Here is a 229,281-nt window from a genome sequence, read left to right on the forward strand (position 1 = left end):
AACCCACGTCCCTACGTGTGGACCAAGACCGCCGATCAAATCCTCGCCAGCATCGGCAACTACTGCCAACGAATTAACGACTCAGAACACTAGCCATCCACCGTGTGATCCCATATCGCCGGCGCTATCAACTTCTTGCGTGCATCATGCCGTCGCTCCGGCGTCGAACACGACCCGAGTCGGGCTACACGCCGGGAATGCTCCGGAGCGCATCTAAGCCCACGCCCGCGGGTCTCGCCCACTCAACGCGATCGCTCGATCCAATGTCGTTGCCGACGAGTCGATCTCGACGGCGGAGTCGAAGAGACCCTCCACCGGGCCGGCCGCGGTGAAGCTGGCCAGGTGCGCGTACACTGCCTCGGCCACGTCGTCGTCGACCCGATAGTCCTGACCAGTCGCCACCGCCACGTCCCACCCGTGCACCACGACCTCGGCCAGGCCGACCATGCCGCACACCTCACCGGGCAGGTCGACCCCGCCGACGCGGGTCATGCCCTCCCAGGCGGTCGGCTCACGCCACGCGTCGGCCAGCAGCGCCAGGTTGTCGGGGTAACGCGACCGCCAGTCGCCGTCGAGTTCGAAGGCCTCCGCACCGGGCGGGCTGTCGGTCATCTCCCCGAGGTCCTTGCGCGCCGCCGCGGCGAACGCCGCGGCGAGCCCACCGAGGTGGGCCACCACCTGGCGCAGGGTCAGCTTCTCGCACGGAGTGGCTCCGTCGAGCTGGTCGTCGGTCACGCCCGCGAGGACGTCGGTGGTCCGCGCGCACGCCTTCGCCACCAGGGGGGTCATCTCGTTCATGTCCATACCGACTCGCGGCGGCGCGGAAACTCGTCGACGCCTGACAGGTTGCGGGTCTAGGGTTGATCGAGTGCGATTCGCCTTCAAGACATCCCCCCAAAACACCACGTGGTCGGAGATGCTGCCCATCTGGCAGGCCGCCGACGACATCGACGTCTTCGAGTCCGGCTGGACCTTCGATCACTTCTATCCGATCTTCTCCGACTCCAGCGGCCCCTGCCTAGAGGGGTGGATCACCCTGACGGCGCTGGCCCAGGCCACGAAGCGGCTCCGCGTCGGCGTGCTTGTCACCGGCATCCACTACCGCCACCCCGCCGTGCTCGCCAACATGGCCTCCGCCCTCGACGTCATCTCCAACGGCCGCCTCGAACTCGGCATCGGCGCCGGCTGGAACGAGGAGGAGTCCGGGGCCTACGGCATCGAGCTGGGCACCATCAAGGAGCGCTTCGACCGCTTCGAGGAGGCCTGCGAGGTGCTCACCAGCCTGCTGACCAAGGAGTCGACCACCTTCGACGGCAAGTACTACCAGCTCAAGGATGCCCGCAACGAGCCCAAGGGCCCGCAGCAACCGCACCCCCCGATCTGCATCGGCGGCAGCGGTGAGAAGCGCACCCTTCCGCTGACCGCCAAGTACGCCGACCACTGGAACTTCGTCGGCGGCACGCCGGCCGAGTTCGCCCAAAAACGCGACGTCCTCGCGGCCCGCTGCAAGGACATCGGCCGCAACCCCAAGGAGATCACCCTCTCGGCACACGTCCGCCTGGGTGAGGACCGCAATTACCAAGCGGTGGTGGAGGATTGCGTCGCGCTCGGCGCCGAGGGCCTCGATCTGGCGATCATCTACCTGCCGCCGCCGTACGACCCGGCCGTCTTGGAGCCGCTCGCCGAGGCCATCCGCGACTCGGGTCTGCTCAACACACCCTGACCCTCACGCGTCGTCGTCGACCGCGACGACGTGGACGTGCACGCCGGCCGCGGCAATGCGTTCGAGCTGCTGCGGATTGGCCGTCGAGTCGGTGACCAGGTGGTGAATCTCGCTGAGCGGCACCATCTTCGCCAGCGTCACCTTGCCGATCTTCGAGCCGTCGACGGCGACGACGACGCGCTGCGCGTTCGCAGCCATTGCGATCGCAGTCCGCGCCTCGGCCTCGTCGTAGGTGGTGGCACCGATCTCGGCGGACATGCCGTCGGCGCCGAGGACCGCGGTTCCGACCGTGATCACTTGAAAGGCGTGCTCCGACATCGGGCCAACGGCCTCGAGGGTGTTGCCCCGCACCAGACCGCCGGTGGCGATCACCTTCATGTGCGCGTCGACGGCGCAGTCGGCGGCGATCGTCAGCGAGTTGGTGACGATGGTCATGTTGGGGCGACCCTTCAGCGATCTGGCCACCTCGCCGGTGGTGACGCCTCCCGTGAGGGCCACGGCTTGCGCCCCGGCCGGCACCAGGGCGGCTGCGCGGTGCGCGATCCGCCGCTTCACCGCCACCATGCGGTGGTCCCGGAGGCGCACCGGGATTTCGCTGCCGCTCGGATCGAGTGCCCGCGCGCCACCGTGGGTCCGGACCAGCAATCCCTGTTCCTCGAGTTCGTTGAGGTCGCGCCGCAACGTCGCGACCGACACCTTCAGTTCACTGCAGAGCACCTGCGACGCCACTTCTCCGCGATCCCGCAGGAGCGAGAGCACCTCGCGCATGCGGTCCGTGCGCTTGATCGACATCGCTGAAATCTCCTCGGGACGGAACCGGCGCAATCAGTTTTCCTGATCGTTTTGCCCGTTTGCATTGCGCGCTTTGAGCGAGCTTCTCATGATCGACAGATGTTCCGCACGTCACACCCCACCAAGCGAGTGAGCCAGTGAGCCTGGCCGCCACCGCCGACCTCGTCGCGGCGGCCGTCGCCGACGGCACCGCCGTCCTGGCCTTCAACGTGATCACCCTCGAACATGCCGAGGGCATCGCCGAGGGCGCGGAGCAAGCCGGGGTAGCGGCGTTGTTGCAGCTCAGCGAGAACACCATCCGCTTCCACGGCGGTCAGTTGGCTCCGCTCGTCTCGGCGTGCGCCGGCATCGCGGCGCAGTCGTCGGCCCCCCTGGCCATCCACCTCGACCACGTCACCGACGTCACCCTGATCAGCGAGGCCATCGGTTCTGCGGCCGGTCTCGGTGTCAGCTCGATCATGGTCGACGCCGCCCACCTGTCCTACGACGACAACGTCGAACGCACTCACGGCTTCGTCGATCTCGCTCACCGCGCCGGGCTGTGGGTCGAGGCCGAACTGGGCGAGGTCGGCGGCAAGGGCGGAGCGCACGACTTCGGCGTCCGCACCGATCCCGCGGAGGCCGCGTCCTTCGCCGGCGCCACCGGCATCGACGGTCTCGCCGTGGCCGTCGGCAGCTCACACGCCATGACCACGCGCGACGCCGCACTCGACGTCGATCTCATCGGCCGCCTCGCCGCCCAGGTGCCCGCGCCGCTGGTGCTGCACGGCTCCTCCGGGGTCCCCGACGACCAGCTTCGCCTCGCCGTCGCCGCCGGCATCCGCAAGGTCAACGTCGGCACCGCACTGAACGTCGCCTACACCGCAGCGCTCCGCGAGTCCCTGGCCGCCTCCCCGGCCGCGAGCGATCCCCGCCGAGCCCTGGCCGCCGCGCGCACCTCGATCGCCGACACCGTTGCCGAACTCTGCCGTGCCGTCGCGCCGAGGCCCGTCCCGAGCGGTGGTACCCGATGACCGACACACTCCGACGCGTCGACTGGTTGGCCCAGACGGTCGCCAGCCACAAGGCCGGTCACCCGGTCGGCGTCTACTCCGTCTGCTCGGCTCACCCCACCGTGGTGGAGGCCGCCATGGCCCAAGCCGCCGCCGACGGCAGCTACGTGCTGATCGAGGCGACGTCCAACCAGGTCGACCAATACGGCGGGTACACGGGGCTGCGGCCGGCCGAGTTCCGCGATCTGGTGCTGCGCATCGCCGACGACACGGGTTTCGCGAGGGACCGCGTCGTCCTGGGTGGTGATCACCTCGGGCCCAACCGATGGCAGCACGAATTGTCCTCCGCCGCAATGGAGAAGGCCGACGTCTTGATCGCCGCATACGTCGAGGCGGGCTATACCAAGATTCACCTGGACTGCAGCATGTCGTGTGCCGACGATTCCGACGTGTTGCCCGACGAGATCGTCGCCAGCCGGTCGGCACGACTGATGCGGGTCGCCGAAGACACCGCGCATCGCCTCGGATCACCTGGCCCGGTGTACGTCATCGGCACCGAGGTGCCCGTTCCCGGCGGTGCCCACGAAACGCTCGAGCACCTCACCCCGACACCCGCCGACCGCGCTCGCCGGACCATCGACGCGCACCGGTCGGCCTTCGCCGAGCTCGGACTCGGCGACGTCTGGCCCCGCGTCGTCGCGTTGGTGGTTCAACCCGGCGTCGAATTCGACCACCTCAGCGTGTTCGACTACCGCCGCGAGGCCACCGAGGAGCTGCGCACGGTCCTCGACACCGAGCCGAACCTCGTCTTCGAAGCGCATTCCACCGATTACCAACGGCCCGAACGGCTTCGAGAGTTGGTCGAGGACCACTGGGCCATCCTCAAGGTCGGTCCCGGCCTGACGTTCGCGATGCGCGAGGCACTGTTCGCGCTGGCCATGATCGAGGCCGAACTGGTGCCGCGTACCTCGCGGTCGAACCTCGTGGAGGTCGTCGAACGCCGGATGCTGGCCGAACCCAAGTACTGGGAGGGCTACTACGACGGTGAGCCACGCGCGCAACGCACCGCCCGTCGGTACAGCTACAGCGACCGACTGCGCTACTACTGGGCCGATCCCGAGGTCGACGCGGCCCGGCGCACCCTGCTGGAGAACCTCGACCGCACGGGAGTGCCCTTGCCCCTCATCAGCCAGTTCCTGCCCGGCCAGTACGACCGCGTTCGTGCCGGCCAGCTCGAACCCGCCCCGCAGGCTCTGGTCCTCGACCGGATCCGCGACGCCATCCGCCCCTACGCACGCGCGTGCCTGACCACTGGAGCAGCCCAATGACGACCGTCCCCGCCCAAGAAGACGGCGGCTCGACCATTCTCGAGATCGCCCAACAGCCCGACGCCTGGCGCGAGGTCGCCGGGCGCACCGACGAGGAGGCCGACGCCTTCCTCGGTGAGCTCCTCGCGCGCCCCGATCTGCGGATCATCTTGACCGGGGCCGGCAGCTCGGCCTTCGCCGGCGAGATCGCCGCACCGGCCTTGCGCCGTCATCTGAACCGCCGCGTGGAGGCCATTGCGACCACCGACATCGTGGCGGGCCCGCTGGACTTCCTGGAGCGCGGGACCCCCACCCTGATGGTGTCGTTCGGCCGGTCGGGCAACAGCCCCGAGAGCCTGGCGACCACGGTGTTGGCCGATGAACTGGTCGACGAGGTGTGGCATCTGGTGCTCACCTGCGACCGTGAGGGCAAGCTGGGGCGCGAGCACGCCGATCGCAAGAACTCCCTGGTCGTCTACATGCCCGAGCGCACCAACGACGTGGGCTTCGCGATGACGTCGAGCCTGACCTCGATGTTGTTGTCCTGCTTGCTGATGCTGGGTCCAGCCTCCGCCGGTGACGTGGACGCCCTGGCCGCCGCCGCGCAGCACGTGATCGACCGGCAGCGAGACGTCCGGTCGCTGGCCCAGACCAAGAAGCAGCGGTTCGTCTACCTCGGCAGTGGCCCGCTGGAGGGCCTCGCCAGGGAGTCCGCCCTCAAACTGCTCGAGCTGACCGCCGGCGAGGTGGTGACCTACTTCGACTCCCCGTTGGGCTTCCGGCACGGCCCGAAGTCCGTCCTGGACGCCGACACCTTGGTCGTGGTCTACGTCTCGAACGATCCGCACACCCGTCTCTACGATCTCGACATCATCGCCGAGATTCGCAACCAGCTCGGCCAGGACGCCGTCACGGTGCTCACCACCGAACCCATACCGGCGGATCTCGGTCCGGCTCTGGTGCTTCCGGGGCTCGCGGGTTCCAACGATGCGCTCGTCGCGTTGCCATACCTGGTGTTCGCGCAGTACGTCGCGCTGTTCACGTCCCTCGAATACGGCAAGACGCCGGACAACCCGTTCCCGTCCGGCGAGGTCAGCCGCGTCGTCAAGGGCGTGACCATCCACCCGATGACCAACGGAGACGCCCATGCCTAATTACCTCGGCGTCGACGGCGGTGGGTCCAAGACCGCCTTCGCGCTCGTCGACTCCGACGGCCGGATCCTGGCCCGCGCCACCGCCCCGCCGTCCTACTACTTCAACTCCAACTTCGACGTCGTGGAAGATGCTCTGACCCAGGGCATTCGGGATGTGTGCGGTCAGGCGGGCATCGTCGAGTCCGACATCGCGGCGGCCTTCTTCGGACTGCCCGGCTACGGCGAGGCCAGCGCCGACGTCGAGAAGCTCGACGCGGTGCCCGGCCGGGTCCTCGGCCACGACCGCTACAGCTGCGACAACGACATGGTCTGCGGGTGGGCGGGATCGTTGGCCGGAGAGGACGGCATCAACGTCATCAGCGGGACGGGGTCGATGACCTACGGGGAGCGCCAGGGTGTCGGGCATCGCGTCGGCGGCTGGGGCGAGCTGTTCGGCGACGAGGGATCGGCGTATTGGGTTGCAACACAGGGGCTCAACGCCTTCAGCAGGATGAGTGACGGCCGGCTGAATCGCGGCCCGCTCTACACCCTGCTCACCGAGCGGCTCGAACTCGCCGGCGACCTCGACGTCGTCAGCCTGGTGATCGACACCTGGGGCGGTAACCGCACGTCGATCGCGGCACTCGCGACGACGGTCTGTCAGGCCGCCCGCGAGAAGGACGCGGTGGCCGGCCGCATCCTCGCCGACGCCGTCGCCGAACTGATCGCACTGGTCGACACCACCCGAACCCTGGTCGGCTTCACCGAGGGAGAGACCGTGCCGGTGTCGTATTCCGGCGGAATGTTCTCCGACGAGGACTTCCGTGCCCTGTTCGTCGATGCCGTGAAGGACCAACGGGCCGACTACGACCTGCGACTCCCGCTACTCGACCCGGGACTGGGTGCCGCCCTGTACGCCGCCAAGCACCGAGGTGAGCCGCTGAGCAGCGATGCGGTCCGCCAATTGTCCGTCAACGCAACGACCTTCGACGAAGTGAGAACGCCATGACCACCACCCCCGCCACCGGGAACACCCGCAGCTGGATCTTCTACGCGACGCTCCTCGTCCTGTTCTGGGGCGTGTGGGGAGCCTTCTCCGCGCTGCCGGCGACGAAGTACGGCTATCCCGACGAGATGATCTACTCGATCTGGGCGTTGACGATGATCATCCCCGCCGCCGTCATCCTGCGCGGCCAACGGTGGGACCGACGCCCCGCCGCGACGATCTACGGCTTGTTGATCGGGCTCACCGGTGCGGGCGGCCAACTCGCGCTCTTCCAGGCGCTCACCATGGGCCCCGCCTACCTGATCTTCCCCATCATCTCGATCTCGCCGGCCATCACCGTCGTGATGGCGATGGTGCTCCTACGCGAGCGCATCGCGCCGCTCGCCGTCGTCGGTCTCGTGATGGCGCTCGCAGCCATCGTGTTGTTCACCATCACCGGCGGCGACTCCGAGGGATCGTCGGGCCCGTGGCTGCTGCTGGCGATCGTGATCTGCGTGGCGTGGGGCGTGCAGGCGTACTTCATGCGCAAGACCGCGACGATTGGCGTCAACGAGGCCACCACGTTCGGGTGGATGACCATCAGCGGTCTGCTCCTGATTCCGGTCGCGCTGTTCTCCCTAGGCGGGATCCCCACCGACTTCCCTTGGCAAGCACCCGCATTGACAGCGGCTACTCAGGTGCTCAACGCGATCGGGGCACTCTTCCTCCTGATGGCTCTCGCTCGGGGGAAGGCCTCCATCGTGGCCCCCACGACGAACGCACTCGCACCTGCGCTCACCGTGGTCATCTCCCTGATCGCCTACCAGACGTTGCCGACTCCGTATGGCGCGATCGGAATCGTGCTGGCCCTGGTGGGTTCGACGTTGATGGTCTACGCCGATGAGCGACGCGGTGAGGCCCCGACGGCAGCCGTCCTGGAGCCCGTGGCCGCCAAGGACCACCGGTGAAGCCCACGATCGTCATCATCGGCGCCGGCAGCGTCGAGTTCACCCGCGAGCTCCTCGGTGACGTCTTCTCGTTCCCCGAGCTTGGGTCGGTGCGGGTCGTGCTGCACGACATCGACCCCGAGCGTCTGCAGACCGCCGAGGCCATCGCCAACGCGACCGCCAGCGCAGCCGGTGCCCAGCCGGAGGTGGTGGCGATCGCCGACCGGCGTCGCGCGCTTGCCGGCGCCGACTACGTCATCAACGTCATCCAGGTCGGCATGCACGCTGCGACGGTGCGCGACTTCGACGTTCCGGAGAAGTACGCCCTGCATCAGACCATCGGCGACACCATCGGCATCGGCGGCATCTTCCGAGGGTTGCGGACCTTCCCCGTGCTCGCCGGCATCGCCGAGGACATGATGGAGGTCTGTCCCGACGCGTGGTTGCTGAACTACACCAACCCCATGGCCATGAACGTGACCTACCTGCGGCACGTCGCGCCCAAGTTGAAGGTACTGGGGCTGTGCCACTCGGTGTACTGGACGATGCGCGGGCTCTGCGAGATCATCGACGTGCCGTTCGACGAGGTGTCGTACTGGTCGGCGGGCGTCAACCACCAAGCGTGGGTGCTTCGCTGGGAGCGCGGCGGGCAGAGCCTGTATCCGCTTCTCGACCAACGGATCTCCGCCGACCCGGAGCTGCGCCGACGGGTCCGGGTCGACATGTACCGCCGGCTTGGCTACTACCCGACCGAGACCAGCGAGCACTCCAGCGAATACGTCCCCTGGTACCTGCGCCATCCCGACGAGGTGAACCGCCTGCGTCTCGACGTCGGCGCCTACGTCCGCATCAGCGAGGCCAACCTCGCCGAATACTCCAGGGTGCGTTCGGAGTTGGCCGACGGTTCGACACTCGAGATCGACACCGAGTCGACCGAGTACGCACCCCAGGTGATCCACTCCCTCGAGACGGGGCAGCCGCGGGTGATCTCGGCCAACATCGCCAACGGCGGGTTGATCACCAATCTGCCCGACGGTCTGGCGGTCGAGGTGCCCACGTTGCTCGACGCCCTCGGCGCGCACCCCACGAAGGTGGGCGACCTACCGCCCCAGTGCGCCGCGCTCAACCGCAACTTCCTCGGGCCCGTCGAGCTCGCGGTCCGGGCCGCCGTCGACGGCGACCCGCGGTTGGTGCGGGCCGCCGCCATGGTCGACCCCAACACCGCTGCCACGCTGACCGTCGACGAGATCTGGAAGCTGTGCGACGACCTGACCGTCGCGCACGGTGATCTGCTGCCCGAACCGCTCCGCACCACGCTCGCGCCATGAGAACCCACCAAGGAGTGTCCAAATGATCCGATCTCGACTGTGCATCGCGTTGGTCGCCATCCTGGCGTTCGTCCTCACCGCCTGCGGTGGGGGTGGCTCGTCGCCGTCGGGTCCGACGGAGATCGCGGTGTGGCACGGCTATCAGGACACCGAGGGCGAGGTCTTCAAGGGCCTGATCGCCCAGTACAACAAGGATCATCCCGACGTGAAGGTCAGCGAGCTGTACTCCAGCAACGACCTGGTGCTGCAGAAGGTCCTGACCGCCGTGCGCGGTGGCAGCGCGCCGGACGTGGCCTACATGTTCGGTTCGTGGTCACCGAACATCGCCCAGATTCCCGCGGTGGTGGACATGGCCGACGAGGTCAAGAACCCCGACTGGAAGTGGGACGACTTCTACCCGGCCGAACGCGAGGCCGCGACGGTGGGCGACAAGGTCGTGGGCGTGCCCGCTCTGGTCGACGATCTCGCGATCGTCTACAACGAGAAGCTGTTCGCCGAGGCCGGTGTCGCCCCTCCGACGAAGGACTGGACGTGGGACGACTTCCGTTCCGCCGCTGCCAAGCTCACCGATCCGAGCAAGGGGCAGTATGGCTGGCTGATTCCCGCCGACGGTAGCGAGGACACCACCTGGCACTACCTCCCGATGCTCTGGGAGGCCGGCGGCGACATTCTGAACTCCGACGACACGAAGGCGACGTTCAACTCTCCCGAGGGCGTCAAGGCGCTGACCGTGCTGCAGCAGATGGCGGTCACGGACAAGTCGGTCTACCTCGACACCACCAACGAGAATGGGCCGAAGCTGATGAACAGCGGCAAGGTCGCCATGCTCATCACCGGTCCGTGGGATCTGAGCCAGCTGTCCGACATCTCCTACGGCGTACAGGTGATGCCCACCTTCGCCGGCTCCAACGGCGGCCACCAGACGATCGCCGGCCCCGACAACTGGGTGGTGTTCGACAACGGTGACGCGAAGAAGAAGGCGGCCGTCGACTTCGTGAAGTGGCTCTCGGCCCCCGAGCAGGTGAAGGCGTTCTCGCTGGGCACCGGTGACCTGCCCATCCGTACGTCGGTGGGCCAGGACCAGGCGGTGCTGGCCAAGCTCAACGAGAACGTGCCCGGCACCGCGGCATTCGTCGAGAACCTCGACAACGTGAAGAAGGTCCGGCCTACGGTGGGCCAGTACCCGGACGTCTCCGAGGCTCTGGGACAGGCCATCGTGTCGGTCATGCTCGGCAAGGAGCAACCGGCCGACGCGCTCAACGCCGCTGCCACGGCCGCCGACGCGGCCCTGGCCGAGAAGTAGGACGGGAGAGCGCATGCCGTCGCTGCTGGGACGACTTGGCCGCACCGACACGGTGGCGGGGTGGGCGCTGGTGAGCCCCGCCGCGGTGCTGATCGGCATCTTCGGTCTGCTGCCGGTGCTGATGTCGCTGCAGTTGTCGTTCCAGCAGTCCGACCTGCTACGGCCGCAGACGCCGTGGGTCGGGTTGGCCAACTACCGCAAGCTGGCGCAAGACCCCGTCTTCGTCGAGGCGATCAAGCACACCATCGTCTACACCGCCCTGTTCGTCCCCGGCACGATGCTGGTGGGTCTGTTCGTCGCCGCGGCGATGAACCGCTCGGTGCGCTTCATCTCGGTGTATCGCACTGCCGCCTACATCACGATGGCGGTCTCGACGATCTCCCAGGGCATCATCTTCCTGTGGCTGACCGACCGCGACTACGGTCTGGTCAACGCCGGACTCAACGCCGTCGGTATCTCCTCACAGCCCTTCCTGGCGTCGCCGTCTCAGGCGCTGTTCGTCATCGTGGCGATGACGATCTGGGGTTGGACGGGCTTCTCCGTGATCGTGTATCTGGCTGCCCTGCAGGGTGTTCCGCCTGAGCTGCACGAAGCGGCGATGATCGACGGCGCGAGTGCCCTGACCCGCTTTCGCACCATCACCGTGCCGCTGCTGGGCCCGGCCAACCTGTTCCTGCTGGTGTGGTTGACCATCAACGCGCTGCAACTCTTCGACGAGGTGTACGCCACCACCCGTGGCGGTCCGCTGCGCGCGACCACCGTGATCGTCTACTACCTGTGGGACCGGGCCTTCGTGCACTTCGACGCCGGTTACGCCGCGGCGATGGCCTACGCGCTGTTCGTCGTCATCCTGATCATCACCGCCGTCCAGTTCCGGCTCGCGCGGAAGCACGTGCAGAACTGATGACGACCACCGAACTGCCCCCGACCGAAACCGTCGCCCGCGAGGCGCCTTCACCGCGGCGCGAGCGCAGGTATCGGTTGCCGTTCAGCCCGTGGCACCTGGTGCTCATCCCGATGACCTTCGTGCTGATCCTGCCGCTGCTGTGGATGCTCGTCACCTCGTTGCAGACCGAGAGCGAGACCAACCACTTTCCGCCGGTCCTGTTGCCCGAGCGGCCACGGTTCGAGAACTACACCGAGGCCTGGGCGGCAGCGCCATTCGGCCACTTCTTCCTCAACAGCGCGATGGTCACCGTGGTGGTGCTGATCAGCAACCTGGTGGTCTGCAGTCTCGCGGGATACGCGTTCGCCCGCATCCGCTTCCTCGGTCGCGGCGCGCTGTTCGTGACGCTGATGGCCACGCTGATGGTGCCGTTCCAGGTCACGATGATCCCGGTGTTCCTGATCGTGAAGTGGTTCGGGGACAACGTCTGGGCGGGCCTGGGCATCGACCACATCGGCGCGTTGATGCTGCCCAATCTGGCGACCGCGTTCGGCATCTTCTTCCTGCGTCAGTTCTTCCAGACGGTGCCGGTCGAACTCGAGGAGGCCGCCCGGGTGGACGGCACGTCGCGTCTGGGCGTGCTGTTCAAGATCGTGCTGCCACTGTCGCTGCCGGCCATGTCGACCCTGGCGGCGCTGACCGTGCTGACGTCCTGGAACGACTTCCTGTGGCCGCTGATCGTGATCACCTCGCAGGATCAGATGACGATTCCGTTGGGGCTGAGCTACTTCCAGGGTGCGCATCGGGTCAAGTGGCCACTGCTGATGGCGGCGAACGTGATGAGCCTGCTACCGATGCTGCTCGTCTTCATCGGCGCCCAGCGCTACTTCGTCCAGTCGGTCGCCAGTACCGGAATCAAGGGTTGAGGGGATTACCTTGGCAGAGGTCGAGTTTCGAGACGTCACGCGCCAGTACTCCGGTGGGGTGACGGCCCTCAAGAGGCTGAACCTGACCGTCGGCGACGGGGAGTTCCTCATCCTGGTCGGACCGTCGGGGTGCGGCAAGAGCACCGCGCTGCGGCTGCTCGCCGGCCTGGACAAGCCGACCTCCGGTGAGATCCGGATCGGCGGGTCGGTGGTCAACGGCCTGGCTCCGGGCGACCGTGACATCGCCATGGTGTTCCAGAACTACGCGCTCTATCCGCACATGACGGTCTACCGCAACCTCGCCTACGGCCTGCGGCAGCGCCGGACGCCACGGGCCGAGGTCGAGCGGCGGGTGCGCGAGACGGCCGCACTGCTGGAGATCGACCAGCTCCTGGACCGTAAGCCCGGTCAGCTGTCGGGCGGACAGCGTCAGCGGGTGGCCATGGGTCGAGCCCTGGTGCGACAGCCGCAGGCGTTCCTACTCGACGAGCCGCTGTCGAATCTGGACGCGAAGCTGCGCAACCAGGTGCGGGGTGACCTCAAGCGGTTGCACCGGGAACTGCCCGTCACCTCGATCTACGTCACCCACGATCAGGTGGAGGCGATGACCCTCGGCGACCGGCTGTGCGTGATGTCGGCCGGCGAGGTGCAGCAGATCGGCACCACCGACGACATCTACAACCGGCCGGCCAACACCTTCGTGGCGGCGTTCATGGGCAGTCCGCCGATGAACCTGCTGCCCGGCGTCGTTCGCGGCGGCATGCTCCACGTCGCCGACGAGCCGATCGCCACGGCGGCGACCCCCGACGGTCCCGTGACGGTCGGCGTTCGGCCCGAGCACCTCGAGGTGCATACGACCCGCGTCGACGGCATGGTGCCCGCGCGGGTCGACGTCGTCGAACCTCTGGGCAGCCACTCCCTGGTCACCGCCCTCGTGGGTGAGGACACCAGGATGATCGTCCACGCCCCGGCGGGCACGCTGCTCGACCCCGGAACGCCGATCGGGGTGGCGATGCCGCCCGAGCGGACGTACTTCTTCGATGCGGTCACCGGCGAGGCGCGTCGCAGTCGCGAGCGGATCACGTTGTAGCAGTTACTGACGCGCGGGAAGATAAATCGGCTAAGCAAACTTTTCCCGGGTGCCGCCAGGTCCTCCGCAGCTGCGCTAGACGCCGTAGCGAACGAGTTCGGCGGCCGTCACCAGACGCTCGTGCTTGGCCGGAAAGTCGCGGCTCCGCACCGGGTGCCGAAGCAGGGACCAGGCCATACGCCCCATTCGAGAACGGACAATCGGGTTGCTGTACACGGTGCTCACTCCTGCCGTCGTCTGGCTCACCGCGGGGAAACACTGGCGCATAACCCCCGGAGATCATTAGACACCTGTGATCTGGCTAACACCAGCGGACGCGCCGAGAAAAAGTCGGATGTTTCTGTTGTGACTGGAGTGGTTACTGGGACTCGTCACCACGCCATTCGCGCGCTTCACGACAGGCCATCCGCCTCGCAAGGCGGACGAACGGCGGGGTTGGCTACCGCTGAGGCGCGGCCGTGGGCTTGATCGGCGCCGGCAACGCCGTGCGCCCCATGAGGTACGCGTCGACGCCCGCGGCGGCGGCCCGGCCCTCGGCGATCGCCCATACGATGAGCGACTGCCCGCGACCCATGTCACCGGCGACGAAGACACCCGGCACGGAGGTCTGGAAGTCGTCGTCGCGCTTGACGTTTCCGCGGTCGGTCAGCTCGACGCGCAGATCGGTCAACAGGCCCGACTTCTCGGGACCGACGAAGCCCATGGCCAGGAGAACCAGGTCGGCCTCCAATTCGAAGTCGCTGCCGTCGAGCTTGGCGAACTTGCCGTCGCGCATCTCGACCTCGTGCACCTTGAGCGCCGTGACGTGCCCGTCGACGCCGATGAACTCCTCGGTGTTGACCGAGAAGATCCGCTCGCCACCCTCTTCGTGAGCGGAGGCGACCCGGTACATCAGCGGGTAGGTCGGCCACGGCGTCGAGTCCGCGCGCTCCTCGGGGGGCCGCGGCATGATCTCGAACTGGTGCACGCTGGCCGCGCCCTGCCGGTGCGAGGTGCCCAGGCAGTCCGCGCCGGTGTCGCCGCCACCGATGATGACGACCTTCTTGCCCTTGGCGGTGATCGGCGGCTCGCCGTCGTCGCCGACCACGGGGTCCCCGTTCTGCACCCGGTTGGCCCACGGCAGGTACTCCATGGCCTGGTGGATGCCGTCGAGTTCGCGGCCGGGGATCGGCAGGTCGCGCCAGTCGGTCGCACCGCCGGAGAGCACCACGGCGTCGTAGTTCAACCGCAGTTGCGCAGCGGTGAGGTCGACGCCCACGTCGACTCCCGTGCGGAACGTCGTGCCCTCGGCCGCCATCTGCTCGAGGCGGCGGTCGATGTGGCGCTTCTCCATCTTGAACTCGGGGATGCCGTAGCGCAGCAGACCGCCGACGCGATCGGCGCGCTCGAACACCGTCACCTGGTGGCCCGCGCGCGTCAACTGCTGTGCCGCAGCCAGACCCGCGGGGCCCGAACCGACGACGGCGACCTTCTTGTTGGTCAGCCGGTGTGGCGGAAGGGGAAGCACCCAGCCCTCGTCGAAGGCGTTGTCGATGATCTCGACCTCGACCTGCTTGATGGTCACCGGGTCCTGGTTGATGCCCAGGACGCACGAGGCCTCACACGGCGCCGGGCACAGCCGCCCGGTGAACTCCGGGAAGTTGTTGGTGGCGTGCAACCGCTCGATGGCGTCACGCCACCGGTCCTTGAACACCAGGTCGTTCCACTCGGGGATCAGGTTCCCGAGTGGACAACCGTTGTGGCAGAACGGGATACCGCAGTCCATGCACCGCGCGGCCTGATTCTGCAGCACGTCGTGGGGGAAGTCCTCGTAGACCTCGTTCCAGTCGCGCAGACGCAGCGGGACGGGCCGCCGCTGTGGCGTCTCGCGGTGGGTGTGCTTGAGGAAGCCGCGCGGGTCAGCCACGAGCCGCCGCCATGATCGCGGTGTTGACGTCCTCGCCGTTGCGTTCGGCCTCGGCGATGGCGGTCAGGACCGACCGGTAGTCGCGCGGCATGACCTTCACGAAGTGCTTCAGTTGAGACTCCCAATCGGACAGAACCCGTTGGCCGACGGCCGAATCGGTGGCGTCGACGTGCGCGACGAGCATGTCGCGCAGCCAGTGCACGTCGTCGTCGTCCAGCCGCTCCAACTCCACCATCTCGCCGTTGAGATTGTCGGACAGCGTGCCGTGCAGGTCGTAGACGTAGGCGATGCCGCCGGACATTCCCGCGGCGAAGTTGCGGCCGGTGGGTCCGAGGATGGCCACCTTGCCACCGGTCATGTACTCGCAGCCGTGGTCACCGACGCCCTCGACCACCGCGTGGGCGCCCGAGTTGCGGACCGCGAAGCGCTCACCGACCTGACCCCGCAGGAACGCCTGGCCGCTGGTGGCGCCGAACAGCACCACGTTGCCCGCGATGATGTTGTCCTCGGCGATGAACTCCGCCGGCGCGGACTCCGACGGCCGCACCGCGATGCGCCCGCCGGACAGACCCTTGCCCACGTAGTCGTTGGCGTCGCCGTAGACGCGCAGCGTGATGCCCTTCGGAAGGAAGGCACCGAAGCTGTTGCCCGCCGACCCGTCGAACGTGATGTCGATGGTTCCGTCCGGAAGCCCTTGTCCACCATGAATCTTGGTCAGCTCGTGGCCCAGCATGGTGCCGACGGTGCGGTTGACGTTGGCGATGGTGGTGCGGAACTTCACCGCCGTACCCGTGTCGAGTGCCTCGCGGCTCTGCGCGATCAACTGCTGGTCCAGGGCCTTGTCGAGGCCGTGGTCCTGGCGCGAACTGCAGTACAGGTCCTGGTTCATGAACGCCGAGTCGGGTTCCATCAGCACCGGGGACAGGTCCAGCTTGCGGGCCTTCCAGTGCTCGGCGGCCTGCCTGGTGTCCAGCGCACCGACCTGGCCGACCATCTCGTTGACCGTGCGGAAGCCCAACTGCGCCATGAGTTCGCGCACTTCTTCGGCGATGAAACGGAAGAAGTTCTCGACGAACTCGGGCTTGCCGTTGAACCGCTCGCGCAGCAGCGGGTTCTGAGTGGCGACGCCGACGGGGCAGGTGTCGAGGTGACACACCCGCATCATGATGCAGCCGGCCACCACCAGGGGGGCGGTTGCGAAGCCGAACTCCTCGCCGCCGAGCAGCGCGGCGACGACGACGTCCCGGCCCGTCTTGAGCTGACCGTCCACCTGCACGACGATGCGGTCGCGAAGGCCGTTGAGCAGCAACGTCTGCTGCGTCTCGGCCAGGCCCAGCTCCCACGGGGCGCCGGCATGCTTCTGCGACGTCAGCGGAGTGGCGCCGGTGCCGCCGTCGTGACCGGAGATCAGCACCACGTCGGCATGTGCCTTCGAGACGCCGGCGGCGACGGTGCCGACGCCGTTCTCCGAGACCAGCTTCACGTGAACCCGGGCGCTGGGGTTGGCGTTCTTCAGGTCGTGGATCAGCTGCGCGAGATCCTCGATCGAGTAGATGTCGTGGTGCGGCGGCGGCGAGATGAGCCCGACGCCCGGCGTCGAATGCCGCACCTCGGCCACCCAGGGGTACACCTTGTGACCCGGAAGTTGGCCGCCCTCACCGGGCTTCGCGCCCTGGGCCATCTTGATCTGGATGTCGGTGCAGTTGGTCAGGTAGTGGCTCGTCACGCCGAACCGACCGGATGCCACCTGCTTGATCGCGCTGCGGCGCCAGTCGCCGTTGGCGTCGTGGTCGAAGCGGTCCACCGACTCGCCGCCCTCACCGGAGTTGGAGCGGCCGCCGAGGCGGTTCATCGCGATGGCCAGGGTCTCGTGCGCCTCGGCCGAGATGGAGCCGTAACTCATTGCGCCGGTGGAGAATCGCTTCACGATCTCCGAGACTGGCTCGACCTCGTCGAGCGGGACCGGAGGTCGCACGGCGTCGTCGCCGGTGCGGAACTTCAGCAGCCCGCGCAGCGACGCGAAGCGCTCGCTCTGGTCGTCGACCAGCTTGGTGTACTCCTTGAAGATCGCGTACTGGCCGGTGCGGGTGGCGTGCTGCAACTTGAAGACGGTGTCGGGGTTGAAGAGGTGGTACTCCCCCTCGCGGCGCCACTGGTATTCGCCGCCGACCTCGAGCTCGCGGTGGGCGCGCTCGTCGGGCCGGTCGAGGTAGGCCAGGGTGTGCCGGGACGCGACATCGGCGGCGATGTCGTCGAGGTCGATGCCATCCACCGGGCAGTGCAGCCCGGTGAAGTAGTCGTCGAGCACCTGCTGGCTGATGCCGATGGCCTGGAACAATTGAGCGCCGGTATAGGACGCCAGCGTGGAGATGCCCATCTTGGACATCACCTTCAGCACGCCCTTGCCCGCGGCCTTGGTGTAGTTGGCCTTGGCCTGGTCACTGCTGATGCCGGTGATGATGCCGCGGTCGACCATGTCCTCGATCGACTCGAACGCCATGTATGGGTTGATCGCGGCGGCGCCGAAGCCACACAGCGCGGCCATGTGGTGCACCTCGCGGGCGTCACCCGATTCGACGACCAGCCCGACCTGGGTGCGGGTCCGGTCGCGCACCAGATGGTGGTGCACGGCCGCGACGCTGAGCAGCGACGGGATCGGTGCGAGGGACTCGTTGGACTCACGGTCTGACAGCACGATGATGCGCGCGCCGTCGCGGATGGCCGCCGAGACCTTGGCCCGGACGTCGTCGAGGGCCTCCTTGAGCCCCTGACCGCCCCGCGCGACCGGGTAGAGACAGCGGATGACCGCGGCGCGCAGACCGTGCTTGTGGCCGCGGATCTCGTGGTCGGGGTCGACGCAGACCAGCTTCGACAACTCGGCGTTGCGCAGAATCGGGTTGGTCAGCACGATCTGACGGCAGGAGTCGGCCGTCGGGTTCAGCAGATCGCCCTCGGGGCCGACGGTGCCCTGCAGGCTGGTGACCACCTCTTCGCGGATGGCGTCCAGCGGGGGGTTGGTCACCTGGGCGAACAGCTGGTGGAAGTAGTCGTAGAGCATCCGCGGCCGGGCCGACAGCACGGCCACCGGAGTGTCGGTGCCCATCGAGCCGAGCGCTTCGGCACCGCTGCGCGCCATGGGCGCGACGAGGAGGTTGAGCTCCTCGTAGGTGAAGCCGAATGCCTGCTGGCGCAGCACGACGCGGTGGTGCGGCATGCGGACGTAGTCACCCGGGGGCAGATCGCCGAGGTGGAACAGACCGGCCTCGAGCCATTCCTGGTACGGCTGCTCGGCGGCGAGTTCGGCCTTGACCTCTTCGTCGGAGACGATGCGGCCCTGAGCGGTGTCGACCAGGAACATCCGACCGGGCTGCAGACGCATCTTCTGCACCACGGTCGACGGGTCGAGGTTCAGCACCCCGGCCTCCGACGCCAGGACGACGAGGCCGTCCTCGGTGACCCAGATGCGCGACGGCCGCAGACCGTTGCGGTCGAGCACGGCGCCGATGACGGTGCCGTCGGTGAAGCACACCGACGCCGGGCCGTCCCACGGCTCCATCAGCGACGAGTGGTACTCGTAGAACGCCCGACGCGCGGGGTCCATGCCCTCGTGGCGTTCCCACGCCTCGGGGATCATCATCAGCATGGCGTGGGGCAGGCTGCGGCCGCCGAGGTGCAGCAGTTCGAGCACCTCGTCGAAGCGGGCGGTGTCCGAGGCGCCAGGGGTGCAGACCGGGAAGATCTTGTCGACGTCGGAATGGGACCCGAAGACGTCGGTCTTGATGAGCGCCTCACGCGCCCGCATCCAGTTCTCGTTGCCGGTGACGGTGTTGATCTCGCCGTTGTGGGCGACGCGGCGGAACGGATGCGCCAGCGGCCACGACGGGAAGGTGTTGGTCGAGAAGCGAGAGTGGACGATGCCCAGGGCGCTGGTCAGCCGCTCGTCCTGCAGGTCGAGGTAGAACGCCTTGAGCTGCGGGGTGGTGAGCATGCCCTTGTAGACGAACGTCTGGCTGGAAAGGCTTGGGAAGTAGACGGTTTCACGACCGGGGCCGTCCTGGCCGGGCCCCTTGGTGCCCAGCTCGTGCTCGGCGCGCTTGCGCACCACGTAGGCGCGGCGCTCCAGGGCCATCACGTCGGCGTCCGACCACGGACCCTCGCCGCGCTCGGTGAGGGAGATGAACACCTGTCGGAAGGTCGGCATGGCGTCGCGGGCGAGCGCGCCGAGGGAGGAGTCGTCGGTGGGCACGTCGCGCCAACCCAGGCAGGTCAGACCCTCGGCCTCGATGATCTTCTCGACCGATTCGCACGCCGCCGCGGCGTCGCGAGACGACTGCGGCAGGAAGGCGATGCCGGTGGCGTAGCTACCCGCCTCGGGCAACTGGAAGTCGACGACGGCGCGGAGGAACTCGTCGGGCACCTGCAGCAGGATGCCCGCGCCGTCACCGGTGTTCGGTTCGGCGCCCTGGGCACCGCGGTGCTCCATGTTCAACAGGGCGGTGATGGCCTTGTCGACGATGTCGCGGCTGCGGCGGCCGTGCATGTCGGCCACCATCGCCACGCCGCAGGAATCGTGCTCGTAGGCCGGGTTGTAGAGGCCCTGCTTGCGGCCTCCCTGCCTCGAGCCATGGTCGCTGGGCGCCATTCCCACCTGCCCTTCACACCTACATGGAAGCCTGATGCTGACAGCCGTCCAGGACGACTGTTGCCGGCGGGCGATGGGTCGATCTGCGTGCAGCACTGAACGACGGGACTTCCCACTCGCCACGAATGGGGAAACGATATGACAAACCCCGCCTGACATGCCAACTTAGTCAAGCCTAAGGATCCGGCCGACCCAATTCCGCGACACGGGGCACGGCGCGGGCGGGACGACGACGAAATCCGTTGTTGCGGTGCGCTGGTGACGGTGCGGGGGTCACCGTTGCGGGCGACGGCGGCCGCCACCGGACGAACCGTGGTCTCGGCAAACTGTTTGCTGTGAATGTCATCGGTGGCGACGGAGTGCCACTTTGCACTCGTCAGAAATTTGCTGCGGGATAATTTTCAGCCTCGGGCGAGTGTCGCCGCCCACCTCGGCGGGGTGGGACGGCGCCGCCGACCGGCCGCCACCCGGTCGACACCAAGCCCGGGGTCGTGCGGGCTGCCGCGGGAATCGTGAATCATGTCGTGCACCAACGTCTTCGACGAACGACCCGGCCGACGAGCTTCGCCTCGGCCACACCGGGCGCCGACGCGGCCATTACGGTTGCCGTGCGGATCCATGGCGAATCGCCCGGGAGACGCCACGCCGGCTGTGTCGGAGAACGCACTCCGAGGCGGGGCCACGGCTCGTGCTCGGGGCCCGACGGCCGCTGCTAGCATCCGCGCATGGCCCAGGCTCGCAGCACCGGCGGCTGGCTGGGCACCCTCGTCAGGAACTCCGGGTACCTCCGCAAATGGCTGATCCTCGGCGTCGCGATCGGTGTCATCGCAGGCTTGGGCGCCGTCGTCTTCTACCTGGCGTTGAAGTACGCCGGCGAGTTCCTGCTCGGCGATCTCGGCGGCTATCGACCGCCCACGGCAGCAGCCGAGGGCGGCCAACGGGGGTCAACCGGCTTCAGCCGCGCCTGGGCGATTCCCCTGGTCACGCTCGGTGGCGCCCTGGTGTCGGCGCTGCTGGTCGCCAGGTTCGCCCCGGAGGCCGCCGGTCACGGCACCGACAGCGCGATCGAGGCGGTCCACACCGATCCCCGGTCCATCCGGGCGCGAGCGGTCGTGGTGAAACTAGTGTCCAGCGCCCTGACCATCGGCTCGGGCGGGTCGGCGGGCCGCGAGGGTCCGACCGCGCAGATCTCCGCCGGGTTCGGCTCGCTGCTGGCGCGCCGACTCGACCTGTCCGACGTCGACGGGCGCGTGGCGGTGTCCCTGGGCATCGGGTCTGGAATCGGCGCGATCTTCGGCGCGCCGCTCGGCGGTGCGGTCTTGGCCGCGTCGATCGTCTACCGGGAGGACTTCGACTACCGCGCGCTGGTTCCGGGGTTCATCACCTCCGGCACGGCGTACGCCGTCTACGGTTCGCTGCTCGGTTACGACCCCTTGTTCGGCTACGTCGCCCGCGACTACGAGTTCGTGCCGACCCAGTTGGGGTGGTTCCTGCTCATCGGCGTCGTCTCGGCGGGCGTGGGGTATCTGTACGCCAAGGTCTTCTACGGAACCGTCGCGTTGACCAGACGCCTTCCTGGCGGCCGGGTGCTCAAGCCCGCCGTCGGCGGCCTGCTGGTCGGCCTGCTGGCGTTGCTCATCCCCCAGATCCTGTCCAGCGGTTACGGATGGGTGCAGCTGGCGTCGGCTCGCGACACGCTGATGACCATCCCGCTGTGGATCGTGCTGATCCTTCCGCTGGCCAAGATCGTCGCCACCTCGCTGTCGATCGGCACGGGGGGCTCCGGCGGCATCTTCGGCCCCGGCATGGTGATCGGCGGGTTCGTCGGCGCAGCGATCTGGCGGCTCGCCGATCTGACCGGAATGCCCGCAATCCCCGCCGGCCCAGGCGTCTTCGTGGTGGTCGCCATGATGGCGTGCTTCGGCAGCGTCGCCCACGCACCGCTGGCGGTGATGCTCATGGTGGCCGAGATGACGGGTTCCTTCTCGGTGCTGCCGGGCGCGATGATCACCGTCGGCATCGCCTACCTGCTGATCACGCGCAGCAACGTGTCGATCTACGAGTCACAACGGATCAACCGCGAGAGTGCCGAGGCGGAACGCCGCGGCGAGGCGAGGATCGTCAAGGACGAGTTCGAGTAGCTCGGTCACCATCGGGTCGAGTTTCGGTAACGACCATTCCGAAAGCGTTTGGCCACGTGCGACGCTGAGCGGCACGGGGAGTTCAACGACGTGCTGCCGAGGGAGGGCACCATGACCACACCCACCATGTGGCACCGGCTGGCAGCCGAATTCATCGGAACGTTCTGGCTGGTGCTCGGAGGCTGCGGCAGCGCCGTCTTCGCCGCGAAGTTCACGTCCGACGGGACCGAACTCGGCATCGGATTCCTCGGCGTGTCACTGGCATTCGGGTTGACCGTCCTCACGGGCGTCTATGCCTTCGGCACCGTCTCCGGCGGCCACTTCAACCCGGCCGTGACCCTTGGAGCGGCGATCGCCAAACGGGTCGAGTGGAAGGCGTTGCCCGCCTATTGGATTGCGCAAATCATCGGAGGGCTCGTCGCCGGTGGGGTCATCTACGCCATCGCCTCGGGCAAGGCCGGCTGGACTGCCGAGGGCAACATGGCCGCCAACGGATACGGCGAGCACTCCCCCGGCGGGTACTCGATGCTGGCCGTGCTGATCGCGGAGGTGGTCCTGACGGCCGTCTTCCTGCTCGTCATCCTCGGCTCGACCGACGATCGCGCCCCGCGGGGATTCGCGGGCTTGGCGATCGGCCTGACGCTCACCCTGATCCACCTCGTCTCGATCCCCATCTCGAACACGTCGGTCAACCCGGCTCGGTCGACTGCGGTGGCGTTCTTCAACGGGGCGGGGGCGCCGGCGCAGCTGTGGCTGTTCTGGTTGGCGCCGCTAGTCGGCGCGGCGCTCGCCGGCGCCGCCTATCCGCTTCTGTTCGGCCACCACGAAGAACTCGCCGACCGGCCCGTCCGCGATGACAACCTGGAGGAGGTGAACTGAGCAGACGCAGCACTCGGGCCCGCATCCCCTCGGGATGCGGGCCCGCCGCGGCTGTCTGCTCAACCGAAGATCGCTACCCCTTGGCCGCCTTGGCGGCGCTCTTCTCGGTGCTGGCACCCTCGTTGGCCAGTTCACCACCGGAGTTCTCCAGGTGCGCCCGCACGAACCACTGGAACTTCTCCAGTTCGGCGGCGTGGCCGATCAGCATGTCCTGAGACACCGGATCGAGTTCCTCGAGCGTCTCGATGGCCTTGCGGGTGTCCTCGTTGACCCCGTTGTAGACCAGGTCCAGCGCCGCCAGGTGGGCCAGCACGGTGTCGCGGCCCACCGAGTAGTCGTCCCACGTGCGGTCCTTGAGGATCGCGCCGGGCGTCCCCTGCGGCGAGGCCCCCAACGTAGCGATGCGCTCGGCGGCCTCGTCGGCGTAGCCCCGGACGAGCTCGACCTGAGGATCGATCATCTCGTGCACCCCGATGAAGTTCGGGCCCACGACGTTCCAGTGCACGTGCTTCAACGTGAGGTGCAGATCGTTGTAGGTGCTCAGTTGCTTCTGCAGCAGATTGGCGACCTCGCTGGCGTCCTTGTCGGACATTCCGGGAATCGTGAATCCTGCCATGCGTCGTATCTCCCTTTTCTCATTCTGGTTCTCGACAGCTCACCTACCCGCCCGCGCCTCGGGTTACACCCGTGCGGGCCACCGTGATCACCTCGCTACGCTCGCGTGGTGACTGAGTCGACGGACGGGTTCGCGGGTTTTCCGGAAGCCGCGCTCGACTTCTACGACGACCTGGAGATGGACAACACCAAGTCGTTCTGGGAGGCGCATCGCGACGTCTACCTGACGTGCGTGAAGGCGCCGACCACGGCCCTGGTCACGGCCTTGGAACCGGAGTTCGGCACAGCCAAGGTGTTCCGTCCCTTCCGCGACGTCCGGTTCGCCAAGGACAAGACGCCCTACAAGACCCATCAGGGTGCCTACGTGGGAGCGGGCCCCGCATGCGGGTGGTACGTGGAGATCGCCGCTCGCGGGGTGCGCACGGGGGCCGGGTTCTACGACGCCAGTGCGACGGACCTGGCCAGGATTCGGGCGTCGATCGTCAACGACCTGACTGGTGACCAGCTGGGCAAGATCCTCGCGAAGCTGACCCGGGCCGGGTTCACCGTCGGCGGGGACCGGCTCAAGACCTCACCGAGGGGATTCGACGGCGATCATCCCCGCATCGACCTGCTGCGCCATCGCTCGCTGACGGTCACCAAGGACTACGGCTTCGAGCCGGTCATCCACACCCCGGAGTTCGTCGACGCCGTCCGGGCGGATTGGCGCGCGGCCCGCCCCCTGGTGGAGTGGGTGGCCGCCCGCCTGGGCGACTAGAGCGTCCGCAGATTCGGGATCGCCATCCGCGCACCGAACCGCGGGTTGCGGGCCAACCCGCTGACCTCCAGCAGGCGGACGGCCCGAAACCTATGCGGCCGAAGCGGTTCCAAGAGCCGAACCATCTCGTCGTCGTCTATCCGATGGCCGAGCAACGTCGACCCGACCACGTTGGACAGGTGGTAGTCGCCGATCGACAAGGCGTCGGCGTCACCCCAGGCACGTTGGGCGACCTCGGCGGCCGTCCAGATCCCCACCCCGGGCAGCGTCATCAAGGCCGTGCGGGCGGCCTCGGGCGGACGCGCCGACAGGCGCTCCACCGCGTCCGCGCGCTGCGCGCACCCGACCACCGTCCGGGCCCGTCCGGGGTCGACATTGGCCAGATGGAACTCCCACGACGGGACGCGCCGCCACACCTCCGCCGACGGCGGAACCCGCATGCGCTCCGGGGCGGGACCCGGCGCGGGCGCCCCGAACTTGGTCACCAACAGCCGCCACGCGCGGAACGCATCCTTGCCGGCCACCCGCTGTTCGAGGACGGCCGGCACCAGCGCCTCGAGCACCCGACCGGTGCGGCCCAGCCGAAGGTGCGGCACCCGGCGGTGAGCGGCGGCGATCGTCGGCTCCTCGGGGGCGAACCCCGTCGCGTCGTCGTCGACGCCCAGCATCGCCGGCAATCCGTCGACGAACTCCGCCGCCCCGTCGCCCCACGCCTCGCAGTCCACCGTCGTGCGCGCAGACGCGACGATGCGCGCCGTCACGGGCCCGCTGGGCAACAGGCTCGTCTTCCAGATCGCCCCGTCGACCACCCGGTAGCACGGATCACCCGGGCCACGGCGTTGCGGCGACAGCGTCATCGAGGGGCTCGCGGGCCTCTCGAAGGTGACGCTGGCGTGACTCGACACCGCCAAAGATTATCCGACGGTGACCTCGGCCTTGTCGGCGTAGAAGGCCACGTGACCTGCGATGGCGGCCACCGCGTCATACGGCTGCTCGTAGGTCCACACCGCGTCGTCGACGACGTGCCCCGCGGCGTCGAGGTGGTAGTAGTTCGCCTCGCCCTTGTAGGGGCAGTAGGTGGTGGTGTCGCTGCGCGTCAGCACCGAGGCCGACACGTCGGCCAGCGGGACGTACTGCACGGCGGGGTACGTCGACTCCTGCAGGGTCAACGCGGCATCGGTCTGGGCGATGACCTGACCGTCGACCCGGACGACGACGTGCTTGCCGGTCGGGCTGACGGTGATGGGGTGCGATTCAGTGGGGTGGAGGACTTTGCGTTCGCTCATGACCAACCCAACGTTCGCGGAGTGGGCCTTGTTTCCGGTTCGGCTCGCTACCATCGCGCGATGAGCGAACCCACGGCCGCGGCGTCGGTGACCATCGCGGCGAGCTGCGCCGACGTCTACGCCCTCGTCACCGACCTTCAGGCGATGGCCGCCCTCGCCGAGGAGGCCGACGCGATGCAGTGGCACCGCGGTGAGCCCGCCACCGCAGGGGCGGTCTTCAAGGGGCACAACGCCAACGGCGGCAAGTCGTGGACCACCACGTGCACCGTCACCCACGCCGAACCGGGCCGCGTGTTCGCCTTCGACGTCAAGAGCGTCATCATCCCGGTGGCCCACTGGCGCTATGACATCGAACCCGTCGAGGGAGGCTGCCGCGTGACCGAGCAGACCTGGGACCGGCGGCCGGGCTGGTTCCGCAAGCCCGCGAGCTTCGCCACCGGCGTCTCGGACCGCACCTCGGTCAACGCCAAGAACATCGAGCTGACGCTGCAGCGGCTCAAGGCCGCGGCGGAGTCCACCCCCGACGGCGCCCGCCCCTAGGGCTTGCGGGTGATCCGGTCGGCGACCCTGGCGATCGGGGAGGTCGTCGTGCGACCGCCGAATTCGTGCCGGTCGGCGGCCTTGTACGCGAGGTAGAGACTGCGGACGCCGAGCCAGCGCAGCGGCTCGGGCTCCCAGTCCCGCGACCGGTGCCCGACCCACGCCAGCTCCGTGCGCGGCGTCTTGTCGCCGCGCACGAGGTCGGCCAGTGTGCGCCCGGCCAGGTTGGTCGCGGTGACTCCGTGGCCGACGTAACCCCCCGCCCAGCCCAGTCCCGACGAGCGGTCGAAGTTCACCCCCGCCGACCAGTCCCGCGGCACCGCCAGCACGCCGCACCACCCGTGGGCGATCGGCACGTCGCGCACCTGCGGCAGTACCTCGTGCAGCACGGCGGTCAGCTCTCGAATCGTGCGCTGCGGGACGCGGCCGTCGAGGTCGGTTCGCGAGGCGTACCGGTAGGGCACGCTGCGACCGCCGATGGCGATGCGGTCGTCGGCGGTGCGCTGGGCGTAGAAGAATCCGTGCGCCATGTCGCCGACCGTCTCGCGGCCGGCCCACCCGATGGCGTCCCACACCTCGGGTCCGATCGGCTCGGTGGCGACCAGTGAACTGTTCATCGGCAGCCAGCGACGCCTCAGCCCCGGCAGCCCGGCGGTGAAGCCCTCGGTGGCCCGCAGGATGACCGGAGCCCGCACGGTGCCTCGCGGTGTCGTGGCCCGCCCGGCGGCGATCTCCGTCACCGGGGACATCTCGTAGACGTCGACGCCGAGGCGTTCCACGACGTCGGCCAGCCCGCGGGCCAGTGCCGCCGGCTGAATGCGCGCGCAGTGCGGCGTGTGATAGGCCGCGACCACGCGGGAGAACCGAACCCGTTGCGCCGCTTCGGCACTGGTCAGCTCGACGTAATCGGTGACACCCCAGCTGCGCTCCTCAGCCAGCCGCTCGGCGAGCCGCTGGGCCTGGGCGGCGTTGCGCGCGATCTGCAGGGTGCCGCCCTTGACGATGCCGGCCTCCACGCCCTCGCGGGCCGCCACGTCGACGACTTCGTCGATCGCCTCGTTGAGCGCCCGCTGCCACGCCACGACCGCGTCGCGGCCACGCTCGCGGGCCAGCGCGTGCCGGTCACCGGGGGCCATCCCGGACAGCCAGCCACCGTTGCGGCCCGATGCGCCGAAGCCGGCGAAGCGGGCCTCCAGGACGGTGACGCGCAGCGACGGGTCGGCTCGCTTGAGGTAGTAGGCCGTCCACAAGCCGGTGAACCCGGCGCCGACGATGCAGACGTCGGCGTCACGGTCGCCGGGCAGCGCCGTACGCGGCGACGGAATCTCGTCGAACCAGTGGGAGACGTGGCCGTTGACGGTAGGCACCACGAAAGTCTGTCAGAGCACCTCGGGCCGCGCTCGGGGGCTAACCGCGGTCCTGCCAGCCGTCGTGGTCGGCGCAGCCGTCGTGCCAGCAGGACGGCCCACGGCGGGACTCGGGCCGGTCGCCGACCTGCACCACCCGGTAGTAGGTGGGACGACCGCAGACGCACGTGTCGCCGGTGTACTCGTTTCGCCTGGACATGGGAAGTGGAGTGCCCGCGTCCCGACGGAATTACTCCCATCCCGGCCCGTCGGGCAGGCTGGACCCACGATGACCACCCCCGCCGCCCTCTTGCCCGACCCGAGCGACCTGTCCACGCTGCGCGCCAAGGGCACCGATCCCGACGAACTGTTCGCCTCGTTCGCCGCCTGGGCCGAGGCGAACGGCACCGTGCTGTACCCCGCGCAGGAGGAGGCGCTGATCGAACTGGTCAGCGGCGCCAACGTCGTCCTGGCCACCCCGACCGGTTCGGGCAAGTCGCTCGTCGCCACCGGTGCGCTCTACGCGGCGCTGGCGGCCGGCACCCGCAGCTTCTACACCGCGCCCATCAAGGCCTTGGTGAGCGAGAAGTTCTTCGCCCTGTGCGACGTGTTCGGCGCGGCCAACGTCGGCATGCTGACCGGCGACGCGTCGGTCAACGCCGGCGCGCCGATCATCGCGTGTACCGCCGAGGTGCTGGCGAACACCGCGCTGCGCGAGGGCGCCGACGCAGACATCGGGTTGGTCGTCATGGACGAGTTTCACTTCTACGGCGACCCCGACCGGGGCTGGGCCTGGCAGGTGCCGCTGCTGGAGCTGCCGCGGGCACAGTTCCTGCTGATGTCGGCCACGCTCGGCGACGTCACGTTCCTTCGCGAGGACCTCAGCCGCCGCACCGGCCGGACCACCGCGCTGATCGCCAACGCCGAACGGCCCGTGCCGCTGCACTACTACTACGCGACCACCCCGATGCACGAGACCATCGGCGACCTGCTCGACACCGCGCAGGCCCCGGTATACGTCGTGCACTTCACCCAGGCCTCGGCCCTGGAGCGGGCGCAGGCGTTGATGAGCGTGAACGTCAGCACGAAGGACCAGAAGGCGGCGATCGCCGAACTGATTGGTGCGTTTCGCTTTTCGTCGGCATTCGGCTCGACACTCTCACGGTTGGTCCGCCATGGCATCGGGGTGCACCACGCCGGCATGCTGCCGAAGTACCGCCGCCTGGTCGAGCAGTTGGCGCAAGCCGGTCTGCTCAAGGTCATCTGTGGCACCGACACCCTGGGCGTCGGCATCAACGTGCCGATCCGCACGGTGGTGTTCTCGGCGCTGTCGAAGTACGACGGCACCCGCACCCGGCTGCTCAACGCCCGGGAGTTCCACCAGATCGCCGGTCGTGCCGGCCGTGCCGGGTACGACACCGCAGGCACCGTCGTGGTGCAGGCGCCGGAGCACGAGGTAGAGAACCTCAAGCAGTTCGCCAAGGTGGCCGACGATCCGAAGAAGCGGCGGAAGTTGGTGCGCCGCAAGGTACCCGAGGGCATGGTGCCGTGGAGCGAGAAGACCATGACACGGCTGATGGAGGCCACCCCGGAGCCGTTGACGAGCAACATGCGGGTGTCGACGGCCATGATCCTGGACGTGGTGGACCGCCCCGGCGATCCGTTCGTGGCGATGCGCCGGCTGCTCACCGACAACCACGAGCCCCGCAAGCGTCAGCTCAGGCACATCAGGGAGGCAGTCGGCATCGCCCGGTCGCTGCTGCAGGCCGGGGTGCTGGAGCGCCTGCCCGAACCCGAGCCCGACGGAAGGCGCTACCGGTTGACCGTCGACCTGCCGCCCGACTTCGCCCTCAACCAGCCGCTGTCCACGTTTGCACTGGCGGCCATCGACGTGCTGGATCCCGATTCGGAAACCTATGCGCTGGACGTGGTCTCGACGATCGAGGCGACGCTGGAGGATCCGCGCCAGATCCTGTCGGCTCAGCTGAAGAAGGCCAGGGGTGAGGCGGTCGCCGCGATGAAGGCCGAGGGCATCGAATACGACGAGCGGATCGCCCTGCTCGACGACATCACCTACCCCAAGCCGCTGGCCGAGGTGCTCGGGCACGTCTACGACGTGTATCTGCAGAGCAATCCGTGGGCGGCCGACGGGCAGCTGTCCCCGAAGTCGATCGTGCGCGAGATGTGGGAGCGGGCCTTCACGTTCCGCGAGTTCGTCAGCGTCTACGCGCTGACCCGCTCGGAGGGTGCGGTGCTGCGCTACCTGTCCGACGCCTTCAAGGCGCTGCGCTCGGGCGTGCCCGCCTCGGCCCGCACCGAGGAGGTCACCGACGTCGTCGAGTGGCTGGGAGAGCTGGTGCGCCAGGTGGATTCGAGCCTGCTCGACGAGTGGGAGCAGCTCACCAGCCCCGATCAACCGCTGGACGCCCCGGTGGCCGTACCGGCACGACCGCGTCCGCTGACGGGCAACGAGCGCGCGTTCACCGCCATGGTCCGCAACGCGCTGTTCCGCAGGGTCGAACTCTTCGCGCGCCGGCGCTGGTATGACCTCGGGGAGATCGACGGGCACGCCGGTTGGACGACGGAACGCTGGGCCGAGGTCGGCGCCGAGTACTTCGACGAGCACGACTCGGTGGGCACCGGCGCCGACGCCCGGGGCCCCGCCCTGTTGATCGTCGACCGTCAACCTGGCCTGTGGGAGGTGCGCCAGATCTTGGACGACCCTGCGGGTGACCATGATTGGGGGTTCGACGTCGAGGTCGACCTGGAGGCCTCCGACGAGGAGGGCGTGGCGGTGATCCGGATGGTCGACGCGGGTCGAATGGGCTAGACCGCCTGGGGATCGATTCGCCACTGTGGATGGACCACTGCCAGGACGGCCCACGGGCCACCGGCTGTCGGTGCCGCGACACACGCTCGCAGCACGAACCGACAGAAGGGCAGAGACGCCATGTGCTGGCAATGCGACCACCCCGGCAAGACACTCGACGACTACCTCGCACTCATCCGCGAGACGATCGCGGCGCACGGCTGGGCCGTGCAGCACGTCGAGGACGACCGCAGGCCCTTCTCCTACACGGTCGGGCTGCACGCTCGCGGCCTACCGGAGCTCCTGGTGACCGGGTTGCCCACGAAACAGGCCGCCTGGTTGCTGAATCTGTTCGCCAAGCGGATGGTCGCCGGTCTCCGGCCGGTACCGGGCGAGCAGCTCGTGCTGCCCGCGAGCACCCGCGTGGAACTCGTCGTCGTCGAGCATCCCGACGCGCACATGGGGATCGCCGTCGCGATCGGCGGCTACGACGTCCGCGCCGTGCAGCTGGTGTGGGCCGACGGACGCGGCCGGTGGCCCTGGGTTCCCGACTTCGACGACGGCCGCCGCCGCCAACCCGTGCTCGGCGCACGACGGACCCATGCGTGACTAGCCCCAGGAGGTCTCGCCGTGGCGGTCGACGAACCGCCCGGACCCGTGACCGGGACCCTCCGTGGCGAGGGCGACGATCGCGTCGGTGCCCTCGGTGACCGTCTGCGGACCGGAGTTCGCGTTGATGTCGGTCGCGGTGTAGCCGGGGTCGGCGACGTTGATCCGAATGTCGTCGAAGGCCTTGGCATATTGGGTCGTCAACATGGTGAGCGCCGCCTTGGAGGCGGTGTACGCGGGCGCGACCATCGACGACTCTGCACGCGTCGGATCATGGGTGAGCTCCAGAGATCCCATGCCGCTGCCGACGTTGACGATCACCGGGTCGGCCGAGCGCCGCAGCAGCGGCAGGAAGGCGATCGTGGTGCGGACCACGCCGAGCACGTTGACGTCGAACACCGAGTGGAAGTCCTCGGCGGTCAAGTCCGCGGCGTCGGCGTAGCGTCCGGAGACGCCGGCATTGTTGATCAAGACGTCCACCACGCCCTCGTGCTCGTCGACGTCCTTGGCGGCGGCAGCCACCGACGCGTCGTCACTGACGTCGACCTGGACGAACCGGGCGCCCAGCGTCTCGGCCGCGGCAGTGCCGAGGGCGGCGTCGCGGGCGCCGAGAAGCACGGTGTGACCTTGCTCGACGAGTCGGCGCGCGGTCTCGTAGCCCAGGCCCTTGTTGGCCCCGGTGATGAAGGTGACGGTCATGCCCTCACACTGCCTCGTGGCGCGGGCTCGGGCCCGGGCGCCCACCTTTGCCCGCGCCTCGCGAAAGTCGCCTCCGCGGCGACGGCCCGGTGTTAGCCTCCGAAACGCAGGGAGCCGGTGGCAGTGCGGGCACTCGACCATCGGCGGCGTCGACGGCGAAGGAACGGCCATGAGCACTGCGGCGGAACGCGCCACCCAACTCGACCTCGTCGCACGCCTCAAGTCGTCCTACCCCGAGCTGCCCGACGCCCCCACGCCAGACCTGCTCGACCACGCCCGGTTCGTCGCCTACATGAAGCCCGTCCACGACGTCGGCGGCGAACCCGACGCCCCGATGAAGTACGAGAACAAGGACTACGAGTACTGGGAGCACATGACCTACGTCATCTGCGAAGTGCTTGCCTGGCGCGGAATCTGGCTGTCCGAGGAGCGACGCCGCATCGGCAACGTCGACGTCCAGCGCGCGGTGTACCTCGGGTTCCCGTACTACGGCAGGTGGCTGTTGTCGGTCGCGCGCGTGCTCGTCGAGAAGCACCTCGTCGGGCTGACCGAACTCACCGAGCGAATGGCCGAGGTGCAGCAGCGCTACGCCGGCGGCCTGGCGGGCAAGACCCTGCGGGCGGAGCCGAAGTTCGAAGGCGACGGATCCGGCGTCAAGCGCAACGCCCACATCGTGCACGCGCAGGGCAAGGGCGATCCGCAGGTCTACGCCGGCAAGGCCGGCACGCCGAGGTTCGCGGTCGGCGACCGCGTGCTCGTCCGGGAACTACCCGTGCTGTTCTACACGCGCACACCGGAATACGTGCGCGGCGCCATCGGCGAGATAGCCGCCGTCGCCTACGAGAGCCCCGCCGCCGAGGACGAGACGTGGGACATTCCCGACGCCAAGCCGGAGTGGTTCTACGTCGTCCAGTTCACCATGGCAGAGCTGTGGGACGACTTCAACGGCCCGGCCGCCGACACGTTGCGAACCGAGATCCCCGAACGCTGGCTGCGCGCCGCCAACTGAACGGACCGACATGACCGACCACGACCACGACCACGACCACGACCACGACCGCACGGTGAAGCCGATGGTCGACGAGGTCACCGACTTCGAGGTGCTGGAGATCGCGTTGCGCGAACTCTGTATCGAGAAGGGCATCTTCACCGCCGCCGAGCACCGGCTCTTCACCGAATTCGCCGAGCAGATCGGCCCGACGCCTGCGGCACGGTTGGTCGCCCGCGCCTGGCTCGACCCCGACTTCGAACGACTCGCCCTGACCGGACCGATGACGGCCAGCAAGGAAGTCGGCGTCGACTGGCTCGAACCCACCGGCTTCGGCACGCCCAGCGACTTCACCGCCTTCCAGATCCTCGCCGACACCCCGACGCTGCACCACGTGATCGTCTGCGCGCTGTGCTCCTGCTATCCGCGTCCGATCCTCGGCAACTCCCCGGAGTGGTACCGCACGCCGAATTACCGTCGGCGACTGGTGCGTTGGCCGCGGCAGGTGCTCTCCGAGTTCGGGCTCTACCTGAGTGACGACGTCGAGGTGCGGGTGCAGGACTCCAACCAGAAGCACCGCTTCATGGTCATGCCCGTTCGGCCGGCGGGCACCGACGGGTGGACCGAGGACCAGCTGACGGAGATCGTCACGCGCGACTGCCTCATCGGTGTCGCCCTGCCCAAGCCCGGGGTGACCACCAACGTCGTCACCGCGACCCGCGCCGCGACGCACCCGGCGGGGGAATGACATGGCCGACCTCGACGGCGACGTGCTGCGGACCATGATCGACCACGAGCAGATCTGGCCGAAGATGGCGGCCAAGTACGGAGTCGAGAATCCCGTACCGCCGTGGAAGACCAGCCTCGACGGCCTGTGCGACGCGCTGGACCACGCGGCCTGTGACGCACCGGTGCCCGACTTCAAGGCCCGCCGAGACGAGGAGGACGCGCTCTCGGCCACGGTGTACGCCGACCTGCCCTATCCGGAGAGCCAACTGGTGTCGCTGGCGCATTCGCTGCTGAGCCGCGGCGTCATCACCGAAGACGAACTGCGGCAACGCATCTCGTCGATACGCGCGCGCCTCGAGGCGTGAGGCGTCAGCCCGCCTGCCGGCTGCGCCTCTTCGCGTCGCGCAGACCGACCCAGAACCGGGCGGCCTCGCGGATCGACTCCTCCACGGGCCGTGGCTGCCATCCGAGCTCGCGCTTAGCCTTGGTGCAGTCCACCGGCGCCTCGGCCCGCATCAGTCGCAGCGAATCGATCGACAGTCTCTCGTCGGTGCCCGTGACGCGCGCCTTCGCACTGCCGAGCACCGCCATCACCCAGGACAGGGCCAGCGGGATCGACCGGGTGGGTGCCGGCACGCCGGCGACTTCTGAGGCGATGCGCACCACGTCGGCGTTGCTGATCATCTTCTCCGAGATCAGATAGCGCTCCCCGACCCGGCCCTTCTCCGAAGCCAGGATCAAAGCCCTTGCCGCGTCGTCGATTCCGACGGCCTCCAGCTCGACGCCGCGCATCACGAAGGGCAGCTTGCCGAAGGCGGCGCCCGCGATGATCGCGCCGTGCGGGGTGCGTCCCCAGTCGCCGGCGCCGTAGGTGGTGGAGACGCACATGGCGATCGCCGGCAAGCCCCGGTCGCGCACGTACTCCATGACGAGGTTCTCGGCTTGGACGCGCGACTGGACGTACGGCGTCACGTCGCGAAGCCGGTCGATCACGTCGTTCTCGGTGGCGACCCGGCCGCGCTTGCGACCCACCGTCGCGTAGCTGCTGGTGAACACGAACCGCCTCAGGCTCGCGGCCACGTCGTCGCGGCAGGCCACCTCGAGCACGTTGCGGGTGCCCTCGACGTTGGTGCGGAACAGCGGGGCGGGGTCCCTCAGCCACCCGCGGGTGTCGACCACGCAGTAGTAGACGACGTCGCACCCCAGCATCGCGTCGTGCAGGACGTCGTCGTCCCAGATGTCGCCGACCACGCGCGTCACGGCGAGGTCGTCGATGCCGACGGTGTTGGCCCCGGCCCGCACCATCGCGCGGACCGGCTCTCCGTCGGCCACCAGCTGCCGGGTGACGTGCGAGCCCAGGTACCCGTTGGCCCCGATCACGAGTGCCGTCATCGACTGCCCCCGCCCGAGCGGCTCGGGCCGTACGTGGCCATCCACGTCGCCGCCTCGTCGGGCAGCGTGCCCAATTCCTCGGCCTTGCGACACCACGTCACGGTCGCCGCGACGAACCGCAGGGGGTTGTAGACGTCTTCCTGGCGTCGCCACTTGCCGTCCCCGGCGTAGGTGACGATCGAGATGTTCGTGGCACTGACGATCGTGCCGTCGCCGGGATCACGCATCGGGTTGTCGAGCTCGCACAGCACCCGGCCCCGCTCCTCGTCGACCACCGTCCACAGCGACGGAAACGACGTCATGTAGCTGCCCGGGAACGTCTCCATCGTGCGCCAGATCCAGGGCCGCACCTGCTCGCGGCCATGCATCGTGCCGGCGGCGTGTTCGACGTAGGTGACGTCCTCGGTGTACTGGTCAACCCAGGGATCCCAGTCCCGGGTGGCGGCGGCCCGCCCGACCGTGGCCTCGAATTCCGCGAACGCCTCGACGAGCTCGGCGCGACTGAACGTGGTACCGGTCACACCGGAAACTAGAACACGTTCTACCGGTGTTTGTCGAGCGGTCGTATCGTTCTCGACGTGCACGTCATCCGGGTGTTGGCGCTCGTCGGCGTGGCCGCGATCGTGACCGCCCCCGTCGCCTCCGCCGACGACTGGTCCGGCCTGGTGGCCGTCGGCGGCGGCCGCAGCCTCTTCCTGAATTGCCAGGGTCAGGGATCGCCGACCGTGTTCGTGATCCCCGGCAAGGGCGGGTACGCCGAGGCCTGGAACGCCGCCGTGCCCGCCGACGATCCGATCCGTTCCTCACCGGATGACCTGATCGAACAGGCGAGGATCGACCTGAGCCCGGACTCCGTACAACCGCTGGTGGCCAGGACGACGCGGATCTGCGTCTACGACCGGCCCGACACCAGGCCCGACGGAGACGACCGGTCGACCCCGATTCCACAACCGCATGCCGTCGACGCCGACGTCGACGACGTGACACGCCTGATCGGCGCGGCCGGGCTGCCGACGCCGATGGTGTTCGTCGCCCACTCCTACGGGGCCTTGATCCTCGACCTGCTCGCGCGCCGGCATCCCGAACTCGTCAGCGGTCTGGTGTTCTCGGAGCCGACCTCGGAGTTCCTGCCCGTCGTCGGCCGCCCGGACCAGAACGCGGCATTCAACCGCGACACCCAGGTCGCCGAGCCTGGTCAGGAGTCGGTGCTGCCCGACGTCGCCTTCGCGAGCATCGCCGCCTCGCCGCCGCTACCCCGGGTGCCCTCGATCGTGTTGACCGCCGACAAGTTTCCCGCTCCGTCGGCCGTCACGCCGGAGAATTACACGCAGGACCAGGTCCGCCGCGCGAACGACATGCTGGCCGCCGCTCTCGGCACTACCAACGTCGTCGTCCCCGGCACCGGGCACAACCAGATGCTCTACCAACCGGCCGCCATTGCGAACGAGATCGTGACGGTGGTCGACGAGGTCCGCGCCGGGAACTAACGCGACGTCGCCGGGGGTTATAGAAGTGCCAACACGAGGAGGACCAGTGGCAGCTCCGAAGCAGAGAACCTTCGACAAGAACCCCGCCGCGGTGAACGCGCTGTCGCCAGAGCAGTACCAGGTGACGCAGAAGAACGGCACCGAACGACCCTTCACCGGTGAGTACTGGGACAACCACGAACCCGGCATCTACGTCGACGTGGTGTCCGGCGAGCCATTGTTCGCCTCGACCGACAAGTTCGAGAGCGGATCGGGCTGGCCGAGCTTCACCAAGCCGGTCGACCCCGCGAACGTGATCAGCAAGCGCGACTTCAGCCACCTGATGGTGCGCACCGAGGTGCGGTCCGCGCACGGCGACAGTCACCTGGGCCACGTCTTCAACGACGGTCCCCGCGAGGCCGGAGGGTTGCGCTACTGCATCAACTCGGCTTCGCTGAGGTTCATCCATCTCGACGACCTCGAGGCCGAGGGATACGGCGAATACACGACGCTCTTCGCCGGAGGCCGAGAGCGCAGCGACCAGGACATCAACGGAGAGGCGAAGGCATGACGACCAAGAAGGCGATCCTCGCAGGCGGCTGCTTCTGGGGCATGCAGGATCTGATCCGCAAGCAGCCGGGCGTGGTCGACACCCGCGTCGGCTACACCGGCGGCCAGAACGACCACCCGACCTACCGCAAGCATCCCGGGCATGCCGAGGCCATCGAGATCACCTACGACCCCGCGCAGACCGACTACCGCGCACTGCTGGAGTTCTTCTTCCAGATCCACGATCCGACGACCAAGGACCGCCAGGGCAACGACGTCGGCAGCAGCTATCGGTCGGCGATCTTCTACGCCGACGACGAACAGAAGGCCGTCGCGCTGGACACCATCGCCGACGTGGACGCCTCGGGCCTGTGGCCCGGCAAGGTGGTCACCGAGGTGACGCCGGCCGTCGAGTTCTGGGAGGCCGAACCCGAGCACCAGGACTACCTCGAGAAGTTCCCCAACGGGTACACCTGCCACTTCCCGCGGGCGGGCTGGAAGTTGCCGAAGCGCGAGACCGCCTCGCAGTAGAGCAGCGTCGAGATGCCGGCGCCGGGTCAGGCCAGTGGCGTGGCCCGGCGTCGCACGACCAGGCGGCCGCCGGCCTTCGGCGTATAGGCGACGCCGCGCGAGTGGGTCTTCTCGTCCGGCGCGGTCGTCGTCTCGATCTCGAAGTGGCGCAACACCGTCCGGAGGACCACGTCCATCTCGACGTTGGCGAACGCCGCCCCCACGCATCGACGGGTGCCGCCGCCGTAGGGGATGAACCCCGCCGTCGCGGGCCGCTTGCCCAGGAAGCGTTGCGGGTCGAACCGCTCGGGTGACGGGAAGTCCTGCGCCCGGCCGTGAATGTGGTCGATGGCGACGAAGATCGAATACCCGCGCGGGATGACGTAATCGCCGAGCTGGAACGTCGCCGCGTACACGTGACGGCCGGCGAAGTCGATGACCGTGCGCGCCCGTTGCGTCTCCAGGATGGTGGCCTGGCGGTATTCGTCGCCGTCGGTACCGGCCTCGTCGACCAGCTGCTGCAGTACCTGCGGATGCCGCGACACCCGCTCGAACACCCACGCCAGGGTCGAGGCGGTGGTCTCGTGACCGGCAGCCAGCAGCGTCAGCAGCTCGTCGCCGATGTCTCGCCTGGACATGGCCTTGCCGTCCTCGTAGGTGCTGCGCAGGAGCAGCGTCAGGACGTCGTCGCGTTCCTCGAAGTGCGGGTCGGCGGTGACCGTGTCGATCAGCCGCTCGACGACGGCGTCGTACTGACGCCGGTAGGCCGCGAGCCGACCCCACGGGGTGAGGCGCCCGTAGGTACGCGACGGCGCGGGCAGCACCGCCAGCTTGGACCCCAGCGTCACCCACGGCGGAATGATGCGGCGCAGCTCGTCGAGTTGCTCTCCGTCGGCGCCGAAGACGGCACGCAGGATGGCGTTGAGGGTGATGCGCATCATCGGCTCGAGCGACTCGAACTCCTCGCCGTCCGGCCAGGACGCCGTCTCCCGCAGCGTCTCCTCCTCGAAGATGACCTCGTAGTTCTTGATGCTCTTGCCGTGAAACGGCGGCGTTAGCAGCTTGCGGCGGCGCTTGTGCTCCGTGCCGTCGAGGGCGAACACGGATCCCGAGCCGAGGATGCGGCTCAGATTGGGTTGCACGTTGCCGACGTCGTCGGTGTTGGCGGCGAACAACTGCTTGGCGAGCTGCGGGTCGGCGACGGCGATCATGTTGCCGAAGACCGGAACCCGGATCGTGAAGATCTCTCCGTGGCGGCGGGACATGGCCTCGACCGTGCGCCGCCGGGACGCGACGAAGGCGAATGCCTGTAACACCTTGGGCACACGGGGACTCGGGGGCAACGCGATCGCGGGCGTCGTCGCCGGCGCGTCGATGGTCACTTCGGTCATGGGAGACTCCCAACTCGTTTGGTACTGCGCCGTACCGGTGTTGGTGTAGTACGGTACCGCCTAGTACCGAACATGCGCAAGGGCGGAGGTGAATCCAGCTGAGTACCGCCACGGTCGACGACGCCTCGCCAACGGGCGCGACCGCATTTCGCCGCCGCCTCCTCGACGGTCTCGCCGACTCGATCGCCGAGCGCGGTTACCGCGCGACCACCGTCGCCGACGTGGTCCGGGGCGCCAAGACCTCCAAGCGGACGTTCTACGACGAGTTCGCCAGCAAGGAGGAGTGCTTCGTCGAACTGCTGGCGGCCAACAACGACGACCTGATCGCCGGCATCACCGCCGCCGTCGACGGCGAGGCCACCCCCGAGGACCAGATCGCCGCCGCGGTCGGGGCATACGTCGACCACATCGAATCCCGACCCGCGATCACCCTGAGCTGGATTCGCGAGGCCCCGGCCCTCGGCGACCTGGCCCGCCCGCTGAATCGCGTTGCGATGCAACATCTCACGGACATGCTCGTCGCCATCAGCGACAGCCCGGGCTTCGCCGCGGCCGGGCTGGCGCCGATCTCGCGGCCCCTGGCGCTCATCCTGCTCGGTGGGCTCCGTGAGCTGACGGCGTTGCTCGTCGAGGACGGCCAGGACGTGCGCGGCATCGTCGAACCCGCCGTCACCGCAGCCCGAGCCATCCTCGGGTTGCCGGTCAGCCGAGGATGAGGCGCGCCGCCTTCTCCAACCGCTGCGCGATCCACTCGTAGGACGCGTAACCCATGCCGGCCCGCACCAGCGCGCCGGAGTAGAGCATCTCCAGCGAGTCGATGACGTCCTCGTCGACCTGCGGCCCCAGCGCCGCCGTCAGCCGGGCCCTGATGTCGACGCCGATCCGCTGGCGCAGCGCCTCGACGTCGGGATCCCTGCCGAGGAGCGCGTTGGTCACCGCGCCCGCGAACTCCGGCTCGTCGGCGACCAGCAGCGCGATGTGCTGCAGCACGTCGACGACGCGGGTGGCGCGGTCGTCGGACCCGTGCGGTGCCGGTGGCGCCCCGGCCAGGCGACGCCAGAACACCTCGGCGACGAGGTGCTCCTTGGAGGAGAAGTAGGTGTAGGCCGTGGCCGCGCCGACCCCCGCTTCGGCGGCCACCCGACGCACGGTCAGGGCGGCGAAGCCGTCGCGGTTGAGGAGTTCGACTGCGGCTCGCCCGAGACGGTCGACGGTCTCGGCCTGCTTGGCGGTCAGACGGCGCCGAGTCGACTCCAGAGCCGGATCGGACACGTGTCCGGACGCTACTACAACTCGGTCTGACCAGCAACGGTAAGTTGGCCGTCATGAGCGCCACCGACACTGCCCTGCCGCCCGCGGCCGCCCGCCTCTTCGCCCTCGCCGAGCAGGTCACCGGGTTCATGCCGGCCGACGAGGGCCGCGCGCTGTACGACGCCGCGGTCGCCCACCTCGGTGCCGGGGTGGGCGTCGAGATCGGCACCTACTGCGGCAAGTCGACGGTGATGCTCGGCGCCGCGGCGCAGCAGACCGGCGGCGTGCTCTACACGATCGACCACCACCACGGCTCCGAGGAACACCAGCCCGGTTGGGAGTACCACGACACCACGATGGTCGACGACGTCACCGGCCTCTTCGACACGTTGCCTACCCTTCGGCACACCCTCGACGCCGCCGGGCTCGACGACAGCGTCGTCGCCGTCGTCGGCAAGTCCTCACTCGTCGCGCGCTCGTGGCGAACTCCCTTGCAGCTCTTGTTCATCGACGGCGGGCACACCGACGCCGCGGCCCAGCAGGACTTCGACGGCTGGGCGCGGTGGGTCGCGGTGGGCGGCGCGCTGGTCATCCACGACGTGTTCCCCGACCCGAACGACGGCGGTCAGGCCCCGTATCGGGTGTACCGGCGCGCGCTGGACACCGGCGCATTCCGCGAGATCTCGGCGATCGGCTCGATGCGGGTCCTGGAGCGCACCTCCGGCACTCCCGGCGAGGCGCTCCCCTAACCGCGGGCCGCCTACGCTCTGGCCGCGGCGCGCTCGACGTCGAGCAACTGCTCGCCGCGGCGTTCGGCGTCATAGGCCGCGCGACCGCCTCGCAGGCCGAACAGCCGCTTGGAGACGAGCAGGTAGATCACGGCCGCCACGTTGATCAGGAAGGCGCCCAGGCGCATCGTCGTGACGCCCTTGGACAGCAGGTCGTACACCTCCAGCGGCAGGAAGACCGACGTCGCGATCACGGCGAAGTACTCACCCCACCGCTTGAGCAGCCACAGCCCGACGCCCTCGACGAGCTCGAGCACCGCGTAGCCGATCAGTGCCACGGTGAGCAGCGCCAGGGTCGACGGCTTCGCCGCCAGCGCCTTCTCGAGCTCGTGGATCGCGGTCATCTGGTCGACCTTGATGCCGGCGTTGCGCAGCAGGGGCAGGTCGCGGTCGAACGTCGCCTGGATCGAGTTCTGCGCGCCGTGGAACTTCCACACCGCATACGCCGCCAGCGCGATGAGGACCGCACGTATCCAGCGCTCCACCGCCAGCGCGCGCAGGATGATCGCCTGCCGCAGCGCCTTGCCACGGATCACCATCGGGGCGTCGTCGGCGGGTCCCCGCCCGTGTGGCGGGCCTGCCACGAAGTCGCCACAGCGCAGGCAGCGCCACACCTCGCCGAGCCCGGTCGTCCCGCTGAGCCGCTCGGCCAGGGCGACGTCGTCGGGTGCGTAGGTCACGTGTCCGCGCCGCGCGCACGTGCGCAGCTCCCACGTCGCATGGTCCAACACCGAACCCATCATGGACTCCTCACTGCCGGCCGGGGCGACACCGCAGGTCGCCCAGCCGACGACGCTACCGACGCTTGCTGGCACTCGTACCCCCGCACCGCATATCCGGGAAGTGACGTTCGTGCATAATCGCGATCACCGGGATCGGGGGCGACGTGGCTTCATTTAGCCGATGGTGGCTGCAGCCCAGTCATTACGACTGGCTGAGCGGATACCTCCACGCCCACGGCATCAGTGCCGCCGCCCGGATCATGATGGCCGGAATCTCGGCGTCGCTCGCCCTGTGCCTGGTGGCCCTCGTACTCGGCACCGACGGACCCAGCGATCCGCTGTCCATGGCGATGACGTGGACCGCCTTCGCCGGCGGAGTGTCCGGCATGATCCTGTGGACGGTGCGCTGGCCGACACGCGCGCAGGCGGTCGCGTTCGCCGTCGTCACCAACACCTCGATCGCGCTGGCCTGCCTGGCCTACCCCGCTCCGATGGCCTCGCTGGTCGGCTGCATCGCCTTCGCCATCAGCGGTGCGTACATCGCCTTCTTCCTCACCTCGAAGTACGTGGTCTACAACTTCACCGTCGCCACGGCGGTCGCCGGATACGCGGCGTTCAGAATGATGGCCGACGGGCACGTCGCCCTGGCCCTGGTGGACCTGTTCCTGGTGCTCCAGGTGAACATCGCCATGCCCCTGGCGATTCAGGTTCTGATCCGCGCGCTCGGCAACGACCTGGTGCGGGCCGACCTCGACCCGCTGACCGATCTGTGCAACAGACGGTCCTTCATGCTCGAGACGATGGGACTGATCCTCGCCCGACCGGCGGCCGACATGTTCCTGCTCGTCGCGGTGATCGACCTCGACGACTTCAAGTCCATCAACGACCGCCACGGCCACCTGGCGGGCGACCGCGCTCTGATGGACGTGGCGAAGGCCCTGCGGGCCAGCACCGCCGACACGGCGGTCGTCGCGCGCAGCGGAGGCGAGGAGTTCATCGTCGCCGACACGTCTCACAGCGGCGACGCGGGCCCGCTGGCCCAGCGGATCTGCGAGGCCGTCGCCGACCTGCCGGTGTCCATCACCGCCAGCGTGGGCACGGCCTGCGCCCGGTTGGAGGGCGTGCCCGCTCCGCAGCACGCACCGATGGTGGACTATCTCGTCGGCGTGGCGGACAAGGCGATGTACCGCGCCAAGCGCAGCGGCGGCAACCGCAGCCACCACCAGGGGGTGACGGCCTGAGCGGTGCTCAGCGTCCGGATGACGCGCAGGCGCAGTCGAAGTCGCCCACCAGCCCCCGGGGCAGGTCCGCGCCCCGGAAGATCCCGCTGCCTGCCGTGGTCGACGACAGCGCGTCGGCCGCGAGGATGACGGCGGCCCCGGTCCAGGTGGTGCGCTCTACGGGCCAACGCTTGCCGTCGCTGAAGACCAGACCTGTCCAGTACGAGCCGTCCTCCTCGCGGAGGTGATGCATGGCGGCGAACTGTTCGTGCGCCCGCACCGAATCACCGATGGCGTCCAGGGCCATTACCAGTTCGCAGGTCTCGGCGCCCGTCACCCACGGCCGGTGGTCGACGCAGCGAATGCCGAGACCGGGCACGACGAACCGGTCCCAGCGCTCGTCGATGCGCGCCTGGGCCGCCTCCCCGCGCAGCGCGCCACCCAGCACCGGGTAGTACCACTCCATCGCGTGGTCGTCCTTGAGGGTGAACGCCTCGGGGTGCTCGGCGATCGCGTGGCCGAGACTGCCCACGGCCACCTCCCACTCCGGCCGGGACTCGCCGAGGTGGTTCGCCAGCGCCAGCGCGCAGCGAATGCTGTGGTGGATGCTGGCGCAGCCCGTCAGCAGTGCCTCCTGGATGATTCCCGAAGGGCTTCTGGCCCAGGCGATCTGGCCGCCGTCGAGCTGCATGCTCAGGACGAACTCGACGGCCGCCTGGACGACCGGCCACATCGACCGGGCGAAGCCGAGGTCTCCGGTGATCAGCACGTGGTGCCACACGCCGGTGGCGACGTAGGCGCAGAAGTTGCTGTCGCTGTTGCCGTCTTCGAGGACACCATCGCGCATCTGAATCGGCATCGACCCGTCGGCACGCTGCACGTCGCGGCACCACTCCAAGGCCGCCCGCGCGGGCTCCCACATGCCGGCGGCGGTGAGCGCCATCGCGTTCTCGACGTGGTCCCAGGGGTCGGTGTGCCCGCCCACGAACCAGGGCAGCGCACCCGAGGACTCCTGCGTGGCGGCGATCGACGACGCGGTCTGCCGGCACTGTTGCGGCGTCAAGACGCCTGACACACCAGGAATGTCGTGACGCCGCACGGATCAGGCCGCCGAGCTTGGAGAAATGGACGGCTTCTCGAAGTACAGGGCCACGCTCTTGCCGATCAGCGGGTTGAGCAAGGACTCGGCGTTGCGGGTCAACCACGGCCGAGACATCATGTCCCACACCAACATCTGGTGATACCCCTTGACGAGCGGGTTGTCCGGCTTGTCCACGCCCACGGCACACTTCAGCCACCAGAACGGCGCGTGCAACGCATGAGCATGATGACGGTGGTCGAATCGCATGCCCCTGGCGGCGACCTTGTCGAGCAGTTCGTCGGCGCGGTAGATGCGGATGTGGCCGCCCTCGTTGGCGTGGTACTCGTCCGACAGTGCCCAGCACACCTTCTCCGGCAGCCACCGTGGCACCGTGATGGCAAGTCGGCCACCGGGTTTGAGCACGCGCACCAACTCGTCGATGGCGGCGTCGTCCTGTGGCACGTGCTCGAGGATCTCCGAGGCGATCACGAAGTCGAAGGTGCTGTCGTCGTACGGCAGGTCGAGCGCGTCACCCTTGACCGCCTCGGCCTTCGCCGAAGCGGGCGCCTCGCCCTGTTCCTGCATCGCCTGCAGGATCGCATCGACGTTGTTCAACTCGGCGACGTCCTGGTCGAAGGCGACGACGTCGGCCCCTCGACGGAACGCCTCGAACGAGTGCCGGCCGGCGCCGCATCCCACGTCGATCAGGCTGTTGCCCGCACCCACGCCCAGTCTGTCGAAGTCGACGGTCAACATGTCTTCACTCGTTTCATCGCGCGTTCGTACACCGAAACCGTTTGTGCGGCAACCGATTCCCAACTGAAGACGTCCACGGCGCGGGTGCGGCCGTTGGCGCCGAGCCTGCGCAACTCCAGCGGGGAGTCGAGCAGTTCACCAAGCACTCTGGTCAAGTCGTCGACGTCGCCGGGACGCACCAGGCGGGCGCACACGCCGTCCTCGCCCACGACCTCGGGCAGGGCACCCGCGCGACTGGCGACGATGGGCGTGCCGCTGGCCATCGCCTCGACCGCGGGCAGCGAGAAGCCTTCGTAGAGCGACGGAATGCAGGCCACCTCGGCCGAGGCGAGCAGGGCCGCCAACTCGGCGTCGGTCAGGCCGCTCGAGCTGTGGACGATGTCGGAGATGCCGAGTTCGGCGATCAGCTTCTCGGTGGGCCCGTTGGGCGCGAGCTTCGACACCAGCTGGACGTCGAGATCGCGCTCGACCCGAAGACGCGACACTGCATGCAGCAGGTGACTGACACCCTTGAGCGGCACGTCGGCGCTGGCGATCGCGATGATGCGGTTGCGCACCCGGTCCTCACTCGGGCGGAACAGCTCGGTGTTCACCCCCAGCGGCACCACGTGCAGCTGCTCGGGGTCGACGTCGAAGTCGTCGGCGATGTCGGCGGCCGAGGAGGACGAGACGGTCAGCAGCTCCGGAATCTTGCGGGCCACCTGCTTCTGCATCTCGGCGAACGCGTACCACCGTTTGACCAACGGCTTGCGCCACCACTTGGCGGCGGCGACGTCGACGACGCGGTCGCGGGTGATCGGATGGTGCACGGTGGCCACCACGGGGAGCCCCAGCCTTGCGATCCGAAGAAGCGCGTCGCCCAGGCTCTGGTTGTCGTGGACGACGTCGAACTCGTCGCGTCGCTCGGCGAGGATGCGGGCCACCCGCATGCAGAACGTCTTGGGCTCGGGGAATCCGGCCGTCCACGTCGTGAAGAGCTCGAGCAGATCGATGCGGTCGTGGAGTTCCCTGACGTGCGGAACCCGGAACGGGTCGGGCTCGCGGTAGAGGTCCAGACTCGGCACCTTGGTCAGGCGCACCCGGGGGTCCAGGCCCTCCGGATAGGGCTGCCCCGAGAACACCTCGACGTCGTGGCCGAGTTCTACGAGACCGCGACTCAGATGCCGGACGTAGACGCCCTGCCCACCACAATGCGTCTTGCTTCGATACGACAGAAGGGCAATCCGCATGGCTAATTCACCGCGGCCAGAGTCGGAATCTGCGCTCTGGACATGTGTCCAGACTATAGTTTGACCGGCTAGCTGCCGCAACGCGGCCATCCGGATCGGCCGTAGCCCCGCGACTCACTGCGGCGGAAACCCACCGGTAGCCACCGGCCCCCACCGCACCGGCGTGACTCTGATCAGGCACTTCCCCTGATCGATCATCGCCTGGCGGTACTCGTCCCAGTCGGAGTGCTCCCCGGAGATCGCGCGGAAGTACTCGACCAGCGGTTCGACCGCATCGGGCAGGCCGAGAACTTCTGCGTCCCCGTCAACCTGGACGTACGGGCCGTTGAAGTCCTCGGAGAGCACCGTCACGCTGGCCCGCGGGTCGCGGCGGACGTTGGCCGACTTGGCCCGCTGCGGATAGCTCGCGATCACGATGCGGCCCGCCTCGTCGACCCCGCCGGTCACCGGCGAACTCTGCGGCGAACCGTCCGACCGGAAGGTGGTCAGCACCATGTGATGCCTGGGGCGGACGAAGTCGAGTAGTGCCGTGCGATCCACCCGATCGGCGGTAGCGAACTTGCGAGCCATACCTGCACCCTACGGACGGGGCCCCGTCTGGCGCCTCAGCGTCCAGGACGGAATCCAGTGGGTGACCGACTTGCGGTTGGGGCCGTAGGCGATCTCGTAGGTCACCAGGCCCCACCAGAAGCCCTGTTCGCACAGTCCCCAGCAGCTCAGCCGACCCTCGACGATCGCGTGCATCTGCAGACCGGCCGGGTTGTAGCCACCCGAGCGGTGCGGCTCCCGGGGAAATACCGCAGCCAGGTCCACCAGGACGGGTGTCGGCGGGTCGACGCGGCGAAAGGCCTGCGCCACGGGCTGTCCGTGGTAGCCGATCGACTGCATCTCGCCCACGGTTCGATCATATGTTCGAACGCGGCAGCACGAACGCGAACGCCCGCGGGAATCCGAGTCCGACGAGGCGCGCCGCGCGGACCGCCGCCGGTGACACCCGCCTGACCTGCCCGGACGACGGCTCGTAGCACTCCCACGCGTCGCCGTCGCAGCCGATCACGAGCACCCAGTGCCGTGGGACGACGTTGCCGATCAGCATCGCCACGGGCCGACGTCCTCGCACCGCGCGCTCGACGTCGGCGAAGGCGTCGGCGCGCCGGACTCGCCGCCAGGCGTACCGCACGCCGTACGCGCCGATGGCGTCGGCCATGCCGCGGGGCGTGGTGCCGAGCCTCCTCGGCCAGACCCGATTGATCCCGGCGTGCACCCGGCGCTGTTCGGCGGCGAACCAGGCCTGGCTCGGCGGCGTGGAAGGGGTCGGGTCGAGCAGCGCGCCGGCCATCACGGCGACGGCGGGTCCACACGTCACGCCGTCACACTGCCGAAGCCCCTGCGTCGGAAGCCGCACGCCTAGAGGCTAGGCCGGGCACGATTCCGACGGGGCTTTCGTGGGTATCAGCGAACACACGTGTACCGAAATCCCCCGCGACGAAGCAGGAGAACTTCGATGAGCTTCGACCTCACGCCCACCATCGCCCAACACGACCTGGCCCGCCGCGCACACGTGTTCGCCGAAGAGGTAGTCCGCCCGGTGGCCGCCGAGTACGACGCGCGGCAGGAATTCCCGTGGCCCGTGCTCGAGGAGGCCGCGCGGCAAGGGTTCTACAACCCGCTGTTCTACCGCGATCTGATCGGCGACCCCACCGGGTTGTCGCTGCCGATGTTCATGGAGGAGCTCTTCTGGGGCTGTGCGGGCATCGGGCTGGCCGTCGTGATGCCCGCGCTGGCGCTCTCGGCCATCGGCCAGGCCGCCTCTCCGGAGCAGATGCTCCAGTGGGCGCCGGAGTGCTTCGGCAGTCCGGGCGACCTGAAGCTGGCAGCGCTCGCGATCTCCGAGCCCGAGGGTGGCAGCGACGTGCGCAACCTGCGCACGACGGCCCGGCGTGACGGGGACGACTGGATCATCGACGGGCACAAGATGTGGATCGGCAACGGCGGCATCGCCGACGTGCACGTGGTGAACGCCAACGTCGACCCCGAATTGGGTCACAAGGGCCAGGCACTGTTCATCGTGCCCGGGGGAACGCCGGGCCTGGAGATGGTGCGAAAGCTCGACAAACTGGGCTGCCGCGCCTCGCACACCGCGGAACTGAAGTTCAACTCGGTGCGAGTCCCCGGCGAGAACCTGCTCGGCGGCCACGAGAAGCTCGAGCACAAGCTGGCCAAGGCCCGCGAGACGGTCGAGGGCGGCAAGCACTCTGGGTCGGCCACGCTCGGCGCGCTGGAGCAGACCCGCCCGATGGTCGCCGCCCAGGCACTCGGGATCACCCGTGCCGCCCTGGAGTACGCCACCTCCTACGCAGGAGAGCGCGAGGCGTTCGGCGCCCCCATCATCCACAACCAGGGCATCGCGTTCCCGCTGGCCGACCTGGCCACCCAACTCGACGCCGCCCGGCTGCTGACGTGGCGGGCGTCGTGGATGGCGGCGACCGGCGTGCCGTTCGAACGCGGCGAGGGGTCGATGGCCAAGCTCGCGGCCACTGAACTCGCGGTCAAGACCACCGAGCGCGCGATTCAGACGATGGGCGGCTACGGCTACATCAAGGACCACCCCGTGGAGAAGTGGTACCGCGACGCGAAGCTGTACACGATCTTCGAGGGCACCAGCGAGATCCAGCGGATGGTCATCTCCAACGCTCTGGGCGCCGCGGACGGCCGCCCACCGATGCACGTCCAGCTGGAGCCGACGGGTGGGCCGCTCAACGCTTGGTTCGGGCGCGGAACGCCCGCCCGGACCCGGGTGGCGAACAAGGCCCTCGAGTCGCGTGACCGTGTGCCCGAGCCGGTGACGAACCTGGCGATGAAGGTCCTCAAGCCGCCGACCAAGAAGTGACCGTCGAAGTGTGCAGTACCCCTGGTATCGCCTCTCCGGTTCTGGCAACATTACCGGCCGGTAGGGTTCCTCCGTCCGCACGACCCGACAGGTGGAGATGACAGTGGGATCGAACGTCGCGTATCTCGCGCAGGGAACCGAGGGCGGCGGAGCTGCCCTCGACGAGGTGATCGGTCTCTCGGTGGCCAGCGTCGTCGTCGGCGCCGCCCTGCTGTGGATCGGCTACCAGCACCGGATGCGCAAGATCACCTGGTTGCACGACTTGGGCGAGTGGGCCGGCCGCAAGTTCAACCGGCCGGCCTGGGTGGCGCTGCCCGTCGCGCTGTTCATCACGACCATCATCACCGCGCTGTTCGGCTTCATCTGGGACGTCAGCCTGCACATCGGAAAGGGCCGCGATCCCGGCCCGCTGGCGAACCCCGCGCACTACTTCATCCTGTTCGGGCTCTTCATCCTCTTCGTCGCCGGATGCCTGGCCTGCGTGCTGCCCTACGAGAAACCGGGACCGTCGGCAGTGCGCATCACGCGGCACTGGTATGCCCCGGTCGGCGGCATCCTGATGGCGGGCTGCGGTCTCTACGCGCTCATCGGGTTCCCCCTCGACGACGTCTGGCACCGCATCTTCGGCCAGGACGTCACCCTCTGGGGACCCACCCACCTCATGCTGATCGGCGGCGCCGGCTTCTCCACGCTGACCGCACTGTTCCTGGAACACGAGGGCCGCCGCGCCGTCGGGGAGGACAAGCCCAAGGACGGCCCCGGCATCAAGTTCATCCAGTACCTGGCGTTCGGCGGCATCGTCATCGGCCTTTCGGTGTACCAGATCGAGTTCGACTTCGGCGTCATGCAGTTCCGCCAGGTCTTCGAGCCGATGTTGATCGCCGCCGCCGGGTCGTTCGCCCTCGTCTCGGCGCGGATCATGCTCGGCCGCGGAGCGGCGATCATCGCCGCGATCCTGGCGCTCGCCCTCCGCGGCATCGTCGCCCTGATCGTCGGGCCCGTCCTCGGCGCTCCGATCAACTGGTTCGCGCTGTACCTGGGTGCCGCCGTGGTCGTCGAACTGATCGGCCTCACCTCACTGGTCAAGAAGCCCCTGCTGTTCGGCCTGGTCGGCGGCCTGGGCGTCTCGACGGTCGGTCTGTGGTTGGAGTCCTTCTGGATCGACGCGGTCTACCGGTACCCGTGGCCCACCAGCATCTGGCCCGAGGCGCTCGCCATGGCGGTGCCGGTCGCCGCACTGGTTGGCGTGTGCGGCGCGATGGTCGGCATGGTGTTGACCAACCAGAAGCTACCGAGCCGGGCCATCGGCATCGGCATCGTGGCGCTCAGCGTCATCGCCATCGGCGGCGCCACTGCCAACGGCCTGCGCTACGACGTTCCGCAGAACGCCACGGCGTCCTTCATACTGACCCCGGCCCCGAGCATCGGTGACCAGAAGATGGCGACCGCCGACATCCGGATCAGTCCGCCGGACCTGATCAGCGCCGACCCCAACTGGGTGTCGATCCTGGGTTGGCAGGGCGGCCTGGCCAACCAGCGCGGCATCTTCGTCGACCACCTTGAGAAGGTGGGCCCCGGCCACTACCGCTCGACCGCACCCATGCCGGTCTCGGGGCAGTGGAAGACGCTGCTGCGCGTGCACGACGGCCGGATGCTGACCGCGGTGCCGATCTACCTGCACGGCGACCCCGGCATCGGCGCGGCGGAAGTCCCCGCCGACGCTCAGATGACGCGGCCGTTCGTCTCCGAGATCACCATCCTGCAGCGCGAGCGCAACCCCGACACCCCGCAGGTGCTGTGGCTGATCGGCTGCCTGACCGTCCTCGTCGGCACGTTGATCATGATCGGCGGGCTCACCTGGGGTGCGGGTCGACTCAACAAGAACGAGCCGACCACGTCCAAGGCCGAGTTCGAGCCCTCCGGGCAGGCATGACGCACGCGTCTAAGGTCGTCATCCTCGCGGATCACTCGGCGCTGCTGGCAATTCCGGCCTTCGCGCCGGCGATCCTGGTGGTGGCCGTGGTCATCTGGGTCGCGCGCCGCGATCGCCGCCTCGCCGAGGACGAGGACGCCGAGGACGAGCGGACTCACAGTGGGAGTACGGGATTGGCCGACGAAGACGGAGCGAAGTGATCACAGCGGCGACACCCAAGATCCTCGTATCGCTCACCGCCGCCGCGCTGCTGCTGGCGGGTTGCGGCGGGTCGAACGGGTCCGGTGACGGGACGAGCAGCGCGGCTGCCCCCTCCAATTCGACTGCTGCTCCGCAGATGTCGGATCAGCAGGCGCCTCCCGACCAGCTGGTCGTGAACGTAACCATCAAGGGCGGGAAGGTGACGCCCACCAACCAGCAGCTGCAAGCGAAGGTGGGCGAGGCGATCGTCGTGAAGGTCGACAGCGACGCGGCCGACCAGCTCCACGTGCACTCCAACCCGGAGCACACCTTCGACGTCGAGGCGAAGCCCGGTCAGTCGTTCCAGTTCACCGTCGCCGTGCCCGGCAAGGTCGACGTCGAACTGCACGAGCTGAACCGCACGATCGCCTCCATCGCCGTGCAGTGATCCTCGCGCACGGCCTGGGCGGATCCAACGACCTGCCGATCCCGTACACCTACGCGCTGATCGGCGCGGCGTGGGCGCTGACGTTCACCTTCGCGGTCGTGGCGCTGGCGTGGAAGAAGCCCCGGTTCGACCCCGAGCGGCCGGGACGCCCACTGCCGCAGGCGATCACACGGATGGTCGACGCGCCCGCGACGCGCTGGACGGTGGCCGGCGCGGGAGTGCTGCTGGCCGGCTGGTTGACCGTCGCCGCGATCTTCGGCCCGCAGGACGGTGACAACGCGCTACCAGGCACGTTCTACGTGTTGATGTGGGTCGGGCTGGTCGCGCTGTCGCTGGCGATCGGTCCCGTGTGGCGGGTGCTCTCGCCGGTGCGGACCGTCTACCGCCTGCTGCCGCCGTCACGGCGCACCCCGCCGCGGCGGTACCCCGACGCGCTCGGTTACTGGCCGGCCGCCGCCGGACTCTTCGCGTTCGTGTGGCTCGAACTCGCCAGCCCCGACCCCGGATCGCTGGCGGCAGTGAAGATCTGGCTACTGGTCTACGTGCTGGTGACGTTCGCCGGTGCCCTGATCTTCGGCACGAGGTGGACCGCCCGCGCCGACCCCTTCGAGGTGTACGGCATCGTGGCCTCGCGGCTGTCGCCGATGCGGCGCAACCGCGACGGGCGCATCGCCGTCGGCAACCCCTTCGACCACCTACCGTCGATGCCGGTTCGCCCCGGGACCGTGGCGGTTCTCGCGATCCTCCTAGGGTCGACGGCGTTCGACAGCTTCTCCGCGTTGCCGCTGTGGCGCAACTTCGTCGACGACGTGTCGGGCGACGCCCCGACCGTGGCGGTGCTGATGCGTACCGCTGGCCTGGCGGTCTTCGCCACCGTCGTCGCCACGACCTTCTGGCTGGCCGCCCGGGCAACCGGCGGCGTCGATGCCCAGCGCCGTCGCGAACTGCCCGGAAGGATGGCGCACTCGCTGATCCCGATCGTCATCGGGTACGTGTTCGCGCACTACCTGACCTACCTGGTCGAGCGGGGTCAGCAGACCGTGCTGCGGCTGGCCGATCCCTTCGGTACCGGGTGGCTGGGCGGCGTCGAGCCGTCCTACGTGCTGTCCTCGCATCCGACGGTGCTCGCGACGCTGAAGGTCGCATTCGTGGTCGGCGGGCACGTCGCGGGCGTGATCGCGGCCCACGACCGCGCGCTGCACCTACTGCCCAGGCGGCATCAGGTGACCGGGCAGCTCGCGATGATGCTGGTCATGGTCGGTTACACGTTCACCGGGCTCTATCTGCTGTTCGGCGGATAGCCTGAGGACATGCGCGCGCTGATCGTCGTCGACGTACAACGGGACTTCTGCGAAGGTGGGTCACTGGCCGTCGAGGGCGGCGCTGCGGTGGCCCAAGCCGTCACCGATCTACTCACCGATCCGGTCCGGCGCGCCGCCTACGACCACGTCGTCGCGACGATGGACTACCACGTCGACCCCGGCGAGCACTTCTCCGACGAGCCGGACTTCCGGGAGACGTGGCCGCGACATTGCGTCGTCGGCACCGACGGTGCCGAGTTCCACCCGGCCTTCGACGCCTCCTCGGTGGAGGACGTGTTCCACAAGGGCCACCACTCGGCGGCCTACAGCGGGTTCGAGGGGTTCCACTGCGATCACGGCACCACCCTCGGAGACTGGTTGCGCGAGCACCACGTCGACCAAGTCGACGTGGTCGGGATCGCCACCGACTACTGCGTAAAGGCCACCGCGGCCGACGCGGCGGCCGAGGGCTTCACCACCCGAGTGCTGACGGACCTCATCGCGGGCGTGTCACCGACGACGACGACCGAGGCCCTCGAATCGCTTCGGGCCTCGGGCGTCGCCGTCGTCTGACGAGACGGGTGTCTCCTACTGAACGCGCGCGGCGTCGTCCTCGTCGTCGTCACCGTCGAGGTGCACGTCGTGGACGGTGACGTTGACCTCGGTGACCTCGAGGCCGGTCATCCGCTCGATCGCGGCGATGACGTTGCGGCGCAGTCCGGTCGCGAGGTCGGCGATGGAGACGCCGTACTCGGCGACGATCTCGAGGTCCACCGCGGCCTGCTTCTCGCCGACCTCGACCGAGACCCCCTGGGAGAGGTTGACGTTGGCGCCCGGGATGCGCTCCCGCAGCGCGCCGACGACGCGCGACGCACCGCCGCCCAGGTCGTGGACGCCGTGCACCTCACGGGCGGCGATGCCGGCGATCTTGGATACCACGGCGTCGGCGATGGTGGTGGTGCCCTGCGAGGTCACCAGCGTCGAGTCGCTCGAGGTGGCAAGGCCCTTGGCGGGTTGGGTGGTGGTCATGATGATCGGATCTCCTGTCGTGTGAGGGTTCTCCATCCACGCCGGGTCGGCGTGGCATGGTCGTGACGTTGGGCGACGTCAGCGCGAGGTGGACCGCCCCGACTCGTGGCCGCGGCCACGGCGGTGGATTCGTTCGTCGACCTTGCGGCGTAGGAATCCCCACGTGACCCGGCCGAGACCGGCGTACAGGCGGCTGGCGAGGCTTCTCCGTTGAGCGCTCATGTGATCGTCCTTCGTCGAATGAGTGAGTTGGGTCCGGCTGGCGAAACGCCCTTGGCGCGGTCGTACCTCAGCGAACTCGTCGTCGTCGAGGTCCGGTCGTCGTGGCGGCAGCGTCCCCTTCCCAAGTGATGGTCACCAACGCCAGGCTGGCGACGGGACGCCGCCGGAATGGTGACGTCATGGAATGAGTCGGCGAACGAGGGCCAATCCGAATGCCGGCCGCCAGTGAGGCTGATCACATGCTCGCCTCCGACCGAGATCCCCGTCAGCGGGCTAATTCACGACTGCCCTAATTGACGCCTCGCGCTGTGCATTGACAGCTATGACACAGTCGCTGGCGAATATCATGAGTCCATCTGCAGCCTGGATCCTCCCCGGCCCGCCGTCGGAGTTTCAAGGAGTCTTCGCGATGATTGGCATCGGCCAGCAACCGGACGTCGACGGGGACGACGTCTTGATGGGCATGGCCGGCCTGGGCGATCGCGCGGCCTTCGAGACCATCGTGCACCGGCAGGGTCCGCGGCTCTACCGCTACGCGCGCCGGATGCTGGCGAACGAGTCCGACGCCGCAGACGTCGTTCAGGCAACCCTCCTGAGCGCGTGGGAGCAGCTCGGCTCCTACCGCGGCGAGGCGTCACCGAGGAACTGGCTCTTCGCGATCTGCTCGATCGAGATCACCGATGCCTATCGGGCCACCCGGACGCAGACCACCGACGACGCGCTGCGGGACCGCACCGGCGGCGAACGCGGCCGTGACCCCTTCACCGTCGCATCCAATTCGGCGTTCCTGACCGAGCTGGAGGCCGCCCTCGGCGACCTCCCGCCGCGTCAGCGCGCGGCATGGGTCCTGCGCGAGGTGGAGGCCATGACCTTCGCCGAAGTCGGCGAGATCCTCGGCACCAGTCCCGACGCGGCGCGTGGTCATCACTGCCGCGCGACGGCGACGCTCCGCACGCGGATGACACCGTCGCGATGAGTCGTGTGCGGCCCGTGCGGTGACAGTGAGCGCCGACACACAGAAATTGACGTCGGTTTGCAATCGCCCGTAACCGGGCAGTTCACACCCGGTGGCCGACCGGCATACCTGACATCAGTGCGTCTCGCCCGTCGAGCCCCCGCGGCCGATCGCACCGTATCGTCGCCTTGTTCCATCTTCACCCGACACGGAGTGTGCACTTTGGCCCCACCCAGCTCGCCCCCCACCAGTTCCAAGGACACCGCGACGCCGCCGGTCATTCCTGCCGCGCAGCCCGGCGCCCCCGCCAAGGACCAGATCCAGTGGGAGATGTGGCCAGGAAAGGCCTACCCGCTGGGCGCCACCTACGACGGGTCGGGCAGCAACTTCGCGGTGTTCAGTGAGGCCGCCGAGTCCGTCGAACTGTGCCTGTTCGACGCCGACGGCAATGAGACCCGGCTGACGCTGCCCGAGGTCGACGGCTACATCTGGCACGGTTTCGTGCCCGACGTCGAACCGGGACAGCGCTACGGGTACCGCGTACACGGTCCCTACGACCCGTCGTCCGGGCAGCGCTGCAATCCGAACAAGCTGCTGCTCGACCCGTACGCAAAGGCCATCGACGGCACCTTCCAGTGGGACCAGTCGCTGTTCTCCTACGACTTCGGCGACCCCGACAGCCGCAACGACGACGACTCGGCGGCGAGCATGCCGAAGTCCGTCGTGATCAACCCGTTCTTCGACTGGGGCACCGACCGGCCGCCGCAGCACGAGTACGCCGACTCGATCATCTACGAGGCTCACGTCAAGGGCCTGACCGAGACGCATCCCGACATTCCGGAGCGCAGCCGCGGCACGTACGCCGCAATCGCCCACCCGGTGATCATCGAGCACCTCAAGGAATTGGGCATCACCGCGATCGAGCTGATGCCGGTGCACCACTTCGCCAACGACTCGACCCTCATCGACAAGGGGCTGTCGAACTACTGGGGCTACAACACGATCGGCTTCTTCGCGCCGGACTCCAAGTACGGTGCCAGCGCCACCCCGGGTGGTCAGGTGCAGGAGTTCAAGGCCATGGTGCGGGCGCTGCACGAGGCGGACATCGAGGTCATCCTCGACGTGGTCTACAACCACACCGCCGAGGGCAACCACATGGGGCCCACTCTGTCGATGCGCGGCATCGACAACGCGGCCTACTACCGGCTCGTCGACGACGACAAGCGCTACTACATGGATTACACCGGCACGGGCAACAGCCTTAACGCCGGCAATCCGCATGCGCTACAACTCATCATGGACTCGCTGCGGTACTGGGTCACCGAGATGCACGTCGACGGCTTCCGCTTCGATCTGGCATCCACGCTGGCTCGCGAGTTCTACGACGTCGACAAGCTCTCGACGTTCTTCGAACTGGTGCAGCAGGATCCGACGGTCAGCCAGGTCAAGCTCATCGCCGAGCCGTGGGACGTCGGCCCCGGCGGCTATCAGGTCGGCAACTTCCCTCCGCAGTGGACCGAGTGGAACGGCAAGTACCGCGACACCGTCCGCGACTTCTGGCGCGGCGAGGACGCCAGCCTCGGCGAGTTCGCCTCGCGCCTGACCGGATCGGCGGACCTCTACGAGCACACCGCGCGCCGACCCGTCGCGTCGATCAACTTCGTCACCGCGCACGACGGCTTCACGTTGCGAGATCTGGTGTCCTACAACGAGAAGCACAACGACGCCAACGGCGAGGACAACAACGACGGCGAGAGCAACAACCAGTCCTGGAACTGCGGCGTCGAGGGTGAGACCGACGACCCGGAGATCCTCGCGTTGCGCGCGCAGCAGGTGCGCAACTTCCTGACGACGAACATCCTGAGCCAGGGCGTTCCGATGATCTGTCACGGCGACGAGCTGGGCCGCACTCAGGGCGGCAACAACAACGGTTACTGCCAGGACAACGAGATCACCTGGATCGACTGGTCGAAGGCCGACGAGTCGCTGATTGCCTTCACCCAGTCGGTGGCCGCGCTGCGGAACGCGCATCCGATCTTCCGTCGGCGGCGCTTCTTCGACGGACGACCGGTCCGCGTGCGGGGTTCCGAACGCCTGCCGGACATCTCGTGGTTCCGGCCCGACGGCTCGGAGATGGTCGACGAGGACTGGGATTCCGGTTTCGGCAAGTCCATCACCGTCTACCTCAACGGCCAGGGCATCCCCGATCTGGATCCGCGCGGTCAGCGCGTGACCGACGATTCGTTCGTGATGTGCTTCAACGCTCACCACGAGCCCATCGACTTCACGCTTCCGCCAAAGGAATTCGGCTCGGCGTGGCAGCCGGTGATCTACACCGTCGAGGGTGCCGTCATGGAGGGTTCGCGGCCGGTGCCGGCGAACACCCCGTTGACGGTCGAGGCTCGCTCGGTGATGGTGCTGCAGGCCGCCCCCGAGGACTCGGAGCAGTAGACGCAGGCCGGATGGCCCACCGGGTGGTGGGCCATCCGGCCGCGTAGCGGTCCTACCGCTATTCCACGATGTCGAAGAACGACGCGCCGTCTTCGGGCGTGCCGTCGATCTGACCACGCTCGGTGCCGTGGCGCTGTGTGTCGAGCCTGTCGAGCTCGTCGTCGGAGACCACCTCCAGCCCGCCGCCCGCGTCCGAGTCGTGCGCGTCGGTCGCCTCGTCCTCGTCCTCGTCGTCGAATTCGGCGGTCACGTCGGGCACTTCTTCGGACAGGCGTTCGTCGAGGGTCTCGTCGTCCTTGGCCTCGATCCAGCGCTCGGGCGGATCGGCGACCTCGTCGCCGTCGGCGTTGCGGATCTCGTCGGAGTCGAGCTCTTCGGACTGCGACAGCGGGAAATCGTCGAAATCGGATGTGGACATCCCGCCATCTTGCCCGACGAGTCCGCGGCGCAAACCCCACGTCCCCGTAGTTACCTCTGCGACAGAGGTAACGTGGTCGCATGCACACCAGCACCGACCTCGCGGCCGACCTGCTCTCGACCGCGGGCCGCTTCCGCCGCCAGGTCCGCCGATCCGGCGGGGGTCCACGTATCGGCTCCGGGCTCCCCGAATCGCAGGCCGAACTGCTGCGACTGGTCGGCCGCCAGCCCGAGATCTCGGTGCGGCACGCCGCCGCCGAACTCGGACTCGCGCCGAACACCGCCTCGACCCTCGTATCGCGGCTGTGCGCCGACGGCCTGCTGGTGCGCACCGTCGACCCCGACGACAGACGCGTGGGCCGCCTGCGGCTCACCGAGTCCGCCCAGCGGGTCGCCGACGAATCCCGAGCCGGTCGCCGGGCAGCCCTCGGCGCCGTGCTCGCGCGCCTGGACGCCGATCAGCGCGACCGCCTGCGGGACGGCCTGGCGGTGCTCGCCGAGGTGACCCGCCTGCTACACGAGGAGGACGCATGACCGAGCCGGCCGTCCAATGCCGCCACCTGACGCATCGCTACGGCGACTTCACCGCCGTCGACGACGTCACCCTCGAGGTACGGGCCGGCGAGACCGTGGGCCTACTCGGCCCGAACGGGGCGGGCAAGACCTCGGTGGTACGGGTGCTGACCACCCTGACCCCGGTCCAGCACGGCGAGGTGCGCATCTTCGGGCTCGACGCCAGGTCCGACACCATGGACATCCGCCACAACCTCGGCTATGTGCCTCAACAACTCTCGATCGAGTCGGCGCTGACGGGCCGGCAGAACGTCGACCTGTTCGCCCGGCTCTACGACGTGCCACGCAAGCAACGCCGCGCACGCGTCGACGAAGCGCTGTCGGCGATGCAGCTGCTCGACGTGGCCGAGAATCTCGCCGGTACGTACTCCGGTGGCATGGTGCGCCGGCTGGAACTCGCCCAGGCCCTGGTGAACCGGCCCTCCCTGCTGATCCTCGACGAACCAACCGTTGGGCTCGATCCCATTGCCCGCGACGGGGTCTGGTCACAGGTTGCCGCGATGCAGGAGGCCTACGGCATGACCGTCCTGCTGACCACCCACTACATGGAGGAGGCCGACGCGCTGTGCGACCGCGTGGCGCTCATGCACCACGGCGTGCTGCAAACCGTCGGGTCACCACACGACCTGAAGTCCGCTTTGCGCACCGACGCCTCGCCCGATCCGACGCTAGAGGACGTGTTCAGGCACTACGCCGGGTCCAATCTGACGGAGGACGCGACCCGGCGGGGCCTCAACGAGATCCGTTCGGCGAGAAGGGCGGCGCGCCGTGCCAGTTGATCTGATCCGCGCCCCCCGCGGGGTGCGGCGCGCGGGCGGATTGTCACGCCGCATGGGCGCGTTCGCGCTCGTCGAGTTGCAGAAGCTCTCCCACGACCGCAGCGAGCTGGTCACCCGCATGGTCCAGCCGGCGTTGTGGCTGTTGATCTTCGGACAGACGTTCTCGCGACTGCACGTCATCGACACCGGCGGCGTGCCGTACCTGGCGTTCCTGGCGCCGGGCATCATCGCCCAGTCGGCACTGTTCATCTCCATCTTCTACGGCATCCAGATCGTGTGGGACCGCGACGCGGGCATCCTCGCCAAGCTGATGGTCACTCCCGCACCCGCGTCCGCGCTGATCACCGGCAAGGCCTTCGCGGCCGGCGTGCGCTCGGTCGCCCAGGTCGTCGGCGTGATGGTGATCGCCTATCTGATGGGAATTCACCTGACTGCCAACCCCATTCGCATCCTCGCGGCGATGGCGGTGGTGGTGCTAGGGTCGGCGTTCTTCGCCTGCCTGTCGATGACGCTCGCCGGTCTGGTCCGCAACCGGGACCGCCTGATGGGCATCGGGCAGGCCATCACGATGCCGCTGTTCTTCGCGTCCAACGCCCTCTACCCGGTCGACGTGATGCCCGGGTGGTTGCGGTGGCTCTCGGCGGTGAACCCGTTGAGTTACGAGGTCAACGCGCTGCGGGCGCTACTCATCGGCATGCCGGGCAACACCCTGCTCGACGTCGGCGTGCTGCTGGTCGCCGCGACGCTCGGAGTGTTCACCGCGTCCTCGCTGTTGCGGCGGCTGGTCAGGTAACACCCGCCCGACGCGGCGCCAGCAGGTCGTAGACCGTGACACCGCCGACGGTGGCGGCGGGAAACTGGCTGCGGACCCACTGCAGGATGTCGGAGTGCGCCCGCGCCACGACGTCGGCAGCCACCCTCTTGCCGTTCGCCGCGGCCGTCGGCGCACGACCAACGCCCCGCGGCGCGAGGTAGTACGTGACCCGGTGTGCGGCAACGTCTTCCTGGAACTGCTGCAGCGTCGGCGTGGGGTCGGCGCCGGAGAAGCCGCCGATCGCCATGACCGCCGTACCAGTGGCCAATTCCAGACCGGCCGCTGACGTCGAGCGGTCCACCGCTGCCGACCAGGGCGTGTCGGTCTGCTCCAGCAGGGCGTCGAGCTGGGGGTTGCTCATCGTGCGCCCGCCACTGAATCCCGTCCCCGGGCGACCGACCGAGGGAGCGATGCCCTGATGCGACGAGGCGACGGTTGCCAGCGCATAGGCGGTGGGCCCGCCGAGTGCCGCGATCAGCGCGACCGTCAGCAGCGCCGGGCCGAGGTGGCGACTCGCGACGCGAGCATGGGCGGACCAGATCGAGGCAGTCCCCGCGACGACCGTCGCACCGAGCACGCCCCACCGCAGCGCCGTCGGCGACACCGCGCCGCCGCCGAGCCGCCACCAGCCCCAGAGTCCGGCGGCAAGGAGGATGGCGCAGAGCGACATTCGGCCCGCCAGTCCCTCGCGGCGCGTCCAGGCCTCGGCGACGCCGATCGCGAAGATCGCGGCCACCGGCGGCGCGATGGACAGGCCGTAGTAGGGGTGGACGGTGCCGTGCATGAAGCTCAGCACCAGCCCGTCGACCAGGAACCACCCGCCGAACAGCACGGCACCGGCGCGCACCGGGTCGGTGCGCGGCGCCGTGGCCCGTAGCGCGACCGTCAGCACCGTCGCCGCCACCGCGGCGGGCACCAGCCAGCCGATCTCGAACCCGAACTCTCCGGCCAACAGCCGGCCGAGCCCCTGCGGATGTCCGCCGCCGAGCGGTCCCCAGCCCTGACCACCGTGTCCCACGACCCGTGCCAGGCCGTTGTAGCCGAGCACCAGATTCATGAAGTCGTTGTCGGTCGACCCGGCGATGTACGGCCTCGACGAGGCTGGCCACAGCATCGTCAACAGCACGAACCAGCCGGCCGAGATCACGAACGCCGCGGCCGCGCCCAGCAGGTGCAGCATCCGGACGCGCAGTCGCACCGGCGCGGCGAGCAGGTACGCCCCGACCAACGCCGGCAGGACCATCACGCCCTCGAGCATCTTGGCCAGGAACGCGAGGCCCAGCGCCACCCCGGCACCGGCCAACCACCTGCCCGATCCCCGCCCGACGGCGCGCACGGTGCAGTAGGCGGCGGCCGTCATCAGCAGGACCATCGCGGCGTCGGGATCGTTGAAGCGGAACATCAGCACCGCCACCGGCGTCACCGCCAGTGCGGTTCCGGCGAGCAGGCCCGCGCCCGGCCCGCCGATCCGTCGGACCGCTCCGTAGAGCAGGGCGACGGCGCCGACGGCCATCAGTGCCTGCGGCACCAGCATGCTGGCGCTGCTGAAGCCGAACACCTGACCCGAGAGACCCATCACCCACTGCGACAGCGGCGGCTTGTCGACGGTGATGAAGTTGTGGGCGTCCAGCGAGCCGAAGAGCAGTGCCTCCCAATTGGTCGAACCAGCCTGCACGGCCGCGGCGTAGTACTGGTTGGCCATGCCGTTGACCGTGACGTTCCACAGGTAGAGCACCGCGGTGGCGACGAGCAGCAGGGCCAGGCGAACCCGGTCCCCGGTGAGGGCCCGGACTCGCGGCACGTCCCGCACGAGGTGGGGGACGGTCGGCGGGTCGGCCACGGGCGCGAAGGTCACCTGTGACAGTGATCCACTTCGACATTCGAGTCACCTGTGAAACGGCGGTGAGAGTGCTGCCGACGGTGGCGCGACGCCGGCCTGACCGCCTAACCGCCGACCAGGCGGGCGATCGACGCCATCGGGATGGGCAGCCAGCTCGGGCGGTACCTGGCCTCGTAGCCGGCCTCGTACACGGCCTTGTCGAGTTCGTAGGCGGCCAACGTTCCGCCGGAGTCCCTCGGGTCGGTGCCGGCCGCTGCGGCGTACCCGTCGCAGAACGACGCGCAGTTGCGGTCCACCCACGCCGTCGCCCTCGCGGCCACGTCGTCGTCGCTCTCGGACCCGTCGACCAGCCGTTGGTAGGCGGCGTACTCGTAGGACCGCAGCACTCCGGCGACGTCCCGCAGCGCGGAGTCCGGCCGGCGGCGCTCCTCGAGCGGTTGGCCGGGCTCGCCCTCGAAGTCGATCACCAGCCACCGCTGCGGTGTGCGCAGCACCTGCCCGAGGTGCAGGTCGCCGTGCACCCGCTGCACGGTTTGCGACACGCCGTCGAGGGCCCGATACCGCCGCTCGATCGCCGGTGCGTACCGCTCGACGGCGGGCACCATCGCGGCCACCGACGTCAGCCGCTCCAGCAGGGCCTCGACGGGAAACGGCTGCTGCTCGGTACCCATCGTGGCGGCCAACGTCTGGTGCACCGACGCGACGGCCTCGCCCAGGCGCCGGGATTCCTCGGCGAAGTCGGCACCCGAGGCCGCCAGGTCCCGCGTACTGGCCGTGGCCATGTCCCAACCCTCCGAGGAGTTGGCGGCGAACTCGGTGACCATGCCCAGTGAGTAGGACTCTCCCCCGAAGGTCGTCTCGAACGACCCGAGCAGCCGGGCGACGTGCGGGTTGCCCGCACGGGCGAGTTCGCGGTTCAGCTCGATGTCGGGGTTGACGCCGGGGGTGACGCGGCGGAACACCTTGAACATCGCGGCGTCACCGAATACCACGCTGGTGTTGCTCTGCTCGGCGCCGATCACGCGGCCGTCGAGGTGCAGCGGCAGTTCGACGCCCGGCTCCTTCAGGAACCGCAGGGGGCCCACGGTGGCCGACTCGTCGATCAGCGACAGCAGGAAGGAGGCCGCGGACGGGTCGTAGAGAGCGTCGTAGCCGGTGTGCACGCCCGCGGTGCCGATGGCCGCGGCACCAGGTTCACCGTCCCAGCGCACCAGCTGCTGGTAGCGGTGGGAGGTGCCGTCGGTGAACTCGACGTCGAGGACCACGAGGTCGAGGTCGCCGCGCAGCGGCACCACCTCGCCGGCCCGCACCTGGGAGAGTTCACGACCCCGGCCCGCGTACCACCGCTGGGTCGGAAGCCATTGGTCGAACGGAAGGTTCATCGCCTCAGTCATCAGTCTTCAAAGCTACCCACGCCGGGTCACGTTGAACCAGCCGATGACGCCCGGCGCACGCTCCACTCGACGCCGTGCGGGTCGACGGCGGCAGGACTCACGTGAGGAAGCGCGCCGCTCCGGTGCGCAGGTAGCGACCCGAATTGGCTTGCCGGTACCCGATCACGCCACCGCTGAACGTCAACGCCACCAAGCCGGCGAGGCCCGGCACCGCGACCATCGCCATCTCGTTCGCCCGCGCCATGCGCAGATACCGCGGGTAGCCCTGGCGCGGCGCCGCAGCGCCCATCGCCGACGCCGGTCCCGCCTGAGCCGACCCCGCGGGCGGCAGCCGATCGGTCGGGATCGATCCGGTCTGGGCCACCGACCCCTGGACCGCCGGGGCCCGCACACCCGCCGAACCCGCCGCGAGCACCCGGGGGCCCGCGGGGGGTGACCCGCTGATCGGACGCGGCGTCGCGACGCGGATCTGCGGAACCACCACCGGTGCCTGCAGCACCGGAAGACCCGACGATCCCGTCGACAGCGGTACCACGCCGCCGGTCCCGTCGACGTCGACGACCGACGGCTCCTCCTGCAAGGTCCGGAACGTCGGCGACGGCGTCGGTGGCGGAGCGGGTGGCCGAAATGGGTCATAGGGCGCGTAGGCGTCCATCAGCAGCGAGTTCACCGTGTTCAACGTCTGCCCGACCGACGTGTACGCGGCATAGGGATCGGTCAGGTTGAGCGACCAGCGCACGCTCTCGTATCCGGGCACCGGGATCGACGGCACCGGGACGGCGATCGGCGGGGTGAACGGCAGCGCCACCTCGACGGTGCTGCCCCGGCGGGCCGGCTCGGGCGACACCACCTCGGGTGCCGGCACGTCCGGCTTCGCCTCGACCTCCCCGGTCGACGGCCGGTCGCGTTTACGCCCGGGGGAGGCCCCGCCGACCGGGACGTCGGGCGTCGTCAGCGTGCCGGGCACCCGGCCGTTGCCGAAGATGCTCAAGGGTTTGCCGAACATGTCCCGCAGTTGCGTGGCGATCGTCTGGGGGATGTCGAAGATGCTGGGCGGCCGGACTGCCGGCGTGGCCGTCGGTGGAATGCCCGTCGTCGGCTCGGGTTCGCTGGATGATGGCGTGTCGGTGCCGGGGTCGGTCGGGGTGCCCGAGTCATCGGGGTCCGCGGCCGCCACACCCATGCCAAGGCCGCCCATTAGCAACGCTGCAATCAGCGCAGCAATGACCCTCGACACTGCGAGCACGGGCTTCGGCACGGCCCTCCCGTTTCAGCTAAATTTAACGTCTGAGCTGGTGAAATGGCGCGACCTGATTGTCTCACACGAGACCGCTGTGACGACGATCTTCGAGCCCCCGACAGCGGCCAGCGAACCGACGCACGACGTCGCCCCGGCGCGTCCGGGAGCCACGGCGGTAGGGTGCGGACGTGGCATCCGGTGACTCGTTGCGCGACCATGGCGACCCTGGCGACGCCCCGTCCATTCCGCCGCCCTTGACCGCGGTGCCGAGCGCCACCCGACCGTCGGCCGCCGAGGAGGCCCGCACGATCGCGGCGTCGACCAACACCGGCACGCTGGCCTCGCTGACTGCGAGCGGTGACCCGTGGGCGTCCTTCGTCACCTACGGACTGCTCGGCGGAGCCCCGGTGCTGTGCGTCTCCAACCTCGCCGAACACGGACGCAATCTGGCCGGCGATCCGCGCGCCAGCATCGCGATCGTCGCCGCGGCGACCGACACCGATCCACTCGCCAATTCGCGGATCACCCTCGCCGGCGTCGTCGAGCGGCCCACGCCCGACGAAGCCGCGGCAGCCCGCCAGGCTCACCTCGACGCGGTCCCCGCGGCGAAGTACTACGTCGACTACAGCGACTTCACGCTGTGGGTGCTGCGCGTCGACCGGGTCCGCTGGGTCGGGGGCTACGGCCGGATGGACTCCGCCGCCGGACCCGACTACGCGACCGCAGAGCCCGACCCGGTCCAGGCGGTCGCGGCGGGGGCCATCGACCACCTCAACGCCGACCACGCCGAGGCCTTGGCCGCGATGGCCAGGACGCTCGGTGGCTACCCCGACACCACGTCGGCAACCTGCACGGGCGTCGACCGCTACGGACTCGACCTCAAGGTGCTCACCGACCGCGGTGCGGCGTACCCGCGCGTCGGGTTCGCCCAGCGCATCGACTCGGCAGACGAATTGCGCGCGGCCACGGTCGAACTGACGCGGCGGGCGCGCGCGACCTGAACCGGCCCGTGCGCGGTGGCCTACGATCACTGCGTGTCCGAGCGCCCCGAGACCTGGCAAGCCGCCTTCGACCTGATCCGCACCCGCGGCTACGAACGCCGCGAGGAACCCTTCAAGCTGGCCAGCGGCCAGCTCAGCCACGACTACATCGACGGCAAGTTCGCCATCGACACCGGTGAGCGACTCACCGTCGTCAGCCGCGCAGTCGCCGACCTCGCCACCCAGACCGGCATCGAGTACGACGCCGTCGGTGGGCTGACCATGGGTGCCGACCCTCTGGCGCACGGCATCGCCATGGTGACGGGCAAGGCCTGGTTCTCGGTGCGCAAGGAACAGAAGCAGCGTGGCCGCGAGCAGTGGATCGAGGGCACCCGCATCGAACCGGGCATGCGCGTCCTGCTGGTCGACGACGTCATCAGCACCGGCGGTTCCACCGAGATCGCATTCGACCGGGTCGTCGCAGCGGGCGCCGTCGTCAGCGGCGTCATCCCGATGGTCGACCGCGGCGACGTGGCGGCCGGTCGATTCGCCCGTCGCAACGTGCCGTTCGCAGCCCTGGTCACCTACCGCGATCTGGGCATCGCACCGGTCAAGGACGTCTAGCCGTCGGCGCTCCTCAGCGCGAGGGCACGACCAGCACCTCGGAGGGGCGTACCCCCACGGCGACCTTCTGTCCCGGGCTGAACTCCCTGGCCTGCGAGCTGCTCAGTTGCGCATGGACGACGGATCCGTCGGGCAGCTCGACGTACACCCGCGAGATGGGACCGAGGAACGCCACCGACCGGACGGTGGCGGCGCCGGTGTCGTCCGCGGTGACGGTGACCGACTCGGGACGCACCATCGCCGTGCCCGCACCGGAGGTGATCGACCCGGGCAGCGTCGGCAGCTCGACGCCGAGCACCGCCGCCCGGCCGTCGGACACGTCGGCGGGCACGCGGTTGTTCAGGCCGACGAACTCGGCGACGAAGGGAGTGGCGGGGTTCGCGTACACCTCCGCGGGCGGGGCGAGCTGCTCGAGGCGGCCCTTGCTCATCACGCCCACCCGGTCGGCGACGGCGAGCGCCTCCTCCTGGTCGTGGGTGACGAAGAGCGTCGTCGTTCCGACTTCGAGCTGTACCCGGCGGATCTCGTCGCGGAGCTGGGTTCGCACCTTGGCGTCGAGCGCGGACAGGGGCTCGTCGAGCAACAGCACGCGCGGTTGGATCGCCAGCGCACGGGCCAACGCCACGCGCTGCTGCTGACCGCCCGACATCTCCGAGGCGTACTTGTGAGTGTGCTCGGACAAACCCACCAGCTCGAGCATCTCGGCTGCGCGCGTTGCCCTTTCAGCCTTGGCGCTGCCCCGCATCTTGAGCCCGAACTCGACGTTCTCCGCCGCGGTGAGATGTGGGAACAGACTGTAGGCCTGAAACACCATCCCCATGTCGCGCTTGTTGGCGGGCACCGACGTCAGGTCCTTGCCGTCGACGGTGACCGTCCCGGAGGTGGCCTTGTCGAGTCCGGCCAGGATGCGCAGCGCGGTGGTCTTGCCGCAGCCCGACGGGCCGAGCAGCGCGACGAATTCGCCGGGCTCCATCTTCAGGTTCAGCCCGTCGAGCGCCTTCACGCTGCCGTAGGTACGGGTGAGATCGGTCAGTTCGACCCCAACTCCACTCATGCGTGACGCCTCCGTCGGGTGACCAGGGAAAGTGCAAGCAGCAGAACGAAACCGAACAGCAGCGTGGCCAACGAGGCCGCCACCGAGGTGGGTCCGTCGGTCTTGCCGAGCGCGACGATCTGGATGGGCAGGGTCTGATACCCCGACAGCGAGGCGATGGTGTACTCGCCGAGCACGACGGCCACCGAGATGAACGCCGCCGACAGCACACCCGACCAGATGTTGGGGACGACGACGCGCGCGATGGTCGTCGCCCAGCCCGCGCCGAGCGACCGCGCCGCCTCCGACAGGGTCCCGAGGTCGATCGCCGAGAGCGCCGCGTCGATCGACCGGTACGAGAACGGCAGCACCACCACGACGTAGACGAAGGTCAGGGTCAACGCCGACTCGCCGAAGAAGTACGTCACCCACAGATAGACGTTCTTCAAGCCGACGACGACCACCAGGGCCGGGATGGTGAGCGGCAGCAGGCACAGGAACTCCACGACGCCCTTGGCCCACGGTGTCCGCAACCGGACCCAGATCATGGTGGGCACCAACAGGATCAGCATCACCACCACGGTCAGCACGGCGAGCAGCAGCGACGTGACGATCGACTGGTAGAGGGCCTCGTCGGTGACGAGGTTGGACCAGGCCGCCATCGTGCGCCCACCCTGGAGCAGGTTGCGCGTGGAGAAGTCGGCCATCGCGTAGAGGGGGAACAGGAAGAAGAGTCCGAAGACCACCCACAGCGCGCCCCTGACCACCCGGGTTCTCATGGCCACCTCATCGCAACCACCGTGACGTCCGCCGGACCAGCAGGCTGTAGGCGCCCATCACCAGGGCGACGACGACGATCATCTCCAACGCCAAGGCGTAGGCGAAGCCCGACTGGCCGAGCACCACCTCGCTGGTGAGCGCGGCGCGGATGAGCAGCGGCACGATCGGGCTGCCCTGGCTGACCAAAGCCGCGGCCGTCGCGTAGGCGGCAAAGGCGTTGGCGAACAACAGGAGCACCGCACCCAGGAACGCCGGGGTCAGCAGCGGCACGGCGACCTGCCGCCAGTACTGCCACGTCGAGGCCCCGAGGCTGACGGCGGCCTCACGCCACTGTTCGCGCAGACCCTCCAGCGCGGGCAGGAACACGATGACCATCAGCGGGATCTGAAAGTACGTGTACACCAGCACCAGACCCGGCAGTCCATAGAGCCAACCGGAACCGGCGAGGTTCCAGCCGAAGTGATCCTGTACCCACAGCGTGAGCACGCCGTTGAGGCCGATCGTCGCCAGGAACGCGAATGCCAGTGCCACGCCACCGAATTGAGCCAGCACGCTGCACAGCGAGATGACACCGCGGCGGATCATCGACGTGGCGGGGCGCGTCACGATCAACCACGCCAGCAGCGCGCCGAACACCGCTCCGAGCAACGCGGTGCTGCCCGAGAGGAACACGCTCCGGCCCAGCGCCGTCAACGCCGTCTCGGAGAACAGCGCGCTGAGCCGAGCCAGGGAGAACCGGCCGTCCTCGACCACCGCGCTCGCGATGACGGTCACGGTCGGCACGATCAGGAAGATCCCGACCACCGCGAAGAACGGCAGCAGCGCCAGGGAGTCGACGAGCCGACCGCGGATCTTGGCCAGGGCGATCAGCCGATCGCCTTGGCCCAGTTGGCCTCCAGGTACTTCTTGGCCGCGTCGCTCTGCTGCTGGGTCACGAAGACCGCGGAACCGTCGACCGGCGGCAGTTGGCGGTAGGCGGTCAGGTCGATCGTACCCGCGGTCACCATGCTGTCCGCGCGGACGGGCCGGGCGCTGCCCTGCAGATAGAGGTTCTGCCCCTCGTCACTGAAGAGGAACTCCTGCCACAACCGGGCCGCCGCGGGATGCGGCGCGTCCTTGTTGACGGCCTGGTAGTAGTAGCCCGCCAAGGCGGCGTTGGGCGGGACGACGACCTTCCACGACGGCAGCTTCTTGGTCTCGGCGACGTTGAGGTAGTCCCAGTCGATGACGACCGGCGTCTGGCCGGACTCGATGGTGGCCGGCGTCGGGTCGACGGGCAGGAAGTTGCCCGCCTGCTTGAGCTTTCCGAAGAAGTTGACGCCCGGGGCGATGTCGTCGGGCGATCCACCCTGGCTGAGGGCGACCATCATGACGCCGGAGAACGCCGCGCCGGCCTGCGTCGGATCGCCGTTGAGGGCGACCTTGCCCTTGAACTCCGGGCGGAGCAGGTCGTCGACGGTCTTGATCTCCGGGACCTTGGCCGAGTCGTAGCCGATGGAGATGTAGCCGCCGTAGTCGTTGACCCAGGCGCAGTCCGGCGCCTTCATCTCGGCGCCGATCTCGTCGAACTTCGCCACCTTGTACGGCGCGAACATCGCGGTGTTGGCCAGTGCGACGGACTGCCCGAGGTCGAACACGTCCGGGGCTGTCGACTTGCCCTTTTGCTGGGTGGCGGCGTTGATCTCGTCCTGGCTGGCCGCGTCGGGCTGGGCGGAGTTGACCTTGATTCCGTACTTGTCTCCGAACGCCTTGATGATGGCGCCGTAGTTCGCCCAGTCCGGGGGCAACGCGATGACGTTGAGCTCGCCCTCCTTCTTCGCGGCGTCGATCAGGCCCGACATGTCGGTCCCGCCGAAGTCGGCCGCCGAGGTCGCCTCGCTCGCGTTGACTCCCGAGGAGGTCTTCTCCCCCTTGTCCTTTGACTCCGGTGGTGCGCACGCGACGAGACCGCCTGCGACGACGAGGACCAAGGCGCTGGCGGCGAGGCGCATCTTCTTCATTGGCGAACCTTCTTATGTGCGGGAGGCACGACGGTGGCGTCGAGGTGACGACGCCTGGTCGTGACGGTGAACGAACCGGGTCTGCACTATCAGTCTGGGGGGACCTTACCGTCGAGCCCACGGGTCGGCAGGCGTTCTCGGGCTGTCCGTCTCCCGTCGCGAGGGGATCTTCGACGCGCAGGGGCAATTTGCCATCCGGGCGCCCATAAGCGCTGGTCGCCACCTAACATCGTGGGGTGGTGGACGGCGAGGCCTCGGGGGAGGCCAGGTTGGACGATCCGGTCGACGAGCTGGTCGACACGGATCGCCTGGCCTTGGCGCGGTCCGAGGACCCCGAGCCCACGGCGCCCGACGACCCCGGTTTCGGATACCTCTTCGACGAACCGGACCCGCCGTCGGAGGAGTTCGCCGAGGAGCCCGAACCACACGTCGAATGGGTCGAGCCGCCGCCTCCCACCGCGGCGGAGGAGCAGACCTTCGACGCCTTCGACGCCAGCACGTGGAACTTCAAGCCCGCGCCGGCGCCGTGGTATCGGACCGGGCACACGGCCGTCGTCGTGGCCGCCGTGTCGATCGCGGCGGTCGCCCTCGTCGTCTCGGTGGTCCTGTTGGCGTTCCGTGGGTCCTCCGGCGAGGCCACCACCCCCGCCGACCAGACCTCGAAAGCACCCGCCGCGTCGGAGGTCCCGACCACCACCACGACCGAGGCCGAGCTGCCTCCGCCTCCCCCGCCGCCTCCGCCACCGCCACCTCCGTCGGCGTCGGAGATCCAGCGGGCACCGGTCGTCGTGCGGCCACCGTCTCGCCCGAGTAAGAAGCCGGAGATCAACGTCACCCGCTCCCCGATGAGCGTGAGTCCCCAAAAGCCTTCTCGGTGAACGACTTCGACGCAGCGGCCCACTTCGCGAATGCTCCCGTGGCGGTGCTTTCGACCGTCGGCGAGGACGGCGCGCCACACGTGGTGCCGGTCGTGTTCGCCGCGCGGACCGTCGGCGAGGCGACGACGCTGTACACCGCCGTCGACGCGAAGCGAAAGTCGACGTGGCGGCTGCGACGCCTGGCGAACATCGCCGCCAATCCGCGGGTGAGCCTGCTGGTCGACCATTACGAGGACGACTGGGCGCGCCTGTGGTGGGTCCGGGCCGACGGCGTGGCGACGGTGCACGAGAGCGGCGAGCAGATGGCCGTCGGCTATGCCGAGCTGCGCGCGAAGTACCGCCAGTACGAGCGGCTTGCGCTCGACGGTCCGGTGGTCACCGTGACGGTGACACGATGGGCGTCGTGGCATGCGTGAACGATCCGCGGGAGGTGGTGGCCGTGTCGGCCGGAGGGAGAGATTCTTCGGTTCGCGCAGCCGGCGGCACCGTCCGGGATCGCCCGTGACGCCGTACACCGAGACCGCCACCGAGTGGGATCCCGCGCTGACGGGCCTTGCCCTCGAACCCGCCTACCAACGGATCGTGTCCCTGGAGGACGAGGCGACCGTGGGGTTCGAGGCACTCGCCCGCTGGCCGTCGATCTGCGGCGCCGATCCGTTGTCGGTATTCGCCAGGGCAGCGGCCGTCGGGGAGGTCGACGCGCTGGACCGGTCGTGCATCGACGCCGCCATCGCGGGCGCGCTCGACGGCGGTCTCGAGCGCGGCACGATGCTGGCGATCAACTGCGAGCCGGCCAGCCGACACGTCGGTCTGGCCGACAGTCAGGTGTTGGCGCGCGGGCACGCCGAACTCGACCTGGTCTTCGAGTTGACCGAGCGCGGCCTGTTGGCGCACCCACGGGCCCTGCTGGCCAAGGTCGCCGCGCTGCGGGCCGACGGGTTCGCCATCGCGCTGGACGACGTCGGCAGCCATCCCGACTCGCTGGCACTGCTCGACATCGTCGACCCCGACGTCATCAAGCTCGACCTGCGTCTCGTACAGTCCCAGCCCGATCGGGACCAGGCCCGCATCCTCGCCGCGGTGCTTGCACACCACGAGCGCACCGGCGCCATCATCCTCGCCGAGGGCATCGAGACCGCCGAGCACCTCGAGCAGGCGTTGGCGCTCGGTGCGACGCTCGGACAGGGCTACCGATTCGGGCACCCCGGGCCGCTCGAGGAACGGGTCCCCGCACGCTGGCATCGCCGCTCGCGACCGCCGCTCACCGAACCCGGGGCGGAGTCGCCGTTTCGCCACCTGGCGGCCGCCGGGCGACTTCGCACCGCCCGCAAGGAGACCCTGACGGCCTTCTCCCGCCACATCGAAAGCCAGGCCACGCATTCGGCGGACCCCCCGATGGTTCTGAGCACCCTGCAGAGCGTCGAGCACCTCACGCCGGGCACGCTGCGCCGCTACCGCGAGCTGGCGAAGACCTCGCCTCTGGTCGCCCTCTTCGGCGAAGGCATGTCGCCGGACCTTGGCGGGGGAATTCGCGGTGTCCACCTGGCGGCCGACGATCCCATGTGCGCCGACTGGATCGTGCTGGCGCTGGGCGCCCACACCGCCGCCGCGCTCATCGCCCGCGAACGCGACGGCGCGGACGCACCGCTCGCCGAGACCGAGCGGCGTTTCGACTTCACCATCACCTACGACAGAGCCCTCGTCACGGCGACGGCACACTATCTGCTGGGCCGGATGATCTGAGTCAGAACAGAGGACAGCTCGGAGCTGACGTGTCACTGTGATGTGATGGCACTCCGGATCATCTCGTGGGGAACGGGCGCGGTCGGCAAGGAGGCGCTGGCAGCCATCCTGGATTCCCGCTCCGAACTCGAATTAGTGGGCGTCAAGGCCCATTCCGAGGACAAGGACGGCGTGGATGCGGGCACCCTACTCGCTCGCGAACCCGTCGGAGTCCTCGCCTCCGTCGACGCCGCCCGGGTGCTCGCGATCGAGGCGGACTGCGTGGTGTACACCCCGAGGCTGACGTCCGTCGACGAGGTGTGCACGATCCTGGCGAGCGGCAAGAACGTCGTCACGACGGCTTTTCTATTCCATCCCAACAGGATTCGGCTCCGCGACCGGGACCGCGTCCTGGCCGCCTGCCTCGAGGGCGGGGTCAGCGTTCATGGCAGCGGTCTGAACCCGGGCAACATCTCCGGCGTGCTGCCGCTGGCGCTGACCGGCATGAGCCGCACCCTCGAGGAGGTGAAGCTGCAGGAGCGGGCCGACTGGTCGGCCTACGACAGCACCTCGATCACCTTCGACAACATGCGCTTCGGCCAGCCGGTCGACGAAATCTCGGCGACGGCAAGTGACTTCCTGGCGTTCAACAGTTCGATCTTCACCGAACAGGTGTGGTTGCTGGCCGACGCGTTACACGCCGGCATCGACGAGGTGACGGCGACCGTGGACGCCGTCGCCGCCAAACGCGACCACGAGATCTTCGACCACGTGCTGAGGGCCGGGACGACCGCCGGTCAGCGCTGGAACTGGGTGGGCCGGCGGCAGGGTCGGCCGCTGGTCGAGATCGAGACGCTGTGGACCGTCGGCAACGAATACCCCGGGCACTGGCCGAAACCGCAGCACGGCTGGACGCTGAGCATCGAGGGCGATCCGTCGATGCGGGTCCACTTCCTCTCGTTGGCGAGCTTCAAGCGCGACGCGTCGATGCTCGAGCACGTCAACGCGGCGAATGTCGCCACCGCTATGCAGGTCGTCAATGCGATACCCGCCGTCTGCGCAGCCGCACCGGGCTTCGCAACCAGCGCGACCCTCCCCCTGGTGCGCAGCCTGATCGGGTTCGGCAACGTCTGAGACGCACCCGATGGGTGTGTCCCAGACCATGATTGGCCGCGCGGCGTGATCAGCGCCGCATTCTTGGCGTGACGCTTGCACCCCCACCAACCGGTTGGGAAACTTCTGCCGTCGCACCGTCCGGGGCCGACGGTCCGAAGGGAGCTGGGCTTGCGCTCTCCGACGGCCGCCCTGGAACCTCGCTTCCGGCACTGGCGACACGACCCGCCCGTGAAGACCTCCGCTGCCGTGCTGTTCCTCGCCGTCGGCGTCGTCGTGGTGTTGGTGTGGTGCCAGTTTCGGGGCGTCTTCGCCGACACCACCGAGCTGACGTTGCTGTCCCCACGTTCGGGTCTGTCGATGGACCCGGGGTCCAAGGTGACCTACAACGGCGTCGAGATCGGTCGCGTGGCCGGGATCGACGCGGTGAACGTCGACGGCACGCCGATGGCCAGGATCGTGCTCGCCGTCGCACCCGCCGACGTGGCGCTGCTGCCGGCCAACGTCGACGCGCAGATCAAGGCCTCCACGGTGTTCGGCAACAAGTACGTCGCGCTCTCGTCCCCGGCCAAGCCCGTGCCGGAGCGGGTCAGCCCCACCAGCCCGATCCGGTCGGCCACCACGAGCACCGAGTTCAACACACTCTTCGAGACCGTCGTCGAGGTCACGCGGCACGTCGACCCGATCAAGCTGAACCAGACACTGAGCGCGACGGCACAGGCGTTGAGCGGCTTGGGAATCCGATTCGGGAAGTCCGTGGAGGACGGCAACGCGATTCTCGACGACGTCAACCCGCTGCTGCCCCGCGTCGGCGAGGACTTCCGCGGCCTGGCCGACCTCGCCGACGTCTACTCCGACAGCGCGCCAGATCTCTTCGACGGCTTGGCGGGTGCGGTGACCACGGCGCGCACCCTGAACGAGCGGCGCTCCGACCTCGACGCGGCCCTGATGGCGTCGGTCGGGTTCGGCAACACCGCCGGGGATGTCGTCGTCAACGGCACCCCGTACCTGGTCCGCGGAGTAGCCGACCTGGTGCCCACCAGCGCGCTGCTCGACGAGTACAGCCCCGAATTGTTCTGCACCATCCGTAATTACCACGACGTCGAGCCGGCGTTCTCGAAGTTCGGTGGCGGCAACGGGTACTCGCTGATGTTGCGCGACGAACTCGTCGGCCCGGGCAATCCCTACGTCTACCCCGACAACTTGCCCCGGGTGAACGCCCACGGCGGTCCCGAGGGGCGGCCGGGCTGCTGGCAGCCGGTGACCCGCGACCTGTGGCCGATGCCGTACCTGGTGATGGACACCGGGGCGTCGATCGCGCCGTACAACCATCTCGAGTTGGGGCAGCCGCTGGCCGCGGACTTCGTCTGGGGCCGCCAGATCGGCGAGAACACGATCAACCCGTAGCCCCCCGAACGCCCCGACGACACCCCACGACGACATCAAGTGTGCTGGGAGATCGCGAATCTTCGATGAATCGCGATCCCACAGCACACTCGATGCGTCGGGGGGACCGGGGGACGGGGGACGGGTGGGTTACAGCAGGCCGAGCAGCTTCAGGTCCGTGACGTACTTGACGATCACCGGCGCCGTGACGTGCGGAATGTCCTTGTCGGGCCCGATCTTCGCCTCCTGCACCGCAGCCCTGAACCGGTCGGTCGGGGCGATCGACCCGTTGAACGGGTGATCCGGGGACTGGTAGTTGTGCAGCAGCGGCAGCAGTGAGGCGTTGCGCTGCTTCTCCGGCAGGCTCCGCAGCGTCGTCTCGAAGCGCTGCAGCCAGTCGCGGTAGTCCTCGATGCGACGGATGGGGTAGCCCGCATCGACGAGCCAGTCGACGAACTGGTCCATGCCGATGCCGTCGTCGTACGGGTTCATCACGTGGTAGGTCTCGAAACCGTCCTGAACCTGAACGCCCAGCGTGGAGATCGCCTCGGCGATGAACTCCACCGGCAGCCCGTCGTAGTGCGCCCGCTGACGCTCGCCGTCGGCCCCGAGCACGTAGAACGATTGCGGCGCAATGCCGGTCGCCACCAAGCTCAGCATCATGCGGGTGAACATGTCGGGCAGGTTGAGCTGGCCGGCGTAGGTGGTGTCGGCGAGGATCATGTCGCAGCGGAACACCGACGCGGGTAGACCGTAGTGCTCGTGCGCCTCGCGCAGCAGCACCTCGCCGCCCCACTTGCTGTTGCCGTATCCGTTGGCGTAGCTCTCGTCGACCGTGCGGGTGGCGCTGACCACGCGGACGTCGGCGTCCTCGTCGTTCTCGGCCGGGTCGATGCCCGCCCCGACGGCGATCGTGGACACGTAGACGAAGGGCTTGATCTTCGTGGTGAGCGCGATGCGGATGAGCTCCGCGGTGCCGAGCACGTTGGGGGCGAACAGCTGGCTGTAGGGCAGGACGTGGTTGACCAGGGCCGCCGGGTCGACGATGAGGTCGACGGTGTCGGCCAACCGTTGCCAGGTGGCGTCGTCGAGGCCGAGGTTGGCCTCGCCCTTGTCACCGGCGAGCACCTCGAGGTGGTCGGCGGCCATCGCGCGGTAGTGCTCGAGCAGCTTGGGGTCACCGCTGTCGAAGGTGTCGTCCAACCTACGGCGCGCGTCGTCGTCGGACTTGGCACGGACGATGCAGATTACCTTGCCGTCGACCAGGTCCATCCGCTCCAGCCATTCCAGGGCCAGATAGCGACCCAGGAAGCCCGTTGCGCCGGTGAGCAATACGGTGCGCACCTCGGTGCTGGCGTGGGGTAGCGACGCGGCCGCGGCGAGGGTGTCCTCGTCGAGGAACTTCTCCAGCGTCAGGTCGGCTGCGCGCACCACCGTCGCGTCGCGACCATGGATCGCGTCGTAGGTGGGTCGCTTGGATCCACCGGCGCGCTGCGCCTCGACGTAGGCCGCGATCGCCGCGAGGTCGCTGGCGGGGCTGACGATCACGCCGACCGGGACGTCGACGTCGAAGATGTCGTGCAGCAGGTTGGCGAAGGTCAAGGCGGACAGAGAATCTCCGCCGAGATCGGTGAACTGCGCATCGGGCTGCACGTCGGAGGCAGCAGCCCCCAGCAGCGCCGTCGCCGCGCGGCTGACGGTCTCGAGGACGGGCCGGTCGGCGCCGCTCTGACGTAGTGCCCGCAGCTCGCCTTCCTGACCGTCGGCCAGGTCGACGTACAGCTGCTCGAGTTCGGCGCCGTAGCGCTCCTTGAGCCGGGGCCAGGCCAGCTTGCGGATGCCGGTCAGCAGGCCGTTCTCCATCGTGAACGGGGTGGTCTCGACGAGGAAGTCGCGCGGAACCTCGTAGGACTGCAGGCCGGCGGTGCGCGCGGCCTCCTTGAGCGAGGCGCTGATCTCAGACTTCAATTCGTCTGCACTGTAACGGGTTTGGGCGTCCTCGGTGGGGACCACCACGGCCAGCAGGTAGGGCCGCGCGCTGTTGCCGTAGATGTAGATCTGACGCACCAGCGGGCTGTCGGTGTAGGCGGCCTCCAGCTTGGACACCGTGACGAACTCGCCCTGAGCCAGCTTGATGACGTTGTTGCGGCGATCCAGGTACTGCACCTGGTCGGGGCCGAGGTCGGCGACGATGTCGCCGGTGCGGTAGTAGCCGTCGGGGTCGAACACCTTGGCGGTGACCTCGGGGCGCTTGTAGTAGCCGGGGAACAGCTGCTCGGACTTGACCAGCAGCTCACCGCGGGGATGCGGCACGTCGGTGCCGTAGTAGCCCAGCTCGGGAACGTCGACCAGCTTGTAGTCGATCACCGGCGGGCGCCGGATCACTCCGTCGACGAAGACCGCGCCGGCCTCGGTGGAGCCGTAGCCCTCCACGAGGTGCATGTCGAGGAACTCCTCGACCCAGGCCTTCAGCTCGGGCGAGATGGGGGCAGATCCGGTGATCGCGCTGACGTACCGCCCGCCGAGCAGGCTCTGGCGAAGTTCTTCGAGGGTGGCGCCGCGGTCGGTTTGGCTGACGTACTCCTGGTAGAGCATGTCCCAGATTCGCGGGACGAAGCTCAGCTGCGTGGGCCGCACGAGTGCGAGGTCCTCCAGCAGGGTGGACAGGTCGCTGCGGGCGGCGAAGTAGACGGTGCCACCGCTGGCGATGCTGCCGTAGAGGATGCCGCGGCCCATGACGTGGCTCATCGGCAGGAAGGCCAGCGTGATCGCGGGCAGCACGCCCTGGTTCTCGTCCCAGTGTGCGTTGGCGGCGGCGCGCCACATGGTCGCGACCTTGCTCTCCGGGTACATCGCACCCTTGGGGGCGCCGGTGCTGCCGGAGGTGTAGACCAGCAGTGCCAGCGGGTCCTCGCCCTCGCCGACGACGGACTGGGGCGACGGCAGCGCCTGGCCTCGGCTCAGCAGGTCGGCCATGGTCTCGACGGCCACCGAGGTGTCTGCGAGGCGCGCCGTGGCGGCCTCGAGCGCCTCGCGCTGGTCGTCGACCTGCGGTTGGAAGTCGAAGACGACCAGTCGAGCGGGGGGTGTCTGGGCACCGAGGACGAGTTCCACCGCGTCGTCGACGTAGTCGATGCTCGAGGCGATGACCACCGGTTCGGTCTCGGCCACGATCGGCTGCAGCTGGGTCTGCGGTGCGCTGGTCTGCAGCGGTACCGAGACCGCGCCAAGTTGCGAGGCGCCGGTGTCGACGACGGTGTAGTCGACGCTGGTGAACCCGAGGATCGCGATCCGGTCACCGGGGCGGACGGGGTCGTTCTGCAGCGCGGCACCGAACGCCTGGATGCGTTCCCAGAGCTGGCCGTAGGTGACGGTGTCGAAGTGGGGCGTCAACTTCGACGTGGTGCGCCCGCCGTCGGTGACGTACTCGACGGCACGCTGGCCCAGTGCGGGCCGGTCGGCGTACCCCTCCATCACCGTGCGGACGAGATCGGGAAGGCGCAGGTCGGGTTGGCCTGCAGCCTCGCTGACGGCGAGATCGGGCGTTGCGGCGGCGAACTGTGCGTCGTCGGCGTACAGATCGGCGATGCGGCGCTCGAGGCGCGCTTCGCGGCTGTTGTTCGACATGGAAGACCCCTTGGAAAGACTGCGTCGTGCACTGCGTCGTGCACTGGAATTGGTGGGGCAGGCGACGTTGCCTGACTCGTCGGGTACAACGTTAGCAAAACTAAAGATCTTCCCCAAACTCGTGACCTGGCAGTTTGCTGTGAGTCGAACCATGTTCGGCTTCGATCGTTATGCTGGCTAAGTAACCTATGGAGAGGTAGAGATGACTCGCACCGAAGACGACACGTGGGATTTGGCCACCAGCGTGGGCACCACCGCGACGATGGTGGCGGCCGCACGGGCAATCGCCACCCGAGACGGCGCGATAGACGATCCGTTCGCCGAACCCCTGGTTCGCGCCGTGGGTGTGGACTTCCTCACCAAATGGGCCACCGGTGAGCTGAACTCGGCCGACGTCGACGCGGGAGAAGCCGGCTGGGGCCTGGCGCAGATGCCCGCCGCCATGGCCGCTCGGACCCGATACTTCGACGGGTTCTTCGCCGACGCCGCCGCGGCCGGGATCCGGCAGGCCGTCATCTTGGCCTCCGGACTCGACGCACGCGCGTACCGGCTGGACTGGCCGACGGGCATGACGGTCTACGAGATCGACCAGCCGGCGGTCATCGAGTTCAAGTCGACGACGCTGACCGGTCTCGGCGCCGCACCCAAGGCCGACCGCCGCGCCGTGGCCGTCGACCTGCGCGACGACTGGCCCGCAGCGCTGAAGGCCGCCGGCTTCGACCCCGGCCAGCCGTCGGCGTGGATCGCCGAGGGTCTGTACGGCTATCTGCCGCCCGAGGCGCAGGACCGCCTGCTCGACGCCGTCACCGAACTCAGTGCGCCGGGCAGCCGACTGGGTAGCGAGGCCGTACCGAACACCGCGGGGTTCGACTCCGAGAAGATGCGGGATCGGATGCGCGAATCCACGGCCAAGTGGCGTGAGCACGGCTTCGACCTCGACTTCACCGACCTCACCTTCGTGGGCGAACGCAACGACGTGGCCGAATACCTCGACGCCCGCGGCTGGTCCTCGGTGGGGACTCCGATGGACAAGCTGTTGGCCACGCACGGCTTCGACTCGATCCCGGAGACCGATGACGACGCCCCCACCATGAGCGGCGTCACCTACATCACGTCGACCCGGAACTGATCCACCGGACTGGAGGTCAGGCCGCCCGCGCGGCCTCGATCTCCAGTTCGGCGGCGTAGGCGCCCTCGCCGCGACCGAGGGAGAAGGTCGCCGCGGTCATAGCGCCGACGGCGAGTATCAGGGCGAGGAGTTCGAGTCCGTCGACGTCGAGTTCCTCCCCGAGCAGCAGTGCGCCAAGGCCCACGGCGACGATGGGTTCCAGGACCAGCATCGCCGGCACCGACGTCTGCAGCGCGCCGGCGTGGAACGCCGACTGCTGCAGCAGCGTCGCGATGATGCCGAGTGCGATCAGCGCGTACGGCGCTGGCGTCGCCAGCAACCCGACGGGCCCCCGCTCGTCGAGCAGGTGCATCACGTACTTGGTGACCACGGCGACCGCTCCGAACAGCACGCCGACGCCGACGGCGAACAGCACCGCCCGGCGCCCGCCCTCCAACCGCCGGGCAACCAGGATGCACGCCGCGATCAGCACGACGCAGCCCAGGGACACGACCGCCGTCATCACCGCCGACGCCGGCCGGTCCGGCGGGCCGGGGCGGGCGAGCAGGACGAAGAACGCCAGTGCCACGGTCAGCAACGCCGCCCACAGCCACTCCCGGCGGGTCACGCGGCGACCGGCCAGTCTCGCGCTCAACGGCAGGGCAAACAGCAACGCCGACACCAGAAGTGGTTGGACGACGATCAGCGAACCCTTGATCAGCGCCAGCGCCTGGAAGACGTAACCGGCGACGGCCACGGCGGTGCCCGCCCACCACAGCGGTCGCCGAAGCAGCGTGGCGAACATGTGGGTGCTGACGCTCTGATCCGCTGGCAGGTCCATCGTGGCGCGCTGCCGCACGACGATGCCGACGGCCATGCACACCGCCGAGCACAGCGCGAAGAGGACGACCAGCCCATGGCCCAACAACGTCCTCGGCACCCTTCATCGGCGATGTGACCTACCCCGTCTCTACACCGTAGAGGTGTCGCCCACCGGCCTCGACCCGAGAGTCCTCGCCAGCCCCCTGAGCTGCGGTGGGATCGAGGCGGTCGGGGACCTTCGTCGATCCATCGACGGCGTGGGCCGCCGTGACGCACCCTGTGTCCAAGAGACCGGTCGTCGACCGAAGGGGACACTGCGATGTACGACCTCGATGAGACCATTCGGGCCCGGCGCTCGACCCGACTGTTCCTGCGCGAGAAGCCGGTGCCACACGACCTGGTCCTCGAAGCCCTCGAACTCGCCGTGCGAGCCCCGTCGAACTCCAACATCCAACCGTGGCGCGTGGTGTTCAACTCCGGACCGGCGCGCGACCGACTGGTCGAGGCGCTCCTCTCCGAGGCGGCCAAGGGCGACCCGAACGTGCCGCCGCTGCCGGAGGAGTTCACCCACTTCCGCCGCGATCTCGGCGCAATCCTGTACGGCACGATGGGCGTCGCACGTCACGATGCCGCCGCGAGAAGGGTTGCGGTGCTTCGTAACTGGGAGTTCTTCCGCGCGCCGCTCGGGGCGGTGGTCTGCATGCACCGCGACCTGGGCTACGTCGACGCCATGGGTGTCGGCATGTTCCTGCAGAACTTCATGCTGGCCCTGACCGCCCGCGGCGTCGGCAGCTGCGTGCAGGTGTCGATCGCCGGCTACCCGGAGGTGATCCGCGACCAACTGGGCATCGCCGAGGACATGCGGATCCTGTGCGGGCTGTCGATCGGCTACCCCGACCCCGACTTCGCGGCCAACACCCTGGACGTGCCGCGCAGCCCGCTCGATCAGAACTTCACGTTCCTCGAGGACTGAGCCACTACTGCAGGCGCGCCAGGTTCTCCACCGAGCGCTTCACGTCACCCTTGATCACCCGGGCGACCAGCGCGCCCACCGGACCGTTGAGCACCGCGCCGCTCAGGTCGGCGACGAGGTGGAACGTCGTGCCGGGCTGATCGTCGCGGATGTCCGTGCGCAGGGAGATCTGGACTCCGCCGAAGCCCTTCCCATACATCTCGATGCGGTGAGGCTCGTCGTAGTTGGTCACCTCCCAGTGGATGGTGTTGCGAAAGCCCTTGACCTTGATCAGCGAGGACACCTTGGTGCCCTTCTCGATGACGTCGGGCACCGGGCTACGCCACCCGCCGAAGATGGTCAGCCACTCGTCGAAACGCCCGAGGTCGGATGCCATCTTCCAGGCGTTCTCAGGCGAGAGTTTGGACTGAACCGCTACGTCGACGCTGGCCATGGGTCACTTCTTACCCGACCGGGGCTGGTTCTACCCGGCCGGCGGCGCGGGAGGCGGGGGCGGCGGTGCCACGCCGACGCCGAGCACCCTGAGCAAATCGGGCTTCATCGCCTGCAGTTGGGCGCCCCAGTAGCCCCAGCTGTGGGTGCCGTCGTTGGGGAAGTTGAAGACGGCGTTGCGACCGCCGAGGGCCAGATACTGCTTCTGGAAGTCCTTGTTGGTGTTGATGGTGATGTTCTCCAGGAACTGCGCGCTGTACTGCACGCCGAAGTCGCCCGCCGCGTCCAGGTCGGAGGTCCGGCCGTTGCCGCAGTAGATCCAGATCGCAGTGTTGTTGGCCACCAGGGTCGGCAGGTTGACCATCGGATCGTTGCGCCGCCAGGCCGGGTCGGTGGAGACCCCCCACATGTCGGTGGCGTTGTAGCCGCCCGCGTCCTTCATGGCGAAGCCGATCATCGTCGGCCACAGACCCGCCGACGGATTCAGGAAACCCGACAGCGAGGCGGCGAAGATGAACTGCGACGGATAGAACGCAGCGAGGTTCAGAGCCGCGCCTCCCGACATGGACAGACCCACCACCGCGTTGCCGGTCGGGGAGATGCCCTTGTTGGCCGCCAGGTAGGCCGGCAGCTCCTGGGTGAGGAACGTCTCCCACTTGTAGGTGGAGGTGCCGTTGCTGCCCTTGGCCGGCTGGTACCAGTCGCTGTAGAAGCTGGACTGCCCGCCGACGGGCATGACCACCGAGAGCCCGGACTGGTAGAACCACTCGAATGCGGGGGTGTTGATGTCCCAGCCGCTGAAGTCGTCCTGCGCGCGCAGACCGTCGAGGAGGTAGACCGCGTGCGGTCCGCCGCCCTGGAACTGGACCAGGATGTTGCGGCCCATGGCCGCCGAGGGCACCTGCAGCCCCTCGACGGGGAGCCCCTCCCGAGAGAACGCCGACGCGGTCGGCACCAGTCCGACCGGGCCCACCACGCCCGGCATCATCGCGACGAGGAATGCGGAGACGGCGAGCCGCCGAGCCCACCGGCGTCGGAACCCACCAACGATCGTCGCCAACACGGCTGAATCCCATCTGTTCGAGTAACTCGTTCAGCGAAAGCTAACAGCGCGAAAACGCCGCGCCGCGCTGCCCACGCGCGGTGTAATCGGCTCGTTATCAAGGAGTTCGGCGAACGACGACACGCCCGCAGATGAGAAGCTCCCGAATGGGGGCTGTGAGATATGAGCGAATAACCTGTGAATTGACGCGTAGAACATGCAAGGTGGCCCACGCCACGGCAAACTCAGTGCGCACACACGAAGGAGCATGATCATGTCCGTTACCGGTTCTCCCGCCCCGACGTCTTCGGGACGCCTCGCGCGCCGCCTCACCGGTGGAGCACTGCTCGCCGGCGGTCTGATCGGCACCACGCTGTTCGGGGCGTTGCCGTTGGCGTTCGCCAACGAGGATCCCGCCCTGAACCCGCCCAACTGCAGTGCCGCCGACCTCGAGGGCGTCCGCGCCGGCGTCGACGCGTCGACCTCGGCGTACCTGTTCACCCACCCCGACTACAACTACTTCGTGACGAGCCTCGAGGGGCTGCCGAAGGACAAGGTGCACCAGCAGATGCAGGACTACCTGAACGCGCACCCGGACACCAAGAACGACATCACCGGTATCCGCCAGCCACTGGTGGACCTCAAGAACCGCTGCGGCGGCACGCCCTAACTAGCCGACGCCGGCCAGCATGCTGGTGGCCCGCCACCACACCAGGGCGACGAAGGCGATCAGCAGGATCAGTGACACCGCGGCCTCGACGGCGAGCCGGTTGGCGCGCGGCGTGTAGGCGTACACCGCGCCCAGCGCGCCACCGGTCAGCAGGCCGCCGAGGTGGCCCTGCCAGCTGATGCCTGGGACGACGAAGGTGATGACGAGGTTGACCACGATCAACCCGGCGATCCAGCGCATGTCGAAGTTCAGCTTCCGCGACAGCGCCAGCGTGGCTCCGAACAGGCCGAAGATCGCCCCGGAGGCACCCAGGGTGGGCACGTTGACCGGCGTCAGCAGGAACACCAGCACCGAGCCACCCAGCGCGCTCAAGACGTACAGGACGACGAAGCGGGTGCGGCCCAGCCACCGTTCCAGCGCGGGGCCGATCACCCACAGGGCCCACATGTTGAACAGGATGTGGGTTGGCCCGTCGTGCAGGAACGCCGAGGTGAGCAGGCGGTAGTACTCGTCGTAGGCGACGACGCCCGCGGGCCACAGGAACAGTGCTTGCTGCAGGCCCGGGACGGCCATCTGCAGCACGAACATCACGACGTTGGTGGCGATCAGCGCGTAGGTGACGACGGGCGTGGCGCCGAGGTTGCGCTTGGGTGTGCGCACCGACTTTGCGCCGTCGTCGACGCAGTTGGGGCACTGGTGCCCGACGGCCGCGGAGCGCATGCAGTCCGGGCAGATGTAGCGCTGGCACCGCGTGCAACTGACGTAGGTGCTCCGGTCGGGGTGTCGATAGCAGGTCGGTGGTGCCGACGGCGCGCTAGGCGGGCCGGGAGGGCCTGGTGTGCTCACCCCTCACAGTGTTCCAGCACCAGGACCCACCCACTCAGAACCGCCACAGCGCCTCCTGGGTGGTGCTCGCCACCAGCGACCCTCTCCCGTCGTACATCGACCCGACGACCAGGCCACGGGAATCGCTGTTGTTGAGCGACCTCACCTCGTAGCGGTGCCACTCGTGGAGCAGGAACGGGCGATGGAACCACACCGCGTGGTCGAGGCTGGCGGCGTACCCGGCGTCCAACTCCGTCGGCGCGCCGGGTGGGCGCGCCACCGGTACCGGGCCGAAGTCCGACATGAACGTCAGCGCGCACGCCTGGACCAGCGGCGAGTCGTCGATGCGGGCCTTGGTGCGGATCCAGAACGGCGGCACCGCGAACGGCGAGTCGTCCTCCGGGGTCACCCGCATCTCGAACCGGCCTGCGAAGCCCAGGTCCGGCGTCTTGGGCACCGCGGCCTCGAACTCGATGCCTGCCGGCGGCGTCGGATGCCAGTCGGCACCCTCCTCGGGCCGGTGGAACGAGGCGATCATCTCGAGGATGGTCTTGCCGTGCTGCACGGCGGTGACCTGCCGGGTGTCGAACGAGCGGCCGTCGCGGGTACGGACCACGTTCAGCTCGACGTCCACGCCGTACTCGCCGCCGCGCACGAAGTACAGGTGCAGCGACTGCGGATGCTTGTCCGGCGAGACGGTGGCTCCGGCGGCGGCCAGCGACTGCGCGGCGATCAGGCCACCGAACAGCCGGGTGCCCGGCCCGGCGGCCGGTTGCGGCGCTCGGAACACGTCGCCGTCGCGCTCGAAGTCCAGAAGCCGGGCCATCCAGCTGGGTCGATCGGGCTTGACACCTGTCATGGGTTGGTCAGCGTAGCGGGCCGCTCCGGCCGGGACCCCCGACGTACCGGTCCAACACGATGACGTAGGCCGCGACGACGGCGAGCGGCGCCACCAAGGGCACCCATGGCAGGGCCAGCGGCACCGTGGCCCCGAGCACGGCCGCGGAGGCCAGACCGAGCGCGCCCAACACCGTTGGCACCGCCAGCGCCGACGCGGCGTCCCCACCGTCGGCATGCCGCACCACCAGGTAGCCGGCTGCCGCCAAGCCCGCGATGGCCGCGACCACCGGGTTCGGCTCCGAGAGGGCCAGCGCCCCGGCGACGGCCGCCACCGCCACCGTCGCCGCCAGCGGGACGAGCAGTCCGACCACCACTGCCGCGCCGGCCGCCGCTGCCAGCACCAGCGCCGGTCCCCCGCTCGCCAGGGCGCCCGCGGCGACCATCAGCAGACCGAAGGCCAGGGCGAGGAGTCGCGTCACGTCATCTCCTCGCCGTCACCCGGCGGCGCCGACGCGGGACGAGCCCCATCACCTGGTCGAGCGTGCCGTCGGTGGACCATCCGACGACGTCGACGCCGATCGTGCGCATGTCGCGATACATGAAAGCCCTTTGCATGGACCACATTCGGGCGATCAGCGGGTCGTCGAGATCTTCGAAGGGTGCACCGTCGAGCACGTCGACGGCCACCACCACGTGGCCGCGGCGGCACAGGTCGATCAGCGCCAGGGCGAAGTCGGTGTCCAGCAGGGTGGAGAACGCCACCACGACGGCACCCGGCGGCATCGCGGCGCGCGGGGCCAGCGTGCCCGGGAAGGTCTCGTGGCCGTCACCCGCCCCGAGGATCGCGTCGAGGACCCGGTAGAAGTGGCGCCGGCCGATGTCTGCGCCGAGCCAGCGGGTGTGGCCGCCCAGCGCGACGACGCCGGCCCGGTCGCCATTGCGCAGAGCGCTCTGCACCACCTGCACCGCGCCGCGCATCATGCGCTCGGTCGCCTCGGTGGCAGGCCCCGGCGGCTGGTCGTGGCCGTCGACGAGGACGACGACGTCGGTAGCGCGTTCGCTCAGCCGCTCGGTGACGTGCAGGCTGCCGCGGCGCGCACTGACCGGCCAGTTGACGGTGCGGAGCTGGTCTCCGGGCACGTAGGCCCGGATGCCGCCGTATTCGACACCGCGGCCGACGTGCCGGGTCAGGTGGGTGCCGAGGCGGTCGAGCAGTTCGGTCCGTGGCAGACCGGTCGACTGAGCGGGGGCCACGGGAAAGACGAACACCTCCGCAACCGTCACCGAGACGGTCGCGGCCGTCCCGGTCAGCAGGCCGCCCCGGCCGGCCACCCGCACCCGTACGCTCACCGGATATCGGCCCCACCGCGGCGCCGACGTCGCGATCCGAATCCGACCCGACGTCTCGGGAGTGATCTCCAGCTCCGCACCAGGGGGCGTCTCGATCACCAGATGGACCGGCGATCCGTCCTCGGTCTCGGCCCACACCTCGAGCCCAACCTCCTCGCCCTCGAAGCAGCGCATCAGGCCGGGCTCGGCGTGCACCCGAATCGCAGGCACCGGCCGTTGCCACCGCAGCGACACCAGCACCCCGATCAGCGGCGCGGCGAACACCACCAGCTGCCACCGCGCGCCGATCAGTGCCGCCGCCAGCGCAATCGCCGCACAGGACGCGAGCGACAGCGCCAGAGTCGAAGCACGCCAACGTAGTTCGACATCCGTCGAGCGGGTCTCGATCACGTCGCCCCGCGGGCCCTCGGCACCGGCAGCCGGCGCAGCAGCTCCTCCACCACGTCGGAGGTGCGCACCTGCCGCACCCACATCTCCGGGCGCAGGCTGATCCGGTGCGCCATCGCGGGGACGGCCAGCGCCTTGACGTCCTCGGGGATCACGAAGTCCCGCCCCAGCAGCAACGCCCGGGCCCGGGCCAACTGGACGAGGTCCAATTCCGCCCGCGGGCTCGCGCCGACCGCCACCTGAGGGTGCTGGCGACTGGCCGCCGCGAGCGACACCACGTACTGCAGGACGTCGTCGTGCACCGTGACCTGTTCGACCGACTCGCGCATGGCGAGCAGGTCGTCGACGTCCACCACCTGCGCGACGGCACCCTCGGCCGATCCACGATCCAGCCGGCGCCGCAGCATCGCGGCCTCGTCGCGCTCGGTCAGGTACCGCAGTTCCAGCCGGATGGTGAACCGGTCGAGCTGCGCCTCCGGCAGCGGATAGGTTCCCTCGTACTCGATCGGGTTGTCGGTGGCCAGCACGATGAACGGGTCGGGCAGGTGATGGGTGATCCCGTCGACGCTCACCTGCCGTTCGGCCATCGCCTCGAGCAGCGCGGCCTGCGTCTTGGGCGGCGTCCGGTTGATCTCGTCGGCCAGCAGCAGATTGCTGAAGATCGGGCCGGGGCGGAATTCGAAACGGCCCGACTGCATGTCGTAGATCGTCGAACCGAGCAGGTCCGCCGGAAGCAGGTCGGGCGTGAACTGCACCCGGGTGAACTGCAGTCCCAGCGCCGCGGCGAAACACCGTGCGATCAGCGTCTTGCCCAGGCCGGGAAGATCTTCGATGAGGACGTGCCCCCGCGCCAGCAGGGCGGTCTGGATCAGCGTCAGCGCCGGGCGCCGGCCCACGACGACCCGCTGGATCTCGTCGAGCACCGCCTCACAGCGCGCGGCGGTGGTGGTCACCGGCAAGCTCATATTCCCTCCAGTCTGCGCAAGACCTCGTCGAGGACCGCGCGGCCGGGTCCCGGTTCGTCCACGCCGGTGCGGGACACGTTGTCCGGATCCACCCACGGCCACAGCTGCTCACCGAACAGCGCGATGGCCGTTGCGCGAAACACCCTGGGGTCCTTGCCCTTTCGCGATCCGGTGGCGAGTTCGAACTGCCGCGCGAGCATGGGCCTCAGATACTTGTCCCAGTCCGAGCGGGTGGAGTCGGCGCGGGCGATCATGATCTCGGTCTTGGACCGCCAGCGACGCAGCGTCTCGGCCGGGTCGCGGGCGCGGGAGTCGTCGACGGCCGACCCGACCTCGCGCACCACCAGCCAGCGCAGCGTCAGCAGCGCCACCGTGGCGGCCGCGGCTCCCATCCACAACGCCACGTGCCGGTCGGGGTGCGCCAACGCCAGCACCTGGACGCCGAGCACCACCACGACGGCCGCCACGCCGATCCTGGTCACACGCGGCTCCGGAGCTCGTCGAGCACCGTGGTGAGCACAGCGACCGCCGCGTCGCGGTGGCCCTCGTCCATGACGTGCGGGCTGAAGCGCGCCTCCTCGAAGAGGTCGACCAACCGGGTGGCGCTGTCGGGGGCGAGGGCCTGATGCTCGACGGCCCGCGCCAGCACCTCCGAGGCGGTGTCGAAGTCGCGCGGCGCGGCGTCGGGCAGCAGGGAGAGCTGCCGTTCCATGGCGGCGTAGCAGGCGATGATGGCCTTGCGTGGTTCTCGGCTGAGGTCCTCGACCTCGGCGAGGCCGACTTCGGCTGCCAGGGCCAGTGATTTGGCCCCGGCACCGGTCGCGTCACCGGAGGGTCGAGGGCTCGGAGCGCCCGGTGGCAGCGGAGCACGCCGGCGGGCGGCGACGACCGTCCCGACGACCAGCACGACGACGAAGACGCCGGTCGCGGCGTAGAAGTAGCCCAGCAGACTGGTGCCGGTATCCGGGTCCTCGGGCAGAGTCGCCGCGTCTCCGCCCGCGTCGGCCCCGGGTGGGGCAGCCTCGGATGCGGGCGGCGGCGCACCGGCGCCCGCGGCGTCGTCCCCCGGCCCCGCGGTGAACCTGCTCAGCAGCGCGAACGCCAGCAGGACGCCGAGCACCACCGCCGACCCCGTGAGGACCACCCGCCAGGTTGGGCCACCCCGGTTCTCCCGCAGCCAGTCCGGCCTGCCGCCCACCCGGGGTGGCGCGAGAGTGCGGTTCCGTAGCCGGGTGACGACTGCGACGGCGACGACGGCGACCGAGGCCAACAGCAGTCCGACGACGACGGCGGAGACGACCGGATCACTCGAGGACGGTCGTCGGGCGCCGACCTCGGCCCCCGGGACGTAGCCGCGCAGGGCTGCGGCGGCCACGAAGAGCAGCGTGACCAGCACGGTCACGGAAGCGATGCTGCGTGTCCTCGGCCGAGGCTGCACGTCTTCGACGCTACAAGAGCGGCCCCTGCGGGCGCGGCGTTGAGGGAAGAACGTCAGACAGCCGACTCAATCGGCTTCATGGCCGGATGAGCGACACCGAGAAGCCGTCCCAGCCCTTGGTGCCGACGGTCTGAATCGCGGCGGTGTCGAGGCGAGGATGCTCACCCATCATCGCGAACATGTCGCGCACCGCTCGCGCCTGACGGTCGTCCGGCGCGGGGTCGAGCACCCGGCCGAAGCGCGCGACGTTGTCGACCACCAGCACTGCGCCCGGGGTAGCCAACTCGACCGCCCAGTTCACGTACGCCACGTTGTTCTCCTTGTCGGCGTCGACGAAGAACATGTCGAACTGCTCGCCGCGCTCGGCGAGCGTCGGCAGGGTGTCCAGGGCGGCTCCGACGACGATCTCGACGCGGTCGCCGACACCCGCGGCCGCGAGGTTGGCCCGGGCCACCTCGGCGTGCCGCGGCTCGTACTCCAGCGTGACGACGCGTCCGTTCGCACCGACGCCACGCGCCAGCGCGATCGTGCTGTAACCGGCGAGGGTGCCGATCTCCAGGACCCTCGTGCCACGGCTGATGGTGGCCAGCAGCGTCAACAGCTTGGCGTGTTGGGCGGACACCTCGATGGCGGGCATGCCTGCGGCGACGGCACTCTCGCGAGCGTCGAGAAGCGCGGCATCCTCGGTGTGAAACAACTCGCCGTACATCGCGTCCAAGGCCCGCGGATCGGGTTCGTCCATGGCTGGCTACCGTACGCCTTCCTTGGCGTAGGTCACCCGCAGCACGTGGCCCACCTCGGGACCCATCACCATCTCGGCCAATTCGCACAGGGCGGCGACGAATTCGGGTCCGTGCGGCGGGTCGCAGCGGCACAGATGGTGGGCTCTCACCATCGATACAATCCGAGGGTTGCGGCAGCGCAAGCAGGAACTTGACGAATTGGACGACACGCTAGGTACCAGGAGGCGGTACGGGCCAACTGCGTACGAAGAGACTGATCGTCGAGTCGGGGCTTCTGATGACGTCACACTTCACCGCAACACGATTCCCTTGGTCACGGAGACAGATTTGCAGAGCGGAAGGAGATCGTCGCCGAGATGCATGCAGTCTTCATCGCAGCGAAACCCTGGGTCGTAGCACTCGACGACCGACTCGTGAGCGCGCGGTTGGACACAACCGTCGCGCCTTTCGACCGAAGGCATCCGAGGTGAGCGCATCAGCGGTTTACGGGGCGGAACACCAGTGGTCCGCTGTCCTTGACAGGGGCGGACAAGTGGACTTCCACGGCTCCCTCATCGACGTCCCCATGCAGAGGCGATTCGCGGACATACCTTCAATGCAGCGATACGTCGATGAGGTGCTCGCACTGGACTCCGTCCGAGAGAACTACCCCAACGCCGGTCCGGTCCGCGTACGAGAACGCCGCGGGCAAAGCAAGGCCCACTATGAGCCGTCGACCCAAACAGTGGCAATTCCCCTCAGAAACATTGATTTTGGTCGCGAGAGCACGCTTCTGCACGAGTTGGCTCACCACCTGTCGGTGAGCCAAGGACTTCCTGCCACCTCAAGCGGAACCCGTTGGCACGGAGTGGAGTTCCGTCGCGCGATGACCTTCTTGGTCAGCGTCGTTCTGGGTGAACCGGCGGCACTCCTTCTTCGCGGCGGATACCACGCGTCGGGGCTGCGACGCAGTGGGTAGGCGGGGAAGCTAACAGGCAGACCCGCGGGCGGATTCATCGTCCAATCATCGAGAATCGCAGTGATCGGACATAGGACAGCCCCCTGTCTGACAGCTACACTGACGGTCATGTCACACGACGATGCCGCCCGGGCGAGGGTTTCCTGGTGAGGCCACCCCTGGTCGCCGGCGAGAACATCGCCAGTCGACGACGGTTCAGCGAAACAGAACACGGTGTGACGCCTTACGTCGATGCTCTCGAACGTCACGCCGCTCGACAACCGCTCATGTTCATGGTGCCAAGCCACGCGGGGACTGAGGCCGGGCTGTCGGAGGATCTCGCGGCCTTCTCGGGCGCGCGCTCACTCGAAATGGACATTCCGCAGTTGGTCAACGGCATCGACGTCGGAGCTGACAGCCCGTACAACCGGGCAGAAGCGATGGCCGCTGACGCCTGGCGGGCCCGGAGGACGTGGTTCCTCGCCAACGGATCGTCGCAGGGCAACCGGATGGCCGTGATCGCGGCTGCGGGGCAATGCATTGGCACCGACGTCATCGCCCAGCGCAGCGCCCATTCCAGCTTCATCGACGGCATGATCCTCGCCGGCACCACGCCCTACTTCCTGATACCGAATCTCGACCTCGCGCGTGGGATCAACCACGGCCTCACCCCATCCGCTCTTGAGGGGGGCTTCCAGAAGGCGGTCGACGAGGGACGCAAACCTTGTGCGGCATACATCATTTCACCTAGCTACTTCGGTGCAGTCTCTGATGTCGCCAGCCTCGCAGACGTCGCTCACCGTTACGGTGTACCCCTCATCGTGGACGCGGCGTGGGGCGCGCACTTTGGCTTTCACCCCGCACTGCCCGAGTTTCCCACCGTGCGCGGCGCCGACATCGTGGTGACCAGTACGCACAAGATGGGCGGCAGCCTCGGCCAATCGGCAATGCTTCATCTGGCCGAGGGCGCGCACGCCGACGTGCTCGAGCCCCTCCTCGACCGTGCGTACATGATTACGCAGAACACCAGCGCGAGTTCGTTGCTTCTCGGATCGCTTGACGTTGCGCGCCGAGCCCTCGTGACGCGGCCAGACCTGTTAGCGGACAGTATCGCTTTGGCAGACCAGCTACGCGCCGACATCCGCAACGACACCGCGTTCACCGTGATCAGCGACGATTTCAACCAGCACGACGACATTCACGAGTCCGACCCGTTGAGAGTGTCGATCGATGTCAGCGCGACCGGCGTGACGGGCTACGAGGTGCGGTCGCTGCTTCACCAAGAACACGGCATCCTCGTCGAAATTGCGACGGTGAACGCGATCGTCGCGTTCTTCGGGCCCGGCAAGCCCCTCGATACTGGTCGCCTGCTGTCTGCGCTGCAGGGACTTCCCACGAAGTCTCATTCTCTCGCCACCCCCAGCATGCCGCGGGTTCCGCTTCCGGGAGCACGCCGACTCAGCCCGCGAGAGGCCTACTTCGCCCCCAGCGAGATCGTGCCCTTCACCTCCGCGGTAGGCCGAACGTCCGCCGACACGCTTGCCGCCTACCCACCGGGCATTCCCAACGTCACACCGGGAGAGGAGATCACCAGCGACACCATCGAGTTCCTACGCGCAGTCGCGGCCTCACCAATCGGCTACGTCCGCGGCGCGCTGGACGCCGGCGTGAGTACGTTTCGCGTACTCAAGGAACCGGCCGAGTAGTACGTCACCTCACGAGGCCCACGTCTGCCGACCGAGCACCCGAACGGCGACGATTGCCTCGTCGTCCAGTGGGCCGTCGACGACCCGAACTCGGTGCGGTTTTGCACCGTCGCTCAAGCCCACTCCGAACGGCTCCCCCACCGACAAGCCATCCGATCCACCCACGAAGTGCGCTTCGGCTTCCTCCGTCACCTCGGCGTTCAGCAGCTGAATTGCCCTGTCGCGGAGTCGCTCCCGTACCTCTGCGGCGCCCACGGCGTCGGGCGAGCCGACGGCGAAGACGGTGACGCTGCGCAGGAACGGGTCGGCAAAGGGCGATGGTCCGTCGTAGCGGTCGTCGATGTTGCTCTGGATCGTGCGCAGCACTCAACTACCTCCCCTGAGGAAGAGCGGATGAGACGTGTATTGGTCCAGCCGCACCACCGGGTCGGTGGTGCGGTCCCCGATGCGCGCGTTGGGCCTTGGGCCCGTGCTACCCACCGCGATTATGACGAGCTCGTCCGGACGTGGCGCGAAGTCGACCCACACCGGCATCGACTCGAAGAAGTCTCGTCGCTCACCAATATTCTTGTGGCCCATCGGCACTGAGAGCAGCGTTCCCTCCGGCCCACGTATGTCGGCAGAGTTGATGATCTGGGTCGCGTCTAAACGCTCCCGAAGCAGGTTCCCGAAGAATGCGGTGTGCTGGAACGCCGCACCGTGCTCGCGTTCGCCGTGCACGCCGACGATCGCACCCTTGCCGAACGAGGTGATCCGGTCGACCCCGCCGAGAAGCTCGATCAAATACTGCGAGAGCAGGAAGGCGACGTCGGGAGCAGCAGACTCGATCTCCGTACGGAGATCACCACGGCTGCCGCATCCCAGCCACGGGTTCTCGATTACCACCGCGGCGGCCGCCCGCACCACCGCATGAATTGGCTCCTCACCACACTCCGTCAGAATCTCTTCGCTGACGCCAACGCACTGCCGTAGTTTCACACTCATCCTTCGTCGTTCATGGCAGGCCGACCGGCGAGAGTCATGTAGTGGCAGGGACTATCGCAGTGCGCGCCACAGGCCAGGACATCGACATCGTCTCACCGAGTTGGATGGCGGAAGTCGAGCCGTGATCCGCCCAGAAGAAGCCGTCGCCTCCGCCGATGAAGTCCGCACCAACGCGGACGCGCTCACCGAGATACACCATGTCCGTCGGCCGCACGAGCACCTCGTTCGCTCCGGCCCCCAACGTGCAGGGCACCCCGTCCTCGGGCCGAAGCAGTGCCTTCACCGCGTCGCCGGCCGCAAGCGTTGCCCCGGACGGACCCCGGATCACCGTGCCGTTGTCGAGGGCTACCTCGGTGATCTCATTGTGTTGTCGTACTACCTTGCCTGCCAGGAAGTTGGCCGCGCCGAGGAAGCTGGCGACAAACTCGTTGTGCGGCAGTTCGTACATCTCGGAGGGGGTTCCGATCTGCGAGACTGCGCCTTCATTCATGACGGCGACCCGGTCACTGAGGCCGAGCGCCTCTTCCTGGTCGTGGGTCACGAAGAGCACGGTGGTTCCGAGTTCGCGGTGCAGACGTCTGATTTCGGCCTGCATCTGTGCGCGCAGGTTCTTGTCCAGTGCACTCAACGGCTCGTCCATCAGAAGAATCGGTGGACGGTGCACGAATGCGCGGGCGAGTGCTACTCGCTGTTGTTGCCCCCCGGAGAGCTCGGCGGGGCGACGAGAGGCGTACTTCCCAAGCGACACCGTTTCCAAGGTCTCGGTGACCCGCTGCTGGACCTGAGCCTTCGGCGTCTTTCTCAGCCGCAGCGGGAACGCCACGTTGTCGAACACGGTCATATGGGGGAACAGTGCGTAACCCTGGAAGACCATGCCGAGCCCGCGCTTGTGGGTGACCTGAGTGGTGATGTCCTTCCCGTTGAGAACGATCCGGCCGGACGTCGGCAGCTCGAAGCCGGCGACCATGGCCAGTGTGGTGCTCTTGCCGGATCCACTGGGCCCGAGAAGCGTGACGAACTCACCCGGTTTGATGGACAGGTTCACGTCACGCGCGGCGACGACGTCACCGTAACGCTTGCCGAGGTCGACGAGGTCGAGACTCGCTGCGGAAGTCGATGATCGGGCGCTTGCCTTCACGTCGGTTGCGGGCGCAGTCATGTGACTAGCCATGTGTCATCCCCTTGAGGGTTAGGCGAACTTGAGACTCGCGCCGGTACGGCGCTTGGCAATACGGCTGAGGAGCAGCGCTCCCACGAGAAGGGCGAACGTCGCCAACGTCAACACCGTTGCCGCGACTGGCACCAAGGGATTTAGCTCATAGGTGATGCTGCCGAACATCTTCACCGGCAGCGTCGGCTGATAGTCACCCGCGACGAACAAGGCGACGACGGCTTCGTCGAGCGACACCATGAGCGCAATCAGGACCCCGGCGCCTATCCCGGGCGCGATCACCGGCACGACGACCTTGAGGAACGCCTGGACCGCCGTCGCTCCGTGCACCCGCGCTGCCTGCACCAACCGGAAGTCGAAGGTCCGCAACGACGCGGTGACGGTGGTGACGACGAACGGCATGGACAGGCCGATGTGCGCCAAGACCACCAAGCCGAGACCGCCTTCGGCACCGATCACCAACGACACGAGGTAGAGACCGAAACCCGAGATGACCACCGGAACCATCATCGGCAGCATGAGAAGGGGTTGTGCGACGCGGGTGGACCTGGTGCTCGCGGTCAAGATCGCATACGAGGCCAGCGTGCCCAGGGGTGCGGCGACGAGTGCGGTGGCACCCGCCACGACGACGCTGCGAACTAGTGCCGCCGTCCACTCCGGATCTGCGAAGAAGGTCGAGACCCATTCCAGCGAGTATCCCGGTGGCGGGAACTCCAAGAACTTGCTCGCCGAGAACGCCATCGGAATGACCGTGAGCGTCGGGACGGTCAGATAGGCGGCCACCATCAAGCCGAACACCGCCCCTAGGATCCGCGTCAGCCGCGATGGTTTCATGACTGCCTTCCAAGTCGTCGCCCCAGCACTTGCATGGCGAGGACCAAGGCCATGGTGACGATGAGCAATACGGTGGCCATGGCAGCGCCAAGACCCCAATTCATCGTGGTGCCAACCTGGCCGCTGATGAGCCCGCCGATCATCAGCTCCTGAGGTGAACCAAGAACGGTAGGAATGATGAAGTAGCCGAGCGTGGTCACGAAGACGATGGTGCACCCGGCAGTGATGCCGGACATCAACATCGGCAGCCTGATCTGAAACCACCGACGCGCCGGCCCGGCACCGAGTGTCGCGGCCGCACGGTCAAAGGTCGGGTCGATGCGCCGCATCACATCGGCGATCGCCAAGACCATGTAGGGCACTCCGTACTGGACCATGCCGATCACGACACCGGTGGGACTGTTGACCAAAGCGAGCTTCTCAGCCGGAATACCCAGTGCCGCAAGGGCACTGTGAATGGGACCGCCATCACCGAGCAGAGCGAGCCATGCATAGGCGCGCACTATCACGCTGAAGAAGAGGGACGCGATGACCGATCCGTAGAGCAGCGCGCGAAGGCGCGGCCCTGCACTGTTCGCCACCGCCGCATACGGGAGGCCGATGACGAGTGAAAGCACCGTGACAATCCCCGCGATGGTGAAGCTCCTGGCGAGCACCGACCAAAACAACTGAGAATCAAAGAGTTCCCGATAGTGGCTCAGTCCGGCGGGGGCTGCCGTAAAGCTCTGAGACAACAAGAAGAGCGTCGGTAGGAGAAAGACTGGGATCAGAACGAGCATCGCCGGGAGGTAGAGCAGCGCTGTGGTCATCCGAGCCCTGCGAGGACCGGCACGCTGCGGTGCGACGGTCACCGCCGGTTCAAGATCGATCGTCGTCATGACCTCTTCCGCTCTCTCGACGAAGACGAACACCGGTCTTGCGACGGAGAATCGCCAGACCGGCGGCACGCCCTACTGTGACGCCCACTCGGTCCACTTCTTGTTGGCCAATTCGTAGTTCTCCGCCCACCACTGCTGGTTGATCGTTCCGACCGCGCTGTCGAGGTTGGCGGGGAAGACGCTGAATTGCGGCTGATCTTGCGCAGGAATGTTGTTGAAGGCGGACTTGAGGACGGGGGAATAGCCCGTTGACTCGGCGATCGCTGCCTGGCGCTTCGCATCCATCATGAAGTTGAAGAGCTTCATCGTGTTCTCGACGTTGGTGCTGGCCTTCGCGACCGAATACTGACCGCCGTCCTGCAGATTCTGATTCCACTCGATCGCGACGGGTTGCTTGTCCTTCATGAGCGCAGCAACGCGGTTGTTCCATGCGAACGCGAAAGGCGCGGACCCGGACGTGAGGATCTGCTGCAGCTCGGCTCCAGAGTTCCAGAACACCAGATCGCCCCGCACCGACTCGAGCTTGCGCAGGGCCCTGTCGATGTCGAGGGGGTAGAGCTTGTCCATTGGGACACCGTCGGCCAGCAACGCGACCTCGAGCATTCCGTACGGGGAGTTGTAGATCGCACGCTTGCCAGGAATCGCCGCGGGGTCGAAGAACTCCGCCCACGTCTTCGGGTGAGCACTCTGATCGGTGCGGTAGGCCATGGCGAAGGAGTAGGAGGGGCTGGGGATGCCCCAGTCGATTGGGCCCGCGGTCTTCCCCGGCAGCGTGATCACATCGGCGTCGTCGTACTTGACCACGTTGCGGTCGATCTTGGCCCAGTCGTCCTTGTGCTGCACCGAGTACCAACCCTCGACGTCGACCCAGTCCCAGGTGACCTTCCCGCTTTGAAGTTGGGCGGTGTACTTGCCGTAGTCGACGGGGCTCACCATCTTCGTCGGGATGCCCGTTTCCTTGGTGAACGGATCGGCGTAGACACTCTTGAATCCGTCGGCGGTGGTGCCACCCCAGGTGACGAGCGTGAGATCGCGTTGGGCCTCGCCGCCGGAACCGGCCGCCGAACAGGCGGTCATCGCAGCTGTGAGACACACCGCAAGTGCGCCGCTGGCAATTCTTCGTATACGTGGTTTCATCGACCGCTCCTTTGAGTTGTACGTCACCGTGCGTTTTCCGATGCTTCGTATTCCGCTACGACGCCGCGCATCACCTTCAGCGCGCCGACGCCCGCGGGTACCCCGCAGTAGACGGTGACCTGCTTGAGCACCGCGAGGAGTTGGTCGGGGGTGACCCCGTTACGCAGGGCGCCGCGTGTGTGGATCTCGAGTTCTGTCATGCGGCCAAGCGCAGCCGTCATCGCGATGACGAGCAGGCTGCGTTCCCGCAGTTGCAACGTGTCGTCGGTCCAGATCTCGCCCCAGCAGTACGACGTCATGAATGGCTGGAAGGCCTCGGTCATGGAGTCCTGAGATGCTATGGCGGCGTCGACGTAGGCGTCTCCAAGAACTTGACGGCGCACGCGCATCCCGTTTTGGAGCATGCCGTTGGCTGCGGCCTCAGTAGGAGACATGGTTGGTGATTTCCTTCCCGATTCGGTCTGTTTCCACAGTGAGCATGTTGTGCTTCACGCCGTCAATGACGACCAAGCGTCCGTCGGCCACCGTCTTGGCGATGAACTCCGACATGCGAGGTGGCGACCCGACGTCCTCACTCCCGGCGATTGCCAGTGTGGGAGAGGCAATCTCGTGGAGCCGGTCAGCGAGGTCGGTGGTCGCCAGCACCCGGTAAGCCGCGGAATAGGCTTGTGGATCAAGTGCTGCCATCTGGCGGATGGTGCGTTCGCGAGCCTCTGGGTGCTCGGCGAGATACTCGGGCGTGAACCAACGTTCGACGCTGCGTTCCGCAATGGCAACCGGGCCCTCCTCGACCAGCTCGGTGTAGCGGGCCATCACGCGCTCGCGCTCTTCAGACGTGCGGTTCGCGATACTGGCGATCAGCACCAGCCGCCGAACACGTTGCGGCGCACTAAGTGCCACGGCTTGGGCGATGAGCCCACCGATCGAAAAACCTATGACGTCGACCGTGGTGAACTTCAGATTGTCGAGGAGCGCGAGGGCGTCGCTCACGAAGTCGTCGATGCTATAGGGTCCCAATGGTTTTGCCGATTCACCGTGACCCCGCAAGTCGTAGGTGACGATGGGCCGATCCGCTGGCAACCGTTCGATGACCCCGGCCCAAGCATCGCGGGAGGACCCCACGCCGTGGATGCAGAGCAGCGGAATCCCTGACTCGTCCGGATTCGCGATCCGATATTCGGTGTGCATGTTCAAGCGTTCCCACGGAACTTCGGAATGACCTCGCTGCCGAAGCGTTCGATCGATGCGAGCTCGGTGTCGAGGTCGAGGCCCCATCCTGCGTCATAGAGATATACGTCGGTGCCGGCCTTCTCGTACGCGCTCATCTTCTCGAGGACGACGTCGACGGTGCCGAACATCATGTTGCGGGCGATGTCTTCGTTGTCGTACTGGGAGGGACTGGTACTCGTCGCCGGGTCGATGTACTCCACCCAACCGTTGTCGACCTTGCCGTCGGTGCTGTAGAGATTCTGAAAGGTGCCCTGGTCACGACGGTAGGTGTGCACCGGCAGCATCGGATCCTCGCCCTCGCTTGCAACATAGGTGTTGCGCAGCACCATCATTCGCGGGATATGGCCGTTGCCCACCACGCTTACGGCGGTGTCGAGGCGTTCCCTCAGTGACTCGACTTCCTCGAAGCCCATGGCCAAGGGCGCCACCATGACGTCACACCGGTTTTGGACGGCGGTCTTGAAGACATCGGGGTGACGAGCCGAGACCCAGATCGGCGGACCCTCGGGGCTTAGCGGCCGAGGCGTCGCGGTTGTCGAGGGGAACTTCCACATGGTGCCATCGTGCGCGTAGTTGCCCTCCCATAGCCCCCGTAGCGCCGGGAGCAGTTCGTCGAGCTGCTGTCGCGCCACCTCGGGCGGTATCCCAGCGGCCATACGCGCGAATTCGTAGGGATAGGCACCTCGTCCAATGCCCAGTTCGAGTCGGCCACCGCTGAGATGGTCGAAGAGGCTCGCCTCGCCGGCCAGCCGGATGGGATGCCAGTACGGTGCGCACAGGACGGCGGTGCCGAGCCTGACATTCGTCGTCTGCGCCGCCCAATGGGTAAGCAACGTGAACGGTGCAGGGGCGATGGTGCGTTCGTGGCCGTGGTGTTCACCGCAGAACACCATGTCGAATCCGACTGCGTCGGCTGCCTTTACGATCTCCGTCGTGTTGCGGATGACCTGCTGCATGGAGGTGTCGGGGTCGACACGACCGAGGTCGACCATCAATCCAAATTTCATCGACTCTTCCCGTCTTCGTAGTCCGTGCCTTGATGGCGTCTTGCGGTGAGCGCTAGCCGCCCATGACGAAGGGGGCGTTGACCGTCCCCGAGTGGTTGATGATGATGGTCTTCTCGCGGGTGAACTCGTAGAGTTCTCGGCTTCCGCCGATTCGGCCGTAGCCACTTTCCTTAAAGCCGCCAGAGGCAATTGACTGCTCGGGCGCGCGATACGTGTTGATCCACACGGTGCCTGCCTTGATTTGTTTGGCGACGGTCAGTGCCGTGTCGATGTTCTGGGTCCAGAGCCCGGACGCGAGACCGAAGGCCGAGTCGTTGGCCAGCGTCAGCGCTTCTTCGATGTCCGCGAATGGCGTGAACCCGATGATCGGTCCGAATACTTCGCTCTGGAACAGCCGGTGGCCGGGTTTCACGTCGCCAAAGATGGCTGGTTCGAAGAACTTTCCGTGCCCGCTTCCGGTATCCCGGAGGCCACCGCCAGCGACGAGTCGAGCGCCATCCTGCTTCGCGTGCTCGACGTGTCGAAGGGCGTTCTCGATCTGACGCGAGGAGGCAAGCGGCCCGATCTCGGTGCTGGGGGCAAGCGGGTCACCGAATGCGAGTTGATCTACCCGGGTCGCGAACGCCGCGAGTACTTCCTCGTAGATGCTCTCGTGAATTAGCGCACGCGAACCCGCCACACACGTTTGTCCGGCTGCGGCGATGACCCCAGAGATGAGCCCGGGAACCACGTTGTCGAGATCTGCGTCGGGGAGCACGATTTGAGGAGACTTCCCACCCAGCTCGAGCATGACCGGGATGAGGCGATCCGCGGCGGCAGCTGCCACCCGGCGACCGACGACGCCTCCGCCGACGAAGACGAGCTTCGCCACGCCTGGGTGTTTGACGAGCGCTTCTCCTGCCTCGGCTCCTCGCCCAGAGACGACGTTGAGGAGCCCTGTGGGCAACCCGTTCGCAACGGCCAGTCGCGCGAAGTGAAGTATCGATGCGGGGGCGTCCTCGGGCGTCTTCACGACGACGGCGTTGCCTGCAGCGAGAGCAGGAGCAGCGGTGTCGATCATCAGCGGTACGGGTGAGTTCCACGGGACCATGGCGCCGATGACGCCGTACGGTTCGCGCACCGTAAGGCCGAGGGTGGTGTGCTTTGACGTGGGCGCAGTAATGCCCTCGATGGTCTCCGCGTTACCCGCCGAATATCGCAACGAATGTGCCACACCGCCGGCTTGAGATCGCGTCTCGCGCAACAGCTTTCCGTTGTCCAGCGTGTCGAGAACACCAATGGCCTCGGCATCGGCTTCGACCGCATCGGCGATGCGGAGGAGGATCTTTGCGCGCTCGTAGGCCGAGGTCCGAGCCCAAGACTCTTGCGCCCGCGCCGCCACCCGAACCGCCCGGTCGACGTCAGCGGCAGTGGCATCGGCGGCTTCATACCAGGTCTCCCCCGAGAAGGGGTCCACGCTGTCGAACACCCGTCCGCCGGCAGCCCCGACGTCTTCACCTCCGATGAAGAGCGGAAGACCCGTCGTGCTCACCCGTTCGGCGATCGTCAGGTCGATTCCGTCAGGTGTGCTCCTCAGTCGTGCACCCATTCAGCCATTACCTTTCTCACGTGCATTGGTCGATACGGCGCCGAGGGTGGCCACGGCACCTTCCAGCTGGTTCCCTGCATAGATGCCGAAGGCAACACCCAGGCGTTCGTTTACGTAGCGAGTGATCACGGCGCGTTCCGATTCGTCGTCGAAGCGGTCGGCGATGCCTTCGACCGTCGGCACGAGCCTGAAACCGCTACTGAGGCTCGGCGCGAAACCGTCTGTCCTGCCTCGATAGATCAAGACCGTGTCGCCTTGTTGGCCGTCGTAGATCGAGTAGAGGAAGTCGACGGCAGTGGTAACCCCGATGCAAGCGGTCGCTGCGGCTGAGAGACCTCCGTGCGACAACTCGCTTGGCCTGAGCTTGACTTCGGGCAGACTCAGCGCGCCGGAAGTACTCTCGCAGACCACGAGATCGCCGCCGTCGGTCTCGACTACCCAGCGCACCGTTGTCCTGGTGTGCGCATCGATCTGCTGCTGCAGAATCTGCTCGTCAACCGAGAACGAATTGAACTTGCCCTGGTAGAAAGCGAGCGGACGACGGTCCTCGGAACTGAAGTCGAGAACACGCGCCACGATGATCGCGTGGTCGCCGGCCATTACCACTTGATCGGTCTCGCAGTCGAGATACGCGTGTACGTCCCGGATTATCGGCGCGCCGCCATGCCCGGTCTCGGTGATCACGTGGGCGAACTTGTCCGGCGCCTTGGAGGCAAAAGTGCGAGCGAGCGGCTCTTGGGCAGAAGCGAGGATGTGCACCGCGATGCCCCGCGATTCCACGAACGCGTCGAAACTCGCGGCGCCGCGGTCGACACAGACCAACACCAATGGCGGATCAAGCGACACCGACGTGAACGAGGTCATCGTCATCCCCCGTTGACGACCGTCGCGGTCGATCGTCGTCACAATCGTCACGCCAGTCATGAAAGAACCAAGCGTGCGCCGGAAGTCGAGGACATCGAGCTCGCTTCCGTTGGCGAGCACGTACTTTTCGCCGGACACTGGCATCCTTCCGTTGGCCGCCACTTATCAGTCAAGCTACTGTCTGCTGTCGGACAGGTCAATGGTCAGTTACGATCACGCCATGGCATTGCACCCGGGCGGTCCACCCGCCACCGTCACGCGCGCACCTGCGTTGATCCGCGATCAGGTCGCGAGCTATCTGCGCGGTCAGATCACGAGCATGCGGCTCGCCCCGGGCACGGTGCTCATAGAGCGCGAGATCTGCGAGGCGACGACGGCAAGTCGGGCGACGGTGCGAGAGGCGCTCCGCCAGCTCGAAAGCGACGGACTGGTGAGCTCCGAACCGGGCAAGGGGACCGTCGTAGCGATGCTCAGCAAGCAAGAGGCGATGGACATCTACGACATCAGGGCTCAACTCGAGGGGCTGGCGTGCCGCCTCTTCGCGAAGAACGCGACTCCGGCCGACGTCGAGGCCCTGATCGACACCGTCGATCGCCTTCGACCTACCGTCGATGATCCGGCTGCCATGCTGCAGGCCAAGGTTGATTTCTACAACGCACTCTTCGTCGGCGCACGAAACTCCGAATTGCCTCGAATGCTGGAAGGTTTGCGGCGCCGAATCACACTACTTCGGGTGAGCTCACTGTCTACGCCAGGACGCCCCCTCGAGTCGCTCAGGGAGATCGAAGCCATCCGCGACGCCCTTGTAAAACGGGATGGCCAGTTGGCCGAGCAGCTATGCAAACAGCACATCGACGCCGCGGCAACGGCGATCCTCGCGGCACAAGGCGCGCACTTTCGCGACGGCTGACCACGTCGCAACAACGTTGAAGCTCGCCGCGCGCTCGGGCACGGATCCGGCGAGCTGATCGCGATAACCGTTCTCAGGTTTCGACGGATACCGAAGAGGCTCGCACAGCAGATTCAGAATTGTTCGTCGATCAACGACATTTCTGCAGCATTGGATCATTCGGAAACATACCACCGGTCAATCCAGGTCGAACAGCGTCCGCACGAACTGTTCGGCGGCGTAGACCTTGGCACGCTGAGAGTCGCGTGGCACCTACCGGTCCAAGGGCTTTCGCGCCCCGGCGAGCTCGGTGCTCGGACCCAGCCGGGCCCGCTGCCCCGCCCGGTCCCCCGCCCGGCGGGCCGCCGAGGAGTACCCCGCCGAGGCACTGCTGGCGCGCCACGTACCCCGCGCCTTGGACGCCGACCGGTAGAAGCTCTTGAGCTCGACGTCCTTGTTGCGCAATGCAATCGCGGTTCCGGTCTGCTGATCGCGACCGGTGGTGGCGGCCTGCCTGGCCTCGTCGCGCGCCTCGGACAACCGCTGCCCGACGCGCCCGCCGAACGCCAGGTGAAAGTTCAGCCGGGCGGTGATCGTCGCGGTAGGTCGGTGCGCACCGCTGGCGATGTAGGCATCGGAGGCCTTCACCATCTGCACCACCAGGCTGGCGTAGAGGGCGTGGGTGGCGTCGATGTCCTCGGCGAAGCCGTAGGCGTAGACGAACGTCGAATTGGACGCCACGTCACACTTGACGTCGTTCGCCATGGCGATGGCCACGAACAGCTGGACGTAGGTGCGCAGGCCCTTGCTACCCGCCTCGCCGATGGTGATGGTGCGCTGCACGGGAGTCTGCGCGGCGGTGCGCGACGCCGAATGCGCCCTGGCCACCGCGAGGTCGATCGACGTGGTGGTCGCCAGCCGCTGCGCGGCCGACATGAATGCCTCTGCTTCGTGTGGGTTCTCGGTGTTCTCGGCCTGGCGCAGCAGGGCTGCGATGCGCGCCAGCATCTTGTCGTCACTCATGGTTCTCGTCAGTCCTCATGGCTGCGCACGCTATGGGACCAGTACGACTTTTCCGCGGGCGTGCCCGGTCTGCAGATACCGATGCGCCTCGGCCGCCTCGGCGAGCGGAAACACCCGGTCGACGGTCACCCGCAGCTTGCCCTGCGCCGCCAGCGCGACGAGGTCGGGCCGGGCGGCGTCGCGAATCTCTTGACCCCCGTCGGCGCCGGTCAACACCGCGATGCCCAGCTCGCCGGCGCGGCCGAACCCCGCGATGGTGGCGATGCGGGACCGGTCGGCGACCAATTCCACCGACGTGTCCAGGGCCTCGTCGGTGCCCACCAGGTCCAGGGCCGCGTCGACGGGGCCGATGGCCCGCACCCGGTCGGCCAGCCCGGCTCCGTAGGCGACCGGCTCGGCACCGTATTCACGCAGCTGAGCGTGCCGCGCCGGGCTCGCGGTGGCGATCACCGTGGCGCCGCGGGCCACCGCGAGCTGCACCGCCATCAGCCCGACGCCGCCGCTCGCGCCGTGGATCAGGACGGTGTCACCGGTCCCCACCCCGGTGTTGGTCAACAGGTGCCAGGCGGTCTCGCCCGCCAGCAGCAGTCCGGCTGCCTCCTCGAAGCTCAGCGAATCCGGCTTGTGCCCCAGGTCGGACGCCTCGGCGAGGACGCGGTCGGCGTAGGAGCCGTCGACGTTGGTGACGATCACCGCGTCGCCGACCGTCAGTGCCCCGGTGTAGGCGACGGCCCCGGGGCCGAGCGCGCGGACCACCCCAGCCGCCTCCGATCCCACCGGCAGCGGCAGCTTGCCGGGATCGTCGCCCATCTGGCCGCTGTAGACCTTGTAGTCGAAGGGGTTGGTGCCTACCGCGCGCACGTCGACCAGCACCTGTCCCTCACCCGGCTCGGGCAGCTCGATGTCTTGCAGCGCAAGCACTTCCGGCCCGCCATAGGCGGGGGCAACCACGCGACGCGTCATGGCCGGAGTCTACTTGGCCACGAAGCCGTCCAGCGCGGCGAGCAGTTGAGCCGAGAGTGGATCCTTCTTGGAGTAGTTCCCGACGTTGTCGGTCGGATCGTCGCGCAACACGTGGTTGACCCCGGTGAGCCGGACCACGGTGAGCGCGGTGTGCGCCAACGCGTCGAACATCGGCTGCTCCGACGGACAGCTGGCCTGGCTGTCGGAATCCGAACAGGTGGCCAGCACCGGCATGCCCGCAGGAAGTGCCTTGGCGAGCTCGAGTGGGTCGATGGCGTCGGCCTCGACGACGGCGCCCACGTTCGACGGGTTGAGGATGGCGCCGAGCCCCTCGGGCAGCTTGGCGGGCGCCGTGCGCTTGGTGCGCGCCTCGACGACGGCGTCGTTCCACGTCGCCAGCACCTCGTCGGACTGCTGCTGCGTCTTGGCGCCCGCCTTCACGTCGGCATCCAGACCGGTGCGCACGCGGCCGGTGATGATGTCGAGGTAGCGGCCCGCCAACGGCGCGAACAGGCCCAGCGAGTGGATCTTCGGCGCGTCGGGGGCGGCGTCGACGGCCAGGGACATGGCGTGCACCGTGCCCTCGCCGAGCGCGTAGACCGACAGGCGCGCCCGGTCGACGCCCGCTTGCCCGGCGAGGTAGCGGACCGCGGCCTTGGCACCCAGGTCGTAGACGGCGCTGCCGACCTCGGCCGGTCGCAACGCGTACGGCCCCAGCCCGGTCTTGCCGGTGCCCACCTTGTCGTAGCGCAGCGTGCCGATTCCCTTGCCGGACAGGTACTCCGCGAGTTGCCGCATGTTGCCGACCGGCCCGGCCACCGCGTTGTCACCGTTGCGGTCGGTGTTGCCGCTCTCGGAGATCAGCAGCGCCGCGGGCCCGGGCTTGGCGTCGGCCAGGTGGCGGTAGGTGCCGTAGATGGTCAGCCCGTCGGCGGTGAAGCTGACGTCGTCCTCGACCCAGCCCTGTCGCGGGGGCGCGGCGGTACCGCCGTCACCTCCGCCGGACGAGCAGCCCGCGACGAGCAACAGCGCGGCAAGCACGCCGAGGAGTGCCCTCACAGGTGGACCTCGATCCACGACACCACGTCGTCGAGCACCACCGCTTGCTCCGGCTCGTTGAACACTTCGTGATACAGCTCGGGGTAGACCTTGAGGTTGACGTCGGTCGAGCTGACGCATTCGACGAGTCGGCGGCTGCCGTCGACCGACACCAGCGAGTCCTGCCCGCCGTGCACCACCAGCAGGGGTGCGGTCAACGACGCGGCGCGCCGGGGCATCGTCTCCCCGACGCCGATCAACGCCTTGGCGATGCCCGCCGGGAGCTTGCCGTGGTGCACCAGCGGGTCGGCCTCGTAGGCGGCGACGACGGCGGGGTCGCGCGAGACCGCCTCGGGGGGCAGCTCCTCCACCGGCAGCCCGGGCAGCACGCCGCCGACCACCTTGGCCACCGCGGTCATCAGCGGCGACACCCCGTCCTGGGCGTACACGGCCGGTCCCGACAACACCATGGCGACGTAGTCGTCGGGATGCTCGACACCGTAGGTGAACACCACGCCGCCGCCCATGCTGTGACCGAGCACCACGCGCTTGAGCTCGGGGTGCGCCGCGGTGGCGATGCCGACCAGGTGGTGGAAGTCGTCGGTGTACTCGGAGATGTCCCTGAGGAAGACGCGCTTGCCGCCGGAGCGGCCGTGTCCGCGCAAGTCGATCGCGTAGGTGATGAGCCCGCCCTCACCGAAGCGCTGGGCGACGTGGTCGTAGCGCCGGGCGTGTTCGCCGAAGCCGTGGCACAGGACGACCACGCCGAGTGGTTCCGTCTCGGGGGTCCACACGTCGTACACGATGCGAGTGCCGCCGACGCCGTCGAAGCTGCGTTCGCTGCGAGATGTGGCCATCAGGGGAGACTAGCGGGCGTCGCTGAACGGTCCAGGCGACGACGGTGTCGCTCGTCACACCCCCTCGGTAGGCTCGGGCCCGTGAGTGTTCTCGCCGAAGCATTTGACTCGAAGGACGCCTTCCTCGCCGACGCCCAGCGGTACCGGCGCGAACTCTTGGCGCACTGCTACCGCATGACGGGGTCGCTTCACGACGCCGAGGACCTGGTGCAGGAGACCTACCTCCGCGCCTGGAAGTCCTACGACGCATTCGAGGGCCGGTCGTCGATCCGCACCTGGCTCTACCGGATCGCCACCAACACGTGCCTGACCGCGCTCGACGGGCGTCAGCGTCGACCGCTGCCCAGCGGCCTTGGTGCGCCCAACGCCGATCCGACGGCCGACATCGCCGAACATCCCGAGTTCACCTGGCTGCAGCCACTGCCGGATGTCCCGGACGAGCATCCGTCGGATCCGTCGGTCATCGTGGCCTCACGCGATTCGGTGCGGCTGGCGTTCATCGCTGCGCTGCAACACCTCTCGGCCCGGCAGCGCGCCGTCCTGCTGATGCGTGAGGTGTTGCAGTGGAAGGCGGCCGAGGTCGGCGAGGCCATCGGCGCCTCCACCGCGGCGGTCAACAGCCTGCTGCAACGGGCACGCGCGCAACTCGACGAGATCCAGCCCAGCCAGGACGACGACATCGCCGCGCCGGAGACGCCGGAGGCTCGCGAGATGCTGGCCAAGTACGTCGACGCGTTCGAGAGCTACGACATGGACGCGCTGGTGCGGCTGTTCACCGAGGACGCGATCTTCGAGATGCCGCCCTTCGACGGTTGGTACCAGGGTCCGGCGGACATCGTCACGCTCTCGACGGTGCACTGCCCCGCCCAGGGTGCCGGCGACATGCGCTTCGTCTCCTGCACCTCCAACGGCCAGCCCGCGGCCGCGCTCTACATGCTGAATCCCGAGACGGGTGTCCACGAGGCGTTTCAGCTCCACGTGCTCAGCGTGAAGTCGGGCGGCAAGGTGTCACACGTGGTGGCGTTCCACGCCCAGGGCGGTGAGCTGTTCGAGAAGTTCGGCCTCGCGCCCACGCTCTAGCCGCGAGTGTCCAGTTAGGCCGCGTACCCGTCCGAAAACCTTGCGACAGATGGCCATTCGGCACCGGACTGACGCACGGCCTCGCACGTTCGCCGAATGATCACGGTACGGCCGTGGCGCAGCATGTCGGCGCTCACTCGCACGATCCGCCATCCTCTGGCCAGCAGTTCGGCGTGCCTGTCGATGTCGCGCTGATGCTGCCGCGAGTCGGTCCAGTGTTGGACGCCGTCGTACTCGACCCCGACCTTGAGGTCCTCCCAGCCCATGTCGATGCGCCACTCGTCCACCACGATCTGGGTTCGCGGCGGTGGCATTCCCGCGCCGACGAGTAGCAGGCGCGTTCTGGTCTCCTGCGGTGATTCCGCGCCGCCGTCCATCAGGCTCATGACCTTGCGCAGCTGACGCAGTCCCCGAACACCGGCATGCCGCGCGACCAGCGGCTCCAGCGTCCCCGGCTGCACACCCGTGGCGTTGGCCAACGCGTCCACCCGGACGACCGCGAGCGTCAGCCCCGGTCGTCGGCCCAGGTCGAAGGCCGTGCGAGCCGGGGTCGACACCACCAGCGCGCCCATCGACTGCACCTCGTCGTGGAGCATCTCGTCGCGGCGCACAAGGATGCCCGCGACGGGCTTGCCGTTGCGGCGGTTCACCTCCGCGGGCAGCGCCGGGTCGATCCACTTCGACCCGTGCATCGCCGACGCGGAGAGGCCGACGAGCACCGACTGTCTGCCCGACCACAACCACGCGGCGACGGCGCGGTCTGCGGCGGTCATGGTGGCGCCCTCGTGGACGTAGACGTTGCGGTAGACGCGATCGCAGCGGCTGCGGAGGGTTCGCCGACTCACCGTGCCCGCCGCCAGCGCCTCGGTACCGAGGAAGGGTTGTGCCACCCGTCCACGATGCACCACATCCGCCGTCGGCCGCTCGATTCATCCACAGGCCACGCGAGCGGCCAGTCATGGCACGCGATCACCCGAAAGTCGTGCGTCAACTGGCCATTCGGCGGTCAGCTCGCCGGGATCACCGGCAGCGTGATGCTCGACGGATGCGCGGCGTCGTGCAGGATCGTCTGCGTCGCCACGACTGTGTCAGCGTTCTGCCCGAACGGCGCACCGGTGTTGGGGTTGGGCGCGAACTGCGGGTAGTCGCTGCTCGAGATCTCCAGCCGGATGCGATCCCCGGCGCGGTATTGGTAACTGGTGGGCCAGATCTGGATCCGGTACTTCGTCGGCTGGTTGGCCGGCACCGGGGTCGGGTTGCTCAGCGAGTCCCGGAAGGCGGTTCGGATGATGCCGTCGTTGAGGTTGACGATCTCGCCGTCGGGCTTGACCACCGTCAGCTTGGCGGTGAAGTCGGTGTCGACGGCCGACGACTGCGCCCACAGGTCGACCGTCGCCGCGCCCGTGACCTCGGTGTCGCGGGCGAGCGGTTCGCTGCTGTAGACCAACACGTCGGACCGCTGCTCGACCGGAGTCTGGTCATACGGCCCCTGCGGACCTGACTGCGCGCCGCAGCAGGAATGCCCGCCCAGACTGGGCGCGGGGAAGCGTGGGTCGTAGGTGTAGACGTCGGGAGCGTCGACGGCGGGCGCCGCGTCCACCAGGCCGCCCTTGCGATCCTCGATCCCGCCGGCGCCGGACAGGTAGTAGGTCGTCGGCTTCGTCTGTGGCAGTGGCCAACCCGACGCCGTCTTCCACACGTTGGCGCCCATCAGGAAGTAGTCCACCCGTGGCGAGCCTGCGACGTCGTTGCTCTTGCCCTTGAGGAAGTGGTCGTACCACTGCAGCATCAGCTCGTTGACGGGACTGTTCGCCACGGCGCCGATCGACTTCAGCATCGGCGCGGGCTCCGAATCCGGCCTGCCCCAGTCGACGTGGTCCCAGGGCCCGATCACCAGCCGCTGATTGGCGCGGGCCTCGGCCGTGCCACCGTGGGCGACCATGCCCGCGAAGTTCTCCACCCCGCCGGCGAGGAACGCGTCGTACCAACCCTCGAAGTGCATCACCGGCACGGTCACCTTCGGGTAGCGGTCACGGATGCTGACGGCCTTCCAGAAATCGTCGCGGGTGGAGTGCCGGATCCAGTCGAAGTACCAGGGCGCCACCGCGGGGTTGGCCGGTTGCATCGGCGGCAGGTCCTTGAACGGCCGGAAGTCCAGCCATCGAGTGGGATCCCTTACTGCGGAGGCGAGTTCGTGAACGGTCGCCTGATCGTTGCGATTCTTCGCCGCCGTCGTGGCGATGGACTCCATCGCCCAGGGCAGCACGAAGGCCAGCCGGAACTCGCCGCCCTCGTAGGTCCAGCCGTCGTAGTAGTCCGAGGCGGTGTTCGACGGCACGATCGTGACGAGGTGCGGTGGGGCGGTGACGGCGGCCAGCCACTGCGTCGCGCCGACGTAGGACGAGCCGTACATGCCGACCTTGCCGTTCGAACCGGGCAGTGCCGCCGCCCATTCGACTGAGTCGTACCCGTCGTCCTGATCGTGGGTGAACTCGCTGAAGACCCCGCCTGAGGCACCCTGGCCGCGGATGTCCTGCACGACGACGAGATAGCAGTGCGAGGCGAACCAGTCCGGCGACTGATAGCGAGTCCCGGACTGCGCGCCGTCCTTGCCGTACTGGGTACGCATCAGGATCACCGGCACCGCGTCGGACGTCGTGGGCCGGTACACGTCGGCGCGCAACACGGTGCCGTCGCGCATGGTCGCGGGCACGTCGGCCTGCTTGGTCACCGCGCACGAACCGCGGCCCGGATCCGCCGGCCAGGGGCCAGCTTCCGAGCCGCGGTCGGCCGAACAGCCACCGAGGACCAGGGTCACCGCCGCGACGACGACCGCCAGCCGGACCGCTACCGAACGCACCCGTTCACGCTAGACCCGAATCCTGGGACCGCCCCGCGGTTGGCTACTTCGGAGGCATCCTGATGCCGCCGTCCACGCGGACCACCTCGGCGTTCATGTAGGAGTTGGTGATCAGCTCGACCACCATCGACGCCAGCTCGTCGGGCTTGCCCAGGCGGTGCGGGAACAGCACGGACTGGCCGAGCTTGGCCTTGAACGCCTCCGAGTCCGGCCCCTCGCCGTAGATCGGGGTGTCGATCAGGCCGGGGGCGACGGTGTTGACGCGGATACCGACGGCCGAGAGGTCGCGGGCCACGGGCAGGGTCAGGCCGACTACGCCGCCCTTGGACGACGAATAGGCGGCCTGGCCGATCTGACCGTCGAAGGCCGCGACGCTGGTCATGTTCACGATCGCGCCGCGCTCACCGGTCTCGGTGGCTTCGTTGCGGCTCATCGCCGTGGCGGCCAGCCGGATGCAGTCGAAGGTGCCGACCAGGTTGATCGCGAGCACCTTCTTGTACGCGTCGAGGTTGTGCGCCGAGGCGAATTCGCCGTCCTTGCCGATGGTGCGTTGGGCCCAGCCGATGCCGGCCGAGTTGACCAGGGCGCGTAGCGGGCCGAGGTCCGCGGCGGTGTTGACGGCGTCCTCGATCTGCGCGGTGTCGGTGACGTCGACGCTGACGAACACGCCGCCGATCTCGTGCGCGAGTTCCTGTCCGCGCTCGGCGTTCAGGTCGGCGACGACGACACGGGCGCCCTTGGCGGCCAGTTGGCGGGCCGAGGCCGCGCCGATACCCGACGCGCCACCGGTGACGATTGCACTAGCTCCATTGATGTCCACACCGGACACATTAAGCGGAGTGTCCGCCGCGGTCTCGCAACTTGGTCAGCACCGCCGACGTCCAGCGGTCCAGCGCGCGAAACTCCGTGGCGGTCATCCCGTCGAACACCACCTCGCGGACGAAGTCGACGTGACCCGGTGCGGCGGCCCGCAGCGCATCGTGGCCCGCATCGGTCAGCTCGACGGTGGCGCCCCGCCGGTCGTCGTCGGCACCGCGCCGGCTGACCAGCCCGCGAGCCCGCATCCGTCTGAGCTGATGGGACAGCCGGCTCTGCTCCCATCCCAGCCGCTGCCCCAGCTCGTTGACCCGGCACGCGTCGAGTTCGTCGACGGCGACCAGCACGTCGTAGTCGGCCAGCGACAGCCCTCGGTCGCGCTGCAGCTCGCGGTTCATCTCGACCTGGAGTTCGGCGCTCATCGACAGGTACCTGCGCCACACCCGCTGCTGCTCCTCGGAAAGCCACATGGAATATATGACACATCATCTAAGTTGTCGTGTCCAGTGCCGGCCACCTAGGCTGGCGACGACGCCCGAGGAGCACCCATGACCACGACCGACATCGTCGACGTCCGACGCGCCAAGGACCGGTCCACCACCAAGATCTCCTGGCTGGACTCCAAGCACTCCTTCTCGTTTGGGGGCAACTACGACCCCGCCAACACCCATCACGGCCTGCTGCTGGTCAACAATGACGACGTGGTGGGGCCCGGAGCGGGTTTCGAGACCCACCCGCACCGCGACATGGAGATCGTCACCTGGGTGCTGCGCGGATCGCTGGTGCACCAGGATTCGACGGGTCACTCCGGCGTCATCTATCCCGGCCTGGCACAACGGATGTCGGCTGGCCGCGGGATCCTGCATTCCGAGAAGAACGACTCGTGGACGCTGACCGGCGAGACCACCCATGCCGACCCGGTCCACTTCGTCCAGATGTGGGTCGTGCCCGACGAGGCCGGCATCACGCCCGGCTACCAACAACTCGAGATCGACGACGAGGCGCTGCGCGGCAAGCTGGTGACCATCGCCTCGGGCATGCCCGAGCACGCCGACGACGCCGCCATCACGATCAGCAACAAGTACGCCGCACTGCGGGGCGCCCGGCTGGAACCCGGTGACGTCGTCGAGTTGCCCCAGGCCCCGTTCCTGCACCTGTTCGTACCCCGCGGCGAGGTCGTGCTCGAGGGTGCGGGACCCCTCCACGAAGGCGACGCCGTGCGCTTCACGGCATCGGGCGGCCAGCGGATCACCGCAACCGAGCCGGCCGAGATCCTGGTCTGGGAGATGCATGCGAGTCTGGCCGCGTAGAGCCGTTGCCGTATTGGGCGCCCTGATGCTGGCGGGGTGCTCGTCGAGCACCCCGCCGGCGCCGGACGCGAGCAGCCAGAGCCGGGCACCCAGCGCGGTCGGCCTGGCCGAGGTGACGGTTCAGGTGCCCGGCGATCTCGCCGCCGCACCCTTCGACGAGCCGCGAAAGGCACTGGTGCCCAAGGGCTGGACGATGTCGGTCTGGGCCAGGGTGCCCAAGCCGCGGTTGGCGGTGTGGGCTCCCGACGGATCCCTGCTCGTCTCGCTTCCCAGTGCTGGACAGGTGATCCGGATCGAGCCATCCGGGTTGGGTCCGCAGATGCAGCTCCTGGTCAACGGCATGAATCAACCACACGGCCTGGCCTTCGCCGGCTCGACGCTCTTCGTCGCCGAGAGCGACCAGGTGGACGCCTTCACCTACGCCGACGGCAAGGCCACCCCGCAGCGCACCGTCGCCGCGAACCTCCCCGACGCACGCAGCCCCGACCTCGGCGGTGCCTACGCCCATGCGCTCAAGAGCGTTGCCGTGGGACCCGATGGGGCCGTGTACTTCTCGATCGGGTCGACTGGCAACGTCTCCGCCCAGGACCGCACCGCCACGCCTGCCCGCGCCACCGTCATGAGGGTCCCACCCGGCGGCGGACCCTACGCGCCCTTCGCGACCGGCGTGCGCAACGGCACGGGACTGGCCGTCGCACCAGACGGCACGGTGTGGACCGCAGTCAACAACCGCGACAACGTCGAGGTGCCCGACCAGGGGCCGTCCTACGGGCAGGTGGTTCCGGACTACGTCGACGAGAACCCCCCGGAGTCGGTCGCAAAGCTGACTCCCGGGCGCGAATTGGGTTGGCCCTACTGCAATCCCAACGGCGGGCCGGCCAATCTCCCGCTCATCCGCGACGTGCAGACCAACGCCGACGGCTCGAAGCTGGACTGCGCGGCACTGCCGCCCGTCGAGCAGAGCATGGGCGCACACTCCGCCCCACTCGGCATGGCCTTCGCCGACGGCGTGCTGCCCGCGCCGTATGAGAAGGGGGCGCTCGTCGGGGTGCACGGCTCGTGGAACCGGCAACCACCCCGCGCGCCGGAGGTGTCCTTCTTCCCCTGGCAGAACGGGACCCTCGGCGACCAGCAGACGATCGTCGGCGGATTCCAGGCCGCCGACGGGTCCCGGTGGGGCCGGCCCGTCGCCGCGGTCGTGGGTCCCGACGGCGCCGTCTACGTCACCGACGACGCAGCCGACGCCATCTACCGGGTGGCTCCACCGGGGCGCTGACCACTGGTTGCTCCCGGTGGCGCCCGCAAACCCCGTTGAGGGATGGTCGCGGGCGGTCGTGGCCCAATCGTGTCGGTGACGTGACCAAAGCCGACTGTGCGTCGGCTGTGATTGCAGTTACGTGCTCACGAGCAGTCCGTGGCAATCATCCGATGGGGGCCCTTCGTGCCTGGTACCACAGTGAACCTCCGGTCCTTGGCCGCCACGGCGACCACGCTGGCACTCGGTGCAGTCCTGGCGACCATGGCGGTGGCCCCGGCCGCACGTGCTGCCGACGGTCGCGACCTACTGGCCGCCGCCATCGCGAACACCCGCGGCTCCTACCTCGTCTACAACTTCGGTGGCAACAACCCCGCCCCGATGCTGGACGCCAACGGAACCCGTTACGAGATGGGCAACGGCGGGCACCTGATGATCATCAAGTCGGCGTCTCAGCGGCTGACGCCGCGGCTGCTGGTCGACTCCCATCGCGGTTATCAGGCGCGCTGTGAGTCCACCCCCGGCGCTCGCACCAGCGAGGGTCTGCTTCAAGCCTCGGAGACGTTCACCCCCATCCAGGCGTGGCAAGCGCTCGGCAAACCCACGATCGCGATCAACGCCAACTTCTTCGACGTGCGCGGCCAGCGGGGCGGTTCCTGGAAGACGACCGGATGCAGTTCGCCGCTCGGGGCGTACTTCGACAACACCCGCGGCGGCGGGCCGGCCAACGCCGCGGTCACCGGCACCCTCGCCTACGCAGGAAAGCAGGCACTCTCCGGCGGTGACGAGGTCTGGACGGCGCTGACGACGATGATCCTGCCCGTCGGTGGCGCGCCGTTCGTGGTGTCACCGCGCTCCCCCGACGACTACGACGCGGCCACGCCGGTGGTGAAGGGATTGGCGGACAAGGGCACTCGCTTCGTCGCGGTCAGTGGGCTGGGGTTGTTGGCACCCGGTGCGACGGGCCAGATGAACGACGGTGGGCCCAGCGCCGCGCGGACGGCCATCGCCTACGCCCGGGACCGTGACGAGATGTACGTCTTCCAGGGTGGCAGCTACACCCCCGATCAAATCCAAGACCTGTTCCGCGGGCTGGGCAGCGACACTGCCATCCTGCTCGACGGCGGCGGTTCGTCGGCGATCGTGCTCCGCCGCGACACCGGCGGCATGTGGGCGGGCGCAGGGGTGCCGAAGGGCTCCTGCGACACGATGCAGGTGCTGTGCGACTCCCGCGAGCGCGCCCTGCCCAGCTGGCTCGCCTTCAGCTGAGTTCAGGCCGCCGCGGCTCCGGCAGTCGCGTCGGCACCGGCCGGGGCGGGGTCGGCGGCCGCGGGGGTGTCCGCGGTCTTCTTGCCGTCGCCGGTCGTCGAACCGCCACCGCTGGTGGTCGTCGGAGAGAAGTTGGGCGATTCGCGGACGACGCCTTGCTCCGGCTTGGCGTGCTTGGGACCATTCGTCTTGCCGGTGACCGTGCCAGTCTGGGTGTCGGTCGTAGTACCGGACGCCGTACCGGACGACGATGTCGAATTGCCCTCGGGCTTGGCGCGCTTGGGGCCGGCGGCGGGTGCCGGATCCTCGTTTGCCGCCGCGCCCTTCTGGTCAGCGCCCTTCTGGTCCGCGTCCTTCTGGTCCGCCTCGGTCTTCTCACCCGCGTCGGTCTTCTCACCCGTCGCCGGGGTCTCGTCCGACTCCGGAGCTCGTCCATCGGACGTCGGTGGCATCCCATCCGCCGCGGGGGTCGCGTCGCCAGCGGCGCCGACGCCCTCGGCCTGAGTGCCGCCTGCCTTCGAATCAGACTGTGGGGCAATCTCCTTCGAGGTGTCATCCGTCGGTGCGATGCTGAGCAGCCGCGCCGATGCAGACGGGAGTTCGCCTGCCGCAGTCTTGGACAGGGCCGCCGTCGTCGTGGGCGCGGCCAACGGGTTGACGAGACCGCCGAGGTTGAGCCCGCCGAGCAGTCCGCCGAGGGCATTGTTCAGCAGACCGGCGATGGCGTCGAACGGATTGACCGCGCCCGTTCCGGAACCCGACTGGGTCCCCGTGGCGCCGCCCGGAAGGATGCCACCCAGACCGTCACCGAGGAGCGCGTCGAGCAGAGTCTTGAGCACGTTCGGCGTGCTCGGTGTCGGGTTCGGGCCGAGTTCCTTCTGAATTCCGCCCACCAGCGCGTTGAAGGTGTCGCTCAGCACCAGACCCGGATCGAGGTTCGGGAAGGACAGGAAGGGGGTTTCCTGGCTGGAGTTCGGGATCCGGGTGTAGGTGCCGTCGGCGTTGCGCACCACGTCCGCGTAGCCGACGTCGGTGAGGATGCGCAGGGCAGGCGCCAGCGCGTTGGCGATGCGCATGGGGATCTGCGCGAGCGGGCTCAGCCCGACGAGGTTCAAGAAGTCCGAGGCCAGGTACAGCGGTTCCAGCAGCGGCAACGTGGACGAGTGCAGCGTGAGATACAGGTTGAGCGCCAACGGGTTTCCGTCGGCCACGCTCTTGACGACGCCTGCGAGTTGTGGCGCCAGGTCCGTCTCGAGCCCGGTGAGGTCGAGCCCACGCAGCATGTAGGTGGGTGACAGTCCGGCGGCAAGGTTGTTGAACAACGAGAAGGCGTTCGGCCACGACGCGAGGTCCGAGAGCGGCTGGTACTCGTAGGTCGCGTCGACCAGTACCGGCAACACGTTGGCACCGCCGACGCGCAGGCCCAGGGGAAGAGTCGTGATGCCCCCCTGCCCGGTGAGCTGCGTGCGTGGATTGACCGTGTTGATACCGAACAGAGCGGCGAGCGCGCCGAATCGGGCCGCGGCTCCGCCGTCGGGGCGGGCCGGGTTGTTGATCAGCACCAGTGGCAGCAGCGTGAGGCTGCCGAGCAGCGGGTTGGGAGTGCCGGTAGCGGCGGGATAGTTGGTGCCGCCCGGCTGGTTGGGCAGATCGTTGATCACCTCCTGGTAGGCCATCGCCGCGGCGAAGGCACCCAGGCCGACACCCACCGTCGGGGTGATGCGGACGTGTATGAGATCCGGGACGATCGCGCCGACGGGGTTGGTGATCTGCCCGATGATGCCGGTTAGCTGGGTGAGGACGTCTCCGAGGCTGACGCCGAGGCTTGAGAGGATGCCACCCAGGATGGGCCCGCCGGCAGCCTGGTTGACCTTCGCAAGCACGAGGTCCAGCAGCCCCTTTGCGCCGACCTCGAGGTACTCGGAGCCGTTGATCTCGTTGGCGACGGAGTTCGGCAGCCCGGGCACCCACCCGAGGTCGAGGCCGAGAACCTTGAGCGTCGCGAAGGCGGGACCGGTGGTGATGACGTTGAGGCCGGGGACGGCCAGTCCACCCAGGTTGAGCGGATCCTGCAGGTTGTAGCCGATGAGGGCGAGCAGTCCCGTCAGCGTGGCATCGGTGACCTCGTCGATGCCCAGTCGGTCGAGGATGTCGGCGAGCACGTCGAGATTCAGGCCGTCGAGCGCCGGCCCCAGCACCGGGACGCTCTGGGCGAGCGTGGCCAAGATTCCGGGCAGGAGGTTCGCCGGGATGTCGGCAAGCAGTGTCGTGATCAGGCTCTGCGGGTCGACGCCGGCAGCTTGCGCCAGGGCCGCGAAGCTGATGCCGTTGACGACCGCCCTGCTGACCGAGTCGAAGAAGGCCTGGTTGAAGTCGTAGACGGCGGTGCCCAGACCGCCGGTGATGTCGGGCACCTTGTCATGGGTGGGCAGCAACGACGTCGAGGCGGTCAGGTCGACGTTCTCGGCGGCGAACCGCTTGACCGGCGCAGGCGGTGGTTCGACACCGACGGTGAGGGCCGTTGCGGTCGCGGTGGCGGCGCTGACCAACGCCACGCTGAACCGGCGCCGACTTCTGCTGCGGTGCAAACCTGCCATCCGACCTGTCCCCTTCGTGCCAAAAGTGTGCTGAGTCACAGCACGCTAGCACTTACGCAGGCGGCAACAGGCCATTTATCGATGGCACCGTCGATTAGCCACGGTCACACCCGAGGAGCGCTTTTTCGGGATCCAACAGCAACTTCGGGGATTGACGGGGCCGATGATTACTTGGCTAGCGGGCAACCGAGTTGGGCTAAGTACGCCAAGATCATCGCTGGCACGGGGTGCGAAATTTGCCGTCGCCGCGGGAACTTCACCGTCGACCTGCGAAATCCCGGACACCGGGGGCCAACTGTGAGTGCGCTGAAACGGTGCTGGGCGTAAAGATCGGCGTCGCCAGGCCTACAACCGTGGCGTCAGGTCCAGCTTCGTGACGGCGACCATCTGGGTGATCAACCACCGACCGCCCTGTGGCTTCATGACCAGCCGGTAGGACAGGTACCGCAACGACGGGATGCCCTTGGTGACCGGGCTCGTCGCCACCGAGTTGGTGTAGACGATGGCGGTGGCCTCCGTCGGCGTCAGCGACTCCACGGCCGCACCGAGGACCTGCGTGTTGTTGGTGACCTGTGCCTGCTTGTTGGGTGCGACGATCGCGTCGATGTAGCGCTTGTAGTCGGCGGCGAAGTCGCCACCGAGGTACTTCGCGGAACGCTCCGGAAGCTTGTCCATGTCGTCTGGGGTGTAGGTCCACAGCGTGGTGATCGCACTGGCCGCGGTCTCGGCGATGACGAACTTCGTGTGGACGGCTGCCCGGTCGGCCAGGTACGGCTGCACGGTGGCTCCCGCGAACGCACAGGCGGCAACGAACAGGACACCGGCGGCGACCGCGATCAGCTTGAGTGCCCGCCCTGCCGGGCGGTGTGGCACGAGCACGACGTCCTCGGGCTGCTCCTCGGGAACCGCCTCCGGCTCGGCGACGGCATCCGGAACGGGCTCGGGATCCACAGCCGACACCGGCTCGGCTACAGTCTCCGTCTCGATGGCGGGCTTGCCGCGCTTCCACAGCGGCCGACGGCGGCCCTTCGCCGGGGTCTGCGCCGGCTCCGTGGAGTCCGCGACCTCGACGTCGGGTTCGGGGACCGCGGTCTCCGAGGTAGCCTCTGGCTCCTCGACCACCTCGGCCGTCTCGGTGACCTCGTCTGCCGGTGCGGCCTGCTGCGCCTTCTGCCGCGGCAGCCGGTGGCGGTTCCGCGCCGCCTTCCCCTGCGGGACTGAGGCGGCGGCAGCGTCGGCGGTCAGATCACTTGAATCAGCTGACTGATCTTCCACTGCTGTCCCTCCTCGATGGTCGTCACGACCCAACGGGTTCCACTCTCGATCGGAGTCTTGCCGTCGGGTCCGGTGGACTTGACGTTGGTGGCCACCAGGATGTCCGCGCTGCCGTTGTCGTTCCAGCGCTGCACCCCGGCCTCCTGCACGACACCGGTGGTCGGTTCGGCCCGAGCGACCTGGACGACGATCTCGTTCAGCTTCTCCTTGAACGACTTCTCGAAGTCGCCGGTGCCCTGGGCCAGGATCCGATCGCCATAGTCGTTGGCGTGAAAGGGATCCAGCGAGGTGTACTCCGTCATGAACCCGCGCACGTAGAACAGCGCCGCGGCGTCCCGGTCCTCGGTGCGCTTCAGGCTCTCGTGGTCGACCACGATGAAGATGCTGCCTGCGATCGCCACCGCCGCGATGACGAACGCGAGGATCGCGGTCAGCGGCAGACCCCACCGGGGCGACGCCTTGGGCGTGGCCGCGCTCGCCGCGAAGAAGTCGCGCTCCGTCTCGTCGACCTTGCGCCGGGGGCTCATCGGCCCTGCCCCTTCGGTGGCGGTGGGGGCGGTGGCGGTGGCTGCGGCACCGGCGCTCCGTTCTGGCCCGTCAGCGGCTTCTTCAACACGGTCAGCACCGCGACCTGCCACCGCCCTCCGGACTTCTCGAAGTCCGCGCGCACCGTGGCGGTGATGAACTTCAGCTTGGCCGGGTCGGATCCGCGTTGACCCTGCAGCGCCAGCAGCATCGCCGCCCGCTCCGGGGCCACCGACAGCACCGCGCTGCTCACCGCCCAGTATTCGTTGTCGGTCACTCCGGCCTTCTGCACGGCCTGCTGCTGAGCGATCAGTTGAGGCCGGTACGCGTCGGTGGCCAGCGTCTGCGCCCTGGCGAAGTCGTCGACGACGCTTTGGCTGCCGTAGCTCAGCAACTGCTCGACGATCCGGGGCCCCTGCTCGGCGATCTCGCTCCGCGCCTGCTCGACGGCCTTGTCGTGCCGGTAGACCTGCAGGTAGCCAAGACCGCCACCCGCCGCACACACCACCGCCGCGACGAGTAGTGCGGCGCCCGCGATCCGGCGAACGTCGCGACCCGTCGACCCGGTGCCGTCGACGACGCGAACCTCGGTTCGCAGCAGCAGATCGGCGAACGTGCGATGCCGCTTGTCGCCCAGCGGCCAGAGCCACCCGACGAACAGGGCGGCCGTGTCGAGCAGATGGGCGACGTCGCGCCCGATGAGGCGGGCACTGCCGACCGGTGCTCCGTCGGACGTCGTGACGCGGATGCCCGCCACTGCCCGGCCCATCGTCGCGCCGACCACCGACGGCAGAAGCCATCGGTTGACCAGTGTGGCGAGGACGGCAACGGCCAGCACGCCCATGAACACCCACCACAGCCATCCGCCGACGGGGGTCGTGTACGCGAGTAGCGCCATCGTCGCGACCACGGCCACGCCAGGCAGCACGTCCAGCAGCAGGCCGGCCGCTCGCGCCGGCCACGATGCGTAGCGGACGGTGTCGTCCGGCGCGGTCGTCGTCTGGGTCGTCTCGTCGAGTACGGCCGTCACGAGGTGACCTGATCAAGGCGGTTGATCTTGTAGGTGCCGTCGGCGGGCGCCATGTTCACGCGCAGTCGGTAACCCTGCTCCTGGTCGGCGGCCTGGGAGTTGGTCACCTTCACCCGCACCGCCACCAACACGTCCACCGAACCGTCGTCGTTGTGCTTCTCCACGGCGCCGCGCATGTCCGACACCTTCACCGAGACGTTTGCCGCCTGATAAGCCTCGACCAACATGCTGGCGAACAGGTTGGCCTGCACGCCGAAGTCACCGGTGGCGCACTCGATTACCTTGGTCTGGCTGGCCGTCATGGCCGCCACGTCGGGCGCCTGGGTGGCCTCGACGCACTCCTTGGCTCGTTGCAGCGCGAAGGCGTCCTCACGGGCGATCGCCTCACTCTGGTCGTGCGACTTCAACGCCAGATAGCCGCCCACGCCCGCGCCCGCCGTCAGGACGAGCAGGGCCAGGCAGATGGCGACGAGCCAGCCGCGCCCGAACCGCTCGGGACGACGGACCATCTCGTTCGCGTCCTCCTCGGCCAGCGCCTCGGAGGGGTGATCCCGGGGAAGGTCGGACTGTGCATCTGATCGTGCGTCGGACTCCACCGACGCGTCGGATTCGCGAGGGATGTCTTCGGGGTTCAGCCGGCTGGCGCCAGCATCTCCTTCCATCCGTTTTCTCCTGGATCACTTGAGTTGGTGACGGAGTACGTGACTCCGTCGGGTCCGACGACCTGACCGTTGGACGGTGTGTAGACCGCCGTCGGTCCTGATGCCGGAGTGTAGACACACGGGTTGGGTTGCTGGCCACTGCAGGCGACGGTGCCCTGGCCAGGGGCCGTGAGCGGATCGCTGCTCGGCGCCGGCTTGGGGGGCAACTGGTCAGCGGGCAACGGGTTGAGCCCGTTGTTGATCGACGGTGCGGGGATGACGTAGCCGGGTTTGACCGGTTGGTCGCAGCGGGCGCCGGCCGCGGGGCAGGTAAGGATCTGGTCCGGATCGCCGTACCACGGGTTGGTTCCCAGCGGCTCGTACGGGGTGTTGCTGCGGCACTCCTCCGGGGTGGCTGCGCGCTTGCCAGGCACGTCAGCGCACGGGTAGTTGCGGGCACCACGGACGACATTGGACGGCGTGTCCTTCGGAATCTTGCAGTACAAGCCGTTGGTAAGCGGCGCCGTGGAGGTGTCGGCTGGTGAGCGCCATTCCGATGCCGGCAGGAAACCGGTCAGGCATGGGAGCGGTTGACCAACCGACAAGGCAAAGTTCAGCAAGCCTTCGCCGGGATTGATGGTCGCGGTCTCCGCAAGCGTCGCACCCTGAGGCAGGATCACCAACGTCTGCTCGAGGCCCTTGTGGTATCGCTTCAGCAGATCGCTGACGATCGCGAGGTTCGCCAACGTTTGCGGCAGCGCCTCGCGGACATCGCCGAACACCGAGTTGAGCTGATCGGCGGTCGGGGCGGCCTGCTGAAGCCCGGTCCGCAAGGCCTGGTCCTGCTCGGCAGTCTGCGAGGTGATGGTGTTCAGGTTTCGCGCCCACTGCGAGATGGCGTCGCCGGATTGAACCTGGCTCTCGAGTATCGGGTTCGCATTGTTGATGATGTCGTTGACCGGACCCAAATTGTCCTTCAGGTCGCTGGCGATCGACGTCGTCGAGTCGACGAGCCGCTGCAATGCCGGACCCAGGCCACCGACCGCACGAGAGGTCTCGGTCAGCAGCGAGTCGATCTTCTCCTTCGGCAGCGCAGCGAGGCCGTTGTTGGCGGCATCGAGTGCGGGGCCGATCTCGCTGGGAACCGTGCTCTTGGTGATCGTCGTGCCTGCGGCCAAGAACTTCCCCTGGTCGCTCGCGGTCGACACCAGATCAAGGTATTGCTCGCCGATCGCCGAGACCGAATGTACGTTCGCGACGGCATCAACCGGGATCTTGACGTCACTGTCGATGCTCATCGTCGCCTCGGCACCATGCTCGGTGGGGACCACCTCGGTGACCTTGCCGATCTGGGTGCCACGGTACGTAACGTTAGCCGTGGCGTAGAGACCACCCGACCGGGGTAGTTCAGCCTTCAACTCGTACTGCCCGACACCCGCGAGGCTCGGCAACCTGAGGTAGTAGATACCGAGGACCAGCAGTGCGATGACAGTCAGAATCGAAAAGATGATCAGCTGAACTTTGATGAGGCGAGTCAGCATTGCTCACTCACCTCTCTCGACCAGCGGACCGCCAGGTACGTCGTGCGCGTTCGGGGTGAAGCGCACGTCCGGGATCATCGTGGCCGGATCACGACCCCACGACTGCTCAAGCGCACGCAGCGCACCGGAAACCCTCGTGCCACTGAGAACCGCGTTGTCGATCGCCGACAGCGTCAAATCAATGTTGGCGGACACGTTGACGTAGTCACCGCGGATGGCCTTGCTTGCGTTCTCGATATCGAAGGGAGCCGTTCCGATCACCTTCAAGGCTCCGAGCAGATACGGCGAAGCCCTTCCCAACTGGACCAGTGGCCGCTGAAGGTTCTTCAGGTTGGCCGTGATGTCCGGATTCGCTTGCGACAGTGCGCCGTCGGTGGCCTTGCTGATACGCCCGATGGCGACCACTGCGTCGGCGAACAGATCTCGGGTGTCCGCGAAGTGCTTGATCAGCGGAGGAAACTCAGTGAGCACGCGGTCCAGGGTGTCGTTACGCGCCGCCACGATGGACAGCAATCGATCAGTCGAGTCGATCGCGCGGGTGATTTCCTGGCGCTGATTGTTCAGCTCGGCGGTGAAGGTGTCCAGCCTGCCCAGGAATTCGCGGATCTGGTCGCCGCGACCCGTCAGGATGTTGCTGACCTCGTTTTGTATGACCTCGAGGTTCGGAATGCCACCGCCGGTGAGGATGGTGCCGATGCTGGCAAGCGTCCGCTCAGTCGTCGGGAATGCCGACGAGTTCTGTAGTGGGATCACGTCGCCACTCTTGAGAAACTCTCCCGATGGCTTTGCTGGCGGATCAAGCTGAACGTGCTGGGAGCCCAAGAGGGTGGTCTGGCCGATGGCCGCCAGTGTATTCGTCGGCAGCTTCAATCCGGGCTCGACGTCGAGCGCCATCGTCGCTACCCAGTTCTTCAGCTCGATCGACTTCACGCTGCCGACGAAGACGTCGGCGACGCGGACACGGCTGTTCACATTGAGCGCCAACGTATCCGGCATCTGGACGTAGATCGTCATCTTGTCCGAACCGCTGCCCGGACCGCCTGGAAGCGGCACGTTGGCGATGCCCTGCCATCCGCACGACGAGAGCACCAGGGCTGCGGTGGCGAGAATGCCTCCGCGGCGCATCAGGCGCCCCCACTTGACGTTCTTCAATGACATCTAGCCGGCTCCTGATTCAGCGGGCAGCGGTGGTCCTGCGGGTGCAGGTGCGGGTGCGGCGGCAGGCGCGGATCCAGCCGCGGGCACAACGGCCCCCAACGGGTCACCGGGGATCACGCCGGGTGCCGGTGCGGGCGGCGGCCCCGGCTGCGGGTACCACGGCGGAGGCAGAGGGTTGGTCTCGTCGTAGGAGTTCGCCGGTCCGGGCAGGTTGCCGCCGTAGGGCGCCCCCAACGTCGCCGGTGGGACCGGAATTTCGGCATCGGGTCCGCCGAGCAGTGCGGCCAGTGAATCCGGGGTCAGCATGTTGGCCGTGAAAGGCTGGACCTCGACACCCTGCATCCCGGGGCCGGCGACCCAGCCGGGCTCGTGGTTGCCGTGGGCGAAGAGAGTGTCGCGGGCGAATATGCCGGGCACCGTCGTGTCCTTGTACCCTCCCGGCGGAATCAGCCGAGACTCAGAATAGGAGACCTGTTTGGGCAGGACCATGGTCGTGTTCAGCGCATTCAGTCCGAACGGCAGCGAATTGAATTTGATCGCGTCGAGGATGGGCGCGAGGTACTGAGCACACAATTCGGCTGAGTCCTGGTAGCCCAACCGGCTACCCGATTGGATCGCGCTGCAGAGGAATTGCATCGGATTGGCAAAGTTGTTGATCACTGGCAAGTTGTTTAGGGCACCCGTCACCGGAGAAGCGATATTCATCAGATTGGCCGCCAGGTTGGGGTAGATGTGCAGGGCGGTTTCCAGGCCGTTGCGTGGCTCGGGCTGGAGGATCGCGTTGGTGGCGTCGGCGAGATTGTTGACATCCTTGGTCAGAACTGCGGAATTCTCGTCAAGGAATCCCCGCGTGGTCTTGAGCAGTTGGTCGAGATCCTTGACGGCCGCCGATACTTCGCGGTCGGTGTTGGTGAACGCGCCCGTGAACTTGGCAAGGTTGTCGTTGAGAGCGACGAACTGTTGGTCGCTCTTATACAGCGCGTTGACGAACAGGGCCAGGCTCTTGATCACACCGAAGAAATCACCGCGGCCCTGGTTGAGCGTTGTCAGCGCCTCGGACAGATTGTTGAGCGTCGTGTTGATCTGCTGACCCTTGCCGGCGAGGCCATCGGAAAACGACTCGATGACATCACCGATGGGTCCCTTGGGCTGCTCCTTGGTAGGACCGAGATCGGTGAGGATGCGGTCCAGCGAATCCCTCAACTGATCGAACTCCACGGGGACCTGGGTGCGCTCCTCCGGGATGAGTGCGTTGTTCTCTAAAACCGGGCCACCCGTGTAGGGCGGAGCGAGTTGGATGGTCCGCGACGCGACGAGGCTCGGGTTGAGGACCGACGCCGTGACGTTGGCGGGCACCTTGTACTTCGACGAGTAGTGGAACGTCACCTTCATTTTGTCCCCGGCGGGCTCGATCGAATCGATCTGCCCAACCTGGACACCCATGATCTCGACTCTGTCACCCGAGTACAGCGCCAACGTCTGCGGGAACTCCGCGACGACCGTGTTGTAGGTCAGCTTCTTGTAGAGGTTGTAACCCAGGAACGCCGCCACGACGACCGCGATGAGCACCACGGTGCCCACGATCAGGGTGGTCTTGGTCAGCGCGGGCAACTTCATGTTTCGGACGTTGAAGATCGTCGACATCTCTCGTGCCCCCTAACCTTGTGATCCGGGCGGAAGGAACGGCGGGTTGCCCGGAAGTTGCCCGTCGCCGGGGGTCTGCGGGCCCGGTCCCGGCGGCGGGATCGGACCGACCAACGCAGGCGGTGGCGGCGAGGTGCCGTCGCCCTGCAGCGATCCCGGTGCGATGAACGGATCGGCCGGTCCCGGGGTGACCGGAACGGTGCGCGCCCCGGGCGGACCAGGCGCCAGCGGCGGCGCGGGCGTGCCCTGAACCGGAGGCGAGAACTCGCCGGGGAACGCCGCGCTCGGCACGCCGGGCGCTGGCGGCGGAGCATTCGGGTTCGGCGGTGCGCCGAGCACGTCGGGCGGCCCGTAGTCGTTGGCGCCGTACGGGTTCGGGCCGAACGGACCGTTCTCCGCGCTGGCACACGGCAGCGGGTTGCCGGGCGTCGGGTAGTCGCCGGGCGCGGGTGCGTAGGAACACGGCGAACCGGCTACCACAGCGGGACCAGGATGCTCGGCTGTGCCCTCAAGAGGAGTCGGCGCCGCTGGCGGAGCACCGTTCGGCTGCCGCTGGCCGTTGGGGTCCGGGTACCTGAACGACGGCAGACCGGCATTGCTCCAGAACTCGTTGGGATCGATGCCGCGCTTCTTGAACGCAGCGTCCACCCACGGTTGCAGAATCTGGTAAGGCAATAGATTTACCAACATCACCTTGAAGAAGGGTCCGGAGGCTATGGCCTCGCCCAGCGACGCGGTGAACTTGCCGAGCGACGTCAACGTGTCCATCAGATCGTACTTCCTGGCCACCAGCACATCGCTGATGGTCTGCAGCTGCGTCAGCACCCGATTGAGATTCGGGTTGTCCTTGATGAAGCCCGTGACCTGCGTCGAGAAAGCAGCCACGCGTTCAAGCAATTGGTTCACCGCATCGCTGCGTTCGTTGACCGCCGCCAGGAGGGTATTCGCGTTGACGAGCAACTCGTTGATCTGACCGCTGCGGCTGCCGAGTACACCCGCGATCTTGTTGGCGTTTGCCAGCAGCTGTCTGATGTCCTCGTCCCGTTTGCCGATCGTGTCGGAGAACCTGGACACCCCATCAAGCGCAGCACTCAGGTGGGGATAGGTCTGGTCGACGGTGTCCGACAGGACGTTCAGCGAGTCCTTGAAGGCCTTGGTGTCCAAACCGGTGCCCACCTTGGTCAGGTCAGCGAATGCATCGTAGATCTGGTACGGCGTCGTCGTTTGATCCAAGGGCAAAACACCGTTGGCCTGCAATGTCTTCGAGCCCCTGGGTTCGATCTCGAGGTTCTTGCGCCCGAGGATGGTATCGGTGCGAATGTTTGCGCGGCTGTCGGTGCCGATCTTGGTGCCCTCCAGGGAGTAGCCGATGACGACCTTGTCGCCGTCGATCTCCTCTGACCGGACGGTGCCGACGTCGACCCCGGCGATGCGCACCTTGTCACCGGGTTTGAGGCCGCCGGTGTCGGTGAACTGCGCGAAGTACGTCGGCGTCGCGAAGATCATCGGCACGCTAGCGAAGCTTTGGCCGACGCCTATGACTAGCACCAGGATGAGCACGCCCATCAGCCCGGTGCGGATCCGGTCCGAACCTTCGATAGTCCTCATTGCGGTGTACACCTACCAGACGGCTGGGATGTGATCTTGACGGTGCGGACCGGGCCGCCGGGCTGCAAGCCGTTCAACTTGAGCGAAATGTCGCAAATGTAAAAGTTGAAGAAGTCACCATAAATACCACCGGAACGGCCGATGATCTTCAGCGCGTCTGGAATTTTGATCAGCATGTCGTTCAGCTGTTGCTTCTGGTCGACCAACGGCTGCTGAAGGATCTCGAGGTTGGTCACCGTCTTCTGCAGCAGCGGACGGTTGTCACCGAGCAGGTCAGCGACCGACCCCGCCGCGTCGCTGATATCGGCCACCGAGGAGGCGATGGGGTCGGCCCGGTTCTTGAGACCCGTCACGAGGGTCTCGAAGTTCTTCACCGTCTCGTCGAACTGCTGTTGGTGCTTGACTGTGGTGGCGAGGACGGTGTTGAGGTTATTGACCACCTGGCCGATGGCCTGGTCGCGATCGGCTAGGGCCGACGTCAGCGACGCTGTCTGGTCGAGGATGTCGTTGATGGTGCCGCCCTGGCCCTGGAAGATCGTGATGATCGACTGGGCGATACCGTTGGCCTTGTCCGGATCGAGCGATCGGAACAGAGGGCGGAATCCTCCGATGAGCGCGTCGAGGTCCAGCGCCGGTTCGGTGCGGGTGTCCGGGATCGTGCCACCGGCAGGCAACTTCGTGTTGTCGTCGCCACGCTTCAGTTCCAGATAACGATCACCGATGAGGTTCAGGTAGCGAATCGATGCCGTCGTGCCCTGGAACAGCTGCAGCGAACGGTCGACGTCGAAGTGGACTTCGACCTCGTTGCCGCCGTTGATCAGCTGGACGTCGGAGACCTTTCCGACCTCGACGCCCGAGGCGCGGACGAATTGTCCGGAGCGCAGGCCGCTGGCATTCTTGAAGATCGCGGCATACCCCGTGGTGCGGTCGAAGCGCAGCTGACCGAACACCACGACGATGAGCGCGGTGAACATCAGCAGCACGACGGACAGTGCGCCGAGCTTGATCGCGGTACCGGTGATTCTCATGGGTTGATCGTGTTCTCCCCGATTTGACGTCCCCAGACGTACTCAGTGGCTAATGGCTTACCGAGTCCAAGGTGGTTATAAGGGGCGATCGACGCACCGGTATCCATTACCAGGTAGGGGCCTGGCCACAGATCACGGGTGACCGGCTGCCAACAACCCGGCCGGCCTTCCGGCCCGCCATGGGCGTTGACCCGCGGTAGATTGTCCGGGTACACATAGGGATTACCCGTGCCATTGAGCGTCGTATGCGTATTCAGAGAATATCCGTTTCCACCAAGCAGGGCTGCGAGACGCGGCTCGACGTCGTGGTAGTTGCGGATCGTGCAGAACAGCATGGGGCTGTACTCGTCGAGCAGGGCGCTGGTGGGCACCAGGTCGGCTGAGCTGCGGACCAGGTAGGGCCCGGCCTTCTCGAAGACCTCGCCGCCGGTGTTGCCGAAGCCAACCGCCGACATCAAGGTCTGGTCCACGGTGCTCTGCAGCTCGTTCAGGGTCTTGGCCGTGGTGACGGCGTTGGCCAGGCCGTCGAAGAGGTCGGGGGCAGCGTTGGCGTACACGTCGGCGAAGTCCGCAACACCCTGGTTGAGGCGGCGAATCTGCGGCATTTGTGGGTTGAGGTCCGCGAGGATCGCGTTGCCCTGTTCGATCGACTGCCCAAAACGTTCACCCAAGCCGTCGAGCGCCTGCGCGGTGGCGGTCAGCGTCTGATTGAGCTTGACGGGGTCGACCTGCTTTGTGACCGAGACCAGGGTCTCGAAGAGAGTATTGAATTCGGTGGTCACCGACGACACGTCGATGGGCCGCGACGGCGTGACCCGCTGCGCCGAGGGATTGGCCGGCGACGAGAACGCCACGTACTTGTTGCCGAACACCGTGCTGGCCCGGATCGCGGCGTTAGCGTTCTCCGGAATCAGGTCCACGAACTTGCGGTCGACGTCGAGGGTGATCTTGGCCTTCGGCGTCGCGCCGTCGTCGATCGCGACGATGTCCGCGACGCGGCCGATCTCGACGCCGTTGAAGGTGACCTTCGAACCAGGATCCATCGACAGACCCGACCGCGACGAGATGAGAGTTAGCTTCTCCGGATCGGAGAAGCCGCCGCGGAACTGGATCGAGACCAGCCCGACCACGACGGCAATGACGATCAGCAGAACCACTCCAGCAATTTTGTAGGGAGGGGTCCTGGGCTCGTTGACGGGCGACTTCGTCTGCCCTGGTGCGGTCATCGGCTACACCGTCAGGTTGAAGTTGGCGTCGGTGCCGTACAGCGCCAACGATGCGAGCAGGACGACGAGCACGATCGCGATGAGAGAGGCACGCATCGAGCGGCCGACGGCCTCGCCGACGCCGACCGGACCGCCGCTGGCGTAGAAGCCGTAGTAGCAGTGGTTGAGCATCACGATGACGGAGATGATGATCGCCTGAACGAACGACCAGGCGACGTCGTCGGGCCGCAGGAACGTCCGGAAGTAGTGCTCGTAGGTGCCGGTCGACTGGCCGTAGAACAACGTCGTGGTCACCCGCGCCGAGAGGAACGACATGATGATCGCCATCGCGTAGAGCGGGATGATGACGACGAAGCCGGCCATGATGCGCGTCGACACCAGGTACGAGATCGACTTGATGCCCATGACCTCGAGCGCGTCGATCTCCTCGCTGATGCGCATCGCGCCCAGCTCGGCGGTCGCGCCTGCGCCGACCGTGGCGGCCAGGGCCTGCCCGGCGACGACGGGAGCGGCGATGCGCACGTTGACCAGGGCGGCGAAGAATCCGGTGAAGGCCTCGACGCCGATGTTGCCGAGCGAGGCAAAGCCCTGAATGGCGATCAGCGAACCGCCGGAGAGGGTGACGAAGCCGACGATGGCGACGGTGCCGCCGATGACGGCCATCGCGCCGGTGCCCATGCCGATCTCGGCGACCAGGCGCAGCATCTCCTTGCGGTAGAACCGGAAGGCGTGGCCGATGGAGCCGACCGCGGTGACGACGAACCACGCGATGTGCCCGACGCTGTCGAGGAACCGAGCCGGCGACTTGGCCAGCCGCTCGCCACTTGCGACGGCGCGGGGAAAGCGTGACCTAAGAACTGCAGCCGTCGACATGTCAGCGCCCCGTTCCGAATCGAACGCCGATCGTGGTCATGATGACGTTGACCGCGAAGAGGGCGATGATGCATAGCACCAACGTCTCGTTGACCGCGGTGCCGACGCCCTTGGCGCCTCCGGAAACCGTCAGGCCTCGATAGCAGCCCACCAGACCGGCGATCATGCCGAAGATGAATGCCTTGACCACCGAGATCACCACCTCGGGCAGTCCGGTCACCAGCGTCAGCGTCGACACGTAGGCACCCGCCGAGATGTTCTGGATGTAGACGCCGAAGACGAAACCGCCGACCAGGCCGATGGTGATCACCGCGCCGTTCAGGAGGAAGGCCACGAACGTCGACGCCAGTACCCGGGGGACGACGAGGCGATGGATGGGGTCGATGCCGAGCACCTCGAGTGCGTCGATCTCCTCGCGGATGGTCCGCGCCCCTATATCGGCGCAAATGGCAGTGGACCCGGCGCCGGCAACCACGAGCACGGTTACCAGGGGACCCAGCTGGGTCACCGCCCCCAGAGCCGCACCGGCGCCCGAGACGTCAGCGGCACCGAACTCGGCCAGAAGGATGTTGAGGGTGAAGATGATGAGCACCGTCAACGGGATGGCCACCGCGATGGTGGGCAGGAACGCAACCCTCATCAGGAACCAGCCCTGCAGGATGAACTCACGCCACTGGAACGGACTGCGGAACAGGGCCTTGCCGGTCAGCACGCACATCTTGACGAAGCCGCCGACGGCGACCACGCCAGGGCGAAGTTGGTCGCGGACGTAGTCGACCAGGCCGGGGTTCTGCGCCGTCACTGGGAGAAACTCGCCGTCTGGCGCGCGATCCGGCCATGGCGGACCTGACGCAACGGCAGAAGCTGTTGCACGCCGCCTCCTTGCCCAAATGTCGTGTCTGTGATCACAGTCTCCTTACCCGTGGGTAGTAAGGCGGACCACAGGAGAGTACCCGATCGATTCTCCCGACTGCACCGCATCGGCCGGATTGTCATCCCGCTGGCTGGCAAACTCGACGTCACAGGTCAGCACTCCGTCCGCTCGACTGAAACCTTTAAGCCAGAAGAACTTTCGCTGACGTCAATCAGTTCTCCTTCGCCGAACCTGCCCCTCAGTTCCGTCTTGAGGACCTTACCGGCAGGGTTGCGCGGCAGTCCGTCGACCACTTCGAGCGCCCGCGGATGCTTGTAGCGCGCGAGCCGATCGCCGAGGAATTCCTGGAGATCCTCGAGCGTCAGCCGCCCCGTCGGGGTCAACGCCACGACGGCGACGGGCACCTCACCCCACTTCGGATGGGGGCGGCCGATCACGGCCGCCTCGCCGATCGACGGGTGGGCGGCCAAGGCGTTCTCCACCTCGGCGCAGTAGATGTTCTCGCCGCCGGAGATGATCATGTCCTTCTTGCGGTCGACGACCCACACGTAACCTTCGTCGTCTTGGCGAACGAGATCGCCCGAGTGGAACCACCCGCCCGCGAACGCCTCGGCGGTCGCCTTGGGGTTGTTCCAATACCCCGCCATCAGCGTCGGCGCCCGGTAGACGATCTCGCCGACCTGGCCGACCGGTACGTCGTTCATGTCGTCGTCGACGACGCGGGCCGACACCGTCGGGATGACCTTGCCGACCGAACCCAGCTTCCTGACCGCGTCGTCGCCGAGCAGCATGCAGGTCACCGGCGACATCTCGGTCTGCCCGAACGCGGCCAGGATCAGGGCGCCGGGGAAGGTCTCGGCCATGTCGCGCAGCAGGGTGTCCGACGCCGGGGCGGCTCCCCAGGAAAGGGTGCGCAGGACCACCTTCCGGGGCCGCGCGCGTTGCGCGGCGCACACGGCCTGCCACTGGGCCGGAACCAGGAAGATGCCGGTGACGAGCTCCGCCTCGAGCACGTCGAGCAGCGCGCCGGGATCGAAGGCGCCGAGCGGGTAGAGCACGGTGGGCCGGCCGAGCAGAAGCCCGGTGATGAGGTTGCCCACGCCGGCGATGTGGAACAGCGGCACGCCGACGAAGCCGACGTCGGCGTTCAGGTCGGCGCCGTTGGTGAACAGGTGCGTCATCGCCTGACCGGACAGATTGGCGTGGGTGAGCACCGCGCCCTTGGGGCGGCCGGTGGTGCCGGAGGTGTACATGATCAAGGCGGGTGAGTCGTCGGGGACGTCCACCGGGGCGGGAGCCGCACCCTCTTCGGCGAGCAGGTCGTCGTAGCCGAGTAACCCGTCCTCGGTGGGACCGCCGGCGACGACGATCTCGGCCAGCCTCGGGTCGAGCCCGCGGACCGCGGTGGCGACCGACGTGAGCACCGGCTCGGTGACGACGACGCGCGCCGCGCAGTCGCCGACCAGGAAGGCGATCTCCGGCGGCGTCATCCGAAAGTTCACCGGCACGGCGATGGCGCCCAGCCGGCTGGCGGCCAGCACGGTCTCGACGAACTCGGTGCGGTTGAGCATCAGGATCAGGACGCGGTCACCGACGGCGACACCCCGACGGCTCAGCGCCCCGGCCAGCGCGGTGACCCGTCGATCCAGATCGCCCCACGTGGTCGTCTCGCCCAGGAATCGCAGCGCGGTCGCACCCGGTTGCATCAGCGCGTGGCGCGCGAGCTGGGTGCTCCAGTTCTGCCGACGCGCCAGGTGGGGCTGTTCGAGAAGCAGCCGATCCGGTACTGGCGTGGCGGTCAACGGCTACGCTCCTGCACATCTGCGCGCGAGTTGCGCGACGTTGATATTTGATCAAACATGGTGTTGCCCCGGTCACACTATGGCCTCGGCCGCGCGGGGACAAGCCCGGGTGACGAATGGCGACGGCGGGGGCCCATGAAGGTACGACTGACGTGAGCGCACCCGTCCGGCCGCGCCGCGAACAGCTCTCCGACGAGGTCGCCGGGCACCTGCGGGTCCGCATCATGTCCGGCGTCCTGCGTCCGGGGTCCTTCATCCGGCTCGACGAGACGGCCGCCGAACTCGGCGTGAGCATCACCCCCGTCCGCGAAGCCCTGCGCACCCTGCGCGGCGAGGGTATGGTCCAGCTCGAGCCGCACCGCGGGCACGTGGTCTCCCCGTTCACCCGCGACGACATCGAGGACATCTTCTGGTTGCAGGCGGTGATCGCAGGCCAGCTCGCCAGGTCGGCCGCCGAGCGCATCACCAATGAGGAGATCGACGAACTCGAACGCCTCGCCGAGACCGTGGCCGAGGCCATCGGCAGGCAGGACACCGCTCAGGTCATCGACACGGAGTTCGCCTTCCACCGCGCGTTCAACCGGGCGTCGGGCCGGATCAAGCTGGCGTGGTTCATGGTGCACGCGGCCAGGTATCTGCCGCCGCACATCTACGCCAACGACCCGCAGTGGGGCCGGCGCGCGGTGGCCAACCGGCGCGAGTTGATCGCCGCGCTGCGCCGCCGCGACGTGGACACCGTGGTGCAGGTGACCGACGCCCAGTTCACCGACGGCGCGCGCCGGCTCACCGCCCGCCTGGACGAACTGGGCCTCTGGACCTAGCGCGCCCGGTCAATCTCCCCAGTCGCTGCGCTCCTACCCGCCGAGCGACTCCGCGCGCTTCTTCAGATTGTCGGCCAAGTGGTCCAGGGCATCGTTGACGACCTTCTTGACCATCATCGCCGGTACCGGCATCGACACCTCGACGTCCAGGTCGACGGTCAGCAGGCTGGTCGGCCCCATGGCCACCACGGAGAACATCTGCTCCTGCTTGGAGAACAGATCGCCCTGCTGCATCACCGTCTGGATCTGATTCTCGGTGGGGTAGTAGACCGCCTGTATATAGGTACCGTCCATGCCCTGCACGGAGGTGTCCAGGCGCAACTGGCTGGGCCGCTGGTCGTCGTAGCGAGCCAGGATCCAGCAGCCCTTGATCTCCTCGTTCCACTGGGGGTAGGACTCGAAGTCCGCGACGATCGACATGATCGCGTCGGCGGGGGCCTCGACCTCGACGGTCTTGCTCACGAGCGGCATCGGGCGAGCATATCGGCAGCCGCTGCTCAGGTGACGACGGCGGTCGCCATCAGCGCGCGCAGCGCGGTCGGGACCGGAACCGGCCGGCGACTGTCCCGGTCGACGTAGACGTGTACCCAATGCCCAACGGCGGCAACGGGTTCGGCGCCGCCTTCGGTCTCGGGCGGGGCGAACACCGCCAGGCGGTAGGTCACACTGCTGGTGCCGAGCCGCGTGACGGCCAACCCGACGACCAGCGGATCGGGGAACTGTAGTTCGGCGAAGTAGCGGCAACCCGACTCGGCGACCACCCCCAGTTCGGGCGCGGTGAGCGGGTCGTGACCCGTGGTGGTGCCGAGCCAGGCGTTGATCGCGGTGTCGAAGAGTTGGTAGTAGACCGCGTTGTTGAGGTGGCCGAACATGTCGTTGTCGGCCCAGCGGGTCGTCACCGGCCAGTGCACCGGAAAGTCGCGCGACGTCAGGTCCCGTTCGGAGGTGCTCACCGCCTACATTCTGCGCCGCTTTCATTCTGCGCCGCGGTGCGGGCAAGCTGTCGAGTGTGAAGATTCGTGGAGCCGTGCTCGACCGCATCGGAGCGCCCCGGCGCTACGCCGAGTCGACGCCGTTGGCCGTCACCGAACTCGAACTCGCCCCGCCCGGCGACACCGAGCTCTTGGTCCGCATCGAGGCCGCCGGGCTGTGCCACTCCGACCTGTCGGTGGTCAACGGCTCCCGCGTGCGACCGGTGCCGATGCTGCTGGGCCACGAGGCGGCCGGCGTCGTCGAGAGCGTCGGCGCCGGGGTGCGTGACATCGCGATCGGGCAGCGCGTGGTGATGACGTTCCTGCCGCGGTGCGGCGAGTGCGCGGCGTGCGGCACCGACGGACTGGCGCCCTGCATCCCCGGTAGCGCCGCGAACGGCGCGGGAGAACTGCTTTCCGGCGGGACGCGGCTGGCCGCCGGTGGTGAGCCGGTGCTGCACCACCTTGGCGTCTCGGCGTTCGCCACGCATGCCGTGGTCGACCGACGGTCGGTCGTGCCGGTCGACGACGACGTCCCGCCCGTGGTGGCCTCGCTCCTGGGTTGTGCGGTGCTCACCGGCGGGGGCGCGGTGCTCAACGCCGGCCAGCCCCGACCGGGTGACACGGTGGCGATCGTCGGCATGGGCGGTGTGGGCATGGCGGCGCTGCTGGCGGCGCTCGCACACGACGACGTCGAGGTCATCGCCGTCGACCAGGTTCCCGAGAAGCTGGTCCGGGCCACCGAATTGGGCGCCCACACCGTCGTCACCCCGGAGGACGTCGGTGACCTCAAGGCCCGCATCGTGATCGAGGCGGCGGGGCACCCCGCTGCGCTGGAGACGGCGATCGCACTGACCGGACCCGGTGGCCGCACCGTCACCGTCGGGCTCCCCCACCCCGACGCCCGCATCAGCGTCGCACCGTTGGGCTTCGTCGCCGAGGGCCGGTCGCTGATCGGCAGCTATCTGGGTTCAGCGGTGCCGGCGCGGGACATCCCCCGCTTCGTCGGGCTGTGGCGTGAGGGGCGGCTTCCCGTGGAGTCGCTGGTGTCCTCCACCATCGAACTCGACCGCATCAACGACGGCATGGACGAACTGGCCGACGGCCGGGCGGTGCGCCAGATCATCGAGTTCTAGTGCGGCGTCACTAGAACCAGCCGTCGCGCATCTCCAGCGTGGTGCGGTCCAAGGCCGCCAGCAAGTCGAGTTGCGGTGCCGTGCGCGGCAATTCGTACCGGAAGAAGTACCTGGCCGCCTGCCGCTTGCCGTCGTAGAAGTCGTCGGCGGAGTCTGCGGCTGCGGTGTCGGCGACCAGGAACTGCTCCAGCCAGATCCACGCCATCACCACGTGGCCGAACGCCTCGAGGTAGATCGCGCTGTTGGCCATCGTTGCCTCGGTGTCGGCGGTGGCGAACATCGCCGCGGTCACCTCGAGCACCCGCTGCCACGAGGACGCGAGCCGGCCGGCGAGTTCGGCGGCCTCGCCGCCGGCCGCGGTGGCTTGTTCGACGGTCGCCGTCACCACCCGGCCCAGTTCGGCCAGGCTGGCACCGTCGCGCTGAGTCACCTTGCGCCCCAGCAGATCCAGGCTCTGTATGCCGTGCGTGCCCTCGTGGATGGGGTTCAGCCGGTTGTCGCGGTAGTGCTGTTCGACGTCGTATTCGTGGGTGTAGCCGTAGCCGCCGTGCACCTGAATGGCCAGACTGTTGGCCTCGAGGCACCACTGCGAGGGCCAGCTCTTTGCCACCGGCACCAGGATGTCGAGCAGATCGGCCACCTGTGCGGATTCCTCGGCCGACTCCGCGGTGTGCTGCAGGTCGATGAGCCTCGTGCAATACAACCCCAGGGCCAGGCCACCCTCGACGTAGGCCTTCTGCGCCAACAGCATTCGCTTGACGTCGGCGTGCTCGACGATCGGCACCTGCGGCGTGGTGGGGTCCTTGACCAGCCGGCCCTGCGGCCGCTCGCGGGCGTACTCGACGGACTTGAGGTAGCCGGTGTAGCCAAGTGACACCGCGCCCATTCCGACCGCGAGGCGGGCCTCGTTCATCATGTGGAACATGTAGACCAGACCACGGTGGGGCTCACCCACGAGGTAGCCCACCGCGCCCGGTTCGCCGCCCGGCTGGTGGACGCCCTCACCGAAGTTGAGCACCGTGTTCGGCAGGCCGCGCTGCCCCATCTTGTGGTTGAGCCCGGCCACGGTCACGTCGTTGCGCTCACCGAGCGAGCCGTCGTCACCGACGAGGTACTTCGGCACGATGAACAGCGAGATGCCCTTGGTGCCCGCCGGTCCGCCGGGGATCTTCGCCAGCACCAGGTTGACGATGTTGTCGTTGAGTTCGTGTTCGGCGCCCGAGATCCACATCTTGGCGCCGAACAGCCGGTAGCTGCCGTCGGGTCGTGGTTCCGCGCGGGTGGTGATGTCGGCCAGCGACGAGCCCGCCTGGGTCTCCGAGAGCGCCATCGTGCCGGTGAAGCGGCCGGCGAGCATCGGCTTGACGAACGAGTCGATCTGGCGGTCGTCGCCGAACTTGGCGATGAGGTTGGCGTTGGCGACCGTCAGCATGAGGTAACCGGACGTGCTGACGTTGGCAGCCGAGACGTAGGCGAACCCCGCCTGCGCCACGCACACGGGCAATTGCGCGCCGCCGAGGCCCTCGTCCATGCTGGCGCCGATCAGATCGGCCTGGGCGAACGCGTCGAGCGCATCCTTCACCTCGCCGATGACGGTGACCTGCTGGCCGTCGAAGGTCGGCTCGTGGGCGTCGCTCTTCTTGTTGTGCGGGGCGAAGTACTTCTCGGCGATGTCCTCGCTGAGGTCCAGCACGCCGTCGAAGGTGTCGCGGGAGTGCTCGGCGAAGCGTTGCCGCTTGGTCAGCTCCTCGACGCGAAGCCACTCGTAGAGCAGGAAGTCGATGTCGCGCCGTGACAGCAGGGTGGACTTCATCAGTCTTTTCTACGCCTTGCCGGGAACCTCGATGCCGAGCGGTGCCTCGGTGCGCACCGCATCGTCGCGAATCAGGCCACGGAGCAGCGCCGTACTGAATTCGACGGCGATCTCCTGGGCCGTGCGTCGGCCCTGCGGCCGCAGCCAGCGGTAGGACCCGAGGGTCATCCCGATGTATCCCAGCGCCAGCACGTGGGAGTCGCAGTCGTAGAACTCGCCGCTGGCGATGCCGCGGTCGATGACGTCGCGGACGTGCTCGTAGACCGAGGTCTCGGCCTTGCGGATGTAGGCGACCTGCTCCTCGGTGAACCACTCGGTGATGTAGGGCGCCTCTTGGAAGTAGACGGCCCCACGCTCGATGTCGGAGGCGATGCCGACCAGCAGCCGGCGGGTGAAGTGGTAGATCATCTCCCGCGCCGAGGCCGTCGGGTCGTCGTGCAGGGCCTCGACGGTGAAGTCGGCGGCGCTCTTGCAGATGTCGAACAGGATCAGCGACTTGCTGGCGTAGTAGTGGTACACCGTCGCCTTGTTCAGACCCACCGCGTCGGCGACGTCGTCCATCCTGGTGCCGTGGTACCCCCGCGCCGCGAACAGCTTGGTGGCCACGGCCAGCAGCTCCTCACGACGGGTGAGGCCATTGGGCGAGGGTTCGGTGGTGGACATCGCGACTCACTATATGTAGGCCGGGGCTCCACCCGGGTACCAATCAACTGGTTGGCCAGTTTAGGCAATCCCGCTCGTCCACTGTTCGGGGCGGCTCCTCACGGGCTAGACTTTGCTCAAAGTCGGCCCGCATGGAGGTAATGATGGATCCGAATCCTGACTACGACATCAGCGACGAAGCCGAGTACTTCTTCAACTTCATCCCGTGGGGTCTGCGCGGCGTCTACCCGCCGCCCGCATACCCGCCGGTCTAGCCGAGTGGTTAGGCGGCCGCGGCCTTGACGGCGCGGCCGACTTCCGCACGCAACCGCGTGTACTCGGGTGACCGCCGCAGCTCATCGGGGTCGACGCCGGTACGCGGTAGGCCCACGGGCAGGTCGAGTGCGACCTGACCCGGACGACGAGTGAGAACCACGATTCGGGAACCAAGGAACGCCGCCTCGTCGGCGCTGTGCGTGACGAACACCGTGGTGCGACCCGTCTCGGCACTGACCTGACGCACGTCCTCCTGCAGCCGTTCCCTGGTCAACGCGTCGAGCGCGGCGAACGGCTCGTCGAGCAGGAAGAGCGGGGTCTCGGCCGCCAGCGCTCTGGCGATCGCCACCCGTTGTTGCTGACCACCGCTGATCTCCCAGATCTTGCGGCCGGCGGTGCCCTCCAGACCCACCCGCTGGAGCAGTTCGTCGCGACGCGCCGCTCGTCGCTCCTTCGGCACCTTGGCGTACTTGAGCGCCAGGTCGACGTTGCCGCCCACCGTCCGCCACGGGAAGAGTCGCGGCTGCTGGAAGACGACGCCTGCCGTCACACCGGGACTCGGCGCGTCACCCGACACGCGAACACTGCCGGCGGTCGGCTCCTCGAAACCGGCGATCAGCCGCAACAGCGTGCTCTTGCCGCAACCCGACGCGCCGACCAACACCAGGAACGCGCCGGGTTCGACGTCGAGGTCCACCGGACCGAGAGCGGTCACGTCCCCGTAGCGGTGCGCGAGGTTCTCGATCCGCACCCCGCCGCGGACGTCACTGCTTGAGGGCATCGGGCAGTCCCTTGGTGTAGATCGCGTCCTGGAACGTCTTCAGCGGCGCCGCCGCCGAGATCTGCTTCTGCTGGGCCAGGAATTGCGACGCGCTCTCCAGGTTCTCGGCGATCTTGCCCGGCGCAGCCTCGGTGCCGAGCCACTCGGCCGACGTCAGTTCCTGCGGGGTCAGGTAGATGCCCTGCTTCAGCTGCCCTGCAACGGCTTCCGGCGTCAGGCCGATCTCCGATGCGATGGCCTTGGCCGCGGCGGCCGGATCGTCCTTGATGGTGGAGAGGGCTCGCGCCTCCTGCTGGCGCCACTTGTCCACGACCTCGGGGTGCGCCGTGGAGAAGTCGTCGGCGACGGCGCCGAGATCCAGCGTGGGCTTGCCGTCCTTGGCCAGCTGACGACTGGTGATCAGGTCCTTGCCGGTCTTGCGCAGGTCGTCGAGCGTCGGCAACCAGGTGTAGGCGGCGTCGATGTCGCCGCGCTCCCACGCAGCGAGGATCGCCTGTGGCTGGAGGTCGACGAGCCGAACGTCGTTGGGAGACAGGTTGTTCTGTGCCAGTGCGGCCAACAGGCTGTAGTGCGCGGTGGACGCGAACGGCGTCCCGATGCGCTTGCCCTTCAGATCGGCGATGGTGTTGACGCCGCTGCCGTTGCGGGCCACCAGCGCCTCGTTGTCGCCCGCGACGTCGAGCACGAAGGCGACCTTGTACGGAATGTTCAGTGGCGCCGACAAACCGCGGGCCACCGGGCTGGAGCCGAGCGCGCCGAAGTCGAGTTCCTTGGCGATGAACGCCGTGTTGATGTCGGCACCGGAGTCGAACTTGATCCACTTGATGTTGTAGTCGGGCAGCGCCTGCTCGAGCCACTTGTTGTTCTTGACGATCAGGTCGCCGCTCGGAAACGTCTGGTAACCAATGCGAATCGTCGGCTTGCTGGCGTCCTGGCCCGAGTTGTCCACCGAGCATCCGGCGAGTGCCAGGGTCGAGACGACTGCCGCCACGAGGAGTGCCCTCAGCTTCATATCTTTCCTCTCCACGGGACGGTGCGCCGCTCCAAAATGCGAAGCAGACCGTCGATGATCAGGCCCGAGAATCCGATCGCGAAGATGCCGACCAGGACCACGGGGGTGTTGTTGTAGTTGCTTGCGTCCTTCACGAGGCCGCCGATCCCGGGAATGCCGTTGAACAGCTCGGCGGCCACCACCGACGAATAGGCCATCCCGACTGCCAGCCGAATGCCGGTGAACGTCTCGGGCAGTGCCGACGGCACCACGACGTCTCGGATCACCTGCAGGCGCGTCGCCCCGAGCGCGCGGGCCGCCTCGGTCAGCCCGACCGGCGCGGCGACCACGGCGGCCGTGGTGGCGACGGCCGCCGGCGGCAGCGCGGCCAGCGCGAGCAGCGTGATCTTCGGCGCCTCGTCGATGCCCAGCCAGATCACCAGCAGGAAGAAGTACGCCAGCGGCGGCAACGCCCGCAGGAACGTCAGCCACGGTTCGAGCACGCTGCGGACCCAGCCCACCGACCCCATCAGCAGACCCAGGGCGACTCCGAGGCCGACGCCGATCACGACGCCGATCAGAACGCGGCGCAATGTCATGTACAGGTGCTCCCACAGCAGGTAGCCCGCGTAGCCGCGGGTGCCGTCGTGGGTGGTCGAGACGTCGACGAACGCCTTCCACACGGTGCTGGGGTAGGGCACGAACGTCTGATTCCACCAGCCGGCGACCGCGACGAGCTGCCACGCGAGAAGGAAGACGAGCACCGAGGAGACGGGCAGCGCGGCCCTGGTGAGGCGCCCACGCCAGGGATTTTCGGGCACGCGGCTACTTGGCGAGTCGACGGACGACTCATCGGTGGTGATGTCTACGAAGACCGACACGATTCCTACGGCTTTCCGAGGGGAGGTTGGGGAGAGCGGGACGCGGTCAGCGACAGCAGGCGTCGTCGGAGGCGGCCGTGGTGGTCATTGGACCGTTGTATCGGCATTCGAGCTGCGCCGGAATCGCTGCGCTCACCGAGAGTTTTAGTCACCGGCCTACCCGCCGACGCGCGGAGGGCGTAGGGTAGGGGCAGTCCAATAAGGACATCCCCGTTTAGTGCAAAGCGGGCTTCACGCCCCGCGACACTATTTGGCAGAGCCGACTTCGTAGAGACACCCTGCGAGACACGGCGGTCATCTCTTTCCCGTGAGGCTACGGCAAATCGCCGGTTCCGTCGTTGACGGATTGGGCTCGACGCTGCACTGAAGACGATCGGTGCGTGCGCTTGGCCCTTGGACGCCTGTTAGGGGGTCCACTGTGGAAAATCAGTGCTGCACAACGAAGGTCACCGTTCGCGACATCGCCGAGGTGATGTTCTCGTGACCGTACAACTCGAACGCCCGACGACCGACGTCCACGACGTCGAAGAAGTCGACGAATACGCCGACGTCATGGCGATGTTCCACACCCTGTGTGACGCCGCCGACCTCGGCCGCAGGCGCGAGGCCATCTTCAACAGGTGCCTCCCGCTGGCCGACCGCATCGCCCGCCACTACGGGGGCCGTGGTGAGGACATCGAAGACCTCGTGCAGGTAGCTCGACTGGGACTGGTCAAGGCCGTCAACCGGTTCGACCCCACCAAGGGTTCGCACTTCGTGGCCTTCGCGGTGCCGACCATGATGGGCGAGGTCCGAAGGCACTTCCGCGATCACGGTTGGTCGATGCACGTCCCGCGCCGCCTCAAGGACCGTCACGGTCACATCACCAGGGCGACAATGGAATTGACCCAGACCCTGGGTAGGGCACCCACCGCCGGACAGCTGGCGGAGATGCTCGACATGCGCCGTGAGGACATCGTCGACAGCCTGTTGGCCGCCGAGGCGTACCGCGTGCACTCCATCGACGCGCCCATCTCCAGCGGCGACTCGGCACCTCGAATGGTGTCGGACACCGTCGGAGAGATCGACTTCGAATTCGACCGCATCACCGACCAGGAGACGGTACGGCCGCTGCTGGCCGCCCTGCCCGAGCGCGAACGCACCGTGCTCTACCTGCGCTTCTTCGAATCGATGACGCAGAGCCAGATCGCCGAGCGGATCGGGGTGTCCCAGATGCACGTGTCCCGCATCCTCGAGAAGACCCTGCGGGAACTGCGCAACCAAATCTAGACCCCTTTCGATGAGGCCCCTTCCTGGTATGCCGGGGAGGGGCCTCGCCCATTGCGCATCGAGGCGGCCCTGGCACGCAGTGCCGTCAGCCACGCGAGCACCCGGCGCTCGAAGGTCTGCCATGCCGTCGGCCCGACGGGTGGTGGCAGCACCACCAGTGCGTCGGCGGAGACGGTGAAGTCCGGTGCGACGGGGGTGTGAACCTCCCGGTAGGCCTCGCCGCACTTCGCGCAATTCACCTCGTAGCACAGCGAATTGGGGCCGGACTCGACGAAGGTGTAGTCGGCGACGGCCACGCATCGCGGGCACCTGGCAAGTCCACGTTCGACGACCACGCTCACGGCAGCAGCCCTCCCCTTCGTCATGTGCGACATTCGATGCTCGCCATCGTGGGGCCGCTCGGGCGCGATTGCATCAGGCCGGTGGATCTCGATACGGGATCGGTGCGCAACCGAGATGCCAGGTTGCTGCGGAATGATGGCGCCATGACCGAGGTACGCGGGCGGATGTGGGTCAAGGGCGAACCGGCGGAGGGCTTCACGTTCTCGGCCATCTCGGACTGCCTGGGCTCCGAGGACACCCTGGTGTGGGCCGACGTCTACGACCCCGACCACCAGACGCTCACGGCCCTGGCCGACGAACTCCACCTCAACATGTGGGCGGTCGAGGACGCGACGGCGCCCAACGAGCGCACGAAGGCGACGGTCTATCGCACGCACACGTTCTTCACCGTCTACGCGATCCAGATGCTCGATGCGGTCGACGACTCCACCTCGACATTGGTCAAGCACCGCATCTCGGCGTTCGTGCTGCCGCGCGGTCTCATCACGGTGCGGCTGCCCCCGCTGGCGGGCGACGATCCGGGCTTCGGCATGGACGAGGTCTCCCAGCGGTTCGACGAGCTCGGAGGGCAGCAGTACGGCGTAGGGGCGCTGGTGCACGGTCTGCTCGACGTCGTCGTGGACGGCCACTTCGACGCCGTGCAAGACCTCGACGACGGCATCGAGTCCCTGGAGGACGAGTTGTTCGACGAGAGCGGTCCCAGGAGGGGTCTGCAGCGCCGCACCTTCCGCTACCGCAAGGACCTCGTCGAGCTGCGCCGGGTGGTCCTGCCGATGCGCGAGGTCGTCAGCGCCATCAAGAGTCGACGGCTGGACGCCAAGACCTCACCGGAGCTCAACCCGCTCTACGACGACCTCTACGACCACGTGCTGCGGGCCTCGGAGTGGACGGAGTCGCTGCGCGACATGGTCACCACGGTGTTCGAGACCAACCTCTCGCTGCAGGACGCCCGGCTGAACACGGTGATGAAGAAGCTGACCGGCTGGGCGGCGATCATCGCCGTTCCGACGGCGGTCACCGGCTTCTACGGCCAGAACGTCGAGTACCCCGGGATCAACACCGTGGCGGGCTTCGTCGCCAGCTCGGCGGTGATCGTGCTGCTGGTTGCCATCCTGTACGTCATGTTCCGTCGTCGGGACTGGCTGTAGTTCCCAGCGCCACCGACGAGGTGTGCGCAACTGCACGGTGAGCAAATGCGAGACTCTTCGGATGCAGATCGGTATTCCGCGCGAGTCTCATGCGGGTGAGACGCGTGTCGCCGCCACACCGCAGACCGTCGGTCAACTCCTCAAACTGGGCTACTCCGTCGTCGTCGAATCCGGCGCGGGGGATGCCTCCAGCTTCTCCGACACTGCCTTCGTCGAGGCAGGCGCCGAGGTCGGCGACCCCTGGTCAGCCGACGTCCTCCTGAAGGTCAACGCTCCCTCGCACGACGAGATCGCCGCGCTGCGGGACGGTGCGACGCTGGTCAGCCTGATTTCCCCGGCGCTCAAACCCGAGCTGCTCGAGGCCCTGTCCACCCGGCCCATCACGGTGCTGGCGATGGACGCGGTGCCGCGCATCTCGCGGGCGCAGTCACTCGACGTGCTCTCGTCGATGGCGAACATCGCCGGGTACCGGGCCGTGGTCGAGTCCGCCCACGCCTTCGGCCGATTCTTCACCGGTCAGGTGACCGCGGCGGGCAAGGTCCCACCGGCGAAGGTGCTCGTCGTCGGCGCCGGCGTCGCCGGACTGGCCGCCATCGGCGCCGCGGGCAGCATGGGCGCCGTCGTGCGGGCCACCGACCCGCGGCCGGAGGTGGCCGACCAGGTCAAGTCCCTGGGCGGGGAATACCTCTACGTGGACAAGGCCGCCGCGGAGGTCTCGGCCACCGGTTATGCCAAGGAGATGGGCGAGGACTACAAGGCCCGTGAGGCGGCGCTCTACGCCGAGCAGGCCGGCGACGTCGACATCATCATCACCACCGCGCTGATCCCCGGCCGACCCGCGCCGCGCATCATCACCGCGGAGATGGTGGCCTCGATGAGGCCCGGCAGCGTCATCGTCGACATGGCTGCGGCCAACGGCGGCAACGTCGAGGGCACCGTCAAGGACCAGTCGATCGTCACCGACAACGGCGTGACGATCATCGGTTACACCGACCTGGCCGGACGGCTGCCGTCGACGGCCTCACAGCTCTACGGCACCAACCTGGTCAACCTGCTCAAGCTGCTCACTCCGGAGAAGGACGGGCAGCTGACCTTGAACTTCGAAGACGTGGTGCAGCGGTCGGTGACCGTGGTGCGCGACGGCGAGATCACCTGGCCGCCACCCCCGGTCCAGGTCTCGGCCGCACCGGCGGCCGCGGTCGCCGCTCCCGTCGAGCCCAAGCCCGTCAAGGCGCCGATGACCCCCGGCCGCCGGTTGGGTGTCGTGTTCGCCGCCGCCGCGGCGCTCTTCGTGCTCATCGCGCTGTCCCCGGCCGCGCTGCAGGTGCACCTGACGGTGTTCGCGCTGGCGATCGTGATCGGCTACTACGTCATCGGGCACGTGCACCATGCGCTGCACACGCCGCTCATGTCGGTGACCAACGCGATCTCCGGGATCATCGTCGTCGGCGCCCTGCTGCAGATCGGCCACGGCTCCGAGTCTGGTGGGGCGGTCGTGACGACTCTTGCGACCGTCGCGATCCTGCTCGCCAGCATCAACGTCTTCGGTGGCTTCGCGGTGACGCGTCGCATGCTCGCCATGTTCTCGAGGAGCTGACCCATGTTCACCCTGGAAACGGCCGCCACCGCGGCCTACGTCGTCGCCGCCCTGCTGTTCATCATGGCCCTGGCCGGATTGTCCAAGCACGAGACGTCGCGCTCGGGCAACGCGTTCGGCATGGCCGGGATGGCGGTGGCGTTGGTCGCCACCGTCGCCTTGGCGATCAACCGCCACATCGAGCCGCTCGGCATCGCCCTGCTGGTCGGCGCGATGGCGATCGGTGCCGCGATCGGCCTGTGGCGCGCCCGCGTCGTCGAGATGACCGGCATGCCCGAGCTGATCGCCCTGCTGCACAGCTTCGTCGGCCTGGCCGCGGTGCTGGTCGGCTGGAACGGCTACCTGCACGTCGAGGGTGACCTCTCGGGCGCCGAAGCGGCCGTCCTCGACGGCCAAAACCTGCTCGGCATCCACTCCGCCGAGGTGTTCATCGGCGTGTTCATCGGTGCGGTCACCTTCACCGGGTCGATCGTGGCCAACCTCAAGCTCTCGGCACGGATCAAGTCCACGCCGTTGATGCTGCCGGGCAAGAACGTCCTCAACGTCGGTGCGCTGGTGCTGTTCTTCGTTCTGACGGTGTGGTTCGTCATCGCCCCGCAGTTGTGGCTGCTGATCGTCGTCACCGCCCTGGCCCTGCTGCTCGGCTGGCACCTAGTGGCCTCCATCGGCGGTGGCGACATGCCCGTGGTGGTCTCGATGCTCAACAGCTACTCCGGCTGGGCCGCCGCGGCATCGGGGTTCCTGCTGTCCAACGACCTGCTGATCGTCACCGGCGCGCTCGTCGGCTCCTCCGGCGCCTACCTGTCCTACATCATGTGCAAGGCCATGAACCGGTCCTTCATCTCAGTGATCGCCGGCGGTTTCGGGATCGAGGCCGGCCCGGCCGAGGACAAGGATTACGGCGAGCACCGCGAGATCAACGCCGAGGGCGCCGCCGAACTGCTGAGTTCGGCGAGCTCGGTCATCATCACCCCCGGCTACGGCATGGCCGTCGCCCAAGCCCAGTACGGCGTCGCCGACCTGACCCGCAAGCTGCGTGAGCGCGGCGTCACCGTCCGGTTCGGCATCCACCCCGTTGCCGGTCGCCTGCCCGGCCACATGAACGTGCTGTTGGCCGAGGCCAAGGTGCCCTACGACATCGTGCTGGAGATGGACGAGATCAACGACGACTTCGACGACACGTCGGTGGTCCTGGTGATCGGCGCCAACGACACCGTCAACCCGGCCGCGGCCGACGATCCCAGCAGCCCGATCGCCGGCATGCCGGTGCTCACGGTGTGGAACGCCGAGAACGTCATCGTCTTCAAGCGCTCCATGGCCTCCGGCTACGCCGGCGTGCAGAACCCGCTGTTCTTCCGCGAGAACACCCAGATGCTCTTCGGCGACGCCAAGGACCGCGTCGACGCCATCAACTCCGCCCTCGAGGCAGCATCGCTTAGCCGCTAAGGTGGCCGGGTCGCCGACCGGACCTGACCATCGGGCGGTCCCGGCGTGGTCGGTGCCGCTGTTCTTCGTCGTCGGCGCGGTGTCGCAGTACGTGGGCGCCGCCGTCGGAGTGTTCCTGTTCCAGACCACTGACCCGGCGGCCGTCGCCTGGTTGCGGGCGGCCGCGGCGGCGGTGGCGCTGCTGGTCTGGCGCCGGCCGTGGCGCAGCGCTTGGACGCGGCGGTCGATCGCCGTCGCCGGCGGCTTCGGCATCGTGACGGTGGCGATGAACGTCACGTTCTTCGAGGCGATCGCGCGCATCCCACTGGGCACCGCCGTGGCCATCGAATTCCTCGGTCCGATCGCGGTGGCGGTGGTGGGTTCGCGCCGCGTCCGGGATGTGGCCGCCGTCGCCCTGGCGGCAGCGGGGGTAGCTCTGGCCGCCGGCGTACAGCTCGACGCCGACCCCGCGGGTGTCGGGTTCGCGCTGGCGGCGGCGGCGCTGTGGGCCGGGTACATCCTGCTCGGCAAGCGGGTCGCCGACGCGGGCTCGGGCCTTGACTCGCTGGCCGTGGGCATGGCGGTCGCGGCCGTCGTCCTTGCGCCGCCGCTGCTGATCGGTCAGCTCGGTCACGACGCATCGGTGTTCGCCGAGCCGCGCACCTGGGCGCTGGGTGCCGCGGTGGGCGTGCTGTCGACGGCCGTTCCGTACGGGCTCGACCAGGTGGTGCTGCGGCGCATCGGGCGCGCCCGGTTCGCCCTGCTGCTCGCGTTGCTGCCCGCCACGGCCGCCGTCGTCGGAGCCGTCGCGTTGGCGCAACGGCCGACGGTCACCGAGGTGCTCGGCATCGCGCTGGTGATGGCGGCCCTGGTAGTGGTCTCACGCCCGCCCAGGGAACTACCTCCGACCTGACGGGCCTGACACGACCGTCGCGACATGGTTTTATATCTACTGTTACAAAATCCGACTTGGAGGTAAACAGTGGCCGAAACGGGCACCATCGAGACACTCATGCACGACAACCTGATGGCGGTGTTCAACGAGCGCGACGCCGCCAAGCGGCAAGCGGCGACGCAGCGAACCTACGCCGCCGAGGTGCGCTGGACCGACGCCGAGGGCGTGACCGTCGGCCACTCGGGCCTCGAAGCCAAATGTGTTGGGCTGCAAGCGGGAATCGGAGATCTGCAGTTCGAGCCAGCCGGCCCGGTTCACGAATTGCCCGGCTTCGGCTACCTGGCGTGGCGATTGGTGGACGCGAACGGCGCTGTGCAGATGACGGGTTTCGACGCCGCCGTCGTCGCCGACGGAGTGATCACCGACCTCTGGACGGTGCTCATTCCGCCTGCGTCGTAAGGCCTCGATCTCAGCGATACAGTGGGCGAGATCGAAAACTAGGAGATGCAACCATGCCGGTCGACCGCCTGCTGCCCTCCCAGGACGCCACCGAGCTGATCGCGCTCACCCGCGACGTCGCCGACAAGCTCCTGGATCCCATCGTGGACGAACACGAGCGCACCGAGACCTACCCCGACGGCGTCTTCGCCCAACTCGGCGCCGCGGGACTGCTCAGCCTGCCTCAGCCCGAGGAGTGGGGCGGCGGCGGGCAGCCCTACGAGGTCTATCTGCAGGTGCTCGAGGAACTTGCCGCGCGTTGGGCCGCCGTCGCCGTCGCCGTCAGCGTCCACAGCCTCTCGTCGCACCCACTGCTCGCGTTCGGCAGCGACGAGCAGAAGCAACGTTGGCTGCCGGACATGTTGTTCGGCAACATGATTGGCGCCTACAGCCTCTCTGAACCGCAGGCCGGATCGGATGCGGCCGCGCTGCGGTGCGCGGCCGTGCCCACCGAGGGCGGATACGCGTTGTCCGGAACCAAGTCGTGGATCACCCACGGCGGGATCGCCGATTTCTACACGTTGTTCGCCCGCACCGGCGAGGGCTCCCGCGGCATCTCGTGCTTCCTGGTGCCCGGCGACCTGCCGGGCCTGAGCTTCGGTAAGCCCGAGGAGAAGATGGGCCTGGCGGCCATTCCGACCACGACGGCGTTCTACGACGACGCCAAGATCGACGCCGACCGTCGCATCGGCGCCGAGGGTCAGGGGCTGCAGATCGCCTTCAGCGCGCTCGACGCGGGCCGGCTGGGCATCGCCGCCGTCGCAACGGGTATCGCTCAGGCCGCGCTGGACGACGCGTGCCGCTACGCCAACGAGCGAACGACGTTTGGGCGCAAGATCATCGACCATCAGGGGCTCGGTTTCCTGCTTGCGGACATGGCCGCGGCGGTGGGCAGCGCCAGGGCCACCTATCTCGACGCTGCACGGCGGCGCGACCTTGGTCAGCCCTATTCGACGCAGGCCAGCATCGCGAAGATGGTCGCGACGGACGCTGCGATGAGGGTCACCACCGACGCGGTGCAGGTATTCGGCGGCGCCGGATACACCCGCGACTACCGAGTGGAGCGCTACATGCGCGAAGCCAAGATCACGCAGATCTTCGAGGGCACCAACCAGATTCAGCGCCTGGTCATTGCGCGCAGCCTCACACCCTAGGGCGACCGGAAACGGGGTAGACCTGACGTATGACGAACGACCCGGCCATCCTGCTGTACGACGGCACGTGCGGTTTCTGCGACGGAGCCGTGCAGTTCGTGCTCAAGGTAGATCGACGCGGTGAGATGCGGTTCGCCGCGCTCGACAGCGATTTCGGCGCCGCGGTGCTGCAGCGCCATCCGGAGTTGGCGACCGTCGACTCGGTCGTCTACGTCGAGAGGCCGGGCACTGCGGATGAAAGGGTGACGGTCCGCTCGGAAGCCGCACTGCGCGTCGCCGACTATCTTGGCGGTCCTTGGCGGGCGCTCGGGACAGTGGTCCGTTTGGTGCCGGCGTCGATCCGCGACGGGCTCTACGACCGTTTCGCGGCGATCCGCTACCGGGTGTTTGGGAGGATCGATTCATGCGCCCTGCCGGCACCCGAGGTGCGCGCCCGGTTCATCGCCTAGCGCGTAGTTCGCCTGCGGCACTGCAATTTCTAGAGTTATCCACAGGACGGCGCTGACCCCTTTCGCGGTACGGCGACACCGAATAGAATCGAACATGTGTTCGATTTATGGTGGATGCCACGGCTGGCACCTCGGGTGCCGGGGCGGCGTCGGCGTGGGCCCGGGTGGAGTCCGCGGCGTGCGCGCGGCGGGTCGCGGCGATGGCCGCGATGCTCGAGGAGGCCTATGCCGCCTCCGGGTCGGCGAGTCGGGATCAGTGGTGTGTGGACGACTTCGACGCCGTCGTCGCCCACGTCGGGGCGGCGTTGTCCATCACCCCGGGCGCGGCGGCGAACCGGTTGCTGATCGCGGTCTCCCTGCACGAACGGTTCCCCCGGGTGGCCGCGGTGTTCGCCGAGGGACTGATCACCTACGAGGTGGTCCGCACGGTGGTGCAACGCGGGGCGCTGGTGATCGACCCCTCGGCCCTGCATGAACTCGACCGACGATTGGCCGAAGCGCTGAGCACCCGCGAGCCCATGTCGGTGGCCACCCTGGACAAGACGGTCGACGCAGTCGTCGCGTCGGTCGACCCGCACGCGGTGCGTCGCACGCAGACCACGGCCCGGGACCGCTCGGTGGAGATGAGCATCGAGGACGGCAGTGGGTTGGCCAGTGTGTTGGCCTCGGTGTTCGTCACCGACGCCAAGGCGTTCACCGCCCGCCTGGATCTGTTCGCCGCGACGGTGTGTTCTGCTGATCCGCGGACCAGGGCTCAACGTCGCGCCGACGCCTACGGGGCCATCGGGCAGGGCTGGGACCGCCTGCGGTGTCTGTGCGGCCTGGAGTCGTGTGACGCCGCGCAGAACCCGCCGGTGCCCGGGGTGGTGGTCTACGTCATCGCCAACGAGGACACACTCCCCGAGACGCCCGACTCGACGCCGGAACCGCCCGCCCCAACACCGGCGCCGGAAACGACCCCAGCCGCGGATGACGACGACGCCACCCTAGACGACGAGGACATCCAGGACGGTGACACCGCAGACGGCGCTGCACCCGCAAGCGACGCCGATGAGCGCACCTCCCTCGACGGCGACCAACCACCCCTGTTCACCAAACCGTTGCGTGACCTCACCCTGACCGAGGCGCTCACCCCCACACCCGGATACGTCGCAAAGCTGCGGCCGGCGGCGATGATGGGCGGGCAACTCATCCCCGGCGCAATCGCCTGCCGTGCTGCCGCCGGGGCGACCCGCACCCGGATCGTGCACCCGGGACAGGCCCCACCCGAACACCGGTACCGGCCGTCGAAGAAGCTGGCCGACTTCGTGCGCTGCCGCGACATGACATGCCGCTTCCCGGGCTGCCAGGTGCCCGCCACCCACTGCGACCTCGACCACACCATTCCGTGGCCCTGCGGGCCGACCGCGGCGTCCAGCCTCACATGCCTGTGCCGCCGACATCACTTGCTCAAGACGTTCTGGGGCGGCCAAAGCGGTTGGCGGGAACGGCAACTCGACGACGGCACCGTTCTGTGGACCGCGCCAGACGGCCGCACCCACACCACCACACCGGGCAGCCGATGGCTGTTCCCCGAACTCAGCGCACCCACCGCACCGGTGACCACGACCCAGAGGCCAGCGGCTCACACCGGCGGTCTGACCATGCCCCGCCGCAAGACCACCCGCACCCAACACCGAGCCCAGCGCATCTACCACGAACGACAACTCAACGAGGCCGGCCCTACCTAGACCGCCCGAGCGGGTACTTCGCCGAGATCGTCGTAGAACGCTGCGAGCTTCTCGACGAGGTAGCCGTTGAGATCCTCGGCGGACCCGCTGAGCCGTGACTTCACCTCGCGGGAGTCGTCATCGGCGAGCACCTCGAACGCACCCGTCGCGACGCCGTCGTACGCCTGGTGGACCACGCTCGCGGCGGTCACCTTCGGCATGTCGAACCGCGCCGACATGGCCGTGTCGACCATCCCGACGATCAGCCCGGTCACGGTGGTGTTGGCCGGGGCGAGTTCGGTGCGCAGTGCGTTGGTCGCCGACCACATCGCGGCCTTCGACGCCGCGTACGCCGTGGGCAACGGCAGCCATGCCGCCAGCGACAACACGTTGAGCAGCCCGCCACCGCCGTTGGCCGCCAAGACCGGGGCGAACGCCTTGGCGACCCGCAGGTTTCCGAAGTAGTTGGTCTCGAAGATGCGACGCGTGATCTCTTCGTCTCCAGCCGCGACGGAGACGTCGTCGGCCGGCGAGATCGCGGCGTTGTTCACCACCAGGTCGACGTCGGCGGCAGCCTCGGCGGCACTGGCCACCGATGACTGGTCGGTCAGGTCGAGCGCCAGCGCGACGATCCGCTCGTCGTCCCAGACCTTCGGCGTGCGCGCAGTGGCGTAGACCTTGGCCGCGCCACGCTCGAGGGCCTGTCGCACGAACTCCTCGCCGAGACCTCCGTTCGCACCGGTCACCAACACCGTTCGACCCTCGAGCCGCTCTGCCATGATCACTCCTGCGGTAACGTTCATCGTAAGTGGGGTCATTCCCCACTTGCGATTATGTGGGGATGGTCCCCACTTACGCAAGGGGTGGAGGTGCGTCCGTGGCCACGACGGGTTCCCGGCCGCTTCGTGCGGACGCTCGGCGCAACCGCGATGCAATCCTGACCGCCGCGCTCGCGATCTTCGACGCCGAAGGTATCTACGCCCCGATCGACTGCATCGCCACCGCAGCCGGGGTCGGCAACGCGACCCTCTACCGCAACTTCCCCACTCGCAACGATCTGCTCGCCGCGGTGATCGAGAAGAGCATCATCGAGATCATCGACGGCTCAGTCGAATTGGAGCAAACACTGCCGGCCGACGACGCCCTGCGCGAGTGGCTGCAGCGCGTCGCGTGGCAGCTACGCATCTGGAACGATCTGCCGACGTGCATCGCCACCTCCATCGAGGACGCCACCTCACCGGTGCAGGACGTGGCGACCCGGCTGACCGACCGCACCCGCCAGTTCCTCGATCGCGCCCGCACGGAGGGGTCGGCGTCGGACACCGTCACCGCCGACGATCTGTTCCAACTCGTCACGGCCGTATCGTGGGCCATCGACCGCTTCGGCGACGACCCCGGCGGCGCCCGCGCCCGGGTGTCCCTGGCCACGGCTGGCGCATTCCGCGCTGCCCCCTAGACGTCGGCGAACTCCTCCGGCGGCGACGTCACGGTCACCGAGGTTCCGCGGCCCTCCCCCGAATCGATGGACATCGAACCCCCCATCGCGTCGAACCGGGCCTGCAGCGACGCCAGCCCGATGTGCCCCTCGGCGACCCGCTGATCGACGATCGACGGCTCGAACCCCGCACCGTCGTCGGTCACGGTGAGCACGACGCGTCGCCCCCTTCGGAACATCCGGATCGTCACCTCCTGCGCGCCCGCATGCTTTTGCACGTTCGCCAGCAGTTCGCGCGCGGCCCGGTACAGCAGCGGCTGGGACACCGGCTTGCCGACGTCCTCCAACTCGGCGGTGACGATCCAGTCGTTGCGAGTCTCGATCTGGCGCACCAATTCTCGTACCCCCGGCGTCAAGCCCAGCTGGGCCAGCACCTGCGGATGCAAGGCAGTCACCGTCGAGCGAAGCCCGGCCGCGGTGTCGTTGAGCGCCGCGTAGACCATGTCCAGCGCGGGATCGGGCATCCGGTCGCGCACCTCGTCGAGCTCCAGGCGGGCGGCCAGCAGGGTCTGTAGCGGCCCGTCGTGCAGATGCTCGGCCAGCTCCCGCTTGGTCTGCTCGTCGGCCTGCATCGACTCGGCGACCAACCTGCGCCGCACGTCCAGCAGCGCCGCCACCCGCGCCGCGCGCCGGGTCAGCACGAAGCACAGCGCGGTCGTGGCGACGGCCAGCCACACCAGGAAGCCGACCTGTAGATAGACCACGTCCGGCAGCCCGACGTGGTCGTCGCGCTTGGAGTAGATGATCCACGCCCCGAGATAGCACGCCGCGGTGGTCATCCCGAGGACCCCGGTGAACACCGGCCGGTCACCGAACGCCACCGACAGCGGAAGCAGGAAGAACACCGGCAGCAGTGCCGCCGTCGCCCCGCCGGAGACCACGCACAGCGCCACCACGGCGAGCACGTCGATGCCCGTGGAGAGCCGGCCGCCCCATGTCGGGACGGGTCCGCGGAACACCGCCACGGCCCACAGCACGGCCGCGATCGCGTACGCGCCGAGGATTGCCGCATAGACCTCGGGCAGCCAGCTGTCGACCTCCCAGATCCACACCAGGAAGCCGATCAGGCCGATCAGCGGCAACCGCAGCAGCGCCGAGACGCGGACGGGTTCGGCGGCGAAGTAGTCGACGAGCTGCCGGGACGTGCCGTCCACCGCTATTCCAGCAGCCCGCGGCGCATGGCCTCGGCCACCGCGGCACCCCGGTCGCCGACGCCGAGCTTCTCGTAGAGCCGCTGCACGTGGGTCTTCACCGTCGAGGGGGCGAGGAACATGTTCTTGGCCATCGCAGGGATGCTCTGACCGCCCGCGATATACCCGAGCACCTCACGCTCCCGGGCGCTGAGCGTCGGGGCGTCGGACTCGTTGCGGCGCTGGATCTCGCCGACCAGCCCGGCCGCGAGACTCGGGGCGACGACGTCGCGCCCCTTCGCGCAACTGAGCACGGCGTCGATCAACTCGGAACGGCTGGACTCCTTGGAGATGAAGCCCGCCGCACCCTCCTGCAGCGCGCTGTAGACGATGGCCGACTCGTCGTGCGCGGAGATCAGCAAGACCCGGGTGGGCAGCGCGTCGCGGCGCACCGCGGCGGCCACCTGAGCGCCGTCCAGACCGGGCATCCGGTAGTCCAGCAACGCGACCCGCGGGCCGTGCTCCCGAATCATCGACAGGGCCATCACGCCGTCCTCGGCCTCGCCGACGACCTCGATCGATCCGCTCGAACTCAGTGCGCGCACCACGCCGTCGCGGAACAGCGGGTGGTCGTCACCCACCACCACGCGCACCTTCTCACCCGTCACGCCGCCAGCTTCGCATGAAGACTCAGCCGCCGCTTCCGGATTCGGCCTCGGTGGCGCGTGTCCGGCCGGCCAGCCCGATCAGCTCTTCGTGCAGTTCGAACCACACGGTGTGATAAGAGTCGACCATCGGACGGGTCAACCACGACATGTCGCCCTCGCGCGCCCGGCGAAGAGCCGCGTCCAGCCGATCGGCGTACGCCCCGAGCCGCGCGACGAGCTCGCCCGCAGCGGCGATCACCGGCAGGACCCGGGCGTGAAGGTCGTCGAGTTGGTCCAGGACGGCGGTCGCCTCGTCGGGCCCCGCCGAGTCCCTCGCCAGCTGCCATCGCGAGATCAAGGGCTTGACGCTGCCGTTGACCGCGAGGAACCGTTCGTAGACCTGTTCGGCGCTGGCCGAGTCCACTGCGGCGCGCTCGTCGGCCAGCAGTGCGGCCAGCCGAGTCCGTCCCACCTCGGTCAGCCGCACCATCGGGGCGTCCACCAACAGCCCTGCCGCGACGCACTCGTCGACGGGTCCGGGGACTTCCGTGCGGGCCACCCGACCCTTGAGCCGGATCGACTGCAGCAGCGCCAACTCGTCCGCGTCGTTCACGGGCGCGCCGAACGGGCGGCCAGGTGCAGCGCCGGCAGCTCGCCGACGGCGTCCGGAACCGCTGCGCGCACGATGTCGGCGAACCTCGACAGTTCGGGGCTTAGCACCGACTCCGACGCCGCCGATTCGCCGATCCGGACCTCGCCGGCGTCACCGTCCACGGTGATCACCAACCCGGCCACCGTTGCCGTCAGACCCACGCCACAGCCGACGACCGCCGGGATCCCGAGCTCACGGGCCACGATCGCGGCATGGCTACTGGCACCCCCGACCTCGGTGACGACACCGTTGGCGGCCATCAGCCCGGCGACGTCGTCCGGGCTAGTCGTCGGTCGCACCAGGATCACGTCACGACCCTCGTCGGCCGCGGCGATCGCGTCGTCACTGGTCGTGCAGGCCAACCCGGAGGCGATGCCCGGGCAGGCAGCGGCACCGGTGGCCAGCGCCTGCCCCGCGGGCGCCGATCGCGCCGCCAAGATCGTCGCGAGCTGCTCGGACGTCACCCGCTGGATCACCTCGGCGTCGTCGACGAGGCCCTCGTCGCGGAAGGTCAGTGCCAGCCGCAGCGCCGCATGCGGCGACCGTTGCGCCACCCGCGACTGCAGCAGCCACAGCGTGCCCGCCTCGACGGTGAACTCGACGTCCTGCACGTCGCCCGCCAGCCGCTCGAGCCGGGTGCCGGCGTCGATCAGCTGGTCGTAGGCCTCGGGCAGGCGCTCGCGCATCGCCGCCAGGGGCTCGCAGTCGGTGGTGCCCGAGACGACGTCGTCACCCTGGGCGGCGGGGAGCCACTCGCCGAACGGGGTCGAGGACCCGGTGGTCGGGTCACGCGTGAACAGCACCCCGGTCCCCGAGTCACCGTCGAGATTGCCGAACACCATGGCCTGCAACAAGATTGCGATTCCACCCCGCTCGAGTCCGCGACGGGCACGGTATGCCTCGGCCCGGCTCGACGACCAGGACGACACCACTGCGTCGACGGCACCGCGCAGTTGCGCGAGGGGACGATCCGGGGCCTGGGCGCCGACCGCACGTCGGTAACCGCGTCGGAAGCGCTCCCGGGTGTCCTGGGCGAAGGACGCCGAGTACTCGTCGGAGAGCGCCTCGACGACGCCGTCGTCGACGCCCACGTTGAGCACGGTCTCGAGCATGCCGGGCATCGACGTGACGCCACTGCTGCGGACGGACAGCAGCAGCGGCCGGGGACCGACTCCAAACGTGCGCCCCGTGCGCTCCTCGAGCACCTTCAGTCCCCCGAGCACGTCCTGCCACACGCGGTCGACGAGTTCGGCGGGGTCTTCGTCACACCAGTCGGAAGTCACACAGAACGCCGGCGGCACGGGCAGACCCAGCGCCACCATCGAGGCGACCGCGCGACCCTTGCCGCCGATCGCCAGTAGCGTGGCGTCGTCGAGTCCCTCGTCCAACAGGACCGCGTGCCGGCTACCTGCGCCGATCCTCATCGCGTGACCGCTCATCTCGTCTAAGTCATCTCGCCCGGTGACTCCTCCACGTTTGGAGGGAACGCTCGAGTGTATGCACGTGGCCGGGTACCCGACCGCACCGGAAGGAACACAATGACCGGTCACGGTTCGCCCTGCGCCGCCAGAGGCTTCTAGGCTTCATCCAACGAACACCTAGTACCGAATACTCGTGGACGCTGCACGCGCGGCGGTTCAGACAGGGGTTTCACACCGTATGGCCGATCAACTCGCCAATGCCACCGAGGCGCTCCGTCGGGCACTCGTCCAGAACGACCGGCTCAAGACCCAGAACCGGGCCCTTCTCGAGCGTTCTGGCGAACCGATCGCCGTGGTCGGCATGTCGTGTCGATTCCCCGGCGGGGTGAACTCCCCCGAAGACCTCTGGGAGATGGTGGCCGCCGGCCGCGACGTGACCTCCGAGCTGCCCGACGACCGCGGCTGGGACGTCGCCGGACTCTACGACGCGGACCCCGACGCACCGGGCAAGTCCTATGCCCGCGCGGGCGGCTTCGTCACCGACGTCGGTGACTTCGACGCCGGTTTCTTCGGCATCGCACCGAGCGAGGCCCTGGCCATGGATCCCCAGCAGCGCATGCTGCTGGAGCTGTCGTGGGAGGCCCTCGAGCGGGCCGGCGTCGACCCCACCTCGCTGCGGGGCAGCGCGACGGGCGTGTTCGCCGGCGTCATCGCCGGCGGGTACGGCATGTCCAACGACAGCATCGAGGGCTACCGGCTGACCGGCATGACCTCCAGCGTCACCTCCGGCCGGGTGGCCTACGTCCTGGGACTCGAGGGCCCCGCGGTCTCCATCGACACCGCCTGCTCGTCGTCGCTGGTCGCACTGCACATGGCCGTTCAGGCGCTGCGGCTCGGTGAGTGCGACATGGCGCTCGCCGGCGGCGTCACGGTCAACGCGACGCCGACGATCTTCGTCGAGTTCAGCCGCCACCGCGGTCTGGCGGCCGACGGTCGCTGCAAGCCCTATGCGGGCGCGGCCGACGGCGTCGGCTGGGCCGAGGGCGGCGGCGTGCTCGCCGTCGAGCGGCTCTCCGACGCCCAGCGGCTCGGACACCCCATCCTCGCCGTGGTACGGGGTTCGGCGGTCAACCAGGACGGTGCGTCGAACGGTCTGACGGCACCCAACGGGCCGTCGCAGCAACGAGTCGTGCGCGCCGCGCTGGCCAACTCCGGCCTCACGGCCGCACAGGTCGACGTCGTCGAGGGCCACGGCACCGGCACCCCGCTCGGTGACCCGATCGAGGCACAGGCCCTGCTGGGCACCTATGGACAGGACCGCACGCAGCCGCTGTGGCTGGGCTCGGTGAAGTCCAACATGGGCCACACCCAGGCCGCGGCGGGCGTCGCGGGCGTGATCAAGATGATCATGTCGATGCAGCACGAGACGTTGCCCGTCACGCTGCACGTCGACGAGCCCAGCCCGCACGTGGACTGGACCATGGGTGCGGTCTCGCTGCTGACCGAGCCGCAGCCGTGGCCCGCCAGCCCCACCCCACGCCGGGCCGGCATCTCGTCGTTCGGCATCAGCGGCACCAACGCCCACGTGATCGTCGAGTCCGCGCCGCCCGTGGAGGCCGCCCCCGAGACACCCGCCGCGCCCCCCGGCGTGCTCCCGTGGGTGCTGTCGGCGAAGACCGCGACGGCCCTGCGCAATCAGGCCGCCCGTCTGACCGACCATCTGTCCACCCACGCCGACCTCGACGACCTCGACGTCGCCTGGACACTGGCCGGACGCACGTCCTTCGAGCACCGCGCCGTGGTCCTGGGCATCGACCGCGAGCAGCTGCTCGCCGGCCTGTCCGAATTGGCGTCCGACGCCGACGTCACGCGGGTGATCCACGGAACGGCCACGCCCGTGGGCAAGGTCGCCTTCGTCTTCCCGGGCCAGGGCAGCCAGTGGATCGGCATGGGCATCGAGTTGATGTCGGCCTCGCCGGTGTTCGCCGAGAAGCTGACCGCGTGCTCGGAAGCGCTTGCCGAGTTCGTCGACTGGTCGCTGCTCGACGTGCTGCGGGGGGCGCCCGGTGCGCCAACCCTGGACCGCGTCGACGTCGTGCAGCCGGCATTGTTCGCCGTCATGGTGTCGTTGGCCGAACTGTGGCGTTCGGTGGGCGTCACCCCCGACGCCGTCATCGGGCATTCGCAGGGCGAGATCGCCGCCGCCCACGTCGCAGGTGCGCTGTCGCTGCGCGATGCGGCCATGGTGGTCGCGCTGCGCAGCAAGCTGCTCGTCGAACTGTCCGGTTCGGCGGGCATGGTCTCGCTGGCCTGTGGTGTCGACCGCTCCCGAGAACTGTTGTCGGGCTTGGACATTCAGCCCGAGCGTGCCGGCATCGCCGTGGTCAACGGACGCAACGCCGTCGTCGTCTCCGGTGAGACGTCGGCCCTCGAGGCGCTGATGGCCCAGTGCGAGGCGCTGCAGATCCGCGCGCGTCGCATCGACGTCGACTACGCCTCGCACTCGGCCCAGGTCGAGGCCATCGACGGCCGCCTGCAGGAGGCACTCGCCGGCCTGGAGCCCCGCTCGACCCGGACCGCGTTCTTCTCCACCGTCACGGGCGATCTCGTCGACGCCGCCACGCTCGGTGCCGACTACTGGTACCGCAACATCCGGCAGACGGTGCAGTTCGATCAAGCCGTCCGCGCCGCGGCCGCCCATGGCTACCGCGCCTTCGTCGAGACCAGCCCCCACCCGGCGCTCATCGCGGGCATCGAGGACACCGTCCGCGACTGCACCGATGCCGCCACCGAACCCGTCGTCGTGCCGACGCTTGGACGCGACGAGGGCGGCTGGGACCGCTTCCTCGCCTCTGCCGCACAGGCATTCACCTCCGGCATCGCCATGGACTGGCGTGCGACGTGCGCCGGCGGCCACCTCGCCGAGGTGCCCACCTACGCCTTCGACCGTCGCCGCTTCTGGCTGTCCGGCGGGGGCACCGGATCCTCCGACGCCTCCGGCTTCGGCATCGACGGTGCGGCGCACGCGCTGCTCGGCGCCGTCGTGGAGGTGCCGGAGACCGGTCAGGTCGTGCTGACCGGCCGGCTGTCGGCCGCGACGCAACCGTGGCTGTCCGACCACGCCGTCGGCGGGGTGATCCTGTTCCCGGGTGCCGGATTCGTCGAGCTCGTCATCCGCGCCGGCGACGAGGTCGGGTGCGGCGTGGTCGAGGAACTGACCTTGATGGCCCCGCTGGTGGTCTCGCCGTCCGGCGTCCAGATCCGCGTCCTGGTCGGGACTCCCGGGGAGTCGGGGTCGCGCACCGTGTCGGTCTTCTCCCATCCCGACGACCCCGAGGCCGCCTGGGTGCAGCATGCCGAGGCCATCGTCGGCTCCGGCGAGAGTCCGTCGACGGCAGACCTGTCGGTGTGGCCGCCCGCCGGCGCCGTGGCGACCGACGTCAGCGACGCCTACGAGTCACTCGCCGCCCGCGGTTACGAGTACGGGCCGGCCTTCCGCGCCCTGACCGCGATGTGGCGCCGCGGCGACGAGGTGTTCGCCGAGGTCACCATCCCGCAGGACGTGCAGTCCGGCGAATTCGGTGTGCACCCCGTGCTGCTGGACGCCTCGATGCACGCCATTGCGCTGGCGGTCGAGGATCACGAACTCGCCCTGCCCTTCTCCTGGCAGCAGGTCGCCCTGCATGCCGCCGGCGCCTCGTCGGTGCGCGCGAGAATCGCACCGGTGGGCCCGAATTCGGTGTCGATCGACCTCGCCGACGGGCTCGGCCTGCCCGTGCTGTCCGTGGGCTCGATGACCACCCGCCCGGTCAACGCCGAACAGCTTGCGCTGGTAGGCCAGGCCAGTGCCGACGGCGAACTGTTCGAGGTGGAGTGGTCGGCGGTCGCCGTGCCCGAGCCGGCTTCGCCCGCCGTCGACTTCACGGTCTACGAAACCCTTTCGGCCACGACCGATTCCACCGACGTCGTGACGTCGACGCACGCCACGGTCAACCACGCGCTGCAGCACCTGCAGACCTGGCTCGCCGAGCCGTCGGCCGCCACGCTGGTCGTCGTCACCCACGGCGCGGTCGCCCTGCCCGGTGAGGACGTCACCGATCTGGCCGGCGCCGCCGTCTGGGGCCTCGTCCGCGCCGCCCAGACCGAGAACCCCGGCCGCATCGTGCTCGTCGACGCCACGGGCAACCCCGACGTCGCCGTCGACGTGGCATCGGTGCTCGCCGTCGGCGAACCGCAGGTCGTCGTACGGGCCGGCGTGCCCCACGTCGCCCGGGTGGTCCGCAGCCGCGGCGTCGACGCCGTCCTGCAGCCGCCGACCACGGGCAAGCCGTGGCGGCTCGGCATCGCCACCGCAGGCACGTTCGACAACCTCGCGCTCGAAGAAGTTCCCAACTCCGACGAACCGTTGCGCGCAGGCCACATTCGCGTCGAGATGAATGCCGTCGCGGCCAACTTCCGCGACGTGATGATCACCCTGGGCATGTTCACCCACGACGCACTGCTCGGCAGTGAGGGCGCGGGCGTCGTGGTCGACGTCGGCGAGGGCGTGACCGACTTCGCCGTCGGCGACCGCGTGATGGGGCTGTTCCCCGAGGGCACCGGCACGCTCGTGCAAGCCGACGCCCGATTGGTCGCGTCCATCCCGACCGGCTGGACCGATGCCGAGGCCGCGGCCACGCTCGTCGTCTTCACCACCGCCTACTACGGCCTGCGTGAACTGGCCGACGTCCAACCCGGACAGTCCATCCTCATCCACGCCGCCACCGGTGGCGTCGGCCTCGCCGCGGTGCAACTGGCCAGGCACTGGGGTCTGGAGGTCTTCACCACCGCCAGCCGGCCGAAGTGGGACACGTTGCGGGCCCTGGGCTTCGACGACGACCACATTGGCGACTCCCGATCGCTGGACTTCGAGCAGAAGTTCACCGAGATCACCGGCGGCCGTGGCTTCGACGTCGTGCTCGACTCGCTGGCCGGCGACTTCGTCGACGCGTCGCTGCGACTGCTCCCGCGCGGCGGCTCGTTCCTCGAGATGGGCAAGACCGACATCCGCGACGCCGACACCGTCGCCGCCGCCCACCCCGGCGTCCGCTACCGCGCCTTCGACCTCTTCGAGCCGGGCCGCCCGCGGATGCACGAGTACATCGTCGAGCTGTCCCGGATGTTCGAGGAGGGCATCCTACGGCCACTTCCGGTGACCACGTGGGACATTCGTCGTGCACCGGCCGCTCTGCGGTACCTCAGCCAGGCCCGCCACGTCGGCAAGATCGTGATGACGATGCCGGCCGCGTGGACCCGCGGCACCGTGCTGATCACCGGTGGCACCGGCATGGCAGGCTCCGCGGTGGCGCGCCACGTCGTCACCAATCACGGTGTGAACCAACTCATCCTGCTGTCCCGTCGTGGACCGGATGCCGCCGGGGCGGCAGAGTTGGTCGCCGAACTGAGCTCCTCGGGCGCCAATGTCCGGGTGCTCGCCGCCGACGCCGCCGACCGCGCCGACCTGCAAACGGTCCTCGACGGCGTCGAACGGCCGCTGTCGGCGATCATCCACGCCGCCGGTGTCCTCGACGACGCGGTCGTCGGATCGTTGACCCCCGAACGCGTCGACCCCGTGCTCCGAGCCAAGGTCGACGCGGCGTGGAATCTCCACGAGCTGAGCCGCGAGTCCAATGTCGCGGCGTTCGTGATGTTCTCGTCGATGGCCGGCGTCGTGGGTTCGGCCGGTCAGGCGAACTACTGCGCGGCCAACACCTTCCTCGACGCCCTGTCGGCCCACCGCCGCGTCCACGGCCTGCCCGCCACGTCGTTGGCATGGGGTCTGTGGGAGCAGGCCAGCGACATGACCGGCCACCTCGCCGACGCCGACCTGAGCAGGCTGGGTCGCGACGGCATCCTGGCCATGTCGACCGGTGACGCGATGACGCTGCTCGATTCGGCGCTCGTGGTGGGTGAGCCGTTGCTCGCTCCCGTCCGGATCGACCGCACGGCGCTGCGGGCCCGTTCGGCCGAGGGGCTGCTCCCTCCGATGTTCGCGCAGCTGGCCAACACCTCCGCCCGCCGCCGCGTGGACGACTCGCTGGTCGCGGCCAAGTCCAAGTCCGTTCTGGCACAACGCCTGCACGGATTGACCGAGCAGGCTCAGCAGGCGCTCATCCTGGACCTGCTGCGCTCGCACATGTCCGCGGTGCTCGGTAACACCGAGCCCGAGGCCATCACCGCCGAGCTGGCCTTCTCCGATCACGGCTTCGATTCCCTGACCGCCGTCGAACTACGCAACCGGCTGAAGACCGCGACGGGCCTTGCCCTGTCGCCGACGCTGATCTTCGACTACCCGACCCCCCTGGCCCTGGCGGGCTACATCCGCCAGGAGCTCGCCGGCGCCCCCCAGGAAGTCGCCGCGACGACCTCGACGGTCCGGGTCGACGACGAGCCGATCGCCATCGTCGCGATGTCGTGCCGCTACCCCGGTGGCGTCGACTCGCCGGAGGCGTTGTGGGAGATGGTCGCCGACGGTCGTGACGTGCTGACCGACTTCCCCACCGACCGCGGCTGGGACCTCGCCGGGTTGTTCAGCCCCGACCCCGACGCGCCCGGCAAGTCCTACGCCCGCACGGGTGGCTTCATCGACGATGCGGCGGACTTCGATCCTGGCTTCTTCGGTGTCTCGCCGACCGAGGCACTGGCCATGGACCCGCAGCAGCGGCTGTTCCTCGAACTGGCGTGGGAGGGTCTCGAGCGCGGTGGCATCGACCCGGCGTCGTTGCGCGGCAGCGCCACCGGCGTCTTCGCGGGCGTGTACGCCCAGGGTTACGGCGTCGGCGCCGAGGGTGCGGAGGGCTTCCGGCTGACCGGTCAGGCCTCCAGCGTCGCGTCGGGCCGGGTGTCCTACGTGCTCGGCCTCGAGGGTCCCGCCGTGTCGATCGACACCGCCTGCTCGTCGTCGCTGGTGGCCCTGCATATGGCCGTCCAGGCCCTGCGCACCGGTGAGTGCGATCTCGCGCTCGCCGGCGGTGTCACCGTCAACGCGGCACCCGACATCTTCGTCGAGTTCAGCAGGCAGCGCGGGTTGTCCTCCGACGGCCGCTGCAAGTCGTTCGCCGGAGCGGCCGACGGCACCGGATTCGCCGACGGCGGCGGCATCCTCGTCGTCGAACGGCTCTCCGACGCCCAGCGCAACGGCCACCAGGTGCTGGCGCTGGTGCGTGGTTCGGCCATCAACCAGGACGGTGCGTCCAACGGGCTCACGGCGCCCAATGGTCCGTCGCAGCAACGGGTTCTGCGCTCGGCGCTGGCCAACGCCGGCCTTGTCGCGGCCGACGTCGACGTCGTCGAGGCGCACGGCACCGGCACCACGCTCGGTGACCCCATCGAGGCTCAGGCCCTGCTGGCCACCTACGGCCAGGATCGCCAGCAGCCGCTGTGGATCGGCTCGGTGAAGTCCAACATGGGCCATTCCCAGGCCGCCGCCGGCGTCGCCGGGATCATCAAGATGGTGCAGTCGATGCGGCACGAACAGCTGCCCGCGACACTGCACGTCGACGAGCCGACCCCGCACGTCGACTGGACCATGGGCTCGGTGGCGCTGCTGACCGAGGCTCAGCCGTGGCCCGAGAACGGCACGCCCCGTCGCGCCGGGGTGTCGTCGTTCGGCATCAGCGGCACCAACGCGCACGTCATCATCGAGCAGGCGCCGCCGTCGGAGATCACCGCCGTCGAGGCACCCCGGCCGGCCGTCGTGCCGTGGGCGCTGTCGGCCAAGACGCCCGAAGCGCTTGCCGCACAAGCCCGCCGCCTCGCCGACCATCTCGAGGCCCACCCCGACCTCGACGCCGTCGACGTCGGCTGGACGCTGGGCGGCCGGTCCTCGTTCGCCCACCGGGCGGTCATGCTCGGTGGCGGCCGCGACGACCTGCTGCCCGAACTCCAGGGGCTCGCCGACGACCAGCCCGGCCCGCGCACCGTCTTCGGCCGCGCGACGGGTTCGGGCAAGACCGCGTTCGTCTTCCCCGGCCAGGGCGCCCAGGCCCTGGGCATGGGTCGCGAGCTGCATGCCGAGTTCCCGGTCTTCGCCGCCGCATTCGACGCAGTGACCACCGAGTTGGACCGCCACCTGCTGCGGCCGATCCGCGACGTCATGTGGGGAAGCAATGCGGCCGTGCTGGATTCGACGGAATACGCCCAGCCCGCACTGTTCACCGTCGAGGTGGCGATGTTCCGGCTGCTCGAATCGTGGGGCATCGAACCCGACTACGTACTGGGCCACTCGATCGGCGAACTGACCGCGGCGCACGTCGCCGGCGTGCTGTCGCTGGAGAACGCGGCGGCCCTGGTGGCCGCGCGTGGCCGGCTCATGCAGCGCCTGCCCGAGGGCGGCGCGATGGTGGCCGTCGGTGCGAGCGAGGCCGAGGTGCGGCCGATGCTGCGCGACGGCGTCGGCATCGCGGCGGTCAACGGGCCGAGCTCCGTGGTCATCTCCGGTCCCGAGGACGCCGTGCTGGCCATCGCCGAGGAGGCCAAGGCCACCGGGTGCCGGGTGCACCAGCTGGCGGTCTCGCACGCGTTCCACTCCTCGCTGATGGAGCCGATGCTGCTGGAGTTCACCACCGTCGCGGGTGGATTGACGCTGGCGGAGCCGAGGATTCCGGTCGTCTCCAACGTGACCGGCGAGCTCGCGGGTCAGGACTTCGCGACGGCGCCGTACTGGGCCAGCCACATCCTCGAGGCGGTCCGGTTCGACGACAGTGCCCGCTACCTCGCCTCCGCGGGGGTGACCCGCTTCGTCGAGGTGGGCCCGGCCAGCGGTCTGACGGCGACGATCGCGATGTCGCTCGCCGAGTCGGAGCCCGTCACGGTCTCGACGCTGAAGAAGGACGCTGCCGAGCCCACGACGCTGCTGACGGCCTTGGCCGAGCTGTCGGTGTCCGGGGTCGAGGTGGACTGGCAGGCGGCGTGCATCGGCGGTCGCCTGCTCGACCTGCCGACGTATGCGTTCCAGCGGCGACGCTTCTGGCTCACCAGCGGCGGATCCGGCTCGACCGACGCCACGGGTCTCGGGCTAGGCCGCACCGACCACGCCCTGCTCGGCGCGGTCGTCGAATCCCCCGAGACCGGCGGCGTCGTGCTGACCGGCCGACTGTCCACGTCGACGCAGCCCTGGCTGTCCGACCACGCGGTGGCGGGCGTGGTGCTGTTCCCCGGCGCGGGCTTCGTCGAGCTGGCGATCCGCGCCGGTGACGAGGTCGGCTGCTCGAGCGTCGACGAACTGATGCTGCACGCACCGCTGGTGCTGCCCGCCGAGGGCGTCGCCGTGCAGGTCGTGGTCAGCCAGGCCGACGAGGCCGGTGGCCGCGTGGTGTCGATCTTCTCTCGCGCCCAACAGGATTCGGCGTCCTGGATCCTCCATGCCGAGGGCGAGCTGAGCGTGGCGTCGTCGACGCCCGGTTCGGACCTGTCGATCTGGCCGCCGGTCGGTGCCCGTGAGGTCGACGTGACCGACGCTTATGCCCAGCTGTCGGCTCGGGGCTACGAGTACGGCCCGGCGTTCCGCGGGTTGAAGGCGATGTGGCAACGGGGCGACGAGGTGTTCGCCGAGGTGTCCATGCCACAGGAGGTGCAGGCAGGAGGGCTTGGCGTGCACCCGGTGCTGCTCGACGGCGCGTTGCACGCGGTGGTGCTCAGCCGCGACGATGCCGAGGGCGAGATGGCCCTGCCGTTCTCGTGGCAGAAGGTGTCGCTGCATGCATCCGGCGCGTCCGCCGTGCGGGCGCGGCTCGCGCCCAACGGAACCAGTTCGATGTCGATCGACCTCGCCGACGGACTCGGCCTGCCGGTGCTGTCGGTCGAGGCGATGGTGGCCCGGCCGGTGACGGCCCAGCAGCTGGCGGCCGCGGTCGGCGGCACCGGCGGCGGCGAACTCTTCGAGGTGGTGTGGTCACCGGCCACTCCCGCCGAGCAGACGCCCGATGGCGAGCACGAGGTCTTCCAATCGGTCCCTGCCACGAGTGAATCCGACGAACTGGCCGGCGTCTACGGCGCCACGCACCTCGCACTCGAGCGGCTGCAGTCCTGGCTGGCGGAGACCTCGGACGCGACCACCCCGAAGACCTTGGTGGTGACCACCCGCGGGGCCGTCGCCATGCCCGGTGAGGACGTGACCGACCTGGCCGGCGCCGCGGTGTGGGGTCTGGTGCGCGCTGCACAGACCGAGCACCCGGGCCGCGTCGTCCTGGTCGACCTGGGAGACCAAGTGGTCGACGGCTCATTCGATCCGGCACCCCTGGTGGCGCTTGGCGAACCGCAGGTCGTCATCCGCGACGGTGTGCTGCACACCGCCCGGGTGCTGCCGAGCCGGGCCGCGGAGTCGCTGCTGACTCCGCCGGCCGACGGTGCGCCGTGGCGGCTGACGGTCGCCGAGTCGGGCACGTTCGACGATCTGAGCCTGCAGGCGATCCCGGACGCCGACGAGCCGTTGGAGCCCGGTCGCATCCGGGTCGCCGTGCGGGCCATCGGCGCCAACTTCCGCGACGTCATGATCGCCCTCGGCCTGTACCCCGGTGGCGGTTCGATGGGCATCGAGGCGGCGGGCATCGTCGTCGAGGTCGCGCCGGGCGTGACCGAGGTGGCCGTCGGCGACCGCGTGATGGGCCTGTTCCCCGAGGGCACCGGCACCATGGCGACCACCGACGCCCGCGTCGTGCTGCCCATCCCCTCGGACTGGGGGTACGCGCAGGGCGCCGGCTTCACGGTCGGGTTCGCGACGGCCTACTTCGCGCTGCGCGGGCTGGCCGACGTACAGCCGGGGCAGTCGGTACTGATTCATGCCGGCACCGGCGGCGTGGGCATGGCCGCGGTCCAGCTGGCCCGGCACTGGGGTCTGGAGGTGTTCGCCACCGCGAGCAAGCCCAAGTGGGACACGTTGCGGGCCATGGGCTTCGACGACGATCACATCGGCGACTCCCGCACGCTGGACTTCGAGCAGAAGTTCCTCGCCGTCACCGGCGGCCGCGGGGTCGACGTCGTGCTCGACTCGCTCTCGGGTGACTTCGTCGACGCCTCGCTGCGCCTGCTGCCGCGCGGCGGAGCGTTCCTCGAGATGGGCAAGACCGACATGCGTGACGCCGACGAGGTTGCCGCGGCCCATCCCGGTGTGCGCTACCGCGCCTTCGACCTCTTCGAGGCGGGTGCCGACGGCGTCGGCAAGATCCTGACGGGCGTGGCCGAGCTGAGCAATGCGGGAGTACTTCGCCCACTTCCCATCTCGACGTGGGACGTGCGGCGGGCGCCGGCGGCGCTTCGGCACCTCAGCCAGGCCCGGCACATCGGCAAGGTCGTGCTGACGATGCCGGACGCCTGGGCCACCGGCACCGTGCTGATCACCGGTGGTACCGGCATGGCGGGCGCCTCGGTGGCCCGCCACGTCGTCGCCCACCACGGCGTGCGGCACCTGGTGCTGCTGTCGCGACGCGGACCGGATGCTCCGGGTGCGGCCGAGTTGGTCACCGAATTGACCGACGCGGGCGCCCACGTACAGGTGGTCGCGGCGGACGCAGCCGATCGGGATGCGCTCGCCAAGGCCCTGGCCGGAATCGACCACCAGCACGCGCTGTCGGCGGTCATCCACACCGCCGGCGTGATCGACGACGCAGTGGTGACGTCGCTGACGCCCGAACGGGTCGACGCGGTGCTTAGGTCGAAGGTCGACGCGGCGTGGAATCTGCACGAGCTGACCCGCGACCACGATCTGTCGGCGTTCGTGATGTTCTCGTCGATGGCCGGTCTGGTCGGCGCCTCCGGGCAGGCCAACTACTCCGCGGCCAACGCCTATCTCGACGCCCTGGCGGCCCATCGGCGGGCGCACGGCCTGCCGGCGATGTCGCTGGGCTGGGGGCTGTGGGAGCAGGCCAGCGGCATGACGGGCCACCTGCAGGACGTCGACCTGGCACGCTTGAACCGCGACGGCATCCTGGCGCTGGCCCTCGACGACGCGCTGGCGCTGTTCGACGAGGCGCTGACCGTCGACGAGCCGTTCCTGGTGCCCGCCCGAATCGACCGGGCCGCGTTGCGGACCAAGTCCTCGGCGGGCACGTTGCCGCCGATGTTCGTCGACCTGATCTCGGGTCCGGCCCGCCGTCAGGTCGGCGATTCGCTGGCCGCGGCGCAGTCGCGCTCAGCTCTGTCGCAACGCCTTTCGGGGCTGCCGACCGATGAGCAGTTCGATCTGCTGCTCGACCTGGTGCGGTCGCACATGGCCACGGTGCTGGGGCTGCCCAATCCGCAGTCGATCGCACCGGACCTGGCGTTCCAGGATCACGGCTTCGACTCGCTGACCGCAGTCGAGTTGCGCAACCGGTTGAAGGCGGCGACGGGACTCACCCTCTCGCCGACGCTGATCTTCGACTACCCGAACCCGGCGGCGATCGCGGAGTACTTCCGCACCCAGCTCGTCGGTGAGGAGCAGCAGGGTCCGGCGAAGAACGACGTCGACGAGGAACTGCAGCGGGTCGTGTCGACCATCCCGATCAAGCGGCTGCGGCAGGCCGGCGTGCTCGACATGCTGCTCAACCTCGCCGCCCAGGGCAGCGGTGCCGACACCGCCGAGGCCGCGACGTCGGCCGAACCGGATCGCACGCAGGACATCGCCGACATGGATCTGCAGGATCTGCTGGCGGCGTTCAGCGACGACGATGCCGGCTAGGTCTCGATGAGGATCGTCGTCGGGGGCGCCGACGGCGCGATCGGACGTGGAGTGTCCGCGCGCCTGGTCACCCTCGGCCACGAGGTCGTCGGCATCGGCGTGCGGCGGCCCGAGAGTTGGCCTGGGGCAGTCGAGTTCGTGACGTCCGGGACGTACCTGGCCGACGCCGCCAAGGGGGCCGAGGCGGTACTGCACTGTGGCGGCACGCGTGACCTGGACGCCGTGGCCGCCGACGCCGGCCGGGTCGTCGTGTTGGCTCCCACGTGGCCGGCCGACGACACCGCCGCGCCAGTCGACGGCGCGATCGTGGTGCGAACCGCGCTCGTGCTGGGCCGCCACGTCGATGACGCGGTGTTGAAGAAGTTCACCGCGCCGGTGCTCGTCGACGACGGATCCTTCGACCGGCCCCTGCAGGTGGTGCACGCCCACGACGTCGAACGGGTGCTGGTGCGGGCGGTGCTCGACGCCGACCTGCCCACTGGCCGCGTGGACGTCGCCGCCGACGGGCCGACGACGGTCCGCGCGATCGCCGAGGCCGTCGGCCGGCCCGTCCTCAAGGCGCCCGGTCTGCTCGCCCGCCTCGTGGCCGGCCGGCCCGTCGACGTGCCGACCCTGGACCTCGCCGCGCTGCGCGACGTGTGGGGCCTCACCCCCACCTTCGACGCGGCGCACGCGATCGAGGACTTCGCGCTGGCCTGTCGCGGCAGGATCACCGTCGGCGACGCCGTGCACGACATCCCGTGGCGGTTGCCGCGCGTGCTGTCTATCCCCGCGGTCGACGCCCCGGCCGCCGACGGCGTCGAGCCGGTGCCGGCCGGCCCGGGTGAGGTCACCGGCGAATTCGACACGCCCATCGACCCCCGCTTCCCCGCGTTCATCGCGACCAACCTGTCGGAGGCGCTGGCCGGACCGTTCTCACCGTCGTCGGCGTCGGTGACGGTGCTCGGCACTCGCGCGGCCGGTCTGGTGATCTCCGAGCGGCTGCGTCCCGGCGGGGCCGTGCAACGCGAGATGTCGGTGCGAACCACCGGCGTATTCGGGCACCGCCTGTACGCCGGCATCACCACCGGGCACTTCATGGCGCACACCGTGCCGTTCATCGACCCGAACCTGGTGCTGTCGGGATTCTTCGGCCACACCGAGGACGGCCTCGAGTTGTTCGGCGAGCACCTGCCGCCGGTCGAGCCCCGCGGCCTCGTCCGGCAACTGCGCGGCGGTCTGACGTTCGCGAACTGCCTCGTCGGCCTGTCCGCCGGCTCCCACGGCGACACCCAGGCCTTCGTCGCCGACGTCGAGCGCCTCGAAAGGGCCGCGTCGGACCCGGCCGCCCTCGACGACCAGCGGCTACGGGAGCTGATCCTGCTGGGTCGAGACCACGTCGTGCACGGGTGGGTGCTCTCGTCGGCCTCGATCCTGCTGTGCGCCGGGTACGGCGTGGTGATGCGCCTGCTCTGCGGGCGCGACGTGATGCCCGCGGCCGGTGACGAGCTGGTCAGCGCGCAGGCGCTCGGCGCGGTCCACCGCCTCGCCGCGGCGGCGCGGCGCGATCCCGTCGCCGCCCGGCTGCTGTCCGAACCGGACGTCGACGCCGCGACGCTCGCCGCCCGCGCGCCGGCGTTCTCGGCTGCACTCACCGAGGAGCTGGCCCTCATCGGACACCGCGGGCCGGGCGAGGTCGAGATGCGGTCGGCGACCTACGCCGACGATCCCGACCTGCTGGTTCGGATGGTCACCAAGGCGCTGACGGCGCTCCCACGCGAACTGCCGCGGCTGCCGCAGGTGCCGTTGCGGGCCAGGCCGGTGGGCGTGGCCGCGGCCAGCCAGCTTCGGGAGCGGGAGGTGCGCCGCGACCGCATGGTGCGCGCCATCTGGGTGCTGCGCCGGTTGCTGCGGGAGCAGGGCCGTCGGATGGTCGAGGCCGGTCGGCTCGGCGACGTCGACGACGTGTTCTACCTGCTGGTCGACGAGGTGAACGCGCCACCTCCGGATATGGCCGGCATCGTCGCCCGCCGCCGCGCCGAGCAGGCGACGTTGCAGGACCTGGTGCCGCCCGAGGCGTTCAGCGGCCGGTGGACCCCGACCGACGGCCCCACCACCGCGTTTCAGGGTGGCGAGGTGTTGCGGGGCATCGGCGTCTCCGGAGGCAGTGCCCGCGGGCGGGTACGCGTCGTGCAGGCCGAGACCATCGACGACCTGCAGCCGGGTGAGGTCCTCGTCGCCAAGGTCACCGACGTCGGCTACACCCCGGCGTTCGCATACGCCGCGGCCGTCGTCACCGAACTGGGCGGACCCACGTCGCACGCCGCGATCGTGGCCCGCGAGTTCGGGGTGCCGTGCGTGGTCAACGCGCGCGGCGCGACCGCGCGACTGGTCACCGGAACCGTCGTCGACGTCGACGGGGCGACGGGCGAGGTAACCGTGCTCGGCAACTGACTCAACACGTGTCATATCGTGGCGGTCATGGACTTCGCGATGTCGGCAAAAGGGCAGGATTACCACCAGAGGCTCACTGACTTCATGGTGGAGCACGTGTTCCCCGCCGAGCACGCCTACGACCAGTACCGCCTCGAGGCCGGCCGCGACGACCACACCGTGCCCCCGGTGGTCGAGGAGCTCAAGAAGCTCGCACGCGACCGCGGGCTGTGGAACCTGTTCCTGCCGTCGGAGTCGGGTCTGACCAACCTGGAGTACGCGCCGCTGGCCGAGCTCACCGGCTGGAGCATGGAGCTCGCGCCGGAGGCCACCAACTGCGCGGCGCCCGACACCGGCAACATGGAGACCCTGCACCTGTTCGCCACCCCCGAGCAGAGCAAGCAGTGGCTCGAACCGCTGCTCAACGGCGAGATCCGCAGTGCCTTCGCGATGACCGAGCCCGCGGTCGCCTCCAGCGACGCACGCAACATCGAGACGACGATGCTGCGCGACGGTGGCGACTACGTCATCAACGGGCGCAAGTGGTGGACCTCCGGTGCCAACGACCCGCGGTGCAAGGTCCTGATCGTGATGGGACGCACCAATCCCGACGCCGCCTCACACCAGCAGCAGTCGATGATCCTGGTGCCCATCGACACTCCCGGCGTGAACATCCTGCGGTCGCTGCCGGTGTTCGGTTGGCAGGATCAGCACGGTCACGCCGAGATCGTCTTCGACAACGTCCGGGTGCCCGCCTCCAACCTGCTCGGCGAGGAGGGCGGCGGATTCGCGATCGCCCAGGCCCGCCTCGGGCCCGGCCGCATCCATCACTGCATGCGCGCGATCGGGGTGGCCGAGCGCGCGCTGGCGCTGATGGTCGACCGGGTCAACAAGCGCATCGCCTTCGGCAAGCCGCTGGCCGAGCAGGGCGTCGTGCAACAGCAGGTGGCGTTGTCCCGCAACGAGATCGACCAGGCGCGGCTGCTGTGTCACAAGGCCGCCTGGGTGATCGACCAGAAGGGCAACAAGGCCGCGCGCAACGAGGTCGCGATGATAAAGGCCGTCGCACCGCAGATGGCATGCAACGTGATCGACCGGGCCATCCAGGTGCACGGCGGCGCCGGCGTCACCGACGACACGCCGCTCGCGCGGTTGTACGGCTGGCATCGTGCCATGCGGTTGTTCGACGGGCCCGACGAGGTGCACGTGCGCGCCATCGCGCGGGCCGAGCTTGGCCGGGAGAAGGACGCCCTCGCCGCTGCGGTGACCTCGTAGTGGTCTCCAGCGGGACCGAGCTCTCGGGCGCCTGGAACTTCCGTGACGTCGCCGAGGAGACCGGGATTCGGCCCGGCCGGTTGTTCCGGTCCAGCGAGCTGAGCCGTCTGGACGACGCGGGACGTGAGGCGCTGGTGCGGTACGGCATTGGCGACGTCGCCGATCTCCGTTCGCAACGCGAGGTCGAGCGGCGCGGTGCCGGGCTGGTCCCGGACGGCGTGGCCGTGCATCTGCTGCCGTTCCACGAACTCACCGCCGACGAGGCCGCCGCGCCGCACGAGAGCGCGTTCGACAAGATGTTGACGGCCAAGCCCGACGACGAGGACATGCCGGCGGCCGCAGCCCGGTTCATGACCGAGGAGTACGAGCGCTTTCCGTCACTGCCCGGCGCCCGGACCGCCGTGCGTGAGGTCATCTCGTTACTCGCCGACGAGCGGCCCGTCATCGCCCACTGCTTCGCCGGCAAGGACCGCACCGGCTTCACGGTCGCACTGGTCCTGGAAACCGTTGGAGTGCAACGTGATGCGATCGTCGCGGACTTCCTGCGCAGCAATGCCGCCGTGCCGCAGTTGCGCGAGCGCATCCTGGAGTCGATCCGCAGCCGCGCCGAGGAGACGACGACGCCGGAGATCGTCACCTTCGCCGAGGCACGACTCACCGAGGAGGTGCTCGGCGTGCACGAGGACTACCTGACGGCGGCCAAGCGCTCCATCGACGCCGAATACGGCTCCTCGGCTGGCTATCTCGAATCCCTCGGCGTCACCGCCGACGAGGTGTCGCGCCTGCGCGGGTTCCTGCGAGGCTGACGCCAGGGCGGCGCGTCACGGCGTGGGCCGCCACGTCCGTGGCGTGATGCGGCCCCCGTAGACGGGGAGTTCGATGGGTTCGTCGGTGTCGGCGAACTGGGACCAGGGCCTCGTCACCCCGGCGGTACCGAACTCGCGGGTGCGACGGACCTCGTCGAGGTCGATCGTCGCGGCCAGCACCGTCGACTCGGCGCCGACGGCCTGGGCGAGGATGCGCCCCTGTGGGTCGACGAGCAGACTGCGCCCCTGACCGGTAGGAGCCGCGGCGTTCACGCTGGCCACGAAGACCTGGTTGGCGATCGCGTTGGCCTGAACGAGGATCACTTCCTGTGCCCGGTCGCCGGTGGGCGTCAAGACCACGTTCACCAGCAGTTCGGCCCCCATCCACGCCAGCTGACGGGACACCTCGGGGAACCAGGCGTCGTAGCAGACCATCAGGCCGACGGTGCCGACGTCACCGATGCGCAGCGTCGAGAAGTCGGCGCCGGGCGTCACGCTCTCCGTCGGCCGCCACGGGAAGATCTTGCGGTAGCTCGCCGCCAGTTCCCCGGCCGGGGAGAACACCACCATGGTGTTGTAGATCAGCCCCCCGTCCGTCGACTCCAGGACGCTGCCGGGCATCAGCCATACGCCCAGTTCGGCCGCCAGCGCGGCGAGCCCCTTGCACAGCGGGCCGTCGAGGGGCTCCGCGTGCCGCCTCAGGTCCGCCTGATCCGACGGATCCAGTCCACCGAGGAGATGCAGCTCGGGGAAGACGAACGACGACGTCCTCGGGTACTGCCGGACGAGATCGTGCATGCGCTCGCGGAATTCGTCGACCGATCCCGGGGCGGGATCCTGGACGAGGGCGAGCGAGAGTTCCTTCACGAAGTGGCCATGGTCAGTCGCGCGTGACCTGGACGTCGGACATCAGCACGCGAACACCACCGGTGGCCACCTCGCCCAGGGCCTGGAAGAAGGCGCCGGCCTCCGGCGTGGTGACGGCGAGACAGGCGGCGTCGTAGTCGGGGTAGTAGAGGTCGATCATGCGGTAGGCCGGGGTCGGGGAACCGTCCTCCTTGGGCCACACCTTGGAGGCCTCGAAGCGGGTGTGGCCGGGAATCGCGCGTGCGGCGTCCAATTGCCGTTCGACGTAGGCGCTTTCGAATGCCTCGGGGTCAGTCGGATTGTCGTAGATGACGGTGATCTTGGTCTCGGACATGTCGATCCTTCGTCTCAGCCGCGGGTGGCGGTGTTGTCGATCCCGCCGGAGACGATCTTAGGCTGTCCGGAGTGGTATGTGACCTCGTTGTCGATGCCGTTGAGGATGACGAGGTCGGCCGAGTCGACGGTGACGACGGCGTCGATCCCGGCGACCTCGAGACTGGCGCAATGGCCCTTCACGGTCACCGGGGTGGCCCCGCCGTTGATGACGAGGTGCCCGTCGTTGCAGTACACCGTCTGCGGTCCACTGTCGCTGACTCGCGTGGTGGCACCGGGGGTGAGCCGAATGGCGTTGTCCTCGGCCATCATCCGAGCGGCCACGCCGGTGCTGATCCAGAGCGCGCAGCCAAGCCAACCGATCACGATCAGCACCCACGCCACCATGCCGATGACCAGGCGGACCCGTAGGCGGCCGGTCCAATTGCCCGACTCGTCGCGGTCGAGGTCGTAGGGGAACGAGCTCACGCACAGTGCCCGTTCGGGATGCCGGGAGTCGGCGAGGATGACGCCGTCGTCGTAGGCGCGACCCCTGACCTTGAGCTCGCCCTGGTAGCCGTCGAGGGCGTACCGCACCACCGTCGTGGTGCTGGGGCCGCTCCAAAGTTGGCGGGTGACCGTCCAACCGTGCGCCTGCGGCAGCCACACGTTGGAGTAGGTGGTGCCGCCGTAATAGGTCGCGCGCGCGGTCACGTCGGTGCCGGCCACCTGGGCGACGCGCCCCCATCGCAGGAGCGCCAGGCGCTTGCGCGTCATCCGGAACTGGAGGCCGTACACGAGTACCAGCACCAGGACGGCGGCCGGTGCCAACAGCCGCGGGTACATGATCCACACGATGATCGGCGGGATGGCGACCATGAACATGGCGAAGAGGTACCACCAACGAAACGGCAACATTTCGGCGAGGAGGAAGCCGAGCGGTACCCGGCGAGGCGCGTCGGCCAGGTTCTCGTCGACGGGCGCGGCAGGTGAACGACGGCCGCCCGGTTGGAAGTTCCGGAGCATGGCGAACACGTCGGACAGCTGACCCGCCACGGGGTCGGGAGACTGCCGAGAACGGGCCTCGGCGAGCTGGGCCTCCAGCTCGGCGATGCGCTTCTCGGGGTCGTCGGCCGACGTCATGGCCGCATGGTCCCACGAAGAATGCCCGCGTGAGGCCGTCTCAGACCAACACGACCCCGACCACCCACACCATCGTCGCCAGTAGTGCCCCCGCGAGCTCCACGCCCACCGACAACGCAACCCCCTTGATGGCGTGCACCGTCGACGCCCACGCCAACCGGGAGTTGCCCCGCAGCGTCAGCTCGGCGAGGAAGACCCCCAGCACGAAGCCGATCACCAGCCCGACCACCGGGATGACGAAGAATCCGACGACTCCCAGCACGCCCCCGGCGAACAGGCTCCACCCGCCGACGTCGGCTCGCCGCATCCGCTTCATCGGCCAGAGGTACTTCACCAACAGCGCGGCCCCCAGGATTGCCGTGGCGAGGCCGAAGGTCACCCACGCGAGCACCGTCCCCACCAGGTACGCCCATACTCCGATCGCCGCGAAGATCAGGATGCTTCCCGGCAGCAGGGGCACCAGGATGCCCACCAAACCAACGGCGATCACCACCCCCACGAGCAGGGTTTCGACGCCATTCATCCCACGAGTTTGGCACCGAGTTCTAAGAAGTCGTCGGCCACGACGTCGAATTCACCGTCCTCCACCCTCGGCGGCGTGCGGCCGGGCCCGCGTTCCAGCGGGCGGGCAACGTAGCCCGTCATGAGCCCGGCGTCGCGAGCTGCCCGCAAATCGCTGGGATGGGCGGCCACCAGCATCAGCTCACCCGGAGCCACGTCGAGCAGGTCCGCACAGCCCAGATAGGCCTCGCGGTCGGGCTTGTAGTGACGGAACAGTTCCGCCGAGATGACGCAGTCCCAGGGCAATCCGGCCCGCTTGGCCATATTGGTCAGCAGCGACAGGTTGCCGTTGGACAGCGTGGTGATCACGAAGTCCTGCTTCAGCCGCGTCAGCCCCGCCACCGAATCCGGCCACGGGTCCAGGCGGTGCCACGCGAGGTTGAGGTCGGCCACGTCGGCATCGGGCACCTCTCCGAGGCCTGCACCGTCGAGCAGATCGTCGAGGATCAGCCGATGCAGCGCGTCGATCTTCAGCCAGGGCAGTTCCCCGTTGCGCACCCGATCCATGGCCGCCGGGTACCCCGCCCGCCACGCGTCGGCGAAAGCCGGCCAGTCCTGCGCGATCCCGTGCCGCTCACCGAAGATCTCCAACTCGCCGATGATGCTGCTGCGCCAGTCGACGACCGTGCCGAAGACGTCGAAGGCCAGTGCCCTTGGCGCAGTCAGGGTCATCGGTTCCTCGCGCAAGCGCTCGTCAGGGTCATCGGTTCCTCGCGCAAGCGCTCGTCAGGGTCATCGGTTCCTCGCGCAAGCGCTCGTCACGGCTCCAACACGACCTTGCCCCGAACCCCACCGGACGCCAGGCTCTCCAGCGCCGCCCTGCCCTCCGCCAACGGGTAACGCACCGGCGGGGGCGGCCGAAGCCCGGCCTCGACCAGCTTTCCGAGGCCCGCGCCGATCTCGGCTTGCGCACCGGGCGTGCGATTGATGAACTCGCCCAGCCCAACTCCCACGACGCTGACGTTGCGCAGCAGCAGCCGGTTCACCTTCACCGTCGGGATCCCACCGCCGGACGCGAAGCCCAGCACCAGCAGCCGGCCCTCGGTCGCGAGCACACGAATCGCGTCGTCGAACGCGTCTCCGCCCACCGGGTCGACCACCAGGTCGACGCCACGACCGTCGGTGTGCTCGCGCACGGCCTGCGCCCACCCCTCGGTGAGCGGCAGCACCACGTCGGCACCGAGGGACTCGACGAACTCCGTCGCACCCGGCCGGTGCACCATGGCGATCACCCTGGCGCCCAGCGCCTTCGCGATCTGAATGGCCGCCGTCCCGACGCCGCCCGCCGAACCGAGCACCAGCACCGTCTCGCCGGCCAGCAGCCCGCCGCGGCGAACCAACGCGAAGTACATCGTGTAGTAGTTGCCCAGCAGGCACACCGCTGCACCGTCGTCGAGGTCGTCGGGGGTGGGCAACACGTTGGCCGGTGGCAGCGCCACCCGCTCGGCCCACGCGCCGAGCATGCTCAGCCCCGTAACCCGTTGTCCCACGGCGAAACCCGAGTCGGCGGGCGCCGATCGCACGACACCCGCCACCTCGGTGCCTGGCACGAACGGCGGGTCCAGCTTGAGCTGGTACTCCCCCTTGATCAGCAGCAGATCGGGAAAGCTGACCCCGGCCGCACCGACGTCGACGACGACCAAGCCGTCACCCGAGACGTCGTCGACGTCGGTGTAGACCAGACCATCCGGCCCGGAGAGTCGTTGCGCGACAAGCGCCTTCATGACATCAGCCCAGTTTGAAGCTGGCCGACTGCGCGGCCGACAGATCGGTGATCTCGCCCCACTTGCCGGCCACGTCCGCGACGGTCGGCACCTCGGAGAAGGTGACGCCGTCGTTCTGGAAGAGAGCGGTCCGCTGCACCTTGCCACCACCGACGATGAAGATCGAGTCGGTGTCGGGCACTTCCTCCGAGCACAGGTAGGCCACCACGGGGGCGACGTACTCGGGCGTCAGCTTCTCGAACACCTCGGGCGGCAGGATGTCCTGCGTCATCCGGGTGGCGGCGATCGGCGCGACGGCGTTGGCCTTGATGTCGTACTTCGCGCCCTCTTGGGCCAGCGTGTTGATCAGGCCGACGAGGCCCAGCTTGGCGGCACCGTAGTTGGCCTGACCGAAGTTTCCGAACAACCCGCTGGTAGACGTCGCGACCACGACGCGGCCGAAGCTCTGCTCGCGGAAGTGCGGCCACGCCGCGCGCAGGACGTTGTAACCGCCGTAGAGGTGCACCTTGAGCACCGCGTCCCAGTTCTCGAAAGTCATCTTGTGGAACGTGCCGTCACGCAGGATGCCGGCGTTGCTGACCACGCCGTGCACGGCCCCGAACTCGTCGATCGCCGTCTTGATGATGTTCTCGGCGCCCTCGGACTCGGCGACGGAGTCGTAATTCGCGACCGCGCGGCCACCGGCCTCCTTGATCTCGGCGACCACCTGGTCGGCCATCGCCGATCCGGCGCCGGATCCGTCGCGGGCTCCACCCAGGTCGTTGACGACGACGCTGGCGCCCTCCCGGGCAAGGGTCAGGGCGTATTCACGGCCGAGACCACCACCGGCTCCGGTGACGACGATGACGCGATCCTGCACTCCGGGCATTGCGTTCCTAACTCTCGATCTTCAGTGACCAGACATGACGACTACTGCTTGCTAGAAGAGCTTTCGCGCGAGCTTCCACGCCTTCTCTGTATACGGCGGGTAGATGAGGGCGGTTAAGTCGGGTCGGGTGGGCTTGGTCAGCACCGACTTGCGGTGGCTGAACTCCTCGAAGCCGAACCTGCCGTGGTAGGCACCGGTTCCCGACGGTCCTACGCCGCCGAACGGCAGCTTGGCGGTGCTGAACTGGAACAGCAGGTGGTTGACCAGCATGCCGCCCGAGGACACGTCCTTGACCACCCTCTCCCGCACAGACTTCGACTTCGTGAAGAGGTACGCGGCCAGCGGCTTGGGTCGAGCGTTGACGAATTCGATTGCATCGTCGAGTGATTGGACGGTGATGATCGGCAGGATGGGCCCGAAGATCTCATCGGTCATCAGCGGCTCGTCAAGCGAGGGGTCGACGACGACGGTGGGTTGGATCTCGTGTGCCGTGGCGTCGGAGCCGCCCCCGACCGCGACGGTGCCCGTGGTGGCCGCCAGTGCGGTGGTCAACCGGTCGAAGTGCCGCGCGTTGACGATGCGCTTGCCCGAGTTGCCCGCCTCGAACGTGGCGATGGCCTCGCCGATCTTGGCGACCAGCTCGTCGCGAATGCTGGCGTCGGCCAGGATGTAGTCCGGTGCGATGCAGATCTGGCCGGAGTTGATCAGCTTGGTCCAGGCGATGCGCTTGGCGGCGACGGGGATGTCGGCGTCGGCGGCCACGATCACCGGGCTCTTGCCGCCGAGCTCCAGGGTGACCGGGGTGAGGTGCTTGGCCGCGGCCTCGTAGACCCTGCGGCCGATCTCGGTGCCCCCGGTGAAGCAGAGCTTGTCGAAGCCCTGGGCGATGAGCTCCTGGCTGACCGATCCGTCGCCCTCGACGACCGCGACGGCATCCGGGTCCAGGTAGCGCGGCACCAGCTCCGCCATCAACGCCGAGCACGCAGGCGCCACCTCCGACGGCTTGAGCACGACGGTGTTTCCCGCCGCGATCGCTCCGACGGCCGGTCCCAGCGTCAGCGCGAAGGGGAAGTTCCACGCGCCGATGACGAGCACCGTGCCGAAGGGCTCGTACTCCACCCAGGCACGGCCGGGCAGCTGCGCGCGCTCGAGCAGCCGGTGCTTGCGCTTGGTCCACTTGCCGACGTTCTTGGCGGCGTCCTTGGCTTCGCCCACGGTGCTGGCCACGTCGGCGAGCCACGCCTCGAACGGTTTGCGGCCCAAGTCTCGTTCGAGCGCAGCGGCGATCGCGGGTTCGTTGTCGGTCAGCAGTCGAGCGAGGGCGTCCAGTTGCCGCTTTCGCCACGCGACGTCACGCGTGCGTCCGGTGGCAAACGTCTCGCGAAGCCGGGCGACGGTAGCTGCGACGTCTGCTGCGCCGGGGACTGAGCTGGGTGGGGCGGGGGCCTCGGTGGTCACGGGGAGTCCTTCCTGACCTGTGGTGACGAGAGGGCTCATTACTGCTCCTCGCGTGCGCCCGATCCTAACCAACCGCTCGGTTGACCAACACCCTTCTGGTCAGTGCCGTTCGCCGACGACGAAGTCGGAGAACGCCTTCTGGTCGGCGTCGTCGGGGAGGACCCAGCGACCCAGGCGCTGCATCTCGTCGCGCGAGGTCACCGCCGTCGCGGTCCAGCCGTGTGCGTCGAGCCATTCGGTGACGTCGGCGCGGTGCTCGTCGTGGTACATCAGGTCGCCGACGTCCATGGCGTCCTCCATCCCGAATTGCGCGGCGATCTTCTGGAACCGTTCGCGCATCAACTCGCGCCGATCCTGGGCCTGCACCCCGACGGTCTCGACCGCCACCCGGCTTCCCGGCGCGCTCAACTCGGTGACGTGGGTGAACAGCTGGTCCTGGGCCTCGGCGGGCAGATACATCAGCAGCCCCTCGGCCAACCACGCCGTGGGTGCCGAGGCGTCGAAACCCGCCGCCAACAGCGCCTTGGGCCAATCGTGGCGCAGGTCGACCGGCACCTCGTGCCGAATCGACGACGGCTGCACACCGTGGCGGGCAAGTGTCGCCGCCTTGTACTCGAGGACCTTCGGTTGGTCGATCTCGAACACCCGGGTGCCCTCTGGCCACTCGAGGCGGTAGGCGCGAGAATCGAGTCCCGAGGCCAGGATGACGACCTGCGCGATGCCCGCAGCCGCGGCGTCGGCGTAGAACGCGTCGAAGAAGTGCGTGCGCACCGCCTGGTAGTTGCCCATGTGCTCGAGGATGGCGGCCGACTCGGGATCGGCGAGCGCGACCTTCTCGGCGAAGGCGTCGTCGAGCATGAACTCCCAGACCCCGGTCCCGGCACCGGCGACGAGCATCTTGGCGTACGGATCCTGGATCAACGGCGTGTCGCGTTCGGTCTCCGCAGCGCGGGCCGCGGCGACCATCACCGCGGTGGAGCCCACGCTGGTGGCAATGTCCCAGCTGTCGTCGTCGGCGCGCAATGAACTCATCGGGCAATGCTACCCAGGAAGTTAGTCGTGCTATCGGGCGGCGCGCGCCGTTTGCCGACGGCCGTTGCCAGAAGTGTGCCGAGTTACTCGGAGAGCTTCCACAGTTTGTTCGCCAACAGCAGCTCGAGCTTGTCGACGATGTTGCCGAGTTCGTCGTGCCCGCCGACGTAGCCGGCGTAGAAGCCCATGCCCCACATCACGGCCACGAGCATCTCGACCAGAGTCGAGACGTCGGTGTCGGTGGTGAGCTCACCACTCTGCAGCGCCTCGGTAACGGCCCAGGTCACGAACGCCCTGGAGGTCTTCAGCGAGTTGTGCTCGTCACGGCTCAACTCGGGGTGCCGCTGGGACTCCAGCACCGACGTCACCAAGAACGCAGCGGCCGAACGGTCGCGAGAATCGGATTGCATGGCCGCCGAGAAGAACGCCGAGAGCCGTTTGAGAAGGGAGGTTTGACCGTCGGCCTTGGCCATGCCGGCGGCAACGACCATCTCATTGGTCTTCTCCACCACCTCGGCGTAGAGCACGCGCTTGCTGGCGAAGTAGTGGTTGATGGCCGGTCGGGTCAGATCCGCACGTATGGCGATCGCCTGAAAGGTAGCAGCGTCGTAACCGAGTTCGCTGAAAACTTCCCGCGCGGCTCGCACGATGCGCTCGCGCGTCTCCGCCGCCTTCGCTGCAGGCGGGCGGCCAGGACCTCGGGTCGCGGTATACGGCACGGTCAAATTGTGCCATACGCTTCGTGTCGGATCGGCGTCAATTGGTTGCGGGACCATGACGGAGCGGTTCCCAGCAAACCGTCAACGCCGTCAATGGGGGTGCGGGGGCCAATTCTTACAAAAGTCCGACATAGCTGACGGGGCAGTTGCTTCGCCGGTGAGGACGCCGTTGCAACTATCGTTCTCATCCATGGCGGGAGGGGTGACCCGGGAGTCGTACTTCGAGACGGGTCTCGAGGTACTGGCAGACGTCGGGTACGGCGGCCTGAAACTCGCCGAGGTCTGCAACCGCCTTGGCGTCACCACGGGGTCGTTCTACCACTACTTCCCGAGCTGGTCGGCCTATACCCGGGAGCTCATCGGACATTGGCTGCAACGCCGGATCGACGGAATGGACGTGGCCTACGCCGAGCCCGATCCGCGACGGCGCATCGACGTCATCATCAAGCACGCCCTGTCGCTGCCCCACGGCGCCGAGGCGGCGATCCGGGTGTGGAGTTCGATCGACCCGGACGTCCTCGCCGTGCAGACCGAGGTCGACAAGCGCCGGTTCGACGTCATGTACGACGCGGCTTTCCAGATTCTCGGGCACGCCAACCAGGCTCACGTGTTCGCATCGTGGAGCATGTACCTGCTGATCGGCTATGAACAAGCCACCCTGCCTCGCGACACCGTCGGATTGAGGTGGGTCGCCGAGCAGATGCTCGACGCGTTGGACTCCGGCCGGTTCGCCTCGGTGCCAGACGGCGAGTGAGGCGCGGTCTACCTTGGGACCATGCTGAACCCGGCCCTTCTCTGGAGCCGGGCGACCGAAAGAGTCAGGCGCCGCGATCCGGAGAAGGATGCGGCCCGCCGGGCGGTGCGGGCGGCGCTGGTGCTGCCCGTGGCCGCCGCGATCGGGTTTGCCCTCGGAAGTGGCTCGCAGACACCACTGTTCGCAATCTTCGGCTCTGTCGCACTGCTGATCACCGTCGACTTCCCCGGTAACCGGCCGGCGCGGGCGCTGGCCTACGGAGGTCTCGGCGTCAACGGCGCCATCCTCATCACCCTGGGCACCCTGGTGGCTCCCAACCCCTGGTTGGCGGTGCTGACGATGTTCGTCCTGGCCGTGGTCGTGACGTTCTCGGGGGTGCTCAGCGAGACCTTCGCCGCCGGGCAGCGTTCGACTCTCATGCTCTTCGTGCTGCCCGCCTGCACTCCGGTGGGCCCCGTCCCCGAGAGACTGCTGGGCTGGTTGGTCGCCCTGTCGTTGGCCATCCCCGCCGCGCTGTTCCTGCTGCCGCCCCGCCATCACGGCGACCTGCGCCGCCACGCCGCGCTGGTGTGCCGAACGCTTGCCGACCGGCTCGACGGCGACGCCGGCGACGAGGACGTGTCGACGGCGATGGGTGCGTTGCGGGCCAACTTCCTGGGCGCCGACTTTCGCCCGGTCGGGCTGACCGCCGGGAGCCGCGCGCTGGTGCGGGTGGTCGACGACCTCCAGTGGCTGTCGGACCGGATCACCGGCTCCAGCGGAGAGTTGCTCGCCGAGATGCGTGATCCGGTGGTGCGGGTGCTGCGCGAGAGCGCACTGGTACTGAGCACGACGGTCGACGAGCGCGACGCGCACCGGGCCAACCTGTCCGAGGCGCTGGCCGTTCAGCGGTTGATCGCCCAGAGCCGCTACCGCGACGACATCCTGGAGATCCTCGCCGAGCCACACGACACCACGGCCATCGGCGTGGGCCGAAAACTGCTGACCCGCAGGACCATCTCCGGGTGCGTGGGCACGACGGGCCGCGTCATCGGCATCGCGGCCGCGGCCGACGCCCGCCCGGTGTGGGCCCGGGTGCTGGGACGCCGACTGCCCGAGGCCGGGGCCGCCGAGCGGCTGCTGTCCGAGTCACAGGCCCTGACCTCGCTGCCCGGAGGATTCCTGGCCACCCGAGCCGTCGTGGTGCGCAACAGCATTCGTACCGGACTCGGTCTTGCCCTCGCGGTGGCGGTCACCCACGTCTTCCCGGTTCAACACGGCTTCTGGGTGGTGCTCGGCGCCATGTCGGTGTTGCGCAGCAGCGCACTGACGACGGGCACGCGGGTGATCCGCGCCGTGGCCGGGACGACCATCGGCTTCCTGGTCGGCGTGGTGTTCATCGAGTTGATGGGCGTGGACCCGATCGTGCTCTGGTTGTCGTTGCCCGTCGTCGCGTTCGGGTCGGCGTACGTGCCCGAGGTGGCGTCGTTCGTGGCGGGTCAGGCGATGTTCACGATGATGGTGCTGATCATCTTCAACGTCATCAACCCGAGCGGATGGCAGGTGGGGCTGCTCCGAGTGGAGGACGTGGTGGTCGGGGCGATGGTGGGCGCGGTGGTCTCGCTGCTGCTGTGGCCGCGCGGCGCCGCGGCCAGGGTGTCCCGCGCCGTCGACGAGTCCATCGCGGCCGGGGCGACGTTCCTGACCGTGGCCGTCAAGCGGGTGACGCGGGGCGCCTCCGAATCGGCGAACGACCAGGTGTTCGCACTTGGCCACGCGGCCATGACGGCCTCGCGAACACTGGATGACGCGGTGCGCCAGTACCTTTCGGAGAGCGGTGGCTCGACCGACCGGCGCGCACCAGCGATCCGCGCCGTGAACCGGGCGGTGCGGGTGCGCACGGCCGCCGAGCTGATCGCCGACGTGGTACCGCCGCCGATCGACGCCTATCCGCGAGTTCGCGAGGTGCTCGAGTTGCACACCTCGGTGATCCGCGAACGTCTGCACGGCCGAAGGCCGGTGCACGATCTCGGTCCGATCGGCGACGACTTCGTGCTCGCCCTCCGCGCCGAGGCCGGCGACGACGACCTGTCGATCAGGGCGGCGCTGCCGCTGGTCACCGTCGCGGCCAACCTCGGCGAATTGGAGCTGCTGTACCCGGAGCCGGTGCACCCGGCCGCCCTGCGGAGCGGTTAGCGACCGCTCCGATGCGGCATCAGGGCGTTCGGCGGGATGGCGCCGAACTTGCCCGCGTTGAAGTCCTCGAGCGCCTCGATCACCTCGGCCTTGGAGTTCATGACGAAGGGTCCGTAGTGGAAGACCGGTTCACGAATGGGCTTGCCGCCCAGCAAGAGCACCTCCATCGCAGGGTTGCGCGCATCCTGGGACGAGCGGGCGGAGACCGAGATCCGGTCCCCCGGGCCCATGACGGCGAGTTGACCCTGTCGGATCGGGGTTCCCACCGGACCGACCGCACCCTCGCCCGCCAGCACGTAGACCAGCGCGTTGAAGTCCCGGTTCCATGGCACGTCCAAGCGGGCGCCTGGCTGAATCGTGGCATGCGCCAACGTGATTGGCGTATACGTCGAACCAGGACCCTGCTGGGCGTCGATCTCGCCGGCGATGATGCGTACCAACGCGCCACCGTCGTCGGAGGACAGCAGCTTGACCTCGCCACCCTCGATGGACTGGTAGCGCGGCGCGGCGAACTTGTCCTTGCGCGGCAGGTTGACCCACAGCTGAATGCCGTGGAACGTGCCGCCGCTCTCCACCAGTTCGGCCGGCGGAGTCTCGATGTGCAGGACACCGGCGCCGGCCGTCATCCACTGGGTGGCTCCGTCGGTGATGAGTCCGCCGCCGCCGTGCGAGTCCTGATGGGCGAAGCGACCGTCGATGATGTAGGTGACGGTCTCGAAACCGCGGTGCGGGTGCCAGTCGGTGCCCTTGGGCTCGCCGGGCTCGTATTCGACCTCGCCCATCTGGTCCATGTGGACGAACGGGTCGAGGGCGGCGGCGCTGACGCCGGCGAAGGCGCGGACGACGGGGAAGCCCTCACCCTCGTATCCCTTCGGACCGGTCGTGATCGACCGCACGGGGCGTTCGGTGTCCGCCGCGGCGGGCGGTGCCACGCGGGGCAGGGTCAGGGTGTCGGCGGTGATGGCGGGCATCTGCGGTCTCCTCGGTAGAAGGTACCCAGCATAACCGGACCGCGGTCCGATTGATTCCTGACCGGCTCGCCAGGGGTCAAGCCAGGACGGCGGCGGCGGCGGCCCGGGCCTCGGCGGCGGTGGCCGTGTCCAGCGCGGCGGCGGCGGCCTCCTGACACTGGGCGAGCGTGACCTGGGAGAGCTTCGCGCCCACGGCGCTGACGGCCGCGGCGGCCGCCGAGAGCGACGAGACGCCGAGGCCCACCAGCACGCAGGCCAGCTGCGGATCGGCGGCGGCCTCACCGCAGACGCCGACGGGCTTGCCGCGCGCCACCCCCGCCTTCGCCGCCATCGCGACCAATGCCAGCACGGCCGGCTGCCACGGATCGGTCAGCGTCGCGAGCTCGGCCGACATCCGGTCGGCGGCCATCGTGTACTGGGTCAGGTCGTTGGTCCCGATCGACAGGAAGTCGACGTGTTCGAGGATGCGGTCGGCCAGCAGGGCGGCCGCGGGGACCTCGATCATCACGCCGGGCACCAAGCCGTGCGCGCGAGTCTCCTCGGCGAAGGCCTTGGCCTCCGCGGGCGTCGCGATCATCGGCGCCATCACCCACGGCGCACTGCCGGTGTTCTTGGCCGCCGCGGCGATGCCCTCGAGTTGCCGGGTGAGGATGCCGGGGTTGCCGTCGGCGATGCGGATGCCCCTCACGCCCAGGGCGGGATTCGCCTCGTCGGGGTGTCCGACGAACTTCAGCGGCTTGTCCGACCCCGCGTCGAGGGTGCGGATGACGACCTTCTGACCGGCGAACGCGTCGAGCACCTCGCCGTAGATCTGCGCCTGCTCGTCGACGGACGGTTCGGTCGACCGGTTGAGGAAGCACAGTTCGGTGCGGAAGAGGCCGACGCCCTCGGCCGGGGTCTCACGCGCCGAGCGCGCCGCCGCCCCGTCCTGAACGTTGGCGAGGATCGCGACCACGTGCCCGTCGGCCGTGGCGCCGGGGCCACTCCAATCCTTCGCGAGGTCGGCCTCGCCCCGGGCGACGGCGACCGCTTGGGCGGCCTCCGCCTCATCCGGTGCGACGGTGACGGTGCCTGCCGTGCCGTCGACCATCACCATGGTGCCCGCAGCGACCGAGTCCAGACCGTCCACGGCGACCACGCAGGGGATGCCGAGTTGCCGAGCGATGATCGCGGTATGGCTGGTCGGCCCGCCGAGCGTGGTGGCGAGTGCGACGACCAGTGAGGCGTCGAGGCCGGCGGTGTCGACCGGCGCCAGATCCTCGGCGCACAGGATCGACGGCACCTCGGGCACCGGGACACCGGGTTCGGGCAGCCCGTTCAGTTCGGCGATGACGCGGTCTCGGATGTCCCGCAGATCGGTCACGCGTTCGGCCATCAGCCCGCCCAGCTGGGTGAACATGGTGACGAACTGGTCGACGGCGCCGGTCACGGCGCTGACGGCCGGGTTGCCCTGCCCGATGCGCTTCTCGGTGGCGGCAATCCAGGCCCGGTCCTGGGCGAGCTGGGCCGTCGTCGCCAGCACCTCCGAGGCGGCACCCGACGCGTTGGCCGCGCGGTCGCGCAGCCGGTCGGCCACGGCGGCGGCCGCAGCGGTGAACCGGGCCACCTCTCCGGGGCGCCGCGACTCTTCGAGATCGGCAGGGGCGGTCGCGGTGTCGACCGAGGGCCGCGAACCCGGCCTGATCACCGGCGCGTATTGCACGCCACCCACCGCGGGGATGCCGCGCAGAACGGTGCCGACCGATGACTGAGTGGCATCGGCGGGGTGCAGTGATACAGGAGACGTAGTGGCGCTCATGTGAACCAGATTACAACAAACCGTTGACAAGTCAACACATTCAGGGGTAAAACCAACTATATCAACATCACTAAGCCACCTAAACCACAAATACGGAGAGTCATGTACGCCGAAGAGCGCCAACAAGCGATCGCCGCATTGGTGATCAGCCAAGGCCGCGCCTCGGTTGCCGAGCTCGCGCACACCTACGACGTCACCACCGAGACGGTCCGGCGGGACTTGGCCGCGCTGGACCGGGCCGGCGTGCTGCGCCGCGTGCACGGCGGTGCCGTCCCCACCCGGGCGCTGCACCTCGTCGAGCCGGGGGTGGGCGAGCGGGAGACCACCCGCGCCGACTACAAGGACGCGATCGCCGAGGCCGCCGCCGAGTTCTTCCCCCTCAACGGCGCCAGCGTGCTGCTCGACGCCGGCACCACGACCGCCCGCATCGCCAACCAGCTGCCCACCGACCGCCAACTGAACGTCGTGACCAACTCGGTGCCCATCGCCGCCCGGCTCGCGTCGATGTCCACGGTCACCCTGCAACTGCTCGGCGGCCGCGTCCGGGGCCTCACGCAGGCCGCGGTCGGCGAACAGACGCTGCGCGTTCTCGACAACCTCCGCGTCGACATCGCGTTCATCGGCACCAACGGCATCAGTGCCAGGCACGGACTGTCCACCCCCGACAGCGAGGAGGCCGCCGTGAAGCGCGCCATGGTCGCATGCGCCAACTACGTCGTCGTCGCCGCGGACTCCTCGAAGGTGGGCCGCGAGGACTTCGTCAGCTTCGCCCCGATCTCCAGCGTCGACACCCTCATCACCGACGCCGAGATCTCCGACGCCGACCGCCGGATCCTCACCGACGAAGGCGTCGAAGTCATCGCGACGGGAGCCACTGGAGAATGAGCATGATCGTCACCGTCACCCCCAACCCCAGCATCGACCGCACGGTGTCGCTGGGCGCACCGCTGACGCGCGGGGCCGTGCACCGCGTCACCTCGGCCACCAGCGAGCCGGGAGGCAAGGGCGTCAACGTCGCGCGGGCGTTGGGCCTCGCCGGGCTCGACACCGTCGCCGTCCTTCCCACCGCCGACGACGACCCCATGGTGGCCGCTCTGCACGCCGCCGGCGTGGCCTTCCGCAGCGTCCCCGTCGCCGGGGTCGTCCGGACCAACCTCGCGATCACCGAGGCCGACGGCACCACCACCAAGCTCAACGAGCCCGGGGCGACGCTCGACGCCGCGGCACTCGACGCTCTCACCCGGACCGTCCTGTCCTACGCTGAAAGTGCCTCGTGGATCGTGCTTTCCGGGTCCCTGCCGCCGGGAGTGCCCGACGACTGGTACGCCGACGTGGTCGCCCGCCTCGCCTCGGCACCGTGCCAGCTCGCCGTCGACACCTCGGAGCGTCCGCTCGACGCGCTCGCCGCCGGCTTCGGCACCGCGGCACCGGACCTCATCAAGCCCAACGCCGAGGAACTCGCCGGCCTCGTCGGCGCGGCACCGCAAGACCTGGAAGATGCGGTTGCACATGGTGATCCGACACCGGTGATCTCGGCGGCCAACCAGCTCATCGAGCGCGGCGCCAAGACCGTCCTCGTCACGCTGGGGGCGGCGGGAGCCGTCCTGGTCGACGCAGGCGGCAGCTGGATGGCGGCCCCGCCACCCATCACCCCGCGCAGCACCGTCGGCGCCGGTGACTCGTCGCTGGCCGGCTACGTACGCGCCGCGGTCGGTGGGGCCGAGCCTCCCCGTCGACTCCAGATGGCGGTGGCCTACGGCAGCGCCGCGGCCGCCCTGCCTGGCTCGGCTCTTCCCGCCCCGTCACGAATCGACCTGGACGCCGTTCGCGTCTTCGCCATCACCCCGTCCACCGCCCGTCCCTGATCCGACCCGACTCACACCAGAGGAAAGAGAAAAATGTCCATCATCACCACCGACCTCGTCGCCATGGACGTCGACGCGGGCGGCGACAAGGAGGCCGTCATCGGCCTGCTCGCCGCGCGTCTCGCCGATGCCGGGCGCTCCTCCGACGGCGCGGGTCTGGTCGCCGCCGCGATGGCGCGGGAAGCGCAGTCCGCCACCGGTCTACCGGGTGGCATCGCCATTCCGCACTGCCGCTCCCCCTACGTCGACCAGGCCACCATCGGCTTCGCGCGGCTCTCGCCCGCGGTCGACTTCGGCGCGCCCGACGGTCCCGCCGATCTCGCGTTCCTGATCGCGGCGCCCGACTCCGGCGGTGCCGAGCACATGAAGCTGCTGTCGAGCCTTGCCCGCGCCCTGGTGCGCAAGGAGTTCGTCGCCTCGCTGCGAGCAGCGTCCTCGTCCGAGGAGATCGTCGGGCTGGTCGAAGGCGTGGTGAACCCACCGGCCGCCCCTGCCGCCACACCGTCCGCACCGACCGCCCCGGCCGAATCGGCGAAGACCACCACCCTGATCGCGATCACGGCTTGCCCCACGGGAATCGCCCACACGTACATGGCCGCCGATTCCCTGGCGCTGGCCGCCAAGGAAGCCGGCGTCACGATGCACGTCGAGACGCAGGGCTCCTCGGGCAGCACCCCGGTGGCCGCCGATGTCATCGCGGCCGCCGACGCCGTCATCTTCGCCACCGACGTCGGGGTCAAGGACCGCGGCCGGTTCGCAGGCAAGCCCGTCATCGCCTCCGGCGTCAAGCGCGCGATCAACGAACCCGCGAAGATGGTCGCCGAAGCAGTCGCCGCCGCAAGCGATCCCAACGCCGCGCGCGTCGAGGGCTCCGGCGGCGGAGCCGCGTCGTCGGCCGCCCCGTCGGCATCCGGCGGCGTCGGCTGGGGCACCCGCACCCGCCAGATCCTGCTCACCGGCGTCAGCTACATGATTCCGTTCGTCGCCGCGGGCGGTCTGCTGATCGCGCTGGGCTTCTTGTTCGCCGGATACGACATCGCCAACAAGCCCGAGGGCGCGACGCAGTCCCTGGGCAACATCATCGCGAGCACCAACTCGCTGACCAACCTGCCCTCCGGTGGATTCGTGCAGTACCTCGGTGCCGTGCTCTTCACCTTGGGCGGCTTGGCCTTTGGCTTCCTGGTACCCGCCCTGGCCGGCTACATCTCGTTCGCCATCGCCGACCGTCCCGGCATCGCACCGGGTTTCACCGCAGGCGCGGTGGCCGTCTTCGTCGGCGGCGGTTTCATCGGCGGCATCGTCGGCGGTCTGATCGCCGGCTTCACCGCACTGTGGATCAGCAAGATCACCGTCCCCAAGGCCATGCGCGGCCTCATGCCGGTCGTGATCATCCCGCTGGGCGCGTCACTCATCGTCGGCCTGCTGATGTTCTTGCTTCTCGGCCGTCCGCTGGCTGCCATCACCTCCGGCCTGACCAGCTGGCTCGGTGGCCTGTCCGGCAGCTCGGTGATCCTGCTGGGAATCATCCTGGGCCTGATGATGTGCTTCGACCTGGGCGGGCCCGTCAACAAGGCGGCCTATGCCTTCGCCACCGCGGGACTCAACGTCGCCGATCCGTCCTCGCTGCGCATCATGGCCGCGGTCATGGCCGCCGGCATGGTGCCGCCGCTGGCGATGGCGCTTGCCTCGACCGTGCGTCCGAAGTTGTTCACCGAGCCCGAGCGTGAGAACGGTCGTGCCGCATGGCTTCTCGGTGCCTCGTTCATCTCCGAGGGCGCCATCCCATTCGCCGCGGCCGATCCGCTTCGCGTCATCCCGTCGATGATGGCCGGCGGCGCGGTCACCGGTGCGCTCATCATGGCCTTCGACGTGACGCTCAAGGCCCCCCACGGCGGCATCTTCGTGTTCTTCGCGATCGGCAACCTCCTGTGGTTCCTGGTCGCCCTGGCACTGGGAACCGTCGTCGCCGCCGCCGCCGTCGTCGCGGCCAAGCAGTTCTCCAAGAAGAAGGTCGGCGCCGATACCGCTCCCGAACTCGTCGCCGCCTGACAGCCTCACCCCCAAGAACAAACCACCACAGCAAGGAGATCCACCATGCCCGCCAAGACCGTCATCGTCGGTTCGTCGATCGGCCTGCACGCCCGCCCCGCGGCGATCATCGCCGAAGCCGTCGTCAACGCCGGCGTTCCCGTCACCCTGTCCGTGGACGGCGGCGAACCGATCGACGCCGGATCGGCGCTGATGATCATGACCCTCGGGGCCGGCAACGGTGCGCAGGTCACCGTCGCCTCGGACGACGAAGCAGCGCTGAGCACCGTCGCCGAACTGATCCAGAAGGACCTCGACGCATAGGTACTCGCATCGACGGACCGTAGGACCCACTCGTGGGGAGGTGCCATCGGCGCCTCCCCACGAGCCGTCGATAATGGTGCATGGGGCACTCCGGCCGCATCGTAGGATTGCGCATGTGCTCGTGCTCGTAGGGCGTGACGTGAGGGAATGCGCGGCCCAGGGGGCGGCTACTGCTTTGCTATGGGGGTCCAGGCGCAAGCTGGACCTGGTCGGGGAACGAAGGGGTGACTCGTGATGCGTCGCATCGTCATGCTCCTCGCCGTTCTGTTCCTGACGGTGTTCACCGCGCCGCCGGCCGTGGCGATCGAGCCACCTGCGATCGATCCCGCCGCCCTGCCGCCCGACGAGACGGGACCAGACACCCCGACCGAGCTACGTCGCGTCTGCTCGAGTCCGACGGTCTTCCCGGGCGCCAACTTCGCGGACAAGCCGTGGGCCAACGACTACCTCCGGATCGCGGACGCCCAGAAGTTCGCGACCGGCGCGGGCGTCACCGTCGCCGTCATCGACACCGGCGTGAACGGCTCGGCGCGCGTGCCAGCCCTGCCCGGCGGAGACTTCGTCGACAAGGCCGGCGACGGCATGAACGACTGCGACTCCCACGGCACCCTGACCGCGTCGATCATCGGTGGACGACCCTCGCCGACCGACGGGTTCGTCGGTGTCGCGCCCGACGCCCGACTCCTGTCACTGCGCCAGACCTCGGACAACTATCAGCCCGTCGGCGCGCGAACCGACCCCAACGACCCCAACACGACGCAGACCGCCGGGTCGTTGCGCAGCCTCGCCCGCTCGATCGTGCACGCCGCGAACCTCGGCGCCCAGGTGATCAACATCAGTGAAGCGGCCTGCTACAAGATCACCCGGCCCATCGACGAGAAGAGCCTCGGCGCCGCCATCGAATACGCGGTCAACGCCAAGGGCGCCGTCATCATCGTCGCAGCCGGCAACACCGGCCAGGACTGCACCCAGAACCCGCCGCCAGACGCCTCCACCCCGGCCGACCCTCGCGGCTGGAAGCAGGTCCAGACCATCGTCTCGCCGGCGTGGTACTCGCCGCTGGTCCTCACGGTCGGCGGCATCGGCCAAACCGGACAGCCCAGCACGTTCTCGATGTCCGGTCCGTGGCTCGGCGCGGCCGCGCCCGCCGAGAACATCGTCGCCCTGGGTTACGACGGCAACCCGGTCAACGCCCTCGCGGGTCAGGACGGCCCGATCCCGATCAACGGAACCTCGTTCGCGGCCGCCTACGTGTCGGGGCTGGCCGCGATGCTGCGCCAACGCTTCCCCGACCTCACCCCGGCGCAGATCATGTACCGGATCACCGCCACCGCGCGGCATCCCGGGGGCGGCGTCGACAACTACGTCGGAGCGGGCGTCATCGATCCGGTGGCGGCGTTGACGTGGGACGTCCCCGCGGGCCCGAAGACGGTGCCCTACAAGGTCCAGGCCATTCCGGCGCCGGTCTACGTCCCGCCGCCAGACCGTGGTCCCATCACGATGGTGGTCGTGGCGAGCGTCAGCCTGGCGGTGGCCCTCGGGATCCTGGCCCTGGCCAGGCGCGCCCTGAGGCGCCGATGAAGGACCTGCTGTCGTCGTTCGGTCTGCGCGTCACGACGGGACACCTGCTGTGGGCTGCCGTGCTTATACCGGCTTGCCTGGTGTTCTTCGTCCACATCCACCTGACGTGGTTGGCGATCACCTTGGCCGTGTTGATCGCGATCGCCGCCACGCTGACCGTGCGCGGCCGGCGGATCACGGGCTGGATCGCAGCCGTGTTCGCCTGGCGCCGCCGGCACGTGGTCCCGCCGGCGTCACCGTCCACCGCGGCCGTCGGCGCGACCGTGATCCCCGGCGATCACGTCGCCGTTCGCTGGCAGGGCGACCATCTGATCTCGATCATCGAACTCGTCCCGCGACCGTTCACGCCGACGGTCATCGTGTCCGGCGAGGCCTTCACCGATGACGTGCTCGACACCCAACTCGTCGAGAAGCTCATTGCCACCTACTGCCCGGATCTGGAGGCCGACGTCGTCTCGGCCGGGTACCGGGTCGGGCGCACCGCCCCGGCGACTCTCGTCGCGCTCTACGACCAGGTCGTGGGGCCCTATCCGGCTCCGGCCAACCGGCGAACCTGGATCGTGCTGCGTGCCCTCCCGGAGGAGACCCGGAGGTCGGCGCTGCGTCGTGACGCCGGCGTCGCGGGTCTGGCGCGCTACCTGGTCGCCTCGACCACCCGCATCGCAGATCACTTGGCCAGCAACGGAATCGACGCCAGGTGCGGACGCAGCTTCGACGACTTCGACCGCGCCACCGAGATCAGTTTCGAACGCGAGGCGTGGTCGTTGATCAAGGGGCGTAGCACCTTCACCGCTGCCTACACCGCACCTGGCGGCCCGGACGTGTGGTGGTCGGCACGGGCAGATCACACCATCACCCGGGTGCGGATACGCCCCGGCGCCGCCCCGACGACGACCGTGTTGCTGACGACGTTGGCCGAACCCTCGACGCCGCGGGGCTTTTCGTGCCTGTTCGGAGGCCAGCGCGCCGCGCTGCACGGCGAGAGCCCGACGACCGATCGGCACTACGAACTGCCGATCGGCTCGGCGGGCGTGCTGGTCGGTGAGACCGCCGACCGGTATCCGGTGTACATGCCCTTCGACGACGTCGACGTGAGCATCAATCTGGGTGACGCACGATTGTTCACGCAGTTCGTGATTCGCTCGGCCGCAGCGGGTGCCGTCATCACGCTGGGTCCCCAGTTTCGCGAATTCGCCGGACTCATCAACGCGCGGGTGGGCACCGTCGCCAAGATCGTCTGGCCCAACTCGACCACCTACCTGGGGCCGCATCCCGGAGTCGGTCGAGTGGTGTTGCGCCACAACTTCATCGACACGCCGCGCCATCGCCAACTGCCGATCCGGCTGATCAATCCGCGTGAGGAAAGCCGCTACCAGATGGCGTTGGAGCCATGAACTCGCAACACGGGGTGAGGAGTTCACATGCCAGATGGTGAAGTACGGGTCATCACGCAGGATCTGCGCACCAAAGCCGTCGAGATCAAGAACATCCAGTTCAGTGGCGTGCAGAACAAGCCGCTGGTGATCCCGCCGGACCAACTCGCGCTGTCGAAGTCGGCCGTCGACGACCTCAACCAGAACGCGAGCTACCTCTACCTCAACCAGGACTACGGCGATCGCGAGGGTGACCGGCTGGCGGAGACACTCCAGTCGGTCGCAGAGGCCTATGACCGGGTGGACGCGTCCGCGGCCGCCAACATCAACGGTGTTCCCGAGCCACAGATGCCCAAGACGAACGCAATTCCCGCGCCGACGATGCCCGCGCCGATGGGCAGTCCCCTCGGAGTCAACCCCGACGAGATCGGTGACGTCGAGCGAGCGCAGCAGATGCTGTCGGCGGGCGATCACGGCGGCTCACTGCGTGAGGCCGCGGCACAATGGCTGGCGAATGGAAACGCACTGCAGGCAGCCTCTCAGCAATTCAAGGTGAAGATCGAGAACTGGGAGGGCGAAGCGGCCGACCAGGCATACGCCAAGTTCGTCGCCTACGGCGAATGGCTGTCGCAGCTTGGTGAATCGTGGCAGAAGCTGGCGGGCGAGGCCATGCGGATCTCGGACGCACATGTCAAGGCACTTCTCGACCACACGCCCGTCTACCAGAACTACGAACAGCTCAAGGCCCAGATGATCACCGCGATCCAGAACGGTGGCAGCGCAGCTCACACGCTGGGCCTCGAAATGGAGAAGCTGCAACACCAGTCCGACGAGATCGTCGATGGATACGCCAAAGAGGCTGCGCCGCAGCGCGTCACGCCGCCTACGCCGCCACCGAGCGGGGTCCCGACCGTGCCCGTGACGAGCAACGGCAACCCGAACCAGACCTCGCCGAACGCCACCCCGGGAGGCGGCGGGGGCAGCGGTGGCGGGGGCGGCGGCCAGCCGCCGGGCGGCTCTGCATCGATGCCGCAGGCTCCGAGCCAAGGTGTGTCGCCCATGTCGGCTGAGAAGGGGGCGGGTGAGTCCGCGGCCGGTCAGGGCGCGGGTTCCGGCGGCGGGTCACCCTCGGGAGGTGGCTCCCCGTCAGGTGGATCTCCCGGCGGCGGCATGCCGAGCATGCCGGGTGGTGAACCTGGCGACACTCCGTTCCTGCCGGACGATCCCAGCCTGCATCCGGCCGCAGCCGATGCTGGTGGCGGTGCGGGCGGTGGCTCCGGAGGCGGAGCTGGCGGGGGCGCGGGCTCGATTCCGTTGCAGCCAAGCGTCGGTGGCGTCTCCGTCGGACCAGGGCCCGCCGGAGCGGGTGGTCCTGGTGGTGGCCCGGCTGCGGGTGGCACCGGTGGCGCGATGGGCGGCGGCATGGGCGGCGGCATGGGCGGAGGCCACGGCGGTCAAGCGCAAGGCGGCAAGGAGAAGCGCCGCACCCCCGGTCTCTCCCCCGACGAGGATCTCTACGTCGAGGACCGCGAATACACCCGCGGCGTCATCGGTGACCGGAAGCGCAGGACCGTCCAGGATCCCAAGGACCCCCAGTGACCGAGGACATGCACCCGCAGGTGGCGGCGGTGTTGAAGCAGGCGCAACGGCTGCAGTCACTGATGGACGATCAGCTGACCAAGATGGCGGGCGAGACGTTCACGGCCACCGACGAGACCAAGACCGTCGAAGTGACGTTGAACGGCCATCATTGGCTGACCGACGTCTTCATCGAAGAGGGGTTGCTGCGGCTCGGAGCCGATACTGTCGCCGCACGAGTCAACGAAGCCCTGCAAAACGCGGGGGCGACGGCGTCTGCCTCGATCGAAGCCGACCGGGAACGCATCGACTCCGTCGTCGCAGAGATCACCTCGGACCTCTACGACGCCAACGACTAGCACCGGGAGCCGATGCGGTGGATCGCACACAGCCGCGACGGGCCTCGTGCAGACGTAGACCATTGCCTTCGCGGTGTGTCTGGAGATCAAGGGCTGGCCGGATCCGGCATTTTGGTGCGCGTGGCAGCGGGGTTTTCGGCTTACGGTGAAGACGTGTGCGCGTCGCCGTGGCGAGGCGCTACCGGCGAGTGCGGCGGGGGTGCTGACATGTACGAGGTTGTCGAAGGAACGCGCGGATGAGCACGCCTTCTCACGACGGGTGGTCCTCACCTCAGCAATGGGATCCGCCGCCCACCGACAGCGGGCAGCAGCCCTACGGTCAGCCGTTCGACCCGACGGTGTCCAGCCCCAAGCAGCAACCCCCGCCGCCGGGCTGGGACGGCGGCACGTGGACCCACCACGGCGGATCGAAGGCCTCGGACGGCAACGGCCGGTGGCTGTTGTTCGCGATCGGGGTGGTGGTCGTGCTCATCGTCGCGGTGGCAGTTGCACTCTTGGTCTTCTAGGTACGTCCACTCGGTGGCAGGCCACGACGGGAACCAGCCACTGCGCCATTTCTCATTTCAACACCTATCCATAGACGAGAATTGGTAGCCATTTCGTTTCGAACGCACGGCCTGCTGCGCCCGAATTCGTGCGTCATCGAGACTCCCGTGTCGCCTAGGCTTGATGAAGCGCCTCGGTAAACTCCGGAGCGTGATGACCGGATGGTGCGGAGGCAGAGCTGTGCGCATTCCAATCTCGGGCGGGCAAGCATGAGCATGCCGCCACCCGGTGGATGGCAACCGCCCCAGCAACCAGGCCCACAGCCCTATGGTGAACCGCACGGCCAACCCGGTTACGGATCTCAGCCGCCCGGTTGGCAGCAGGGGAATTGGCCGCAGCAGCCTGCGCCGCCGCCGCAGAAGCAGGGCGGCAGTCTCAAGTGGTTGTTGATTGGCGTCGCGGTTCTACTCGTCATCGCCATTAGCGTCGGCGCCACGCTGCTATTCACTCGGGACGGCAACGGAGGTTCCACCCCGCCGACAACGGGTGGGGCAAGCGACGTCGCCAGTGCGAGCGATACTGGGCCTGTATCGATCGTTTCTGACGAACCCACGTGCAAAACATTCTTGAGCATCAACAATAGTCTGGGCGATGTCCAGAGAAATGGATGGTCAGATGCGCGTGGCACCTTAGGTCCGGTCGGAGAATGGACGCCTGAGCAGAAGGCACAAGCGCAGGCTGTGGGGGTGGCGATGCGAACTGCGTCGGATCAGATCATCCCGCTAGCTAAACAAACACCTCATAGAGTCGTTCGTGAACTGTACGAGCAGTTTGCTGCGTATGGTCGGGCTTACGCGGACAGCCTTGCAACCTATGTCCCGAAAAACGATTTCCTCGCGGCGGCAAATATTAATATCAGCGCGACCCTTTTGGGGATGTGCGAGGCAATTGAGACCGGCTCGGCCAGTCGATCAGTCGCGGTTCCCGAGCCGGCGCCGCCGACGACTGTTGCCAAACCGCAGGACTCGCAGGAGATTAAGCCTTTCATTGATAGCTCCGGAGCGTTCTGTAAAGACTGGAGCAGCGCAGCTGACGAGTTCAACTCGAATACTTCGGAATGGCAAAAACTGGACCCCAATACTCCTGGTCAGTGGACCCCTGAGCAACGCTCGCAACAACAAGCAGCCATGCCCTACGTGACGACGTGGGCCCAAAATATGGACGAAGTAGGCCGCGGATCAGGTAATCCTGTTCTCGAGGACCTGTCGGTGCTTGCCGCCGCTTACCTGAAAGGGTATGTGAGCGCTGGTGACAGCTACGTCAGCGCTGACGGCTGGTTACGGTACGTCGCTTACAAAATCAATCAGACGATTTTGTCCGCGTGTAGCTCAGTCGAGGTGTGATTGGCGATGTCGATCCCAAGGCCAACAGGTCAGTACAAAAGTCAGATGACCACGCCTCCGGACGCGTGGCCGGAGGCTGACGAGGACGCGCATGCACATCGTGCCGGCGATTTACTAAAAACAGCACTCAAACTTGATCGAGCCGGGGCCGCCTGGCTGAAGTCCCAGACGTCTATTTTTGAGGGAAACACGTGGTTTGGGCAAGCATCGGATGCTGGTAAGAAAAAGGTCGACGCGGCGGCCAAGTCCATGGAGCACATAGGCAGCCTCATAACAAGTGCCATCGAATTTCACTGCAGCGCATATCAATCTATAAAAAACGCAAAAGAGCAAATTGGGTCAATTTGCGACGCCGCACAACGAGTTATCGACGATTTATTGTCGAGATCGCTGTCGTCGAAAGATGACCAGCAGAAGCGAGAAAACGCGATCAAAGCGATCGTGGAGCGCGCCCGCCAAGCAAACGAAGGTGCCGTCCGCGCTGCCGGAAGTGCGATTGCGGCGGGTCAATTATACCCGCCCGTTTCAGATAATGACGTTCCGAAGTTTGAAGAGCAGATACCCAACTTTGGGGCGCCTGCACCAAGCGCCGTAGGGGGGTCGCCTGGCTCGGCAGTGCCGACCGACAGCAACACCACTCTTACCGAATCGGCGCCGAGTAAAGCCGGCTCGGAAAAGCCGAATGCCGTTCCGGTCGATGACGCTAAGACTTCCGCGGCAGCGGCTCCGCAAGTTGTCACAGCTGGTGGATCTACGCCAGTGCCCACAGACCGGGCGACCACTGACACTAGACAGACCCCGCAAAACGTCCAAAATGCGGGTTACTCGCCACAGCCAGGATCTCCCGGGCCCTCACGCCCGTCGGTGCCCAGCACGCCAAGCACTCCCAGCTTGAGCGGCGGCGGAGGCGGAGGTGGACCGTCCTCGGGATCGTCCGGCGGCGGCACCTCCTCGAGCGGATCGTCATCCTCGCCGGCTCAATCCACCGGCAACGTGTCGTCCGGCCCCAAAGCCGGTTCGCAGGCGGAGTTCCAGGCCAAGGCCGATCCCGCCGCCGATGCGAAGAACGCTCAAGGCAAGGGCGGCGCCGCAGGCGGACCCGGCGGCAGCGGTGGCGAGAAGGCCCCGGCCGACCAGTTCTCCAAGGGCCTCTCCGCCGCACAGAACGTGGCCACCCAGCAGCCCACCATGTCCCCCGCCGCGGCCACCGCCCCACCTCCCACGCCGCTGGCGCAGCCCACCGATCCGGCCGCGGCCGCACCCGTCCAGCACACGGCAGGTTCGACTGGCGGAGGCGGCGGAGGCGGTGGCGGCGGCGGCGGAATGTCCGGCGGTGGTGGGTCCTTTGGCTCCTCCGGCGCCAGCACCCCGGCACCGCCACCGATGCCCCTCGGACCCCCGGCCACCCCACCGCCGGCGGGCCCGCCGCCTGGCACCGGCAGCGGAACGGGTACACCGGCGCAACCCGCGGCCTCGGCGAACAGCGGTCCCGGCGTCAACCCCGCGTCCACCGGCAAGGTCGACCCCGCCCTCGCCGGCATGGCGCCCATGCCCGTCTCGGCCGCCCGGATGGAGCGCGACGCCATCCTCTCCGCCTCGACCGCCGGCGCGATGCAACGCCACCGCGGCAACGCCAACGCCGCACTCATCCACGCCCGCCGCATCGCCGCCGCCCTCAACATGGGTGCACCGCAGTACGGCTTCTACTGGGTCACCGGACTCACCGCCGACGGATCCATCGTGGTGGCCAACAGCTTTGGGCTGGCCTACATCCCCGACGGGGTCGAACTGCCGGCCCAGGTCACGATGGCCTCCGCCGACGAGTCCATCGCCCCCACCGAACGCGGCACCTGGGCCACCTATCCGATCCTGGCCATCCAAGGCTGGGCCCAGGCCCACGACCAAAAACTACGCGCCGTCATCGCCACCAAGGAACAGTTCGCCAACTTCGACCCCGGCGTCCCCAAGGTCGTCCTGCAACGCGACGACATCCCCGACAACGGAAGGATGCAGGGACGCAGCCGCCTCGAAGTCATCGCCCCCAGCGCCGCGGCCCGGCTCGCATCGGTCGGCGACGCCGCCTTGCAAGATCTGCTGCCGGTCGCGCCGGCGGACTCCACCGCTCCCGAGGACAAGTCGGCGGCCCTCTGGTTCAACCTGATCAAGCCGTTGATGAGTACCTCCGCCGACCGAGGCGCCTCCCATCTCGAGGCGTTCGTCGTCTACGCCGACCACATGCAGGAGCTCGCACTTCACAAGGCGCACAACGCTCTTGACGCATCTCTTCAGCGGGATGCGATCGCCGACTGGGTGTACTGGCAGCACCTGAGCGTGCTGATGTCCGACGCGCTCAGCGCCGACGTGCCGGTCTGAGACGGGCGCTGCTCCGGAGACAGCTAGGCGTCACGAGTCGATCGAGGGATCGGGAGCCGCGTGCCGCGGCGAACCCTGCGGCGCGGCCGTGGGGGCCGGCGCCTCCTTCGGAGCGGGCTCCGGTGCGCGTTCGGCGGCCTTGTCGCCTGCGGCGGCTTCGTGCCTGCCCTTCTCGACCTCGTGCTTGACGTCGTCATCCCCACGATCGTCCGGCGGCGGGGCCGCGCCCTCGGCCGGTTTCGCAGCCCCTGCATCAGGGGTCGACGATCCCGCCGCGCCGCCACCCAAGCCCCCGGCCATCTGGCCAATCTGCTGCACGCCTTGCATGACGCCCTGCGGCACTTGACCCAACGCACTCATCGCCTGCATGGGCATCTGCGCGGCCTGACTCGCCATCTGCATGGGCATGCTCATCATCTGACTCATTTGGCCCATCGCGCCGGTACCGCCGCCCGCACCGGCAGCCCCGCCCGCGGCACCACCTCCGCCGCCCGGGGTGCTCGCCGAATCGAATTGGTGCTTCTCGTAATTGGCGGCGAGTTGGGCATCGGTCGCCGCATACCGGCTGGCAGCGGTGACCACGTTGTTGGCCGTGGTGGACGCCTCGCCCTTCAGTTGCGGAAGCGCCTCCTGGATCGCGCCCTCCAGGCTGGGAAGCTTCTCCGCAATGGCCTGGCTGATGGCGTCCTCCCCCGTCACGGTGAAGGGTGGTGGCGCCTCCGGCAAGTCGCCAGCGGCCGCCAGCAGCTGATTGCCATACTTGCTCAACAGGTCTGGGTCGACCTTCAGCGGAGGCTGACTACCGGGGCCCGTCATTCACACCACTCCGCTCAGAACCGGATGTTTCGCAGCAGGTCGTAGACGCCGGCGATCCACAGCAGCAACGGGATCACCGCGGCGATGGCCGCACCGTCGAGCAACTCGAGGATGCGCTTGGTGACGGGCGATACCCGACGTACGCCTTCGGTGGCCCCGACCATGATCAGCGCGATCAGGACACCCGCGGTGTAGATGCTCAGCACCAACCATGCGCTGTCCGGATTCCACAGCGCCAGCCTTATCACCACACCGGTGGGGATGGCTACGGTTGCGGCCAGAAGCGCCCATGCACACCATCTCTCGGCGTACAACCGCGACCGGAAGGCACACACCGTGGTGACGAGGCCGGCCACGATCAGGCTGTGGATGAAGAAGTGGCCCTGCACCACGACGGTGATCGCACCCGCGGCCAGCACCACGACGCCAGCGGACAGGAAACCGACCAGGAGCTGTTTGGCGAGGTGACTGCGTTCGGTCAGACGGGCTGCGGACTCCGGCACCGATGCGATGATGGCCTGCCAGGTAGGCGATTCCTCATCACTGGCCTCGTGCATGGACACCGGATCCAGCAGCTCTTCGTTGGCGACGGTCTCACCGGGAGCAGGAATGGGCGGCAAGGCAATTCGCGCGACCGCCACCGTCATCTTGGCGGCGTTGGTCACCACGATCATGCCGAAGGCGATCGCGCCGGCCGGCACCCATTCCTGCCAGCCGTAGCCGTACGCCACGGCCGCAGCCGTCACCGCGACGGCACCGACAGCCATGAACGACGCGACTTCGGCGCGCTTGCGTGGGCCGCCGCGGGTGGCCAGCACCAGCAGCAGCACGATCGCGGCCGCTCCGGCGATGTTCGGTGCCCCGAGCCCGTCGACGCCGATGGGCAGCGGGACCGCCAACGCCGCGGCACCAGCCAGGGGCGCCAGCGATGCGATCAGCAGACTCTCCGACGAGCTGACGTTCTGGAATCGGTTGCGCGCCACCACACTGCCGACGAAGATCGCGACGCCCAACAACCCCAGCGCCACCGTCCACCACCAGCTGTGCCCGGTCTTCGCCCAACTCAGCAGGACCAGTACCGCCAGCAGCGTCGACACGACGGGGATGGCCAGCCCGACGAAGCGGTTCAAGGCGCCGCGGTCGAACTCGGGTGACTCGTCGAGCACCGCGATCGCGTCGATGACGTCCTCGACCAGTGGCCGGTAGCGTTCCGTGCGGCTGACCGAGACCAAGGTCAGCAGTGCACCGTCGACGACACCCGCGTCGTCGAGGGACTCCGACGCCTTCAACGGCGGCGCGCCCGGCCGCGCGAACGCCCACTCGCCCTGCGCCTTGAAGTCGAACCCGGCCAAGACGTCGGCCGGGGTGTCCTCCAGCATCTCGGCGAGCACCGTGACCGTCTCGTCGATGTAGGACTCGACCGGCGCTGCGGCCGGCAGCACGAGGTCGGTCATACGCCGACCGGTGAGGATCGTGACGCGCGTGGTCGAGGGCCTACCGGGCGTGACGCCCGATGAAGTGGGTGCGGCGGCCGTGGCGGTCAACGACGTTCGAGCCGATCGAAGTCGTCGGACAGCGCTGCTGCCAGTTCGGTGACGCGGCGACGGAATTCAGGAGACAGCAGGTCGAGTTGGATCTCGGTGCCCGCAGCGATGTGCTTGTCCCACGGCAGCACGACGACCCGGCCCGCAGGGACGTGCCGCTCGAACTGCTGCACCAAGTCCTCCACGTCGATGTTCGGCTTGCCCGGCGTGACGTGGTTGATCACCACGCAGGAGCGCCCGAGCAGATCCTGATACCCGTTCTGCCGCAACCAGTCCATGGTCACAGCGGCTTGGCGGGCACCGTCGATCGAGGCACTGGCGACGATCACCAGACCTGACACCGTCGAGAGGACGCCCCGCGAGGCGGGCTGAAACAACCCGGCACCGCAATCGGCGAGGACCAGGTTGTAGTACCGCGAGACGATGCCGACGGCGCCCTTCCAGTCCTCGTCGTTGAACTCACGCCTCGCCCCGCTGTACTCCTCCGAAGAGAGCACTTCGAGGTTGGAGCCATTCATGCTCGTGTAGGCGCGGATGTCGTTGTAACGCGACAGTTCCTTGTCCGACAACAGGTCTGCGACGGTGGCGGCGGACTGACGACCAGCCCGATCGGCGAGGTTGCCGCCGTCGGGATCGGCGTCGACCGCCAGGATGCGATCGCCCCGGATCTTGCTCAACGACGACCCCAACGCCACGGTGACGGCGGTCTTGCCCACGCCGCCCTTCAACCCGAAGACACCGATCTGATAGGAGTCGCGCGCATTGCGGCGGATCCGTGCGTGCAGATCCATCTCGTACATCTCGTCGGGCGACAAGCCCAAGTTGATGCGGGTGAGCAGGTAGACGATGTGGCGCCATCCCCGCTGCGACGGCATCTTCACCGCAGACCGCACACCGACGTGGGACAACGCGTCGATGGCTCGGTGGTTGCCCATGGTGGCGGCTGAAGTCGGGGCAGGTGGCGCGGTGGCCGTTGCACCCCACGGAGTCCGGCTCTCGGGCTGGCCCTCGGCGTAGTGCTGCGACGGCGACGGAGCCGCTGCCGGGCGGGCGGGCGTGGGGGGCGTGGCGGTGCGCTGCTCGAATCGCGCGCCGGCCTGCGTCGCCGACTGCGGCGCTCGCATCATCCCGTTCTGAATCCGCTGACCCCCGGCCTTCGTCGGCGGCATCTGCATCGTCACCTCGGTCGGCCGCGCCGGGGGCGCAGTCGACGGAGCCGCCGCGGCCTGCGTCGATGTCGGCCCGACCGGCAACGGTCCGGACGGCGAGTCGGCCCGGTGGGAAGTTGGATTCGGGGCGGGCGCGGCCGCCGATTCCCGATCGACGGTCACGGTCTCCTCTTCGGGCTGCGCCGCCTCCGAGGAGTGGAAGAGCCGGTCATAGTCCGCCGACATGGATTACCTCTCACGTTTCAAAGTTGTGGTGCGCCACGGCATTTCTCATACCGGAACGCTCACGCGGTGGGCGGGGCAATGCTCGTGATGGCCCGCCCACCGTCGTGCGGCGTGGTCTACGCGAACATTCCCGTGACGCCGGCCTCGGTCTGGGCCATGGTCTGGCCGGACTCGCTGATCGTGTGCGCCAGGTTCTGCAGCGCTGCGTTGAGCTCGGTGGACGTCTGGTCCCACTTGGCCTGAACCTGCTGGTAGGCCTCCGAACCGGTGCCGCCCCACACCGAGGCGAGCGACGCGAGGGACGCCTTGCCCTCGTCGAGCAGTCCCGCGGTCTGACCGACGGCGCCCATGATCTCGCCGGATCCGCCTTCGATACCGGCAAAGTTCCAAGTCTGTTCACTCATTTGATTCTCCGTCTCCGTTGGTGATGTTCAGATGTTCATCGAGCTGGCGAGGGTGCTGGCCTGGTCGTCGTCGGTCGACGTGTACTGCGCACCCGAGGTGTGGATGTTGTTCGAGATGTCGTTGAGCTCTTGAATCTGCGTTGCCGCAGCCGCGTCGAACCGCTGCAGCGCGGTCTGAGCAGCGACGCCGGCCTGACCGGTCCACTGCGCCTTCAGCGTGTTGGCGGTCATGTCGACCGCCGCGATGACCTGCTTCAGCTCGTCGGAGATGCGCTCGAAATTGCTGGCCTCTTTGGCGAGGACAGCGGCATCGGTATTCATCTGGGCCATTGCTGTCTACCTGTTCTCTCTCACTGTGTCCTCACCAAGGTGATGGCGAGTCTTCCAGCCCCCTCCGGCCGGAAAGTCCTTTCGTCGACGACCTACCAGTCGTCGTCGTCTTCGTCGTCCAAGGGCAGCGGCGAGGGCGCCTTCAGGGCAGCCCTGCTGCCGCCGCTCTTTCCCCGTTCCCCCATGTGCCCCATCGGTGCCCCGCCGCCGCCACCCACCGGTGCGGCACCGGGACCGCCCGCACCCGCTGCGGCACCTGCCGCAGGAACCGGAGTGGTAGAGGTACCCACCAGCTTCGACAGCAGCTGGCTCTGGGTCGACGACCCGCCGAGGCCGGGAACCGACGCGGCTCGCACGAGCCCGGCGCCCGAACTGGCTCCAGCGCCACCGGCAAGCGGATGGGGCGACATTGGACTAGCGCCGATGAGACCGATCTGCGCATGTTCGCTTCCGAAATTGCTGCCGACCTGACTGAAGATCTGCGTGATCTGCTGCAGCGGCTGGGACAACTGCTGGACGGGTTGCATCATCTGCTGCGGCAACTGCCCAACCATCGACACACCCTGCGACAACATCTGGGTGGCCATCTGCACCCCCTGCTGGGCCCCCTTGTCCTGCTTCGACGACTGCTGGCCGGCCTGTTCCGCCTTTTGCGCACCACCCTCGGCGCGCTGAGCCGCCATGTTTCCCTGGCTGGCCACATTGCCCGCCTTGAGCGCCATCGACTGCAGCTGGCCGTCGGCGGTGGCGTGCGCAAACGCCGCCTCCCGCATCATCGAACCCGGCAGCATCGCCGCGTTCTGCGCGACCGCCATCGCACTCGTGGCCTCACCCACGCCCGGCATGACGATCGGTGTCATCGGGGGAATGGGCTCGAAGATCGTGTTGAGCGTGGTCTCGGCCTGGTACGACTCCATGGCGCCCGCAGCCTGATTCCACATCCGCACGAAGTAGTCGAACTCGTTCATTCCGATCGGCACCGTGTTGACGCCCAAGAAGTTGGTGGCGTTCAACGTTGCGTTCGTGACGTGGTTCATCTCGATCTCCGGCAGCGGCGGCGTGGTCACCATCGCAGTGGTGTACGCCGTGGCCTGCGCGATCGCCTGCATCGCCCGCTTTTGAGCCTGCATGGCGGCGGTCCGCAGCCATGCGATCATCGGCGTCGTCGACTGAACCGCGCTTTCGCTCCCGCTGCCTTGCCACGAGCCCTGCAGCGCCACGAGGCTGGACGCGAGCTCGTCGGCTTGAGTCTCCAGTGAGATGGCGAGCATCTCCCAGCCGGCTGCCGCCTGGTACATCGGCTCGATGCCGGCACCAGCCATGAGCCGCGCAGTATTCACCTCAGGGGGCAGTGCTCCGTAGAACATCGCCAGCATTGCGGGTACTGCGGACATGGTTTGCTGGACTCAAATCTGAAATCGAGAATTTCGTCGGTGGCAGTTACAGCAAAGTGGTTGCGCTGGATTCGTCGGCGGCCGTGTAGACACCGGCGGCTTCGACGTATGCGGCACCCGCACGCGACAGCTCTTCTTGCGCAAGGGCGTTGATCGCCATCGTCTGCATGGCCTCCGTGGCGAACGCGAGTGCGGCCTGCATCGAAACTTCTTCCGCGCCCGCGGGCGCAAGTGCGCTGGCCTCGGCTCCGGCGGCGGTGCCAGTTGCCAGACCGCGCACACCGTTGGCGACGACCTGCGAACCGATTCCGATCGCTCCCGGATTGTGTTCGAGTGGTTGCATTGCGCTACTCCTCAAATATTCGATCTCACTGCATATCGGGCCGGTGGCCCGAGCGGAGCGGTAATTGCTCCCCCGCGGAATCGAACCCCCGATCCCTTTGCTGGCCATTCGCCAGCGGTGTTGCTGAACTTCGGTATGAATATTACCGGGCCGTCAGAGGTGGTGCGAACACTTCTTCTTCGGGTGGGTCCACGTACGCCGCCTGGATGACTTCCTTGCCGTCCGGGGACACCAGAAGTGCCTGGCCAGGGGGTCGACGCTTTAGCTTGAACTCGCTGGTTGGGAATTCGGCCTTCTCACCGGAGAGGAATATCGTCGGTGAACCCGCACCAAAGGCGGCGCCCACGAACTTGTCCATCGTCGCGCGGTGCGCCTGACTCATCTGACACGTCACGATGAGGTGCAATCCGATGTCGGCCGCCGCCGGAAGCAACGGCGCGAGCGGGGCCATCGGCGACAGCATGCCGCTCGCGGCGACGATCATGTGCCAGTCGTCGACCAACAGCACGATGTCGGGACCCGACCACCACGACCTCGACCGCAACTGAGCGGTGGTCAGCTCGGGCGTCGGCAGCCGCTTCTTCAGGTTGACCGCCAGGGCCTTGATCGACTCCTCGAGCGTCGAGTTGTTCCTGTTCACCGCACCAGCAGCCAGCAGGTGGCTCTGCGGCACCGCGTCCAGCAGGCCCGACCGGTAATCGGCCAGCATGAAACGGACCTCGGAGGGGTCGTTGCGTGCGCAGATCGCCGACGACACCGCGTGCGCGATGCGCGTCTTGCCCGACTTCGGTGCGCCGAAGATGAGCAGGTGCGGCGAGGTGTGCATCGGGCTGTACGCCACCGACAGGTCCGACTCGCGGAGGCCGATCGGCACCGTCCACCGGGTGCGGTAGTCGGACCCAGGGCCGGGAGGGCTCGGATCCAGCTCGTGCAGGTACACCCGCTCGGGAAGGACGCGCACTTGCGGCGCCTGATCGGTGTGCAGCGACGCGATGTGTTCGACCGCGGCCGACATCGCCGCCACGATGTCGTCGGCGCTGTAGACGCCGTCCAGCCGGGGCACGCCCATCATCAGGTGGTGCTTCTCGGTCGAGATCGCCCGGCCGGGCCGGTTGGCGGGAATCTCCCGGGTCATCCGGTCGACCTGGGTCTCGTTGACGTCGCCGAGCCGGAATTCGACCTTGGTTCCCAAATAGTCACGGACCCTGGACTTCAGCTCGGTCCACCGCGGCGTCGAGATGATCGTGTGCACGCCATAGGCCAGCCCCTGACCGGCGAGGTCCTGGACCACGGGCTCGAGGTCGGGGAACTCCGCGACGAACGCCGGCCACCCGTCGATGATCAGGAATACGTCGCCGAACGGGTCCGAAGACGCCGGGTGACTGGGATCGTCACGCATCTGCCGATACGAGGCGATCGAGCCGACGCGATACTGCTTGAACGTGGCCTCGCGTTGCCGCAGAACGGCTTTCATCTCCGCGACGACGCGGTTGACCCGGTCGGGTTCCGCACGGGTGGCGACACCGCCGACGTGGGGTAGATCCTCCAGGTACATCAGACCGCCGCCGCCCATGTCCACGCAGTAGAACTGGACCTGACGAGGGGTGTGCGTGGCGGACGCCGAGAGCACCAGCGTCTGCAGGAACATCGACTTACCCGTCTGGGGTGCCCCGCCGATCGCGATGTTGCCGCCGGCGCTCGAGACGTCGATGCCCCACACCTCTTGGCGGTGTCGTCTGGGTTCGTCCATGATGCCGAGCCCGAAGCGCAGCGGCTGACGCCGGTCGCGTGCGACCAGTTCGTTCACCGGCATTGGATCGGTCAACGGCGGCAACCACATTCGATAGGCCCGCATCTCGCCGGTACCCAGCTGACCGAGGACGACCTCGCGCAGCACCCGCTGTTCTGGCTCGACCGTCATCTCTCGACTCCCGCTCGCTCCGGTCCTCGCTCGTACCTCGCTGCGATCCTCACTCCCGATCGCCTTCGGACCGTCACAGCGTCACCGGCTCGGCGATCGGCGTCGCCGTGAACGGACGTATCCGCAACGGACTCTGTGCGGTGTGTTTGGGCGTGCTGTCGCCAAGGTCGACGTCTTGGGACGCCGGTACGTAGTTGGTTCCGGTGAACACACTGCGGAACTTGACGGGGTCCTCCATGCCCACCCGGAGGAAGCCGACGCCGCTCTCGGCATTCGTGATGTATTGCGCTTCAGGGGTTCCGATCACCGCCTTGGACTCCGCCGAACTGGTGGTCCGCAGTGCGATGCGGTAGGTGAGGTTGGGCTCGAGCTTGTCGATCCGAACGCCGCCGGTGTTCAACGACTGTGTGGCGAGCAGCAGGTGGACTCGAAGCGACCGGCCGACGCGGCAGATCCGGTCGAACAGCTGGATGAAGTCGGGGTGGTTCTGCAACAGTTCGGCGAACTCGTCGACGACCACGAACAGCGTGGGCAGCGGCGCCAGGTCGGCTCCACGTTCACGGTGCTTCTCGTATTCCGCGACGCCGGACAAGGCACCCGCCGCGCCGACCTGGATGCCGGCCTGGCGCAGAATCGACTGCCGCCGGTCCAGCTCACCGGAGAGAACCTCACCCATGCGGCTGACCAACTCGGCTTCTTCCTCCATGTTGGTGACCACCGCCGCGGTGTGCGGCAGCTTCTCCATGCCGAGGAACGTCGACCCGCCCTTGAAGTCGGTGAGCAACAGATTCACCTGGTCGGGGTGGTGCGTGGCCGCCAGCGAAAGAATCAGCGTACGAAGGAATTCCGACTTGCCGGAACCCGTCGTCCCGATCAACATCCCGTGGGGACCCGCGCCGAACTCCGCGCCCTCCTTGATGTCGAGGTACTGGATCTCACCGGTCTTGAGCTCGTGACCGAACGGGATGCGCAACCGATCACGATCGAGGTCGGTGAACATCCGCCACCTGGCCGGCGTGACCTCCTCCACGCTCTGTGCGCCGACGAGCTGGTGCCACTCCGTGGCGACCTTCTTCTGCACACGCGTGGTCTTGTCGATGATCGTGCCGGTGATCGACCACCCGGCGAGCTTGCGGGCGATGCGCCCGGCCTGGCCCGCGGTCATCCGGTCTGACGTGCTGGTGACCAGTCGAAAGTTCAGATTCGGCAGCCTGTCGTCGGCCGTGCCGTCGTCGGCGACCCTGATGCGGTACGCCGACCGGTGGTTGCCGAGGGTGATGACCGTGACGCCGGCTCGACCGTCCACGGGGAAGCCGGCGCGTCCACCGGTCAGGTCCACGACGACGACGTAGGGGCCGGTGGGGGCCGAGTCGGCCGAATGTGGTCCGCGCGCAGCCAAGTCCGACAGTCCGTCGGGGCGGGTGAACACCAGTCGCGTGGCGCCGGCGGCGTCGGTGTCCGTCTGATGCTGCGCGTGCGGCAGCCACTTCAGCCACGCCCAGTCGGGGTCCTCCGGGTTGTCCGTCAACACCCGAATCTGCAGCAGGTCTGGTGGATGGAACACGGCCAAGTGGCAAATCATGGCCCGCAGCAGCGCCGCCGCGCCAGCCGGGTCGCCGCCGACCGCGATCGTCGCAAACGACCGCAGCTGAACGAGTTTCGGGCAGTCATGGATGAGCCCGTGAGTGCGGAGGAACTTCGTCACCCACATGTGGCTGACCGGTTCGAGGTGAGGTTGCGGTGCCGCCTGCGGGCCGGCGAGTTCACCGCCGACGTTGGGCTTGAGCAGCCGGTCGACGGCCGCCTCCAATCCCGTGCCGATGCGGGCGGCCGCGAAGAAGTCGGCGTTCGACGCGCGCGACCACTGCCGGTTGCTGCCGACGATCGACAGCAGGTCGTCCGGATGCGGTGCGTGATAGTTGAAGAACGCCACCTGCGCGGCCGCCGAAGACGTGACCCTCGTGCGCAGACCTGCCAGATATCGCAGATATTCCTTGCGGTCCGCGTTGATCTCGGGCACCTTCTTGCCGCCCGGACCCCCGCCGGCCATGAAGCCGACGGTGCCCATCACCATCATCAACGGCATCATCAGCATGTACGGCGACAGCTGGCGGATGCCGGTGAAGATCATGATCGCGATCATGCCGAGCATGCCGCCGCCCATGACGTACGGAAGGATCTTTTGAACACCCGAGGGCGGGATCTCCACCCCGAGGTCGTCGGGTGGGGTCACGTTGATCTCACCTGGCGTCAGTCGCGGCCCGCGCTTGATGATCGGTGTGAACTTGCGCGTCGTCACGAGCCACCTCCGGTACCCGCCACCGCGGGTTGGTTGCCGTCGGGAATCTTCCTGGGATCGGGATCCGGTGGCAGCGTGTCGTGTTCGAGCAACGCGGCCTCCTTCGACAGCACCGGGCCGTCGACCAGGAGACCGACGACCTGCCACGGAGCGGTCATCGGGGCGTTGAGCCCCAACTTCTTGGCGGTGTCCTCGTTCGGCAGTCCGTAGCGCACGCCCTGAGGGTCGATGTAGTACAGGCTCTCGCCATACCGCGGATCCGGTGACTGCAGCCGTACGTACTGTCCGCCGGAGATGTAGACCGTTGCGTCCCCGCCGATTTGGTCGATACCGGTGTTCATCGCGGTGGCGGCGATCGGAAGATGCCGTCCGGCGATCACGGTGGTCTTCGGCGACTGGTCACCCGGCGCCCGCTGCCACGCCCAACACAGAGCCGGGGCGTCCTCGCGCAGGAGCATTTGCAGCGGCGTGGCCGGGAGCGGCGAGGTGAACACCTGCTCGGTGATCTTGGCGACGACGCTGGATTCCACCGACGGTGGCGAGATCAGCCCGTAGGAGTTCGATGCCCGCAGGGCCGCTGCGGTGGTGTCGTTGACCTTCGCCACGCCGTCGGGCAAGACGACGTACTGCTGGGCACCTGAATCGGACACCGTCTGGAAGATCGATCCGATGACCAGATTCGCAGGCAAACCAAGGGTGTTGGGCGCACCACCGCCCGGAACCTGCGGCAAGATCCACGGACCCGCGTTCGGCAACGCGTTGTAGAGACCCTCCGAGATCGGCGTCGACCTCGCGGTCACCGGAATGCCGACCGCCGAGGTGACGGCCCGGTCGGACAGGTCGATGGCATGGCGACCGGTGGAGGTGACGAGCCAGTCCCTATCCTGGAAGGACACCAGCATTGCCTGCCCGGGCGTCATCGGGGCGACGGAGGCGTCGGTGACGAGCGGAAGCACGATGACCGACGTGGAGACGGCGGGCGCCACGCTCTCGGCCTTGGTCACGGTGTCGCACAGCGTCCAGGTCGACTCCGCCTCACCGGCAACGGGTGTCGCGTACGGCGCACCGGGAATGCCGATCGGCTGCCCCTTGGGCATGCGGTCGAGTTCCTCGGACTTCACCGCCTTTGGGGCACCGGCGTTGCCGAGGACCAGCCGGGCCGAGGTCAGGTTGTACACCGGCCGCAACTGCCCGTTGTTGGGCATGACGACGTAGAGCTGATTGGTGTTCCGGTCGACGAGGAGGGTGTCACCGCCGCGCTTGCCCAGGGGCTTGAAGTAGGCCAGCAGGGCGGCGCCCAGACAGATCAACACGGCGATCACGATGCCGAGAGAGACTGCGCGGCTGTAGAACTGGAGCGGATCGTCGAACATGCGGGTGTCGCGACGCACGATCGCGTGCTCGACGCGACGCAACAGAAAGCGCCATCCGCTGACCTGCACCTTGGTGGTTAACCGGAACCCTGCCATGTGTTACTCGCCGATGTTCAGTCGACTGTGGACGGTCTCGATCGCCCCGGCCATGTCGTCGCCGTTGATTTCACTGAGTTGCTCCACGCCGAGGCTCTCGAAGTCCACGGACCTGGCCAACCTCATGTCCCGCCCCTGCTCACCGGCCTCCACCAACTGCCGGGCATAGCGACCGTTGCCGGCGATGTCGAGTGCCGGCTTGCCGTTGAGCGATCGCTGGCTGAGCAGGCTGGCGGCGGCCAGAACGCGCTTGGTCGCTTCGTCGCTGAGCGTCGAGTCATTGTTCTGGGCAAGGACCTTCGCGATCTCGACGATCTCGTCGGGCCCGTAGGAGTCGAATTCGATTCGGGTCGAGAATCGCGATCGCAGGCCGTCGTTGGTCTCCAACAGCCGGTCGATGTCATTCGGATAGCCCGCAATGATCACGACGAGGCGGTTGCGGTCGTTCTCCATGCGCGCCAACAGGGTGTCCAGCGCCTCGGTGCCGAACGGGTCGGCCCGGCCGTCGCGTTCCTGCACCAAGGTGTAGGCCTCGTCGATGAACAGCACGCCGCCGACGGCGCGGTCGATCGTGCGGGAGGTCTTGACCGACGACTGCCCTTCGTATTCGGCGACGAAGTCCTTGCGGGAGGTCTCGACGAGCTTGGGCTCGGCGATGACGCCGAGGCCGGCGAGGATGTTGGCCACCACGCGCGCGATCGTCGTCTTTCCCGTGCCGGGAGGTCCGGTGAAGATGATGTGCTTGGACTGCTGGGCGACCTTCATGCCCCTGGCTGCCCGCACCTTGGCCATTTGCGTTGCGGCCCGGTATCTTTCGATCTGCTCCTTGACCCGGCTCAGCCCGATCTGGCGATCCAGCTCGGCCTGGGCGTCGGCGAGCAACCGTTCGCGCCCGGAGTTGTCGGCCTCCACGCTGGTGGGGTCCCACGGGTCCCGGCGCGCGGCGATCTTCTCGGCAGTGGTGGTGGCGAGGCGGTAGCTCGGATCCCTCAGCGCCGCAGTGACCTTCGGCTCCGAGTGGGTCGCCTGCAACCACTCGAGGAGCACGATGGCGGACTCTTCGTTGCCCACGCTGCGCCGCGTCATCGCCAGGTACCAGGCGATCGCCAGGCCACACGCCTCCCCGGCCGGCGACGCGTTCGCCTCCGTCAGTCGACGCTCGGCCTCGTTGAAGAGGCCCAGGTTGGCAGCCGCGACGCCGTGCGCCACGCTCGCCGCAGCCCCAAGGAACTTGTCGGGCCACGCGCTGGCCCCGCGAACCTCGTCGATGACGTCGGTCCATCGCTCGGCGGCGCCGTAGACGACCGCCTTGGCCCACGCCACCAAGTGGTCGGCACCACCGGGGTGCACGGACTCGAGAGCCTCCATGGCGTCGGCGTAGTTGCCGAGCGACGCCTCGTTGACGGCGAAACCGAGCGTCAACGACAGCGGGGAGTTCACCGGATAGGTGATGTTGCCGAACATCCCGCCGATCTCGACGCGCGCCTCCAGCACGTTCATCGAGACCTCGGCGGCGCCGGCAAGCTGTCCGAAGCTGCCCCGGGAGTACCAGGCCCGGAAGAGAGTGGCGCGGTCGGAGTCACCGCACCGGATGCGGCCCACCCAGGCGTCACACGCGGTGTCGTCGATCGCGGTGATCTCGCTGAACATCTGCAGGGATCGGCTGGGCGCGGTGGGCAACATACCGACGGCGCTACCGAAGAGCGCGACTAACTGCTCATTCATGGTCACCTGCATACCGCGTCGCGAAGACGCGTGCACGAGCGGCACTCGCATCCTCGGGTGACGGCAGGTCGAGGTCCCTGGCCAAGAAGTCGCGGGTGGCGACGTCGTCATGCCCCTGTTGCCGCATCCCGTCGAGCACGTGGACGTATTGCGCCGCCCTGGCGTCCTGGGTCGCGAGCCGGGCGATGACGACGATCTCCTCGGCGAGATCGGCTTCGGTCATCGAGATCACTTCCTGCGATAGGTCGATTCGTTGGACGCTGCCATCCATGAACGCGGACACGGCGACCGTGCCCGGCGGATTCGTGACGGTGAACACCGGGCCGGGATCGTCGAGGCCGACCTCGTCCATCGCATCGGCCTCGACGCCGGATGCGTAGGAGTTCGGTGGCGCGAGATCGTCGTCCCCGTCGTCGTGCGCCACGTGGTCGTCCGTCAACGGATGGCCTCTCAGTCCAGGTGGGCTTCGTAGTCCAGCGGCTTGCTGTCGAACCAGGTCTTGGACGGCAGGAACTCCATCAGACCGTCGAGCGCGCGTTGCAGGTTCTCGTTGGTGCCCGGCAGGAAGCTGCCGTACAACTCGCCGTTGACCCGTCGGGGCAACGACACGATCCGGCCCTGGCGGGAGTCCAGGACGCCAGCCGCCACGTCGGACTGCGTATAGGTGCCGCCGGGATGTCGTTCATTCGCGGTGATCTCCACCCAACTGCTGGGCGCCGCGGTGATTTCGGCGTACAACCTGGCCGACGGCGGGTCGACGCCGAACTGGGCGAGCTGGTTGGCCGTCGTCGACTGTCCCAGCCGACTCGCCACGCCGGTGAGCGGCTCGACGTCGGCCGGGGTCGCGGACCCGAGCACGGCCGTCATCATCCCCGCCAGCCCCACCTGTGGTGCGATGCGCTGCAACACGATCATGTCGCCATCACGGGCGGCGATGACGTGACGATCGTCCTTGCGGCAGATCGCGAAGCGCACCATCTTGCCGCCGATGTCGCGCCGCCACCAGCGGCATTCGAGGGTGCGGTCGGCCCGGCTCAACGTGTCGACCATGGCGGCCACTTCGGGGTGGGGCGCACCGAAGACGTCGAGTACGCCCTGCTCCGTCAGGTCGCGGGCCACCTGTTCCCACACGATGTCCCGAAGCTCGAGTTGCGGGATGTTGGGGCGGATGCCGAGCGCGGGCGGGAACTCCATCATGTGGAGCCGGTCGGCGATGACGAGCATGCCGTCGATCGTCACTTCGACCGCGACGACGTCGTCGACGTGCGAGCCGCGGCCACCGGTCGGCATCGTCACGGTCGGCCCGCCCACTGGCACGGCGGCCGCCGTTGCAGGAGCGACTCGTAGACACGCAGTAGTCCGGACACGTCGATACCCCCTCCTCCCAATCTTGCTACGACGAGACACCCGTGACGGGCGTTCGTCTCAACCTCGGCCGAGCGGGTTGGGACCGGTGTCCGGCTCGACGCGGACGAAGTCGCTCACTGCGCCTCGTCGAGATTTGCCGACGGCACCTGAGCCGCCGACGGTCTGGTCACATCCCAGCCCCCCAATGAATATGAGCGTACCAGCGGTTTCGTGACCCTCGGTGCACCAATCGACGCAGCATCCAGGCGGTTCGGGACCCGGCGGAAATCACGGTGAGCAGTGCGTATGCCGACCTATTGCCGCGATCGCCAGCAGGTCGCACGTTCCTCCACTCCGTCACGGAATCTTCGGGCACGCTAGCCGTTGCGCGCGGCGTGGTTCGGTGCCCAGCGCTGGCGGCACCGACGGCCCGCCAAGCACAACGCCAACCGATCGTTTGCTAGGGGCATTCGGCGGCACGGGGCACATCGACGCCGCGGCAACGTCGCAGCCTGGTGGTTGATACTGGACCACGAGGCCAGCTGGGCAGTCGTGTGGACACGGGAAGGAGCCATGGTGCCGTGAGCGATCGCGACGACGCCCTGCGCAGGGAGCTGGGTTGGACCGGACCCGAGGAATCGGATTACGAGCCCAGCCCGACTCCGGCGACCTTCACCCCCGCCACCGCCCCGCTGCCACCGCGCCCACCCGTCGACTACCCGCCCGCCGGGGACCCGCCGCAGCCCGAGTCGCCACCGCCACCACACCGCGAACCTCCACGGTTCGGACCGCCCCAGGGGCCACCGCCTCAATGGGGACCACCGCAGCCACCCCCGCCGAACCCGGGCTGGCAGCAGGGGCCGCCACAGCGACCCGGTCCGCCGCCTGCTGGCACGTTCCCGCAGTACGGCACCTGGCAGGGTCAGCCCCCCGGACCAGATCCCCGCCTCGCACCGTCCGCGCCCACCGGGTCTTACGCCGACCGGATCAGGGCCGACGACCTGGTGCCCGCTCGACGCCCGGTTCCCGCCTCGGGGTGGCGCCGGGCGGTGTACAAGCTGACCTTCGGACTGGTCAACCTCGGCCCGTCGCCGGAGGAGATTCGTCTGGCCGAGCTCGAGGCCCGGGTCAAGGTCGTCATCCGCGGCCACTACAAGGTCGGCGTGATGGGCAAGGGCGGCGTCGGCAAGACCACGGTGTCGGCCAGCATCGGCTCGGTGTTCGCCGAGCTGCGCCAGGAGGACCGCGTCGTCGCGATCGACGCGGACACCGCCTTCGGCAAGCTCGGCAGCCGCGTCGACCCGAAGGCCATGGGTTCGTACTGGGAACTGGCCGCCGATCAACATCTCGAGACGTTCGCCGACGTGCGCAGCCGGGTCGGCAACAACTCGGCCGGGCTCTTCGTGCTGGCCGGTGAGGCGAGCCCGGCGCGCAGGCGCGTGCTCGACCCCGCCATCTACCGCGAGGCCACCGCGCGGTTGGATCGCTACTTCTCGATCACCGTCGTCGACTGCAGTTCGACGATGGACACCCCCGTCACCCAAGAGGTGCTGCGTGACCTCGACGCGCTGGTGGTCGTCTCCTCACCCTGGGTGGACGGTGCCGCCGCCGCCGGGCAGACGCTGGACTGGCTGGCCAACCGCGGGCTGACGAACCTGCTGCGCCGCACGATCGTGGTCCTCAACGATTCCGACGGGCACGCCGACAAGCGGACCCGAGCAATTCTGGCTCAGCAATTCGCCGGTCAGGGGCAGGTCGTCGTCGAAGTGCCGTTCGACCCGCACCTGCGACCGGGCGGGGTCATCGACGGTACGGCCGTGATGTCCGAGCCGACGCGCCGCAAGTTCGTCGAGGTAGCCGCTGCATTGGCCGAGCACTTCCCCGCCAATGGCGACCGCGGCCGAGACCGCCGTTGAGTCAGCTTCAGTCGAGCTGACCGATCAACGCCTCGACGGCATCCATGTCCGGCGCGGAGACCGTCTGCTCCGACTCGATGCGAGCGACGACGTCCTCCGCGACGCCTGCGGCTTGCGCGGTCTCGCCGATGGTGAGGTTCGCGGTGCGCCGGGCGGCGTACAGACGCTGACCAAGGGTGGCGCCGCTGGCTGTCGCCGCCCTCGTGGTCAGCTCGTCGATCCGCCGCCGCACCGCGCTGAGCGCCCGAATCAGGGCAGGGGTCACGCGGCCGATGCGCGTCGCGCGCGCGGCCACGGCCTCGAGCCGTCGGAGATCGGACAAGATCGCGGAGATTCGAGCGATGAACTCCGGGTCGTCGACGGGCGGCAGTGCGTCGATCGTGGACCCGAGGGCGTTGGCGGCGGCGACCACGGCTTCGGCGATGAGTGAGCCTTCGTCGACGGCAGTGCCGTCCCCGGCGCCGACCACGGAGGGTTCGCGGTCGGCCGCCTGCGGGCCGGCGCGCAGCCGGTTGATTGTGCCCGGCGGCCACCGCAGTACTTCCTCGAGCTTCGCCCGCGTCTTGTCACGCGGCCAGCTTCGACCCTTCTCGAAGGAGATCAGTGCGCCGGCGTTGATGATTCCGTCGGCGGCCAGCCGGCGCTGAGAGATGTCCAGCTCGCGCCGACGTGCGGCGGCGGCCGCCCCGGCACGGGCCATGCCTGCATCCACGATCGTGGCGTCGTCGTCCGTCGCCTCCGCCGGGATGGTCATCTGTGCTTGGTCCTCGTCGAGCTGCAATGGTTTGACGGCTCCGCTGACCGTAGCAGTCGTTTGAACTGCTGCGGCTGACCCCCTTGAACTGTCTCATTGCTACGGCTGGTGGTCAACCCTTGAGGGGTTTCACCTCGACGATCGTTTTCTCGTTTACGCAGTTGAGCGAGGTGTATTCGGGAACATCGTTCGTACAGTCGGTCTGCTGCACACCACATCTGTAGGCAGCCGTCCCCAAGCGCTTCGGTTAGAACTGTTGCATCGCTACGGTTACTGCTATACCTTTGGTCCATCGCGACGCACCCTACTGCGACGCTCGGACAAGGAGTACGACATGTTGGCTTCCCGGATCGGACTGGCTACGACGAATCCCGTCGGGTTGGACGGACTACCACTCGGCGAGTGCAGCAAGGATCCGGAGCGATGGACCACGGTTGCAGACGAGGACGCCAAGTCCATCTGCCGGATGTGTCCCCGCCGGTGGGCCTGCGCACGCGAGGCCGTCGAACTGCCGAGGGCCGAGGGGCTCTGGGCGGGCATCGTGGTGCCCGAGGCCGGTCGCGGCCGCGGTCATGCCCTCCGGCAGTTGCGCGAACTGGCCGAGCGTCACGGCTATCCCGTTCGCGCCCGGCGAATCTTCGTCGAGCAATTCCTGGAATCTGCCTGATCAACGCCGGGGTGTCCGCGAATCGACGTCGAGGGGTCGTCGGTTCGGAATACCCAACGGGGCGTGAGCGGTTAGACTCTCTACGACGGTGTCGCTCATGCCCCGGGTACCAACTAAATTCGTCGCCTAGAGCGACCACTTGCCGTGAGGCGCCATGGCGGCACCGTCGCCTGAGCCGCCGATGCACTCGCATCGGCGGCTTTGGGCTTTGTGGAGCAACTTCTGCCTGTGGACGACGTCGCCGGTCGCCGAGATTCTGTCGGCAGCCACTCGTAGCTTGACCGACATGACCACCTATTGGATCAACACCGTCAGCCGGGGACACGTCACACGAGGTGTCGCCGGGGGCTTCACCCAGGCCAATCACGGCAAGCCGCACATGCTCCGCCGCATGGCCCGCGACGACTGGATCGTTTTCTACTCACCCAAGACCGACTACCCCGACGGCGATCCGTTGCAAGCGTTCACCGCGATCGGCCGGGTCGCCGACGACGAGGTCTACCAGGAGGACTTCGACCCGCAGTTCCAGCCATGGCGCCGACGGGTGGAATTCCTGCCGTGCGTCGAGACGCCCATCCGGCCGCTGATCGACGAACTCGCCTTCATCGAGAACAAGGCACAGTGGGGCTATCGCTTCCGGTTCGGTGTCTTCCAGATCTGCATCGACGACTTCGAGCTGATCCGCGCAGCGATGACGGGCCTGACGACGGCGCCCGGAGCTACTCTGGCGCAGTGAGCAACACCGAGGCGGCGCCAGACCAAGTCTCCTGCGGGCCTTCGCCATTCACCGGTGTCCTGCATCCTCGCGAGGTGCCCCTCGGCGGTCCCCGAGCGATTCGGGTTCGGCGGACCCTGCCGCAACGGGAACGGTCGCTCATCGGCGCGTGGTGCTTCGTCGACCACTACGGCCCACACGACGTTCGATCCGGGACGGGGATGGACGTGCCACCGCACCCGCACACCGGGCTACAAACCGTCAGCTGGTTGTTCAGCGGCGAGATCGAGCATCGCGACAGCGCCGGGGTGCGCGCCCTCGTGCGTCCCGGCGAACTGAATCTGATGACGGCGGGCGCGGGCATCTGTCACTCCGAGGTCTCGCTGCCCACCGCACCCGTCCTGCACGGCGTGCAGCTGTGGGTCGCCCTGCCCGACGCCGCCCGGCACACCGTCCGCGACTTCGCCCACTTCACCCCGACCGTCCACGTCGTTGGCGCCGCCGAGGTCCGGGTGTTCCTCGGCGATCTCGACGGCGCCCGGTCGCCAGTGCACACCTTCACCCCGCTGCTGGGCGCCCAGGTCGACCTCGCGCCGGGTGGGGTGGTCGAGCTCGCGGTCGACCCTGCCTTCGAACACGGCGTGCTGCTCGACGAGGGGCAGGTGCGCGCCGGCGGTACGTCGTTGGGGGTCGCCGACCTCTGGTACCAGTCACCAGGGCACGACGTCGTCGAATTGACGAACGGCGGCGACGCCCCGGCGCGGATGCTGCTGCTCGGTGGCACGCCGTTCACCGAGGAATTGGTGATGTGGTGGAACTTCGTCGGCCGTAGCCACGACGAGATCGTGGAGTACCGCCGCGCATGGGAGAGGCACGACGAGCGCTTCGGTTCGGTCGAGGGCTATCCGGGTAGACGACTGGCCGCCCCGCCGCTGCCCACCTCGACGCTGATCCCCCGCCCCAACCGCTGACCCGAGGAGTTTCATGACCATCGCCAAGACCACCGACAAGACCGGCGCGGAGACCACGGTGACCGCCGAGTCGGACCGCTTCGTGATCGCCGTCGAGGGCGAGAACGTCGGCCTGGCCGAGTTCTACGACCGCGACGGGCGACGCACCTTCCCGCACACCGAGGTCGACCCAAAGTTCCAGGGCCGCGGGCTGGCCACGATCTTGGTCGCCGAGGCGCTTGCGGCGACGCGGGGGGCCGGGCTACGCGTGGTGCCGGCGTGCTCGATGGTCGCCGACTTCATCGACAAGCATCCCGAATACCGGGACATCACCGACGCGCGCTGACTTCAGGCCTTCTCAGCTCAGGTACTGAGCCGTCGACCCCGCGACGGGCATCTCGCCCATGCCGAGCTTTCGGTGGTCCCAGCTGCGCGTCCGGGTGGGCACCAACCGCACGGCGATGCGGTTGTTCATCATCTGGTCCACGAACGGTTTCACGTCGTCGGTGTACGGACCGGTGTAGCGCTCCCAGACGCTGATGCCCACGCGCAGAAGCAGATCCGGGTCGTCGTCGACGATGTGGGCCTCACCGTCGAAGGACACCCCGCGCAGGGTGTCGTAGGTGTGGCCGTCCTCGATCATCACGGTGAGGCGGGGATCGCGACGCAGGTTGACCGCCTTCTGCGATTTCGACTTGGTCTCGAACCAGATGTCCCCGTCGACCACGGCGTACCACATGGCGACCAAGTGCGGCCGGCCGTCAGCGGACAGCGTCGCCATGGTCGCGGTGCGACTGCGCTCGACGAACTCGACGATCTCGTCGTCGCTCATCACGATCTTCGAACGTTCGTTCCTGCCCATCTAATATCCCTATCAGGGCCTGCGACGTGGGCGCTCACCGGCCCGCCGTTATACCCTCGCCCTTTCGTGTGATCACCGGGTGTGTCGACCGAGCGGGACGTGGACCAATGAGCGGATTGAAACCGGCGCTGATCGCCGCGGTGGTGGTGCTTCTGGTCGCCGGATGCGCGAGCACGACCCGGGGTGTGGCGGTCTCACCGCTCTACGATCCGTTCCGCGCCGGCGGCCTGCCCGCCGAAGACGGACCCAGCGGCATCCGCGAGGACGCCCCCGCACCCGAGGGCGAGGTGAAGGGTACCGACGGTGGCGACGCCGACAAGCTGGCCACCCTGGGAGTCAACGACGTCACGGAATTCTGGGAGAAGAACTACGCCGACTCGTTCGACGGATCATTCACCGCCATAAGGGATCTCGAATCGTTCAACTCGGAGAGTCCGTCGAGTCCCGAGATTTGCGGCGGAGAGACCTATGACAATCCCAACGCATTGTTCTGTCCGCCAGATGATCTCATCGCCTGGGACCGTGGCGTGCTTGTGCCGCTTGGCCAACAGTTCTTCGGCGACACGTCGATCGCGGCCCTGCTGGCCCACGAGTACGGCCACGCGGTTCAGGACATGGCCCACATCGCAGACGACGACACCACCATGCTGGTGAGCGAACAACAGGCCGACTGCCTGGCGGGCACCTACATCCGGTGGGTGGCCGAGGGGAAGTCGTCGCGCTTCCGACTCAGCACCGGAGACGGACTCAATCACGTCCTGGCGGGCGTGCTCACGCTGCGCGACCCGACCTATGTCGCCGACGACGCCCCGTATCTCGAGCAGGGTCACGGCACCGCGCTCGACCGCATCAGTGCGTTCCAGATTGGTTTCACCTCCGGGGCGTCGGAGTGCGGAAAGATCGACATGGACGAGATCACCCAGCGGCGTGGAGATTTGCCGTTGACGCTCCCGGCGGAGAACGGCGGCGAACCGACGACCGGCGACGTCGAGGTGACCGAGGACGTCGTCACCTCGCTGGTCGACGTGCTCGGCACGGTGTTCACACCGGCCAACCCGCCGAAGCTGTCCTTCGACGCACCGGAGTGCTCCGACGCCAAACCCAGCCCGGCGGCGTCGTATTGCCCGGACAGCAACACGATCTTCGCCGACGTGGCGACACTGGCGGAGATGGGGAGGCCGTCGGACCGCGAGGACTACACGTTGCTGCAGGGTGACGACACCGCCTTGTCGGTCGTGACGTCGCGCTATGCGCTGGCGGTCGAACACGAGCGCGGCGAGCCGCTCGACACCGCCGCGGCCGCATTGCGGACTGCTTGCCTGACGGGCGTCGCCCAGAGTGCGATGTCCGAAGACGGTGGCCTGGCACTGACCCTGACGGCCGGGGACCTCGACGAGGCAGTCGCGGGACTGCTGACCAACGGCATGGTGGCGAGCAACGTCGACGGTGAGACGGTGCCAGCCGGATTCACCCGCATCGTGGCGTTTCGTTCCGGCCTCGGCGGCGACGCAAATCTTTGCTACGACCGCTTCAAGTAAAGCGTCGGCAGGTAGTGACCTTTGGCCACAGCACCGTTCGCTATCATGATGAACATTCCCGGTAACACCATGAGTGCGAGGAGGGTTGGCGGCCAGTGGCAAAGAAGACCGTCGTCGAATGGGTCGACGACATCGACGGGACCGCTGCGTCGGAGACGGTGACGTTCACCATCGACGGTTCCCGATACGAAATCGACCTGTCGGAGAAGAACGCCGCCAAGCTGCGCAAGACCATGAGTGGCTGGATCGAGGCCAGTCGGCGCGCGTCGAGCCGCCGGACGCGTAGCGCCCAACAGCCCAAGAGCGACTCCTCGGAGTCGACCAAGGCTCGAAAGTGGGCCATGGACAATGGTTTAGACGTCGGCCCGCGCGGACGCCTGCGCTCCGAGGTCATCGACGCCTACCGGACGCGGTCGACCGACAAGAAGTAGCGCTGACGCGTCAGCCGCGAAGTGTGCTGCCCTGCAGCCACTCTCGCCACGGCACGCTCCAGTCCCCGTTCTGCCATTGCGCCAGCGGTTCGCCGCCGGTGTTGCGTACCTCGACCACGTCACCAGGCTGGGAGAATTCGTAGAACCAGCGGGCGTTCTCGGCGCTGAGGTTCAGGCAACCCGCCGAGACGTTGGTGTTGCCCTGCGCCCACACCGTCGCCTCCCGCTCGTGGAGATAGATGCCGTCGGGGCTGATGCGCGTCGCATACGGAACGCTGATCCGGTAGCCCGACGCCGACTCCACTGGCAACCCATAGGTCGACGAGTCCATCAACACGGGGTTGGCCTTGTCCATCACGGTGTAGACGCCGCGCTGGGTCCAGAAGTGAATCGCCTTGCCTCCAACGGTTTCGGTGCCGCCCCGGCCCATCGAGGTCGGCATCGTCCTGACGAGCCTCCCGTCCTCGTAGACGTCGACCTGCTTGGTGACGTCGTCGGCGATGGTGACGTGGGAGGGGCCGATCGTGAAGTCGACGCCGGTGTCCTCCTGGCCGTACAGACCGTCGCCAAGCTCGGCGCCGTAGAGACCCGCCGCGACGCGGACGGAGGTGTTGGGTGGGAAGTACTCCCGCGGGCGCCAGTGCGCCTTGCGGTCGTCGACCCAGGACCAGGCCCCGACCACCGGCGGATCGGTCGTGACCTGCATCCGACGCTCGGCTGCGGCCCTGTCGACGATGGGGGTGTCGAAGCGGGCGACGATCACCGTTCCCACGCCATAGGTTGCGCCGTCGCGCAATTCGGCCCCCGCCGTCGTGGTGAGCCTGACACCGGTCTGCTTCTGGGGCACGACCGTCGAGAAGCGGGTCGTCTTGGTGGTGACGGTGGCGTCGGTGCCCCGCCCGGTCGCCGTCAGCGTGTAGGTGCGCCCGTACCCGAGCGGTACCGCGGGCCGCCACGCGGTGGCGTCGGCGGTCATCGCGCCTGCGATCGTCCTGCCCTCCTCGTTCACGAGGCGGACGTCGGTCAAGGTCCCGGAGTCGGCGGCCACCCACGCGGCGTCGGTGGGGACGACGTCACGGGCGCCGGTCGGCGGAAACAGTGCCAGCCGGGGTGGTTCCGCGGCGGCGGCCGGTTCGGTCGGTGTGGCGTTGCGTTCGGCACGGTCGGGGCGAGGGCCGTCACCGGTCGCGAAGGCCAACGCGGCCACGACGGCGATCGAGGTCGACCACGCGGCACGGTGTCGATATGAGGGGGTCACGGGCACGTCTCCGGTCGGCACAGCATCTACGTAGCAGCATAGTAGATGGAGACCGGCGATACATTCCAATATTCGCATGTGTCGATGTACGCTCCCTGCATGGCAGAGAGCTCACACGATCACGGCCCCGGCGGGCACTCCCACGGAGTGGCCGTCGACGCCGACCGGAAGTGGTTGACGCTGGCGCTGGTGCTCATCGTCGGCTTCATGGCCGCCGAAGTCGTCGTCGGCGTGATCGCGGGTTCACTCGCCCTGATCTCCGACGCGGGGCACATGCTCACCGACGCCGTGTCCATCGTGCTCGCGTTGATCGCCATCAGGCTCGCGGCCCGGCCCGCCCGCGGCGGCTACACCTACGGCCTCAAACGCGCGGAGATCCTCTCGGCCCAAGCCAACGGCATCACGCTGCTCCTGCTGGCCGCCTACTTCGTCTTCGAGGGCGTCCGTCGGCTGGTCGACCCCGGCGAGGTGGAGGGCCTGCTGGTATTCGTGACCGCGTTGGTCGGCATCGCCGTCAACGTCGCCGCCACGTGGTGCATCAGCCGGGCCAACCGGTCCAGTCTGAACGTCGAGGGCGCCTACCAGCACATCCTCAACGACCTCTACGCCTTCATCGCCACCGCGGTCGCCGGCGCCGTCGTGTGGCTGACCGGCTTCGCCCGGGCCGACGCCATCGCCGCATTGGTCGTCGCCGCCCTCATGGTCAAGGCCGGCTGGGGCCTGGTGCGCGCCAGCGGACGCATCTTCCTCGAGGCCGCACCCGAGGGCGTCGACCCCGCCACGGTCGGCGCGGAACTCGTCGAGGTCGGCGCGGTCGTCGAGGTGCACGATCTGCACATCTGGCAGATCACCTCGGGCGAAGCGGCGCTGTCGGCGCACGTCATCGTCGGCGACGGCGCCGACTGCCACGCCATCCGCGGAGAGCTCGAGCGGATCCTGCACGAGCGGCACGGCATCGACCACACCACCCTGCAGGTCGACCACGTGTGCGCCGACGACCCCGACGAGCACTGCGCCGAACCGCACGGCCAGTCCTACCGCAGCTAGCGGAGAGCCAGCGCCTAGGTCGACCGCGGCACGCGAATGCCGTACTGACTTATCTTGCGGTACAACGTCGCCCGGCCCATTCCGAGCTCCCGGGCTGCCTCGGCCATCGTCGGCGCGCCGCGGGCCGACAGCACCCGGACGATCTCCGCGCGCTCGAAGGCCTCGATGCGGGACAGGTTTCGCGACGGGCCGGCGAGAACCTCCGGGGGCAGGCTGCCCACGTCGACGACGTCGTTGCGGTTGGCGGCGTGGGTCACGACGCGGGCGAGCTGGTCGACGTTGCCCGGCCAACCGTGGCTCTGCAGCGCGCGAGCCGCTGCGGGGCTTACGACCACGTCGCGGCCACGCGCACGCTTGGCGACGTGCGCGGCCAGTGGCAGCACGTCCTCGGGCCGATCCCGCAGCGGCGGAACCTCGACGACGGTGTCGACGAGACCGGCCAACGCCGACGGGATGTCCTCGAATCGCTCGGCGGTGACGGCGAAGGGCACCCGGGCGTCGCGACTGGACCGGACCACCAGGTCCCTGAGTTGGTCGGCGACCCACGTCGGCAATAGGTCGACGTCGCGCACGATGACCGCGGTGTGCTCCTTGCCAAGCTCCGGCGTCCACAAGCCGAGCCAGGTCTGCACGTCCGACGCCCCCGGCGCGCTGGCCGAGAGGATCCGGTCGCGCGGGTAGGTGTGCCGCGCGGCCTGGGCGAGCAGCGTCGCCCGGCCCGCTCCCGGTTCTCCGATGGCGGCCACGACGCTGCCCGCGGCCATGGCCCGCTGCGCCGTCGCCACCGCGGCGTTCCAGGACTCCGAGAGGTCGTGCAGGCTGCCAGAACCGGGCTCCAGCCGCGGCATCTCCACGCGGAACACCTGCCCGCGCGGCGTCTGACGGGGGCGGCGTCCGTTGGACCTTGCGAGCATCAGCGCGGCGGTGTTGCTCGCCGCCGACCGCGCCAGTGCGAGCAGCAGCTCACTCGAAGACTGCGACCAGGTGGTGAGGTTGACGCAACCCTCCAGCCGACCGGTCGTGGCGTCGAGTACCGGCACGGCCGCGCAGGTGAACGTGCACAGGCTCATCGCGTAGTGCTGGTCGGCCCGCACCAGTGTCGGCGCGCGGTCGGCGAGCGCGAGGCCCAGCCCGTTGGTGCCGACGTCGCGTTCGGCGTAGGCGAAGCCGGGCGCGAGGTGCACCTCGTCCAAGGCCCGCAGCAGGCCGTGATCACCGCTCATCCGGCTCAACACCACGCCGTCGGCGTCGGTGAGCATCATGCTCACCGGCTCGCCGTCGAGGGTCCGGTGCAGATCCAGCAGCACTTCGTTGCCGCATTCGGCGAACAGCGACTCCAGGTTGTCGGTGCCGGTGAACACCGGTTCCACGCTCTCGGCGGGGACGCCGTAGCCCTCGCTGCGCTGCCAGGACGCCAGCAGTCGGCGGGGCACCTCGGGTGCCTCGCGATGCTGCAGTTGATGCAGCTTCATTCGATCGGGTAGTCCGTCAGTCACGCTGTGATCCACGTTACAGACATCGGCGGCACGACCGGTGTGCCGAATCCCGTCGGGCAGTCTCAGATTGAGACGCCCGGTCTCTCGTCGCGACCGTCGAGCGTCCCTAGGCTCCGGTCAGTTGATGTGACAGCCCTCACACCA

The 229,281-nt window shown here is 68.2% G+C and carries 210 protein-coding genes and 2 pseudogenes; 92 read left to right on the plus strand and 120 right to left on the minus strand.

Annotated elements, in window-relative coordinates; genetic code table 11:
* Positions 1-213 precede the first annotated feature (213 nt).
* The gene (locus ABZ195_RS15735) at positions 214-798 is read right to left on the minus strand and encodes a TIGR03086 family metal-binding protein (RefSeq protein WP_355219265.1); all 585 of its coding nucleotides are present in this window, start codon (positions 796-798) and stop codon (positions 214-216) included.
* A gap of 70 nt (positions 799-868) precedes the next feature.
* Here ABZ195_RS15735 and ABZ195_RS15740 point away from each other — a divergent pair, with 70 nt between their 5' ends.
* Positions 869-1,723: an LLM class F420-dependent oxidoreductase gene (locus ABZ195_RS15740; RefSeq protein WP_355219267.1), complete on the plus strand. Its 855-nt coding sequence runs from the start codon at positions 869-871 to the stop codon at positions 1,721-1,723.
* A 3-nt stretch (positions 1,724-1,726) separates the two neighbouring features.
* On the opposite strand, the gene ABZ195_RS15745 is transcribed toward ABZ195_RS15740, so the two are convergent.
* A complete protein-coding gene (locus ABZ195_RS15745; RefSeq protein ID WP_355219269.1) occupies positions 1,727-2,515 on the minus strand; it encodes a DeoR/GlpR family DNA-binding transcription regulator in 789 nt (262 codons plus the stop codon).
* Between the two features lie 137 nt (positions 2,516-2,652).
* Here ABZ195_RS15745 and ABZ195_RS15750 point away from each other — a divergent pair, with 137 nt between their 5' ends.
* The 10 genes from ABZ195_RS15750 to ugpC are packed head-to-tail and all read left to right on the plus strand — an operon-like array spanning position 2,653 to position 13,412.
* A complete protein-coding gene (locus tag ABZ195_RS15750) occupies positions 2,653-3,528 on the plus strand; it encodes a class II fructose-bisphosphate aldolase (protein WP_355219271.1) in 876 nt (291 codons plus the stop codon).
* Positions 3,525-4,835: a D-tagatose-bisphosphate aldolase, class II, non-catalytic subunit gene (locus ABZ195_RS15755; protein ID WP_355219273.1), complete on the plus strand. Its 1,311-nt coding sequence runs from the start codon at positions 3,525-3,527 to the stop codon at positions 4,833-4,835. The genes ABZ195_RS15750 and ABZ195_RS15755 overlap by 4 nt, the downstream gene beginning before the upstream one ends.
* Entirely contained in the window at positions 4,832-5,968 is a 1,137-nt protein-coding gene (locus ABZ195_RS15760) for an SIS domain-containing protein (protein WP_355219275.1), read from the plus strand. The genes ABZ195_RS15755 and ABZ195_RS15760 overlap by 4 nt, the downstream gene beginning before the upstream one ends.
* Entirely contained in the window at positions 5,961-6,956 is a 996-nt protein-coding gene (locus tag ABZ195_RS15765; protein WP_355219277.1) for a BadF/BadG/BcrA/BcrD ATPase family protein, read from the plus strand. Before ABZ195_RS15760 ends, ABZ195_RS15765 begins: the two co-directional genes overlap by 8 nt.
* Positions 6,953-7,900, plus strand: coding sequence for a DMT family transporter (locus ABZ195_RS15770; RefSeq protein ID WP_355219279.1), 948 nt, complete (start codon positions 6,953-6,955; stop codon positions 7,898-7,900). The genes ABZ195_RS15765 and ABZ195_RS15770 overlap by 4 nt, the downstream gene beginning before the upstream one ends.
* Entirely contained in the window at positions 7,897-9,207 is a 1,311-nt protein-coding gene (gene melA, locus ABZ195_RS15775; RefSeq protein WP_355219281.1) for an alpha-galactosidase, read from the plus strand. The genes ABZ195_RS15770 and melA overlap by 4 nt, the downstream gene beginning before the upstream one ends.
* A 22-nt stretch (positions 9,208-9,229) precedes the next feature.
* On the plus strand, positions 9,230-10,510 hold the full coding sequence (locus ABZ195_RS15780; RefSeq protein WP_355219283.1) for an ABC transporter substrate-binding protein: 1,281 nt from the start codon (positions 9,230-9,232) through the stop codon (positions 10,508-10,510).
* A 13-nt stretch (positions 10,511-10,523) separates the two neighbouring features.
* A complete protein-coding gene (locus ABZ195_RS15785; protein ID WP_355219285.1) occupies positions 10,524-11,414 on the plus strand; it encodes a sugar ABC transporter permease in 891 nt (296 codons plus the stop codon).
* Positions 11,414-12,322 (plus strand): carbohydrate ABC transporter permease, encoded by a 909-nt coding sequence (locus tag ABZ195_RS15790; RefSeq protein WP_355219287.1) that lies wholly within the window; start codon positions 11,414-11,416, stop codon positions 12,320-12,322. Before ABZ195_RS15785 ends, ABZ195_RS15790 begins: the two co-directional genes overlap by 1 nt.
* A 10-nt stretch (positions 12,323-12,332) precedes the next feature.
* Positions 12,333-13,412, plus strand: coding sequence for a sn-glycerol-3-phosphate ABC transporter ATP-binding protein UgpC (gene ugpC / locus ABZ195_RS15795; protein WP_355219289.1), 1,080 nt, complete (start codon positions 12,333-12,335; stop codon positions 13,410-13,412).
* Between the two features lie 439 nt (positions 13,413-13,851).
* On the opposite strand, the gene ABZ195_RS15800 is transcribed toward ugpC, so the two are convergent.
* Both ABZ195_RS15800 and gltB read right to left on the minus strand, forming a co-directional pair.
* Positions 13,852-15,318 carry a glutamate synthase subunit beta gene (locus ABZ195_RS15800; protein WP_355219291.1) on the minus strand — a complete coding sequence of 489 codons (1,467 nt, stop codon included), beginning with the start codon at positions 15,316-15,318 and terminating at the stop codon, positions 13,852-13,854.
* On the minus strand, positions 15,311-19,960 hold the full coding sequence (gene gltB, locus ABZ195_RS15805; RefSeq protein ID WP_355219293.1) for a glutamate synthase large subunit: 4,650 nt from the start codon (positions 19,958-19,960) through the stop codon (positions 15,311-15,313). Before gltB ends, ABZ195_RS15800 begins: the two co-directional genes overlap by 8 nt.
* A gap of 725 nt (positions 19,961-20,685) precedes the next feature.
* On the opposite strand from gltB, the gene ABZ195_RS15810 reads away from it, so the two are divergent.
* Together ABZ195_RS15810 and aqpZ are read left to right on the plus strand one after the other, a co-directional pair.
* The gene (locus ABZ195_RS15810) at positions 20,686-22,101 is read left to right on the plus strand and encodes a chloride channel protein (RefSeq protein ID WP_355219294.1); all 1,416 of its coding nucleotides are present in this window, start codon (positions 20,686-20,688) and stop codon (positions 22,099-22,101) included.
* 111 nt (positions 22,102-22,212) lie between these two features.
* Positions 22,213-22,980, plus strand: coding sequence for an aquaporin Z (gene aqpZ, locus ABZ195_RS15815; protein WP_355219296.1), 768 nt, complete (start codon positions 22,213-22,215; stop codon positions 22,978-22,980).
* Between the two features lie 73 nt (positions 22,981-23,053).
* Here aqpZ and ABZ195_RS15820 read toward each other — a convergent pair whose 3' ends face one another.
* On the minus strand, positions 23,054-23,596 hold the full coding sequence (locus tag ABZ195_RS15820) for a DNA starvation/stationary phase protection protein (protein ID WP_355219298.1): 543 nt from the start codon (positions 23,594-23,596) through the stop codon (positions 23,054-23,056).
* Between the two features lie 108 nt (positions 23,597-23,704).
* Between ABZ195_RS15820 and ABZ195_RS15825 the strand changes: the two genes are divergently transcribed.
* Positions 23,705-24,352 carry a DUF2461 domain-containing protein gene (locus ABZ195_RS15825; protein ID WP_355219300.1) on the plus strand — a complete coding sequence of 216 codons (648 nt, stop codon included), beginning with the start codon at positions 23,705-23,707 and terminating at the stop codon, positions 24,350-24,352.
* On the opposite strand, the gene ABZ195_RS15830 is transcribed toward ABZ195_RS15825, so the two are convergent.
* Together ABZ195_RS15830 and ABZ195_RS15835 are read right to left on the minus strand one after the other, a co-directional pair.
* Positions 24,349-25,209 (minus strand): DNA-3-methyladenine glycosylase 2 family protein, encoded by an 861-nt coding sequence (locus ABZ195_RS15830; protein ID WP_355219768.1) that lies wholly within the window; start codon positions 25,207-25,209, stop codon positions 24,349-24,351. The two genes, ABZ195_RS15825 and ABZ195_RS15830, sit on opposite strands and share 4 nt — an antisense overlap.
* Positions 25,210-25,266: 57 nt before the next feature.
* Positions 25,267-25,638 carry a DUF427 domain-containing protein gene (locus tag ABZ195_RS15835; RefSeq protein ID WP_355219302.1) on the minus strand — a complete coding sequence of 124 codons (372 nt, stop codon included), beginning with the start codon at positions 25,636-25,638 and terminating at the stop codon, positions 25,267-25,269.
* 60 nt (positions 25,639-25,698) lie between these two features.
* Between ABZ195_RS15835 and ABZ195_RS15840 the strand changes: the two genes are divergently transcribed.
* On the plus strand, positions 25,699-26,178 hold the full coding sequence (locus tag ABZ195_RS15840; protein WP_355219304.1) for an SRPBCC family protein: 480 nt from the start codon (positions 25,699-25,701) through the stop codon (positions 26,176-26,178).
* On the opposite strand, the gene ABZ195_RS15845 is transcribed toward ABZ195_RS15840, so the two are convergent.
* The gene (locus tag ABZ195_RS15845) at positions 26,175-27,545 is read right to left on the minus strand and encodes an FAD-dependent oxidoreductase (RefSeq protein ID WP_355219306.1); all 1,371 of its coding nucleotides are present in this window, start codon (positions 27,543-27,545) and stop codon (positions 26,175-26,177) included. The two genes, ABZ195_RS15840 and ABZ195_RS15845, sit on opposite strands and share 4 nt — an antisense overlap.
* 40 nt (positions 27,546-27,585) lie before the next feature.
* The gene (locus tag ABZ195_RS15850; protein ID WP_355219308.1) at positions 27,586-27,744 is read right to left on the minus strand and encodes a hypothetical protein; all 159 of its coding nucleotides are present in this window, start codon (positions 27,742-27,744) and stop codon (positions 27,586-27,588) included.
* Positions 27,745-27,813: 69 nt separating this feature from the next.
* Here ABZ195_RS15850 and ABZ195_RS15855 point away from each other — a divergent pair, with 69 nt between their 5' ends.
* Entirely contained in the window at positions 27,814-30,354 is a 2,541-nt protein-coding gene (locus ABZ195_RS15855) for a DUF3516 domain-containing protein (RefSeq protein ID WP_355219310.1), read from the plus strand.
* Positions 30,355-30,474: 120 nt separating this feature from the next.
* Positions 30,475-30,942 carry a DUF4262 domain-containing protein gene (locus tag ABZ195_RS15860; RefSeq protein ID WP_355219312.1) on the plus strand — a complete coding sequence of 156 codons (468 nt, stop codon included), beginning with the start codon at positions 30,475-30,477 and terminating at the stop codon, positions 30,940-30,942.
* Here ABZ195_RS15860 and ABZ195_RS15865 read toward each other — a convergent pair whose 3' ends face one another.
* Entirely contained in the window at positions 30,943-31,641 is a 699-nt protein-coding gene (locus tag ABZ195_RS15865) for an SDR family NAD(P)-dependent oxidoreductase (protein WP_355219314.1), read from the minus strand. It lies immediately after the preceding gene.
* 169 nt (positions 31,642-31,810) lie between these two features.
* Here ABZ195_RS15865 and ABZ195_RS15870 point away from each other — a divergent pair, with 169 nt between their 5' ends.
* The 3 genes from ABZ195_RS15870 to ABZ195_RS15880 are packed head-to-tail and all read left to right on the plus strand — an operon-like array spanning position 31,811 to position 33,723.
* The gene (locus tag ABZ195_RS15870) at positions 31,811-32,650 is read left to right on the plus strand and encodes an SH3-like domain-containing protein (protein ID WP_355219316.1); all 840 of its coding nucleotides are present in this window, start codon (positions 31,811-31,813) and stop codon (positions 32,648-32,650) included.
* 10 nt (positions 32,651-32,660) lie between these two features.
* Positions 32,661-33,377 carry a thiocyanate hydrolase subunit gamma gene (scnC, locus tag ABZ195_RS15875; RefSeq protein ID WP_355219318.1) on the plus strand — a complete coding sequence of 239 codons (717 nt, stop codon included), beginning with the start codon at positions 32,661-32,663 and terminating at the stop codon, positions 33,375-33,377.
* 1 nt (position 33,378) lies between these two features.
* A complete protein-coding gene (locus ABZ195_RS15880) occupies positions 33,379-33,723 on the plus strand; it encodes a thiocyanate hydrolase (protein ID WP_355219320.1) in 345 nt (114 codons plus the stop codon).
* A gap of 4 nt (positions 33,724-33,727) precedes the next feature.
* Here the strand turns inward: ABZ195_RS15880 and ABZ195_RS15885 are convergent, their stop codons facing one another.
* Together ABZ195_RS15885 and ABZ195_RS15890 are read right to left on the minus strand one after the other, a co-directional pair.
* On the minus strand, positions 33,728-34,750 hold the full coding sequence (locus ABZ195_RS15885) for an NAD-dependent epimerase/dehydratase family protein (protein ID WP_355219322.1): 1,023 nt from the start codon (positions 34,748-34,750) through the stop codon (positions 33,728-33,730).
* A complete protein-coding gene (locus ABZ195_RS15890; RefSeq protein WP_355219324.1) occupies positions 34,747-35,271 on the minus strand; it encodes a nuclear transport factor 2 family protein in 525 nt (174 codons plus the stop codon). The genes ABZ195_RS15885 and ABZ195_RS15890 overlap by 4 nt, the downstream gene beginning before the upstream one ends.
* A 57-nt stretch (positions 35,272-35,328) precedes the next feature.
* Between ABZ195_RS15890 and ABZ195_RS15895 the strand changes: the two genes are divergently transcribed.
* Genes ABZ195_RS15895 through msrA form a run of 3 tightly spaced genes read left to right on the plus strand, consistent with a single transcriptional unit; the run spans position 35,329 to position 37,296 of the window.
* On the plus strand, positions 35,329-36,237 hold the full coding sequence (locus ABZ195_RS15895; protein ID WP_355219326.1) for an alpha/beta hydrolase: 909 nt from the start codon (positions 35,329-35,331) through the stop codon (positions 36,235-36,237).
* Between the two features lie 46 nt (positions 36,238-36,283).
* Entirely contained in the window at positions 36,284-36,787 is a 504-nt protein-coding gene (gene msrB, locus ABZ195_RS15900; RefSeq protein ID WP_355219328.1) for a peptide-methionine (R)-S-oxide reductase MsrB, read from the plus strand.
* The gene (gene msrA / locus ABZ195_RS15905) at positions 36,784-37,296 is read left to right on the plus strand and encodes a peptide-methionine (S)-S-oxide reductase MsrA (RefSeq protein WP_355219330.1); all 513 of its coding nucleotides are present in this window, start codon (positions 36,784-36,786) and stop codon (positions 37,294-37,296) included. The genes msrB and msrA overlap by 4 nt, the downstream gene beginning before the upstream one ends.
* Before the next feature lie 26 nt (positions 37,297-37,322).
* On the opposite strand, the gene ABZ195_RS15910 is transcribed toward msrA, so the two are convergent.
* A complete protein-coding gene (locus ABZ195_RS15910; RefSeq protein WP_355219332.1) occupies positions 37,323-38,666 on the minus strand; it encodes a cytochrome P450 in 1,344 nt (447 codons plus the stop codon).
* 98 nt (positions 38,667-38,764) lie between these two features.
* Here ABZ195_RS15910 and ABZ195_RS15915 point away from each other — a divergent pair, with 98 nt between their 5' ends.
* Positions 38,765-39,382, plus strand: coding sequence for a TetR/AcrR family transcriptional regulator (locus tag ABZ195_RS15915; protein ID WP_355219770.1), 618 nt, complete (start codon positions 38,765-38,767; stop codon positions 39,380-39,382).
* Here ABZ195_RS15915 and ABZ195_RS15920 read toward each other — a convergent pair.
* Positions 39,369-39,938 (minus strand): TetR family transcriptional regulator, encoded by a 570-nt coding sequence (locus ABZ195_RS15920; RefSeq protein ID WP_355219334.1) that lies wholly within the window; start codon positions 39,936-39,938, stop codon positions 39,369-39,371. The two genes, ABZ195_RS15915 and ABZ195_RS15920, sit on opposite strands and share 14 nt — an antisense overlap.
* Positions 39,939-39,991: 53 nt before the next feature.
* On the opposite strand from ABZ195_RS15920, the gene ABZ195_RS15925 reads away from it, so the two are divergent.
* A complete protein-coding gene (locus tag ABZ195_RS15925; RefSeq protein ID WP_355219336.1) occupies positions 39,992-40,666 on the plus strand; it encodes a class I SAM-dependent methyltransferase in 675 nt (224 codons plus the stop codon).
* An 11-nt stretch (positions 40,667-40,677) separates the two neighbouring features.
* Here ABZ195_RS15925 and ABZ195_RS15930 read toward each other — a convergent pair whose 3' ends face one another.
* A complete protein-coding gene (locus tag ABZ195_RS15930) occupies positions 40,678-41,445 on the minus strand; it encodes a DUF2127 domain-containing protein (protein ID WP_355219338.1) in 768 nt (255 codons plus the stop codon).
* Between the two features lie 146 nt (positions 41,446-41,591).
* On the opposite strand from ABZ195_RS15930, the gene ABZ195_RS15935 reads away from it, so the two are divergent.
* Positions 41,592-42,668 carry a GGDEF domain-containing protein gene (locus tag ABZ195_RS15935; protein WP_355219340.1) on the plus strand — a complete coding sequence of 359 codons (1,077 nt, stop codon included), beginning with the start codon at positions 41,592-41,594 and terminating at the stop codon, positions 42,666-42,668.
* Between the two features lie 7 nt (positions 42,669-42,675).
* Here the strand turns inward: ABZ195_RS15935 and ABZ195_RS15940 are convergent, their stop codons facing one another.
* The 6 genes from ABZ195_RS15940 to ABZ195_RS15965 form a co-directional block, all read right to left on the minus strand.
* A complete protein-coding gene (locus ABZ195_RS15940) occupies positions 42,676-43,722 on the minus strand; it encodes a prenyltransferase (RefSeq protein WP_355219342.1) in 1,047 nt (348 codons plus the stop codon).
* A gap of 27 nt (positions 43,723-43,749) precedes the next feature.
* The gene (locus ABZ195_RS15945; RefSeq protein WP_355219344.1) at positions 43,750-44,484 is read right to left on the minus strand and encodes a class I SAM-dependent methyltransferase; all 735 of its coding nucleotides are present in this window, start codon (positions 44,482-44,484) and stop codon (positions 43,750-43,752) included.
* Complete coding sequence (locus tag ABZ195_RS15950) at positions 44,478-45,713, minus strand: glycosyltransferase family 4 protein (protein WP_355219346.1); 1,236 nt, start codon at positions 45,711-45,713, stop codon at positions 44,478-44,480. Before ABZ195_RS15950 ends, ABZ195_RS15945 begins: the two co-directional genes overlap by 7 nt.
* 114 nt (positions 45,714-45,827) lie before the next feature.
* Positions 45,828-46,283 (minus strand): PPOX class F420-dependent oxidoreductase, encoded by a 456-nt coding sequence (locus ABZ195_RS15955; protein WP_355219348.1) that lies wholly within the window; start codon positions 46,281-46,283, stop codon positions 45,828-45,830.
* Positions 46,284-46,292: 9 nt separating this feature from the next.
* A complete protein-coding gene (locus ABZ195_RS15960; RefSeq protein WP_355219350.1) occupies positions 46,293-46,610 on the minus strand; it encodes a hypothetical protein in 318 nt (105 codons plus the stop codon).
* A gap of 7 nt (positions 46,611-46,617) precedes the next feature.
* Positions 46,618-47,052 (minus strand): hypothetical protein, encoded by a 435-nt coding sequence (locus tag ABZ195_RS15965; RefSeq protein WP_355219772.1) that lies wholly within the window; start codon positions 47,050-47,052, stop codon positions 46,618-46,620.
* Positions 47,053-47,217: 165 nt separating this feature from the next.
* Here ABZ195_RS15965 and ABZ195_RS15970 point away from each other — a divergent pair, with 165 nt between their 5' ends.
* The 6 genes from ABZ195_RS15970 to ABZ195_RS15995 all read left to right on the plus strand — a co-directional run bounded on the left by ABZ195_RS15970 (position 47,218) and on the right by ABZ195_RS15995 (position 53,038).
* Complete coding sequence (locus ABZ195_RS15970; protein ID WP_355219351.1) at positions 47,218-48,603, plus strand: acyl-CoA dehydrogenase family protein; 1,386 nt, start codon at positions 47,218-47,220, stop codon at positions 48,601-48,603.
* Between the two features lie 97 nt (positions 48,604-48,700).
* Positions 48,701-50,536, plus strand: a complete 1,836-nt coding sequence (locus ABZ195_RS15975; protein ID WP_355219353.1) for a hypothetical protein — start codon at positions 48,701-48,703, stop codon at positions 50,534-50,536.
* Complete coding sequence (locus ABZ195_RS15980; RefSeq protein ID WP_355219355.1) at positions 50,533-50,736, plus strand: hypothetical protein; 204 nt, start codon at positions 50,533-50,535, stop codon at positions 50,734-50,736. Before ABZ195_RS15975 ends, ABZ195_RS15980 begins: the two co-directional genes overlap by 4 nt.
* The gene (locus tag ABZ195_RS15985; RefSeq protein ID WP_355219774.1) at positions 50,736-51,164 is read left to right on the plus strand and encodes a hypothetical protein; all 429 of its coding nucleotides are present in this window, start codon (positions 50,736-50,738) and stop codon (positions 51,162-51,164) included. Before ABZ195_RS15980 ends, ABZ195_RS15985 begins: the two co-directional genes overlap by 1 nt.
* Positions 51,161-52,465: a hypothetical protein gene (locus ABZ195_RS15990; protein ID WP_355219357.1), complete on the plus strand. Its 1,305-nt coding sequence runs from the start codon at positions 51,161-51,163 to the stop codon at positions 52,463-52,465. Before ABZ195_RS15985 ends, ABZ195_RS15990 begins: the two co-directional genes overlap by 4 nt.
* A 9-nt stretch (positions 52,466-52,474) precedes the next feature.
* Positions 52,475-53,038 (plus strand): isochorismatase family protein, encoded by a 564-nt coding sequence (locus ABZ195_RS15995; protein WP_355219359.1) that lies wholly within the window; start codon positions 52,475-52,477, stop codon positions 53,036-53,038.
* A gap of 15 nt (positions 53,039-53,053) precedes the next feature.
* Here ABZ195_RS15995 and ABZ195_RS16000 read toward each other — a convergent pair whose 3' ends face one another.
* Together ABZ195_RS16000 and ABZ195_RS16005 are read right to left on the minus strand one after the other, a co-directional pair.
* Complete coding sequence (locus ABZ195_RS16000) at positions 53,054-53,494, minus strand: Asp23/Gls24 family envelope stress response protein (RefSeq protein ID WP_355219361.1); 441 nt, start codon at positions 53,492-53,494, stop codon at positions 53,054-53,056.
* 78 nt (positions 53,495-53,572) lie between these two features.
* Positions 53,573-53,716 carry a hypothetical protein gene (locus tag ABZ195_RS16005; protein WP_355219363.1) on the minus strand — a complete coding sequence of 48 codons (144 nt, stop codon included), beginning with the start codon at positions 53,714-53,716 and terminating at the stop codon, positions 53,573-53,575.
* Between the two features lie 346 nt (positions 53,717-54,062).
* On the opposite strand from ABZ195_RS16005, the gene ABZ195_RS16010 reads away from it, so the two are divergent.
* Together ABZ195_RS16010 and glgX are read left to right on the plus strand one after the other, a co-directional pair.
* Positions 54,063-54,692 (plus strand): sigma-70 family RNA polymerase sigma factor, encoded by a 630-nt coding sequence (locus ABZ195_RS16010; RefSeq protein WP_355219364.1) that lies wholly within the window; start codon positions 54,063-54,065, stop codon positions 54,690-54,692.
* 309 nt (positions 54,693-55,001) lie between these two features.
* Positions 55,002-57,122, plus strand: a complete 2,121-nt coding sequence (glgX, locus tag ABZ195_RS16015) for a glycogen debranching protein GlgX (protein ID WP_355219776.1) — start codon at positions 55,002-55,004, stop codon at positions 57,120-57,122.
* A gap of 58 nt (positions 57,123-57,180) precedes the next feature.
* On the opposite strand, the gene ABZ195_RS16020 is transcribed toward glgX, so the two are convergent.
* Positions 57,181-57,540, minus strand: coding sequence for a hypothetical protein (locus ABZ195_RS16020; protein ID WP_355219366.1), 360 nt, complete (start codon positions 57,538-57,540; stop codon positions 57,181-57,183).
* A gap of 80 nt (positions 57,541-57,620) precedes the next feature.
* Between ABZ195_RS16020 and ABZ195_RS16025 the strand changes: the two genes are divergently transcribed.
* Genes ABZ195_RS16025 through ABZ195_RS16035 form a run of 3 tightly spaced genes read left to right on the plus strand, consistent with a single transcriptional unit; the run spans position 57,621 to position 59,684 of the window.
* Entirely contained in the window at positions 57,621-58,073 is a 453-nt protein-coding gene (locus ABZ195_RS16025; protein WP_355219368.1) for a MarR family transcriptional regulator, read from the plus strand.
* Positions 58,070-58,891: an ATP-binding cassette domain-containing protein gene (locus ABZ195_RS16030; protein WP_355219370.1), complete on the plus strand. Its 822-nt coding sequence runs from the start codon at positions 58,070-58,072 to the stop codon at positions 58,889-58,891. The genes ABZ195_RS16025 and ABZ195_RS16030 overlap by 4 nt, the downstream gene beginning before the upstream one ends.
* 52 nt (positions 58,892-58,943) lie before the next feature.
* Entirely contained in the window at positions 58,944-59,684 is a 741-nt protein-coding gene (locus tag ABZ195_RS16035) for an ABC transporter permease (protein WP_355219778.1), read from the plus strand.
* Here ABZ195_RS16035 and ABZ195_RS16040 read toward each other — a convergent pair.
* From ABZ195_RS16040 to ABZ195_RS16050, 3 genes are all read right to left on the minus strand, one after another.
* Positions 59,677-61,560, minus strand: coding sequence for a glycosyltransferase family 39 protein (locus tag ABZ195_RS16040; RefSeq protein ID WP_355219372.1), 1,884 nt, complete (start codon positions 61,558-61,560; stop codon positions 59,677-59,679). The two genes, ABZ195_RS16035 and ABZ195_RS16040, sit on opposite strands and share 8 nt — an antisense overlap.
* Positions 61,561-61,649: 89 nt before the next feature.
* Positions 61,650-62,927: a phosphotransferase gene (locus ABZ195_RS16045; RefSeq protein ID WP_355219780.1), complete on the minus strand. Its 1,278-nt coding sequence runs from the start codon at positions 62,925-62,927 to the stop codon at positions 61,650-61,652.
* Between the two features lie 109 nt (positions 62,928-63,036).
* Entirely contained in the window at positions 63,037-64,197 is a 1,161-nt protein-coding gene (locus ABZ195_RS16050; RefSeq protein ID WP_355219374.1) for a hypothetical protein, read from the minus strand.
* 170 nt (positions 64,198-64,367) lie between these two features.
* Between ABZ195_RS16050 and ABZ195_RS16055 the strand changes: the two genes are divergently transcribed.
* Both ABZ195_RS16055 and ABZ195_RS16060 read left to right on the plus strand, forming a co-directional pair.
* Positions 64,368-65,180, plus strand: coding sequence for a DUF2470 domain-containing protein (locus tag ABZ195_RS16055; RefSeq protein ID WP_355219376.1), 813 nt, complete (start codon positions 64,368-64,370; stop codon positions 65,178-65,180).
* Between the two features lie 33 nt (positions 65,181-65,213).
* Positions 65,214-65,783: an orotate phosphoribosyltransferase gene (locus tag ABZ195_RS16060; RefSeq protein WP_355219378.1), complete on the plus strand. Its 570-nt coding sequence runs from the start codon at positions 65,214-65,216 to the stop codon at positions 65,781-65,783.
* Between the two features lie 13 nt (positions 65,784-65,796).
* Here ABZ195_RS16060 and ABZ195_RS16065 read toward each other — a convergent pair whose 3' ends face one another.
* From ABZ195_RS16065 to ABZ195_RS16080, 4 genes are read right to left on the minus strand one after another with little or no spacing between them, the layout of a single operon-like run.
* Entirely contained in the window at positions 65,797-66,837 is a 1,041-nt protein-coding gene (locus tag ABZ195_RS16065) for an ABC transporter ATP-binding protein (protein WP_355219380.1), read from the minus strand.
* The gene (locus ABZ195_RS16070) at positions 66,834-67,595 is read right to left on the minus strand and encodes an ABC transporter permease subunit (protein WP_355219382.1); all 762 of its coding nucleotides are present in this window, start codon (positions 67,593-67,595) and stop codon (positions 66,834-66,836) included. Before ABZ195_RS16070 ends, ABZ195_RS16065 begins: the two co-directional genes overlap by 4 nt.
* Positions 67,596-67,602: 7 nt before the next feature.
* A complete protein-coding gene (locus tag ABZ195_RS16075) occupies positions 67,603-68,463 on the minus strand; it encodes an ABC transporter permease subunit (protein ID WP_355219782.1) in 861 nt (286 codons plus the stop codon).
* A complete protein-coding gene (locus tag ABZ195_RS16080; RefSeq protein WP_355219384.1) occupies positions 68,463-69,596 on the minus strand; it encodes an extracellular solute-binding protein in 1,134 nt (377 codons plus the stop codon). The genes ABZ195_RS16075 and ABZ195_RS16080 overlap by 1 nt, the downstream gene beginning before the upstream one ends.
* A gap of 236 nt (positions 69,597-69,832) precedes the next feature.
* Here ABZ195_RS16080 and ABZ195_RS16085 point away from each other — a divergent pair, with 236 nt between their 5' ends.
* From ABZ195_RS16085 to ABZ195_RS16105, 5 genes are all read left to right on the plus strand, one after another.
* Positions 69,833-70,474, plus strand: coding sequence for a hypothetical protein (locus ABZ195_RS16085; protein WP_355219386.1), 642 nt, complete (start codon positions 69,833-69,835; stop codon positions 70,472-70,474).
* Positions 70,471-70,890: a TIGR03668 family PPOX class F420-dependent oxidoreductase gene (locus ABZ195_RS16090; RefSeq protein ID WP_355219388.1), complete on the plus strand. Its 420-nt coding sequence runs from the start codon at positions 70,471-70,473 to the stop codon at positions 70,888-70,890. The genes ABZ195_RS16085 and ABZ195_RS16090 overlap by 4 nt, the downstream gene beginning before the upstream one ends.
* Before the next feature lie 85 nt (positions 70,891-70,975).
* Positions 70,976-72,217 (plus strand): EAL domain-containing protein, encoded by a 1,242-nt coding sequence (locus ABZ195_RS16095; RefSeq protein ID WP_355219390.1) that lies wholly within the window; start codon positions 70,976-70,978, stop codon positions 72,215-72,217.
* 45 nt (positions 72,218-72,262) lie between these two features.
* Entirely contained in the window at positions 72,263-73,330 is a 1,068-nt protein-coding gene (locus tag ABZ195_RS16100; protein WP_355219392.1) for a dihydrodipicolinate reductase, read from the plus strand.
* Between the two features lie 210 nt (positions 73,331-73,540).
* Complete coding sequence (locus tag ABZ195_RS16105) at positions 73,541-74,716, plus strand: MCE family protein (RefSeq protein ID WP_355219784.1); 1,176 nt, start codon at positions 73,541-73,543, stop codon at positions 74,714-74,716.
* A 129-nt stretch (positions 74,717-74,845) separates the two neighbouring features.
* Here ABZ195_RS16105 and car read toward each other — a convergent pair whose 3' ends face one another.
* Entirely contained in the window at positions 74,846-78,322 is a 3,477-nt protein-coding gene (car, locus tag ABZ195_RS16110) for a carboxylic acid reductase (RefSeq protein ID WP_355219394.1), read from the minus strand.
* A gap of 202 nt (positions 78,323-78,524) precedes the next feature.
* Between car and ABZ195_RS16115 the strand changes: the two genes are divergently transcribed.
* Positions 78,525-79,451 (plus strand): class I SAM-dependent methyltransferase, encoded by a 927-nt coding sequence (locus ABZ195_RS16115; RefSeq protein ID WP_355219395.1) that lies wholly within the window; start codon positions 78,525-78,527, stop codon positions 79,449-79,451.
* Positions 79,452-79,467: 16 nt separating this feature from the next.
* Here the strand turns inward: ABZ195_RS16115 and ABZ195_RS16120 are convergent, their stop codons facing one another.
* Positions 79,468-80,358, minus strand: coding sequence for a DMT family transporter (locus tag ABZ195_RS16120; RefSeq protein WP_355219786.1), 891 nt, complete (start codon positions 80,356-80,358; stop codon positions 79,468-79,470).
* 213 nt (positions 80,359-80,571) lie between these two features.
* On the opposite strand from ABZ195_RS16120, the gene ABZ195_RS16125 reads away from it, so the two are divergent.
* A complete protein-coding gene (locus ABZ195_RS16125; RefSeq protein ID WP_355219397.1) occupies positions 80,572-81,225 on the plus strand; it encodes a nitroreductase in 654 nt (217 codons plus the stop codon).
* 4 nt (positions 81,226-81,229) lie between these two features.
* On the opposite strand, the gene ABZ195_RS16130 is transcribed toward ABZ195_RS16125, so the two are convergent.
* Positions 81,230-81,658 (minus strand): SRPBCC family protein, encoded by a 429-nt coding sequence (locus tag ABZ195_RS16130; protein WP_355219399.1) that lies wholly within the window; start codon positions 81,656-81,658, stop codon positions 81,230-81,232.
* 30 nt (positions 81,659-81,688) lie between these two features.
* A complete protein-coding gene (locus ABZ195_RS16135; protein WP_355219788.1) occupies positions 81,689-82,645 on the minus strand; it encodes an alpha/beta hydrolase family protein in 957 nt (318 codons plus the stop codon).
* A gap of 328 nt (positions 82,646-82,973) precedes the next feature.
* Here ABZ195_RS16135 and ABZ195_RS16140 point away from each other — a divergent pair, with 328 nt between their 5' ends.
* A complete protein-coding gene (locus ABZ195_RS16140; RefSeq protein ID WP_355219401.1) occupies positions 82,974-83,369 on the plus strand; it encodes a heme-binding protein in 396 nt (131 codons plus the stop codon).
* Here ABZ195_RS16140 and ABZ195_RS16145 read toward each other — a convergent pair whose 3' ends face one another.
* From ABZ195_RS16145 to ABZ195_RS16185, 9 genes and pseudogenes are all read right to left on the minus strand, one after another.
* Positions 83,370-84,215 carry a rhomboid family intramembrane serine protease gene (locus ABZ195_RS16145; protein ID WP_355219403.1) on the minus strand — a complete coding sequence of 282 codons (846 nt, stop codon included), beginning with the start codon at positions 84,213-84,215 and terminating at the stop codon, positions 83,370-83,372.
* 34 nt (positions 84,216-84,249) lie between these two features.
* Entirely contained in the window at positions 84,250-85,053 is an 804-nt protein-coding gene (locus tag ABZ195_RS16150; RefSeq protein WP_355219405.1) for an acyl-CoA thioesterase domain-containing protein, read from the minus strand.
* Positions 85,054-85,060: 7 nt separating this feature from the next.
* Positions 85,061-85,513, minus strand: coding sequence for a hypothetical protein (locus ABZ195_RS16155; protein WP_355219406.1), 453 nt, complete (start codon positions 85,511-85,513; stop codon positions 85,061-85,063).
* Between the two features lies 1 nt (position 85,514).
* Positions 85,515-86,774: a DUF58 domain-containing protein gene (locus ABZ195_RS16160; protein ID WP_355219407.1), complete on the minus strand. Its 1,260-nt coding sequence runs from the start codon at positions 86,772-86,774 to the stop codon at positions 85,515-85,517.
* Positions 86,771-87,736 carry a MoxR family ATPase gene (locus ABZ195_RS16165; protein ID WP_355219409.1) on the minus strand — a complete coding sequence of 322 codons (966 nt, stop codon included), beginning with the start codon at positions 87,734-87,736 and terminating at the stop codon, positions 86,771-86,773. The genes ABZ195_RS16160 and ABZ195_RS16165 overlap by 4 nt, the downstream gene beginning before the upstream one ends.
* Positions 87,733-88,218 (minus strand): hypothetical protein, encoded by a 486-nt coding sequence (locus tag ABZ195_RS16170; protein ID WP_355219411.1) that lies wholly within the window; start codon positions 88,216-88,218, stop codon positions 87,733-87,735. The genes ABZ195_RS16165 and ABZ195_RS16170 overlap by 4 nt, the downstream gene beginning before the upstream one ends.
* The gene (locus tag ABZ195_RS16175) at positions 88,215-89,138 is read right to left on the minus strand and encodes a DUF4129 domain-containing protein (protein WP_355219413.1); all 924 of its coding nucleotides are present in this window, start codon (positions 89,136-89,138) and stop codon (positions 88,215-88,217) included. The genes ABZ195_RS16170 and ABZ195_RS16175 overlap by 4 nt, the downstream gene beginning before the upstream one ends.
* A 112-nt stretch (positions 89,139-89,250) precedes the next feature.
* Positions 89,251-89,916: an O-methyltransferase gene (locus ABZ195_RS16180; RefSeq protein ID WP_355219415.1), complete on the minus strand. Its 666-nt coding sequence runs from the start codon at positions 89,914-89,916 to the stop codon at positions 89,251-89,253.
* Between the two features lie 6 nt (positions 89,917-89,922).
* Positions 89,923-90,060 (minus strand): annotated as a pseudogene (locus tag ABZ195_RS16185) (TIGR04338 family metallohydrolase); the annotation flags it as partial.
* Positions 90,061-90,194: 134 nt separating this feature from the next.
* Here ABZ195_RS16185 and ABZ195_RS16190 point away from each other — a divergent pair.
* Together ABZ195_RS16190 and ABZ195_RS16195 are read left to right on the plus strand one after the other, a co-directional pair.
* The gene (locus ABZ195_RS16190) at positions 90,195-90,875 is read left to right on the plus strand and encodes a TIGR04338 family metallohydrolase (protein WP_355219417.1); all 681 of its coding nucleotides are present in this window, start codon (positions 90,195-90,197) and stop codon (positions 90,873-90,875) included.
* A 215-nt stretch (positions 90,876-91,090) separates the two neighbouring features.
* Positions 91,091-92,560 (plus strand): hypothetical protein, encoded by a 1,470-nt coding sequence (locus ABZ195_RS16195; RefSeq protein WP_355219790.1) that lies wholly within the window; start codon positions 91,091-91,093, stop codon positions 92,558-92,560.
* Between the two features lie 9 nt (positions 92,561-92,569).
* Here the strand turns inward: ABZ195_RS16195 and ABZ195_RS16200 are convergent, their stop codons facing one another.
* From ABZ195_RS16200 to ABZ195_RS16250, 11 genes are all read right to left on the minus strand, one after another.
* Complete coding sequence (locus tag ABZ195_RS16200; RefSeq protein ID WP_355219419.1) at positions 92,570-92,926, minus strand: hypothetical protein; 357 nt, start codon at positions 92,924-92,926, stop codon at positions 92,570-92,572.
* Entirely contained in the window at positions 92,927-93,544 is a 618-nt protein-coding gene (locus tag ABZ195_RS16205) for an amino acid synthesis family protein (RefSeq protein WP_355219421.1), read from the minus strand.
* A 34-nt stretch (positions 93,545-93,578) separates the two neighbouring features.
* On the minus strand, positions 93,579-94,589 hold the full coding sequence (locus ABZ195_RS16210; RefSeq protein WP_355219423.1) for an ABC transporter ATP-binding protein: 1,011 nt from the start codon (positions 94,587-94,589) through the stop codon (positions 93,579-93,581).
* A gap of 144 nt (positions 94,590-94,733) precedes the next feature.
* Complete coding sequence (locus ABZ195_RS16215) at positions 94,734-95,549, minus strand: ABC transporter permease (RefSeq protein WP_355219425.1); 816 nt, start codon at positions 95,547-95,549, stop codon at positions 94,734-94,736.
* On the minus strand, positions 95,546-96,427 hold the full coding sequence (locus ABZ195_RS16220; RefSeq protein ID WP_355219427.1) for an ABC transporter permease: 882 nt from the start codon (positions 96,425-96,427) through the stop codon (positions 95,546-95,548). Before ABZ195_RS16220 ends, ABZ195_RS16215 begins: the two co-directional genes overlap by 4 nt.
* A 72-nt stretch (positions 96,428-96,499) precedes the next feature.
* Entirely contained in the window at positions 96,500-97,504 is a 1,005-nt protein-coding gene (locus ABZ195_RS16225) for an extracellular solute-binding protein (protein ID WP_355219429.1), read from the minus strand.
* A gap of 83 nt (positions 97,505-97,587) precedes the next feature.
* Positions 97,588-97,887 (minus strand): carboxymuconolactone decarboxylase family protein, encoded by a 300-nt coding sequence (locus ABZ195_RS16230; protein WP_355219431.1) that lies wholly within the window; start codon positions 97,885-97,887, stop codon positions 97,588-97,590.
* Between the two features lie 97 nt (positions 97,888-97,984).
* Positions 97,985-98,752, minus strand: a complete 768-nt coding sequence (locus ABZ195_RS16235; RefSeq protein ID WP_355219433.1) for an alpha/beta fold hydrolase — start codon at positions 98,750-98,752, stop codon at positions 97,985-97,987.
* A gap of 2 nt (positions 98,753-98,754) precedes the next feature.
* The gene (locus ABZ195_RS16240) at positions 98,755-99,801 is read right to left on the minus strand and encodes an LLM class flavin-dependent oxidoreductase (RefSeq protein WP_355219435.1); all 1,047 of its coding nucleotides are present in this window, start codon (positions 99,799-99,801) and stop codon (positions 98,755-98,757) included.
* Positions 99,802-99,853: 52 nt separating this feature from the next.
* Complete coding sequence (locus ABZ195_RS16245; RefSeq protein ID WP_355219437.1) at positions 99,854-101,389, minus strand: aldehyde dehydrogenase family protein; 1,536 nt, start codon at positions 101,387-101,389, stop codon at positions 99,854-99,856.
* Positions 101,390-102,391 (minus strand): flavin reductase family protein, encoded by a 1,002-nt coding sequence (locus tag ABZ195_RS16250; protein WP_355219439.1) that lies wholly within the window; start codon positions 102,389-102,391, stop codon positions 101,390-101,392.
* A gap of 82 nt (positions 102,392-102,473) precedes the next feature.
* Between ABZ195_RS16250 and ABZ195_RS16255 the strand changes: the two genes are divergently transcribed.
* Positions 102,474-103,163, plus strand: coding sequence for a GntR family transcriptional regulator (locus ABZ195_RS16255; RefSeq protein WP_355219441.1), 690 nt, complete (start codon positions 102,474-102,476; stop codon positions 103,161-103,163).
* 186 nt (positions 103,164-103,349) lie between these two features.
* Here ABZ195_RS16255 and ABZ195_RS16260 read toward each other — a convergent pair.
* The 5 genes and pseudogenes from ABZ195_RS16260 to ABZ195_RS16280 all read right to left on the minus strand — a co-directional run.
* Positions 103,350-103,415, minus strand: a pseudogene (locus tag ABZ195_RS16260) (TIGR04338 family metallohydrolase); the annotation flags it as partial.
* Positions 103,416-104,165 carry a DUF2786 domain-containing protein gene (locus tag ABZ195_RS16265; protein ID WP_355219443.1) on the minus strand — a complete coding sequence of 250 codons (750 nt, stop codon included), beginning with the start codon at positions 104,163-104,165 and terminating at the stop codon, positions 103,416-103,418.
* A 30-nt stretch (positions 104,166-104,195) separates the two neighbouring features.
* Entirely contained in the window at positions 104,196-105,128 is a 933-nt protein-coding gene (locus tag ABZ195_RS16270; protein WP_355219445.1) for an NADP-dependent oxidoreductase, read from the minus strand.
* A gap of 9 nt (positions 105,129-105,137) precedes the next feature.
* Entirely contained in the window at positions 105,138-106,187 is a 1,050-nt protein-coding gene (locus ABZ195_RS16275) for a hypothetical protein (RefSeq protein WP_355219447.1), read from the minus strand.
* Entirely contained in the window at positions 106,184-107,023 is an 840-nt protein-coding gene (locus tag ABZ195_RS16280) for a lysophospholipase (protein ID WP_355219449.1), read from the minus strand. Before ABZ195_RS16280 ends, ABZ195_RS16275 begins: the two co-directional genes overlap by 4 nt.
* 81 nt (positions 107,024-107,104) lie before the next feature.
* Here ABZ195_RS16280 and ABZ195_RS16285 point away from each other — a divergent pair, with 81 nt between their 5' ends.
* Complete coding sequence (locus tag ABZ195_RS16285; protein WP_355219451.1) at positions 107,105-108,103, plus strand: sigma-70 family RNA polymerase sigma factor; 999 nt, start codon at positions 107,105-107,107, stop codon at positions 108,101-108,103.
* 14 nt (positions 108,104-108,117) lie between these two features.
* Here ABZ195_RS16285 and ABZ195_RS16290 read toward each other — a convergent pair whose 3' ends face one another.
* From ABZ195_RS16290 to ABZ195_RS16305, 4 genes are all read right to left on the minus strand, one after another.
* Complete coding sequence (locus tag ABZ195_RS16290) at positions 108,118-108,993, minus strand: DUF559 domain-containing protein (protein WP_355219453.1); 876 nt, start codon at positions 108,991-108,993, stop codon at positions 108,118-108,120.
* A gap of 116 nt (positions 108,994-109,109) precedes the next feature.
* Entirely contained in the window at positions 109,110-110,963 is a 1,854-nt protein-coding gene (locus ABZ195_RS16295) for a CocE/NonD family hydrolase (protein ID WP_355219455.1), read from the minus strand.
* Positions 110,964-111,006: 43 nt separating this feature from the next.
* The gene (locus tag ABZ195_RS16300; RefSeq protein ID WP_355219457.1) at positions 111,007-111,783 is read right to left on the minus strand and encodes an SDR family NAD(P)-dependent oxidoreductase; all 777 of its coding nucleotides are present in this window, start codon (positions 111,781-111,783) and stop codon (positions 111,007-111,009) included.
* 10 nt (positions 111,784-111,793) lie between these two features.
* Positions 111,794-112,258 (minus strand): MarR family winged helix-turn-helix transcriptional regulator, encoded by a 465-nt coding sequence (locus tag ABZ195_RS16305; RefSeq protein ID WP_355219792.1) that lies wholly within the window; start codon positions 112,256-112,258, stop codon positions 111,794-111,796.
* A 69-nt stretch (positions 112,259-112,327) separates the two neighbouring features.
* Between ABZ195_RS16305 and ABZ195_RS16310 the strand changes: the two genes are divergently transcribed.
* The 3 genes from ABZ195_RS16310 to ABZ195_RS16320 all read left to right on the plus strand — a co-directional run bounded on the left by ABZ195_RS16310 (position 112,328) and on the right by ABZ195_RS16320 (position 115,613).
* Positions 112,328-113,089 carry a pirin family protein gene (locus ABZ195_RS16310; RefSeq protein ID WP_355219459.1) on the plus strand — a complete coding sequence of 254 codons (762 nt, stop codon included), beginning with the start codon at positions 112,328-112,330 and terminating at the stop codon, positions 113,087-113,089.
* Positions 113,070-114,365 (plus strand): gluconolaconase, encoded by a 1,296-nt coding sequence (locus ABZ195_RS16315; protein ID WP_355219461.1) that lies wholly within the window; start codon positions 113,070-113,072, stop codon positions 114,363-114,365. Before ABZ195_RS16310 ends, ABZ195_RS16315 begins: the two co-directional genes overlap by 20 nt.
* 243 nt (positions 114,366-114,608) lie before the next feature.
* Positions 114,609-115,613, plus strand: a complete 1,005-nt coding sequence (locus tag ABZ195_RS16320; protein ID WP_355219794.1) for a phosphodiester glycosidase family protein — start codon at positions 114,609-114,611, stop codon at positions 115,611-115,613.
* A 2-nt stretch (positions 115,614-115,615) separates the two neighbouring features.
* Here the strand turns inward: ABZ195_RS16320 and ABZ195_RS16325 are convergent, their stop codons facing one another.
* The 14 genes from ABZ195_RS16325 to fadD5 all read right to left on the minus strand — a co-directional run bounded on the left by ABZ195_RS16325 (position 115,616) and on the right by fadD5 (position 133,435).
* The gene (locus tag ABZ195_RS16325; RefSeq protein ID WP_355219463.1) at positions 115,616-118,210 is read right to left on the minus strand and encodes a hypothetical protein; all 2,595 of its coding nucleotides are present in this window, start codon (positions 118,208-118,210) and stop codon (positions 115,616-115,618) included.
* Between the two features lie 345 nt (positions 118,211-118,555).
* Entirely contained in the window at positions 118,556-119,485 is a 930-nt protein-coding gene (locus tag ABZ195_RS16330; protein WP_355219465.1) for a mammalian cell entry protein, read from the minus strand.
* Complete coding sequence (locus ABZ195_RS16335) at positions 119,452-120,012, minus strand: mammalian cell entry protein (protein WP_355219467.1); 561 nt, start codon at positions 120,010-120,012, stop codon at positions 119,452-119,454. Before ABZ195_RS16335 ends, ABZ195_RS16330 begins: the two co-directional genes overlap by 34 nt.
* Positions 120,009-121,040, minus strand: a complete 1,032-nt coding sequence (locus ABZ195_RS16340; RefSeq protein ID WP_355219469.1) for an RDD family protein — start codon at positions 121,038-121,040, stop codon at positions 120,009-120,011. The genes ABZ195_RS16335 and ABZ195_RS16340 overlap by 4 nt, the downstream gene beginning before the upstream one ends.
* A complete protein-coding gene (locus ABZ195_RS16345) occupies positions 121,037-121,702 on the minus strand; it encodes a hypothetical protein (RefSeq protein WP_355219471.1) in 666 nt (221 codons plus the stop codon). Before ABZ195_RS16345 ends, ABZ195_RS16340 begins: the two co-directional genes overlap by 4 nt.
* Positions 121,672-123,222 carry an MlaD family protein gene (locus ABZ195_RS16350; protein WP_355219473.1) on the minus strand — a complete coding sequence of 517 codons (1,551 nt, stop codon included), beginning with the start codon at positions 123,220-123,222 and terminating at the stop codon, positions 121,672-121,674. Before ABZ195_RS16350 ends, ABZ195_RS16345 begins: the two co-directional genes overlap by 31 nt.
* A gap of 3 nt (positions 123,223-123,225) precedes the next feature.
* Positions 123,226-124,347: a virulence factor Mce family protein gene (locus tag ABZ195_RS16355; RefSeq protein WP_355219796.1), complete on the minus strand. Its 1,122-nt coding sequence runs from the start codon at positions 124,345-124,347 to the stop codon at positions 123,226-123,228.
* A 33-nt stretch (positions 124,348-124,380) separates the two neighbouring features.
* A complete protein-coding gene (locus ABZ195_RS16360; RefSeq protein WP_355219475.1) occupies positions 124,381-126,024 on the minus strand; it encodes a virulence factor Mce family protein in 1,644 nt (547 codons plus the stop codon).
* A gap of 12 nt (positions 126,025-126,036) precedes the next feature.
* Entirely contained in the window at positions 126,037-127,632 is a 1,596-nt protein-coding gene (locus ABZ195_RS16365; RefSeq protein ID WP_355219798.1) for a virulence factor Mce family protein, read from the minus strand.
* Entirely contained in the window at positions 127,629-128,660 is a 1,032-nt protein-coding gene (locus ABZ195_RS16370) for an MlaD family protein (RefSeq protein WP_355219477.1), read from the minus strand. Before ABZ195_RS16370 ends, ABZ195_RS16365 begins: the two co-directional genes overlap by 4 nt.
* Positions 128,657-129,886, minus strand: a complete 1,230-nt coding sequence (locus ABZ195_RS16375) for an MCE family protein (protein WP_355219479.1) — start codon at positions 129,884-129,886, stop codon at positions 128,657-128,659. The genes ABZ195_RS16370 and ABZ195_RS16375 overlap by 4 nt, the downstream gene beginning before the upstream one ends.
* A gap of 3 nt (positions 129,887-129,889) precedes the next feature.
* Positions 129,890-130,759 carry an ABC transporter permease gene (locus tag ABZ195_RS16380; RefSeq protein WP_355219481.1) on the minus strand — a complete coding sequence of 290 codons (870 nt, stop codon included), beginning with the start codon at positions 130,757-130,759 and terminating at the stop codon, positions 129,890-129,892.
* 1 nt (position 130,760) lies between these two features.
* On the minus strand, positions 130,761-131,561 hold the full coding sequence (locus ABZ195_RS16385; RefSeq protein WP_355219483.1) for an ABC transporter permease: 801 nt from the start codon (positions 131,559-131,561) through the stop codon (positions 130,761-130,763).
* A gap of 224 nt (positions 131,562-131,785) precedes the next feature.
* Positions 131,786-133,435, minus strand: a complete 1,650-nt coding sequence (fadD5, locus tag ABZ195_RS16390) for a fatty-acid--CoA ligase FadD5 (RefSeq protein ID WP_355219485.1) — start codon at positions 133,433-133,435, stop codon at positions 131,786-131,788.
* 116 nt (positions 133,436-133,551) lie between these two features.
* Between fadD5 and ABZ195_RS16395 the strand changes: the two genes are divergently transcribed.
* Positions 133,552-134,256, plus strand: coding sequence for a GntR family transcriptional regulator (locus ABZ195_RS16395; RefSeq protein ID WP_355219487.1), 705 nt, complete (start codon positions 133,552-133,554; stop codon positions 134,254-134,256).
* 33 nt (positions 134,257-134,289) lie between these two features.
* Here the strand turns inward: ABZ195_RS16395 and ABZ195_RS16400 are convergent, their stop codons facing one another.
* Together ABZ195_RS16400 and ABZ195_RS16405 are read right to left on the minus strand one after the other, a co-directional pair.
* The gene (locus ABZ195_RS16400; protein ID WP_355219489.1) at positions 134,290-134,727 is read right to left on the minus strand and encodes an SRPBCC family protein; all 438 of its coding nucleotides are present in this window, start codon (positions 134,725-134,727) and stop codon (positions 134,290-134,292) included.
* 26 nt (positions 134,728-134,753) lie between these two features.
* A complete protein-coding gene (locus ABZ195_RS16405) occupies positions 134,754-135,188 on the minus strand; it encodes a thioesterase family protein (RefSeq protein WP_355219800.1) in 435 nt (144 codons plus the stop codon).
* A gap of 77 nt (positions 135,189-135,265) precedes the next feature.
* On the opposite strand from ABZ195_RS16405, the gene ABZ195_RS16410 reads away from it, so the two are divergent.
* Positions 135,266-136,363, plus strand: coding sequence for an alcohol dehydrogenase catalytic domain-containing protein (locus tag ABZ195_RS16410; protein ID WP_355219491.1), 1,098 nt, complete (start codon positions 135,266-135,268; stop codon positions 136,361-136,363).
* A 10-nt stretch (positions 136,364-136,373) separates the two neighbouring features.
* Here ABZ195_RS16410 and ABZ195_RS16415 read toward each other — a convergent pair whose 3' ends face one another.
* On the minus strand, positions 136,374-138,176 hold the full coding sequence (locus ABZ195_RS16415) for an acyl-CoA dehydrogenase (RefSeq protein WP_355219493.1): 1,803 nt from the start codon (positions 138,174-138,176) through the stop codon (positions 136,374-136,376).
* Between the two features lie 9 nt (positions 138,177-138,185).
* A complete protein-coding gene (locus ABZ195_RS16420) occupies positions 138,186-138,839 on the minus strand; it encodes a TetR/AcrR family transcriptional regulator (RefSeq protein ID WP_355219494.1) in 654 nt (217 codons plus the stop codon).
* Positions 138,840-138,979: 140 nt separating this feature from the next.
* On the opposite strand from ABZ195_RS16420, the gene ABZ195_RS16425 reads away from it, so the two are divergent.
* Positions 138,980-139,093 carry a hypothetical protein gene (locus ABZ195_RS16425; RefSeq protein ID WP_173008004.1) on the plus strand — a complete coding sequence of 38 codons (114 nt, stop codon included), beginning with the start codon at positions 138,980-138,982 and terminating at the stop codon, positions 139,091-139,093.
* Between the two features lie 8 nt (positions 139,094-139,101).
* Here the strand turns inward: ABZ195_RS16425 and ABZ195_RS16430 are convergent, their stop codons facing one another.
* From ABZ195_RS16430 to ABZ195_RS16440, 3 genes are read right to left on the minus strand one after another with little or no spacing between them, the layout of a single operon-like run.
* Entirely contained in the window at positions 139,102-139,875 is a 774-nt protein-coding gene (locus tag ABZ195_RS16430) for an ABC transporter ATP-binding protein (RefSeq protein WP_355219495.1), read from the minus strand.
* Positions 139,859-140,887, minus strand: coding sequence for a glycine betaine ABC transporter substrate-binding protein (locus tag ABZ195_RS16435; RefSeq protein WP_355219497.1), 1,029 nt, complete (start codon positions 140,885-140,887; stop codon positions 139,859-139,861). The genes ABZ195_RS16430 and ABZ195_RS16435 overlap by 17 nt, the downstream gene beginning before the upstream one ends.
* Positions 140,884-141,729, minus strand: coding sequence for an ABC transporter permease (locus ABZ195_RS16440; RefSeq protein WP_355219802.1), 846 nt, complete (start codon positions 141,727-141,729; stop codon positions 140,884-140,886). Before ABZ195_RS16440 ends, ABZ195_RS16435 begins: the two co-directional genes overlap by 4 nt.
* Positions 141,730-142,227: 498 nt before the next feature.
* On the opposite strand from ABZ195_RS16440, the gene ABZ195_RS16445 reads away from it, so the two are divergent.
* Positions 142,228-143,016 (plus strand): SigB/SigF/SigG family RNA polymerase sigma factor, encoded by a 789-nt coding sequence (locus tag ABZ195_RS16445; RefSeq protein WP_355219498.1) that lies wholly within the window; start codon positions 142,228-142,230, stop codon positions 143,014-143,016.
* Here the strand turns inward: ABZ195_RS16445 and ABZ195_RS16450 are convergent.
* Positions 143,013-143,381, minus strand: coding sequence for a hypothetical protein (locus ABZ195_RS16450; RefSeq protein ID WP_355219499.1), 369 nt, complete (start codon positions 143,379-143,381; stop codon positions 143,013-143,015). The genes ABZ195_RS16445 and ABZ195_RS16450 overlap by 4 nt on opposite strands.
* A gap of 120 nt (positions 143,382-143,501) precedes the next feature.
* Between ABZ195_RS16450 and ABZ195_RS16455 the strand changes: the two genes are divergently transcribed.
* The 8 genes from ABZ195_RS16455 (at position 143,502) to ABZ195_RS16490 (ending at position 152,254) form a co-directional block, all read left to right on the plus strand.
* Positions 143,502-144,506, plus strand: a complete 1,005-nt coding sequence (locus tag ABZ195_RS16455) for a magnesium transporter CorA family protein (protein WP_355219501.1) — start codon at positions 143,502-143,504, stop codon at positions 144,504-144,506.
* A gap of 61 nt (positions 144,507-144,567) precedes the next feature.
* Positions 144,568-146,103, plus strand: coding sequence for a Re/Si-specific NAD(P)(+) transhydrogenase subunit alpha (locus ABZ195_RS16460; protein WP_355219503.1), 1,536 nt, complete (start codon positions 144,568-144,570; stop codon positions 146,101-146,103).
* Between the two features lie 3 nt (positions 146,104-146,106).
* Positions 146,107-147,549, plus strand: a complete 1,443-nt coding sequence (gene pntB / locus ABZ195_RS16465; protein ID WP_355219505.1) for a Re/Si-specific NAD(P)(+) transhydrogenase subunit beta — start codon at positions 146,107-146,109, stop codon at positions 147,547-147,549.
* Between the two features lie 52 nt (positions 147,550-147,601).
* Positions 147,602-148,441, plus strand: a complete 840-nt coding sequence (locus ABZ195_RS16470; protein ID WP_355219804.1) for an EamA family transporter — start codon at positions 147,602-147,604, stop codon at positions 148,439-148,441.
* A 69-nt stretch (positions 148,442-148,510) separates the two neighbouring features.
* Positions 148,511-148,882: a nuclear transport factor 2 family protein gene (locus ABZ195_RS16475; protein ID WP_355219507.1), complete on the plus strand. Its 372-nt coding sequence runs from the start codon at positions 148,511-148,513 to the stop codon at positions 148,880-148,882.
* Between the two features lie 53 nt (positions 148,883-148,935).
* Positions 148,936-150,075, plus strand: a complete 1,140-nt coding sequence (locus tag ABZ195_RS16480) for an acyl-CoA dehydrogenase family protein (RefSeq protein ID WP_355219508.1) — start codon at positions 148,936-148,938, stop codon at positions 150,073-150,075.
* A gap of 29 nt (positions 150,076-150,104) precedes the next feature.
* Positions 150,105-150,524, plus strand: coding sequence for a DCC1-like thiol-disulfide oxidoreductase family protein (locus ABZ195_RS16485; RefSeq protein ID WP_355219510.1), 420 nt, complete (start codon positions 150,105-150,107; stop codon positions 150,522-150,524).
* A 110-nt stretch (positions 150,525-150,634) separates the two neighbouring features.
* Positions 150,635-152,254, plus strand: a complete 1,620-nt coding sequence (locus ABZ195_RS16490; protein WP_355219512.1) for a DUF222 domain-containing protein — start codon at positions 150,635-150,637, stop codon at positions 152,252-152,254.
* Here ABZ195_RS16490 and ABZ195_RS16495 read toward each other — a convergent pair.
* A complete protein-coding gene (locus ABZ195_RS16495) occupies positions 152,251-153,012 on the minus strand; it encodes an SDR family oxidoreductase (protein WP_355219514.1) in 762 nt (253 codons plus the stop codon). The genes ABZ195_RS16490 and ABZ195_RS16495 overlap by 4 nt on opposite strands.
* 98 nt (positions 153,013-153,110) lie before the next feature.
* Between ABZ195_RS16495 and ABZ195_RS16500 the strand changes: the two genes are divergently transcribed.
* A complete protein-coding gene (locus ABZ195_RS16500) occupies positions 153,111-153,689 on the plus strand; it encodes a TetR/AcrR family transcriptional regulator (RefSeq protein WP_355219516.1) in 579 nt (192 codons plus the stop codon).
* Here the strand turns inward: ABZ195_RS16500 and ABZ195_RS16505 are convergent.
* Genes ABZ195_RS16505 through ABZ195_RS16520 form a run of 4 tightly spaced genes read right to left on the minus strand, consistent with a single transcriptional unit; the run spans position 153,686 to position 157,581 of the window.
* The gene (locus ABZ195_RS16505) at positions 153,686-154,882 is read right to left on the minus strand and encodes an ATP-binding protein (protein ID WP_355219518.1); all 1,197 of its coding nucleotides are present in this window, start codon (positions 154,880-154,882) and stop codon (positions 153,686-153,688) included. The two genes, ABZ195_RS16500 and ABZ195_RS16505, sit on opposite strands and share 4 nt — an antisense overlap.
* A gap of 2 nt (positions 154,883-154,884) precedes the next feature.
* Positions 154,885-155,526, minus strand: coding sequence for a response regulator transcription factor (locus ABZ195_RS16510; RefSeq protein WP_355219520.1), 642 nt, complete (start codon positions 155,524-155,526; stop codon positions 154,885-154,887).
* Positions 155,527-155,548: 22 nt separating this feature from the next.
* Positions 155,549-156,118 (minus strand): MarR family transcriptional regulator, encoded by a 570-nt coding sequence (locus tag ABZ195_RS16515; RefSeq protein WP_355219522.1) that lies wholly within the window; start codon positions 156,116-156,118, stop codon positions 155,549-155,551.
* Complete coding sequence (locus ABZ195_RS16520; protein WP_355219524.1) at positions 156,115-157,581, minus strand: pyruvate, phosphate dikinase; 1,467 nt, start codon at positions 157,579-157,581, stop codon at positions 156,115-156,117. Before ABZ195_RS16520 ends, ABZ195_RS16515 begins: the two co-directional genes overlap by 4 nt.
* A 235-nt stretch (positions 157,582-157,816) precedes the next feature.
* On the opposite strand from ABZ195_RS16520, the gene ABZ195_RS16525 reads away from it, so the two are divergent.
* From ABZ195_RS16525 to ABZ195_RS16540, 4 genes are read left to right on the plus strand one after another with little or no spacing between them, the layout of a single operon-like run.
* Complete coding sequence (locus ABZ195_RS16525) at positions 157,817-170,272, plus strand: type I polyketide synthase (protein WP_355219525.1); 12,456 nt, start codon at positions 157,817-157,819, stop codon at positions 170,270-170,272.
* A gap of 6 nt (positions 170,273-170,278) precedes the next feature.
* Positions 170,279-172,705: a PEP-utilizing enzyme gene (locus tag ABZ195_RS16530; protein ID WP_355219527.1), complete on the plus strand. Its 2,427-nt coding sequence runs from the start codon at positions 170,279-170,281 to the stop codon at positions 172,703-172,705.
* A 39-nt stretch (positions 172,706-172,744) separates the two neighbouring features.
* A complete protein-coding gene (locus ABZ195_RS16535; RefSeq protein ID WP_355219806.1) occupies positions 172,745-173,959 on the plus strand; it encodes an acyl-CoA dehydrogenase family protein in 1,215 nt (404 codons plus the stop codon).
* A complete protein-coding gene (locus tag ABZ195_RS16540) occupies positions 173,959-174,765 on the plus strand; it encodes a tyrosine-protein phosphatase (protein WP_355219529.1) in 807 nt (268 codons plus the stop codon). The genes ABZ195_RS16535 and ABZ195_RS16540 overlap by 1 nt, the downstream gene beginning before the upstream one ends.
* Positions 174,766-174,780: 15 nt before the next feature.
* Here ABZ195_RS16540 and ABZ195_RS16545 read toward each other — a convergent pair whose 3' ends face one another.
* The 10 genes from ABZ195_RS16545 to ABZ195_RS16590 form a co-directional block, all read right to left on the minus strand.
* Positions 174,781-175,632: a carbon-nitrogen hydrolase family protein gene (locus ABZ195_RS16545; RefSeq protein WP_355219530.1), complete on the minus strand. Its 852-nt coding sequence runs from the start codon at positions 175,630-175,632 to the stop codon at positions 174,781-174,783.
* Between the two features lie 13 nt (positions 175,633-175,645).
* The gene (locus ABZ195_RS16550; protein ID WP_355219532.1) at positions 175,646-175,966 is read right to left on the minus strand and encodes an EthD family reductase; all 321 of its coding nucleotides are present in this window, start codon (positions 175,964-175,966) and stop codon (positions 175,646-175,648) included.
* A 14-nt stretch (positions 175,967-175,980) separates the two neighbouring features.
* Positions 175,981-177,087, minus strand: a complete 1,107-nt coding sequence (locus ABZ195_RS16555) for a DUF3060 domain-containing protein (protein WP_355219534.1) — start codon at positions 177,085-177,087, stop codon at positions 175,981-175,983.
* Between the two features lie 40 nt (positions 177,088-177,127).
* Positions 177,128-177,610 carry a DUF456 domain-containing protein gene (locus ABZ195_RS16560; protein ID WP_355219535.1) on the minus strand — a complete coding sequence of 161 codons (483 nt, stop codon included), beginning with the start codon at positions 177,608-177,610 and terminating at the stop codon, positions 177,128-177,130.
* Positions 177,607-178,320, minus strand: a complete 714-nt coding sequence (locus ABZ195_RS16565; RefSeq protein WP_355219536.1) for a haloacid dehalogenase type II — start codon at positions 178,318-178,320, stop codon at positions 177,607-177,609. The genes ABZ195_RS16560 and ABZ195_RS16565 overlap by 4 nt, the downstream gene beginning before the upstream one ends.
* An 86-nt stretch (positions 178,321-178,406) precedes the next feature.
* Positions 178,407-179,372, minus strand: a complete 966-nt coding sequence (locus ABZ195_RS16570; protein WP_355219538.1) for an NADPH:quinone oxidoreductase family protein — start codon at positions 179,370-179,372, stop codon at positions 178,407-178,409.
* Between the two features lie 4 nt (positions 179,373-179,376).
* Complete coding sequence (locus ABZ195_RS16575; protein WP_355219539.1) at positions 179,377-180,240, minus strand: SDR family oxidoreductase; 864 nt, start codon at positions 180,238-180,240, stop codon at positions 179,377-179,379.
* Positions 180,241-180,291: 51 nt separating this feature from the next.
* Entirely contained in the window at positions 180,292-181,698 is a 1,407-nt protein-coding gene (locus ABZ195_RS16580; RefSeq protein ID WP_355219540.1) for an aldehyde dehydrogenase family protein, read from the minus strand.
* Positions 181,699-181,797: 99 nt separating this feature from the next.
* Positions 181,798-182,730 (minus strand): class I SAM-dependent methyltransferase, encoded by a 933-nt coding sequence (locus ABZ195_RS16585; RefSeq protein WP_355219542.1) that lies wholly within the window; start codon positions 182,728-182,730, stop codon positions 181,798-181,800.
* 83 nt (positions 182,731-182,813) lie between these two features.
* Positions 182,814-183,449 (minus strand): TetR/AcrR family transcriptional regulator, encoded by a 636-nt coding sequence (locus tag ABZ195_RS16590; RefSeq protein WP_355219544.1) that lies wholly within the window; start codon positions 183,447-183,449, stop codon positions 182,814-182,816.
* A 190-nt stretch (positions 183,450-183,639) separates the two neighbouring features.
* Here ABZ195_RS16590 and ABZ195_RS16595 point away from each other — a divergent pair, with 190 nt between their 5' ends.
* Both ABZ195_RS16595 and ABZ195_RS16600 read left to right on the plus strand, forming a co-directional pair.
* A complete protein-coding gene (locus ABZ195_RS16595) occupies positions 183,640-184,203 on the plus strand; it encodes a TetR/AcrR family transcriptional regulator (RefSeq protein WP_355219546.1) in 564 nt (187 codons plus the stop codon).
* A gap of 21 nt (positions 184,204-184,224) precedes the next feature.
* Positions 184,225-186,378, plus strand: a complete 2,154-nt coding sequence (locus ABZ195_RS16600; RefSeq protein ID WP_355219548.1) for an FUSC family protein — start codon at positions 184,225-184,227, stop codon at positions 186,376-186,378.
* Here ABZ195_RS16600 and ABZ195_RS16605 read toward each other — a convergent pair.
* Positions 186,375-187,349 (minus strand): pirin family protein, encoded by a 975-nt coding sequence (locus tag ABZ195_RS16605; RefSeq protein ID WP_355219550.1) that lies wholly within the window; start codon positions 187,347-187,349, stop codon positions 186,375-186,377. The genes ABZ195_RS16600 and ABZ195_RS16605 overlap by 4 nt on opposite strands.
* A 76-nt stretch (positions 187,350-187,425) precedes the next feature.
* Positions 187,426-189,147: a putative PEP-binding protein gene (locus tag ABZ195_RS16610; RefSeq protein ID WP_355219552.1), complete on the minus strand. Its 1,722-nt coding sequence runs from the start codon at positions 189,145-189,147 to the stop codon at positions 187,426-187,428.
* A gap of 102 nt (positions 189,148-189,249) precedes the next feature.
* Here ABZ195_RS16610 and ABZ195_RS16615 point away from each other — a divergent pair, with 102 nt between their 5' ends.
* The 11 genes from ABZ195_RS16615 to ABZ195_RS16665 all read left to right on the plus strand — a co-directional run bounded on the left by ABZ195_RS16615 (position 189,250) and on the right by ABZ195_RS16665 (position 202,517).
* Positions 189,250-190,032 (plus strand): DeoR/GlpR family DNA-binding transcription regulator, encoded by a 783-nt coding sequence (locus ABZ195_RS16615; RefSeq protein WP_355219553.1) that lies wholly within the window; start codon positions 189,250-189,252, stop codon positions 190,030-190,032.
* A gap of 2 nt (positions 190,033-190,034) precedes the next feature.
* Positions 190,035-191,012 carry a 1-phosphofructokinase gene (gene pfkB, locus ABZ195_RS16620; protein ID WP_355219808.1) on the plus strand — a complete coding sequence of 326 codons (978 nt, stop codon included), beginning with the start codon at positions 190,035-190,037 and terminating at the stop codon, positions 191,010-191,012.
* A gap of 33 nt (positions 191,013-191,045) precedes the next feature.
* Positions 191,046-193,061, plus strand: a complete 2,016-nt coding sequence (locus tag ABZ195_RS16625; protein WP_355219554.1) for a fructose-specific PTS transporter subunit EIIC — start codon at positions 191,046-191,048, stop codon at positions 193,059-193,061.
* A 45-nt stretch (positions 193,062-193,106) separates the two neighbouring features.
* Entirely contained in the window at positions 193,107-193,364 is a 258-nt protein-coding gene (locus tag ABZ195_RS16630; RefSeq protein WP_355219556.1) for an HPr family phosphocarrier protein, read from the plus strand.
* Between the two features lie 234 nt (positions 193,365-193,598).
* Positions 193,599-194,945 carry a type VII secretion-associated serine protease mycosin gene (gene mycP, locus ABZ195_RS16635; protein WP_355219812.1) on the plus strand — a complete coding sequence of 449 codons (1,347 nt, stop codon included), beginning with the start codon at positions 193,599-193,601 and terminating at the stop codon, positions 194,943-194,945.
* Entirely contained in the window at positions 194,942-196,339 is a 1,398-nt protein-coding gene (eccE, locus tag ABZ195_RS16640) for a type VII secretion protein EccE (protein WP_355219558.1), read from the plus strand. The genes mycP and eccE overlap by 4 nt, the downstream gene beginning before the upstream one ends.
* A 27-nt stretch (positions 196,340-196,366) precedes the next feature.
* A complete protein-coding gene (locus tag ABZ195_RS16645) occupies positions 196,367-197,917 on the plus strand; it encodes a PPE domain-containing protein (RefSeq protein ID WP_355219560.1) in 1,551 nt (516 codons plus the stop codon).
* Positions 197,914-198,255, plus strand: coding sequence for a YbaB/EbfC family nucleoid-associated protein (locus tag ABZ195_RS16650; RefSeq protein WP_355219562.1), 342 nt, complete (start codon positions 197,914-197,916; stop codon positions 198,253-198,255). Before ABZ195_RS16645 ends, ABZ195_RS16650 begins: the two co-directional genes overlap by 4 nt.
* 236 nt (positions 198,256-198,491) lie before the next feature.
* Positions 198,492-198,761: a hypothetical protein gene (locus ABZ195_RS16655; RefSeq protein WP_355219564.1), complete on the plus strand. Its 270-nt coding sequence runs from the start codon at positions 198,492-198,494 to the stop codon at positions 198,759-198,761.
* A gap of 606 nt (positions 198,762-199,367) precedes the next feature.
* Positions 199,368-200,144, plus strand: coding sequence for a hypothetical protein (locus ABZ195_RS16660; protein WP_355219566.1), 777 nt, complete (start codon positions 199,368-199,370; stop codon positions 200,142-200,144).
* 891 nt (positions 200,145-201,035) lie between these two features.
* Entirely contained in the window at positions 201,036-202,517 is a 1,482-nt protein-coding gene (locus ABZ195_RS16665) for a hypothetical protein (protein WP_355219568.1), read from the plus strand.
* A 30-nt stretch (positions 202,518-202,547) separates the two neighbouring features.
* Here the strand turns inward: ABZ195_RS16665 and ABZ195_RS16670 are convergent, their stop codons facing one another.
* The 13 genes from ABZ195_RS16670 to ABZ195_RS16730 all read right to left on the minus strand — a co-directional run bounded on the left by ABZ195_RS16670 (position 202,548) and on the right by ABZ195_RS16730 (position 217,446).
* Positions 202,548-203,333 (minus strand): hypothetical protein, encoded by a 786-nt coding sequence (locus ABZ195_RS16670; protein WP_355219569.1) that lies wholly within the window; start codon positions 203,331-203,333, stop codon positions 202,548-202,550.
* A 14-nt stretch (positions 203,334-203,347) separates the two neighbouring features.
* Positions 203,348-204,877, minus strand: a complete 1,530-nt coding sequence (eccD, locus tag ABZ195_RS16675; RefSeq protein ID WP_355219571.1) for a type VII secretion integral membrane protein EccD — start codon at positions 204,875-204,877, stop codon at positions 203,348-203,350.
* Positions 204,874-206,271, minus strand: coding sequence for a MinD/ParA family protein (locus ABZ195_RS16680; protein WP_355219573.1), 1,398 nt, complete (start codon positions 206,269-206,271; stop codon positions 204,874-204,876). Before ABZ195_RS16680 ends, eccD begins: the two co-directional genes overlap by 4 nt.
* Before the next feature lie 116 nt (positions 206,272-206,387).
* Positions 206,388-206,675, minus strand: a complete 288-nt coding sequence (locus tag ABZ195_RS16685; RefSeq protein ID WP_355219574.1) for a WXG100 family type VII secretion target — start codon at positions 206,673-206,675, stop codon at positions 206,388-206,390.
* Positions 206,676-206,702: 27 nt separating this feature from the next.
* Entirely contained in the window at positions 206,703-207,005 is a 303-nt protein-coding gene (locus ABZ195_RS16690) for a WXG100 family type VII secretion target (RefSeq protein WP_355219575.1), read from the minus strand.
* A gap of 92 nt (positions 207,006-207,097) precedes the next feature.
* Positions 207,098-208,399, minus strand: coding sequence for a PPE family protein (locus ABZ195_RS16695; RefSeq protein WP_355219577.1), 1,302 nt, complete (start codon positions 208,397-208,399; stop codon positions 207,098-207,100).
* Between the two features lie 46 nt (positions 208,400-208,445).
* On the minus strand, positions 208,446-208,742 hold the full coding sequence (locus tag ABZ195_RS16700; RefSeq protein ID WP_355219579.1) for a PE domain-containing protein: 297 nt from the start codon (positions 208,740-208,742) through the stop codon (positions 208,446-208,448).
* 142 nt (positions 208,743-208,884) lie between these two features.
* A complete protein-coding gene (eccCb, locus tag ABZ195_RS16705; RefSeq protein ID WP_355219581.1) occupies positions 208,885-210,663 on the minus strand; it encodes a type VII secretion protein EccCb in 1,779 nt (592 codons plus the stop codon).
* A 73-nt stretch (positions 210,664-210,736) separates the two neighbouring features.
* Positions 210,737-212,962 (minus strand): type VII secretion protein EccCa, encoded by a 2,226-nt coding sequence (gene eccCa / locus ABZ195_RS16710; RefSeq protein WP_355219583.1) that lies wholly within the window; start codon positions 212,960-212,962, stop codon positions 210,737-210,739.
* Positions 212,959-214,431, minus strand: a complete 1,473-nt coding sequence (gene eccB / locus ABZ195_RS16715) for a type VII secretion protein EccB (protein WP_355219585.1) — start codon at positions 214,429-214,431, stop codon at positions 212,959-212,961. Before eccB ends, eccCa begins: the two co-directional genes overlap by 4 nt.
* A gap of 3 nt (positions 214,432-214,434) precedes the next feature.
* Positions 214,435-216,156, minus strand: coding sequence for a type VII secretion AAA-ATPase EccA (gene eccA, locus ABZ195_RS16720; protein WP_355219586.1), 1,722 nt, complete (start codon positions 216,154-216,156; stop codon positions 214,435-214,437).
* Positions 216,149-216,508: a YbaB/EbfC family DNA-binding protein gene (locus ABZ195_RS16725; protein WP_355219814.1), complete on the minus strand. Its 360-nt coding sequence runs from the start codon at positions 216,506-216,508 to the stop codon at positions 216,149-216,151. The genes eccA and ABZ195_RS16725 overlap by 8 nt, the downstream gene beginning before the upstream one ends.
* A gap of 98 nt (positions 216,509-216,606) precedes the next feature.
* The gene (locus ABZ195_RS16730; protein WP_355219816.1) at positions 216,607-217,446 is read right to left on the minus strand and encodes an ESX secretion-associated protein EspG; all 840 of its coding nucleotides are present in this window, start codon (positions 217,444-217,446) and stop codon (positions 216,607-216,609) included.
* Positions 217,447-218,084: 638 nt separating this feature from the next.
* Between ABZ195_RS16730 and ABZ195_RS16735 the strand changes: the two genes are divergently transcribed.
* Positions 218,085-219,419, plus strand: coding sequence for a MinD/ParA family protein (locus ABZ195_RS16735; protein WP_355219588.1), 1,335 nt, complete (start codon positions 218,085-218,087; stop codon positions 219,417-219,419).
* 7 nt (positions 219,420-219,426) lie between these two features.
* Here the strand turns inward: ABZ195_RS16735 and ABZ195_RS16740 are convergent, their stop codons facing one another.
* A complete protein-coding gene (locus tag ABZ195_RS16740) occupies positions 219,427-220,173 on the minus strand; it encodes a helix-turn-helix transcriptional regulator (RefSeq protein ID WP_355219590.1) in 747 nt (248 codons plus the stop codon).
* A 334-nt stretch (positions 220,174-220,507) separates the two neighbouring features.
* Between ABZ195_RS16740 and ABZ195_RS16745 the strand changes: the two genes are divergently transcribed.
* The 4 genes from ABZ195_RS16745 to ABZ195_RS16760 all read left to right on the plus strand — a co-directional run bounded on the left by ABZ195_RS16745 (position 220,508) and on the right by ABZ195_RS16760 (position 222,851).
* Positions 220,508-220,840 (plus strand): WhiB family transcriptional regulator, encoded by a 333-nt coding sequence (locus ABZ195_RS16745; RefSeq protein WP_355219591.1) that lies wholly within the window; start codon positions 220,508-220,510, stop codon positions 220,838-220,840.
* A 286-nt stretch (positions 220,841-221,126) separates the two neighbouring features.
* Positions 221,127-221,576 (plus strand): EVE domain-containing protein, encoded by a 450-nt coding sequence (locus tag ABZ195_RS16750; protein WP_355219593.1) that lies wholly within the window; start codon positions 221,127-221,129, stop codon positions 221,574-221,576.
* Positions 221,573-222,526: a pirin family protein gene (locus ABZ195_RS16755; protein ID WP_355219594.1), complete on the plus strand. Its 954-nt coding sequence runs from the start codon at positions 221,573-221,575 to the stop codon at positions 222,524-222,526. Before ABZ195_RS16750 ends, ABZ195_RS16755 begins: the two co-directional genes overlap by 4 nt.
* A 13-nt stretch (positions 222,527-222,539) precedes the next feature.
* Complete coding sequence (locus tag ABZ195_RS16760; RefSeq protein ID WP_355219595.1) at positions 222,540-222,851, plus strand: GNAT family N-acetyltransferase; 312 nt, start codon at positions 222,540-222,542, stop codon at positions 222,849-222,851.
* 12 nt (positions 222,852-222,863) lie between these two features.
* Here ABZ195_RS16760 and ABZ195_RS16765 read toward each other — a convergent pair whose 3' ends face one another.
* Positions 222,864-223,367 carry a PPOX class F420-dependent oxidoreductase gene (locus ABZ195_RS16765; RefSeq protein ID WP_355219597.1) on the minus strand — a complete coding sequence of 168 codons (504 nt, stop codon included), beginning with the start codon at positions 223,365-223,367 and terminating at the stop codon, positions 222,864-222,866.
* A 107-nt stretch (positions 223,368-223,474) separates the two neighbouring features.
* Here ABZ195_RS16765 and ABZ195_RS16770 point away from each other — a divergent pair, with 107 nt between their 5' ends.
* Together ABZ195_RS16770 and ABZ195_RS16775 are read left to right on the plus strand one after the other, a co-directional pair.
* A complete protein-coding gene (locus ABZ195_RS16770) occupies positions 223,475-224,905 on the plus strand; it encodes a peptidase (protein ID WP_355219598.1) in 1,431 nt (476 codons plus the stop codon).
* Positions 224,906-225,000: 95 nt separating this feature from the next.
* Positions 225,001-225,336 carry an Lsr2 family protein gene (locus tag ABZ195_RS16775; protein WP_355219600.1) on the plus strand — a complete coding sequence of 112 codons (336 nt, stop codon included), beginning with the start codon at positions 225,001-225,003 and terminating at the stop codon, positions 225,334-225,336.
* A 10-nt stretch (positions 225,337-225,346) separates the two neighbouring features.
* On the opposite strand, the gene ABZ195_RS16780 is transcribed toward ABZ195_RS16775, so the two are convergent.
* Positions 225,347-226,594, minus strand: a complete 1,248-nt coding sequence (locus ABZ195_RS16780) for an Ig-like domain-containing protein (RefSeq protein WP_355219602.1) — start codon at positions 226,592-226,594, stop codon at positions 225,347-225,349.
* Positions 226,595-226,693: 99 nt separating this feature from the next.
* Here ABZ195_RS16780 and ABZ195_RS16785 point away from each other — a divergent pair, with 99 nt between their 5' ends.
* Positions 226,694-227,641 (plus strand): cation diffusion facilitator family transporter, encoded by a 948-nt coding sequence (locus ABZ195_RS16785; RefSeq protein ID WP_355219603.1) that lies wholly within the window; start codon positions 226,694-226,696, stop codon positions 227,639-227,641.
* Between the two features lie 14 nt (positions 227,642-227,655).
* Here the strand turns inward: ABZ195_RS16785 and ABZ195_RS16790 are convergent, their stop codons facing one another.
* On the minus strand, positions 227,656-229,137 hold the full coding sequence (locus ABZ195_RS16790; RefSeq protein ID WP_355219605.1) for a GAF domain-containing protein: 1,482 nt from the start codon (positions 229,135-229,137) through the stop codon (positions 227,656-227,658).
* Between the last annotated feature and the right edge of the window lie 144 nt (positions 229,138-229,281).

It is taken from the genome of Mycobacterium sp. NPDC006124 (assembly GCF_040614235.1).
Lineage (GTDB): Bacteria > Actinomycetota > Actinomycetes > Mycobacteriales > Mycobacteriaceae > Mycobacterium.

Excerpts from the sequence above, each read along its gene's own strand:
- ABZ195_RS15735 (WP_355219265.1), bottom strand. The coding sequence starts at position 798 with ATGAACGAGATGACCCCCCTGGTGGCGAAGGCGTGCGCGCGGACCACC.
- ABZ195_RS15745 (WP_355219269.1), bottom strand. The coding sequence starts at position 2,515 with ATGTCGATCAAGCGCACGGACCGCATGCGCGAGGTGCTCTCGCTCCTG.
- ABZ195_RS15755 (WP_355219273.1), top strand. The coding sequence starts at position 3,525 with ATGACCGACACACTCCGACGCGTCGACTGGTTGGCCCAGACGGTCGCC.
- ABZ195_RS15760 (WP_355219275.1), top strand. The coding sequence starts at position 4,832 with ATGACGACCGTCCCCGCCCAAGAAGACGGCGGCTCGACCATTCTCGAG.
- ABZ195_RS15765 (WP_355219277.1), top strand. The coding sequence starts at position 5,961 with ATGCCTAATTACCTCGGCGTCGACGGCGGTGGGTCCAAGACCGCCTTC.
- ABZ195_RS15770 (WP_355219279.1), top strand. The coding sequence starts at position 6,953 with ATGACCACCACCCCCGCCACCGGGAACACCCGCAGCTGGATCTTCTAC.
- ABZ195_RS15780 (WP_355219283.1), top strand. The coding sequence starts at position 9,230 with ATGATCCGATCTCGACTGTGCATCGCGTTGGTCGCCATCCTGGCGTTC.
- ABZ195_RS15785 (WP_355219285.1), top strand. The coding sequence starts at position 10,524 with ATGCCGTCGCTGCTGGGACGACTTGGCCGCACCGACACGGTGGCGGGG.
- ABZ195_RS15790 (WP_355219287.1), top strand. The coding sequence starts at position 11,414 with ATGACGACCACCGAACTGCCCCCGACCGAAACCGTCGCCCGCGAGGCG.
- gltB (WP_355219293.1), bottom strand. The coding sequence starts at position 19,960 with ATGGCGCCCAGCGACCATGGCTCGAGGCAGGGAGGCCGCAAGCAGGGC.
- ABZ195_RS15810 (WP_355219294.1), top strand. The coding sequence starts at position 20,686 with ATGGCCCAGGCTCGCAGCACCGGCGGCTGGCTGGGCACCCTCGTCAGG.
- aqpZ (WP_355219296.1), top strand. The coding sequence starts at position 22,213 with ATGACCACACCCACCATGTGGCACCGGCTGGCAGCCGAATTCATCGGA.
- ABZ195_RS15820 (WP_355219298.1), bottom strand. The coding sequence starts at position 23,596 with ATGGCAGGATTCACGATTCCCGGAATGTCCGACAAGGACGCCAGCGAG.
- ABZ195_RS15830 (WP_355219768.1), bottom strand. The coding sequence starts at position 25,209 with ATGACGCTGTCGCCGCAACGCCGTGGCCCGGGTGATCCGTGCTACCGG.
- ABZ195_RS15835 (WP_355219302.1), bottom strand. The coding sequence starts at position 25,638 with ATGAGCGAACGCAAAGTCCTCCACCCCACTGAATCGCACCCCATCACC.
- ABZ195_RS15840 (WP_355219304.1), top strand. The coding sequence starts at position 25,699 with ATGAGCGAACCCACGGCCGCGGCGTCGGTGACCATCGCGGCGAGCTGC.
- ABZ195_RS15850 (WP_355219308.1), bottom strand. The coding sequence starts at position 27,744 with ATGTCCAGGCGAAACGAGTACACCGGCGACACGTGCGTCTGCGGTCGT.
- ABZ195_RS15855 (WP_355219310.1), top strand. The coding sequence starts at position 27,814 with ATGACCACCCCCGCCGCCCTCTTGCCCGACCCGAGCGACCTGTCCACG.
- ABZ195_RS15860 (WP_355219312.1), top strand. The coding sequence starts at position 30,475 with ATGTGCTGGCAATGCGACCACCCCGGCAAGACACTCGACGACTACCTC.
- ABZ195_RS15865 (WP_355219314.1), bottom strand. The coding sequence starts at position 31,641 with ATGACCGTCACCTTCATCACCGGGGCCAACAAGGGCCTGGGCTACGAG.
- ABZ195_RS15870 (WP_355219316.1), top strand. The coding sequence starts at position 31,811 with ATGAGCACTGCGGCGGAACGCGCCACCCAACTCGACCTCGTCGCACGC.
- scnC (WP_355219318.1), top strand. The coding sequence starts at position 32,661 with ATGACCGACCACGACCACGACCACGACCACGACCACGACCGCACGGTG.
- ABZ195_RS15880 (WP_355219320.1), top strand. The coding sequence starts at position 33,379 with ATGGCCGACCTCGACGGCGACGTGCTGCGGACCATGATCGACCACGAG.
- ABZ195_RS15885 (WP_355219322.1), bottom strand. The coding sequence starts at position 34,750 with ATGACGGCACTCGTGATCGGGGCCAACGGGTACCTGGGCTCGCACGTC.
- msrA (WP_355219330.1), top strand. The coding sequence starts at position 36,784 with ATGACGACCAAGAAGGCGATCCTCGCAGGCGGCTGCTTCTGGGGCATG.
- ABZ195_RS15910 (WP_355219332.1), bottom strand. The coding sequence starts at position 38,666 with ATGACCGAAGTGACCATCGACGCGCCGGCGACGACGCCCGCGATCGCG.
- ABZ195_RS15925 (WP_355219336.1), top strand. The coding sequence starts at position 39,992 with ATGAGCGCCACCGACACTGCCCTGCCGCCCGCGGCCGCCCGCCTCTTC.
- ABZ195_RS15930 (WP_355219338.1), bottom strand. The coding sequence starts at position 41,445 with ATGGGTTCGGTGTTGGACCATGCGACGTGGGAGCTGCGCACGTGCGCG.
- ABZ195_RS15945 (WP_355219344.1), bottom strand. The coding sequence starts at position 44,484 with ATGTTGACCGTCGACTTCGACAGACTGGGCGTGGGTGCGGGCAACAGC.
- ABZ195_RS15950 (WP_355219346.1), bottom strand. The coding sequence starts at position 45,713 with ATGCGGATTGCCCTTCTGTCGTATCGAAGCAAGACGCATTGTGGTGGG.
- ABZ195_RS15955 (WP_355219348.1), bottom strand. The coding sequence starts at position 46,283 with ATGGCTCGCAAGTTCGCTACCGCCGATCGGGTGGATCGCACGGCACTA.
- ABZ195_RS15965 (WP_355219772.1), bottom strand. The coding sequence starts at position 47,052 with ATGGCCGGCGCGCTGCTCGACCCGACCCCTTCCACGCCGCCGAGCCAG.
- ABZ195_RS15970 (WP_355219351.1), top strand. The coding sequence starts at position 47,218 with ATGAGCTTCGACCTCACGCCCACCATCGCCCAACACGACCTGGCCCGC.
- ABZ195_RS15975 (WP_355219353.1), top strand. The coding sequence starts at position 48,701 with ATGACAGTGGGATCGAACGTCGCGTATCTCGCGCAGGGAACCGAGGGC.
- ABZ195_RS15980 (WP_355219355.1), top strand. The coding sequence starts at position 50,533 with ATGACGCACGCGTCTAAGGTCGTCATCCTCGCGGATCACTCGGCGCTG.
- ABZ195_RS15995 (WP_355219359.1), top strand. The coding sequence starts at position 52,475 with ATGCGCGCGCTGATCGTCGTCGACGTACAACGGGACTTCTGCGAAGGT.
- ABZ195_RS16000 (WP_355219361.1), bottom strand. The coding sequence starts at position 53,494 with ATGACCACCACCCAACCCGCCAAGGGCCTTGCCACCTCGAGCGACTCG.
- ABZ195_RS16005 (WP_355219363.1), bottom strand. The coding sequence starts at position 53,716 with ATGAGCGCTCAACGGAGAAGCCTCGCCAGCCGCCTGTACGCCGGTCTC.
- ABZ195_RS16010 (WP_355219364.1), top strand. The coding sequence starts at position 54,063 with ATGAGTCCATCTGCAGCCTGGATCCTCCCCGGCCCGCCGTCGGAGTTT.
- glgX (WP_355219776.1), top strand. The coding sequence starts at position 55,002 with ATGTGGCCAGGAAAGGCCTACCCGCTGGGCGCCACCTACGACGGGTCG.
- ABZ195_RS16020 (WP_355219366.1), bottom strand. The coding sequence starts at position 57,540 with ATGTCCACATCCGATTTCGACGATTTCCCGCTGTCGCAGTCCGAAGAG.
- ABZ195_RS16025 (WP_355219368.1), top strand. The coding sequence starts at position 57,621 with ATGCACACCAGCACCGACCTCGCGGCCGACCTGCTCTCGACCGCGGGC.
- ABZ195_RS16030 (WP_355219370.1), top strand. The coding sequence starts at position 58,070 with ATGACCGAGCCGGCCGTCCAATGCCGCCACCTGACGCATCGCTACGGC.
- ABZ195_RS16035 (WP_355219778.1), top strand. The coding sequence starts at position 58,944 with ATGGGCGCGTTCGCGCTCGTCGAGTTGCAGAAGCTCTCCCACGACCGC.
- ABZ195_RS16045 (WP_355219780.1), bottom strand. The coding sequence starts at position 62,927 with ATGAACCTTCCGTTCGACCAATGGCTTCCGACCCAGCGGTGGTACGCG.
- ABZ195_RS16065 (WP_355219380.1), bottom strand. The coding sequence starts at position 66,837 with ATGAGTGGAGTTGGGGTCGAACTGACCGATCTCACCCGTACCTACGGC.
- ABZ195_RS16070 (WP_355219382.1), bottom strand. The coding sequence starts at position 67,595 with ATGAGAACCCGGGTGGTCAGGGGCGCGCTGTGGGTGGTCTTCGGACTC.
- ABZ195_RS16080 (WP_355219384.1), bottom strand. The coding sequence starts at position 69,596 with ATGAAGAAGATGCGCCTCGCCGCCAGCGCCTTGGTCCTCGTCGTCGCA.
- ABZ195_RS16100 (WP_355219392.1), top strand. The coding sequence starts at position 72,263 with ATGGCACTCCGGATCATCTCGTGGGGAACGGGCGCGGTCGGCAAGGAG.
- car (WP_355219394.1), bottom strand. The coding sequence starts at position 78,322 with ATGTCGAACAACAGCCGCGAAGCGCGCCTCGAGCGCCGCATCGCCGAT.
- ABZ195_RS16115 (WP_355219395.1), top strand. The coding sequence starts at position 78,525 with ATGACTCGCACCGAAGACGACACGTGGGATTTGGCCACCAGCGTGGGC.
- ABZ195_RS16125 (WP_355219397.1), top strand. The coding sequence starts at position 80,572 with ATGTACGACCTCGATGAGACCATTCGGGCCCGGCGCTCGACCCGACTG.
- ABZ195_RS16130 (WP_355219399.1), bottom strand. The coding sequence starts at position 81,658 with ATGGCCAGCGTCGACGTAGCGGTTCAGTCCAAACTCTCGCCTGAGAAC.
- ABZ195_RS16135 (WP_355219788.1), bottom strand. The coding sequence starts at position 82,645 with ATGATGCCGGGCGTGGTGGGCCCGGTCGGACTGGTGCCGACCGCGTCG.
- ABZ195_RS16140 (WP_355219401.1), top strand. The coding sequence starts at position 82,974 with ATGTCCGTTACCGGTTCTCCCGCCCCGACGTCTTCGGGACGCCTCGCG.
- ABZ195_RS16150 (WP_355219405.1), bottom strand. The coding sequence starts at position 85,053 with ATGACAGGTGTCAAGCCCGATCGACCCAGCTGGATGGCCCGGCTTCTG.
- ABZ195_RS16165 (WP_355219409.1), bottom strand. The coding sequence starts at position 87,736 with ATGAGCTTGCCGGTGACCACCACCGCCGCGCGCTGTGAGGCGGTGCTC.
- ABZ195_RS16180 (WP_355219415.1), bottom strand. The coding sequence starts at position 89,916 with ATGGACGAACCCGATCCGCGGGCCTTGGACGCGATGTACGGCGAGTTG.
- ABZ195_RS16190 (WP_355219417.1), top strand. The coding sequence starts at position 90,195 with ATGACGTCACACTTCACCGCAACACGATTCCCTTGGTCACGGAGACAG.
- ABZ195_RS16205 (WP_355219421.1), bottom strand. The coding sequence starts at position 93,544 with ATGAGTGTGAAACTACGGCAGTGCGTTGGCGTCAGCGAAGAGATTCTG.
- ABZ195_RS16215 (WP_355219425.1), bottom strand. The coding sequence starts at position 95,549 with ATGAAACCATCGCGGCTGACGCGGATCCTAGGGGCGGTGTTCGGCTTG.
- ABZ195_RS16220 (WP_355219427.1), bottom strand. The coding sequence starts at position 96,427 with ATGACGACGATCGATCTTGAACCGGCGGTGACCGTCGCACCGCAGCGT.
- ABZ195_RS16225 (WP_355219429.1), bottom strand. The coding sequence starts at position 97,504 with ATGACCGCCTGTTCGGCGGCCGGTTCCGGCGGCGAGGCCCAACGCGAT.
- ABZ195_RS16230 (WP_355219431.1), bottom strand. The coding sequence starts at position 97,887 with ATGACCGAGGCCTTCCAGCCATTCATGACGTCGTACTGCTGGGGCGAG.
- ABZ195_RS16235 (WP_355219433.1), bottom strand. The coding sequence starts at position 98,752 with ATGCACACCGAATATCGGATCGCGAATCCGGACGAGTCAGGGATTCCG.
- ABZ195_RS16240 (WP_355219435.1), bottom strand. The coding sequence starts at position 99,801 with ATGAAATTTGGATTGATGGTCGACCTCGGTCGTGTCGACCCCGACACC.
- ABZ195_RS16245 (WP_355219437.1), bottom strand. The coding sequence starts at position 101,389 with ATGGGTGCACGACTGAGGAGCACACCTGACGGAATCGACCTGACGATC.
- ABZ195_RS16255 (WP_355219441.1), top strand. The coding sequence starts at position 102,474 with ATGGCATTGCACCCGGGCGGTCCACCCGCCACCGTCACGCGCGCACCT.
- ABZ195_RS16265 (WP_355219443.1), bottom strand. The coding sequence starts at position 104,165 with ATGAGTGACGACAAGATGCTGGCGCGCATCGCAGCCCTGCTGCGCCAG.
- ABZ195_RS16270 (WP_355219445.1), bottom strand. The coding sequence starts at position 105,128 with ATGACGCGTCGCGTGGTTGCCCCCGCCTATGGCGGGCCGGAAGTGCTT.
- ABZ195_RS16280 (WP_355219449.1), bottom strand. The coding sequence starts at position 107,023 with ATGGCCACATCTCGCAGCGAACGCAGCTTCGACGGCGTCGGCGGCACT.
- ABZ195_RS16310 (WP_355219459.1), top strand. The coding sequence starts at position 112,328 with ATGACCACGACCGACATCGTCGACGTCCGACGCGCCAAGGACCGGTCC.
- ABZ195_RS16315 (WP_355219461.1), top strand. The coding sequence starts at position 113,070 with ATGCGAGTCTGGCCGCGTAGAGCCGTTGCCGTATTGGGCGCCCTGATG.
- ABZ195_RS16320 (WP_355219794.1), top strand. The coding sequence starts at position 114,609 with ATGGCGGTGGCCCCGGCCGCACGTGCTGCCGACGGTCGCGACCTACTG.
- ABZ195_RS16325 (WP_355219463.1), bottom strand. The coding sequence starts at position 118,210 with ATGGCAGGTTTGCACCGCAGCAGAAGTCGGCGCCGGTTCAGCGTGGCG.
- ABZ195_RS16335 (WP_355219467.1), bottom strand. The coding sequence starts at position 120,012 with ATGAGCCCCCGGCGCAAGGTCGACGAGACGGAGCGCGACTTCTTCGCG.
- ABZ195_RS16345 (WP_355219471.1), bottom strand. The coding sequence starts at position 121,702 with ATGGAAGGAGATGCTGGCGCCAGCCGGCTGAACCCCGAAGACATCCCT.
- ABZ195_RS16350 (WP_355219473.1), bottom strand. The coding sequence starts at position 123,222 with ATGCTGACTCGCCTCATCAAAGTTCAGCTGATCATCTTTTCGATTCTG.
- ABZ195_RS16355 (WP_355219796.1), bottom strand. The coding sequence starts at position 124,347 with ATGCGCCGCGGAGGCATTCTCGCCACCGCAGCCCTGGTGCTCTCGTCG.
- ABZ195_RS16360 (WP_355219475.1), bottom strand. The coding sequence starts at position 126,024 with ATGTCGACGATCTTCAACGTCCGAAACATGAAGTTGCCCGCGCTGACC.
- ABZ195_RS16365 (WP_355219798.1), bottom strand. The coding sequence starts at position 127,632 with ATGAGGACTATCGAAGGTTCGGACCGGATCCGCACCGGGCTGATGGGC.
- ABZ195_RS16370 (WP_355219477.1), bottom strand. The coding sequence starts at position 128,660 with ATGAGAATCACCGGTACCGCGATCAAGCTCGGCGCACTGTCCGTCGTG.
- ABZ195_RS16375 (WP_355219479.1), bottom strand. The coding sequence starts at position 129,886 with ATGACCGCACCAGGGCAGACGAAGTCGCCCGTCAACGAGCCCAGGACC.
- ABZ195_RS16380 (WP_355219481.1), bottom strand. The coding sequence starts at position 130,759 with ATGTCGACGGCTGCAGTTCTTAGGTCACGCTTTCCCCGCGCCGTCGCA.
- ABZ195_RS16395 (WP_355219487.1), top strand. The coding sequence starts at position 133,552 with ATGGCGACGGCGGGGGCCCATGAAGGTACGACTGACGTGAGCGCACCC.
- ABZ195_RS16400 (WP_355219489.1), bottom strand. The coding sequence starts at position 134,727 with ATGCCGCTCGTGAGCAAGACCGTCGAGGTCGAGGCCCCCGCCGACGCG.
- ABZ195_RS16415 (WP_355219493.1), bottom strand. The coding sequence starts at position 138,176 with ATGAAGTCCACCCTGCTGTCACGGCGCGACATCGACTTCCTGCTCTAC.
- ABZ195_RS16420 (WP_355219494.1), bottom strand. The coding sequence starts at position 138,839 with ATGTCCACCACCGAACCCTCGCCCAATGGCCTCACCCGTCGTGAGGAG.
- ABZ195_RS16425 (WP_173008004.1), top strand. The coding sequence starts at position 138,980 with ATGATGGATCCGAATCCTGACTACGACATCAGCGACGAAGCCGAGTAC.
- ABZ195_RS16430 (WP_355219495.1), bottom strand. The coding sequence starts at position 139,875 with ATGCCCTCAAGCAGTGACGTCCGCGGCGGGGTGCGGATCGAGAACCTC.
- ABZ195_RS16435 (WP_355219497.1), bottom strand. The coding sequence starts at position 140,887 with ATGAAGCTGAGGGCACTCCTCGTGGCGGCAGTCGTCTCGACCCTGGCA.
- ABZ195_RS16450 (WP_355219499.1), bottom strand. The coding sequence starts at position 143,381 with ATGACGAAGGGGAGGGCTGCTGCCGTGAGCGTGGTCGTCGAACGTGGA.
- ABZ195_RS16455 (WP_355219501.1), top strand. The coding sequence starts at position 143,502 with ATGACCGAGGTACGCGGGCGGATGTGGGTCAAGGGCGAACCGGCGGAG.
- ABZ195_RS16460 (WP_355219503.1), top strand. The coding sequence starts at position 144,568 with ATGCAGATCGGTATTCCGCGCGAGTCTCATGCGGGTGAGACGCGTGTC.
- pntB (WP_355219505.1), top strand. The coding sequence starts at position 146,107 with ATGTTCACCCTGGAAACGGCCGCCACCGCGGCCTACGTCGTCGCCGCC.
- ABZ195_RS16480 (WP_355219508.1), top strand. The coding sequence starts at position 148,936 with ATGCCGGTCGACCGCCTGCTGCCCTCCCAGGACGCCACCGAGCTGATC.
- ABZ195_RS16485 (WP_355219510.1), top strand. The coding sequence starts at position 150,105 with ATGACGAACGACCCGGCCATCCTGCTGTACGACGGCACGTGCGGTTTC.
- ABZ195_RS16495 (WP_355219514.1), bottom strand. The coding sequence starts at position 153,012 with ATGGCAGAGCGGCTCGAGGGTCGAACGGTGTTGGTGACCGGTGCGAAC.
- ABZ195_RS16520 (WP_355219524.1), bottom strand. The coding sequence starts at position 157,581 with ATGAGGATCGGCGCAGGTAGCCGGCACGCGGTCCTGTTGGACGAGGGA.
- ABZ195_RS16525 (WP_355219525.1), top strand. The coding sequence starts at position 157,817 with ATGGCCGATCAACTCGCCAATGCCACCGAGGCGCTCCGTCGGGCACTC.
- ABZ195_RS16530 (WP_355219527.1), top strand. The coding sequence starts at position 170,279 with ATGAGGATCGTCGTCGGGGGCGCCGACGGCGCGATCGGACGTGGAGTG.
- ABZ195_RS16535 (WP_355219806.1), top strand. The coding sequence starts at position 172,745 with ATGTCGGCAAAAGGGCAGGATTACCACCAGAGGCTCACTGACTTCATG.
- ABZ195_RS16550 (WP_355219532.1), bottom strand. The coding sequence starts at position 175,966 with ATGTCCGAGACCAAGATCACCGTCATCTACGACAATCCGACTGACCCC.
- ABZ195_RS16555 (WP_355219534.1), bottom strand. The coding sequence starts at position 177,087 with ATGACGTCGGCCGACGACCCCGAGAAGCGCATCGCCGAGCTGGAGGCC.
- ABZ195_RS16560 (WP_355219535.1), bottom strand. The coding sequence starts at position 177,610 with ATGAATGGCGTCGAAACCCTGCTCGTGGGGGTGGTGATCGCCGTTGGT.
- ABZ195_RS16565 (WP_355219536.1), bottom strand. The coding sequence starts at position 178,320 with ATGACCCTGACTGCGCCAAGGGCACTGGCCTTCGACGTCTTCGGCACG.
- ABZ195_RS16570 (WP_355219538.1), bottom strand. The coding sequence starts at position 179,372 with ATGAAGGCGCTTGTCGCGCAACGACTCTCCGGGCCGGATGGTCTGGTC.
- ABZ195_RS16575 (WP_355219539.1), bottom strand. The coding sequence starts at position 180,240 with ATGCCCGGAGTGCAGGATCGCGTCATCGTCGTCACCGGAGCCGGTGGT.
- ABZ195_RS16585 (WP_355219542.1), bottom strand. The coding sequence starts at position 182,730 with ATGAGTTCATTGCGCGCCGACGACGACAGCTGGGACATTGCCACCAGC.
- ABZ195_RS16595 (WP_355219546.1), top strand. The coding sequence starts at position 183,640 with ATGGCGGGAGGGGTGACCCGGGAGTCGTACTTCGAGACGGGTCTCGAG.
- ABZ195_RS16600 (WP_355219548.1), top strand. The coding sequence starts at position 184,225 with ATGCTGAACCCGGCCCTTCTCTGGAGCCGGGCGACCGAAAGAGTCAGG.
- ABZ195_RS16605 (WP_355219550.1), bottom strand. The coding sequence starts at position 187,349 with ATGCCCGCCATCACCGCCGACACCCTGACCCTGCCCCGCGTGGCACCG.
- ABZ195_RS16610 (WP_355219552.1), bottom strand. The coding sequence starts at position 189,147 with ATGAGCGCCACTACGTCTCCTGTATCACTGCACCCCGCCGATGCCACT.
- ABZ195_RS16615 (WP_355219553.1), top strand. The coding sequence starts at position 189,250 with ATGTACGCCGAAGAGCGCCAACAAGCGATCGCCGCATTGGTGATCAGC.
- pfkB (WP_355219808.1), top strand. The coding sequence starts at position 190,035 with ATGATCGTCACCGTCACCCCCAACCCCAGCATCGACCGCACGGTGTCG.
- ABZ195_RS16625 (WP_355219554.1), top strand. The coding sequence starts at position 191,046 with ATGTCCATCATCACCACCGACCTCGTCGCCATGGACGTCGACGCGGGC.
- ABZ195_RS16630 (WP_355219556.1), top strand. The coding sequence starts at position 193,107 with ATGCCCGCCAAGACCGTCATCGTCGGTTCGTCGATCGGCCTGCACGCC.
- mycP (WP_355219812.1), top strand. The coding sequence starts at position 193,599 with ATGCGTCGCATCGTCATGCTCCTCGCCGTTCTGTTCCTGACGGTGTTC.
- eccE (WP_355219558.1), top strand. The coding sequence starts at position 194,942 with ATGAAGGACCTGCTGTCGTCGTTCGGTCTGCGCGTCACGACGGGACAC.
- ABZ195_RS16645 (WP_355219560.1), top strand. The coding sequence starts at position 196,367 with ATGCCAGATGGTGAAGTACGGGTCATCACGCAGGATCTGCGCACCAAA.
- ABZ195_RS16655 (WP_355219564.1), top strand. The coding sequence starts at position 198,492 with ATGAGCACGCCTTCTCACGACGGGTGGTCCTCACCTCAGCAATGGGAT.
- ABZ195_RS16670 (WP_355219569.1), bottom strand. The coding sequence starts at position 203,333 with ATGACGGGCCCCGGTAGTCAGCCTCCGCTGAAGGTCGACCCAGACCTG.
- ABZ195_RS16680 (WP_355219573.1), bottom strand. The coding sequence starts at position 206,271 with ATGTCGGCGGACTATGACCGGCTCTTCCACTCCTCGGAGGCGGCGCAG.
- ABZ195_RS16685 (WP_355219574.1), bottom strand. The coding sequence starts at position 206,675 with ATGAGTGAACAGACTTGGAACTTTGCCGGTATCGAAGGCGGATCCGGC.
- ABZ195_RS16690 (WP_355219575.1), bottom strand. The coding sequence starts at position 207,005 with ATGGCCCAGATGAATACCGATGCCGCTGTCCTCGCCAAAGAGGCCAGC.
- ABZ195_RS16695 (WP_355219577.1), bottom strand. The coding sequence starts at position 208,399 with ATGTCCGCAGTACCCGCAATGCTGGCGATGTTCTACGGAGCACTGCCC.
- ABZ195_RS16700 (WP_355219579.1), bottom strand. The coding sequence starts at position 208,742 with ATGCAACCACTCGAACACAATCCGGGAGCGATCGGAATCGGTTCGCAG.
- eccCb (WP_355219581.1), bottom strand. The coding sequence starts at position 210,663 with ATGACGGTCGAGCCAGAACAGCGGGTGCTGCGCGAGGTCGTCCTCGGT.
- eccB (WP_355219585.1), bottom strand. The coding sequence starts at position 214,431 with ATGGCAGGGTTCCGGTTAACCACCAAGGTGCAGGTCAGCGGATGGCGC.
- eccA (WP_355219586.1), bottom strand. The coding sequence starts at position 216,156 with ATGAATGAGCAGTTAGTCGCGCTCTTCGGTAGCGCCGTCGGTATGTTG.
- ABZ195_RS16725 (WP_355219814.1), bottom strand. The coding sequence starts at position 216,508 with ATGGACGAGGTCGGCCTCGACGATCCCGGCCCGGTGTTCACCGTCACG.
- ABZ195_RS16730 (WP_355219816.1), bottom strand. The coding sequence starts at position 217,446 with ATGCCGACCGGTGGCCGCGGCTCGCACGTCGACGACGTCGTCGCGGTC.
- ABZ195_RS16740 (WP_355219590.1), bottom strand. The coding sequence starts at position 220,173 with ATGACCATCCCGGCGGAGGCGACGGACGACGACGCCACGATCGTGGAT.
- ABZ195_RS16745 (WP_355219591.1), top strand. The coding sequence starts at position 220,508 with ATGTTGGCTTCCCGGATCGGACTGGCTACGACGAATCCCGTCGGGTTG.
- ABZ195_RS16750 (WP_355219593.1), top strand. The coding sequence starts at position 221,127 with ATGACCACCTATTGGATCAACACCGTCAGCCGGGGACACGTCACACGA.
- ABZ195_RS16760 (WP_355219595.1), top strand. The coding sequence starts at position 222,540 with ATGACCATCGCCAAGACCACCGACAAGACCGGCGCGGAGACCACGGTG.
- ABZ195_RS16765 (WP_355219597.1), bottom strand. The coding sequence starts at position 223,367 with ATGGGCAGGAACGAACGTTCGAAGATCGTGATGAGCGACGACGAGATC.
- ABZ195_RS16770 (WP_355219598.1), top strand. The coding sequence starts at position 223,475 with ATGAGCGGATTGAAACCGGCGCTGATCGCCGCGGTGGTGGTGCTTCTG.
- ABZ195_RS16785 (WP_355219603.1), top strand. The coding sequence starts at position 226,694 with ATGGCAGAGAGCTCACACGATCACGGCCCCGGCGGGCACTCCCACGGA.